At 26.6% G+C, this 230,686-nt stretch carries 278 protein-coding genes, 1 tRNA gene, 1 other RNA gene, 2 pseudogenes and 1 riboswitch (2 of these 283 only partly in view); of the genes and pseudogenes, 144 read left to right on the top strand and 138 right to left on the bottom strand.

What is annotated here, in order from left to right; genetic code table 4:
* Nucleotides 1-159, top strand: the 3' portion of a protein-coding gene (gene thrS, locus ACFEL5_RS01705; protein WP_375315556.1) for a threonine--tRNA ligase. Its footprint begins 1,800 nt before the window's first position; the window shows 159 of its 1,959 coding nt (coding positions 1,801-1,959); its start codon lies beyond the left edge, outside the window; its stop codon occupies nt 157-159.
* 134 nt (nt 160-293) lie between these two features.
* On the opposite strand, the gene ACFEL5_RS01700 is transcribed toward thrS, so the two are convergent.
* The 4 genes from ACFEL5_RS01700 to ACFEL5_RS01685 all read right to left on the bottom strand — a co-directional run bounded on the left by ACFEL5_RS01700 (nt 294) and on the right by ACFEL5_RS01685 (nt 4,059).
* On the bottom strand, nt 294-1,151 hold the full coding sequence (locus tag ACFEL5_RS01700) for an HAD-IIB family hydrolase (protein ID WP_375315555.1): 858 nt from the start codon (nt 1,149-1,151) through the stop codon (nt 294-296).
* Between the two features lie 18 nt (nt 1,152-1,169).
* Entirely contained in the window at nt 1,170-2,183 is a 1,014-nt protein-coding gene (trpS, locus tag ACFEL5_RS01695) for a tryptophan--tRNA ligase (protein WP_375315747.1), read from the bottom strand.
* 274 nt (nt 2,184-2,457) lie between these two features.
* Nucleotides 2,458-3,114, bottom strand: coding sequence for a UPF0236 family transposase-like protein (locus tag ACFEL5_RS01690; protein WP_375315554.1), 657 nt, complete (start codon nt 3,112-3,114; stop codon nt 2,458-2,460).
* Complete coding sequence (locus ACFEL5_RS01685; protein ID WP_338966716.1) at nt 3,115-4,059, bottom strand: IS30 family transposase; 945 nt, start codon at nt 4,057-4,059, stop codon at nt 3,115-3,117.
* A gap of 288 nt (nt 4,060-4,347) precedes the next feature.
* Here ACFEL5_RS01685 and ACFEL5_RS01680 point away from each other — a divergent pair, with 288 nt between their 5' ends.
* Nucleotides 4,348-6,492, top strand: a complete 2,145-nt coding sequence (locus ACFEL5_RS01680; RefSeq protein ID WP_375315553.1) for a hypothetical protein — start codon at nt 4,348-4,350, stop codon at nt 6,490-6,492.
* Nucleotides 6,493-6,714: 222 nt separating this feature from the next.
* Here ACFEL5_RS01680 and ACFEL5_RS01675 read toward each other — a convergent pair whose 3' ends face one another.
* Entirely contained in the window at nt 6,715-6,849 is a 135-nt protein-coding gene (locus ACFEL5_RS01675) for a hypothetical protein (RefSeq protein ID WP_375315272.1), read from the bottom strand.
* Nucleotides 6,850-6,971: 122 nt separating this feature from the next.
* Between ACFEL5_RS01675 and ACFEL5_RS01670 the strand changes: the two genes are divergently transcribed.
* Nucleotides 6,972-7,145, top strand: coding sequence for a hypothetical protein (locus ACFEL5_RS01670; RefSeq protein ID WP_375315271.1), 174 nt, complete (start codon nt 6,972-6,974; stop codon nt 7,143-7,145).
* Between the two features lie 338 nt (nt 7,146-7,483).
* Here the strand turns inward: ACFEL5_RS01670 and ACFEL5_RS01665 are convergent, their stop codons facing one another.
* From ACFEL5_RS01665 to ACFEL5_RS01605, 13 genes are all read right to left on the bottom strand, one after another.
* Nucleotides 7,484-7,960 carry a hypothetical protein gene (locus tag ACFEL5_RS01665; protein WP_375315270.1) on the bottom strand — a complete coding sequence of 159 codons (477 nt, stop codon included), beginning with the start codon at nt 7,958-7,960 and terminating at the stop codon, nt 7,484-7,486.
* A gap of 52 nt (nt 7,961-8,012) precedes the next feature.
* Nucleotides 8,013-9,461 carry a hypothetical protein gene (locus ACFEL5_RS01660; RefSeq protein ID WP_375315552.1) on the bottom strand — a complete coding sequence of 483 codons (1,449 nt, stop codon included), beginning with the start codon at nt 9,459-9,461 and terminating at the stop codon, nt 8,013-8,015.
* 55 nt (nt 9,462-9,516) lie between these two features.
* Nucleotides 9,517-10,461, bottom strand: a complete 945-nt coding sequence (locus tag ACFEL5_RS01655; protein ID WP_375315551.1) for an IS30 family transposase — start codon at nt 10,459-10,461, stop codon at nt 9,517-9,519.
* 90 nt (nt 10,462-10,551) lie between these two features.
* Complete coding sequence (locus ACFEL5_RS01650) at nt 10,552-10,971, bottom strand: hypothetical protein (RefSeq protein ID WP_375315550.1); 420 nt, start codon at nt 10,969-10,971, stop codon at nt 10,552-10,554.
* Between the two features lie 265 nt (nt 10,972-11,236).
* Nucleotides 11,237-11,626: a hypothetical protein gene (locus ACFEL5_RS01645; RefSeq protein WP_375315268.1), complete on the bottom strand. Its 390-nt coding sequence runs from the start codon at nt 11,624-11,626 to the stop codon at nt 11,237-11,239.
* A 21-nt stretch (nt 11,627-11,647) separates the two neighbouring features.
* A complete protein-coding gene (locus tag ACFEL5_RS01640; RefSeq protein ID WP_215826579.1) occupies nt 11,648-11,896 on the bottom strand; it encodes a hypothetical protein in 249 nt (82 codons plus the stop codon).
* A gap of 2 nt (nt 11,897-11,898) precedes the next feature.
* The gene (locus tag ACFEL5_RS01635; protein ID WP_342189513.1) at nt 11,899-12,183 is read right to left on the bottom strand and encodes a hypothetical protein; all 285 of its coding nucleotides are present in this window, start codon (nt 12,181-12,183) and stop codon (nt 11,899-11,901) included.
* Between the two features lie 6 nt (nt 12,184-12,189).
* The gene (locus ACFEL5_RS01630; RefSeq protein WP_375315267.1) at nt 12,190-13,173 is read right to left on the bottom strand and encodes a hypothetical protein; all 984 of its coding nucleotides are present in this window, start codon (nt 13,171-13,173) and stop codon (nt 12,190-12,192) included.
* A gap of 23 nt (nt 13,174-13,196) precedes the next feature.
* The gene (locus ACFEL5_RS01625; RefSeq protein WP_342189962.1) at nt 13,197-13,433 is read right to left on the bottom strand and encodes a hypothetical protein; all 237 of its coding nucleotides are present in this window, start codon (nt 13,431-13,433) and stop codon (nt 13,197-13,199) included.
* A gap of 282 nt (nt 13,434-13,715) precedes the next feature.
* Nucleotides 13,716-13,859 carry a hypothetical protein gene (locus tag ACFEL5_RS01620; RefSeq protein WP_375315266.1) on the bottom strand — a complete coding sequence of 48 codons (144 nt, stop codon included), beginning with the start codon at nt 13,857-13,859 and terminating at the stop codon, nt 13,716-13,718.
* A 17-nt stretch (nt 13,860-13,876) separates the two neighbouring features.
* Nucleotides 13,877-14,098 carry a hypothetical protein gene (locus ACFEL5_RS01615; protein WP_342278158.1) on the bottom strand — a complete coding sequence of 74 codons (222 nt, stop codon included), beginning with the start codon at nt 14,096-14,098 and terminating at the stop codon, nt 13,877-13,879.
* 2 nt (nt 14,099-14,100) lie between these two features.
* Nucleotides 14,101-14,427 carry a hypothetical protein gene (locus tag ACFEL5_RS01610; RefSeq protein WP_375315265.1) on the bottom strand — a complete coding sequence of 109 codons (327 nt, stop codon included), beginning with the start codon at nt 14,425-14,427 and terminating at the stop codon, nt 14,101-14,103.
* A 591-nt stretch (nt 14,428-15,018) separates the two neighbouring features.
* The gene (locus ACFEL5_RS01605) at nt 15,019-16,146 is read right to left on the bottom strand and encodes a hypothetical protein (RefSeq protein WP_375315549.1); all 1,128 of its coding nucleotides are present in this window, start codon (nt 16,144-16,146) and stop codon (nt 15,019-15,021) included.
* A gap of 264 nt (nt 16,147-16,410) precedes the next feature.
* Here ACFEL5_RS01605 and ACFEL5_RS01600 point away from each other — a divergent pair, with 264 nt between their 5' ends.
* From ACFEL5_RS01600 to ACFEL5_RS01575, 6 genes are all read left to right on the top strand, one after another.
* The gene (locus tag ACFEL5_RS01600) at nt 16,411-17,154 is read left to right on the top strand and encodes an IS30 family transposase (RefSeq protein ID WP_375315548.1); all 744 of its coding nucleotides are present in this window, start codon (nt 16,411-16,413) and stop codon (nt 17,152-17,154) included.
* 114 nt (nt 17,155-17,268) lie between these two features.
* On the top strand, nt 17,269-17,670 hold the full coding sequence (locus ACFEL5_RS01595) for a UPF0236 family transposase-like protein (RefSeq protein WP_375315547.1): 402 nt from the start codon (nt 17,269-17,271) through the stop codon (nt 17,668-17,670).
* A 130-nt stretch (nt 17,671-17,800) separates the two neighbouring features.
* Entirely contained in the window at nt 17,801-18,016 is a 216-nt protein-coding gene (locus ACFEL5_RS01590) for a transposase (RefSeq protein ID WP_375315393.1), read from the top strand.
* 56 nt (nt 18,017-18,072) lie between these two features.
* The gene (locus ACFEL5_RS01585) at nt 18,073-18,399 is read left to right on the top strand and encodes a hypothetical protein (RefSeq protein ID WP_375315546.1); all 327 of its coding nucleotides are present in this window, start codon (nt 18,073-18,075) and stop codon (nt 18,397-18,399) included.
* Nucleotides 18,400-18,409: 10 nt separating this feature from the next.
* Nucleotides 18,410-18,655, top strand: a complete 246-nt coding sequence (locus ACFEL5_RS01580; protein WP_375315545.1) for a hypothetical protein — start codon at nt 18,410-18,412, stop codon at nt 18,653-18,655.
* Between the two features lie 169 nt (nt 18,656-18,824).
* A complete protein-coding gene (locus ACFEL5_RS01575) occupies nt 18,825-19,265 on the top strand; it encodes a hypothetical protein (protein ID WP_375315544.1) in 441 nt (146 codons plus the stop codon).
* A gap of 12 nt (nt 19,266-19,277) precedes the next feature.
* On the opposite strand, the gene ACFEL5_RS01570 is transcribed toward ACFEL5_RS01575, so the two are convergent.
* The 6 genes from ACFEL5_RS01570 to ACFEL5_RS01545 all read right to left on the bottom strand — a co-directional run bounded on the left by ACFEL5_RS01570 (nt 19,278) and on the right by ACFEL5_RS01545 (nt 23,747).
* A complete protein-coding gene (locus ACFEL5_RS01570) occupies nt 19,278-20,222 on the bottom strand; it encodes an IS30 family transposase (protein ID WP_338966716.1) in 945 nt (314 codons plus the stop codon).
* 84 nt (nt 20,223-20,306) lie between these two features.
* On the bottom strand, nt 20,307-21,251 hold the full coding sequence (locus ACFEL5_RS01565; protein ID WP_338966716.1) for an IS30 family transposase: 945 nt from the start codon (nt 21,249-21,251) through the stop codon (nt 20,307-20,309).
* Between the two features lie 80 nt (nt 21,252-21,331).
* Complete coding sequence (locus ACFEL5_RS01560) at nt 21,332-22,471, bottom strand: ABC transporter transmembrane domain-containing protein (RefSeq protein ID WP_375315543.1); 1,140 nt, start codon at nt 22,469-22,471, stop codon at nt 21,332-21,334.
* 258 nt (nt 22,472-22,729) lie between these two features.
* Complete coding sequence (locus ACFEL5_RS01555; RefSeq protein WP_375315542.1) at nt 22,730-23,080, bottom strand: cysteine peptidase family C39 domain-containing protein; 351 nt, start codon at nt 23,078-23,080, stop codon at nt 22,730-22,732.
* A 75-nt stretch (nt 23,081-23,155) separates the two neighbouring features.
* The gene (gene rpsU / locus ACFEL5_RS01550) at nt 23,156-23,326 is read right to left on the bottom strand and encodes a 30S ribosomal protein S21 (RefSeq protein ID WP_338967572.1); all 171 of its coding nucleotides are present in this window, start codon (nt 23,324-23,326) and stop codon (nt 23,156-23,158) included.
* A 295-nt stretch (nt 23,327-23,621) separates the two neighbouring features.
* Nucleotides 23,622-23,747: a hypothetical protein gene (locus tag ACFEL5_RS01545; RefSeq protein ID WP_375315541.1), complete on the bottom strand. Its 126-nt coding sequence runs from the start codon at nt 23,745-23,747 to the stop codon at nt 23,622-23,624.
* Between the two features lie 58 nt (nt 23,748-23,805).
* Here ACFEL5_RS01545 and ACFEL5_RS01540 point away from each other — a divergent pair, with 58 nt between their 5' ends.
* From ACFEL5_RS01540 to ACFEL5_RS01520, 5 genes are all read left to right on the top strand, one after another.
* The gene (locus tag ACFEL5_RS01540) at nt 23,806-24,750 is read left to right on the top strand and encodes an IS30 family transposase (protein ID WP_338966716.1); all 945 of its coding nucleotides are present in this window, start codon (nt 23,806-23,808) and stop codon (nt 24,748-24,750) included.
* 58 nt (nt 24,751-24,808) lie between these two features.
* Nucleotides 24,809-25,867, top strand: coding sequence for a M24 family metallopeptidase (locus ACFEL5_RS01535; protein ID WP_338967885.1), 1,059 nt, complete (start codon nt 24,809-24,811; stop codon nt 25,865-25,867).
* 45 nt (nt 25,868-25,912) lie between these two features.
* Complete coding sequence (locus ACFEL5_RS01530) at nt 25,913-26,869, top strand: L-lactate dehydrogenase (protein WP_375315746.1); 957 nt, start codon at nt 25,913-25,915, stop codon at nt 26,867-26,869.
* A gap of 32 nt (nt 26,870-26,901) precedes the next feature.
* On the top strand, nt 26,902-27,156 hold the full coding sequence (locus tag ACFEL5_RS01525) for a hypothetical protein (RefSeq protein WP_342190143.1): 255 nt from the start codon (nt 26,902-26,904) through the stop codon (nt 27,154-27,156).
* A gap of 558 nt (nt 27,157-27,714) precedes the next feature.
* A complete protein-coding gene (locus tag ACFEL5_RS01520) occupies nt 27,715-27,846 on the top strand; it encodes a hypothetical protein (protein ID WP_375315540.1) in 132 nt (43 codons plus the stop codon).
* Here ACFEL5_RS01520 and ACFEL5_RS01515 read toward each other — a convergent pair.
* Nucleotides 27,825-27,986, bottom strand: a complete 162-nt coding sequence (locus ACFEL5_RS01515; RefSeq protein WP_375315329.1) for a hypothetical protein — start codon at nt 27,984-27,986, stop codon at nt 27,825-27,827. The two genes, ACFEL5_RS01520 and ACFEL5_RS01515, sit on opposite strands and share 22 nt — an antisense overlap.
* Nucleotides 27,987-28,059: 73 nt before the next feature.
* Nucleotides 28,060-28,320, bottom strand: coding sequence for a hypothetical protein (locus ACFEL5_RS01510; protein WP_375315328.1), 261 nt, complete (start codon nt 28,318-28,320; stop codon nt 28,060-28,062).
* Nucleotides 28,321-28,884: 564 nt separating this feature from the next.
* On the opposite strand from ACFEL5_RS01510, the gene ACFEL5_RS01505 reads away from it, so the two are divergent.
* Together ACFEL5_RS01505 and ACFEL5_RS01500 are read left to right on the top strand one after the other, a co-directional pair.
* Nucleotides 28,885-29,277: a transposase family protein gene (locus ACFEL5_RS01505; RefSeq protein ID WP_375315019.1), complete on the top strand. Its 393-nt coding sequence runs from the start codon at nt 28,885-28,887 to the stop codon at nt 29,275-29,277.
* A 2-nt stretch (nt 29,278-29,279) separates the two neighbouring features.
* Nucleotides 29,280-29,702 (top strand): transposase family protein, encoded by a 423-nt coding sequence (locus ACFEL5_RS01500; protein ID WP_342224593.1) that lies wholly within the window; start codon nt 29,280-29,282, stop codon nt 29,700-29,702.
* A gap of 44 nt (nt 29,703-29,746) precedes the next feature.
* Here ACFEL5_RS01500 and ACFEL5_RS01495 read toward each other — a convergent pair whose 3' ends face one another.
* Nucleotides 29,747-30,763 (bottom strand): hypothetical protein, encoded by a 1,017-nt coding sequence (locus ACFEL5_RS01495; protein WP_375315327.1) that lies wholly within the window; start codon nt 30,761-30,763, stop codon nt 29,747-29,749.
* A 135-nt stretch (nt 30,764-30,898) separates the two neighbouring features.
* On the opposite strand from ACFEL5_RS01495, the gene ACFEL5_RS01490 reads away from it, so the two are divergent.
* The 4 genes from ACFEL5_RS01490 to ACFEL5_RS01475 all read left to right on the top strand — a co-directional run bounded on the left by ACFEL5_RS01490 (nt 30,899) and on the right by ACFEL5_RS01475 (nt 33,874).
* The gene (locus tag ACFEL5_RS01490; protein ID WP_375315326.1) at nt 30,899-31,096 is read left to right on the top strand and encodes a hypothetical protein; all 198 of its coding nucleotides are present in this window, start codon (nt 30,899-30,901) and stop codon (nt 31,094-31,096) included.
* Nucleotides 31,097-31,476: 380 nt separating this feature from the next.
* Nucleotides 31,477-32,757, top strand: a complete 1,281-nt coding sequence (locus ACFEL5_RS01485; protein WP_338967893.1) for a DEAD/DEAH box helicase — start codon at nt 31,477-31,479, stop codon at nt 32,755-32,757.
* A gap of 93 nt (nt 32,758-32,850) precedes the next feature.
* On the top strand, nt 32,851-33,240 hold the full coding sequence (locus ACFEL5_RS01480; RefSeq protein ID WP_375315539.1) for a TIM barrel protein: 390 nt from the start codon (nt 32,851-32,853) through the stop codon (nt 33,238-33,240).
* A 169-nt stretch (nt 33,241-33,409) separates the two neighbouring features.
* A complete protein-coding gene (locus ACFEL5_RS01475) occupies nt 33,410-33,874 on the top strand; it encodes a deoxyribonuclease IV (RefSeq protein WP_375315538.1) in 465 nt (154 codons plus the stop codon).
* A gap of 622 nt (nt 33,875-34,496) precedes the next feature.
* Here ACFEL5_RS01475 and ACFEL5_RS01470 read toward each other — a convergent pair.
* The 10 genes from ACFEL5_RS01470 to ACFEL5_RS01425 all read right to left on the bottom strand — a co-directional run bounded on the left by ACFEL5_RS01470 (nt 34,497) and on the right by ACFEL5_RS01425 (nt 40,086).
* Nucleotides 34,497-34,850, bottom strand: coding sequence for a hypothetical protein (locus tag ACFEL5_RS01470; protein WP_375315537.1), 354 nt, complete (start codon nt 34,848-34,850; stop codon nt 34,497-34,499).
* Nucleotides 34,851-34,998: 148 nt separating this feature from the next.
* Entirely contained in the window at nt 34,999-35,943 is a 945-nt protein-coding gene (locus ACFEL5_RS01465; RefSeq protein WP_338966716.1) for an IS30 family transposase, read from the bottom strand.
* Nucleotides 35,944-36,019: 76 nt separating this feature from the next.
* Complete coding sequence (locus ACFEL5_RS01460) at nt 36,020-36,454, bottom strand: hypothetical protein (RefSeq protein ID WP_375315536.1); 435 nt, start codon at nt 36,452-36,454, stop codon at nt 36,020-36,022.
* An 87-nt stretch (nt 36,455-36,541) separates the two neighbouring features.
* Nucleotides 36,542-36,790 (bottom strand): hypothetical protein, encoded by a 249-nt coding sequence (locus ACFEL5_RS01455; protein ID WP_215826579.1) that lies wholly within the window; start codon nt 36,788-36,790, stop codon nt 36,542-36,544.
* A 2-nt stretch (nt 36,791-36,792) separates the two neighbouring features.
* Complete coding sequence (locus ACFEL5_RS01450) at nt 36,793-37,113, bottom strand: hypothetical protein (protein WP_375315535.1); 321 nt, start codon at nt 37,111-37,113, stop codon at nt 36,793-36,795.
* A 466-nt stretch (nt 37,114-37,579) separates the two neighbouring features.
* Entirely contained in the window at nt 37,580-38,560 is a 981-nt protein-coding gene (locus ACFEL5_RS01445) for a hypothetical protein (RefSeq protein WP_375315534.1), read from the bottom strand.
* Nucleotides 38,561-38,584: 24 nt separating this feature from the next.
* Nucleotides 38,585-38,830 carry a hypothetical protein gene (locus ACFEL5_RS01440; protein ID WP_375315142.1) on the bottom strand — a complete coding sequence of 82 codons (246 nt, stop codon included), beginning with the start codon at nt 38,828-38,830 and terminating at the stop codon, nt 38,585-38,587.
* A 310-nt stretch (nt 38,831-39,140) separates the two neighbouring features.
* On the bottom strand, nt 39,141-39,371 hold the full coding sequence (locus ACFEL5_RS01435) for a hypothetical protein (RefSeq protein ID WP_375315533.1): 231 nt from the start codon (nt 39,369-39,371) through the stop codon (nt 39,141-39,143).
* A gap of 164 nt (nt 39,372-39,535) precedes the next feature.
* Nucleotides 39,536-39,757, bottom strand: a complete 222-nt coding sequence (locus ACFEL5_RS01430) for a hypothetical protein (RefSeq protein WP_375315532.1) — start codon at nt 39,755-39,757, stop codon at nt 39,536-39,538.
* 2 nt (nt 39,758-39,759) lie between these two features.
* The gene (locus ACFEL5_RS01425; protein ID WP_375315145.1) at nt 39,760-40,086 is read right to left on the bottom strand and encodes a hypothetical protein; all 327 of its coding nucleotides are present in this window, start codon (nt 40,084-40,086) and stop codon (nt 39,760-39,762) included.
* A 575-nt stretch (nt 40,087-40,661) separates the two neighbouring features.
* Between ACFEL5_RS01425 and ACFEL5_RS01420 the strand changes: the two genes are divergently transcribed.
* The 3 genes from ACFEL5_RS01420 to ACFEL5_RS01410 all read left to right on the top strand — a co-directional run bounded on the left by ACFEL5_RS01420 (nt 40,662) and on the right by ACFEL5_RS01410 (nt 43,998).
* A complete protein-coding gene (locus ACFEL5_RS01420; protein ID WP_342189826.1) occupies nt 40,662-41,447 on the top strand; it encodes an NAD(+)/NADH kinase in 786 nt (261 codons plus the stop codon).
* An 18-nt stretch (nt 41,448-41,465) separates the two neighbouring features.
* The gene (locus tag ACFEL5_RS01415) at nt 41,466-41,828 is read left to right on the top strand and encodes a DUF4330 family protein (protein ID WP_375315531.1); all 363 of its coding nucleotides are present in this window, start codon (nt 41,466-41,468) and stop codon (nt 41,826-41,828) included.
* 70 nt (nt 41,829-41,898) lie between these two features.
* Complete coding sequence (locus ACFEL5_RS01410) at nt 41,899-43,998, top strand: polyribonucleotide nucleotidyltransferase (RefSeq protein ID WP_375315530.1); 2,100 nt, start codon at nt 41,899-41,901, stop codon at nt 43,996-43,998.
* 50 nt (nt 43,999-44,048) lie between these two features.
* Here the strand turns inward: ACFEL5_RS01410 and ACFEL5_RS01405 are convergent, their stop codons facing one another.
* Nucleotides 44,049-45,473 (bottom strand): MATE family efflux transporter, encoded by a 1,425-nt coding sequence (locus ACFEL5_RS01405; RefSeq protein WP_375315529.1) that lies wholly within the window; start codon nt 45,471-45,473, stop codon nt 44,049-44,051.
* Between the two features lie 602 nt (nt 45,474-46,075).
* Here ACFEL5_RS01405 and ACFEL5_RS01400 point away from each other — a divergent pair.
* Genes ACFEL5_RS01400 through uvrC form a run of 3 tightly spaced genes read left to right on the top strand, consistent with a single transcriptional unit; the run spans nt 46,076 to nt 52,325 of the window.
* Complete coding sequence (locus ACFEL5_RS01400; protein WP_375315528.1) at nt 46,076-47,731, top strand: ribonuclease J; 1,656 nt, start codon at nt 46,076-46,078, stop codon at nt 47,729-47,731.
* 32 nt (nt 47,732-47,763) lie between these two features.
* The gene (locus ACFEL5_RS01395; protein ID WP_375315527.1) at nt 47,764-50,541 is read left to right on the top strand and encodes a DNA translocase FtsK; all 2,778 of its coding nucleotides are present in this window, start codon (nt 47,764-47,766) and stop codon (nt 50,539-50,541) included.
* An 11-nt stretch (nt 50,542-50,552) separates the two neighbouring features.
* Nucleotides 50,553-52,325, top strand: a complete 1,773-nt coding sequence (gene uvrC, locus ACFEL5_RS01390; protein WP_375315526.1) for an excinuclease ABC subunit UvrC — start codon at nt 50,553-50,555, stop codon at nt 52,323-52,325.
* A 214-nt stretch (nt 52,326-52,539) separates the two neighbouring features.
* Here uvrC and ACFEL5_RS01385 read toward each other — a convergent pair whose 3' ends face one another.
* Together ACFEL5_RS01385 and ACFEL5_RS01380 are read right to left on the bottom strand one after the other, a co-directional pair.
* Complete coding sequence (locus tag ACFEL5_RS01385) at nt 52,540-53,484, bottom strand: IS30 family transposase (protein ID WP_338966716.1); 945 nt, start codon at nt 53,482-53,484, stop codon at nt 52,540-52,542.
* An 80-nt stretch (nt 53,485-53,564) separates the two neighbouring features.
* Nucleotides 53,565-53,807 (bottom strand): helix-turn-helix domain-containing protein, encoded by a 243-nt coding sequence (locus tag ACFEL5_RS01380; RefSeq protein WP_375315104.1) that lies wholly within the window; start codon nt 53,805-53,807, stop codon nt 53,565-53,567.
* 58 nt (nt 53,808-53,865) lie between these two features.
* Between ACFEL5_RS01380 and ACFEL5_RS01375 the strand changes: the two genes are divergently transcribed.
* The 4 genes from ACFEL5_RS01375 (at nt 53,866) to ACFEL5_RS01360 (ending at nt 56,917) form a co-directional block, all read left to right on the top strand.
* Nucleotides 53,866-54,579: an HAD family acid phosphatase gene (locus tag ACFEL5_RS01375; RefSeq protein ID WP_375315525.1), complete on the top strand. Its 714-nt coding sequence runs from the start codon at nt 53,866-53,868 to the stop codon at nt 54,577-54,579.
* A 90-nt stretch (nt 54,580-54,669) separates the two neighbouring features.
* Nucleotides 54,670-54,912 carry a helix-turn-helix domain-containing protein gene (locus ACFEL5_RS01370; RefSeq protein WP_375315104.1) on the top strand — a complete coding sequence of 81 codons (243 nt, stop codon included), beginning with the start codon at nt 54,670-54,672 and terminating at the stop codon, nt 54,910-54,912.
* Between the two features lie 80 nt (nt 54,913-54,992).
* Complete coding sequence (locus ACFEL5_RS01365) at nt 54,993-55,937, top strand: IS30 family transposase (RefSeq protein ID WP_338966716.1); 945 nt, start codon at nt 54,993-54,995, stop codon at nt 55,935-55,937.
* Between the two features lie 527 nt (nt 55,938-56,464).
* Complete coding sequence (locus ACFEL5_RS01360) at nt 56,465-56,917, top strand: hypothetical protein (RefSeq protein WP_375315524.1); 453 nt, start codon at nt 56,465-56,467, stop codon at nt 56,915-56,917.
* A 182-nt stretch (nt 56,918-57,099) separates the two neighbouring features.
* Here the strand turns inward: ACFEL5_RS01360 and ACFEL5_RS01355 are convergent, their stop codons facing one another.
* The 3 genes from ACFEL5_RS01355 to ACFEL5_RS01345 form a co-directional block, all read right to left on the bottom strand.
* Entirely contained in the window at nt 57,100-57,615 is a 516-nt protein-coding gene (locus ACFEL5_RS01355) for a hypothetical protein (RefSeq protein WP_375315523.1), read from the bottom strand.
* Nucleotides 57,616-57,647: 32 nt separating this feature from the next.
* Complete coding sequence (locus ACFEL5_RS01350) at nt 57,648-58,925, bottom strand: hypothetical protein (protein WP_375315522.1); 1,278 nt, start codon at nt 58,923-58,925, stop codon at nt 57,648-57,650.
* 358 nt (nt 58,926-59,283) lie between these two features.
* Nucleotides 59,284-59,670 (bottom strand): hypothetical protein, encoded by a 387-nt coding sequence (locus tag ACFEL5_RS01345; protein ID WP_375315521.1) that lies wholly within the window; start codon nt 59,668-59,670, stop codon nt 59,284-59,286.
* A 172-nt stretch (nt 59,671-59,842) separates the two neighbouring features.
* On the opposite strand from ACFEL5_RS01345, the gene ACFEL5_RS01340 reads away from it, so the two are divergent.
* The 8 genes from ACFEL5_RS01340 to ACFEL5_RS01305 all read left to right on the top strand — a co-directional run bounded on the left by ACFEL5_RS01340 (nt 59,843) and on the right by ACFEL5_RS01305 (nt 66,971).
* Nucleotides 59,843-60,046 (top strand): helix-turn-helix domain-containing protein, encoded by a 204-nt coding sequence (locus ACFEL5_RS01340; RefSeq protein WP_375315520.1) that lies wholly within the window; start codon nt 59,843-59,845, stop codon nt 60,044-60,046.
* A gap of 90 nt (nt 60,047-60,136) precedes the next feature.
* Entirely contained in the window at nt 60,137-61,081 is a 945-nt protein-coding gene (locus ACFEL5_RS01335; protein WP_375315085.1) for an IS30 family transposase, read from the top strand.
* 19 nt (nt 61,082-61,100) lie between these two features.
* Nucleotides 61,101-61,274 carry a hypothetical protein gene (locus ACFEL5_RS01330; RefSeq protein ID WP_375315519.1) on the top strand — a complete coding sequence of 58 codons (174 nt, stop codon included), beginning with the start codon at nt 61,101-61,103 and terminating at the stop codon, nt 61,272-61,274.
* Nucleotides 61,275-61,621: 347 nt separating this feature from the next.
* Nucleotides 61,622-61,828: a hypothetical protein gene (locus tag ACFEL5_RS01325; protein ID WP_375315518.1), complete on the top strand. Its 207-nt coding sequence runs from the start codon at nt 61,622-61,624 to the stop codon at nt 61,826-61,828.
* Nucleotides 61,829-62,182: 354 nt separating this feature from the next.
* Nucleotides 62,183-64,339, top strand: a complete 2,157-nt coding sequence (locus ACFEL5_RS01320) for a cell envelope integrity protein TolA (RefSeq protein WP_375315517.1) — start codon at nt 62,183-62,185, stop codon at nt 64,337-64,339.
* Between the two features lie 95 nt (nt 64,340-64,434).
* Nucleotides 64,435-65,706, top strand: coding sequence for a GTPase ObgE (obgE, locus tag ACFEL5_RS01315; protein ID WP_375315516.1), 1,272 nt, complete (start codon nt 64,435-64,437; stop codon nt 65,704-65,706).
* Between the two features lie 18 nt (nt 65,707-65,724).
* Nucleotides 65,725-66,474: an NAD(+) synthase gene (nadE, locus tag ACFEL5_RS01310; RefSeq protein ID WP_342189917.1), complete on the top strand. Its 750-nt coding sequence runs from the start codon at nt 65,725-65,727 to the stop codon at nt 66,472-66,474.
* Nucleotides 66,475-66,569: 95 nt separating this feature from the next.
* Nucleotides 66,570-66,971 (top strand): hypothetical protein, encoded by a 402-nt coding sequence (locus ACFEL5_RS01305; RefSeq protein WP_375315515.1) that lies wholly within the window; start codon nt 66,570-66,572, stop codon nt 66,969-66,971.
* On the opposite strand, the gene ACFEL5_RS01300 is transcribed toward ACFEL5_RS01305, so the two are convergent.
* Complete coding sequence (locus tag ACFEL5_RS01300; RefSeq protein ID WP_338966716.1) at nt 66,968-67,912, bottom strand: IS30 family transposase; 945 nt, start codon at nt 67,910-67,912, stop codon at nt 66,968-66,970. The two genes, ACFEL5_RS01305 and ACFEL5_RS01300, sit on opposite strands and share 4 nt — an antisense overlap.
* Nucleotides 67,913-68,188: 276 nt before the next feature.
* Between ACFEL5_RS01300 and ACFEL5_RS01295 the strand changes: the two genes are divergently transcribed.
* From ACFEL5_RS01295 to ACFEL5_RS01275, 5 genes are all read left to right on the top strand, one after another.
* Nucleotides 68,189-68,311: a hypothetical protein gene (locus ACFEL5_RS01295; RefSeq protein ID WP_375315514.1), complete on the top strand. Its 123-nt coding sequence runs from the start codon at nt 68,189-68,191 to the stop codon at nt 68,309-68,311.
* Nucleotides 68,312-68,867: 556 nt separating this feature from the next.
* A complete protein-coding gene (locus tag ACFEL5_RS01290) occupies nt 68,868-69,638 on the top strand; it encodes a hypothetical protein (RefSeq protein ID WP_375315513.1) in 771 nt (256 codons plus the stop codon).
* A gap of 168 nt (nt 69,639-69,806) precedes the next feature.
* Nucleotides 69,807-71,444, top strand: a complete 1,638-nt coding sequence (locus ACFEL5_RS01285) for an APC family permease (RefSeq protein ID WP_342190075.1) — start codon at nt 69,807-69,809, stop codon at nt 71,442-71,444.
* A 66-nt stretch (nt 71,445-71,510) separates the two neighbouring features.
* Nucleotides 71,511-71,891, top strand: a complete 381-nt coding sequence (locus tag ACFEL5_RS01280; protein ID WP_338968675.1) for a hypothetical protein — start codon at nt 71,511-71,513, stop codon at nt 71,889-71,891.
* Nucleotides 71,892-72,129: 238 nt separating this feature from the next.
* Nucleotides 72,130-72,318 (top strand): hypothetical protein, encoded by a 189-nt coding sequence (locus tag ACFEL5_RS01275; protein WP_375315512.1) that lies wholly within the window; start codon nt 72,130-72,132, stop codon nt 72,316-72,318.
* Between the two features lie 284 nt (nt 72,319-72,602).
* On the opposite strand, the gene ACFEL5_RS01270 is transcribed toward ACFEL5_RS01275, so the two are convergent.
* The gene (locus tag ACFEL5_RS01270; protein WP_375315511.1) at nt 72,603-73,547 is read right to left on the bottom strand and encodes an IS30 family transposase; all 945 of its coding nucleotides are present in this window, start codon (nt 73,545-73,547) and stop codon (nt 72,603-72,605) included.
* Nucleotides 73,548-73,605: 58 nt separating this feature from the next.
* Between ACFEL5_RS01270 and ACFEL5_RS01265 the strand changes: the two genes are divergently transcribed.
* From ACFEL5_RS01265 to ACFEL5_RS01240, 6 genes are all read left to right on the top strand, one after another.
* Nucleotides 73,606-74,073 carry a transposase family protein gene (locus tag ACFEL5_RS01265; protein ID WP_375315510.1) on the top strand — a complete coding sequence of 156 codons (468 nt, stop codon included), beginning with the start codon at nt 73,606-73,608 and terminating at the stop codon, nt 74,071-74,073.
* A 282-nt stretch (nt 74,074-74,355) separates the two neighbouring features.
* Nucleotides 74,356-74,988, top strand: a complete 633-nt coding sequence (locus ACFEL5_RS01260; protein ID WP_375315509.1) for a hypothetical protein — start codon at nt 74,356-74,358, stop codon at nt 74,986-74,988.
* A 292-nt stretch (nt 74,989-75,280) separates the two neighbouring features.
* The gene (locus ACFEL5_RS01255) at nt 75,281-75,901 is read left to right on the top strand and encodes a hypothetical protein (RefSeq protein WP_375315508.1); all 621 of its coding nucleotides are present in this window, start codon (nt 75,281-75,283) and stop codon (nt 75,899-75,901) included.
* A 38-nt stretch (nt 75,902-75,939) separates the two neighbouring features.
* Nucleotides 75,940-77,487 carry an ankyrin repeat domain-containing protein gene (locus tag ACFEL5_RS01250; protein WP_375315507.1) on the top strand — a complete coding sequence of 516 codons (1,548 nt, stop codon included), beginning with the start codon at nt 75,940-75,942 and terminating at the stop codon, nt 77,485-77,487.
* Entirely contained in the window at nt 77,465-77,953 is a 489-nt protein-coding gene (locus ACFEL5_RS01245; protein WP_375315745.1) for an ankyrin repeat domain-containing protein, read from the top strand. The genes ACFEL5_RS01250 and ACFEL5_RS01245 overlap by 23 nt, the downstream gene beginning before the upstream one ends.
* A 50-nt stretch (nt 77,954-78,003) precedes the next feature.
* The gene (locus tag ACFEL5_RS01240; protein ID WP_375315032.1) at nt 78,004-78,126 is read left to right on the top strand and encodes a hypothetical protein; all 123 of its coding nucleotides are present in this window, start codon (nt 78,004-78,006) and stop codon (nt 78,124-78,126) included.
* Nucleotides 78,127-78,277: 151 nt separating this feature from the next.
* Here the strand turns inward: ACFEL5_RS01240 and ACFEL5_RS01235 are convergent, their stop codons facing one another.
* The 3 genes from ACFEL5_RS01235 to ACFEL5_RS01225 form a co-directional block, all read right to left on the bottom strand.
* Nucleotides 78,278-79,222 carry an IS30 family transposase gene (locus tag ACFEL5_RS01235; protein WP_338966716.1) on the bottom strand — a complete coding sequence of 315 codons (945 nt, stop codon included), beginning with the start codon at nt 79,220-79,222 and terminating at the stop codon, nt 78,278-78,280.
* Nucleotides 79,223-79,377: 155 nt separating this feature from the next.
* Nucleotides 79,378-79,899, bottom strand: a complete 522-nt coding sequence (locus ACFEL5_RS01230; protein ID WP_375315506.1) for an integrase core domain-containing protein — start codon at nt 79,897-79,899, stop codon at nt 79,378-79,380.
* A gap of 313 nt (nt 79,900-80,212) precedes the next feature.
* The gene (locus ACFEL5_RS01225) at nt 80,213-80,545 is read right to left on the bottom strand and encodes a hypothetical protein (protein ID WP_375315505.1); all 333 of its coding nucleotides are present in this window, start codon (nt 80,543-80,545) and stop codon (nt 80,213-80,215) included.
* A gap of 149 nt (nt 80,546-80,694) precedes the next feature.
* Between ACFEL5_RS01225 and ACFEL5_RS01220 the strand changes: the two genes are divergently transcribed.
* Entirely contained in the window at nt 80,695-80,826 is a 132-nt protein-coding gene (locus tag ACFEL5_RS01220) for a hypothetical protein (protein WP_375315504.1), read from the top strand.
* A gap of 353 nt (nt 80,827-81,179) precedes the next feature.
* On the opposite strand, the gene ACFEL5_RS01215 is transcribed toward ACFEL5_RS01220, so the two are convergent.
* The 8 genes from ACFEL5_RS01215 to ACFEL5_RS01180 all read right to left on the bottom strand — a co-directional run bounded on the left by ACFEL5_RS01215 (nt 81,180) and on the right by ACFEL5_RS01180 (nt 85,801).
* The gene (locus ACFEL5_RS01215; protein WP_375315448.1) at nt 81,180-81,302 is read right to left on the bottom strand and encodes a hypothetical protein; all 123 of its coding nucleotides are present in this window, start codon (nt 81,300-81,302) and stop codon (nt 81,180-81,182) included.
* 150 nt (nt 81,303-81,452) lie between these two features.
* Nucleotides 81,453-81,845: a hypothetical protein gene (locus tag ACFEL5_RS01210; protein WP_375315455.1), complete on the bottom strand. Its 393-nt coding sequence runs from the start codon at nt 81,843-81,845 to the stop codon at nt 81,453-81,455.
* The gene (locus tag ACFEL5_RS01205) at nt 81,802-82,329 is read right to left on the bottom strand and encodes a rolling circle replication-associated protein (RefSeq protein ID WP_375315435.1); all 528 of its coding nucleotides are present in this window, start codon (nt 82,327-82,329) and stop codon (nt 81,802-81,804) included. Before ACFEL5_RS01205 ends, ACFEL5_RS01210 begins: the two co-directional genes overlap by 44 nt.
* A gap of 41 nt (nt 82,330-82,370) precedes the next feature.
* Nucleotides 82,371-82,802: a hypothetical protein gene (locus ACFEL5_RS01200; protein ID WP_375315442.1), complete on the bottom strand. Its 432-nt coding sequence runs from the start codon at nt 82,800-82,802 to the stop codon at nt 82,371-82,373.
* A gap of 10 nt (nt 82,803-82,812) precedes the next feature.
* Entirely contained in the window at nt 82,813-83,334 is a 522-nt protein-coding gene (locus tag ACFEL5_RS01195) for a major capsid protein (protein ID WP_375315503.1), read from the bottom strand.
* Nucleotides 83,335-84,279, bottom strand: coding sequence for an IS30 family transposase (locus ACFEL5_RS01190; RefSeq protein ID WP_338966716.1), 945 nt, complete (start codon nt 84,277-84,279; stop codon nt 83,335-83,337).
* Nucleotides 84,280-84,369: 90 nt separating this feature from the next.
* Nucleotides 84,370-85,572, bottom strand: a complete 1,203-nt coding sequence (locus tag ACFEL5_RS01185) for a major capsid protein (protein ID WP_375315502.1) — start codon at nt 85,570-85,572, stop codon at nt 84,370-84,372.
* Nucleotides 85,559-85,801, bottom strand: coding sequence for a hypothetical protein (locus tag ACFEL5_RS01180; protein WP_375315444.1), 243 nt, complete (start codon nt 85,799-85,801; stop codon nt 85,559-85,561). The genes ACFEL5_RS01185 and ACFEL5_RS01180 overlap by 14 nt, the downstream gene beginning before the upstream one ends.
* A gap of 107 nt (nt 85,802-85,908) precedes the next feature.
* On the opposite strand from ACFEL5_RS01180, the gene ACFEL5_RS01175 reads away from it, so the two are divergent.
* On the top strand, nt 85,909-86,058 hold the full coding sequence (locus tag ACFEL5_RS01175; RefSeq protein ID WP_375315501.1) for a hypothetical protein: 150 nt from the start codon (nt 85,909-85,911) through the stop codon (nt 86,056-86,058).
* 234 nt (nt 86,059-86,292) lie between these two features.
* Here ACFEL5_RS01175 and ACFEL5_RS01170 read toward each other — a convergent pair whose 3' ends face one another.
* Complete coding sequence (locus ACFEL5_RS01170; RefSeq protein WP_375315500.1) at nt 86,293-86,475, bottom strand: hypothetical protein; 183 nt, start codon at nt 86,473-86,475, stop codon at nt 86,293-86,295.
* Nucleotides 86,476-86,533: 58 nt separating this feature from the next.
* Here ACFEL5_RS01170 and ACFEL5_RS01165 point away from each other — a divergent pair, with 58 nt between their 5' ends.
* From ACFEL5_RS01165 to ACFEL5_RS01130, 8 genes are all read left to right on the top strand, one after another.
* A complete protein-coding gene (locus ACFEL5_RS01165) occupies nt 86,534-87,478 on the top strand; it encodes an IS30 family transposase (RefSeq protein ID WP_338966716.1) in 945 nt (314 codons plus the stop codon).
* Nucleotides 87,475-88,122, top strand: coding sequence for an IS30 family transposase (locus tag ACFEL5_RS01160; protein WP_375315744.1), 648 nt, complete (start codon nt 87,475-87,477; stop codon nt 88,120-88,122). Before ACFEL5_RS01165 ends, ACFEL5_RS01160 begins: the two co-directional genes overlap by 4 nt.
* 59 nt (nt 88,123-88,181) lie before the next feature.
* The gene (gene truB / locus ACFEL5_RS01155; protein WP_338967876.1) at nt 88,182-89,042 is read left to right on the top strand and encodes a tRNA pseudouridine(55) synthase TruB; all 861 of its coding nucleotides are present in this window, start codon (nt 88,182-88,184) and stop codon (nt 89,040-89,042) included.
* Entirely contained in the window at nt 89,029-89,931 is a 903-nt protein-coding gene (gene ribF / locus ACFEL5_RS01150; protein WP_342190146.1) for a riboflavin biosynthesis protein RibF, read from the top strand. Before truB ends, ribF begins: the two co-directional genes overlap by 14 nt.
* Nucleotides 89,932-90,027: 96 nt before the next feature.
* Nucleotides 90,028-90,297, top strand: a complete 270-nt coding sequence (gene rpsO / locus ACFEL5_RS01145) for a 30S ribosomal protein S15 (RefSeq protein WP_338967879.1) — start codon at nt 90,028-90,030, stop codon at nt 90,295-90,297.
* Between the two features lie 74 nt (nt 90,298-90,371).
* Nucleotides 90,372-90,512 (top strand): chromate transporter, encoded by a 141-nt coding sequence (locus ACFEL5_RS01140; protein ID WP_375315499.1) that lies wholly within the window; start codon nt 90,372-90,374, stop codon nt 90,510-90,512.
* Between the two features lie 226 nt (nt 90,513-90,738).
* Entirely contained in the window at nt 90,739-91,026 is a 288-nt protein-coding gene (locus ACFEL5_RS01135) for a chromate transporter (RefSeq protein ID WP_375315743.1), read from the top strand.
* A gap of 90 nt (nt 91,027-91,116) precedes the next feature.
* On the top strand, nt 91,117-92,061 hold the full coding sequence (locus tag ACFEL5_RS01130) for an IS30 family transposase (protein ID WP_338966716.1): 945 nt from the start codon (nt 91,117-91,119) through the stop codon (nt 92,059-92,061).
* Nucleotides 92,062-92,073: 12 nt separating this feature from the next.
* Here ACFEL5_RS01130 and ACFEL5_RS01125 read toward each other — a convergent pair whose 3' ends face one another.
* Nucleotides 92,074-92,280 (bottom strand): hypothetical protein, encoded by a 207-nt coding sequence (locus ACFEL5_RS01125; protein WP_375315498.1) that lies wholly within the window; start codon nt 92,278-92,280, stop codon nt 92,074-92,076.
* Between the two features lie 104 nt (nt 92,281-92,384).
* Here ACFEL5_RS01125 and ACFEL5_RS01120 point away from each other — a divergent pair, with 104 nt between their 5' ends.
* The 3 genes from ACFEL5_RS01120 (at nt 92,385) to dcm (ending at nt 94,176) form a co-directional block, all read left to right on the top strand.
* Entirely contained in the window at nt 92,385-92,777 is a 393-nt protein-coding gene (locus tag ACFEL5_RS01120; RefSeq protein WP_375315019.1) for a transposase family protein, read from the top strand.
* 2 nt (nt 92,778-92,779) lie between these two features.
* Nucleotides 92,780-93,202: a transposase family protein gene (locus ACFEL5_RS01115; protein WP_342224593.1), complete on the top strand. Its 423-nt coding sequence runs from the start codon at nt 92,780-92,782 to the stop codon at nt 93,200-93,202.
* Between the two features lie 245 nt (nt 93,203-93,447).
* On the top strand, nt 93,448-94,176 hold the full coding sequence (gene dcm, locus ACFEL5_RS01110) for a DNA (cytosine-5-)-methyltransferase (protein ID WP_375315742.1): 729 nt from the start codon (nt 93,448-93,450) through the stop codon (nt 94,174-94,176).
* Between the two features lie 226 nt (nt 94,177-94,402).
* On the opposite strand, the gene ACFEL5_RS01105 is transcribed toward dcm, so the two are convergent.
* From ACFEL5_RS01105 to ACFEL5_RS01085, 5 genes are all read right to left on the bottom strand, one after another.
* The gene (locus tag ACFEL5_RS01105; RefSeq protein WP_342224590.1) at nt 94,403-94,768 is read right to left on the bottom strand and encodes a transposase family protein; all 366 of its coding nucleotides are present in this window, start codon (nt 94,766-94,768) and stop codon (nt 94,403-94,405) included.
* Nucleotides 94,769-94,860: 92 nt separating this feature from the next.
* On the bottom strand, nt 94,861-95,805 hold the full coding sequence (locus ACFEL5_RS01100; protein WP_375315190.1) for an IS30 family transposase: 945 nt from the start codon (nt 95,803-95,805) through the stop codon (nt 94,861-94,863).
* A gap of 76 nt (nt 95,806-95,881) precedes the next feature.
* Nucleotides 95,882-96,301: a transposase family protein gene (locus ACFEL5_RS01095; protein WP_375315497.1), complete on the bottom strand. Its 420-nt coding sequence runs from the start codon at nt 96,299-96,301 to the stop codon at nt 95,882-95,884.
* A gap of 52 nt (nt 96,302-96,353) precedes the next feature.
* On the bottom strand, nt 96,354-96,686 hold the full coding sequence (locus ACFEL5_RS01090) for a DNA cytosine methyltransferase (RefSeq protein WP_375315496.1): 333 nt from the start codon (nt 96,684-96,686) through the stop codon (nt 96,354-96,356).
* Between the two features lie 226 nt (nt 96,687-96,912).
* Nucleotides 96,913-97,749 carry a MurR/RpiR family transcriptional regulator gene (locus ACFEL5_RS01085; RefSeq protein ID WP_342190069.1) on the bottom strand — a complete coding sequence of 279 codons (837 nt, stop codon included), beginning with the start codon at nt 97,747-97,749 and terminating at the stop codon, nt 96,913-96,915.
* Between the two features lie 414 nt (nt 97,750-98,163).
* Between ACFEL5_RS01085 and ACFEL5_RS01080 the strand changes: the two genes are divergently transcribed.
* The 6 genes from ACFEL5_RS01080 (at nt 98,164) to ACFEL5_RS01055 (ending at nt 103,678) form a co-directional block, all read left to right on the top strand.
* Nucleotides 98,164-98,349, top strand: a complete 186-nt coding sequence (locus ACFEL5_RS01080) for a hypothetical protein (protein ID WP_375315175.1) — start codon at nt 98,164-98,166, stop codon at nt 98,347-98,349.
* A 127-nt stretch (nt 98,350-98,476) separates the two neighbouring features.
* On the top strand, nt 98,477-98,878 hold the full coding sequence (locus ACFEL5_RS01075; RefSeq protein WP_375315495.1) for a hypothetical protein: 402 nt from the start codon (nt 98,477-98,479) through the stop codon (nt 98,876-98,878).
* Nucleotides 98,879-98,999: 121 nt separating this feature from the next.
* Nucleotides 99,000-99,737 (top strand): triose-phosphate isomerase, encoded by a 738-nt coding sequence (gene tpiA / locus ACFEL5_RS01070; RefSeq protein ID WP_342190066.1) that lies wholly within the window; start codon nt 99,000-99,002, stop codon nt 99,735-99,737.
* A 26-nt stretch (nt 99,738-99,763) separates the two neighbouring features.
* Nucleotides 99,764-100,582: a Cof-type HAD-IIB family hydrolase gene (locus ACFEL5_RS01065; protein ID WP_375315494.1), complete on the top strand. Its 819-nt coding sequence runs from the start codon at nt 99,764-99,766 to the stop codon at nt 100,580-100,582.
* 32 nt (nt 100,583-100,614) lie between these two features.
* Nucleotides 100,615-102,147, top strand: coding sequence for a 2,3-bisphosphoglycerate-independent phosphoglycerate mutase (gpmI, locus tag ACFEL5_RS01060; RefSeq protein WP_375315493.1), 1,533 nt, complete (start codon nt 100,615-100,617; stop codon nt 102,145-102,147).
* A 25-nt stretch (nt 102,148-102,172) separates the two neighbouring features.
* Nucleotides 102,173-103,678, top strand: a complete 1,506-nt coding sequence (locus ACFEL5_RS01055; RefSeq protein WP_338967051.1) for a dicarboxylate/amino acid:cation symporter — start codon at nt 102,173-102,175, stop codon at nt 103,676-103,678.
* A 237-nt stretch (nt 103,679-103,915) separates the two neighbouring features.
* Here ACFEL5_RS01055 and ACFEL5_RS01050 read toward each other — a convergent pair whose 3' ends face one another.
* From ACFEL5_RS01050 to ACFEL5_RS01035, 4 genes are all read right to left on the bottom strand, one after another.
* On the bottom strand, nt 103,916-104,281 hold the full coding sequence (locus tag ACFEL5_RS01050; protein WP_342224590.1) for a transposase family protein: 366 nt from the start codon (nt 104,279-104,281) through the stop codon (nt 103,916-103,918).
* 181 nt (nt 104,282-104,462) lie between these two features.
* Nucleotides 104,463-104,624 (bottom strand): hypothetical protein, encoded by a 162-nt coding sequence (locus ACFEL5_RS01045; RefSeq protein WP_375315492.1) that lies wholly within the window; start codon nt 104,622-104,624, stop codon nt 104,463-104,465.
* A gap of 50 nt (nt 104,625-104,674) precedes the next feature.
* On the bottom strand, nt 104,675-104,878 hold the full coding sequence (locus ACFEL5_RS01040; RefSeq protein WP_375315491.1) for a hypothetical protein: 204 nt from the start codon (nt 104,876-104,878) through the stop codon (nt 104,675-104,677).
* Nucleotides 104,879-106,431: 1,553 nt separating this feature from the next.
* On the bottom strand, nt 106,432-106,572 hold the full coding sequence (locus tag ACFEL5_RS01035) for a hypothetical protein (RefSeq protein WP_375315490.1): 141 nt from the start codon (nt 106,570-106,572) through the stop codon (nt 106,432-106,434).
* A gap of 296 nt (nt 106,573-106,868) precedes the next feature.
* Between ACFEL5_RS01035 and ACFEL5_RS01030 the strand changes: the two genes are divergently transcribed.
* Both ACFEL5_RS01030 and ACFEL5_RS01025 read left to right on the top strand, forming a co-directional pair.
* Complete coding sequence (locus tag ACFEL5_RS01030; protein WP_375315019.1) at nt 106,869-107,261, top strand: transposase family protein; 393 nt, start codon at nt 106,869-106,871, stop codon at nt 107,259-107,261.
* A 2-nt stretch (nt 107,262-107,263) separates the two neighbouring features.
* Nucleotides 107,264-107,686 carry a transposase family protein gene (locus ACFEL5_RS01025; RefSeq protein WP_342224593.1) on the top strand — a complete coding sequence of 141 codons (423 nt, stop codon included), beginning with the start codon at nt 107,264-107,266 and terminating at the stop codon, nt 107,684-107,686.
* A gap of 43 nt (nt 107,687-107,729) precedes the next feature.
* Here ACFEL5_RS01025 and lon read toward each other — a convergent pair whose 3' ends face one another.
* The 8 genes from lon to ACFEL5_RS00985 form a co-directional block, all read right to left on the bottom strand.
* Entirely contained in the window at nt 107,730-110,117 is a 2,388-nt protein-coding gene (lon, locus tag ACFEL5_RS01020) for an endopeptidase La (RefSeq protein WP_338967273.1), read from the bottom strand.
* A gap of 278 nt (nt 110,118-110,395) precedes the next feature.
* On the bottom strand, nt 110,396-111,268 hold the full coding sequence (locus ACFEL5_RS01015) for an IS30 family transposase (protein WP_375315489.1): 873 nt from the start codon (nt 111,266-111,268) through the stop codon (nt 110,396-110,398).
* A 155-nt stretch (nt 111,269-111,423) separates the two neighbouring features.
* Complete coding sequence (tig, locus tag ACFEL5_RS01010) at nt 111,424-112,704, bottom strand: trigger factor (RefSeq protein WP_342189847.1); 1,281 nt, start codon at nt 112,702-112,704, stop codon at nt 111,424-111,426.
* A gap of 92 nt (nt 112,705-112,796) precedes the next feature.
* A complete protein-coding gene (locus tag ACFEL5_RS01005; RefSeq protein WP_342189844.1) occupies nt 112,797-113,549 on the bottom strand; it encodes a DUF3196 family protein in 753 nt (250 codons plus the stop codon).
* 31 nt (nt 113,550-113,580) lie between these two features.
* A tRNA-Arg gene (locus tag ACFEL5_RS01000) sits at nt 113,581-113,657 on the bottom strand.
* Between the two features lie 116 nt (nt 113,658-113,773).
* Nucleotides 113,774-114,718, bottom strand: coding sequence for an IS30 family transposase (locus ACFEL5_RS00995; RefSeq protein ID WP_338966716.1), 945 nt, complete (start codon nt 114,716-114,718; stop codon nt 113,774-113,776).
* Between the two features lie 223 nt (nt 114,719-114,941).
* Nucleotides 114,942-115,436, bottom strand: a complete 495-nt coding sequence (locus tag ACFEL5_RS00990) for a nucleoside 2-deoxyribosyltransferase (RefSeq protein WP_338967282.1) — start codon at nt 115,434-115,436, stop codon at nt 114,942-114,944.
* Between the two features lie 100 nt (nt 115,437-115,536).
* Entirely contained in the window at nt 115,537-116,481 is a 945-nt protein-coding gene (locus ACFEL5_RS00985; RefSeq protein WP_342277692.1) for an IS30 family transposase, read from the bottom strand.
* 58 nt (nt 116,482-116,539) lie between these two features.
* Here ACFEL5_RS00985 and ACFEL5_RS00980 point away from each other — a divergent pair, with 58 nt between their 5' ends.
* From ACFEL5_RS00980 to ACFEL5_RS00970, 3 genes and pseudogenes are all read left to right on the top strand, one after another.
* Nucleotides 116,540-117,022: a hypothetical protein gene (locus tag ACFEL5_RS00980; protein ID WP_375315488.1), complete on the top strand. Its 483-nt coding sequence runs from the start codon at nt 116,540-116,542 to the stop codon at nt 117,020-117,022.
* Nucleotides 117,023-117,102: 80 nt separating this feature from the next.
* On the top strand, nt 117,103-118,047 hold the full coding sequence (locus ACFEL5_RS00975) for an IS30 family transposase (RefSeq protein ID WP_338966716.1): 945 nt from the start codon (nt 117,103-117,105) through the stop codon (nt 118,045-118,047).
* A 56-nt stretch (nt 118,048-118,103) separates the two neighbouring features.
* Nucleotides 118,104-118,241: pseudogene (locus ACFEL5_RS00970) on the top strand (transposase); the annotation flags it as partial.
* A 210-nt stretch (nt 118,242-118,451) separates the two neighbouring features.
* Here the strand turns inward: ACFEL5_RS00970 and ACFEL5_RS00965 are convergent.
* The 4 genes from ACFEL5_RS00965 to ACFEL5_RS00950 all read right to left on the bottom strand — a co-directional run bounded on the left by ACFEL5_RS00965 (nt 118,452) and on the right by ACFEL5_RS00950 (nt 122,102).
* Complete coding sequence (locus ACFEL5_RS00965) at nt 118,452-120,173, bottom strand: hypothetical protein (RefSeq protein WP_375315487.1); 1,722 nt, start codon at nt 120,171-120,173, stop codon at nt 118,452-118,454.
* A 43-nt stretch (nt 120,174-120,216) separates the two neighbouring features.
* Nucleotides 120,217-120,450: a hypothetical protein gene (locus ACFEL5_RS00960; protein ID WP_375315486.1), complete on the bottom strand. Its 234-nt coding sequence runs from the start codon at nt 120,448-120,450 to the stop codon at nt 120,217-120,219.
* Between the two features lie 388 nt (nt 120,451-120,838).
* Nucleotides 120,839-121,783: an IS30 family transposase gene (locus ACFEL5_RS00955; RefSeq protein WP_338966716.1), complete on the bottom strand. Its 945-nt coding sequence runs from the start codon at nt 121,781-121,783 to the stop codon at nt 120,839-120,841.
* A gap of 76 nt (nt 121,784-121,859) precedes the next feature.
* Entirely contained in the window at nt 121,860-122,102 is a 243-nt protein-coding gene (locus ACFEL5_RS00950) for a helix-turn-helix domain-containing protein (protein WP_375315485.1), read from the bottom strand.
* A gap of 168 nt (nt 122,103-122,270) precedes the next feature.
* On the opposite strand from ACFEL5_RS00950, the gene ACFEL5_RS00945 reads away from it, so the two are divergent.
* The 4 genes from ACFEL5_RS00945 (at nt 122,271) to ACFEL5_RS00930 (ending at nt 126,375) form a co-directional block, all read left to right on the top strand.
* Complete coding sequence (locus ACFEL5_RS00945; RefSeq protein ID WP_375315484.1) at nt 122,271-122,576, top strand: hypothetical protein; 306 nt, start codon at nt 122,271-122,273, stop codon at nt 122,574-122,576.
* A gap of 222 nt (nt 122,577-122,798) precedes the next feature.
* A complete protein-coding gene (locus tag ACFEL5_RS00940; RefSeq protein ID WP_375315741.1) occupies nt 122,799-125,417 on the top strand; it encodes a valine--tRNA ligase in 2,619 nt (872 codons plus the stop codon).
* A gap of 63 nt (nt 125,418-125,480) precedes the next feature.
* The gene (locus ACFEL5_RS00935) at nt 125,481-125,828 is read left to right on the top strand and encodes a hypothetical protein (RefSeq protein ID WP_375315483.1); all 348 of its coding nucleotides are present in this window, start codon (nt 125,481-125,483) and stop codon (nt 125,826-125,828) included.
* A 211-nt stretch (nt 125,829-126,039) separates the two neighbouring features.
* Nucleotides 126,040-126,375, top strand: a complete 336-nt coding sequence (locus ACFEL5_RS00930) for a hypothetical protein (RefSeq protein ID WP_375315482.1) — start codon at nt 126,040-126,042, stop codon at nt 126,373-126,375.
* Here ACFEL5_RS00930 and ACFEL5_RS00925 read toward each other — a convergent pair.
* Entirely contained in the window at nt 126,372-127,316 is a 945-nt protein-coding gene (locus ACFEL5_RS00925) for an IS30 family transposase (protein WP_338966716.1), read from the bottom strand. The genes ACFEL5_RS00930 and ACFEL5_RS00925 overlap by 4 nt on opposite strands.
* Before the next feature lie 68 nt (nt 127,317-127,384).
* On the opposite strand from ACFEL5_RS00925, the gene ACFEL5_RS00920 reads away from it, so the two are divergent.
* The 3 genes from ACFEL5_RS00920 to ACFEL5_RS00910 all read left to right on the top strand — a co-directional run bounded on the left by ACFEL5_RS00920 (nt 127,385) and on the right by ACFEL5_RS00910 (nt 129,807).
* Nucleotides 127,385-128,311 (top strand): ComEC/Rec2 family competence protein, encoded by a 927-nt coding sequence (locus tag ACFEL5_RS00920; RefSeq protein WP_375315481.1) that lies wholly within the window; start codon nt 127,385-127,387, stop codon nt 128,309-128,311.
* Between the two features lie 131 nt (nt 128,312-128,442).
* Nucleotides 128,443-128,772 carry an MBL fold metallo-hydrolase gene (locus ACFEL5_RS00915; protein WP_375315480.1) on the top strand — a complete coding sequence of 110 codons (330 nt, stop codon included), beginning with the start codon at nt 128,443-128,445 and terminating at the stop codon, nt 128,770-128,772.
* A gap of 90 nt (nt 128,773-128,862) precedes the next feature.
* Complete coding sequence (locus ACFEL5_RS00910; RefSeq protein ID WP_338966716.1) at nt 128,863-129,807, top strand: IS30 family transposase; 945 nt, start codon at nt 128,863-128,865, stop codon at nt 129,805-129,807.
* Here ACFEL5_RS00910 and trmB read toward each other — a convergent pair.
* The 18 genes from trmB to ACFEL5_RS00820 form a co-directional block, all read right to left on the bottom strand.
* The gene (gene trmB, locus ACFEL5_RS00905; protein ID WP_375315479.1) at nt 129,791-130,429 is read right to left on the bottom strand and encodes a tRNA (guanosine(46)-N7)-methyltransferase TrmB; all 639 of its coding nucleotides are present in this window, start codon (nt 130,427-130,429) and stop codon (nt 129,791-129,793) included. The genes ACFEL5_RS00910 and trmB overlap by 17 nt on opposite strands.
* 16 nt (nt 130,430-130,445) lie before the next feature.
* Complete coding sequence (gene mgtE / locus ACFEL5_RS00900) at nt 130,446-131,876, bottom strand: magnesium transporter (protein ID WP_338966775.1); 1,431 nt, start codon at nt 131,874-131,876, stop codon at nt 130,446-130,448.
* Nucleotides 131,877-132,018: 142 nt separating this feature from the next.
* Nucleotides 132,019-132,429, bottom strand: a transfer-messenger RNA (tmRNA) gene (gene ssrA, locus ACFEL5_RS00895).
* A 23-nt stretch (nt 132,430-132,452) separates the two neighbouring features.
* Complete coding sequence (gene smpB / locus ACFEL5_RS00890) at nt 132,453-132,887, bottom strand: SsrA-binding protein SmpB (RefSeq protein WP_375315478.1); 435 nt, start codon at nt 132,885-132,887, stop codon at nt 132,453-132,455.
* A complete protein-coding gene (rnr, locus tag ACFEL5_RS00885; protein WP_375315477.1) occupies nt 132,878-135,025 on the bottom strand; it encodes a ribonuclease R in 2,148 nt (715 codons plus the stop codon). Before rnr ends, smpB begins: the two co-directional genes overlap by 10 nt.
* A 60-nt stretch (nt 135,026-135,085) precedes the next feature.
* Nucleotides 135,086-135,340: a preprotein translocase subunit SecG gene (gene secG / locus ACFEL5_RS00880; RefSeq protein ID WP_338966779.1), complete on the bottom strand. Its 255-nt coding sequence runs from the start codon at nt 135,338-135,340 to the stop codon at nt 135,086-135,088.
* 97 nt (nt 135,341-135,437) lie between these two features.
* Nucleotides 135,438-136,421 carry a sodium:calcium antiporter gene (locus ACFEL5_RS00875; RefSeq protein WP_375315476.1) on the bottom strand — a complete coding sequence of 328 codons (984 nt, stop codon included), beginning with the start codon at nt 136,419-136,421 and terminating at the stop codon, nt 135,438-135,440.
* A 126-nt stretch (nt 136,422-136,547) separates the two neighbouring features.
* Nucleotides 136,548-136,781 (bottom strand): helix-turn-helix domain-containing protein, encoded by a 234-nt coding sequence (locus ACFEL5_RS00870; RefSeq protein ID WP_215825781.1) that lies wholly within the window; start codon nt 136,779-136,781, stop codon nt 136,548-136,550.
* Nucleotides 136,782-136,800: 19 nt separating this feature from the next.
* A complete protein-coding gene (locus ACFEL5_RS00865; protein WP_375315740.1) occupies nt 136,801-137,358 on the bottom strand; it encodes an MATE family efflux transporter in 558 nt (185 codons plus the stop codon).
* A gap of 313 nt (nt 137,359-137,671) precedes the next feature.
* Nucleotides 137,672-138,532, bottom strand: a complete 861-nt coding sequence (locus ACFEL5_RS00860) for an MATE family efflux transporter (protein ID WP_375315475.1) — start codon at nt 138,530-138,532, stop codon at nt 137,672-137,674.
* Between the two features lie 144 nt (nt 138,533-138,676).
* Nucleotides 138,677-139,627: a DNA-binding protein WhiA gene (whiA, locus tag ACFEL5_RS00855; protein ID WP_338966828.1), complete on the bottom strand. Its 951-nt coding sequence runs from the start codon at nt 139,625-139,627 to the stop codon at nt 138,677-138,679.
* 29 nt (nt 139,628-139,656) lie between these two features.
* Nucleotides 139,657-140,601 (bottom strand): thioredoxin-disulfide reductase, encoded by a 945-nt coding sequence (gene trxB, locus ACFEL5_RS00850; protein ID WP_342277531.1) that lies wholly within the window; start codon nt 140,599-140,601, stop codon nt 139,657-139,659.
* A complete protein-coding gene (locus ACFEL5_RS00845) occupies nt 140,585-141,805 on the bottom strand; it encodes a prolipoprotein diacylglyceryl transferase (protein WP_342277532.1) in 1,221 nt (406 codons plus the stop codon). The genes trxB and ACFEL5_RS00845 overlap by 17 nt, the downstream gene beginning before the upstream one ends.
* Nucleotides 141,806-141,835: 30 nt before the next feature.
* On the bottom strand, nt 141,836-142,768 hold the full coding sequence (gene hprK / locus ACFEL5_RS00840) for an HPr(Ser) kinase/phosphatase (RefSeq protein WP_375315474.1): 933 nt from the start codon (nt 142,766-142,768) through the stop codon (nt 141,836-141,838).
* 349 nt (nt 142,769-143,117) lie between these two features.
* The gene (locus tag ACFEL5_RS00835) at nt 143,118-144,296 is read right to left on the bottom strand and encodes a hypothetical protein (protein WP_375315473.1); all 1,179 of its coding nucleotides are present in this window, start codon (nt 144,294-144,296) and stop codon (nt 143,118-143,120) included.
* A gap of 234 nt (nt 144,297-144,530) precedes the next feature.
* Nucleotides 144,531-145,829, bottom strand: coding sequence for a hypothetical protein (locus ACFEL5_RS00830; RefSeq protein ID WP_375315472.1), 1,299 nt, complete (start codon nt 145,827-145,829; stop codon nt 144,531-144,533).
* A gap of 10 nt (nt 145,830-145,839) precedes the next feature.
* Nucleotides 145,840-148,710 (bottom strand): excinuclease ABC subunit UvrA, encoded by a 2,871-nt coding sequence (uvrA, locus tag ACFEL5_RS00825; RefSeq protein WP_338966846.1) that lies wholly within the window; start codon nt 148,708-148,710, stop codon nt 145,840-145,842.
* Between the two features lie 31 nt (nt 148,711-148,741).
* Nucleotides 148,742-149,635: an energy-coupled thiamine transporter ThiT gene (locus ACFEL5_RS00820; RefSeq protein ID WP_342189716.1), complete on the bottom strand. Its 894-nt coding sequence runs from the start codon at nt 149,633-149,635 to the stop codon at nt 148,742-148,744.
* Between the two features lie 39 nt (nt 149,636-149,674).
* Nucleotides 149,675-149,764: riboswitch (TPP riboswitch) on the bottom strand.
* A gap of 120 nt (nt 149,765-149,884) precedes the next feature.
* Here ACFEL5_RS00820 and coaE point away from each other — a divergent pair.
* Complete coding sequence (gene coaE, locus ACFEL5_RS00815; protein WP_375315471.1) at nt 149,885-150,472, top strand: dephospho-CoA kinase; 588 nt, start codon at nt 149,885-149,887, stop codon at nt 150,470-150,472.
* 2 nt (nt 150,473-150,474) lie between these two features.
* Here coaE and uvrB read toward each other — a convergent pair whose 3' ends face one another.
* From uvrB to ACFEL5_RS00790, 5 genes are all read right to left on the bottom strand, one after another.
* The gene (uvrB, locus tag ACFEL5_RS00810; protein WP_338966853.1) at nt 150,475-152,439 is read right to left on the bottom strand and encodes an excinuclease ABC subunit UvrB; all 1,965 of its coding nucleotides are present in this window, start codon (nt 152,437-152,439) and stop codon (nt 150,475-150,477) included.
* Nucleotides 152,440-152,450: 11 nt separating this feature from the next.
* Complete coding sequence (gene secA / locus ACFEL5_RS00805) at nt 152,451-154,847, bottom strand: preprotein translocase subunit SecA (RefSeq protein WP_375315470.1); 2,397 nt, start codon at nt 154,845-154,847, stop codon at nt 152,451-152,453.
* A gap of 128 nt (nt 154,848-154,975) precedes the next feature.
* On the bottom strand, nt 154,976-156,214 hold the full coding sequence (locus tag ACFEL5_RS00800; protein ID WP_375315469.1) for an acetate kinase: 1,239 nt from the start codon (nt 156,212-156,214) through the stop codon (nt 154,976-154,978).
* Between the two features lie 7 nt (nt 156,215-156,221).
* Complete coding sequence (locus ACFEL5_RS00795; RefSeq protein WP_375315468.1) at nt 156,222-156,866, bottom strand: phosphate acyltransferase; 645 nt, start codon at nt 156,864-156,866, stop codon at nt 156,222-156,224.
* A 73-nt stretch (nt 156,867-156,939) separates the two neighbouring features.
* A complete protein-coding gene (locus ACFEL5_RS00790; RefSeq protein WP_375315467.1) occupies nt 156,940-157,335 on the bottom strand; it encodes a phosphate acyltransferase in 396 nt (131 codons plus the stop codon).
* A gap of 628 nt (nt 157,336-157,963) precedes the next feature.
* Here ACFEL5_RS00790 and ACFEL5_RS00785 point away from each other — a divergent pair.
* From ACFEL5_RS00785 to ACFEL5_RS00775, 3 genes are all read left to right on the top strand, one after another.
* Entirely contained in the window at nt 157,964-158,128 is a 165-nt protein-coding gene (locus tag ACFEL5_RS00785) for a hypothetical protein (protein ID WP_375315036.1), read from the top strand.
* 382 nt (nt 158,129-158,510) lie between these two features.
* Complete coding sequence (locus tag ACFEL5_RS00780; RefSeq protein ID WP_342278098.1) at nt 158,511-159,011, top strand: hypothetical protein; 501 nt, start codon at nt 158,511-158,513, stop codon at nt 159,009-159,011.
* A 17-nt stretch (nt 159,012-159,028) separates the two neighbouring features.
* Nucleotides 159,029-159,652, top strand: coding sequence for an IMP dehydrogenase (locus ACFEL5_RS00775; protein ID WP_375315466.1), 624 nt, complete (start codon nt 159,029-159,031; stop codon nt 159,650-159,652).
* On the opposite strand, the gene ACFEL5_RS00770 is transcribed toward ACFEL5_RS00775, so the two are convergent.
* Nucleotides 159,649-160,593 (bottom strand): IS30 family transposase, encoded by a 945-nt coding sequence (locus ACFEL5_RS00770; protein ID WP_338966716.1) that lies wholly within the window; start codon nt 160,591-160,593, stop codon nt 159,649-159,651. The genes ACFEL5_RS00775 and ACFEL5_RS00770 overlap by 4 nt on opposite strands.
* A gap of 181 nt (nt 160,594-160,774) precedes the next feature.
* Here ACFEL5_RS00770 and ACFEL5_RS00765 point away from each other — a divergent pair, with 181 nt between their 5' ends.
* From ACFEL5_RS00765 to ACFEL5_RS00555, 43 genes and pseudogenes are all read left to right on the top strand, one after another.
* Nucleotides 160,775-162,184: an FAD-dependent oxidoreductase gene (locus tag ACFEL5_RS00765; protein ID WP_375315465.1), complete on the top strand. Its 1,410-nt coding sequence runs from the start codon at nt 160,775-160,777 to the stop codon at nt 162,182-162,184.
* A 15-nt stretch (nt 162,185-162,199) separates the two neighbouring features.
* Nucleotides 162,200-163,186 (top strand): lipoate--protein ligase, encoded by a 987-nt coding sequence (locus ACFEL5_RS00760; RefSeq protein WP_338968129.1) that lies wholly within the window; start codon nt 162,200-162,202, stop codon nt 163,184-163,186.
* A 16-nt stretch (nt 163,187-163,202) separates the two neighbouring features.
* On the top strand, nt 163,203-164,291 hold the full coding sequence (locus ACFEL5_RS00755) for a thiamine pyrophosphate-dependent enzyme (RefSeq protein WP_338968126.1): 1,089 nt from the start codon (nt 163,203-163,205) through the stop codon (nt 164,289-164,291).
* Nucleotides 164,291-165,292: an alpha-ketoacid dehydrogenase subunit beta gene (locus ACFEL5_RS00750; RefSeq protein ID WP_375315464.1), complete on the top strand. Its 1,002-nt coding sequence runs from the start codon at nt 164,291-164,293 to the stop codon at nt 165,290-165,292. The genes ACFEL5_RS00755 and ACFEL5_RS00750 overlap by 1 nt, the downstream gene beginning before the upstream one ends.
* Before the next feature lie 19 nt (nt 165,293-165,311).
* Nucleotides 165,312-165,512 carry a biotin/lipoyl-containing protein gene (locus ACFEL5_RS00745; RefSeq protein ID WP_375315463.1) on the top strand — a complete coding sequence of 67 codons (201 nt, stop codon included), beginning with the start codon at nt 165,312-165,314 and terminating at the stop codon, nt 165,510-165,512.
* Complete coding sequence (locus tag ACFEL5_RS00740; protein WP_375315462.1) at nt 165,496-166,572, top strand: dihydrolipoamide acetyltransferase family protein; 1,077 nt, start codon at nt 165,496-165,498, stop codon at nt 166,570-166,572. Before ACFEL5_RS00745 ends, ACFEL5_RS00740 begins: the two co-directional genes overlap by 17 nt.
* An 11-nt stretch (nt 166,573-166,583) precedes the next feature.
* Nucleotides 166,584-167,960, top strand: coding sequence for a dihydrolipoyl dehydrogenase (gene lpdA / locus ACFEL5_RS00735; RefSeq protein ID WP_375315461.1), 1,377 nt, complete (start codon nt 166,584-166,586; stop codon nt 167,958-167,960).
* Nucleotides 167,961-168,028: 68 nt separating this feature from the next.
* Nucleotides 168,029-168,763 (top strand): YebC/PmpR family DNA-binding transcriptional regulator, encoded by a 735-nt coding sequence (locus tag ACFEL5_RS00730; RefSeq protein WP_375315460.1) that lies wholly within the window; start codon nt 168,029-168,031, stop codon nt 168,761-168,763.
* A 124-nt stretch (nt 168,764-168,887) separates the two neighbouring features.
* Nucleotides 168,888-169,163 (top strand): hypothetical protein, encoded by a 276-nt coding sequence (locus ACFEL5_RS00725; RefSeq protein WP_338968116.1) that lies wholly within the window; start codon nt 168,888-168,890, stop codon nt 169,161-169,163.
* A gap of 12 nt (nt 169,164-169,175) precedes the next feature.
* Nucleotides 169,176-172,007 (top strand): protein translocase subunit SecDF, encoded by a 2,832-nt coding sequence (gene secDF, locus ACFEL5_RS00720; protein ID WP_375315459.1) that lies wholly within the window; start codon nt 169,176-169,178, stop codon nt 172,005-172,007.
* A 25-nt stretch (nt 172,008-172,032) separates the two neighbouring features.
* Nucleotides 172,033-172,545, top strand: a complete 513-nt coding sequence (locus ACFEL5_RS00715) for an adenine phosphoribosyltransferase (RefSeq protein WP_342190024.1) — start codon at nt 172,033-172,035, stop codon at nt 172,543-172,545.
* Between the two features lie 19 nt (nt 172,546-172,564).
* Nucleotides 172,565-174,790, top strand: coding sequence for a RelA/SpoT family protein (locus ACFEL5_RS00710; protein WP_375315458.1), 2,226 nt, complete (start codon nt 172,565-172,567; stop codon nt 174,788-174,790).
* A gap of 635 nt (nt 174,791-175,425) precedes the next feature.
* On the top strand, nt 175,426-176,379 hold the full coding sequence (locus tag ACFEL5_RS00705) for an IS30 family transposase (protein ID WP_375315457.1): 954 nt from the start codon (nt 175,426-175,428) through the stop codon (nt 176,377-176,379).
* A 125-nt stretch (nt 176,380-176,504) separates the two neighbouring features.
* Complete coding sequence (locus tag ACFEL5_RS00700) at nt 176,505-176,840, top strand: hypothetical protein (protein WP_375315447.1); 336 nt, start codon at nt 176,505-176,507, stop codon at nt 176,838-176,840.
* Nucleotides 176,824-177,249: a hypothetical protein gene (locus tag ACFEL5_RS00695; RefSeq protein ID WP_375315454.1), complete on the top strand. Its 426-nt coding sequence runs from the start codon at nt 176,824-176,826 to the stop codon at nt 177,247-177,249. The genes ACFEL5_RS00700 and ACFEL5_RS00695 overlap by 17 nt, the downstream gene beginning before the upstream one ends.
* A complete protein-coding gene (locus tag ACFEL5_RS00690) occupies nt 177,236-178,915 on the top strand; it encodes a major capsid protein (RefSeq protein WP_375315456.1) in 1,680 nt (559 codons plus the stop codon). The genes ACFEL5_RS00695 and ACFEL5_RS00690 overlap by 14 nt, the downstream gene beginning before the upstream one ends.
* Nucleotides 178,916-178,925: 10 nt before the next feature.
* Nucleotides 178,926-179,357 (top strand): hypothetical protein, encoded by a 432-nt coding sequence (locus ACFEL5_RS00685; RefSeq protein WP_375315442.1) that lies wholly within the window; start codon nt 178,926-178,928, stop codon nt 179,355-179,357.
* A 221-nt stretch (nt 179,358-179,578) separates the two neighbouring features.
* Nucleotides 179,579-180,064 (top strand): annotated as a pseudogene (locus ACFEL5_RS00680) (protein translocase subunit SecDF); the annotation flags it as partial.
* A 25-nt stretch (nt 180,065-180,089) separates the two neighbouring features.
* Entirely contained in the window at nt 180,090-180,602 is a 513-nt protein-coding gene (locus ACFEL5_RS00675; RefSeq protein WP_342190024.1) for an adenine phosphoribosyltransferase, read from the top strand.
* Between the two features lie 19 nt (nt 180,603-180,621).
* Nucleotides 180,622-182,847 (top strand): RelA/SpoT family protein, encoded by a 2,226-nt coding sequence (locus ACFEL5_RS00670; RefSeq protein WP_375315458.1) that lies wholly within the window; start codon nt 180,622-180,624, stop codon nt 182,845-182,847.
* 635 nt (nt 182,848-183,482) lie between these two features.
* The gene (locus ACFEL5_RS00665) at nt 183,483-184,436 is read left to right on the top strand and encodes an IS30 family transposase (protein WP_375315457.1); all 954 of its coding nucleotides are present in this window, start codon (nt 183,483-183,485) and stop codon (nt 184,434-184,436) included.
* 125 nt (nt 184,437-184,561) lie between these two features.
* Nucleotides 184,562-184,897 carry a hypothetical protein gene (locus tag ACFEL5_RS00660; RefSeq protein ID WP_375315447.1) on the top strand — a complete coding sequence of 112 codons (336 nt, stop codon included), beginning with the start codon at nt 184,562-184,564 and terminating at the stop codon, nt 184,895-184,897.
* Entirely contained in the window at nt 184,881-185,306 is a 426-nt protein-coding gene (locus ACFEL5_RS00655; protein ID WP_375315454.1) for a hypothetical protein, read from the top strand. Before ACFEL5_RS00660 ends, ACFEL5_RS00655 begins: the two co-directional genes overlap by 17 nt.
* Entirely contained in the window at nt 185,293-186,972 is a 1,680-nt protein-coding gene (locus ACFEL5_RS00650) for a major capsid protein (protein ID WP_375315456.1), read from the top strand. Before ACFEL5_RS00655 ends, ACFEL5_RS00650 begins: the two co-directional genes overlap by 14 nt.
* A gap of 10 nt (nt 186,973-186,982) precedes the next feature.
* Nucleotides 186,983-187,414 (top strand): hypothetical protein, encoded by a 432-nt coding sequence (locus tag ACFEL5_RS00645; RefSeq protein ID WP_375315442.1) that lies wholly within the window; start codon nt 186,983-186,985, stop codon nt 187,412-187,414.
* A 255-nt stretch (nt 187,415-187,669) separates the two neighbouring features.
* The gene (locus ACFEL5_RS00640; RefSeq protein ID WP_375315435.1) at nt 187,670-188,197 is read left to right on the top strand and encodes a rolling circle replication-associated protein; all 528 of its coding nucleotides are present in this window, start codon (nt 187,670-187,672) and stop codon (nt 188,195-188,197) included.
* The gene (locus ACFEL5_RS00635; RefSeq protein ID WP_375315455.1) at nt 188,154-188,546 is read left to right on the top strand and encodes a hypothetical protein; all 393 of its coding nucleotides are present in this window, start codon (nt 188,154-188,156) and stop codon (nt 188,544-188,546) included. Before ACFEL5_RS00640 ends, ACFEL5_RS00635 begins: the two co-directional genes overlap by 44 nt.
* A gap of 150 nt (nt 188,547-188,696) precedes the next feature.
* On the top strand, nt 188,697-188,819 hold the full coding sequence (locus ACFEL5_RS00630) for a hypothetical protein (RefSeq protein WP_375315448.1): 123 nt from the start codon (nt 188,697-188,699) through the stop codon (nt 188,817-188,819).
* A 370-nt stretch (nt 188,820-189,189) separates the two neighbouring features.
* Nucleotides 189,190-189,525, top strand: a complete 336-nt coding sequence (locus ACFEL5_RS00625; RefSeq protein WP_375315447.1) for a hypothetical protein — start codon at nt 189,190-189,192, stop codon at nt 189,523-189,525.
* Nucleotides 189,509-189,934 carry a hypothetical protein gene (locus ACFEL5_RS00620; RefSeq protein ID WP_375315454.1) on the top strand — a complete coding sequence of 142 codons (426 nt, stop codon included), beginning with the start codon at nt 189,509-189,511 and terminating at the stop codon, nt 189,932-189,934. The genes ACFEL5_RS00625 and ACFEL5_RS00620 overlap by 17 nt, the downstream gene beginning before the upstream one ends.
* Nucleotides 189,921-191,600, top strand: a complete 1,680-nt coding sequence (locus ACFEL5_RS00615) for a major capsid protein (RefSeq protein WP_375315456.1) — start codon at nt 189,921-189,923, stop codon at nt 191,598-191,600. Before ACFEL5_RS00620 ends, ACFEL5_RS00615 begins: the two co-directional genes overlap by 14 nt.
* Nucleotides 191,601-191,610: 10 nt before the next feature.
* Nucleotides 191,611-192,042, top strand: a complete 432-nt coding sequence (locus ACFEL5_RS00610; RefSeq protein ID WP_375315442.1) for a hypothetical protein — start codon at nt 191,611-191,613, stop codon at nt 192,040-192,042.
* A gap of 79 nt (nt 192,043-192,121) precedes the next feature.
* Nucleotides 192,122-192,649: a rolling circle replication-associated protein gene (locus ACFEL5_RS00605; protein ID WP_375315435.1), complete on the top strand. Its 528-nt coding sequence runs from the start codon at nt 192,122-192,124 to the stop codon at nt 192,647-192,649.
* The gene (locus ACFEL5_RS00600) at nt 192,606-192,998 is read left to right on the top strand and encodes a hypothetical protein (RefSeq protein WP_375315455.1); all 393 of its coding nucleotides are present in this window, start codon (nt 192,606-192,608) and stop codon (nt 192,996-192,998) included. Before ACFEL5_RS00605 ends, ACFEL5_RS00600 begins: the two co-directional genes overlap by 44 nt.
* Before the next feature lie 150 nt (nt 192,999-193,148).
* A complete protein-coding gene (locus ACFEL5_RS00595) occupies nt 193,149-193,271 on the top strand; it encodes a hypothetical protein (protein ID WP_375315448.1) in 123 nt (40 codons plus the stop codon).
* 370 nt (nt 193,272-193,641) lie between these two features.
* Nucleotides 193,642-193,977 (top strand): hypothetical protein, encoded by a 336-nt coding sequence (locus ACFEL5_RS00590; protein ID WP_375315447.1) that lies wholly within the window; start codon nt 193,642-193,644, stop codon nt 193,975-193,977.
* The gene (locus ACFEL5_RS00585) at nt 193,961-194,386 is read left to right on the top strand and encodes a hypothetical protein (protein ID WP_375315454.1); all 426 of its coding nucleotides are present in this window, start codon (nt 193,961-193,963) and stop codon (nt 194,384-194,386) included. Before ACFEL5_RS00590 ends, ACFEL5_RS00585 begins: the two co-directional genes overlap by 17 nt.
* Complete coding sequence (locus ACFEL5_RS00580) at nt 194,373-194,861, top strand: major capsid protein (RefSeq protein ID WP_375315453.1); 489 nt, start codon at nt 194,373-194,375, stop codon at nt 194,859-194,861. Before ACFEL5_RS00585 ends, ACFEL5_RS00580 begins: the two co-directional genes overlap by 14 nt.
* Nucleotides 194,862-195,087: 226 nt before the next feature.
* Nucleotides 195,088-196,197: a major capsid protein gene (locus tag ACFEL5_RS00575; protein WP_375315452.1), complete on the top strand. Its 1,110-nt coding sequence runs from the start codon at nt 195,088-195,090 to the stop codon at nt 196,195-196,197.
* Between the two features lie 10 nt (nt 196,198-196,207).
* On the top strand, nt 196,208-196,639 hold the full coding sequence (locus ACFEL5_RS00570) for a hypothetical protein (protein WP_375315442.1): 432 nt from the start codon (nt 196,208-196,210) through the stop codon (nt 196,637-196,639).
* A gap of 41 nt (nt 196,640-196,680) precedes the next feature.
* Entirely contained in the window at nt 196,681-196,809 is a 129-nt protein-coding gene (locus ACFEL5_RS00565) for a hypothetical protein (RefSeq protein WP_375315451.1), read from the top strand.
* A gap of 52 nt (nt 196,810-196,861) precedes the next feature.
* Complete coding sequence (locus tag ACFEL5_RS00560; protein WP_375315019.1) at nt 196,862-197,254, top strand: transposase family protein; 393 nt, start codon at nt 196,862-196,864, stop codon at nt 197,252-197,254.
* A 2-nt stretch (nt 197,255-197,256) separates the two neighbouring features.
* Entirely contained in the window at nt 197,257-197,679 is a 423-nt protein-coding gene (locus ACFEL5_RS00555; RefSeq protein WP_342224593.1) for a transposase family protein, read from the top strand.
* Here the strand turns inward: ACFEL5_RS00555 and ACFEL5_RS00550 are convergent.
* A complete protein-coding gene (locus ACFEL5_RS00550; protein WP_375315109.1) occupies nt 197,639-197,887 on the bottom strand; it encodes a hypothetical protein in 249 nt (82 codons plus the stop codon). The two genes, ACFEL5_RS00555 and ACFEL5_RS00550, sit on opposite strands and share 41 nt — an antisense overlap.
* An 88-nt stretch (nt 197,888-197,975) precedes the next feature.
* On the opposite strand from ACFEL5_RS00550, the gene ACFEL5_RS00545 reads away from it, so the two are divergent.
* From ACFEL5_RS00545 to ACFEL5_RS00530, 4 genes are all read left to right on the top strand, one after another.
* The gene (locus ACFEL5_RS00545; protein WP_375315450.1) at nt 197,976-198,371 is read left to right on the top strand and encodes a rolling circle replication-associated protein; all 396 of its coding nucleotides are present in this window, start codon (nt 197,976-197,978) and stop codon (nt 198,369-198,371) included.
* Entirely contained in the window at nt 198,328-198,834 is a 507-nt protein-coding gene (locus ACFEL5_RS00540; protein ID WP_375315449.1) for a hypothetical protein, read from the top strand. The genes ACFEL5_RS00545 and ACFEL5_RS00540 overlap by 44 nt, the downstream gene beginning before the upstream one ends.
* Nucleotides 198,835-198,871: 37 nt before the next feature.
* Nucleotides 198,872-198,994, top strand: coding sequence for a hypothetical protein (locus ACFEL5_RS00535; protein ID WP_375315448.1), 123 nt, complete (start codon nt 198,872-198,874; stop codon nt 198,992-198,994).
* Nucleotides 198,995-199,219: 225 nt separating this feature from the next.
* Entirely contained in the window at nt 199,220-199,555 is a 336-nt protein-coding gene (locus ACFEL5_RS00530; RefSeq protein WP_375315447.1) for a hypothetical protein, read from the top strand.
* A gap of 54 nt (nt 199,556-199,609) precedes the next feature.
* Here ACFEL5_RS00530 and ACFEL5_RS00525 read toward each other — a convergent pair whose 3' ends face one another.
* Together ACFEL5_RS00525 and ACFEL5_RS00520 are read right to left on the bottom strand one after the other, a co-directional pair.
* A complete protein-coding gene (locus ACFEL5_RS00525) occupies nt 199,610-199,954 on the bottom strand; it encodes a helix-turn-helix domain-containing protein (protein WP_375315446.1) in 345 nt (114 codons plus the stop codon).
* Between the two features lie 76 nt (nt 199,955-200,030).
* A complete protein-coding gene (locus tag ACFEL5_RS00520) occupies nt 200,031-200,156 on the bottom strand; it encodes a hypothetical protein (RefSeq protein WP_375315445.1) in 126 nt (41 codons plus the stop codon).
* A 107-nt stretch (nt 200,157-200,263) separates the two neighbouring features.
* On the opposite strand from ACFEL5_RS00520, the gene ACFEL5_RS00515 reads away from it, so the two are divergent.
* The 8 genes from ACFEL5_RS00515 to ACFEL5_RS00480 all read left to right on the top strand — a co-directional run bounded on the left by ACFEL5_RS00515 (nt 200,264) and on the right by ACFEL5_RS00480 (nt 206,246).
* Nucleotides 200,264-200,506 carry a hypothetical protein gene (locus ACFEL5_RS00515; RefSeq protein ID WP_375315444.1) on the top strand — a complete coding sequence of 81 codons (243 nt, stop codon included), beginning with the start codon at nt 200,264-200,266 and terminating at the stop codon, nt 200,504-200,506.
* Nucleotides 200,493-202,172, top strand: coding sequence for a major capsid protein (locus ACFEL5_RS00510; RefSeq protein WP_375315443.1), 1,680 nt, complete (start codon nt 200,493-200,495; stop codon nt 202,170-202,172). Before ACFEL5_RS00515 ends, ACFEL5_RS00510 begins: the two co-directional genes overlap by 14 nt.
* Nucleotides 202,173-202,182: 10 nt before the next feature.
* Complete coding sequence (locus tag ACFEL5_RS00505; protein WP_375315442.1) at nt 202,183-202,614, top strand: hypothetical protein; 432 nt, start codon at nt 202,183-202,185, stop codon at nt 202,612-202,614.
* Between the two features lie 336 nt (nt 202,615-202,950).
* The gene (locus ACFEL5_RS00500; RefSeq protein WP_375315019.1) at nt 202,951-203,343 is read left to right on the top strand and encodes a transposase family protein; all 393 of its coding nucleotides are present in this window, start codon (nt 202,951-202,953) and stop codon (nt 203,341-203,343) included.
* 2 nt (nt 203,344-203,345) lie between these two features.
* Nucleotides 203,346-203,768 (top strand): transposase family protein, encoded by a 423-nt coding sequence (locus ACFEL5_RS00495; protein ID WP_342224593.1) that lies wholly within the window; start codon nt 203,346-203,348, stop codon nt 203,766-203,768.
* Between the two features lie 145 nt (nt 203,769-203,913).
* On the top strand, nt 203,914-204,930 hold the full coding sequence (locus ACFEL5_RS00490; RefSeq protein WP_375315441.1) for a ribosome-inactivating family protein: 1,017 nt from the start codon (nt 203,914-203,916) through the stop codon (nt 204,928-204,930).
* 90 nt (nt 204,931-205,020) lie between these two features.
* Nucleotides 205,021-205,965 (top strand): IS30 family transposase, encoded by a 945-nt coding sequence (locus ACFEL5_RS00485; RefSeq protein WP_338966716.1) that lies wholly within the window; start codon nt 205,021-205,023, stop codon nt 205,963-205,965.
* Nucleotides 205,966-206,072: 107 nt separating this feature from the next.
* Nucleotides 206,073-206,246: a hypothetical protein gene (locus ACFEL5_RS00480; protein ID WP_375315440.1), complete on the top strand. Its 174-nt coding sequence runs from the start codon at nt 206,073-206,075 to the stop codon at nt 206,244-206,246.
* Between the two features lie 260 nt (nt 206,247-206,506).
* Here ACFEL5_RS00480 and ACFEL5_RS00475 read toward each other — a convergent pair whose 3' ends face one another.
* The 4 genes from ACFEL5_RS00475 to ACFEL5_RS00460 all read right to left on the bottom strand — a co-directional run bounded on the left by ACFEL5_RS00475 (nt 206,507) and on the right by ACFEL5_RS00460 (nt 208,954).
* Entirely contained in the window at nt 206,507-207,016 is a 510-nt protein-coding gene (locus ACFEL5_RS00475; protein WP_375315439.1) for a hypothetical protein, read from the bottom strand.
* Between the two features lie 261 nt (nt 207,017-207,277).
* The gene (locus ACFEL5_RS00470; RefSeq protein WP_375315438.1) at nt 207,278-207,436 is read right to left on the bottom strand and encodes a hypothetical protein; all 159 of its coding nucleotides are present in this window, start codon (nt 207,434-207,436) and stop codon (nt 207,278-207,280) included.
* Nucleotides 207,437-207,528: 92 nt separating this feature from the next.
* Nucleotides 207,529-207,798: a hypothetical protein gene (locus tag ACFEL5_RS00465; RefSeq protein ID WP_375315437.1), complete on the bottom strand. Its 270-nt coding sequence runs from the start codon at nt 207,796-207,798 to the stop codon at nt 207,529-207,531.
* 43 nt (nt 207,799-207,841) lie between these two features.
* Entirely contained in the window at nt 207,842-208,954 is a 1,113-nt protein-coding gene (locus ACFEL5_RS00460; protein WP_375315436.1) for a hypothetical protein, read from the bottom strand.
* Between the two features lie 163 nt (nt 208,955-209,117).
* Here ACFEL5_RS00460 and ACFEL5_RS00455 point away from each other — a divergent pair, with 163 nt between their 5' ends.
* Together ACFEL5_RS00455 and ACFEL5_RS00450 are read left to right on the top strand one after the other, a co-directional pair.
* The gene (locus ACFEL5_RS00455; protein WP_375315435.1) at nt 209,118-209,645 is read left to right on the top strand and encodes a rolling circle replication-associated protein; all 528 of its coding nucleotides are present in this window, start codon (nt 209,118-209,120) and stop codon (nt 209,643-209,645) included.
* A complete protein-coding gene (locus tag ACFEL5_RS00450) occupies nt 209,602-209,823 on the top strand; it encodes a hypothetical protein (RefSeq protein WP_375315434.1) in 222 nt (73 codons plus the stop codon). Before ACFEL5_RS00455 ends, ACFEL5_RS00450 begins: the two co-directional genes overlap by 44 nt.
* Here ACFEL5_RS00450 and ACFEL5_RS00445 read toward each other — a convergent pair.
* From ACFEL5_RS00445 to ACFEL5_RS00420, 6 genes are all read right to left on the bottom strand, one after another.
* Nucleotides 209,820-210,464 carry an IS30 family transposase gene (locus ACFEL5_RS00445; RefSeq protein ID WP_375315320.1) on the bottom strand — a complete coding sequence of 215 codons (645 nt, stop codon included), beginning with the start codon at nt 210,462-210,464 and terminating at the stop codon, nt 209,820-209,822. The genes ACFEL5_RS00450 and ACFEL5_RS00445 overlap by 4 nt on opposite strands.
* Before the next feature lie 31 nt (nt 210,465-210,495).
* The gene (locus tag ACFEL5_RS00440) at nt 210,496-211,158 is read right to left on the bottom strand and encodes an IS30 family transposase (RefSeq protein WP_338968999.1); all 663 of its coding nucleotides are present in this window, start codon (nt 211,156-211,158) and stop codon (nt 210,496-210,498) included.
* A gap of 95 nt (nt 211,159-211,253) precedes the next feature.
* Nucleotides 211,254-212,198 carry an IS30 family transposase gene (locus tag ACFEL5_RS00435; protein WP_338966716.1) on the bottom strand — a complete coding sequence of 315 codons (945 nt, stop codon included), beginning with the start codon at nt 212,196-212,198 and terminating at the stop codon, nt 211,254-211,256.
* A 76-nt stretch (nt 212,199-212,274) separates the two neighbouring features.
* Entirely contained in the window at nt 212,275-212,991 is a 717-nt protein-coding gene (locus tag ACFEL5_RS00430) for a hypothetical protein (RefSeq protein WP_375315433.1), read from the bottom strand.
* Between the two features lie 43 nt (nt 212,992-213,034).
* Nucleotides 213,035-214,123 carry a nicotinate-nucleotide adenylyltransferase gene (locus ACFEL5_RS00425; RefSeq protein ID WP_375315432.1) on the bottom strand — a complete coding sequence of 363 codons (1,089 nt, stop codon included), beginning with the start codon at nt 214,121-214,123 and terminating at the stop codon, nt 213,035-213,037.
* A gap of 15 nt (nt 214,124-214,138) precedes the next feature.
* Nucleotides 214,139-214,984 (bottom strand): GTPase, encoded by an 846-nt coding sequence (locus ACFEL5_RS00420; RefSeq protein WP_375315431.1) that lies wholly within the window; start codon nt 214,982-214,984, stop codon nt 214,139-214,141.
* A gap of 472 nt (nt 214,985-215,456) precedes the next feature.
* On the opposite strand from ACFEL5_RS00420, the gene ACFEL5_RS00415 reads away from it, so the two are divergent.
* Nucleotides 215,457-216,407 carry an IS30 family transposase gene (locus ACFEL5_RS00415; protein WP_375315430.1) on the top strand — a complete coding sequence of 317 codons (951 nt, stop codon included), beginning with the start codon at nt 215,457-215,459 and terminating at the stop codon, nt 216,405-216,407.
* A gap of 44 nt (nt 216,408-216,451) precedes the next feature.
* Here the strand turns inward: ACFEL5_RS00415 and ACFEL5_RS00410 are convergent, their stop codons facing one another.
* The 7 genes from ACFEL5_RS00410 to ACFEL5_RS00380 all read right to left on the bottom strand — a co-directional run bounded on the left by ACFEL5_RS00410 (nt 216,452) and on the right by ACFEL5_RS00380 (nt 221,828).
* Entirely contained in the window at nt 216,452-216,643 is a 192-nt protein-coding gene (locus ACFEL5_RS00410; RefSeq protein WP_375315429.1) for a hypothetical protein, read from the bottom strand.
* The gene (locus ACFEL5_RS00405; protein WP_375315428.1) at nt 216,627-217,187 is read right to left on the bottom strand and encodes a hypothetical protein; all 561 of its coding nucleotides are present in this window, start codon (nt 217,185-217,187) and stop codon (nt 216,627-216,629) included. The genes ACFEL5_RS00410 and ACFEL5_RS00405 overlap by 17 nt, the downstream gene beginning before the upstream one ends.
* Before the next feature lie 5 nt (nt 217,188-217,192).
* The gene (locus tag ACFEL5_RS00400) at nt 217,193-218,116 is read right to left on the bottom strand and encodes an energy-coupling factor transporter transmembrane component T family protein (protein ID WP_338968319.1); all 924 of its coding nucleotides are present in this window, start codon (nt 218,114-218,116) and stop codon (nt 217,193-217,195) included.
* Nucleotides 218,117-218,129: 13 nt separating this feature from the next.
* A complete protein-coding gene (locus ACFEL5_RS00395) occupies nt 218,130-219,026 on the bottom strand; it encodes an energy-coupling factor transporter ATPase (protein WP_338968317.1) in 897 nt (298 codons plus the stop codon).
* Nucleotides 219,011-219,886: an energy-coupling factor transporter ATPase gene (locus ACFEL5_RS00390; RefSeq protein WP_342189616.1), complete on the bottom strand. Its 876-nt coding sequence runs from the start codon at nt 219,884-219,886 to the stop codon at nt 219,011-219,013. Before ACFEL5_RS00390 ends, ACFEL5_RS00395 begins: the two co-directional genes overlap by 16 nt.
* Before the next feature lie 185 nt (nt 219,887-220,071).
* Nucleotides 220,072-220,758: a hypothetical protein gene (locus ACFEL5_RS00385; protein ID WP_375315427.1), complete on the bottom strand. Its 687-nt coding sequence runs from the start codon at nt 220,756-220,758 to the stop codon at nt 220,072-220,074.
* 272 nt (nt 220,759-221,030) lie between these two features.
* On the bottom strand, nt 221,031-221,828 hold the full coding sequence (locus ACFEL5_RS00380) for a hypothetical protein (RefSeq protein ID WP_375315426.1): 798 nt from the start codon (nt 221,826-221,828) through the stop codon (nt 221,031-221,033).
* Between the two features lie 68 nt (nt 221,829-221,896).
* On the opposite strand from ACFEL5_RS00380, the gene ACFEL5_RS00375 reads away from it, so the two are divergent.
* Nucleotides 221,897-222,139 carry a helix-turn-helix domain-containing protein gene (locus tag ACFEL5_RS00375; protein WP_375315104.1) on the top strand — a complete coding sequence of 81 codons (243 nt, stop codon included), beginning with the start codon at nt 221,897-221,899 and terminating at the stop codon, nt 222,137-222,139.
* An 80-nt stretch (nt 222,140-222,219) separates the two neighbouring features.
* Nucleotides 222,220-223,164, top strand: coding sequence for an IS30 family transposase (locus tag ACFEL5_RS00370; RefSeq protein WP_338966716.1), 945 nt, complete (start codon nt 222,220-222,222; stop codon nt 223,162-223,164).
* 153 nt (nt 223,165-223,317) lie between these two features.
* Here ACFEL5_RS00370 and rplQ read toward each other — a convergent pair whose 3' ends face one another.
* The 14 genes in view from rplQ to rpsH are tightly spaced (at most 34 nt apart) and all read right to left on the bottom strand, a layout consistent with a single transcriptional unit that may run on beyond the window.
* The gene (gene rplQ, locus ACFEL5_RS00365) at nt 223,318-223,677 is read right to left on the bottom strand and encodes a 50S ribosomal protein L17 (protein ID WP_338968237.1); all 360 of its coding nucleotides are present in this window, start codon (nt 223,675-223,677) and stop codon (nt 223,318-223,320) included.
* 17 nt (nt 223,678-223,694) lie between these two features.
* A complete protein-coding gene (locus tag ACFEL5_RS00360) occupies nt 223,695-224,645 on the bottom strand; it encodes a DNA-directed RNA polymerase subunit alpha (protein ID WP_338968239.1) in 951 nt (316 codons plus the stop codon).
* A gap of 3 nt (nt 224,646-224,648) precedes the next feature.
* The gene (gene rpsK / locus ACFEL5_RS00355) at nt 224,649-225,038 is read right to left on the bottom strand and encodes a 30S ribosomal protein S11 (protein ID WP_338968241.1); all 390 of its coding nucleotides are present in this window, start codon (nt 225,036-225,038) and stop codon (nt 224,649-224,651) included.
* A 20-nt stretch (nt 225,039-225,058) separates the two neighbouring features.
* Nucleotides 225,059-225,427: a 30S ribosomal protein S13 gene (rpsM, locus tag ACFEL5_RS00350; protein WP_375315425.1), complete on the bottom strand. Its 369-nt coding sequence runs from the start codon at nt 225,425-225,427 to the stop codon at nt 225,059-225,061.
* A 16-nt stretch (nt 225,428-225,443) separates the two neighbouring features.
* Entirely contained in the window at nt 225,444-225,557 is a 114-nt protein-coding gene (gene rpmJ / locus ACFEL5_RS00345) for a 50S ribosomal protein L36 (RefSeq protein ID WP_215825765.1), read from the bottom strand.
* Nucleotides 225,558-225,583: 26 nt separating this feature from the next.
* On the bottom strand, nt 225,584-225,817 hold the full coding sequence (gene infA / locus ACFEL5_RS00340) for a translation initiation factor IF-1 (RefSeq protein ID WP_342277969.1): 234 nt from the start codon (nt 225,815-225,817) through the stop codon (nt 225,584-225,586).
* Nucleotides 225,818-226,588, bottom strand: coding sequence for a type I methionyl aminopeptidase (gene map, locus ACFEL5_RS00335; RefSeq protein ID WP_342277968.1), 771 nt, complete (start codon nt 226,586-226,588; stop codon nt 225,818-225,820).
* A gap of 5 nt (nt 226,589-226,593) precedes the next feature.
* Nucleotides 226,594-227,235: an adenylate kinase gene (locus tag ACFEL5_RS00330; protein WP_342189623.1), complete on the bottom strand. Its 642-nt coding sequence runs from the start codon at nt 227,233-227,235 to the stop codon at nt 226,594-226,596.
* 18 nt (nt 227,236-227,253) lie between these two features.
* Complete coding sequence (gene secY, locus ACFEL5_RS00325; protein WP_375315739.1) at nt 227,254-228,630, bottom strand: preprotein translocase subunit SecY; 1,377 nt, start codon at nt 228,628-228,630, stop codon at nt 227,254-227,256.
* A complete protein-coding gene (gene rplO / locus ACFEL5_RS00320; protein WP_338968254.1) occupies nt 228,630-229,067 on the bottom strand; it encodes a 50S ribosomal protein L15 in 438 nt (145 codons plus the stop codon). The genes secY and rplO overlap by 1 nt, the downstream gene beginning before the upstream one ends.
* A gap of 2 nt (nt 229,068-229,069) precedes the next feature.
* Entirely contained in the window at nt 229,070-229,699 is a 630-nt protein-coding gene (gene rpsE, locus ACFEL5_RS00315) for a 30S ribosomal protein S5 (RefSeq protein WP_375315424.1), read from the bottom strand.
* A gap of 18 nt (nt 229,700-229,717) precedes the next feature.
* The gene (rplR, locus tag ACFEL5_RS00310) at nt 229,718-230,074 is read right to left on the bottom strand and encodes a 50S ribosomal protein L18 (RefSeq protein WP_342189626.1); all 357 of its coding nucleotides are present in this window, start codon (nt 230,072-230,074) and stop codon (nt 229,718-229,720) included.
* Between the two features lie 34 nt (nt 230,075-230,108).
* Nucleotides 230,109-230,651 (bottom strand): 50S ribosomal protein L6, encoded by a 543-nt coding sequence (gene rplF, locus ACFEL5_RS00305; protein ID WP_338968259.1) that lies wholly within the window; start codon nt 230,649-230,651, stop codon nt 230,109-230,111.
* 11 nt (nt 230,652-230,662) lie between these two features.
* A protein-coding gene (gene rpsH / locus ACFEL5_RS00300) for a 30S ribosomal protein S8 (RefSeq protein ID WP_342189627.1) crosses the window boundary here: on the bottom strand, nt 230,663-230,686 show its 3' portion. The gene runs 378 nt beyond the window's last position; only the last 24 of its 402 coding nucleotides appear in the window; its start codon lies beyond the right edge, outside the window — the gene reads right to left on this strand; the stop codon is at nt 230,663-230,665.

The following is a 230,686-nucleotide window of genomic DNA, read 5'->3' as shown; positions in this document are numbered from 1 at the left end:
GCGCAAACTAAAAAAATACCTTTCCAAATTGTTATCGGTCAAAAAGAAATTGCTACTAAAAAGATTACTTATCGTCAATATGGTAAAGAAGAACAAGTAACAGTTACGATTGATGAGTTTATTAATTTATGTAATGAATTAATAGTAAACAAAAAATAATTAATGAATGTTTGGCATCTTAAAATTGGTAATAATTCAAACAATAGTAAATTAACCGAAAAATTTTATTATTCATAATAATATTGGTAGATAAAAAGATGCTTGTAATAAATTTACAAGCATCTTTTTATTTGTTATAAGTTTAATAGTTTTTCTAAATATATGCCAACACCACCTTCATCATTAGTATGTTCAGTAATATCTTTAGAAAATACTTTTAAAGTTTCGATACCATTTTTCATTACAATACCATAACCAACTTTGGTAATCATCTCTAAATCATTAAATTCATCACCAAAGGCAATAACATCTCTAATATCTATATTGTAATATTGTGAAAGAATTTCAGCAGCCATTCCTTTATTAATAAATTTATTTGATAGGTCTAGAACAGGATGTTCTTTGTCATTATCATGCGTTCAAATATTAATTTTTAAAGTATTAGTATATTTTTCTAAACTACGAATAACTTTATCTAAATGTAGGGGACTTTTTAATTGTAAAACAATATTATTAGCAGAACCATTTCAGTTTTCTAAAAGATTGCCAATAATAAAATTGTCCGTTGGAATGTCTGTTAAATGAAAGTAGCGTTCAAAATTGTCCGTTTGCTTTAAGCATACTGCTTTGTTGTAGTATTCTACAAGACCATTATATAAAGAAGTTTTGACATCGTTTTCTTTTAAAACTGCTTTTACAGTATCATAAGAAATTGGAAATACTAAGCGTTTAAATTCTCTTAATAATGGATCATGAATGTGACCACCATTAAAATTGCAAAGTAATGTTTTTAATCCTAGGTTATTATAAAACGAAATACTTCCACGGTGGGGTCTTCCCGTAACAATACAAACAATATGACCTTGGGCAATAGTTTTTTGTAATCCTTGAATAGTTAATGGATGCATTGTTTTTCCGTCATTCATTAATGTAGTTCCATCAAGGTCAATAAGGATTAATCTTTTTTTATCAATATGATTAAGTTTAATCATTGTTTTTCTCCTTTATTTTTAGTAATTAATCCCAATTTTATCTTGGATTAATTGCAATTTTTCGTGAGCAATTTTTGTTGCTTTTTCTTTTCCTTGCAATAATCAATGTTTTCATTCATCATTAGCAATAATTTCGTTATATTTTCTTTGAATAATTTCAAGTTGATGGCAAACAACTTTAGCGATTTTTTCTTTAAAAGCACCATAATTTTGGTCAGAAAACTCATTAGTTGCTTCTTCAATTGTAGTATTTGTAAAAGCACAGTAAATATTTAAAAGATTACTAATTCCTGGTTTATTAATTTCATCATAAAAAATTTTATTTTCACTATCAGTAATGGCACTTTTAATTTTTGTGGTAACATCATTTAAATTATCTAAAAGAGAAATATAAGTTTTAGGATTTTCATGTGATTTTGACATTTTTTTTAAGGGATTTTGTAGGTTCATTATTTTTTTACCATTAGGAGCAATATATGGTTCTGGAATTGTAAAGATATTACCATATTTATTATTCATTCTGATCGCAATATTTCTTGTTAATTCTAGATGTTGCTTTTGATCAATTCCCACAGGAACAATAGCAGCATCATATAGTAAAATATCAGCTGCCATTAATGCTGGATAAGTAAATAATCCTGTTGGTATCGTTTCAGTATTATTATGTTGTTTAAATGATTGTGTTTTATCTTTAAATTGTGTCATGCGATTTAGTTCTCCCATTGATGTATGACATAGCAGAATATGACCTAATTGGCAATGCTCTAAAATGTCAGATTGAGCAAAAATTGTAATCTTATTGGGATCTAAACCACAAGCAACATATAAGGCAACTAAATCACGAATATTATTTTTAAGAACATCGTGGTCATGATTTTTTATTGAGACAATAGCATGCAAATTGGCAACAAAGATAAAAACATCATATTCTTCTTGTAATTTAATAAAATTTTGAATAACACCAATATAATTACCAATAGTAATTTTTCCAGTATTAGTAATACCTGATAATAAGCGTGGTTTCAATAGTAATTCCTCCTAAAATAAATAAATCTCATTGGTAATGTATCAATTTTACTATAAATAATAATAAAAAAGAATATTTATATGGATTCTGGTCGCGTTTAGTTTTCTTAGGTATTGCTTTGAAGAAGTAAAACAATCAGCTAATTATATTATTTAATTACTAAACTAACCCTGCCTTTCTTGTTGTTGTCATTTTTATTCATTACCATTTTATCATATTATTGAATTTTTACACAATGAAAAATTATTAATTTTATTAAATTTTAACTAATATTTTTGCTTACTTAAATCTATTATATTTATTTGTTATAGCATTACCTTTATAATTAATTCAACTATCATCATTTTTATTATTATATTTATTTCATAATGACTTTTTATATATTTCTTTTCTGATTTCTATTTCTGAATTAATATTTTCATTAATATAATGTAATACATTTAATTTGTTTAAATTTGCCATTTTTAAATGTAATAAGTTATTTAAATTCTTATGATTATATATTTTTGCTCCATATCCTAATTGTTGTTTTATTAAATGCGATACATCGCTTTCAATGCTACAACCGATATTTCATTCTAAATTTTGGTTATGAATACCTTGCTTATTATTACTGAAATAATTACTCGCTTTTCTTAAATTTGTTTTAATATCTTTATTTAATTCATTTTTAGCGACATTACGAATGTTTTTAATTAATTCTTGATGATTTCCATCCTTATATAATTTAATTCAACTATTTAGTGTTACTTTACGATTTTCAAAAATAATATTAAATGCCGTTTGTTTTAATTTTTTAATAGCGTGATAACCATCTAAAATATATCTAACATTACCAAAACTATTAGCAATTTCTCTAATTCAAGCATCACCATCGCCACAAACAATTATTTTGTCATAATTAATATTAACGCCAAATTGTAAAGTTAAGTGCAACTAAATTATTTTTCTAACCAAATATTCGATTGGCGAAAGATAATTTAGTATTTTTCTTGGTCTTTGGTTTAAAGACAATATAAATTTATGAACTGCATTTTTAGTAGTGTTTGAAAAATTAAATTTTTTAGGAAATTTTTCTCTAATTAAACCATTAGTATTTTCATTAGTACCTCTTTGTCAAGGTGAATATGCATCAGCAAAATAAATTTTCACATTTAAATTTTTTTCAAGTTGTTGTCAATTAGCAAATTCTTTACCCCTATCAAATGTTATAGTCTTAACAAGATTATTTGGAAGAATTGATAAATAATGACTAATATTTTTGTTAATAACTTTAGTAGTTCTATTTTCAACTAATATTGCTAAAGTAAATCTTGATGTTCTTTCAACTAAAGTTATTAAACATGATTTACTTTTACCTCGTGATGATACTACAGTATCACCTTCTCAATGGCCAAGAGTTATGCGATTATTAACATTTCGTTCTTTAATGGATTTACCATTAAATTTACCCCGATTTTCTTGAGATTTTCGTTTCTTACCTTTTCTTCTTAAATTTTTACTAGTAACCTTTTCAAGTAATCCAGAATAAATTCAATTGTAAATTGTTTTAAAACTAATAATTCATTCTTGATGAAAATTTTTAATTCTGCCATAAATTTGTTCAGGCGATCAACCTAATAATAATTTTTGTTGTACATATTTTACTAATTCTCTATTTTTAAATTTATGAAAATAAACATGTAATTGTTTTCTATTTTCTGCTTTATTTTGTGCAATTAATGAAAAATAATGATTATTATCTTTATTTCTATTAACTTCTCGATTAATAGTACTAATACTTCGATTAAGATTTTTAGCTATTTCACTAATTTTTACTTTAAATTTCAATTGATTCTCAATATAAATTCTTTCATCTATGCCAAGATGTTTGTATCCCATATAAAAACTCCTTAAATTTACTTTTTCTAAAATAAACTTAGCATCATGAAATTTTTATATGAAATCTTTTGCAATTTTATTTACTTGCACTTACAAGTATAATTCAGCAATTTTATTTACTTGCACTTACAAGTATAATTCAGCTATCAACAAACAAATAATTCAGAAAATTTAAATAGAGTTAAAAAAGAAAATAATTCTAATATTAATGTTAATACTGAAATATATTGAATTAATTCTGAAACAAGTTTAAAAAAAGAAACAGATGTTCCTTATCCGATAACAACGATGTATACTTTTACAACTGATGGTGGCAATCGTGAAATTGGTGATATTTACTTCGGAACCACAAATGGGATTTATTTACGTAAAGCTGGAGAAACAACCGTAACTAAAATTGAAGAGATCAATGATCCTGTTGTTTTAATACAACCTTATAATCATAATAATAATGGTTCTGTACATGTTATAACTTTTAAAGGTGATGTTTATTATATTGACGGAAATAGTGTTGCAAATAAACAAACTATTGCTTCTAATCCAGTAATAACGATGTATACTTTTACAACTGATGGTGGCAATCGTAAAATTGGTGATATTTACTTCGGAACCACAAATGGGATTTATTTACGTAAAGCTGGAGAAACAACCGTAACTAAAATTGAAGAGATCAATGATCCTGTTGTTTTAATACAACCTTATAATCATAATAATAATGGTTCTGTACATGTTATAACTTTTAAAGGTGATGTTTATTATATTGACGGAAATAGTGTTGCAAATAAACAAACTATTGCTTCTAATCCAGTAATAACGATGTATACTTTTACAACTGATGGTGGCAATCGTAAAATTGGTGATGTTTACTTCGGAACCACAAATGGGATTTATTTACGTAAAGTTGGAGAAACAACCGTAACTAAAATTGAAGAGATCAATGATCCTGTTGTTTTAATACAACATTATAATCATAATAATAATGGTTCTGTACATGTTATAACTTTTAAAGGTGATGTTTATTATATTGACGGAAATAGTGTTGCAAATAAACAAACTATTGCTTCTAATCCAGTAATAACGATGTATACTTTTACAACTGATGGTGGCAATCGTAAAATTGGTGATGTTTACTTCGGAACCACAAATGGGATTTATTTACGTAAAGTTGGAGAAACAACCGTAACTAAAATTGAAGAGATCAATGATCCTGTTGTTTTAATACAACATTATAATCATAATAATAATGGTTCTGTACATGTTATAACTTTTAAAGGTGATGTTTATTATATTGACGGAAATAGTGTTGCAAATAAACAAACTATTGCTTCTAATCCAGTAATAACGATGTATACTTTTACAACTGATGGTGGCAATCGTAAAATTGGTGATATTTACTTCGGAACCACAAATGGGATTTATTTACGTAAAGCTGGAGAAACAACCGCAACAAAAATTAATGGTATTGATGGACCAATAATGTTTATTAAAACATATCCTGACAAAATTAATAGTGTACATATTATTAAATTAAATTTATTAAATAAAAATACCCCGACAAATTCACCCACATTGAATAGAAGGGCTAACAATAATAGAATAATTAATTTAATTTTAAATTCAGTTACACAACAAGAAGATTTTTGGTGTGGCCCCGCTATTGCTGAGGCGATATTAAGATATTTTGGATTACAATCAGCAGACAACAATTTTAATAATCAAACCAACCAACAATTTCAAAATACTTTAGCTCAGCGAATGAATACACAAGAGGGCGGAACAACAATGGAAGATTGAACTGCCAGAATTAATAATATTATTTCAGTTAATAGATTAAATCATAGTAGAACATATTCAATAAATAATTTTGATTTAGCATATAATGATAATACTATTACTAATAGATTTTATAATCTTGTTTCCTATAGCTTGCAAAATGATGCTCCGGCTGCATTTATGTATCATGGTTCTAGACAATTAAATGAAGATGATCATAGTCATTTTATTTTAATTACTGGTGTTACAAATGAATATAATAATGCTATTTATACATATATGGATCCATGAACAGGAACATTTGATACATTTAATTCTTCTGGTTTAAATTCATTTTTAACTCCTACAAGAATGCATGATGATGAAGAATCACCGCTCCCGTATGGAGGGCAATTAGCATCTTTTACTGGAATTATGGGAAGTATGACAGATTGAAATTATCGAAGAGAACATACATTATGATTTAATGATCACGCTTCTGCGGGAAGTAGTTGTCAAGTTCCGGAAATATCTAAAACTAATTTTACTGAAGCTGCTATTGGTTTAGGTGGTGGGCTGGCCGTGGGGACCGTGGTTCCTATCATAGGTAATATTGAAGGTGCTATTGTCGGGACAGGGGCATGATATTTAATATGAAGGGAAAATTGCATGAGCTCATAATTACAAGTTTTTCTAAATAAAAACCATAAAAATTTTAGATTCAGAATTATTACATATTTTTAATTTTAAAGAGGCATGTTTTAAAAAGAGAAAACGCATTAATAATTCTTCAGTTATAAAAACAGTTAAAATACCTAAATTTAACTATGATACAAAATCAAAATTAGTATTTCAAATTACAACAGGATTAACTAAAGTAAAACAAGAAAATAAATTAAATGGTTAAAATATAAATCCTGATGATGAAATGCAATTACATAACTTTGTTAATTTAAATAATAGACTTGGTACATAACTATAACATTTTATGCCGACTAAACTATAAAATTCATTTTTATCTTTGTATTTATCTAACATTTGTATTTCATCTAAAAAATAATTATCAAAATAGTAGATAAAATTAAAGGTTATGTACCAAGTCTAATAAATAATCTGAAATCATTAATGTATTATCAAATATTAATAAACAAGAACAAGAAATGATTTTATATTGTTTTAGCGATGTAGGAGATGAAATAGACTTGGCACCTCACGAACGCATAATATTTAAATATTCAGTCCGAGAAATTCATTTTGAAAATGCACTAAATTTAAAACAAAAAATTACTGGAACAATTACTGCTAAAATAATTGATGATAATAACAAGGAATAAACAATTACATTATCAATTAAAGAGGCGACGCAAATATTAAAAAAACATAGCTTATTGCCAGATGAAATTACTATCAATGAAGATAACAGTATAACTTTTAATGGAAAAGCAAAAATTTCTTTGGCACAAGAAGCGGAGCCGAAATTAATTATTAATACTTCAATAGTTTAATTGTTTTTGAAAAATAAGCAAACTATTCAAACCAGTAATTTTAATTAATTACTGTTTTTTTGTTTTGTCAAAATATAAAAGAGAAAAAATAAAAAGTTGCTTACTTAGTTGTTTAAGAGCAGTATCGTCATATAAAGCTACATTTTGGGGGTAGTGATTTTAACAGTTTAATTATTTTTAAATTCTAATATTTTTCATTTGGCATATCTTTCATTTTTATCTCATTCTTGTACTTTCATTTTTATGTTTTTTAATTTTTTATTTTGATATGATAAAAAATCTTTATTTTCTCAATATCTTGGTTCACTGTTTTTTTCTCAATTTAAATCATATTCTAATGATTTTAATATTGGTAGTGTAATCTTGTCATTTTTGTCAACATAAAATTCTCAACCATTAAGTTTCATTCGTGGAGGCAAGTTTTTGGGCATAAATTCATTTTCTACATTAACTTTTATTTCTCATTTTTGATTTCACTTGCTGTTGTCATCTTTTGATGATTTAAGTGTTAATTTTGATTTTTTTAAGTTTAATTCGTATGATTCATTCTTAATTTCTAATATTGGTTTATTTTCTTTTTTAGAGCACCCAACTATTGGCAATGTTGTCAGCCCCAAAAGAACTATTATATTTAAAATTTTCATAAATTTAACTCCTTTATTTTGTTTTTTTAATATATATATATATATATAATAATTATACAAAAATTCTTAATATCATTAGAAAAATGGCAAAACCGATTAAAAATTGAAAGGTATAGTAAAAAGCTGGCACCGTTTTAAAAACTGGAAAAATGGCGGTTGAAAAGTTAACTGTTGCTTTTGCAATAATTGCTAATGGTCGCAAAATTGTAATGATTTGTGACGCTGTCAGCATTCAGTTTAGCATTTTAATACTAGCATTTTGAATGGCACAACCAATATCATTAAATGTGGGTATTCATCGCCCTGAATATTTGCAATTTGCTGGCGGGATTAAGTCATCTCATTCTGAGTTGGTGGAACCATCAGGAATAAAGGCTGTGGAATTTAAGACATTAAAGTCATAAATTTTAAAATTGTAATTAGAGATATTACCTTTGTGATAAAGAGGAAAGGTTAGGGTAAAAATATTAATACCATAACGAATATCAATATCGGTATTGAGATAATTAATACTATTAGCAGTCTTGCTGGTTGGCAAGGTAATCAGTTTATTGTCGTAAGATTTAAGGACATTAAAATCAATTTGATAAATGCCATTAGTGTTGTTAATAACATTGTAATTCTCTTGGTGCATTTTTTTGTCAAAAGTAAAGAAATAACTTCTTAGTAATAATTCTGAGTTTCCTATAATATTTACTAAGTATTTTTTGGGATAAAAGGTAATTAATGAACGATAAAAGAAACCGATTTGAATAAAGTAATCCTTCTTATAGTTTTCTACACCCTTAAAATCAATTTCGGTATGAGTTTTTTCGTCCATATCAAAAGTCGCATAAAATAAACTAGCAAAGAAATTGCCAAGAATTTCATAGATTTCATCAAAAACATTTTTGTAATCGCTGTTGTTAATACTAGGAATGTTGTTTTTAAAATATAGGTAAATATCATTTTTTAAATTGGGGTCATAGCGCAGAAAACTAAATCTAACATTGAGGTAATTTAAGGTACCAAAGAGATACTTAATTAAATAATAATCGTTAGTATTTACAGTGTTATATTTTCAGATTTCGGTTTCACCGTGTAGCAATTGTAAATACTTATTTCCGGCAATTAGAGTTTTGTTAAATGCCTTAATTTTCAAAACATTCTCATTTACTACATTTTTATCACTAGAAGTTTTATGATAAAAATAGCTCTCGTCTTTAAAGCCGTGATTTTTAATCGTAAATTCTTTGTAATAACCTTTTTCTAGAGTGTCAATGAAATTAAATACGGGCGTTCAATAGAGATACGAGTAATTAAATTTATCAAAATCACCACGGTGAATCATTAAGTAATCAAGATTATCAAGAACATCGTTATAGTTATGGTTGCCATCAAATTTGGTGGTTTTTTCTGGCAAATCAATATCAGTCGAGGGTTTAATTTCTGATTGTGCGTCAAATTCTAATATTTTTCATTTGACATATCTTTCATTTTTATCTCATTCTTGTACTTTCATTTTTATGTTTTTTAATTTTTTATTTTGATATGCTAAATTGTAAAGTTAAGTGCAACTAAATTATTTTTCTAACCAAATATTCGATTGGCGAAAGATAATTTAGTATTTTTCTTGGTCTTTGGTTTAAAGACAATATAAATTTATAAACTGCATTTTTAGTAGTGTTTGAAAAATTAAATTTTTTAGGAAATTTTTCTCTAATTAAACCATTAGTATTTTCATTAGTACCTCTTTGTCAAGGTGAATATGCATCAGCAAAATAAATTTTCACATTTAAATTTTTTTCAAGTTGTTGTCAATTAGCAAATTCTTTACCCCTATCAAATGTTATAGTCTTAACAAGATTATTTGGAAGAATTGATAAATAATGACTAATATTTTTGTTAATAACTTTAGTAGTTCTATTTTCAACTAATATTGCTAAAGTAAATCTTGATGTTCTTTCAACTAAAGTTATTAAACATGATTTACTTTTACCTCGTGATGATACTACAGTATCACCTTCTCAATGGCCAAGAGTTATGCGATTATTAACATTTCGTTCTTTAATGGATTTACCATTAAATTTACCCCGATTTTCTTGAGATTTTCGTTTCTTACCTTTTCTTCTTAAATTTTTACTAGTAACCTTTTCAAGTAATCCAGAATAAATTCAATTGTAAATTGTTTTAAAACTAATAATTCATTCTTGATGAAAATTTTTAATTCTGCCATAAATTTGTTCAGGCGATCAACCTAATAATAATTTTTGTTGTACATATTTTACTAATTCTCTATTTTTAAATTTATGAAAATAAACATGTAATTGTTTTCTATTTTCTGCTTTATTTTGTGCAATTAATGAAAAATAATGATTATTATCTTTATTTCTATTAACTTCTCGATTAATAGTACTAATACTTCGATTAAGATTTTTAGCTATTTCACTAATTTTTACTTTAAATTTCAATTGATTCTCAATATAAATTCTTTCATCTATGCCAAGATGTTTGTATCCCATATAAAAACTCCTTAAATTTACTTTTTCTAAAATAAACTTAGCATCATGAAATTTTTATATGAAATCTTTTGCAATTTTATTTACTTGCACTTACAAGTATAATTCAGCATATGATAAAAAATCTTTATTTTCTCAATATCTTGGTTCACTGTTTTTTTCTCAATTTAAATCATATTCTAATGATTTTAATATTGGTAGTGTAATCTTGTCATTTTTGTCAACATAAAATTCTCAACCATTAAGTTTCATTCGTGGAGGCAAGTTTTTGGGCATAAATTCATTTTCTACATTAACTTTTATTTCTCATTTTTGATTTCACTTGCTGTTGTCATCTTTTGATGATTTAAGTGTTAATTTTGATTTTTTTAAGTTTAATTCGTATGATTCATTATTTTGCCTTTTACTTCTAATTAGTGATTGTGCTGTTGCTTTGTCATTATTAATGTTTTGTGGAATGGTAAAAATGTTATTGAAACCAATAGTTAGCACGGTAAATATTTTCATAAACATTTTTATCACTCCTTTTTAAAATATTTTATTTTTCATTATTCTTTTAGTTTTAATATTTTTTAACATAAAACGAATTAAGCAGTTTACTATTTCTGTTATGGTTACTCATACTAAGGAATAACCTATAATCATTAACTTACCAATTGCTCCAAAATTTTTAATAAATTGTTGCAAATTTTCAATATCTGTATGTAACAATAAAACTATACTTAAAGATATGAATATAATGTAATTAAGTATTATTCATCAATATCTTTTTAAAAAATTAATGAGTTTGTTTAGTTTCATTTTTCAAAGCTCTTTTTTCCTTAATTTTCTTAACAATAAGTCAAACTAATTTTTCAACTTGAAAAGCAATAAATATTGCACTACCAAATCAATAAACAAATAATCCAAGCAACATAATTGCGGTATTTAAACCAAAAAACTTATACATATCTTTTTCAATAAAATCAATAAATTCGTCATTTGTTCCCATTACTCACTTAGTATCCAATAAAGTTAAAGCTCAAAGTATTAAGTTTATAAAGATAAAAATAATGCTAAGCAATATTTTTAACCAATGATTTTTAAATCAATTTTTAATTCTTAATTTTAATGACATTTTTTCTTTTAAATTATCTTTTTTAAATAATTTTGCTAAAAATTTTTTCATTTTAATTCTCCTTTCATATTTTTATCGTCCTTTAATCACAATAAATAAAGCAATAAGTACACAAGTAACGCCAAGAATGGTAAAGATTGGATGTTGTGAAAATGTTCGTGCCATTGGTTTAAATAGTTCTAAAATTGTTAAATTACTAGTAATAAACTTTTGGAAATTGGCAAGACCTTCGCTAATGTAGTTTGTTAAAGTTTCAAAATGACTACCAGCTAATAATCCAAGAACAGTTATTAAGATAAAAATAATAATTAGTTTAAACATTGTTAGTTACCTTGTTTTGTTTTTATTGGTTTTATTTGTTTTTTGACTTTTCCTCATGCACTTAAACGGCCACTATTTTTAACCGCATATTGGCGTTGTTTTTCTAAATTAACTTGTTGACTACCAAATCCAAGAATAATTGCCATAAGAAATTCTACAGCCAGCGTTAAGAATAAAGGAAATATTAGTTGAATATTTGTTCCTGGTACTTCTAAACTTCAAATTAAGTCAAAAACTTTATAAAGCATTTGAGCGAGAAAGTCGGCCATTTTTGCGAGATTTTCCATTTTTCATTATTCCTTTTCTTTCATTTTTCTTAAAAATTTGCTAAATTTATCCATTTTTAAGTATTCTAAGTCTTCTAAATCAATTGATGTGTCATTATAGTATTTATCTTCATAGTCAGGATTCACTTTTGAATTTAAGTAATCTCTTAAAAACGCTAGGTAAAAAGAATTGTAAGTGTTAAGTATTGGTAAAGGAATTTTTAGTTTAAAAAAATAAATATCAAGTTCAGGAATATCGCGATATTTAATGCGACGACCCTTTTTATTATTTTTAGCATCAATTAAGGTGTTTCGTCAGCGTTCATATTCTTCAATGCTCGTAAAGGTGCCATAAATGACTTTTAAGTAGGGGCGAAAAATATTAACTGGTTTTTTGCGAATTCCCACAATCACATTGTTGGCAATATCACGAACTTTAACTCAAATATGTTTATCTCTTTGACCACTAGCGAGAACAATATGACCGAAATGGCGTGCAAGAGCGAAATACTCTTGAATACCAGTTTCTTCGTTTTTGGTATTATTTTTTTCTCAATCGGTTCCTTCTAAAAATAAATTGGTTTCATCTCACAACAGTAAGGTTTTGTCTGGCAATACCGGATAATCAAAGTCTAATAATCCCATATGCCCTAAGCTTAATTTTTGGGTTTCTAGTAATGGGAAAGTTGATGCGATGTGATATTTCTTCTTTTTTAGTAATTTTGCTGCATATACTAGAAAGGCGGTTTTTCCAGTTCCTAACGAACCAATCACAATATTTAATGGTGAGTTTTTTAAGAAGTTAATCACTTTGTTAATTTGTGTGAAATTACCGATTTTAAAAAGGAAAACTAAAATACAACCGGCTAAAAATAAATAGCTCACAATGTTTTTGAAATAACCGTTGTAAATGTATCAAATTGCTCCTCAATGTCATAAAATTAAAAATGAGGTGCGATTCAATTCAATAAAATGGTTATTTTTTTCTATTATTCATTTGCAAAATTTCATCTTGCACCTCACTTTATTTTTTGTTAGCGGACTGCGCCAAGTAATTTTTCAAACATTTTAAAACAAATAAAGAATATTGCCAAAATAAATGGAAAAATGAAGATTCAGTAGTCAGCAAAGAAGTTACCGACTTGTGGCATATTAACGGCAATAATTTCTCACATTTTAGTAAATGCTGTTATAATTGCATTTCACAATTTAGTCATCGCATCGCTAGCTGTTATTTTTGCTGGTGCCTCAGCTAAGAAAGTTGTAAACATATAATCACCCCCTTTCTTTAATGTAACTTCTTGAAATTAATTTCGCTTTTATCTAAATACTGATATGGTTTTCCAAAGTAGCATTAGAATAAATCACACCATAATTGCTGTTAAGAATCAAAAAGCAATGTTTGCTATTAAAATTCAAAGTGTTTCTTTGGTTAAATCAATTTCTTTACCACCACTAATATGAGCCGGGATAGTTGTGATTTGAATGAATAAATCTCAGAAAGTTTGTTTAATTTGTTCTCAATTAAATTCTTTTAAGTTTATTGTCATTTTTTATTTCCCAAAAATCATTTTTATTGGTAAATACATAATTGAAATTAAGGCGAAAATAAAAGTAATGATAATAATTAATCCGGCAATAAATGCAACTTGTGCAGGCATTTTTTCTATCGGAACAAACAGTTTTAAGAACTCCATAATAATTTCTCAAAACATTATTTTTTGTGCTCGTTATTTTCTTTTGAATTAGGAGCTTTAACTCATTCTTCAAAGCGAGCAATAAATACTTTCTCGTCTTTTGTGAAATTACCAGTATTATTTTTAATGGCATTTTTATATTTAATTCGCATTTTTATTTTGGCATAAATTTTATAAGCAAAATATGCCGATAGCATTATGCTGATAATAATAAATATTAGTCCAATTGCAATATTCATTTTTAAACTCCTTTAAAATAGTTATAATTCATATCTTTTTTGTTATTTTCTTTTTCGGCAATGAAGAAGCCTAATAAATCTTGGCCTTTAATTAACTTCGTTTCTTGCTCTTGTTGATTAATTGAAATTACTTGATATTTACTATCTTTTATTATTCCAATGCAAATTGAATTTTCGTATTTTCCTTTATAAACAAATCGCTTTGGAAACCAAATGCCGATTTGTTTATTAAATCATGGAATTTTTGGCGCTTTAATAAGCATTGCGTTTTGCGTTTCTTTTAAAAGATACTTCTTAGTATTTAAGAAAATGTTTTCAATGTTTTTCATAGTAAATTACCTTTCTTATGAATAAACTAAGTTAATTAACTTAGTTAATATAACTTAGTTTTTTAAACACTTATATATCGCAGATTTAAGTGTTTAACAAGCTTTGTTATTAAATTTTATTTTTTAATTAGATAAAGATTTTAATAATTTTAAACTTAGTATATCCCCTATATAGAAATTTCTACACTTTAACATCCGCATCCTACCCTTGGAACTAATTTAATAGCGTGTATATTTTTAGGAAATCCACCCATTCATTTTTTTATTGCAAAACGAAACAAATTGCTATAGCTAATAGGATGTTATCTATTAACTGGTAAACTTCTTTCGGTTATGGCGACCACCCACAATTTATCGTGCTTTTTTAATACATACCAACATTATTAACTCACTTGTATTTAATTTTCAAAGAACAAATTTTTAACATCTTATAAAATAAAAAGACAATCATTGCTGACTGTCTTAATACTTATTCAAATCTTTTCCCACCTAACAAAACTTTATGCGCCCAATATTTACAAAATAAAAAGAAAGAACATTATGTCCTTTCCCTAATTAAATTTTATATCCACATTAATTTTATTTAATAAATTAAATTAATTGAGCAATTTTTACAGTAATAGTTTTTTCACCTTTAAGTTTTGCTTGACCAGCTTTACTTGCTTTAACTGTTACACTTACAGTAATTTCCGTTGCTAAACTAGTTGTAGCATCTAAGTTATCTGTACCATTTTTTTTCACAGTAATATCTAAATCAGTGGCTTCAACATTATTTCCATTTGTTAAATTTTTAACTAATTTTAAAACTTCTTCTTTAACAGCAGTTTTAATCATATCAGCACTTGTATTAGTACTTTCAGTGGCTTCAACAGTTATTGCAGAATCAATATTTGTTAAGGTGCTTAAATCTGCTTTTACCACTACTGGTGTAATTTTAGCAATTTTTACAGTAATAGTTTTTTCACCTTCAAGTTTTGTTTTACCAGCATCTTTTGCTTTAACTTCTACATTTAAAGTAAGACCATCTTTTAAATCAATTGAATCGCCAGTTAAATTATTATTACCTTTTTTCACAGTAATATCTAAATCAGTGGCTTCAACATTATTTCCATTTGTTAAATTTTTAACTAATTTTAAAACTTCTTCTTTAACAGCAGTTTTAATCATATCAGCACTTGTATTAGTACTTTCAGTGGCTTCAACAGTTATTGGAGAATCAATATCTGTTAAGGTGCTTAAATCTGCTTTGATAACAACTTCTTCTGCTCCTTTTAATTCCGGAAACACAATACTTTGTGATTTATGTATTCCTTTTAATTTTGCAGTTTGAGTTTTAATAACTGTAATATCAAAAGTTCTATCAAGAGCAGTTTTGCTTGTCAAATCATAAGTACCCGTAATTGTTTTTAAATCTTTTTCAATGTTAATACGATAGTCAATTTTTAAATTAGTTTTAGTAACAATTTGATCAATGGCAGTTTTAACAATTGTATTCACAACAGTAGTAATTTCGTCTGTTGTTACAGCAGTTTTGTCTTTAACATTATTAAAAGCTTCAATTTCAGGGGCTATAATCCTTAATTTATTTAAGTCTCCTATTTTTAATTTTGCTTGGTCATCTTTAGTACTAGGATTACAAGCAGCAACAGCAAAAACTGGTGACATTGTAAATGCTAACGCAACTAGTATTTTTAACATATTTTTATTTGATTTTATCATCGACGATTAACCTTCCTTTTATTTTTGTCTTTTAGTTATTTCTAAACTAATAACTACATTATTATAACTTGTTAGTATAAAGAATTATCTAAAATATTAATAATTTTTAAAACATCTTATTAATACTCCTTTCCAATGAATAAATCAATTATATATGCTGAATTATACTTGTAAGTGCAAGTAAATAAAATTGCAAAAGATTTCATATAAAAATTTCATGATGCTAAGTTTATTTTAGAAAAAGTAAATTTAAGGAGTTTTTATATGGGATACAAACATCTTGGCATAGATGAAAGAATTTATATTGAGAATCAATTGAAATTTAAAGTAAAAATTAGTGAAATAGCTAAAAATCTTAATCGAAGTATTAGTACTATTAATCGAGAAGTTAATAGAAATAAAGATAATAATCATTATTTTTCATTAATTGCACAAAATAAAGCAGAAAATAGAAAACAATTACATGTTTATTTTCATAAATTTAAAAATAGAGAATTAGTAAAATATGTACAACAAAAATTATTATTAGGTTGATCGCCTGAACAAATTTATGGCAGAATTAAAAATTTTCATCAAGAATGAATTATTAGTTTTAAAACAATTTACAATTGAATTTATTCTGGATTACTTGAAAAGGTTACTAGTAAAAATTTAAGAAGAAAAGGTAAGAAACGAAAATCTCAAGAAAATCGGGGTAAATTTAATGGTAAATCCATTAAAGAACGAAATGTTAATAATCGCATAACTCTTGGCCATTGAGAAGGTGATACTGTAGTATCATCACGAGGTAAAAGTAAATCATGTTTAATAACTTTAGTTGAAAGAACATCAAGATTTACTTTAGCAATATTAGTTGAAAATAGAACTACTAAAGTTATTAACAAAAATATTAGTCATTATTTATCAATTCTTCCAAATAATCTTGTTAAGACTATAACATTTGATAGGGGTAAAGAATTTGCTAATTGACAACAACTTGAAAAAAATTTAAATAGACTTGGTACATAACCTTTAATTTTATCTACTATTTTGATAATTATTTTTTAGATGAAATACAAATGTTAGATAAATACAAAGATAAAAATGAATTTTATAGTTTAGTCGGCATAAAATGTTATAGTTATGTACCAAGTCTATTGAAATAAAAAATCAGGTAAATTTGAATATGTATGTTTGTTAGACAAAGAAATTGGTCTATTACCCAAACAACGCATTTATTTTGATGTCCAATTTAAAGTTTTAAGTCTTCTGGGTGATGGTAAGCGGTATCGCGATGTTTTAGACGCTCTAAATCATTGTTATATTTCAAAAGCTAGTATTTCAAATATTTTAAATAAATACGATATTGCCGAATATTTTCAACTAGCAGAAAAAGAAACTAAAAATAGAATTGATGTCAAAAGTAAGGATTTATATATTCAACTAGATGAGACATTTTTAGCGACATTAGACCATAAAGTTAAACAAGACCAAAGAATTCGTTTAGTTACTTTTCACACCGGACATAAAAGACTTGGTACATAACTATAACATTTTATGCCGACTAAACTATAAAATTCATTTTTATCTTTGTATTTATCTAACATTTGTATTTCATCTAAAAAATAATTATCAAAATAGTAGATAAAATTAAAGGTTATGTACCAAGTCTAATGTGAAAATTTATTTTGCTGATGCATATTCACCTTGACAAAGAGGTACTAATGAAAATACTAATGGTTTAATTAGAGAAAAATTTCCTAAAAAATTTAATTTTTCAAACACTACTAAAAATGCAGTTCATAAATTTATATTGTCTTTAAACCAAAGACCAAGAAAAATACTAAATTATCTTTCGCCAATCGAATATTTGGTTAGAAAAATAATTTAGTTGCACTTAACTTTACAATTTGGCCAATAAAAAAAATAAGTAAAGGAGTTTAAAAAATGGAAAACTTAGAAAAAATGGCTAGTTTGATTGGCGATATGTTTTATAAAGTTTTTGATTTAATTTGAACTTTAACCATTCCTGGAACAGATATTCGCATTATTATTTTTCCGCTAATTATGCTTGTGATAAATCTTGTAATTGGGGGCATTTTAGGAATTCATATTGAACGACCAAAAGTTGGTTTTCTTAAAAAATATCGAAAATCAGTTGCTAATTGAGGAGTTAAGAAAAAATCATCTAGCGGTCCAATTAAGAAATTTAGTGGTAATAATCCTAAAAACAGACCGTGAGTTAACCAACACGGACGGCGAATAAAAAGGTAGGTTTTAGAAAATGTTTAAATTGATAATATTATTTATTCTTGTTGCTGTTTTTTCTATTTTTGCTTTAAACGACTTTTTATGTTTATGGGCCTATGTGCGTGAGGGTTTAGAATATTTTAATAAAGTTCTATCAAGTAATATTAAAATTTTAGAACTCTTTAAACCAATGATAAGGTTATTTTCTCAACATCCGATTTTCCAAATTTTAGGAACGATTTGTATTTTATCAACAATATACTTTATTTTAAGAAGTTAAACATAAGACTTGGTACATAACCTTTAATTTTATCTACTATTTTGATAATTATTTTTTAGATGAAATACAAATGTTAGATAAATACAAAGATAAAAATGAATTTTATAGTTTAGTCGGCATAAAATGTTATAGTTATGTACCAAGTCTATAGAAGAAAGGACAAATAAATATGTATAAATTTATGTCGTGGTTAATTATCGCTTTTATTGGTTTAGTTCCTCTAGGTGCCTTCTTTGATACAAAAAAACCACCAAAACCTAATATGGAACAATTCTTTATGAAGCGAGAAAAACGAGCTACAAATTCTAGTCAATGTGGTAATAGTTGTGAATTAGAATTTGCTCGTATTAAACAGAGTGCTTTTATTTATAATCCTTATTTTCAAAATAATTTTAATTCTAATCTTTTACAAGTTAAGATTGAGGGTTTAAATATTCCGTATGATATTCCAAGAAATGTTGGAGGTGGTTATTTTCCGAATCCTAGCCTTATTTTATTGGTTAAAGAAAAATCCAATGTTTATGATAAAATTAATAATTTTTATCGTAATAATGCTACATATTCAAGTAATGCTTATGTTGTTGATAGTTTAGTTAATGCCAAATTGTAAAGTTAAGTGCAACTAAATTATTTTTCTAACCAAATATTCGATTGGCGAAAGATAATTTAGTATTTTTCTTGGTCTTTGGTTTAAAGACAATATAAATTTATGAACTGCATTTTTAGTAGTGTTTGAAAAATTAAATTTTTTAGGAAATTTTTCTCTAATTAAACCATTAGTATTTTCATTAGTACCTCTTTGTCAAGGTGAATATGCATCAGCAAAATAAATTTTCACATTTAAATTTTTTTCAAGTTGTTGTCAATTAGCAAATTCTTTACCCCTATCAAATGTTATAGTCTTAACAAGATTATTTGGAAGAATTGATAAATAATGACTAATATTTTTGTTAATAACTTTAGTAGTTCTATTTTCAACTAATATTGCTAAAGTAAATCTTGATGTTCTTTCAACTAAAGTTATTAAACATGATTTACTTTTACCTCGTGATGATACTACAGTATCACCTTCTCAATGGCCAAGAGTTATGCGATTATTAACATTTCGTTCTTTAATGGATTTACCATTAAATTTACCCCGATTTTCTTGAGATTTTCGTTTCTTACCTTTTCTTCTTAAATTTTTACTAGTAACCTTTTCAAGTAATCCAGAATAAATTCAATTGTAAATTGTTTTAAAACTAATAATTCATTCTTGATGAAAATTTTTAATTCTGCCATAAATTTGTTCAGGCGATCAACCTAATAATAATTTTTGTTGTACATATTTTACTAATTCTCTATTTTTAAATTTATGAAAATAAACATGTAATTGTTTTCTATTTTCTGCTTTATTTTGTGCAATTAATGAAAAATAATGATTATTATCTTTATTTCTATTAACTTCTCGATTAATAGTACTAATACTTCGATTAAGATTTTTAGCTATTTCACTAATTTTTACTTTAAATTTCAATTGATTCTCAATATAAATTCTTTCATCTATGCCAAGATGTTTGTATCCCATATAAAAACTCCTTAAATTTACTTTTTCTAAAATAAACTTAGCATCATGAAATTTTTATATGCCAAATTGTAAAGTTAAGTGCAACTAAATTATTTTTCTAACCAAATATTCGATTGGCGAAAGATAATTTAGTATTTTTCTTGGTCTTTGGTTTAAAGACAATATAAATTTATGAACTGCATTTTTAGTAGTGTTTGAAAAATTAAATTTTTTAGGAAATTTTTCTCTAATTAAACCATTAGTATTTTCATTAGTACCTCTTTGTCAAGGTGAATATGCATCAGCAAAATAAATTTTCACATTTAAATTTTTTTCAAGTTGTTGTCAATTAGCAAATTCTTTACCCCTATCAAATGTTATAGTCTTAACAAGATTATTTGGAAGAATTGATAAATAATGACTAATATTTTTGTTAATAACTTTAGTAGTTCTATTTTCAACTAATATTGCTAAAGTAAATCTTGATGTTCTTTCAACTAAAGTTATTAAACATGATTTACTTTTACCTCGTGATGATACTACAGTATCACCTTCTCAATGGCCAAGAGTTATGCGATTATTAACATTTCGTTCTTTAATGGATTTACCATTAAATTTACCCCGATTTTCTTGAGATTTTCGTTTCTTACCTTTTCTTCTTAAATTTTTACTAGTAACCTTTTCAAGTAATCCAGAATAAATTCAATTGTAAATTGTTTTAAAACTAATAATTCATTCTTGATGAAAATTTTTAATTCTGCCATAAATTTGTTCAGGCGATCAACCTAATAATAATTTTTGTTGTACATATTTTACTAATTCTCTATTTTTAAATTTATGAAAATAAACATGTAATTGTTTTCTATTTTCTGCTTTATTTTGTGCAATTAATGAAAAATAATGATTATTATCTTTATTTCTATTAACTTCTCGATTAATAGTACTAATACTTCGATTAAGATTTTTAGCTATTTCACTAATTTTTACTTTAAATTTCAATTGATTCTCAATATAAATTCTTTCATCTATGCCAAGATGTTTGTATCCCATATAAAAACTCCTTAAATTTACTTTTTCTAAAATAAACTTAGCATCATGAAATTTTTATATGAAATCTTTTGCAATTTTATTTACTTGCACTTACAAGTATAATTCAGCAATTGATAATTAATTTTTTGAAAAATAATTTGATCACAATATTTAAACGACACATTTTGCAATGAGATTGTTGAAATAGTTGTTTCGCACAAAGAATTATGCTTAATTTCCTTTTTAAAAAATAACAGGGGTTTTACACGATTAATCGCTTGCTTCAGTTTTTTTCTCGTAATAATTAGCTGACCAATTTCTTGAAAAAAGTTTGTTACATAGCCTGTTAATGAACTAGCAAATATTATTTGTCCTAAAGATATCATATTGCTAGCAAGTAACTTACTTGCTAAATACAATATTAATAAATTACAAAGACTAATAATCAACTGTTCATAGTGATTAACTTTAACTTCAGCATTAGATAAACTAATACTAGTTTTTTGTAATTGGTCATAACTTTGTTGAATTTTAAATAAAACAACATCATTAACATCACAACCTATTCTTTGCGTTGCTGATTGAATTAGTTGTAAATATTGTTGATAATGAAAAATCGTTTCTTGTTTTTGTTTAATTTGTTGATGATAACAAAAATTATGAAATAACAAATTAATACATAACAAAATTAATGACTGCAATCCAATCGCTAGTAAAAATCATCAATGAATAAAAAATAACAATATAGTACTAATAATTGCCATAACAAAAATATGAATACCTTGTAATAACTTTGTTGTTAATAAACTACAAACAATAGTTAAATCCTCAACTCTTTGCAATCAATCACTATCTTGATATTGTTCCATTATTATAAAATTACTTTCACTAATAGCAAAATAATATCGATGTGTCATACTAGTAATAAAATTATGAGTTAACATTAAAATTATTTTTTGTTGACAAAAACTAACAATCATTTTCATTAAAATAATAATTATAAAACCTAATAAAATCTTTAATCAAATACTATTTAAAATAAAAAGATGATGACTATCAATAAATACTTTTACTAACATATTTGCTAAAAAATTAATTACCGTTAATAATAAATTAATAATCAATAGCCCTAAAATTATCATTAAATATGGTTGCAATAAATAAAATAATGAACAAGATAACATATTTTTTTGTTTACTAGCAAGAATTATTGTTTTAGCACTAATAATTAAAGTATCCAAATAAATATTTTGTAAATATTCATTTGTTACTCATTAGACTTGGTACATAACCTTTAATTTTATCTACTATTTTGATAATTATTTTTTAGATGAAATACAAATGTTAGATAAATACAAAAGACTTGGTACATAACCTTTAATTTTATCTACTATTTTGATAATTATTTTTTAGATGAAATACAAATGTTAGATAAATACAAAGATAAAAATGAATTTTATAGTTTAGTCGGCATAAAATGTTATAGTTATGTACCAAGTCTATTGTAATTTTTCCTTGCTAGGATCAGCAATTAAAAATTTTTTTCGATGTTTTTTATAAACAACAATAAAATGAGCTTCACCATTGTCATTATTAACATATAAAATTCAAGGCGTTTTTAACGATAACTTTTGAAGTTGCTCAAAATTACAATGATATGGTGTTAATAATACTCCCTGTGAATAGGCTACCGCTTTCAATGTTTTAATACTTCAATATTCTCATTGAAATGATGCTTCTTGTTTTAAAGTTTCTAATGAAATTCGTTGCTTGTGATAATACTTAATTAACATTGCTAAACAAGCAACAGCACAATCATTTTTTTGCTCTTGTCATATTAATGGATACAACATTTAATCCCCATTACTACTTTTACTTATCTAATATTTTTTTCCTTGTAAAACATAAAAAAATCTCGTTAATTATTAACGAGAAAATTTACGATTTTGTGCTTGTTTAAATAAACGTTTTTCTCTGGGAGAAAGGAAGTGTTTACGCTTTTCTAATTCTCTTTTAATTGGAGAAGCAGCTTTTTTAAATCTGCGTAAAGCTTGATCAATATCTTCTCCATCCTTTTTTACAACAACTGTGGCCATTTAATTTTCAACTCCATTTTCCTATATTTTTTTACATATGAATATTTTATAGCTAGACCCTATAATTATAATTTTTTTTGCTATAAAATGCAAATGATTTAATAAATAGGGGTCGCGTTTAGTTTTCTTAGGTATTGCTTTGAAGAAGTAAAACAATCAGCTAATTATATTATTTAATTACTAAACTAACCCTACCTTTCTTGTTATTGTCATTTTTATTCATTACCATTTTATCATATTATTGAATTTTTACACAATAAAAAATTATTAAATTTTAACTAATATTTTTACTTACTTAAATGTATTTATTTATTTGTGAATTTACAATATTACCTTTACTAATTCAACTATCATCATTTTTATTATTATATGCTGAATTATACTTGTAAGTGCAAGTAAATAAAATTGCAAAAGATTTCATATAAAAATTTCATGATGCTAAGTTTATTTTAGAAAAAGTAAATTTAAGGAGTTTTTATATGGGATACAAACATCTTGGCATAGATGAAAGAATTTATATTGAGAATCAATTGAAATTTAAAGTAAAAATTAGTGAAATAGCTAAAAATCTTAATCGAAGTATTAGTACTATTAATCGAGAAGTTAATAGAAATAAAGATAATAATCATTATTTTTCATTAATTGCACAAAATAAAGCAGAAAATAGAAAACAATTACATGTTTATTTTCATAAATTTAAAAATAGAGAATTAGTAAAATATGTACAACAAAAATTATTATTAGGTTGATCGCCTGAACAAATTTATGGCAGAATTAAAAATTTTCATCAAGAATGAATTATTAGTTTTAAAACAATTTACAATTGAATTTATTCTGGATTACTTGAAAAGGTTACTAGTAAAAATTTAAGAAGAAAAGGTAAGAAACGAAAATCTCAAGAAAATCGGGGTAAATTTAATGGTAAATCCATTAAAGAACGAAATGTTAATAATCGCATAACTCTTGGCCATTGAGAAGGTGATACTGTAGTATCATCACGAGGTAAAAGTAAATCATGTTTAATAACTTTAGTTGAAAGAACATCAAGATTTACTTTAGCAATATTAGTTGAAAATAGAACTACTAAAGTTATTAACAAAAATATTAGTCATTATTTATCAATTCTTCCAAATAATCTTGTTAAGACTATAACATTTGATAGGGGTAAAGAATTTGCTAATTGACAACAACTTGAAAAAAATTTAAATGTGAAAATTTATTTTGCTGATGCATATTCACCTTGACAAAGAGGTACTAATGAAAATACTAATGGTTTAATTAGAGAAAAATTTCCTAAAAAATTTAATTTTTCAAACACTACTAAAAATGCAGTTCATAAATTTATATTGTCTTTAAACCAAAGACCAAGAAAAATACTAAATTATCTTTCGCCAATCGAATATTTGGTTAGAAAAATAATTTAGTTGCACTTAACTTTACAATTTGGCATATTTAATTTATTAATACGAAAGGATAAATATTATGCAACATAAAATTGTTAAAAAACTATTAAAAGAACAAAAAGTTGATGCTTTATTAATTACATCTGATTATAATCGTTTGTGATATACAACATTTTCTTCAACAGCAGGATATTTATTAGTTACTAAAGAAAAGTCGTTTTTAATTTTAGATGGACGATATATTGAAGATGGAAAAATGCAAGCAAAAAATATTGATAACATTATTTTAATGGAAAATATTTATGAACAATTAAATGAATTAATTAAGAAATATAACATTATAACATTAGGCTTTGAAAGCGAATATACTTCATATGCTTTATTTACAACTTGAAGTGAAAAATTAGCGGTTTCATTAAAAGCTGTATTAGTAAATAAAATCCGTATGATTAAAACTAAGGATGAAATTAAAAAATTAAAACAGGCTGCTAAGATCGGTGATAAAACATTTAAAGCAATTATTAAAAAAGTAAAGCCTAATATGACTGAAAAGCGATTAGAAAGAATTATTATTGATAATTTCCTTAAATTTGGTGGTGAAAAACCGAGTTTTGATTGCATTGTAGCATCAGGCGTTCGTTCATCGTTACCCCACGGTAGGGCTACTAATAAAGTAATAAATAATAATGAAATTATCACTTGTGATTTTGGTGTTATTTATCAAGGATTGTGTTCTGATATGACAAGAACTTTTGTTATTGGTAATAAACTAGATAAAAAATTGGAAGATATTTATAAGATTGTTTTAGAAGCTCAAGATTTAGGAATTAAGGCGATTGCTCCTGGAATATCATCAGGTACAATTGACAAAATATGTCGTGAATATATTACTAAAAAAGGTTATGGTAAATATTTTACTCATAGTACTGGTCATGGTTTAGGCATTGAAGTTCATGAATATCCATATATAACCAATAATTCGGATATTATTTTAGAAGTAGGAATGGTAATTACTGTTGAACCAGGAATTTATATTCCTCAATTAGGTGGTGTTAGAATTGAAGATGATATTTTAGTAACTAAGAAAGGTTATGAAATATTAACTAAGTCTTCAAGAGATTTAATATTTGTAAAATAATTTATGTTAAAAAAATGATAAAATAAACTTAATAGGAGGTAGGTAATATTGAATAATAGAAGAAAAATAGTTTTAGTTGGTTGTGGAGCAGTAGGCTCATCATTCTTGTATTCTTGCATTAATACTGGTTTAGCATCAGAATATGTTTTAATTGATGCTTTTCAAGATGTTGCCCACGGTAATAGATTAGACTTTGAAGATACTTTAGCATGACAAGAAAGACCCTTTCATAAAGTAACAAACGGTTCGTATCTTGATTGTAAAGATGCTGATATTATTGTTGTTACCGCAGGTCGTCCGCAAAAACCTGATGAAACAAGACTAGATTTAGTAGTTGATAATGCTAAAATAATTAGTAATATTATGAAAGAAATTAAAAATTCTGGATTTGGCGGTATTGTAATTATTGCTTCTAATCCTGTTGATGTATTAACATTTGTTGCTCAAAAAGTTAGTGGTTTTGCTACAAATCGTATTTTTGGATCAGGAACAATTCTTGATTCTTCACGATTAATGTTTGCTTTAGGAGAACATTTTAAAATTTCACCAACATCGGTGACCGCATATATTGCTGGTGAACACGGTGATTCATCTGTTGCATTATACTCCAAAGCAATTGTTGGTGCTGAAAATTTAATGACTTTAAAGAAAAACCAGTTAATTAATAATGAAACATTAAAATCAATTCATAAATTAGTTATTCAAAAAGCTTATGAAATAATTAAATTAAAAAAAGCTACTCATTATGGAATTGGTGTTTGTTTAGCAAGAATTGTTAAAGCAGTTTTAAATGATGAACAAGTGATTTTACCTGTTGGTGCTTATTTAAACGGTGAATATCACCAAAAAGATATTTATACAGGTATTCCCGCAGTCATAGGAAGTAATGGCATTGAAAGAGTAGTACAATTGGATATTAGTGAACAAGAACAAGAACAATTTAATAGTTCTTGTGATGCTTTAAGAAAAGTTATTACTGTGGCTATTGAAGCTATTAATTAGTAAGGAAGACATAATTTTAAGGAGTTATAGTAATGCCTAAAAATTTAGAAAATGTTGTAGAAATCTTTGATGGTAATGTTGATTTAGTTACATCAGCATTAAGCGAAGGAAAAACAATTATTATGGCTGTTAATAAAGGACCATTAGCAAATAAATCAATTGAAACCGGTTATTCAGAATTTTTTGATGCGCAAGTAGAATTTAAAGAAGATAAAGAAAATGCTGGTACTTGTGCTTGTGGTGAACCAGCTGATTGTTTAGTTTATATGTGAAGAGAGAATAAATAGAATTTTTAAAAGCATAAGACTGCAAGGATTGCAAATTGAGATTTAGTTTAATTGAAATAAGTATTTAATAAAAACTGTAAAACTTTCAAGTTTTACAGTTTTTTCTATTTATTAATTTTATTTCAAAAATAACAAATTTAAAAGAAGTTAAGAAAAATCATTTTTATTGAAAGTTTGAGAAATATTTTATAATTAAATTCCAAATTAAAAAGATTAACAGACTGAAATTTGGTGAGAGAAGTGTTGATAGTTTAATTTGCTTTTGATTAATTTAAATATCTTTGCATACATATAATGTCAATTATATTAATAAAAAATAAAAATGAGGGTAAAAAATTGAAAAAATTATTTAGTTTATTAGGAGTAATAATTTTAAGCGTAACTATTTTAAGTATTAGACTTGGTACATAACCTTTAATTTTATCTACTAGACTTGGTACATAACCTTTAATTTTATCTACTATTTTGATAATTATTTTTTAGATGAAATACAAATGTTAGATAAATACAAAGATAAAAATGAATTTTATAGTTTAGTCGGCATAAAATGTTATAGTTATGTACCAAGTCTACTATTTTGATAATTATTTTTTAGATGAAATACAAATGTTAGATAAATACAAAGATAAAAATGAATTTTATAGTTTAGTCGGCATAAAATGTTATAGTTATGTACCAAGTCTAATATAGAAATAAGTACATAAGTTTAAATAGGCAGTAATGCGTTTTTTAGTTTTATAGTAATAAGGATTGCGGCAATTAGCACTTAGTCAACTTTGGATTTTTGCTTTTAAATCTGCTAAATCTGCTTGAGAAATAATATATTTCATTTTAAAACTCCTTAAATTAAGAAAATCGTATTACAAAAATACGATTTTCAAGAATGGTTATTAAATTACTAAATTAATGAGGCATTTCGGCAGAAAATAAAACTATACGATAAAGACTTGAAACTTTTTCAAATGAAATTTTAACATTAACAATTTCTTCGAGTCAATAACTATCAACATCATAAGTAAAATTATAAATACGATAACCATTTATTTTTTTATAAACACCATTTTTGTTATAAAGATTAGTAAATTCTGAACTAGCTAAATAAAATTGTTTTTGTGGTAATAGAAAATTAGGTAATAAAATATCACTTTTAGTAAAATCAATCATAACACTTTTTACATTAGGGATTATAATTAAACCACTATTTTGAATACTAGTAAACTTTAAATCATATTTAGGTCGCGTTTAGTTTTCTTAGGTATTTTTTAAAAAAGAAAAAATAGTCATTTACTATAAATTATTTCAATATGCAAATTAAGTATATATTTCTTATGTATGATTTTTGTTGTAAAAAATTATTTTAATGTTGTTTTTATAAGCATTTTACTTAGTTTTTATAACCTTTTTATTAAGAATATGTTTGTTAATATTAAATATTTTGTTTTATTAATTATTTTTCAAGTAAAAAGGTAATAAATTTTTAGTTGCTTTTCTTTCAAAATTATTCAAATCTTTACCCACCTAACAAAACTTTATGCGCCCTCATATTTATTTAAAACATTACTATTTTTACTACAACCAAAAACAAACATTACACATACTAAATTTAAAGCTGATAAAAATTTTCGCATAAAGAAAAATCCTCCTTTCAAAGGAATTATATTAGACTTGGTACATAACCTTTAATTTTATCTACTATTTTGATAATATTATTTACTAGGTGAAGTACAAATGTTAGATAAATACAAAGACGAAAATGAATTTTATAGTCTAATAGGCATAAAATATAAAACTTTCATGAAAATGGTAGAAATTTTAAAAGAAGCTAAAGCTAAACAAAAACAAATTGGTGGTAGACCAAATAAATTATCAATAGAGCAAAGATTACTTATGACTTTAGAATACTGAAAAGAATATAGTACATATCGTATTATTGCAAAAAAATATAATATTAGTCATGTTAGTTGTATTCGTAATATCTTTTGAGTTGAAAATACTCTAATAAAAAATAGTCACTTTCATATACCTGGCAAAAAGATATTATTGGAACATAAAGTTACTAATAATAATTTATTAGCAATTGATGCTACAGAAATTCCAATTGAAAGAATTAAAAAAAACTAAAATTATTATTTTCTGGTAAGAAAAGGCAACATTCATTAAAATCGCAAATAATTATTGATTTATTTAACAATAAAATTATTTCAGTAGATTTTTGTTATGGCAGTATTCATGATTATAAGTTATTTTTAAAATCAAATACACTTATAAATCCAAAATTAGAATTAATTGCCGATTCAGGCTATCAAGGTTTGCAAAATGTTCATAAAAATACATTATTGCCAATTAAAAAGAGTAAAAATAATCCCTTAAATCCAGATAAAAAGGAATATAATAGCTTTTTAAGTAAAGTTAGAATTGCCATTGAACATGTTTTTGCTAGATTAAAAAGATTTAAAATACTAGTTTATCGTTATCGCAATAAGATTAGAAGATTTGGATTACGATTTAACTTAATTTCAGGAATATATAATTTTGAATTAAGCTAGTTATAGTTATGTACCAAGTCTATTATAAAAAATATTGGAAATATTTAAGAGAACTTTTTTAATATCATTAATAAAATTGCTAATGGCACTACAAATTCAAATAACATCTGAAATGCTGGAATAACTTCAAATACCGGAAAGGCAGTTTTGGTAAAATTAATCGTCGTTTTGGCAATATCTGCAAGAGGGTGAATTAAAAGATTAATTCCAGAAAGACCAAGTAATCAATTCAACACACTAACAGAAGCGTGTTGAATACCACAAGATATAGCACTAAATAATCCCCAATAAGAACAATTAGGCGTCGGAATTAAATCATCCATATTACCACTTATTCCGCCACCAATAAAAGCTGTTGAATTCAAAATGTTAAAATCGTATAAAGAATAATGATATTCAGTACTTTCATTTTTCTTTTTATATAGCGGAAAACTTAGTGTAAAAATATTAATTCCATACATGACATCAACTTTGGCATTGTAAAAATGCAATTTATTGCTAGTAACATTCCATAATTGGTTATCATATGCTTTTAACACATTAAAATTTATTTGATAAGAACTTTTACCAGTGTTAAAACCATTGGCGGTTTGTTTATCTTTAACAAAAAAATAGGAACGAAAAATCATATTCTTACTATTTTCGATTGTGGAACCAAAGTTAATTAAATACTGTTTGGGATAAAAGGTAATTAAGGAACGATAGAAAAATCCCATTTGTAAAACATTTTTAGGGATTTGTTTCATTCCTTTGTAATCTAATTCTACATAAGTGGAAGCATCCATATCAAAACTCGAATAAAAAAATTGTACAAAAAAGTCACCTAAAACTTTATAAATTTTATTAAATAAACCATTAATAAAATCAATAGTTAAATTTTTTTGATAATAAAGCATAAAATCTTTAAAATCTGATTTTAATTTGTCATCGTATCGTAAAAAATCGAAAGTATTACCATAATAATTAATTTGTCCAAAAAAGGTATTAATAAAATCTTTGGCTCAACCATCTAATCATCTAAACTTAATCAATTGTTCATCATTTAAATAAAAAGTAACCATCCCTAAAGAAATTTCAATTTTAAAAATATCATTAAAACTAGAAAATTCTAAGCTATCAAAAAAATATAATAGACTTGGTACATAACCTTTAATTTTATCTACTATTTTGATAATTATTTTTTAGATGAAATACAAATGTTAGATAAATACAAAGATAAAAATGAATTTTATAGTTTAGTCGGCATAAAATGTTATAGTTATGTACCAAGTCTATTGTTGTTTCTTGCAATAATGACAATAAATCAAAAGAAATTGAAAAAGGAATTTATAGTATTAGTTCAATTGAATCACCAACAAAGATTATTGCTAAAAATCCTTTCAAAGTTGATTTAACTGAAGTAAAAAATGCATTAAAACCACAAGTTTTTAAAGAACTTACAAAAATTAATAATGCTTTAACTGAAAATGATTTTGATATCGGAGTTTGAATTTTTGTAAATGATAAGATTATTACACAACCTTATGATTTAACAACTTCAAAATTTGCAAAAATTAGAATTATTGGATACAGAAAAATAAATGGTATATTAACTAATTTAATACCAGTTAATTTACCAATTGCAACAACTAGTTAATTAATTTATAAAAATATATTGTGATTTCTTAATGAACGATAGGTAGGGTAAATTCTCTGCGGTTTTATTTTTGTGGTATAATTACTTCTGATTTGAAAAAAATAATAGTTTTAATAAAACTATTTAGAGGTGGTAGTAATGAGATTTCAAGATATTGGTTTAAGTAATGAAGTGTTAGCAACAATTGATTCATTAAAATTTGTTGCTCCAACAAATATTCAAAAGAAAATGTTGCCTTTAATGGTTAAGGGACAAAATGTTATTGTTAGTGCCAATACAGGAACTGGGAAAACTGTTGGTTATTTATTAGCAATTTTAAGTAAAATTAATCCAACGATTAACAAGACGCAAGCAATTATAATTGTACCAACAAGAGAGTTAGCGGTGCAAATATATAATGTTAGTCAAAAATTTATTAAAAATAATCCTAATTTGAAAATTGCTAATTTAATTGGTGGTCAAGATTTAGAGCAACAAAAGCAAAAGTTTAATACTAATTATCCGCATTTAGTTATTGGAACACCAACAAGATTAAAGCGAATGATTGATGAACAAGCGTTAGCTTTAACTACTAGTAAGATGGTTGTTTTGGATGAAGTGGATATGGTTTTTGATTTAGATTTTGTTAATGAAGTAGATTTTTTATTATCGAAACTTGCTTCAAATACACAATTTATGGTATTTTCAGCAACTATTAATAATGAATTACAAAATTTTTTAAAGAAATATTTAAAAAATACGACAATTTTTGATTTAAGTGATTATAAAATTCAAACAAATATTGAACATTTTTTAGTTAAAACCCGATATCGTAATCGGATTGAAATTTTGAAAAATCTTTTAACAACAGTTGATCCATTTTTATGTTTAATTTTTGTTAATAAAAAAGAAGATATGGACCAAGTTCTTGATTTGTTACAAGAACAAAATATTAAAGTCGGACAAATTCATAGTAGTTTAAAATCGCGTGAACGCATTAAAATGCTAAAACGAATTAATAATCTTGAATTTAAATTTGTTGTTTGCTCTGATATTGCTTCAAGAGGTATTGATTTACCAGGAGTTTCACATATTATTTCATTAAATTTACCGTATGATTTAACATATTATTTTCATCGTGCAGGAAGAACAGGTAGAGGAAAATATCATGGATATTCTTATTTATTTTATGATTCGTCAGATGAAGAGGGAATTGCATATTTAACTAAAAAGGGAATTAATTTTACATTATGAAATGAAAAAGTTAAGAAACCAACAAAGAAGGTTATTAAAAATATTCCCCAAGCGTCAGTAAATGATTTACAAAAAGTTATTTCAAAGTTTCACTCTCAACCAATTAAACCAGGTTATAAAAAACAAAGAAAAGAAGAAGTTAAAAAAGTTATTCAAAAATATCGTAAGAAAAGTTTTAAGAAGTAAGGTTATTCGCCTTACTTCTTATTTTATGTAAGATAAGAAAATAATTTATAGTATAATTTGCATATAACTTAAAATATAAAGGTGATTATGTTGATGAAAAATAAATTAATATTAGGTTGTCATGTATCAATGAAAAGTCCTGATTATCTAGTAGGAGCATTAAATGAGGCTATTAGTTATGGAGCTAATGCTATGATGTTTTATACAGGAGCTCCTCAAAATACAAGAAGAAAGCCCTTAGACCAGTTAAAAATTGATGAATTTAAACAAGGATTAGACAACCATAATTTAGATATTAATAATGTTATTATTCATGCACCCTATATTATTAATTTAGCTAATAGTATTAATCCTAATACTTATATGCTAGCTAAGGAGTTTTTAAAAACAGAAATTAATCGTTCTTTAGCAATTGGTGCTAAATATATCGTATTGCATCCTGGAAGTAGTGTTGGTGCTGATGCTAGTATTGGTTTACAATAGACTTGGTACATAACTATAACATTTTATGCCGACTAAACTATAAAATTCATTTTTATCTTTGTATTTATCTAACATTTGTATTTCATCTAAAAAATAATTATCAAAATAGTAGATAAAATTAAAGGTTATGTACCAAGTCTAATATATTATTGATGGATTAAATGAAGTATTGGAGCCTAATCAAAATATTAAAATTGCTTTAGAAACAATGTCAGGTAAAGGTAGTGAATTAGGAATTAATTTTTTGCAATTACAAACAATTATTCGGGGGGTTAAATATTCGCATTTAGTTGGTGTTTGTTGAGATACTTGTCATTTGAATGATGCGGGTTATGATTTAGTTAATAATTTAGAACAAGTTATTGAAGAATTTGATAAGATAATTGGATTGGATAAATTATTTGTTATTCATCTTAATGATTCTAAAAATATTAAAGGTTCCCATAAAGACCGCCATGAGAATATTGGTTATGGTAATTTAGGGTTTGATAGTTTGTGTAGTATTCTTTATCATCCTAAATTTGTTAATATAATTAAAATTTTAGAAACTCCTTGAAATAATTCTGAACCACCATATAAGGAAGAAATTATAATGTTTAAAAATAAGCAATTTAATAATTTTTTAAATCGTTAAAATGATTGCGATGATATGTTATGGGTGTGGTTCAGAATTACAATCTAATAATAATTTACAAGCTGGTTACATTGCAAAACTTCAAGATAATTCTCATTTTTATTGTTGGCGATGTTTTCGGATTAAGCATTATAGGGCGCATAAAGTTTTGTTAGGTGGGTAAAGATTTGAATAATTTTGAAAGAAAAGCAACTAAAAATTTATTACCTTTTTACTTGAAAAATAATTAATAAAACAAAATATTTAATATTAACAAACATATTCTTAATAAAAGGTTATAAAAACTAAGTAAAATGCTTATAAAAACAACATTAAAATAATTTTTTACAACAAAAATCATACATAAGAAATATATACTTAATTTGCATATTGAAATAATTTATAGTAAATGACTATTTTTTCTTTTTTTAAAAATACCTAAGAAAACTAAACGCGACCGTTTACTATTTCTGTTATGGTTACTCACACTAATGAGCAACCTATAATCATTAACTTGCCAATTGCTCCAAAATTTTTAATAAATTGTTGCAAATTCTCAATATCTGTATGTAATAATGAAATTATACTTAAAGATATGAATATAATGTAATTAAGTATTATTCATCAATATTTTTTTAAAGAATTAATGAGTTTGTTTGATTTCATTTTTCAAGGCTCTTTTTGCTTTAATTTTTTGAATAATAAAGCGGATTAATTTTTCAAATTTAATTGCAAAATATATTGCTCCGCCTCATCAAAAAACAAATATTCCCGCTAGCATAATACCACTATTGAACTTGCCAAAGAAATTAACCATCTGTTTATTCATAAAATCATTAAATTCGTTACTTGTTCCAGTTATTCATTTAGTATCGATTGCTGTTAATGCACAAATTAATAGGCTTATAAAGATGAAAATGATACTTAATACTATTTTTAACCACTGCCTTTTAAAAGAATTTTTAATTCTTAATTTTAATGGCATTTTTTCTTTCATTTTTTAACTCCTTTAATTTTCTATAAACAATTTGCTTAGGCAAAACATTATGACAAATATAAGCAGTTTCACTTGGTGGATTCTTGCAAACTATACCATTATAAGCAATAAATTTTATTCTTTTGCCAAATTGTAAAGTTAAGTGCAACTAAATTATTTTTCTAACCAAATATTCGATTGGCGAAAGATAATTTAGTATTTTTCTTGGTCTTTGGTTTAAAGACAATATAAATTTATGAACTGCATTTTTAGTAGTGTTTGAAAAATTAAATTTTTTAGGAAATTTTTCTCTAATTAAACCATTAGTATTTTCATTAGTACCTCTTTGTCAAGGTGAATATGCATCAGCAAAATAAATTTTCACATTTAAATTTTTTTCAAGTTGTTGTCAATTAGCAAATTCTTTACCCCTATCAAATGTTATAGTCTTAACAAGATTATTTGGAAGAATTGATAAATAATGACTAATATTTTTGTTAATAACTTTAGTAGTTCTATTTTCAACTAATATTGCTAAAGTAAATCTTGATGTTCTTTCAACTAAAGTTATTAAACATGATTTACTTTTACCTCGTGATGATACTACAGTATCACCTTCTCAATGGCCAAGAGTTATGCGATTATTAACATTTCGTTCTTTAATGGATTTACCATTAAATTTACCCCGATTTTCTTGAGATTTTCGTTTCTTACCTTTTCTTCTTAAATTTTTACTAGTAACTTTTTCAAGTAATCCAGAATAAATTCAATTGTAAATTGTTTTAAAACTAATAATTCATTCTTGATGAAAATTTTTAATTCTGCCATAAATTTGTTCAGGCGATCAACCTAATAATAATTTTTGTTGTACATATTTTACTAATTCTCTATTTTTAAATTTATGAAAATAAACATGTAATTGTTTTCTATTTTCTGCTTTATTTTGTGCAATTAATGAAAAATAATGATTATTATCTTTATTTCTATTAACTTCTCGATTAATAGTACTAATACTTCGATTAAGATTTTTAGCTATTTCACTAATTTTTACTTTAAATTTCAATTGATTCTCAATATAAATTCTTTCATCTATGCCAAGATGTTTGTATCCCATATAAAAACTCCTTAAATTTACTTTTTCTAAAATAAACTTAGCATCATGAAATTTTTATATGAAATCTTTTGCAATTTTATTTACTTGCACTTACAAGTATAATTCAGCTTTTATTAAAAACTAATAACTCACACTGATCTATTTTTTCTCTAATTGGTTTTAATGCAATACTTACTAATGGTATTAACATCGCAAACGGTTTACCTAAATTAAATAAATGTTCTATTACTTGCTTTCTTTTACTAAATGGAGGGTTAGAAATAATATAATCATATCTACCCACATCACTTTTAATGTAATTAAAGAAATCAATTCCATCATCAATATGACTATTCCAAACTTTATGCCCATTTCTTTCTAAAACACATACAAATTTACTATCAATTTTATCAAAAGGGCATAAAATAGTACTATTAGGTTTTAAAAATTCTAAAATTGGTTTAATAGCATATTCCTGTGTATATCATTCATCATTAACATTAATTTTATTTAATAAATTAGAATTTAACATAATTAACTATTAATTCCTTTCTTTGTCTTTCTAATTTGTCATTCTCTATTTTTTTAATTCTTGTTTTTTAGTTCATTTTTTCATTTTTTATCTACCTTTAATCACAATAAATAAGGCAATAAGTACACAGGTAACGCCGAGAATGGTAAAGATTGGATGTTGCGAAAATGTTCGTGCCATTGGTTTAAATAGTTCTAAAATTGTTAAATTGCTAGTAATAAACTTTTGGAAATTGGCAAGGCCTTCGCTAATATAGTTTGTTAAAGTTTCAAAATGGCTACCAGCCAAAAGTCCAAGAACAGTTATTAAGATAAAAATAATAATTAGTTTAAACATCGTTAGTTACCTTGTTTTGTTTTTTTATTTCTTTGTTTTCAATTAATTTTATTTGGATTTATTGGTTGTATTTGTTTTTTAACTTTTCCTCACGCACTTAAACGACCACTATTTTTAACGGCATATCGGCGTTGCTTTTCTAAATTAACTTGTTGACTACCAAATCCAAGAATAATTGCCATAAGAAATTCTACAGCAAGCGTTAAAAATAAAGGAAATATTAGTTGAATATTCGTTCCTGGTACTTCAAGACTTCAAATTAAATCAAAAACTTTATAAAGCATTTGGGCGAGAAAGTCGGCCATTTTTGCAAGATTTTCCATTTTTTATTGTTCCTTTCATAAGACTTGGTACATAACCTTTAATTTTATCTACTATTTTGATAATTATTTTTTAGATGAAATACAAATGTTAGATAAATACAAAGATAAAAATGAATTTTATAGTTTAGTCGGCATAAAATGTTATAGTTATGTACCAAGTCTATAGAATAAAATAATGTTGTGGTTGATTGTGTTTTTAGTAGCGATAATATTTAGAAAGGAAGTGAAATATGATAAATAGTTCAACCGCCAAAGAAGCTTCGTTAAAATTTTTATAAGGTGCTTGAAACTCTTGTATGTAATATATTTGAGTTTTTTATTTGGTTTTACACCAATGGCAATTTTTTCTGAATTATGATTGTTATTGGAATTGCACTGATAATGAAACAAAAATATTAAATAAAACTTAATTTAATTTAATTAATGTCTAAATAATAATTGTCGCTACTAAAAAAAGAATTAACCGTTATTTTTCTTTCATTTTTCTTAAAAATTTGCTGAATTTATCCATTTTTAAATATTCTAAATCTTCTAAATCAATTGCGGTGTCAGTATAGTATTTGTCTTCATAATCAGGATTTACTTTTGAATTTAAGTAATCTCTTAAAAACGCTAAGTAAAAAGAATTGTAAGTGTTTAATATTGGTAGAGGAATTTTTAGTTTAAAAAAATAAATATCAAGTTCAGGAATATCACGATATTTAATGCGACGCCCTTTTTTACTATTTTTAGCATCAATTAAGGTGTTTCGTCAGCGTTCATATTCTTCAATGCTCGTAAAGGTACCATAGATGACTTTTAAGTAGGGACGAAAGATATTAACTGGTTTTTTGCGAATCCCCACAATTACATTATTAGCAATATCACGAACTTTAACTCAAATATGTTTATCTCTTTGACCACTAGCCAGCACAATATGACCAAAATGCCGTGCCAGAGCGAAATATTCTTGGATACCGCTTTCTTCGTTTTTGGTATTATTTTTTTCTCAATCAGTTCCTTCTAAAAATAAGTTGGTTTCATCTCACAAAAGTAAGGTTTTGTCTGGCAATACCGGATAATCAAAGTCTAATAATCCCATATGTCCTAAACTTAATTTTTGAGTTTCTAGTAATGGAAATGTTGATGCCATGTGATATTTCTTCTTTTTTAGTAATTTTGATGCGTATACTAGAAAGGCGGTTTTTCCAGTTCCTAATGAACCAATAACAATATTTAATGGTGAATTTTTTAAAAAATTAATAACTTTGTTAATTTGTGTTAAATTACCAATTTTGAAAAGGAAAATTAAAATACAACCTGCTAAAAATAAATAGCTCACAATGTTTTTAAAATAACCGTTGTAAATGTACCAAATTGCTCCTCAATGTCATAAAATTAAAAATGAGGTGCGATTTAATTCAATAAAATTGTTATTTTTTTCTATTACTCATTTGCAAAATTTCATCTTGCACCTCACTTTATTTTTTTGTTAGCGTACTGCTCCAAGTAATTTTTCAAACATTTTAAAGCAAATAAAGAATATTGCCAAAATAAATGGAAAAATGAATATTCAGTAATCAGCAAAGAAGTTACCGACTTGTGGCATATTAACAGCAATAATTTCTCACATTTTAGTAAACGCTGTTATAATCGCATTTCATAATTTAGTCATTGCATCACTAGCTGTTATTTTTTCTACTGTTGCTGGTGCATCGGCTAAGAAAGTTACAAACATATAATCACCCCCTTTCTTTTTAAAGCATTCATCATTTATATTCAAAGTTTTTCTTAAATTTGTTAAAACCACGATTAACTTTAACACGATTGTATTTTTTCCTAATTAATTTTGAATTTCTTTGTGAACGCATCACAATGTAACTTCGCGACATTACTGTTGTTTCTATAGACTTGGTACATAACCTTTAATTTTATCTACTATTTTGATAATTATTTTTTAGATGAAATACAAATGTTAGATAAATACAAAGATAAAAATGAATTTTATAGTTTAGTCGGCATAAAATGTTATAGTTATGTACCAAGTCTTATCTAAATACTGATATGGTTTTTCAAAGTAGCATTAAAATAAATCACACCATAATTGCTGTTAAGAATCAAAAGGCAATGTTTGCTATTAAAAGTCAAAGTGGTGCTTCGGTTAATTTAATTTCTTTATCACCAGTAATATGAGCGGGAATGGTTGTAATTTGAATAAATAAATCTCAGAAAGTTTGTTTAATTTGTTCTCAATCAAATTCTTTTAAGTTTATTGTCATTTTTTATCTCCCAAAAATCATTTTTATTGGTAAATATATAATTGAAATTAATGCGAAAAGAAAAGTAATGATAATAATTAATCCGGCAATAAACGCAATTTGTGCAGGCATTTTTTCTATCGGAACAAACAGTTTTAAGAATTCCATAATAATTTCTCAAAACATTATTTTTTATCCGCGTTATTTTCTTTTGAATTAGGAGCTTTAACTCATTCTTCAAAGCGAGCAATAAATACTTTTTCGTCTTTTGTAAAATTACTAGTATTATTTTTAATGGCATTTTTATATTTAATTCTAATTTTTATTTTGGCATAAATTTTATAAGCAAAATATGCCGATAGCATTATGCTGATAATAATAAATATTAGTCCAATTGCAATATTCATTTTTAAGCTCCTTTAAAATAATTATAATTTATATCTTTTTTGTTGTTTTCTTTTTCGGCAATGAAAAAACCTAATAATTCTTGTCCTTTAATTAATTTGGTTTCTTTTTCTTTTTGATTAATTGAAATTACTTGATATTTACTATCTTTTATTATTCCGATGCAAATTGAATTTTCATATTTTCCTTTATAAACAAATCGTTTTGAAAACCAAATACCGATTTGTTCATTAAATCATGGAATTTTTGGGGCTTTAATAAGCATTGCGTTTTGCGTTTCTTTTAAGAGATATTTTTTAGTATTTAAGAAAATGTTTTCAATATTTTTCATAGTAAATTCCCTTTCTTATAGATAAACTAAGTTATATATTAACTAAGTTAGTTAACTTAGTTTTTTAAACACTTATATATCGCAGATTTAAGTGTTTAACAAGCTTTGTTATTGAATTTTGTTTTTTAATTAGATTTAGATAAAGATTTGAATAATTTTAAACATAGTATACCCTTATATAGAAATTTCTACACTTTAATGTCCGCATCCTACCCTTGGAACTAATTTAATAGCGTGTATATTTTTAGGAAATCCACCCATTCATTTTTTTATTGCAAAACGAAACAAATTGCTATAGCTAATAGGATGTTATCTATTAACTGGTAAACTTCTTTTGGTTATGGCGACCACCCACAATTTATCGTGCTTTAATACATACCAACATTATTAATTCACTTGTATTTAATTTTCAAAGAACAAAATTTTAACACCTTATAAAATAAAAAGACAATCATTACTGACTGCCTTAATATTTATTCAAACCTTTACCTACCTAACAAAACTTTATGCGTCCTGGATTCTTAATTTATGATATTATTACCTTATTGATAGAATTATATTATGAGGTGTAATTAATGCAACAAAAGAAATTTACAATTGTTACTAATAAGGCCGATGAATCAATTGCTGTGGCTAAAAACTTATCTAGTAAATTATTAGCATTAAAGATGATATTTGATGAACAAAATCCAGAAATCGTATTTGCTATTGGTGGTGATGGCACTTTTTTATCAGCGGTTAATCGTTTTAATGAAAATATTGATAATATTCATTTTATAACTATTAATACGGGAAATATTGGTTTTAATGCTCTTTATCAAGTTAATGAAATTGATAAGTTAATTACTAATTTAAAAAATAATATTTTGAAAACAAAATCTCTTGATGCTTTAAAAATAACTATTAATAATAAAAATTTTTATAGTCTTAATGAGATTAAATTAATGAGTATTGCAAAAACAATATTTTTTACAGTTTATATTAATAATCAATTATTACAAAATTGTCAAAGTTCAGGATTTGTTTTAACTACTAAAACTGGTTCAACCGGCTATACTAAAAGTATTAATGGCGCAGTTATTTTAAGTGAAAAAAATTTAATGGAATTCTTAGAAATTGCTCCGGTTTTTCATAATAAACATAATTCTTTAAAGGCACCATTAATTTTAGATAATACCCACACAGTTACTATTAAAGGTAATATGAAAGATGCTTTTTTAGTAATTGATAGTCAAAAACATGACTTTAATAGTGATAATTTAATTATTAATTTAATTGCTAATAAAATTAAAATTTTAGTAACTGATGTTAATGATTTAATAATGATTAATCAAATTCAAAAAACATTTATTCATAATTAAACAAAAGGAAGAGAAGCGATGGAATTATGACAGATACTGTTGTTAGATTTAGGATTAATATTATTAGTTTTTATAATTGCTTGCTTAATAAATATGATATTTTTAAAAAATAAAAATTCAACAGAAAAACAATGGCAAAAATTAATTCCTTTTAAAGTAGATGTTTTTATTGATTATTTAGGAACAATTAGTAATATTATTGAGGCACAAGCAACAAATACAAAGATTAAAATTATTATTAAAGATATTAAACAAGTTAATATTGAAAAGATTCGGAAGTTAAAACAGCAAGGAATAATTAAACAAACTAATGCTATTAGTATTATTTTTGGTAACTATGCTAAGGCATTATCAGAGATTATTAATGGTCGTTTAAAATAGCGATCATATTTTTTGTTGCTAAAACAATATGATAAAATAAGATGTGGGAAGATGAGAAGGGTAACAGCAAATGAATAAAGAACAAAGATTTACAAATAATTTTAATGGGAAGAAAATTGTTATTGAATATGGTAGTTTAGCATCACTAGCAACAAGTTCAATTTTAGTACGCTATGAGGAAAGTACGGTATTAAGTATTGTTAGTTTTAATGAAGAGCCATCAACATTAGATTTTTTTCCCTTAACAGTTGTATTTCAAGAGAAATTATATTCTGTTGGAAAAATTCCTGGAGGGTTTTTTAAGCGTGAAGGCAAACCTAGTGAATATGCAACATTAGCATCAAGGTTAATTGATCGTCCTTTGCGACCTTTATTTCCTAATAATTTTAATCATGAGATTCAAGTAATTAATAATGTATGAGCGGTTGATTCTAATGCTGATGTCAGAATGGCAGCATTATTAGGTTCTTCATTAGCATTATGTATTTCAAAAATTCCTTTTAATGGTCCCGTAGCAGGAGTTATTATTGGAAAAATAAATGGGGAATTAATTTGTAATCCTACAAGTCAACAATTGGAACAATCATCGTTAGAATTAATTGTTGCGGGAACAAAAGCATCAATTAATATGGTTGAAGCTAGTGGTCAAGAAATTAGTGAAGAAGAAATGTTAATAGCAATTGCGATGGCACATATAGAAATTAAAAAGTTAGTTGCCTTTCAAGAAGAAATTATTAATATTATTGGTCAAGAAAAATTACCTATTATTGAATTAGAATTTGATAATAAGTTAGTATCAACTATTACTAGTCAGTATGAACCACAAATTATTAGTGCTTTAAATATTAAAACGAAGCAAGAACAAAAAAAAGCTTTAAAAGATGTTTATAATGCTTTATTTGCTGTTTATGATAATCAACAATATGTTAATGAATTAGAAAAAAAAATGATTATTAAACAGATTAGAGCTATTTATCAAACTTTATTAAAGAAACTTGTTCGTGATTTTATTATTAATAAGAAAATTCGTTTAGATGGTCGTGTGAGCAATGAAATTCGACCGTTAACATCAATAATTGATGTTCTCCCAATTGTTCACGGTAGTGCTTTATTTACTCGTGGCGAAACGCAAGTATTATCAATTGTAACTTTAGGAGCTCTAGGCGAACATCAAATTATTGATGGTTTAACAGAAGAGGAAAGTAAACGCTTTATGCTTCATTATAATTTTCCATCATTTTCAGTTGGTGAAACTGGAAGATTTGGACCGCCCAATAGAAGAGAAATTGGTCATGGAGCATTAGCAGAAAAAGCATTGTTACAAGTATTGCCTAGTATTGATGATTTTCCTTATACGATTAGAGTTGTGACGGAAGTATTGGCATCTAATGGTTCAACCTCCCAAGCAGCAATTTGTGCTTCTTCATTAGCTTTGATGGCTAGTGGAGTACCATTGAAATCTAGTGTTGCCGGGATTGCAATGGGATTAATTAAAGAAGGTAATGATTATGTTATTTTAAGTGATATTCAAGGTAGTGAAGATCACTTTGGCGATATGGATTTTAAAGTTTCGGGAACAAACCAAGGAATTTGTGCTTTACAAATGGACATTAAAATTGATGGCATTACAATGGAAATTTTTAAAGAAGCATTATTACAAGCTAAAATTGGGAGAAAGCATATTTTAGATAATATGAAGCAAACAATTAATATTTCGCGTAATAAAGTAAATAAAAATGCTCCTAAAATTAAGCAATTACAAATTCCGATTAATCGCATTCGTGATGTTATTGGTGCTGGTGGTAAAGTAATTACTAATATTGTTGAGACTTCTGGCAATGTTAAAATTGATATTAATGACCAAGGGAAAGTGACTATTTATCACAAAGATGAAGCATCAATATTAATGGCAGATAAATTAATTAAAGATATTATTGAACCAGTTATCATTGGAGAAATTATTATGGGAACTGTTGTTCGGATTGAAAAGTTTGGTTACTTCATTAATTTAAAAGAGAATATTGATGGATTATTACATAATTCAAAAATACCCAAAAATACGCCGTTATTAAAATTAAAACAAGAAGTAACAGTAAAAGTAATTAGTATTGATGAAAAAAATCGTGTTAATTTAGAATTAATTAATGAAACTAGAATTAAAATTGAATAGAAAAATAAAATGAACTCTTATTAGTTTAAAATAGGAGTTCATTTTATTTTTTAAATTAATTTTCGTGCTCATTTTATTTTAATAACACAGATGGTAACAAGAGCAAATTGAATAATTTCACCAATAGTAGAAATAATAAAAATATATTTGTAATCAAAGTTAGGAAAATATTTAGTTACAATAATACTAACAATTAATGGTGTCATAACAATAATAATTCAAGTACAAAGAATATCTAAGGCAGTAGCTAACTTTACAAATCCGCCGGCGCGTAAAACACTAAAAAAGATAATTGAAAAAGATAAGAAGAAATAGGCTAGGGATTGTAATCCTAAATAAAATCTTGCCGTGCTAATGGCTTCATTACTAATTTTGTTAGTAAATAGAATATCAAAAATAAAAAATGAAAGACTAAAAATTATTATTGTGAAAGTAATCGCAATTAGAAATAGCAAACCAATAATTTTTTTAAGATTGGCAACTGCTTGTGACAGTTTACCAACACCTAATTGTTTACCAATAAAGATTGGTATAATGGCACTATAACTATTAAATACGGCATAAAAAATATTCATAATATTCATTACAACAACGGTTGCTGATAGGATATCGGCTCCACCATAATATGAATAAATAACTGTTTGTGCTGTTAATGATAATACAAAAAGAATGTTAGCTAAAAATATTGGCAAAAGCGATTTAAGAATTTTTAATAATAAATCTTTAGTAACATATCAAAATTTTTTCATTGGGCGAAACACGGGTTTAGTAATTAAAAGAAATGTAATAACAATAGTTATTTCTAAAATTCTTGCTATTACAGTAGGAATAGCAACTCCCATAACTCCCATTTTTAAATAAAATAAAAAGATGAAGTTGAGAATGCCATTAGTCAATACCGGAAAAATTGTAAAAAGAAACGGTAAATATGTTTTATTACATTCGTTCATATTTTGGTATAAGGTTGTTATAACGCTTAGAAGCGGATAAATTCAAATAACAGTTGCTAAATATAAACTGCCATTATCAATTGCGATTTGGGAATTAAAATTTAACATTGTTTTACTGCTTTCAGAAGCAATAATTAGTTTAATTAAATCATTTCTTAATGTGAAGATAAAGATGGTAAATATTATTGACATTGTGACATTAATCATAATTCTAATGTTATTTACCTCTTGCATTTTTTTGAGATTATTATTACCAATATATTGAGAAGCATAAATGCTTCCGGCCATATTCGTAGCAAAAAAACCGAACATTGCCAGTAACAGAATGGTATTAGCAGCACCAACGCCATTAAGAACTTCTTGACTTAAAAAAGAACCAATCATAAAGACATCAATAACATTCATTAATGCAATTAGTAATGATTGACCGATTAGAGGAATCATAATGATAAGTGCTTGTTTCATAAACTTACTGTCAAAGTATGGTGATAATTTTCATTTTTGGTTGATATTAGTGAGTTTCATTATGTTAGTACCTCGGTTTCTTAAATATATAAGAACAATTATATTTTACTAATAAGATTAAGTCAATTGTGATTAAGTTAATTTAATAATAAACAGCATTTATCAAATTTTTGCATGGGCGCATAAAGTTTTGTTAGGTGGGTAAAGATTTGAATAATTTTGAAAGAAAAGCAACTAAAAATTTATTACCTTTTTACTTGAAAAATAATTAATAAAACAAAATATTTAATATTAACAAACATATTCTTAATAAAAGGTTATAAAAACTAAGTAAAATGCTTATAAAAACAACATTAAAATAATTTTTTACAACAAAAATCATACATAAGAAATATATACTTAATTTGCATATTGAAATAATTTATAGTAAATGACTATTTTTTCTTTTTTAAAAAATACCTAAGAAAACTAAACGCGACCTTTTTGCATTTGCGAATAGTTATAGTATAATTAAAAGATAAAAATCAGAATGAATTTTAATTATTGAGGAAACAAATAAGATAAGAAATTATTCTCTGCTTAGCTGGATAATCAATGTGTTATAATAATAAAAGCAATATTTTAAAATAAAATTATATTAAATTAGAGGAGAAAAAATAGTTATGGCAACAATAAAAGTTTTTGCATTAGGGGGACTTGATGAACGCGGAAAAAATATGTATGTGGTGGAAGTTAACCGTGATATATTTATTTTTGATGCTGGTAGTAAAATCCCTGAACGAGAAGCATTAGGAATTGATACTGTTATTCCCGATTTTTCTTATTTAAAAGAAAATGTTAATCGGATTAAAGGATTATTTATTTCTAAACCATCAGACGAATGTTTTGGAGCAATAACATATCTTTTAAAGGATATTAAAATTCCTATTTATGGTAGTAAATTAACAATCTTTTTAATTAAACAAAAACTCTACAAGTTTAAGGTATGACATAGTGAAAATGAATTAATTGAAATTAAAGAAAAGGATATGTTATCTTTTGGTGATAATGAAATTGAAGTTTTTAATACGACAACTTGTATTCCGGGAAGTTTTGGTTTTGCTTTAAAGACTGTTGATGGAACTATTGTTTATACGAGTGATTATATTTTTGATAGTGAAGAACGAACTAATTTTGCTACAGATATGGCACACTTAGCAAAAATTGCTAATAATAAAATTTTATTATTGATGAGTGGTTCTGGTTATGCTAGTCGTAATGATTATACGGCTCCTAATCATAAATGTAAGAAGTTAGTGGAATCAACTTTTAAAGCAGCAAAGTCTAAAATTATTATTGCTTGTCATGAACAGGATTTATATAAAATAAGTGAAATTTTGGAGTTGGTTAGTGAAACTAATCGTGAGGCCATCGTTATGGGGGGCACATTAAAATCAATTTTAGAAGAATTTAAGTCAGGAACTTATTTGCAATTTAATAAAATTAAGTTTAGAAATTTAACTAGTGATGCTATTAATGACAATTCAGTAATTTTTGTTACAGGTAGTGGTGAGCGACTTTATACAAGATTATATAAAATTATTAGTGGCGATGATGAGCATTTAGAAATAGAAAAGTCAGATACTGTGATTTTAGCAACGCTACCGATTCCTGGTTATGAATTAAAACATGCGAGAATATTGGATGAATTAGCAAGAACTGATGCTCGTTTTATGGCGTTATCCGATAAAAAAGTGTGAGATATGAATGCTTCATATGAAGATATTAAGATGATGATTGGAATTATGAAACCAAAATTTTTTATGCCAATTAAAGGATTACATAAAAATTTTGTTAGTGCGCAAAATAGTGCTCAAGAAGCAGGAATTCTAATTAATAATATTTTAATTAAGGATAATGGTCAAATTTTAGAGTTTATTAATGGTAAATTAGGACCATCACCATCTTCTTTAAAATATAATAATATTTATGTTGATGGTCTTGGGGTTGGCGATATTGGTGCTGTTGTTTTAAATGAAAGAAAGCAATTAGCTCGTGATGGAGTTTTAATTAGTGGCATTACATTAAATCGTCGTAGTAAAGAGATTGTTTCTTTAGTTGATGTGCAAATGCGTGGGGTTGTTTTTATTCAAGATGATGAGGAATTAACTAATAAAATGCAAGCGAAAGTTCGTACTATTGTTGAAGAACATCAAAAAAAATCAGAGTTTGATGGTACAACAGTTAAAAATCAAATCCGTAGTGAGTTGCAAGAGTTATGTCGTCAAGAAACGGGTAAAAATCCAATGGTTTTAGCAATAATTAATGAGATAAATTAACTATTACTTAAAAAATATGAGGAGATAAAAGGATGAATAGCGATAAAATAAGTAGTGATTTTGTCGAGTTTGAAAATAATCCTCGCAATACTACAAAATATGAACAAGAACAACAAGCGAAATCCAAAATTATTCAGTTAAAGAAGAAAATTCGGCGTAGTGATAAAATTGGTGGAAAAATATGAGCTTTGTTCATTATTTTTGCTAGTATTTTGGCTCTTGCTCGTTTAACGGTTATTGGTCAATTTTTAGATGATGTTCTTTTCAATTTTCTTTTTGGATGATTTAAATATATTATCTATTTTGTTATTTTAGTAGTGAGTTTTGCAATTTTTGGTGGTATTCAAATTAAAATTAAGAAACGAGTTCAAGTAATGATAATATTACTTGTTTTAGCTATTTGTTGATTTGTGAATGATATTGTATTATTGATTAGTTATCATCGTTCTTCTATTAATGCAGAACAAAATTGGTTTTCACAAGTTATTAGTTCTTATACGGATAATTGATTACAAAATTCTCTTTTTATGCAACGATTAGATATTAAGAAATTTTTTCATATTAATGGCTCATATTTTATTCCTTTTGCTGGTGGCGGATTTATTGGAATGTTGTTTTCAGCAGTATTTGGTTATTTAACAACAATTGTTTCTTTAATATGTAGTTTAGTTTTTTTAACGACAATTATTCTTTGAATTTTAACAGGAAATCCTTGATATCTTTATCAATGAAAAGTTAATAAGGAACATAATAGTTTACATATTGTTAGTTTTATGGCTAAAAAGAATGTTAAAAATAAGAAAAATGCTGAGAAGAAATATCAGCAATATTTTGAAACTGTTAATGTTAAAAATATTAATGGTAATGATCGGCAAGTTTTACATACAACAAAAAATTCTGATATTACAATTAAATTACCATCCGTTAATTTACATCATTCATTAATGAATGAAGATTTATTATTTGATGATATTTATAGTAATAAAAATTATCACCATATTGATAATTGAGATTCGAAGTTAACACCAAAAATTAATCTTAATGAGAAGGTAATTAAAGAACAAGAGTATCATCAACAAGCATTTTCTCGTGATGATTTTGGTTATGATCAAACATCATTAATGGAATTAGATGTGGTGCGTAAAGATTTTGCTGCTAATAGTTATTTAACACCTTTTAATAAAGAACAACCACCAATTCAAAAAGAACGGATAAAATCTTATCCAACTAGCTCATCAGCATTAGATGAGGTATTTTCAGTTATTGATCAATCCGATAATCAAGCAAAACAAGCAGTTGTTATTAGTGACAATTTGTCTCCAGAATTTATTGAAGAGATTAATCCTTTGGATAATAAAGTTTCTTCTTCAATAATACCAAGTAATTATTTTCCTTCAATAATTAATCCTAATTATCAATTGCCACCAGTTAGTCTTTTAACAAAACCAATAATTAGTGTTAATCGTGATTTAAATATTAAAACCGCAAAAAATAATGTTGAAAAAATTCATCGTCTTTTTAAACATTTTAATATTGAAGCGCGAGTTACTAATATTAATATTGGACCAGCAGTAACTAAGTTTGAAATTGAACTAGGAATGGGCGTTAAGGTAAGTAAAATTACTTCGTTAGAAAATGATATTAAGTTAGCTTTAGCGTCAAAAGATATTCGTTTAGAAGCACCTATTCATGGTAAGTCAGCAGTGGGAATTGAAATTCCAAATATTTCACCAGCATTAGTTACGATTCGTGAAGTGATGGAAAATGTTCCCCTTAATAAGAAAGATAGTAAATTATTAATGGCCATTGGTAAAAATGTAATGGGAAAAATTTTATTTGCGGAATTAGATAAGATGCCACATTTATTAATTGCGGGTGCTACTGGTAGTGGAAAATCAATTTGTATTAATAGTATTATTGCTTCTTTAATTCTTCGGGTTAAACCGCATGAAGTAAAATTTTTGTTAATTGATCCAAAACGCGTTGAATTATCAGTATATAATAATTTGCCACATTTATTAGTACCAGTAATTACTGATTTAAGAAAAGCCAATCGTGCTTTAAAACAAATTATTAGTGAAATGGAACGAAGATATATTATTTTTTCTAATATTGGCGTGCGAAATATTGCTAGTTATAATCAAAAGGTGGCAATTGAAGAAATGTTACCATATATTGTGATAATTATTGACGAGCTTGCTGATTTAATGGTTGTTGCCGGAAAAGAAGTTGAAGAAAGTATTATGCGAATAACGCAAATGGCACGAGCTTCAGGAATTCATTTAATTATTGCAACCCAAAGACCATCAACAGATATTATTACTGGCGTTATAAAAAATAATATTCCATCAAGAATTGCTTTTGCTGTTAGTTCTTCAATTGATTCTAGAACAATTTTAGATAGTATGGGAGCTGAAAAGTTAATTGGTAGTGGTGATATGTTATTTGCTCCTTATGGTCAAATAACACCAACTAGAGCTCAAGGGGTATATATTAATGACGAAGACATTAGTGCGTTAATTAAATTTATTTCTCAGCAACAAAAACCGCAGTTTAATGAACAATTCCATGAATCTACACAAAGGATGAATACTAGTCATATTATTACAGGTGAAGATGATGAATTGTATGATGAGATTTGTGATTTTGTTATTGCCAATAAAAAGGCATCAGCTTCATTAATTCAACGAAGATTTGGTGTTGGTTATAATCGGGCAGCAAGATTAATTGATAGTTTAGAAGCTAATGGTATTGTTGGACCGCAAAATGGGTCCAAACCTCGTGAAGTTTTGATTATGAATAAAGAGTAGGAATTTTGATAATGATGTGAGTTAAACCCCTTGTTTTACAAGAAAAAATTAAAAATTTACCACAAAGTTCGGGATGTTATCAGTTTTATAATGAAGCGCGACAATTAATTTATGTTGGTAAAGCAAAAAATATTCAACAGCGGGTAAATAATTATTTTAATAAAGTACATAATTTTAAAACTACTAAATTAGTTCGTGAAATTGCTGATGTGGATTATATTTTAACAATTAATGAAAAAGAAGCATTATTGTTAGAACATAATTTAATTAAAGATAAGCGTCCCCGATATAATATTTTATTAAATGATGATAAAACCTATCCTTATATTAAAATTACTGATGAAAATAATCCTGAATATCGTTTTGTTCGTAAAGTTCAAAAAGATAATGGTAAGTATTATGGTCCTTTTCCTGATGGTACGGGAGCTAGAGAAGTTTTAAAGATATTGCAACAATTATTTCCTTTGCGAAGATGTAAAGAAAGTTTAGGAACGCCGTGCTTATATTATCATCTGCAATTATGTTCAGGTGCTTGTTTTAAAAAGGTTCCTGAGGAATATTATGCCTTGATGAAAAAGAAAATTAATGATTTTTTTCAAGGAAAAAATCAAGATATTAAAAATAAGATTGCTGAGCGAATGCAACAAGCAGCGATTAATTTACAATATGAAGAAGCACAAAGATTAAAAAATGTTTTAGATAAGTTACAATTATTTATTTCTCATCAGTTTGTTCAATTTCCTGATTTTCGTAATCGTGATTTTATTGGTTATGCTATTAAAGATCATAAATTGTCAATAACAGCATTATTTTATCGTAATGGACAATTGCTTTCCAAAGATGAACAAATTTTTACTTTATTTAATGATGATTTAACTGATGCAATGAGAAATTATTTGCAACAGTTATATACTAACAATACTGTTCCCCAAGAATTATATGTTGCAAATATTGTTTTAGATGATTTGGCAGAAGCATTAAATATTAAAATTATTACTAAGCTTACTAAAAAAATGCAAGAAATTATTTCTTTAGCTACTAAGAATGCTCAAGAATTATTAAAGCAACAACTTGTTGATTCCTATCAAATTAAGTATCGTTATTATGAGATTGTTAAACAATTAGGAAAGCTTTTAAAAATTGCGACACCACAATATATCGAAATTATGGATATTGCCAATTTAGGACATGATAATGTTATTGGTGGGGTTATTGTTTATCAAAATGGTCAAGCAATTAAAAAACTGTTTCGTCGTTATAAAATTCAAATTGAACAACAAGGAGATTATCATTATTTACAAAATTTAGTTTATCGTCGTTATTGAAAAAAATTAATGAATAAAGAACCAATGCCAGAGTTAATTATTGTTGATGGTGGTAAATTACAAATTGATAGTGTGCAGTTGCAATTAGAAAATTTAAATATTAGTTTACCAGTTGTCGGTCTTGTTAAGAATAGTCATCACAAAACTGATTGTTTATTAGATAATAAAGGTTATCGGTTGGATATTGCTAAAAAGAGTGCTTTATTTCATTGATTAACTAAAGTTCAAGAAGAGGTCCATAATTATACAGTTTCATTTCATCGTCAACAACGAACTAATTCTTTATTTGTTAATTCGTTAAAAAAAGTTAAAGGATTAGGTGAGTTAACTATTAAAAAGTTATATCAACAGTTTGAAACAATAACAAAAATGAAAGCAGTTTCATTTGCTGAATTAAATGCTATTATTAAAAATAAAACAACAACAAAGGAATTAATTGCTTATTTAAAAGATAATTAATTTAGAAATTTTATTCGTTAAATCGAAAAATTTATTACTAATTTGATGCTAAAATGCTTATATAAAAATATAAGCATTTTTATTTTTAATAAAATAGAAGGAGGATATTATTTATTGAAAATAAAATGCAATGATTAAATTTATAAACTAGATATAGGAGTATTAAATATGAAAAAAGTATTAAAAAAATGCCAAATTGTAAAGTTAAGTGCAACTAAATTATTTTTCTAACCAAATATTCGATTGGCGAAAGATAATTTAGTATTTTTCTTGGTCTTTGGTTTAAAGACAATATAAATTTATGAACTGCATTTTTAGTAGTGTTTGAAAAATTAAATTTTTTAGGAAATTTTTCTCTAATTAAACCATTAGTATTTTCATTAGTACCTCTTTGTCAAGGTGAATATGCATCAGCAAAATAAATTTTCACATTTAAATTTTTTTCAAGTTGTTGTCAATTAGCAAATTCTTTACCCCTATCAAATGTTATAGTCTTAACAAGATTATTTGGAAGAATTGATAAATAATGACTAATATTTTTGTTAATAACTTTAGTAGTTCTATTTTCAACTAATATTGCTAAAGTAAATCTTGATGTTCTTTCAACTAAAGTTATTAAACATGATTTACTTTTACCTCGTGATGATACTACAGTATCACCTTCTCAATGGCCAAGAGTTATGCGATTATTAACATTTCGTTCTTTAATGGATTTACCATTAAATTTACCCCGATTTTCTTGAGATTTTCGTTTCTTACCTTTTCTTCTTAAATTTTTACTAGTAACCTTTTCAAGTAATCCAGAATAAATTCAATTGTAAATTGTTTTAAAACTAATAATTCATTCTTGATGAAAATTTTTAATTCTGCCATAAATTTGTTCAGGCGATCAACCTAATAATAATTTTTGTTGTACATATTTTACTAATTCTCTATTTTTAAATTTATGAAAATAAACATGTAATTGTTTTCTATTTTCTGCTTTATTTTGTGCAATTAATGAAAAATAATGATTATTATCTTTATTTCTATTAACTTCTCGATTAATAGTACTAATACTTCGATTAAGATTTTTAGCTATTTCACTAATTTTTACTTTAAATTTCAATTGATTCTCAATATAAATTCTTTCATCTATGCCAAGATGTTTGTATCCCATATAAAAACTCCTTAAATTTACTTTTTCTAAAATAAACTTAGCATCATGAAATTTTTATATGAAATCTTTTGCAATTTTATTTACTTGCACTTACAAGTATAATTCAGCTTATGAAAATAAACATGTAATTGTTTTCTATTTTCTGCTTTATTTTGTGCAATTAATGAAAAATAATGATTATTATCTTTATTTCTATTAACTTCTCGATTAATAGTACTAATACTTCGATTAAGATTTTTAGCTATTTCACTAATTTTTACTTTAAATTTCAATTGATTCTCAATATAAATTCTTTCATCTATGCCAAGATGTTTGTATCCCATATAAAAACTCCTTAAATTTACTTTTTCTAAAATAAACTTAGCATCATGAAATTTTTATATGAAATCTTTTGCAATTTTATTTACTTGCACTTACAAGTATAATTCAGCAAATATGTTATTAACAATTGCCCCATTAACAATAAGTGCTAACTTTTTAGTATCTTGTAATCATACTAGTAAAGACAATTTGACTACTATTTTTAATGAATATGGAGCATTACAGTCGGTATTATGAGCAATTTCTGCTGAAAGAAAAGCACAATTATTAACACAATATCGCTTAAAAAAAGACTTATATAGTCAAGTTATCGCAAAACAAAAGCAAGTTGATAAGGCATTAACTAAGGGTAAATTGAATAATAATCTTGTGAAATGAGAACATAATAAACTAACAATTAATCAAACCCAAGAAAATGAGTTTATTCCTGTTGTAGCTGTTGATTTAGATGAAACATTTATTGATAATACGCCATCATCAGCATACAATCTGTTAAATAACAAACCATTTCATCCTCTTGAATGAGATAAGTGGGTTAATTCGCAACAAGCAACAATTTTCCCAGGGGTTTTAGATTTTGTTCAACATGTTTATAAAAATGGGGGATTAGTGATGTTTGTTTCTAATCGTTTGCAAGATACTCATAAAGAAACAACAAGAAATAATTTAATTAAAGAAAATTATCCAAAAGAATTATTACAAGATTTTCATTGATGAATGTCAGGTGTCAAAGATAGTAAACAAAATATTATTAAAGCTGAATTATACTTGTAAGTGCAAGTAAATAAAATTGCAAAAGATTTCATATAAAAATTTCATGATGCTAAGTTTATTTTAGAAAAAGTAAATTTAAGGAGTTTTTATATGGGATACAAACATCTTGGCATAGATGAAAGAATTTATATTGAGAATCAATTGAAATTTAAAGTAAAAATTAGTGAAATAGCTAAAAATCTTAATCGAAGTATTAGTACTATTAATCGAGAAGTTAATAGAAATAAAGATAATAATCATTATTTTTCATTAATTGCACAAAATAAAGCAGAAAATAGAAAACAATTACATGTTTATTTTCATAAGCTGAATTATACTTGTAAGTGCAAGTAAATAAAATTGCAAAAGATTTCATATAAAAATTTCATGATGCTAAGTTTATTTTAGAAAAAGTAAATTTAAGGAGTTTTTATATGGGATACAAACATCTTGGCATAGATGAAAGAATTTATATTGAGAATCAATTGAAATTTAAAGTAAAAATTAGTGAAATAGCTAAAAATCTTAATCGAAGTATTAGTACTATTAATCGAGAAGTTAATAGAAATAAAGATAATAATCATTATTTTTCATTAATTGCACAAAATAAAGCAGAAAATAGAAAACAATTACATGTTTATTTTCATAAATTTAAAAATAGAGAATTAGTAAAATATGTACAACAAAAATTATTATTAGGTTGATCGCCTGAACAAATTTATGGCAGAATTAAAAATTTTCATCAAGAATGAATTATTAGTTTTAAAACAATTTACAATTGAATTTATTCTGGATTACTTGAAAAGGTTACTAGTAAAAATTTAAGAAGAAAAGGTAAGAAACGAAAATCTCAAGAAAATCGGGGTAAATTTAATGGTAAATCCATTAAAGAACGAAATGTTAATAATCGCATAACTCTTGGCCATTGAGAAGGTGATACTGTAGTATCATCACGAGGTAAAAGTAAATCATGTTTAATAACTTTAGTTGAAAGAACATCAAGATTTACTTTAGCAATATTAGTTGAAAATAGAACTACTAAAGTTATTAACAAAAATATTAGTCATTATTTATCAATTCTTCCAAATAATCTTGTTAAGACTATAACATTTGATAGGGGTAAAGAATTTGCTAATTGACAACAACTTGAAAAAAATTTAAATGTGAAAATTTATTTTGCTGATGCATATTCACCTTGACAAAGAGGTACTAATGAAAATACTAATGGTTTAATTAGAGAAAAATTTCCTAAAAAATTTAATTTTTCAAACACTACTAAAAATGCAGTTCATAAATTTATATTGTCTTTAAACCAAAGACCAAGAAAAATACTAAATTATCTTTCGCCAATCGAATATTTGGTTAGAAAAATAATTTAGTTGCACTTAACTTTACAATTTGGCATCTAAAAAATAATTATCAAAATAGTAGATAAAATTAAAGGTTATGTACCAAGTCTAATGAAATTTTTATTTTAAAAAATAAACTAATAAAAATTAAAGGTGTTAATTCATTTATCAAAAATAATATTAATTCTATTATTTTTGATAAAAATCAAAATATTTTAATTTTTAATGCTTTACTAAAATTATCTATTTTTTTACACTATAATGATCGTGTTTTATTTTTTAATTGAAAAGATATTACTAATATTAATACTGACGATATTGTTTATTGAAATGTTGAAGTTACAAGAGATTCAAAATTATTACATAGTGTTAATTTTAAAAATGCTTGTTTTGAAAAGAAAAAATATAGTAATAAGTCTTCATTATCAAAAATAATTGTTATACCCGCATGCGAATATAATTCAAAATCAAAATTAGAATTTCAAATTACAACAGGATTAACTAAAACAAAACAAGAAAATGAATTAGATGGTTGAAACATAAGTCCTGATGACGAAATGCAATTACACGACTTTATTGATTTAAATAATAAACAATCTGAAATTATTAATGAATTATCAAATAATTTTGATTTATCAGATATTAATAAACAAGAACAAGAAATGATTTTGCATTCATTTGATAAAAAAACAGAATTTGAAGCAGAAATTGCCCCTCACGAACAAGCGGTGGTTGAATATTCAGTCCGAGAAATTCATCTTGAAAATACACTAAATTTAAAACAAAAAATTACCGGAACAATTACTGCTAAAATAATTGATGATAATAATGAAGAACAAACAATTACGTTATCAATCAAAGAAGCAATGCAAATATTACAAAAATATAGCTTATTGCCAGATGAAATTACTCTCAATGAAGATAACAGTATAACTTTTAATGGAAAAGGCAAAATTTCTTTGACACAAGAAGCAGAACCGAAATTAATTATTAAGACTTCAATAATTTAATTGTTTGTGAAAAATAATCAAACTATTCAAACCAGTAATTTTAATTACTGGTTTTTATTCCGACAAAATATAAAGGAAAAATTAAAATGAAAAGTTGTTTAAGGGCCTTGTCTTGTCATCATAGAAAACTACCTTGCTGGGTGTGTGTTGGGGCAGTATTTAACAGTTTTTAAATTTAGTTATTACGAATTTTCAATTTCAATTTCAAAATCATTTGTACATATTAAACTATAATCTATTGTATTATCATCTTGTTTGTAGTCATTTAAATTTTTGCCTTGTGCTTTAATTGTTATTTTTTTATTGATTACTCATTCTTTCTTTCCTACTTTGGTTCCGTATGTAGTTATTAATTGTCTTATTTCATCTTGTTTATTTTTATTATTAGAGAATTCTGATTGTATAAATTTGAAAGTAAAATCGTTTAAGTTTTTAAATTCTGGTAATTTTTCATTTAGATTGATATTATCTTCTTTTTTTATGTTAACTTCTATAAGTCTGGTTGTTGGCCAAGTTGCGCGATCACCAAAATGAAACCTCACCTTTTGTAAGTTTTTGATTTCAAAATCATAAATTTTATTAATATCTTTATTACTATCTTTATTTTTTTGTTCTACTGGTTCATTTGCTTTTTTAGAACAACCAACTATTGGTAATGTTATTAGTCCTAAAACAGCGGTTATATTTAAAAATTTCATAAATTTAACTCCTTTTTTTCAGTATATATATATTATACAAAAATTCTTAAAATCATTAGAAAAATGGCAAAACCGATTAAAAATTGAAAGGTATAGTAAAAGGCGGGTACTGTTTTAAAAACTGGAAAAATGACAGTTGAAAAGTTAACTGTTGCTCTTGCAATAATCGCTAATGGTTGTAAAATCGTAATGACTTGTGAAGCCGTAAGCATTCAGTTTAGCATTTTGATACCGGCATTTTGAATGGCACAGCCAATATCGTTAAAGGTTGGTATTCACCGTCCAGAATATTTACAATTTGCTGGCGGGATTATGTCATCTCATTCCGAGTTGGTTGAGCCGTCAGGGATAAACGCCATGGAATTAAGGACATTAAAGTCGTAAATTTTAAAATTGTAGTTAGCGGTATTTTTTTTATGGTATAAAGGAAATGTCAAGGTAAAAATATTAATACCATAACGAATATCAATATCGGTATTGAGATAATTAATACTGTTAGTAGTCTTGCTGGTTGGCAAGGTGATCAGTTTATTGTCATAGGATTTAAGGACATTAAAATTAATTTGATAAACGCTATTGTTGTTTTTAATGGCATTATAATTTTCTTGGTGAATTTTTTTGTCAAAAGTAAAAAAATAACTTCTTAGTAATAATTCTGAATTACCAGTAACATTGATTAAATATTTTTTAGGATAAAAGGTAATTAATGAGCGATAAAAGAAACCGATTTGAATAAAGTAATCTTTGTTGTAATTATCTACTCCCTTAAAATCAATTTCGGTATGAGTTTTTTCGTCCATGTCAAAAGTCGTATAAAATAAACTGGAAAAGAAATTGCCAAGAATTTCATAGATTTCGTCAAAAATATTTTTGTACTCGCTGTTGTTAATACTAGGAATGTTGTTTTTAAAATAAAGGTAAATGTCATTTTTTAATTCGGGGTCATATCTCAAAAAACTAAATTTAACATTAAGATAATTTAAGGTACCAAAAAGATACTTAATTAAGTAATAATCGTTAGCATTTGCAGTGTCATATTTTCAGATTTCGGTTTCACCGTGGAGTAATTGCAAATAGTTATTACCTGCGATTAAGGTTTTATTAAAAGCTTTAATTTTTAAAATATTCTTATTAATTTCATCTTTACTACTAGAAGTTTTGTGATAAAAATAGCTTTCGTTTTTAAAACCGTGGTTTTTAATTGTAAATTCTTTGTAATAACCTTTTTCTAAGGTGTCAATAAAATTAAACACTGGTGTTCAATAAAGATAAGAATAATTAAATTTGTCAAAATCACCACGATGAATCATTAAATAGTCAAGATTATCAATGATATCTGTATAGTTATGGTTTCCATCAAATTTGTTGGTTGTTTCTGGTAAATCAATATCGGTGCTATCTTTTTTAATTTCAATTTCAAAATCATTTGTACATATTAAACTATAATCTATTGTATTATCATCTTGTTTGTAGTAATTTAAATTTTTGCCTTGTGCTTTGATTGTTATTTTTTTATTGATTACTCATTAGACTTGGTACATAACTATAACATTTTATGCCGACTAAACTATAAAATTCATTTTTATCTTTGTATTTATCTAACATTTGTATTTCATCTAAAAAATAATTATCAAAATAGTAGATAAAATTAAAGGTTATGTACCAAGTCTATTCTTTCTTTCCTACTTTGGTTCCGTATGTAGTTATTAATTGTCTTATTTCATCTTGTTTATTTTTATTATTAGAGAATTCTGATTGTATAAATTTGAAAGTAAAATCGTTTAAGTTTTTAAATTCTGGTAATTTTTCATTTAGATTGATATTATCTTCTTTTTTTATGTTAACTTCTATAAGTCTGGTTGTTGGCCAAGTTACGCGATCGCCAAAATGAAACCTCACCTTTTGTAAGTCTTTGATTTCAAAATCATAAATTTTATTATCTTCTCTTTTATTTCTAACTAGTTGTGCTGTGGTTTTTTTGTTGTTAATGTTTGTGGGAATAGTAAAAATGTTATTGAAACCAATAGTTAGCACGGTAAATATTTTCATAAACATTTTTATCACTCCTTTTTAAAATATTTTATTTTTCATTATTCTTTTAGTTTTAATCTTTTTTAATGCTGAATTATACTTGTAAGTGCAAGTAAATAAAATTGCAAAAGATTTCATATAAAAATTTCATGATGCTAAGTTTATTTTAGAAAAAGTAAATTTAAGGAGTTTTTATATGGGATACAAACATCTTGGCATAGATGAAAGAATTTATATTGAGAATCAATTGAAATTTAAAGTAAAAATTAGTGAAATAGCTAAAAATCTTAATCGAAGTATTAGTACTATTAATCGAGAAGTTAATAGAAATAAAGATAATAATCATTATTTTTCATTAATTGCACAAAATAAAGCAGAAAATGCTGAATTATACTTGTAAGTGCAAGTAAATAAAATTGCAAAAGATTTCATATAAAAATTTCATGATGCTAAGTTTATTTTAGAAAAAGTAAATTTAAGGAGTTTTTATATGGGATACAAACATCTTGGCATAGATGAAAGAATTTATATTGAGAATCAATTGAAATTTAAAGTAAAAATTAGTGAAATAGCTAAAAATCTTAATCGAAGTATTAGTACTATTAATCGAGAAGTTAATAGAAATAAAGATAATAATCATTATTTTTCATTAATTGCACAAAATAAAGCAGAAAATAGAAAACAATTACATGTTTATTTTCATAAATTTAAAAATAGAGAATTAGTAAAATATGTACAACAAAAATTATTATTAGGTTGATCGCCTGAACAAATTTATGGCAGAATTAAAAATTTTCATCAAGAATGAATTATTAGTTTTAAAACAATTTACAATTGAATTTATTCTGGATTACTTGAAAAAGTTACTAATAAAAATTTAAGAAGAAAAGGTAAGAAACGAAAATCTCAAGAAAATCGGGGTAAATTTAATGGTAAATCCATTAAAGAACGAAATGTTAATAATCGCATAACTCTTGGCCATTGAGAAGGTGATACTGTAGTATCATCACGAGGTAAAAGTAAATCATGTTTAATAACTTTAGTTGAAAGAACATCAAGATTTACTTTAGCAATATTAGTTGAAAATAGAACTACTAAAGTTATTAACAAAAATATTAGTCATTATTTATCAATTCTTCCAAATAATCTTGTTAAGACTATAACATTTGATAGGGGTAAAGAATTTGCTAATTGACAACAACTTGAAAAAAATTTAAATGTGAAAATTTATTTTGCTGATGCATATTCACCTTGACAAAGAGGTACTAATGAAAATACTAATGGTTTAATTAGAGAAAAATTTCCTAAAAAATTTAATTTTTCAAACACTACTAAAAATGCAGTTCATAAATTTATATTGTCTTTAAACCAAAGACCAAGAAAAATACTAAATTATCTTTCGCCAATCGAATATTTGGTTAGAAAAATAATTTAGTTGCACTTAACTTTACAATTTGGCCAATAAAATTATTTCAGTAGATTTTTGTTATGGCAGTATTCATGATTATAAGTTATTTTTAAAATCAAATACACTTATAAATCCAAAATTAGAATTAATTGCCGATTCAGGCTATCAAGGTTTGCAAAATGTTCATAAAAATACATTAGACTTGGTACATAACCTTTAATTTTATCTACTATTTTGATAATTATTTTTTAGATGAAATACAAATGTTAGATAAATACAAAGATAAAAATGAATTTTATAGTTTAGTCGGCATAAAATGTTATAGTTATGTACCAAGTCTAATATATTTCTCTTTAAACTCTTTCTTTAAACTAAATTAACATAACTTGTTAGTAAACTTCGTTTACTAAAAAACTTAGTTTATCAACAACAAGGCACAAAAAAATACAAGGCATAACTAAAAATAATAAATATTAATTTAACCTTATATTTCTTGTAATAGACTTGGTACATAACCTTTAATTTTATCTACTATTTTGATAATATTATTTACTAGGTGAAGTACAAATGTTAGATAAATACAAAGATAAAAATGAATTTTATAGTTTAGTCGGCATAAAATGTTATAGTTATGTACCAAGTCTATTAAATCATGGAATTTTTGGCGCTTTAATAAGCATTGCGTTTTGTGTTTCTTTTAAGAGATATTTTTTAGTATTTAAGAAAATGTTTTCAATGTTTTTCATAATAAATTACCTTTCTTATTTGTTATAAACTAAGTTATATTAACTAAGTTAGTTAACTTAGTTTTTTAAACACTTATATATCGTAGATTTAAGTGTTTAACAAGCTTTGTTAGTAAATTTTGTTTTTTAATTAGATAAAGATTTTAATAATTTTAAACTTAGTATATCCCCTATATAGAAATTTCTACACTAGACTTGGTACATAACTATAACATTTTATGCCGACTAAACTATAAAATTCATTTTTATCTTTGTATTTATCTAACATTTGTACTTCACCTAGTAAATAATATTATCAAAATAGTAGATAAAATTAAAGGTTATGTACCAAGTCTATTAATTAAAAGCAAGTTTGTAGAAACCAAAATCTTGTCATATGTATATGGTTTCTACAAATTCACAAATTAATGCTATTGAAAAAATTAATCAATTTAGTAATCCAAGTTTTGATTCAAAGAATGAAGAATTAACGAAAAAAGTATTGCAATATTTACATAGTAGAGATAGTTTTAAAGAAATGTATAGTGATTATAATATAAAAGGAAGTAGTGACTATGAATATAAGAAGATTCTAAAAGAAGTTAATGATTTTTTAGAAGCATCTGGTTTAAATGAAGCAATTAGAAAAAATGTTGTCAGAAAAGATAGTACGCCACATAGTAATATTGAAAGTATTTCTGGTCCTTTAATTCCTTCTAATAATGAAATTAAAAGTTTAGTTAAAAATTATTTAGTAAGCAAAGAAGTAGCAGTTATTAATAAAGAAATAAAAGAAGAATCATTAACAACATCATATTCTAATATTAAAAAGTATTGAAAAGAATTAAAAAAATGAATAACTGATTACTATTTACCACCACAAATTTATTTACAATTTATTAATGAAAGTATTTATGAACCAATTGCTTGTATTACACAAAAGGCAATATTGAATGGGAATATTAGTAATGATGAGATAAAAACATTAACTAAAAATATTGAAGATTTAAGTTTAGATATTGCTAAAACCATTGTTAATGAATTCGTTAGTGATAATGGTGAAGCAATTAATAAACTTAAAAAATCAATGAATATTGATATTCATTTTAGTAATAATTCAACAGTTGATACTAATCCATATTTTGATTCTAAGACCTTATACAATCGAAGTACAAAACTTAATTTTTTGTATGACCACTTATTAAGGAATATTTATATTACAACTGGTCATTGTTTAGAAAAATCAAAATATTTAGATTTGTTAAATTTTTCAAGTAAAACGATAAAACAGGTAAAAAATTGTAGATTTTCTCTTCTTCAATTCAGTAAACCAAGTCCGATAGCCTGCCTTGGTGATGGTGAATGGAGAAAAACTCGAATTGATTACCCAATTTCAAAAGATCTTGAATGCTTAGACTTACAAAGATTAAATAAATCTAACTGAAAACATACTCAGCATGGTTGTTTTCTATCAAGAAATATTACCGAGAATGATAAATTTATTTGTAGAAATACTAGTGAACTCTTAGCAGTTAATATTAAATTAAAAGACAAGTTATCTATTATTGCAAAAGAAAATACTAGTCAATTTAATATTAAATTACCGCTGTCAGATAGTCATATTAAAGAAGACACTGCTTCATTATTAGAACAATCTACTGATAGTTATATTGATGAAGACACTGTTTCAATGTCATATTCAACATATAATCCCCAAACCGATAGTTATATTGATGAAGACACTGTTTCAATGTCATATTCAACATATAATCCCCAAACCGATAGTTATATTGATGAAGACACTGTTTCAATGTCATATTCAACATATAATCCCCAAACCGATAGTTATATTGATGAAGACACTGTTTCAATGTCATATTCAACATATAATCCCCAAACCGATAGTTATATTGATGAAGACACTGTTTCAATGTCATATTCAACATATAATCCCCAAACCGATAGTTATATTGATGAAGACACTGTTTCAATGTCATATTCAACATATAATCCCCAAACCGATAGTTATATTGATGAAGACACTGTTTCAATGTCATATTCAACATATAATCCCCAAACCGATAAAGTTTTACAAGGTAAGGAAAACCGAGCAAAATTTTATCAAGAGTTTCAAGAAGAAGGAAAATTAATAGCTTCTAGCAAAGAAAATTTTCAAACTAAAAATGATAGTTTTAATGTTAATCAAGAAGAAGAGAACAAAGATATTAAATATTTACAAGAACTAGAAGAGATATTTATACAACAAAAAAATAAGAAAGAAGATGAACAATCATTAATAAATAGTAGATTAGAAAAGAGGCAAGAACAAATAGCAGAATCACAAATTAGTAATTGTGTAAATTTACAACAAAATCTTGCTGAACAAACTGCTAAGATCGCACAAAGTAAAAATCAAAAACTTCGTGAAGAAGAAAAATTAAAACAAGAGCAAGAAATTCGAAGACAGCTAAATAACCAAGCACGATTAAAAAAACTACAGGAAGAAAATAAGCAAAAAGCAATAACAAAGCGAAAAACAAGACAATTGGAACCTGCTTAAAATATTTAGTAAATATTATCCTTTAAAAAGAAAACATTTTTTTATGTTAAAATATTATTGATTTGATTTTTTTTTAAAAGACTAGGATGATATGAATGAAATTTATTGATAAGATTACAATTAAAGTTAAAGCTGGCAAAGGTGGTGATGGTGCTGTTGCTTTTCGTCGTGAATTATATGTTCCAAAAGGTGGGCCGGCTGGTGGTGATGGCGGTAATGGTGGTAACATTATTTTTATTGGCGATGAAGGAATAAATACATTATTAGAATTAAACTATCAAAAAGAAATTAAAGGTGTTGATGGTGAAAATGGGCAACATAAAAATATGCACGGTAAAAATGCTAAAAATACTTATATTAGTGTTCCCTTAGGTACTATTATTTATGATGCTTTAAATAAAGAAGAAATTGGTGATATTGTTACTAACAAACAAGAAGTTATTGTTGCGAATGGTGGTCGTGGAGGTAAAGGAAATAGTCGGTTTGCTAATTCCAGAAATCGTGCTCCGACAATATTTACTCGTGGTGATTTAGGCGATGAAAAAGAAATTACTTGTGAATTAAAATTATTAGCAGATGTCGGGATTGTTGGTATGCCTAATGCTGGGAAGTCTACTTTATTAGGAACTATTTCTCACGCTAAACCACAAATTGGTGATTTTCCTTTTACAACTTTAACCCCGCAATTAGGTGTAGTTAAACATCAAAACTTTTCTTTTGTAGTTGCTGATTTACCAGGATTAATTGCAGGTGCTAGTTTAGGAAAAGGTTTAGGATATGAATTTTTACGGCATATTGAACGATGCCGGTTATTAGTTCATCTTATTGATATTAGTTTACCCAATGCTTATGATAATTATTCAGTGATTCAAAAAGAACTTAAAGATTATAATTTACAATTAGAAAATAAGCAACAAATAGTTGTTGCTAGTAAAATGGATCAAGTTGATGCTTCTCGTAATTTAGAACTTTTTAGTAAGCAAATTAAACAAAAAGTTTACTCAATTTCTGCTTGAACTAGAGAAGGAATTGAATCATTAGTTCATATTATTCATAGGCAATTGCAAACTATTAAAAAAATACCAGAATTAAAGCAAGAAATGGCACCAACAATCTATCGTTTTACACCAACAAACGAAGAAGTCATTGTTGAAAATTTAGGAAATGGTCATTGAAAAGTAATTGGTGCTAGTGTGCATCGCATTTATCACAAATTTCCATTAACAACACATGATAATTTATTATTATTTAATCAGAAGTTACGAGATTTAGGAGTTTTTAAAATTCTCGTTAAAAAAGGCATTCAAAAAGGGGATACAATTAAAATTTTTGATTATGAGTTGCAATGACTTGACGAAAATTTTTAAGTGAAAGGATATTAATTAATGGAATTACAGAAATATTTAGATTATTTAGTTCAATGATTACAAGAACAAGTAAAATTAGCTAATGCTAAAGGATTAATTGTTGGTGTATCTGGTGGTATTGATTCAGCCGTTACTGTTGCTTTGATTAAAAAAGCAATGCCAGATAACCATTTAGCTGTTTTTATGCCTTGCTATTCATCAAGTAATGATGAAATTTTAGTAAAAAAATTAGTAGCGACATTAGATTTAAAATTACAAATTATTAATTTAGAGTCAGCTTATAATGAATTACAAAATAACTTTAATTGACACGATGGTTTATCATCATTGCAACAAAAAGCATTAGTTAATTGTAAACCTCGTCTCCGAATGACTTCTTTATATGCCTTAGCACAAGCAAATGAATATTTAGTTGTCGGCACTAGTAACTTTGATGAATGATATACAGGTTATTTTACTAAACATGGTGATAGTGCTTGTGATATTTTACCATTAATTCATTTATTAAAAAGTCAAATAAATACGGCTGCTAAGTTATTAAATATTCCGCAAGAAATTATTAATCAGCCTCCATCAGCAGGTTTATGAGCAGGGCAAACTGATGAAAAAGAGATGGGAATAACTTATGCTGAGTTAGATAACTTTTTAAACGGTCAAGAGAAATTGTTAGATAATAATATTGTTAATAAAATTAAGATGATGCACAAAAATACTGAACATAAGCGAAAATCAGCAATTATTCCTAAAAAATTTATTTTTAAAAATTAGTCAAATAGTAGTAAATAAAAATAATATGTGCTATACTGAAAAAAATGTAAATTAAAAAATATTGACTAAATTTACATTTCGATGAGGTGAAATATATGAAATTAATGAATATGCAAAAGTTATTAAAGTTAATGGCGACAATAACAATTATTAGTGGGCCATTATTACCAGCAATAGCTTGTAGTAATAATGCTAATGATTACATTATTACCACAAATGGGATTAATGTTAGTACTTTAGATGTTAATAAATCAAAATTAATTGCTAAGTCGCTAATTTTGGCACGAACTAAACAATGAAATCCAAATGAGATTTTAAAAAGGGCGTTACAAAATAATTTTAAAGATTTAAATGACTACTTTGTTGATGATACAATTAAAAATTTAGTATTAACAAAAGAACATCATAATTTTTCAAAACCGGACTATCAAGTACCTAAAACTTTAGAAGTTGCTGGTTTTAATATTTTGCCAAATTGTAAAGTTAAGTGCAACTAAATTATTTTTCTAACCAAATATTCGATTGGCGAAAGATAATTTAGTATTTTTCTTGGTCTTTGGTTTAAAGACAATATAAATTTATGAACTGCATTTTTAGTAGTGTTTGAAAAATTAAATTTTTTAGGAAATTTTTCTCTAATTAAACCATTAGTATTTTCATTAGTACCTCTTTGTCAAGGTGAATATGCATCAGCAAAATAAATTTTCACATTTAAATTTTTTTCAAGTTGTTGTCAATTAGCAAATTCTTTACCCCTATCAAATGTTATAGTCTTAACAAGATTATTTGGAAGAATTGATAAATAATGACTAATATTTTTGTTAATAACTTTAGTAGTTCTATTTTCAACTAATATTGCTAAAGTAAATCTTGATGTTCTTTCAACTAAAGTTATTAAACATGATTTACTTTTACCTCGTGATGATACTACAGTATCACCTTCTCAATGGCCAAGAGTTATGCGATTATTAACATTTCGTTCTTTAATGGATTTACCATTAAATTTACCCCGATTTTCTTGAGATTTTCGTTTCTTACCTTTTCTTCTTAAATTTTTACTAGTAACCTTTTCAAGTAATCCAGAATAAATTCAATTGTAAATTGTTTTAAAACTAATAATTCATTCTTGATGAAAATTTTTAATTCTGCCATAAATTTGTTCAGGCGATCAACCTAATAATAATTTTTGTTGTACATATTTTACTAATTCTCTATTTTTAAATTTATGAAAATAAACATGTAATTGTTTTCTATTTTCTGCTTTATTTTGTGCAATTAATGAAAAATAATGATTATTATCTTTATTTCTATTAACTTCTCGATTAATAGTACTAATACTTCGATTAAGATTTTTAGCTATTTCACTAATTTTTACTTTAAATTTCAATTGATTCTCAATATAAATTCTTTCATCTATGCCAAGATGTTTGTATCCCATATAAAAACTCCTTAAATTTACTTTTTCTAAAATAAACTTAGCATCATGAAATTTTTATATGAAATCTTTTGCAATTTTATTTACTTGCACTTACAAGTATAATTCAGCTTTTAGAAAAAATAAAAGCAGTTTTACAAGAGTTTATTAAAAATAATGATTTTGAAATTAAGAATTTTATGGAAAAATTATTAGAACAGTTATTAGGTTTATTAGACTTGGTACATAACCTTTAATTTTATCTACTATTTTGATAATTATTTTTTAGATGAAATACAAATGTTAGATAAATACAAAGATAAAAATGAATTTTATAGTTTAGTCGGCATAAAATGTTATAGTTATGTACCAAGTCTATTAAATAGTGAGCAAAGGGCGCATAAAGTTTTGTTAGGTGGGTAAAGATTTGAATAATTTTGAAAGAAAAGCAACTAAAAATTTATTACCTTTTTACTTGAAAAATAATTAATAAAACAAAATATTTAATATTAACAAACATATTCTTAATAAAAGGTTATAAAAACTAAGTAAAATGCTTATAAAAACAACATTAAAATAATTTTTTACAACAAAAATCATACATAAGAAATATATACTTAATTTGCATATTGAAATAATTTATAGTAAATGACTATTTTTTCTTTTTTAAAAAATACCTAAGAAAACTAAACGCGACCGTGAGCAAATTGCTATTCATATTCCAGATATTAAAGCAATTCTAACAACACAATATCAAGATATCGTTGTTGCTATTAAGAGTGGTATTGATACTAATAAAAAATTCATTACTGATAAAAAAACATTTGGTGAAATTTTTGCGGATATAAAACATAATAAAATTATAGAAGATAATATTTTTAGTAAATTTTTAAAAATTCAGAATAAATCAATAGAAATTAAAGATATTGCGATTTTAATAAAAACAATAATTACTTATGTGCCAATATTAATAACTTTTATGATTAATTTTGCTGAAAAATTAGAAAATGGTTTTAATGAAGAAATAATTAATGATTTAAAAGCAAAACCATATCAAGGTTTATTAGATAATAAAGACCAACCGTTTACTTTACAAAATATCAAGAATACTTTTAAAAATATTTTTGGAGTTAATAAGAAAAAAGTCGATTTTTTAATAAAATTAATATCTGATTCAAGTTTACCATTTAATTCTATATTTATGGCTTTACAAGGTGTTGTTGGTGAAAAAGAGTTCAATAATTTTTATCAAAATTTGAATGGTGATGAGCTTGATAATGATTTTATCGCAATAATTGATCAATTGCTTTTAAAATTACCTAAAGTGTATGATGATTTTATAACTTTATTAGAAGACAAAACTGCTATTAGTAAAGTGGATTTTCTTAAAAAACTTATTAAGATAATGGGTGCTAATATTAATGATAAAACTAGTATTGAAAAAGAAACTATTTTAGATTATTTAACTAAAATTCTTGGTAATAAATGATTTCAAGATAATGCTTTGCAAAACATTATTGATAATAAAAGTATTTGAGAAGAAGATGGTGATTATATTGCTGATTTTGTTAATAAATTAAGTTATATTCAGGATACAAAAGCAGAAATTGTTTATGATCCGAGTGCAGGGTTAGTATTTTATAATATAACGATAGAAAAGCAAGAATTTAAATTTAGTTGAAAGTTTTCTTATAGTAACGAGAAAAAATTAATAGGAATGAAAATATTTAATTTTGAACAACTTAATTAAATACATATTTAGTAAATAAAATGGTAGTTACCGTTTTATTTTTTAAAACAATTTTATAATTGTAAAATTGTTTTAATATTTATATTTATTATTGTTATAATAAATATATATAATACTATGAAAATAAAAAAATTAAATAAAATTAATAATTTAGAAGGGAAAAAATATATGAGTCAAAATGTCGCAAGAAAATATGGTTTATTTATGTGCCTCTGTATGGTTGTGGGGACAGTAATTGGAACTGGGATTTTCTTTAAAAATGAAGGTGTTTACGGCTTTGTTAATGGTAATGGAATTTTAGGAATCATTGCTTGAATTATTGGTGGTGTTGTAGCAATTTCTTTTGGTTTATCATTTATGGAAATTTCATCGGCAAAACAAGATAGTAATTCGGGAATTGCTTTATATGCAAAAATGTTTGCTGGTAGTAAATTTGGTCGTGTTGTTCGTAACGCAATGAATAATATTTATTTGCCATTAACTGCTTTTACAGTAGCTTATTATACTAGTAAGGCTTCTGTTTGAGCAATTGGTGGCGGTCAAGATGCGGAAATGCGTTTAGCAAATGTCTTAGGTGGTTCTAATGTGTATGAATTATTATTAAGTATTTTTGCAGTTTTATATACTTTATTTGTTATTGTTTGTTGCATTTATAATGAATCAATTAGTAAATGAGTACAAATGATTACCGTTGTTTTAAAATTAATACCATTAATTTTTATTGGTGTTGCTGGATTAATTGTTGTTAATGCAGGAGCAGGTGCTTTTTTAGAAACTGGATTAGGTGATCCAAAAAAATATGAAATTGTTAAAAATAAAGGTCATTTTGAAATGCTATTAATGGCGTTACCAGGAATTCTTTTTGCCTTTGATGGTTTTTTATCAACAACTTATATTCAAAAAGATGTTCGGAATTCTAGTAAAAATATTCCTTTAGCCTTAGTTTTTGGTTTAACAGGAATTACTTTTATTTATGTTTTAACTTCAATTTCAACATTAAATTTAGACCCTAGTGGTAGCGTTGCTATTGCTGCGGGGAAAATATTTAATAATCCAACAGTTAATGCTGTTTGTACGCGCTTAATTTTTATTTTTATTCTTATTAGTGCTTTTGGCACTTTAAATGGTTATTGTTTTTCAATGACAAAGTTAACAAGGTCATCATTAGATGATGGTTTTGTTGTTGGTAACGATAAAATATGACAAAAAGTTATTAATCGTTTTGGTATTAAAACAGCAACATTAATGGTGATGGGAGTATTATTTGCAGTTTGAATTGTAATTATGGCACTACCAACGATAGTTACTGATGATAATTATAATTTCTTTGATTTTATTAGTAATGCTGGTGTTGTGATGGCATTTATGTTATATGGTGTAATTATTTTTTATGGTTTATTAAATCGTTATCGTAAAAAAATTAAAACGCTTAATGCTTGATATTTTATTCCGGCAGCGATTATTTCCATATTATGTATTACTTTAATATTGGGATATAATGTTTATTCTTACTTTGCTTTATTAGTAACCTCTGAAAATAAAGTAGGAGCAATTTTACAAATTTTCTTTTTACTATTAATTCTTGCTTTGCCTTGATTAGGATTATTTATGAAAGATAATGAATTAGAAAATGATAATGAAGCTGGTAATGCATCAGAACTTGGACAATCAACAAGTGATAATGGGACGACAAATAATTTTTCTAATGATAATAATGTGCCAGAAATTTATGTTTCTCTGGGACAAATTACTCCTAATGAGACTGGTAATGATTCTGAATTTGGTGATGAAATTACAGAATTATAAAATAGTATTGCATTAGACTATTTGAAAATAGTATAATATATCTTAGTTAAAGGGGATGTATTATATATGGCAAAAATAAATCCAACAGGACTAATAATTCCTAAAATATTAATGATGATTGGCGCTATTTGAATTATGGTTTTTGCAGTTGCGATTGCAATTAGTAAAGATGAAAATGCTGGTGTGATGTATGGTTTAAAAATTTCGTGACCGTTATTATTATTTTTAGGGTTAGTATATATATTGATTCCTTTTTCTGTTAAAGTGGGAATTTGATCATTAGTTTGAGGTGCTTTAATAGCAACCCTATCAATCATTATTCTTATTGGTAGTCTTATTGATGTTGATTATAAATCAATATGAACTTATTTTGGAGCAGCACCTTATGCGTTTTTAGCAGTAGGTTCAGTCTTATGAACATTAACATCATTTAAAACAAAAAAATAAAATTCTTATTTTTATAAGTGAAGCTTTGGCTTCACTTTTTTAATTGAAAAATTTATCTCATTAAATTTTTATTTTTAAATTTTGTATAATATTACAAAATAAATTTAGATAAAATATTAATATTTTCTAAAATTGGTACATAAATTCAATTAATATGATTTAATTAGCTTGGTGTTACAATTTTAAAATAATAAAATAAAAATAATTGTTTTATTTATGAAAGGATTATGATTAATAGATGTTAAAACGATACTATTTGATTACTGCGTTTTTTCACTTTTTTAGAGCTTTACCGCATGCAATCTTGTTTACTTATTTTATTAGTAAGGGGGTTACTATTAGTAATTATGGGTTAGTTCAAACTTTATTTTTTATTGGTATTGTTTCCTTTGAAATTCCTAGTGGTGTTTTTAGTGATTTATATTAGACTTGGTACATAACTATAACATTTTATGCCGACTAAACTATAAAATTCATTTTTATCTTTGTATTTATCTAACATTTGTATTTCATCTAAAAAATAATTATCAAAATAGTAGATAAAATTAAAGGTTATGTACCAAGTCTATTTAAGAATGGCAAATTTAAACAAATTAAATGTATTACATTACATTAATGAAAATATTAATTCAGAAATAGAAATCAGAAAAGAAATATATAAAAATTCATTATGAAATAAATATAATAGCCAAATTGTAAAGTTAAGTGCAACTAAATTATTTTTCTAACCAAATATTCGATTGGCGAAAGATAATTTAGTATTTTTCTTGGTCTTTGGTTTAAAGACAATATAAATTTATGAACTGCATTTTTAGTAGTGTTTGAAAAATTAAATTTTTTAGGAAATTTTTCTCTAATTAAACCATTAGTATTTTCATTAGTACCTCTTTGTCAAGGTGAATATGCATCAGCAAAATAAATTTTCACATTTAAATTTATTTCAAGTTGTTGTCAATTAGCAAATTCTTTACCCCTATCAAATGTTATAGTCTTAACAAGATTATTTGGAAGAATTGATAAATAATGACTAATATTTTTGTTAATAACTTTAGTAGTTCTATTTTCAACTAATATTGCTAAAGTAAATCTTGATGTTCTTTCAACTAAAGTTATTAAACATGATTTACTTTTACCTCGTGATGATACTACAGTATCACCTTCTCAATGGCCAAGAGTTATGCGATTATTAACATTTCGTTCTTTAATGGATTTACCATTAAATTTACCCCGATTTTCTTGAGATTTTCGTTTCTTACCTTTTCTTCTTAAATTTTTACTAGTAACCTTTTCAAGTAATCCAGAATAAATTCAATTGTAAATTGTTTTAAAACTAATAATTCATTCTTGATGAAAATTTTTAATTCTGCCATAAATTTGTTCAGGCGATCAACCTAATAATAATTTTTGTTGTACATATTTTACTAATTCTCTATTTTTAAATTTATGAAAATAAACATGTAATTGTTTTCTATTTTCTGCTTTATTTTGTGCAATTAATGAAAAATAATGATTATTATCTTTATTTCTATTAACTTCTCGATTAATAGTACTAATACTTCGATTAAGATTTTTAGCTATTTCACTAATTTTTACTTTAAATTTCAATTGATTCTCAATATAAATTCTTTCATCTATGCCAAGATGTTTGTATCCCATATAAAAACTCCTTAAATTTACTTTTTCTAAAATAAACTTAGCATCATGAAATTTTTATATGAAATCTTTTGCAATTTTATTTACTTGCACTTACAAGTATAATTCAGCATTTTCTGGTAAGAAAAGGCAACATTCATTAAAATCACAAATAATTATTGATTTATTTAACAATAAAATTATTTCAGTAGATTTTTGTTATGGCAGTATTCATGATTATAAGTTATTTTTAAAATCAAATACACTTATAAATCCAAAATTAGAATTAATTGCCGATTCAGGCTATCAAGGTTTGCAAAATGTTCATAAAAATACATTATTGCCAATTAAAAAGAGTAAAAATAATCCCTTAAATCCAGATAAAAAGGAATATAATAGCTTTTTAAGTAAAGTTAGAATTGCCATTGAACATGTTTTTGCTAGATTAAAAAGATTTAAAATACTAGTTTATCGTTATCGCAATAAGATTAGAAGATTTGGATTACGATTTAACTTAATTTCAGGAATATATAATTTTGAATTAAGCTAGTTATAGTTATGTACCAAGTCTAATAAAAAAGATATTGATGAATTTTTTGATAATTTAGGTTCTTTAACGGAATTAAATGAACAGTTTACTAGTTTTATTAATAAGAATTATTATTTTGATTATAAAGAAAAAACTTTTAAACAAAGTAGTCAAAATTGAACCGAAGAAAAGGGATGTGAATTTTTAAGAAATAGCGAGGTACTTACTAAATTAAATAACAATAATAATTTTCTTAAAGCAACTATTGTTAATGAAATAAAAAATGATTCGTCATCAATTTTATTGACAACAAATGATAAATTACCAAAAGATTCTCTGTCAATTGTAACAAAAAACAAAGTTGTTAAAAATAATGTTAGTTGTTTTACAAAGGAACTGGTTAATAAGCGCCGAGCAGTTCCACAGTCTAAGCTAAAAAAAGTGGTTAGTTTAGATGAAATTGATAATCTATTTGATAAGTATATTAAAAGTGTTTCTGATTATGCAAATTTATATGAAAGTGTTGGTAAAACACTAAGTAAATTATATTTACAATATCAAAGTGAAGATAATTTTAAATTATTTTTTGAGAATGAAAAAATTGGCAGTAATTTAAATGAATTAGGAAAAAATGAAATTAAGAAATTATATCAAATTTGAAACAAAGATTATTCGCACAAAACTAATGATGAACTTTTAATGACAACAGCAAATAAATTAAATTTGTTTTTAATGCATCACTATATACCTAAGGATGATAAGGAAAGAAATGAAATTATTCAATTAATAAATAATTTAGAAAATAGTCAAAACATTAATTTAAGTGAAAAAATTAATAGTAAAAGAATTTTTGAAGGTTTAAAGTTATTAGAAGACAAAAAATATTATCAAAGATGACCTGATAGAAATCATTTATTAATTAGACTTGGTACATAACCTTTAATTTTATCTACTATTTTGATAATTATTTTTTAGATGAAATACAAATGTTAGATAAATACAAAGATAAAAATGAATTTTATAGTTTAGTCGGCATAAAATGTTATAGTTATGTACCAAGTCTATTGAAAGTTATAAAATTTTATTAACTGATGTTTGAAAAAAATCTTTTGAACCTGATTTTGAACAAACAGTTAAATTTTTAAGTAAAACCTTTGATGACATTACGAGTAAAACTGTGAGTTTTCTTAATTCGTCAATTTATTCAAAAGCTGAATGTTTACAGTGAATGGAACAAGGAGAGGAATTAAGTAAAAGGAGTATTAGTATTACCTTATACTTAATGCCTGAATATGAACACGCGACGCATTCGCATAAAAAACAATTAAAAGTTGCTTATAGTAAATTTCAAAAGTTCATTGATGATAAAAAATATGAAAAAATTTGTGATATCTTAGATAAATATAGTTTATTTCAACGCAGTTCAAAATTAAATAATTCTTTTAGAAGAAAAAATATTATTTCTAAATATGTTAATAAAATAGTAACTGATGAAGAAGTTTCTTTTATTGATTGTTTACGAAAAAAATGCAAGTTATTTTCTGAAAATGGAACAAGGAGTCGTTTATACATAATGCCATTAATATCGCATCAAAATAAAGTTAAAGAAGAGTTATTTCCTAAACAAGAAGATAATTTAAAGTTAATCCAACCTGTTTATCAAGAAGTGCTAATAGGTGCTAATAATAAGAAAAATAAGCGAGACTCTAAAAGTGATGTTATTGATTTTAGTCATTTAAGTTCGCAAGAAGAACTTTGCATTTCAGAGATAGATAACAATGAGAAACAACAAAAACGAAAAGAAAAAGCAGAATCATTAAAAAAGCAATATAACGAAATAAGTGAATAATAATTAAAAGTTAGCTAAATGAATAGGAAGTTTTAAGGATGAATAATGAGATATTTTTAATGCAAATAAATGGGTTGCTAGTAAGAATTCCGCAATTTTTATGTCAAATATTGGCATTAAATACTAATAGAAATATGCAATTACAACAAGTTGAAGAGCAACTGAGTAATCCGTTAACTTTACAACATATGCAAGAAAGATATGCTGATGCGACTAATTTAGCATTTTTACAAGAACAATTGCGAACATTTCAACAAAATTGTTTTAATAATTGAGAAAATGTTGATTGGCAAACAAGAAATTCACAAATTATTTTTGTTAGTGAAAATCTTAGTAATATTTTAGGAATTGCTAGAATGCCAATAGAATTATCGATTCAAGAGCAAAGTAATTTTATTATATCAAGATTATGAGAAAATGCTAATAATGATGTTGACGGCGGATATATTCCCCTGCATCTCGCTATTTTAGAAGGTAATATCCCGCTAACACAGTTATTGTTACAATGTGATAGTAGTAATGTTAATTTTCAGACACCCAATAATGAAACATCGCTTCATCTAGCTACGCGTACTAATAATATTAGATTAAGTGAATTATTACTTGCCAATGGTGCCAATGTTGATGTTCAAGATAATGGCAATCTGACAGCCCTTTATAATGCTGTTGATAATAATAATTTAGTATTAGCTAGTTTATTAGTAGAAGCTGGTGCTGACCCAAATTTACCTGATGAAGAATCTGAAGAGGATCTGCCACTTCATCTTGCTGTCCATCACGATAATCTTTTATTAGTACAACTTTTACTAGAAAATGGTGCAAATCCTAATTTACAAAATGAAAATAGTGAAACCCCGCTTCATCTTGCAATGCGGAGCATTAATGTTTTGCCATTAGCTCGGTGCTTATTAGCATATGCTGCTGATATTAATGCCCAAAATGATAGTGAAGAGACAGCCCTTAATATTGCTGTGCGTTGTGCTAATTATGATGCGGTCCATTTATTAGTAACCAATGGTGCTGATGTGACAATACTAGATTCTGAAAATCAATCACCAATTTATTTAGCTTTACTTGATGATGATTTAAAAATGATTAAGTTATTTATTGAGTATGGTGCTGATGTTAATTGTTGTACTTCTAGTGGTGATACGCCTCTACATTTAGCGTTAAATGAAAATGACTTTGAATTAGCACAATTATTTATTGAAAGGGGTGCTAATCCAGATATTCTATTTAATGATAATAATACCCCGTTACATATCGCAAGTCGCAATTTTGCCGGATTAACATTTATGCAAATGTTAATTCAACAAGGTGTTAATGTAAATACTACTAATATGGTGGGTAGTATGCCAATTCATGAAGCGACATTTGTAAATAATATTTCAGCAATGCAATTATTAATTAGTGAAGGAGCTAGTGTCAATGTTATTAATAATATTGGAGCGCCATTGCATATTACAATAGACTTGGTACATAACTATAACATTTTATGCCGACTAAACTATAAAATTCATTTTTATCTTTGTATTTATCTAACATTTGTATTTCATCTAAAAAATAATTATCAAAATAGTAGATAAAATTAAAGGTTATGTACCAAGTCTAATAATTACTGGTGCGATTACAACAGCAACTTTTTTATTAAGAAATCGGGCTGATGTCAATATTAGAAATAATAATCTTGATACGCCATTACACTTAGCAGCTATGGGGAAAGATTTTAAAATGGTGAAGCTATTACTAGAAAATGGTGCTAATGTTAATGTGCAAGATTATTGTGGTCTTACGCCCTTACACTGAGCAGTTTATAATAGTGATGTCATAACAACTACTATTCTCTTAGAAGCAAACGCTAATATTAATATTAGAGGATTAAATGGGGCCACACCATTTGAACTTGGAGAATATTTTAATAATTTTGAAATAAGAAATTTGATGTGAGAACAAGTTAATAAGAATATTAAGAAAAGTGATGCTAATATTTGTTTAGTGGAAAAAAATATTCAGCAACAACAAGAAGGTTTATTTAATAGACTTGGTACATAACCTTTAATTTTATCTACTATTTTGATAATTATTTTTTAGATGAAATACAAATGTTAGATAAATACAAAGATAAAAATGAATTTTATAGTTTAGTCGGCATAAAATGTTATAGTTATGTACCAAGTCTATTCTTTAAAATTATTACTATTACTACACGCAGAGATAAATATTAGCCCAACTAAATTTAAAGCTGATAAAAATTTTCACATAACAAAAAATCCTCCTTTCAAAGGAATTATATTTTAGACTTGGTACATAACCTTTAATTTTATCTACTATTTTGATAATTATTTTTTAGATGCCAAATTGTAAAGTTAAGTGCAACTAAATTATTTTTCTAACCAAATATTCGATTGGCGAAAGATAATTTAGTATTTTTCTTGGTCTTTGGTTTAAAGACAATATAAATTTATGAACTGCATTTTTAGTAGTGTTTGAAAAATTAAATTTTTTAGGAAATTTTTCTCTAATTAAACCATTAGTATTTTCATTAGTACCTCTTTGTCAAGGTGAATATGCATCAGCAAAATAAATTTTCACATTTAAATTTTTTTCAAGTTGTTGTCAATTAGCAAATTCTTTACCCCTATCAAATGTTATAGTCTTAACAAGATTATTTGGAAGAATTGATAAATAATGACTAATATTTTTGTTAATAACTTTAGTAGTTCTATTTTCAACTAATATTGCTAAAGTAAATCTTGATGTTCTTTCAACTAAAGTTATTAAACATGATTTACTTTTACCTCGTGATGATACTACAGTATCACCTTCTCAATGGCCAAGAGTTATGCGATTATTAACATTTCGTTCTTTAATGGATTTACCATTAAATTTACCCCGATTTTCTTGAGATTTTCGTTTCTTACCTTTTCTTCTTAAATTTTTACTAGTAACCTTTTCAAGTAATCCAGAATAAATTCAATTGTAAATTGTTTTAAAACTAATAATTCATTCTTGATGAAAATTTTTAATTCTGCCATAAATTTGTTCAGGCGATCAACCTAATAATAATTTTTGTTGTACATATTTTACTAATTCTCTATTTTTAAATTTATGAAAATAAACATGTAATTGTTTTCTATTTTCTGCTTTATTTTGTGCAATTAATGAAAAATAATGATTATTATCTTTATTTCTATTAACTTCTCGATTAATAGTACTAATACTTCGATTAAGATTTTTAGCTATTTCACTAATTTTTACTTTAAATTTCAATTGATTCTCAATATAAATTCTTTCATCTATGCCAAGATGTTTGTATCCCATATAAAAACTCCTTAAATTTACTTTTTCTAAAATAAACTTAGCATCATGAAATTTTTATATGAAATCTTTTGCAATTTTATTTACTTGCACTTACAAGTATAATTCAGCAAGTTAATAAACAGAATATAAAAAATAATTATTCAAACTTCTAGAAATTACTTTATTAAAAGTTTTTGTAATGTTTGAAATGGGGTTTTAGTGTTTAAAGATGAATGACAGCGTTTAAAATTATAAAAGTAATAATATTCATTTAAATAATATTGGAGTTCGTTTTGGTTTAATTTTTTATCCTTAGCATAAAATAATTTGGTATAATGTTGGTGGAATCGTTCAATCTTTCCGTTACTTTGCGGAGAACGAATCGGTGTAGTTTCGTGAACAATTCCATTTTTTGAAAGAAAGGTTGTAAAAGGCCTTTCTTTTACTTTGTACGATTTTTTATTACTTCAGTTAGTAGTAGTAAATTCGGGAGCATTATCAGTACGAAGGCGTTTAATTGTTATGCCAAGCTTGCTAAAATCTTTCATTGCTCTTTGCGTGGCATTAATTGCGTTATTGGTTCCTAAACTATCATAAACATAACCAAATACTATGCGTGTCATTTCGTCAATGAAATCATAAATGTAATATTTTTTATCAACTGGAAAATTTGATGTGGTAATAATTTTAGCATCCATTTGTAAAAGACCAATCTCGGAAACTTCATAGGTCGCGTTTAGTTTTCTTAGGTATTTTTTAAAAAAGAAAAAATAGTCATTTACTATAAATTATTTCAATATGCAAATTAAGTATATATTTCTTATGTATGATTTTTGTTGTAAAAAATTATTTTAATGTTGTTTTTATAAGCATTTTACTTAGTTTTTATAACCTTTTATTAAGAATATGTTTGTTAATATTAAATATTTTGTTTTATTAATTATTTTTCAAGTAAAAAGGTAATAAATTTTTAGTTGCTTTTCTTTCAAAATTATTCAAATCTTTACCCACCTAACAAAACTTTATGCGCCCAACTTCATAACGCTTAAAATGGCGTTTTGTTTGTTTAATTTGTTGTTTTAATTCTTTTCAGCGAGGGTCAGATTTAATTCAACGATAAAAAGTTTTGATGTTTTTAGGAACTTCTGAATTTTTAATATCGTGAAAACCGATTTTTAAATTGTTAAATAAAGACCACATTCCACCGGTTTGAAGATTTTTGTAATCAAAATATAAATCACATACTTTTTCACGAGAATTTAAACTATATTGATAATTAAGATTTTGTGGTTTTGTAGTTTTAAACAATAACAAATCTAAATTGTCAGAATAATAAGCGGTCATAATTTTTTCTGCCCAACGATAAAAGGTTTTCGTTGCATTTTTAAAATATTTTTTAATAAGTTTTGTTAAAGTAATTTCTTCAATAGACTTGGTACATAACCTTTAATTTTATCTACTATTTTGATAATTATTTTTTAGATGAAATACAAATGTTAGATAAATACAAAGATAAAAATGAATTTTATAGTTTAGTCGGCATAAAATGTTATAGTTATGTACCAAGTCTAATAATTAAAACAATAATCCCAGCACTAATAAGCATCGCTGAAATAATCACATAAGCTGGTCAATCAATATTTAAATGAGTATGTCCTATAAGACAAATAACAATTCCAGCTATAAAAAATAATGACGAAATTCCAAAGACCTTTAAAAACATAATAATGTCTTTAATACTAATTTTTGACATAAAAAACTCCTTTCTCTTGTTTTGAGAAAGGAACAGATGGTACAATATACCAGGGAAGGAATTACTGTGATTAATTCCTTTCTCATATATCAATTATACATAAAAAAAGAAATTATTTAAAATAATTTCTTTTTTAAGATTCTATTTTTTAGAAATTTTCTTTAATATAACAATTATAACTATAAGAGTAATTAAAATTAAAAGACCCATAATATATATATTAAATTAGAATCTTATTCCACCACGAGATGTGGAACGAAATAGATTAGCAGCACGAACAGTTTTTGCAGTATTGCTCAAATAACGACGATGTGCTTTAGTATTATTAACTTTTTTACGAAATGCCATTTTATATTACCTCCTTATGTGTAATAATATATTAAAGCTATTTGTTATCTTTGACAATACGCTTTAAACTTTTAACTCTCTCATGAAGGATATGGTCTTTATTACCCAATAGTTTGACATATCCAACACCAGCTTCTTGAACAGAAGCAGTTAAATTAAATTTCGCATTAACAATGCGATTTTTTTTATTGCTTCTAAATGTTCAGCATTCTGCTTCTCATAAAGTCGGTCAAAATAACGCGGTGGTTGAAGCTTTATCAAACCTTTCTCAGTATTTAAATTAATAACATCATATTGATAAATATCTTCAAAATTATCTTCAAAATATTTTTTACCAATTCCCTTACTCATATACAATTTTTCTTGTTCAATATTAAGTTTCTCATAATCTAATTTATTAGCTTTTTTTAAAGTATAACGAGCAACATAACCCGCACTCTGATAAGTAACTCGACCAATTTTATGTATTCCTTTTCCTCAAATACGGTCAACAACTTTACTAATAAAGTATGGATGACCTAGTTTTGAGACCTCTCCGGTCAATTCCAAGTCCATTTAATGGTAGACCAAAGAAACAGATGTGATAATGGGGTCTCTGTGTGCGAGAACCATATTCTGAACTTGCTAAGTACTTAATATCAAATATATTTTCACGTTCAAAATTTTTACGTAAAGAATTAATAAATCTTTTTAAATCAGAATATCGACAAGTATATCTACCTTCATCATTAATCGGAATAAATTCATCAGCATAAGTCAAAGTAATAAATCAATTATCATTAGAACTTTTACATTCCAAAGCTGAACGTACTGCTCACTCCTTAGAATTATCTAATTTACATCCGATACACTTACGACAAGGAACAGCATTGTTATTTTTATAATAGCGGTTCATATCTTTTGTAAGTTTTTCAATACAATTAAATCTTTTAAATTTTGCTTTTTCACCCTTTTTCAAGTTATAAACTTGAATTGGTTTTAAACATCCCATAAATTCTCCCAAAAATTTTTTGCGTCAACGGGGCATAGTATATTCAAATATACTATGCCCCGTTGACGACAAGAAATTTATTTTATAAATTTCGCCGACGAAACAATCAAATTTTTCAAATTATTTTGATATAAATCGGTACGCATATTAGTTCCTTTGGCATTTGCTAAATCACCTAATAGACGAGCACTTGAACCAATAATATTGGAAATAATTCCCGCGGATTGTCCACCAGCTCCGCTAGAACCAGCAGGAACAGCACCAGCAGCACTAGTAAAAGCAGTAAGGGGATTAACCCCTGCTTTTTTCATATCTTCAGTTCCGCGCTGTCATTGGGTGTTGGCCATTCGCTCTTGAAAATCACGATTTAACTGATTTTGTGTTCTGGCGCTACTTGCACCAACACCTAAAATATCGGTAATAACATTTTTAATTCCTTCTCCGAATTTATCAAAACCAGATTGTGTGTTTTCATTAATATTAGGATATACATCTTTAAAATCATTCATAAGAAATCTCCTAAATTCTATCAATACCGGGAATACTAAATACCGGCATTGGTCGTTCATGTTTAACTTCAAAATAAAAATCAGCTTGAAATTGTGGCATATCATTAGTTGATTTAACAGCAAGAGTCCGGTCAATATTAGCCTTATCTTCTTTCAATCATTCAGCAGACAATTTAGGTAAAGAAGAATAATTATCACCATAATGATAATAATCTAAACCTTTCTCAACACTACGCATCATCCCAGTAATCTTATTGAATTTAGTACGATAAGAAGCTCAAGCCTCATTATAACCAAAAATTTCATCATCAACAGTAGTGGTACCACCACTAAAATAAATTTCTTTATTTTTAATTGGTTGTTCACCGATATTAGCAAATATTGGGTCATAAAAATCATTACGAGTACTACGAGTTCATAATTGTTCTAATCCTTGTTGATACGAATGTTCATATCGAACAGCAGCAACCAAAATTAAATAACCATGTTCCAAAAAAGTTTTATTATTGCCAAATTGTAAAGTTAAGTGCAACTAAATTATTTTTCTAACCAAATATTCGATTGGCGAAAGATAATTTAGTATTTTTCTTGGTCTTTGGTTTAAAGACAATATAAATTTATGAACTGCATTTTTAGTAGTGTTTGAAAAATTAAATTTTTTAGGAAATTTTTCTCTAATTAAACCATTAGTATTTTCATTAGTACCTCTTTGTCAAGGTGAATATGCATCAGCAAAATAAATTTTCACATTTAAATTTTTTTCAAGTTGTTGTCAATTAGCAAATTCTTTACCCCTATCAAATGTTATAGTCTTAACAAGATTATTTGGAAGAATTGATAAATAATGACTAATATTTTTGTTAATAACTTTAGTAGTTCTATTTTCAACTAATATTGCTAAAGTAAATCTTGATGTTCTTTCAACTAAAGTTATTAAACATGATTTACTTTTACCTCGTGATGATACTACAGTATCACCTTCTCAATGGCCAAGAGTTATGCGATTATTAACATTTCGTTCTTTAATGGATTTACCATTAAATTTACCCCGATTTTCTTGAGATTTTCGTTTCTTACCTTTTCTTCTTAAATTTTTACTAGTAACCTTTTCAAGTAATCCAGAATAAATTCAATTGTAAATTGTTTTAAAACTAATAATTCATTCTTGATGAAAATTTTTAATTCTGCCATAAATTTGTTCAGGCGATCAACCTAATAATAATTTTTGTTGTACATATTTTACTAATTCTCTATTTTTAAATTTATGAAAATAAACATGTAATTGTTTTCTATTTTCTGCTTTATTTTGTGCAATTAATGAAAAATAATGATTATTATCTTTATTTCTATTAACTTCTCGATTAATAGTACTAATACTTCGATTAAGATTTTTAGCTATTTCACTAATTTTTACTTTAAATTTCAATTGATTCTCAATATAAATTCTTTCATCTATGCCAAGATGTTTGTATCCCATATAAAAACTCCTTAAATTTACTTTTTCTAAAATAAACTTAGCATCATGAAATTTTTATATGAAATCTTTTGCAATTTTATTTACTTGCACTTACAAGTATAATTCAGCAATTAAACTTTGACTTAAAAAACTTTCACCAAAAGCAGATAAATTTGCTTGAGCACTATCAGAAACAGTACTTGAAGTTTGCGGAACAGTATTGACATTTAAAGGTTTACGATAACCACCTAAATACTCAGCACGCTGTTGAGTTGCATCTAAAGAATTAACACCAAAATGTGAACGCAAATATTCAACATAACGCGTACCACTACGAGCATCTTTTTCTAACATATGCTGATATGTTATCGCTTGTCGTAAATCATTAATAGAAATACCTGTAGCTTTAGATAAATCAGCATATAAATTATTAGGATAAAGTTCATCTTTAGGTGCAACAGTTAAAGGATTTGTCAAATCTAGACCAGCAATTGAATAAGGATATTTACCATCAACATTTTTCCCTACCATACCAAGACGACCGGCAGCTTGTTTTTGACTATCAAAATCTGTACCATCAGTTTTACTAAATGTCAACGGATTTCATTTTCCTTTAATAACTGGTTGTTTATCAGTATGAATAGGAGCAGAACCGCCAATATTTAAATTAATAGCATCACCTTTTTGTGGTTTAGGCAGAGCACTAGTAAAATAATCATGATACTTATTAGTAATAAAAGGCATACCACCTAATTCTAAATCTTTAACTCAATCAGTACCATTAGAACCAGTTCCCGTAGAATTAGTTTTATTAATATGAGCTACTGATTGTAAATTTTGGTCGCGAAATCAATCATTAACAATTTGAGTATAAGCTCTAAAAGGTAAAGCACTAACCTTTAAACCTTTTTTATTAATAGGTAAACCCATATAATCAGCAATTGTACCAATTTTTCAACCATCAGTAGGAGAATTAACAGTCGGAACTAAAATTTCGCTAGAAACAGCCCAAGGGTCTTCATTTTCACCAAAAAATTTCTTAAAATCATCTCAAATAATCCGATTTGGAACAAAAAAACCATAAACATCAATATTCGCAACATCCATAACCGGTTTTAACATCGTAGTTTGTCGAATAAGAGCTTTAATATCTAATTTAACATTATCACCAGGCAAAATCTCATCCAAATAAATTGGAACTAAATCACCTGCATTAAAAGCAGTAATAAGCTTGCTATTTCTAACAAACATTGAATGTTGCGGAGAACTATTTAAAGTATTCCCAAAATTATAAACTAATTTATTTTTTTTCATCTACTTCTTCTCCTTTTACATCTAAATCATCTTTAATATCTTCTTGTTTATGATTTTTATTATCATTATTCAAACTTTTTAAATAATCATTAATAACATTTAAATTATCAATATTTTTTAAAAGATTTAAAGTTTCCATTGCTGAACTTGGTAACTGCGATAAATCAACATATGAACCTTCTTTAAAATTCAAATTTACAATTTCGCCGGTTCCATATCTATCAATCATTTCATTTAAAGTTGTACCAACACCAGCTTCCTGGATTTCATTAGACTTGGTACATAACCTTTAATTTTATCTACTATTTTGATAATTATTTTTTAGATGAAATACAAATGTTAGATAAATACAAAGATAAAAATGAATTTTATAGTTTAGTCGGCATAAAATGTTATAGTTATGTACCAAGTCTATTATATATATTTGCTACTTTACTAACTCGTAAAGAAACTTCACCAGTATCTTTACTAACAACTCTTTCATAAATCTTATATTCAGCTTTACCACTCTCAGAAGGAACACTGACATTTTCAAATTCCTTATAAATTTTTTTCATGTTTTTTACCTTTCATAATATTTTTATTTTGTTGTTCAATTCAAGATGAATAACCATGATTATCTAAATAATCTTTTAAGACATCTAAATCTTTATCAATATTTTTACTTTTAATATATATCGACCTAATTGTTTCAATAGACTTGGTACATAACCTTTAATTTTATCTACTATTTTGATAATTATTTTTTAGATGAAATACAAATGTTAGATAAATACAAAGATAAAAATGAATTTTATAGTTTAGTCGGCATAAAATGTTATAGTTATGTACCAAGTCTAATATAGAAATAAGTGCTGAATTATACTTGTAAGTGCAAGTAAATAAAATTGCAAAAGATTTCATATAAAAATTTCATGATGCTAAGTTTATTTTAGAAAAAGTAAATTTAAGGAGTTTTTATATGGGATACAAACATCTTGGCATAGATGAAAGAATTTATATTGAGAATCAATTGAAATTTAAAGTAAAAATTAGTGAAATAGCTAAAAATCTTAATCGAAGTATTAGTACTATTAATCGAGAAGTTAATAGAAATAAAGATAATAATCATTATTTTTCATTAATTGCACAAAATAAAGCAGAAAATAGAAAACAATTACATGTTTATTTTCATAAATTTAAAAATAGAGAATTAGTAAAATATGTACAACAAAAATTATTATTAGGTTGATCGCCTGAACAAATTTATGGCAGAATTAAAAATTTTCATCAAGAATGAATTATTAGTTTTAAAACAATTTACAATTGAATTTATTCTGGATTACTTGAAAAGGTTACTAGTAAAAATTTAAGAAGAAAAGGTAAGAAACGAAAATCTCAAGAAAATCGGGGTAAATTTAATGGTAAATCCATTAAAGAACGAAATGTTAATAATCGCATAACTCTTGGCCATTGAGAAGGTGATACTGTAGTATCATCACGAGGTAAAAGTAAATCATGTTTAATAACTTTAGTTGAAAGAACATCAAGATTTACTTTAGCAATATTAGTTGAAAATAGAACTACTAAAGTTATTAACAAAAATATTAGTCATTATTTATCAATTCTTCCAAATAATCTTGTTAAGACTATAACATTTGATAGGGGTAAAGAATTTGCTAATTGACAACAACTTGAAAAAAATTTAAATGTGAAAATTTATTTTGCTGATGCATATTCACCTTGACAAAGAGGTACTAATGAAAATACTAATGGTTTAATTAGAGAAAAATTTCCTAAAAAATTTAATTTTTCAAACACTACTAAAAATGCAGTTCATAAATTTATATTGTCTTTAAACCAAAGACCAAGAAAAATACTAAATTATCTTTCGCCAATCGAATATTTGGTTAGAAAAATAATTTAGTTGCACTTAACTTTACAATTTGGCGTTTTAAAACAATTTACAATTGAATTTATTCTGGATTACTTGAAAAGGTTACTAGTAAAAATTTAAGAAGAAAAGGTAAGAAACGAAAATCTCAAGAAAATCGGGGTAAATTTAATGGTAAATCCATTAAAGAACGAAATGTTAATAATCGCATAACTCTTGGCCATTGAGAAGGTGATACTGTAGTATCATCACGAGGTAAAAGTAAATCATGTTTAATAACTTTAGTTGAAAGAACATCAAGATTTACTTTAGCAATATTAGTTGAAAATAGAACTACTAAAGTTATTAACAAAAATATTAGTCATTATTTATCAATTCTTCCAAATAATCTTGTTAAGACTATAACATTTGATAGGGGTAAAGAATTTGCTAATTGACAACAACTTGAAAAAAATTTAAATGTGAAAATTTATTTTGCTGATGCATATTCACCTTGACAAAGAGGTACTAATGAAAATACTAATGGTTTAATTAGAGAAAAATTTCCTAAAAAATTTAATTTTTCAAACACTACTAAAAATGCAGTTCATAAATTTATATTGTCTTTAAACCAAAGACCAAGAAAAATAATAAATTATCTTTCGCCAATCGAATATTTGGTTAGAAAAATAATTTAGTTGCACTTAACTTTACAATTTGGCGTATGATATAATATCTTTGGAGATTTTTTATTATAATGAATTCAGGAATTTTACTAATTGATAAACCTACTGAGATGACATCGCATCAAGTAGTATCTTATCTTAAAAAAAAGTTTAAATATTATAAAGTTGGTCATGCCGGAACTTTAGACCCTCTAGCTACTGGTGTACTAATAATTTTGGTCAATCAAGCGACAAAGATTTCTTCATTATTATTGAACGAAACGAAAGAGTATTTAGTAACAATGCAATTTAATATTTTAACTAATAGTGGTGATATTACTGGTAATGTTATTGCTAATGATAATAAGTTAATTACGAAAGAGCAATTTCTTAATTGTTTAAAGTTTTTTCCGTTATCATACAATCAAATACCACCTAAATATTCGGCGATTAAGTTTCAAGGGAAAAAACTTTATGAATATGCTCGCAAGGATCAAGAAGTATTATTAGCAAAACGACTTGTGAAGTTAGATTATTTAGAGTTAGTAAGTTTTGATTTTCCTTATGTTTCCCTAAAAGTTAAATGTTCAAAAGGAACATATATTCGTAGTTTAGTAGTAGACATTGCTAAAACTTTAAATACGATAGCAACAGTAAAAAAATTGCAAAGAATAGCTAGTGGTGCATATAAGATTAGTAATTGTTGCGAACTTGATAAAATTCAAGAACAAAATATGATTTCATTATCAAATGTATTACAAGACTATATGCCACTTATTAATATTAAGGAAACAAAAGATATTAAAAATGGTAAGGCTATTCAATTAAAAGAGATTGAAAGTGATACTGTGTTGTTAACTGATAATAATCAAATCCCATTAGCAATATATGTTAAGGGACTAGATAATAAATATTATTGTAAAAAAGGATTATGAAATGATGAAAATAATTAATACTATTGATGAAAAACAGCAATTTTCAAATAAACAAGTAGCGTGTTTAGGATTTTTTGATGGGCTTCATATTGGACATCAGTTATTAACTCAAACAGTATTAAAGGAAGCTAAAGAAAATAATTATCAATCACTATTTTTTACTTTTTCAATCGCACCAAAGAAAATAATTTTACAACAACAATATGATGACTTGCTTGATATGGATGATAAGCAAAAATTAGTTTCATTAATGGGATTTGATAATTTTGTTATTTTTCCATTTAATGATAATACAAGAAAATGATCAATTGAACAGTTTATTTTTTATCTTAAACAATTGAATATTGATATTATCGTTGTTGGTGATGATTTTCGTTTTGCAAATTTTGGTTTGGGAAATATTAGTCATTTGCAGAAAAATTTTTCTAAAGTAATTGTTGTTAATAAAGTTTTAATTAATAATGATATTCGGGTATCAACAACATATATTCGTCAGTTACTACAAAAAAAACAAATTGTTAGTGCTAATAAGTTATTATTGCAACCTTATAATATTAAAGGTATTGTTGTTAAAGGTAATAAATTAGGTAATAAAATTCAATTTCCAACAGCAAATATTCATTTAAATGATAATTTTTCAATATTAAATGAGGGTGTCTATATTACTAATGTTAGTTTAGATAATAAAAACTATCAAGCAATTTCTTGTATTATTAGAATTGATAATGTTTTAAAATGTGAATCATATATTCTTAATTTTAATAATAATATTTATGGTGTAAAAATTAAAATTTCCTTTTTAAAGTATTTACGAGATAATGTTGCTGTTAAAAGTTTAGAACATTTAAAACAGTTAATTAGCGAAGATTACAGCAAAACCCTTGAATATTTTCGTAAAATAGGTTAATATTTAATACGAATACGACTATTACAAGTTTTTAAAATACCTTCTATTTTATTAATTGGTTTTAGTTAAGTTTATAATTATTGGAGGATTTATTAAATGGCAATTACAGCTGAGGATAAAAAACAAATTATTGCTAAATTTGGGAGAAAAGAAAAAGATACGGGTTCAGCAGAAGTACAAATAGCACTTTTAACAGAGAAAATTATTAATTTAACGGCACATTTAAAAGTACATCGTAAAGATGTTATTACTGAACGAAGTTTAGTAAGAAAAGTATCACAAAGACGAAATATGTTAGATTACTTAAAAGATCATGATATTAATCGTTATCGTAAAATAATTGAACAATTAAAACTAAGAAAATAATAAATTGAAATTATTAAGAAAGAGAATTAGATGCTGATTCTTTTTCTTTTTATAAGATATTAAGGGTTGATATGATGAAAAAAACAAAATATTCAAAATGGCAATTATATTGACAATTGTTTTATGTTTTTTTGAAAATATCTTTTTTTGGTTTTGGTGGCGGTAATGCCGTAATGCCTTTAATTAAAAATGAAGTTGTAGTTGGTCGCGTTTAGTTTTCTTAGGTATTTTTTAAAAAAGAAAAAATAGTCATTTACTATAAATTATTTCAATATGCAAATTAAGTATATATTTCTTATGTATGATTTTTGTTGTAAAAAATTATTTTAATGTTGTTTTTATAAGCATTTTACTTAGTTTTTATAACCTTTTATTAAGAATATGTTTGTTAATATTAAATATTTTGTTTTATTAATTATTTTTCAAGTAAAAAGGTAATAAATTTTTAGTTGCTTTTCTTTCAAAATTATTCAAATCTTTACCCACCTAACAAAACTTTATGCGCCCGTTGTAGTTAAGAAGCGATGAATAACTGAGGATGAATTTAATCATTTATTAATTTTAGCAAATACTATTCCTGGACCAAGCATTTTTCAAGTATCAGCTTCTGTTGGTTATAAAATAGCTGGTATTACTGGAGCACTATTAGCATCGTTTGTTGCATACTTGCCTAATATGATTGCTTTTATTTTTCTTGCAACTTTACTATTTGCTGAATTATACTTGTAAGTGCAAGTAAATAAAATTGCAAAAGATTTCATATAAAAATTTCATGATGCTAAGTTTATTTTAGAAAAAGTAAATTTAAGGAGTTTTTATATGGGATACAAACATCTTGGCATAGATGAAAGAATTTATATTGAGAATCAATTGAAATTTAAAGTAAAAATTAGTGAAATAGCTAAAAATCTTAATCGAAGTATTAGTACTATTAATCGAGAAGTTAATAGAAATAAAGATAATAATCATTATTTTTCATTAATTGCACAAAATAAAGCAGAAAATAGAAAACAATTACATGTTTATTTTCATAAATTTAAAAATAGAGAATTAGTAAAATATGTACAACAAAAATTATTATTAGGTTGATCGCCTGAACAAATTTATGGCAGAATTAAAAATTTTCATCAAGAATGAATTATTAGTTTTAAAACAATTTACAATTGAATTTATTCTGGATTACTTGAAAAGGTTACTAGTAAAAATTTAAGAAGAAAAGGTAAGAAACGAAAATCTCAAGAAAATCGGGGTAAATTTAATGGTAAATCCATTAAAGAACGAAATGTTAATAATCGCATAACTCTTGGCCATTGAGAAGGTGATACTGTAGTATCATCACGAGGTAAAAGTAAATCATGTTTAATAACTTTAGTTGAAAGAACATCAAGATTTACTTTAGCAATATTAGTTGAAAATAGAACTACTAAAGTTATTAACAAAAATATTAGTCATTATTTATCAATTCTTCCAAATAATCTTGTTAAGACTATAACATTTGATAGGGGTAAAGAATTTGCTAATTGACAACAACTTGAAAAAAATTTAAATGTGAAAATTTATTTTGCTGATGCATATTCACCTTGACAAAGAGGTACTAATGAAAATACTAATGGTTTAATTAGAGAAAAATTTCCTAAAAAATTTAATTTTTCAAACACTACTAAAAATGCAGTTCATAAATTTATATTGTCTTTAAACCAAAGACCAAGAAAAATACTAAATTATCTTTCGCCAATCGAATATTTGGTTAGAAAAATAATTTAGTTGCACTTAACTTTACAATTTGGCATTTTTAAAAATTTCAATATAGCTTTCAAATGGTATACCTAAATAAAAAATAAATGAAGAATAAATATCTATTGTTAACGCATATCTATTTTTACTATATTCAGTAATTGTATAGTCTTCTGAAATTAACTCATTATCTTTTTTATCTTTATATTTTTCTAAAAAATCATTTATTTTATTATTAATGTTTGTCATATTTGGTTTTTTATAATCAGAAACTTTGTTATTTAATAGACTTGGTACATAACCTTTAATTTTATCTACTATTTTGATAATATTATTTACTAGGTGAAGTACAAATGTTAGATAAATACAAAGACGAAAATGAATTTTATAGTCTAATAGGCATAAAATATAAAACTTTCATGAAAATGGTAGAAATTTTAAAAGAAGCTAAAGCTAAACAAAAACAAATTGGTGGTAGACCAAATAAATTATCAATAGAGCAAAGATTACTTATGACTTTAGAATACTGAAAAGAATATAGTACATATCGTATTATTGCAAAAAAATATAATATTAGTCATGTTAGTTGTATTCGTAATATCTTTTGAGTTGAAAATACTCTAATAAAAAATAGTCACTTTCATATACCTGGCAAAAAGATATTATTGGAACATAAAGTTACTAATAATAATTTATTAGCAATTGATGCTACAGAAATTCCAATTGAAAGAATTAAAAAAAACTAAAATTATTATTTTCTGGTAAGAAAAGGCAACATTCATTAAAATCACAAATAATTATTGATTTATTTAACAATAAAATTATTTCAGTAGATTTTTGTTATGGCAGTATTCATGATTATAAGTTATTTTTAAAATCAAATACACTTATAAATCCAAAATTAGAATTAATTGCCGATTCAGGCTATCAAGGTTTGCAAAATGTTCATAAAAATACATTATTGCCAATTAAAAAGAGTAAAAATAATCCCTTAAATCCAGATAAAAAGGAATATAATAGCTTTTTAAGTAAAGTTAGAATTGCCATTGAACATGTTTTTGCTAGATTAAAAAGATTTAAAATACTAGTTTATCGTTATCGCAATAAGATTAGAAGATTTGGATTACGATTTAACTTAATTTCAGGAATATATAATTTTGAATTAAGCTAGTTATAGTTATGTACCAAGTCTATTGAACAAATAATGATGATTTTTGAGGGGCCCATATAAACAAAGAAGATAATGGGGGAGAAGATTTAAATGATGCAAGGGTGTTATCTATCAACTGGTAAACTTCTTTCGGTTATGGCGACCACCCACAATTTATCGTGCTTTAATACATACCAACATTATTAATTCACTTGTATTTAATTTTCAAAGAACAAAATTTTAACACCTCATAAAATAAAAAGACAATCACTGCTGACTGTCTTAATACTTATTCAAATATTTTCCTACCTAACAAAACTTTATGCGCCCATTATGGAGTACCTCAAAGCAGAACTAGACTTTTTCTTATAGGTTTTAGACAAGATATTGTTAATAATTTTGATTTCCCTAAACCAATAGTTCTTGAAAAAAAGATGAGTGATTATTTAGAAAAAGTATTTTTAGATGAACAAGAGATATCTGAAAAAGCAAAAAGGTACATATTAAATGAAACTAGAATGAAAAAAAAGCTTACTCAAGTTGATGGTGAAATATCTCTTTGTCAAGTTAAAAATCAACAAGCTAATTTTATTGGAGATTTTATTTCAGAGAGTTATATTAAGAGTTTTGTATTATCTGAAAAATTACAGAAAACAGTTTTAAAAAAAGGTACTGCTAATCCTAAAATTGCTAAGACAATATTAAGTTCATCTTTTAAATATCATTATGCAAGTACTGATAACTATGTAAGTTATGATCAAGAACGAATTCGAAGATTAACACCTAGAGAATGTTTAAGGTTAATGGGGTTTTCTGATTCATTTAAGATAGTAGTGTCAAATACTCAAATATATAAGCAATCTGGTAATAGTATAGTTGTTGATGTTTTTGAGCGTATTATTCCTAATATATTGATTTATTTAGATAATAAAAATTATGCTAAGGATAGAAAGAAAAAATGCAAAAAAATATTACAACAGATAACTTTTTTATAAAAAAAGTTATAACTATTTCAAATGAGTATGTAACTACTCAAAATAAGCACAGCATTAGTAGAACTCATGGACAGTCTAAAATAAAATTTAGTAATATAGAGTTTGATGAGATTTTTGGTTCGCAAAGTAAAGGCAATATCTTGTTTTCTAAGAATAATATGATAAATTTTCTAAAAAATTTAAAAATGCGTTGAGAATATATATTAGACTTGGTACATAACTATAACTAGCTTAATTCAAAATTATATATTCCTGAAATTAAGTTAAATCGTAATCCAAATCTTCTAATCTTATTGCGATAACGATAAACTAGTATTTTAAATCTTTTTAATCTAGCAAAAACATGTTCAATGGCAATTCTAACTTTACTTAAAAAGCTATTATATTCCTTTTTATCTGGATTTAAGGGATTATTTTTACTCTTTTTAATTGGCAATAATGTATTTTTATGAACATTTTGCAAACCTTGATAGCCTGAATCGGCAATTAATTCTAATTTTGGATTTATAAGTGTATTTGATTTTAAAAATAACTTATAATCATGAATACTGCCATAACAAAAATCTACTGAAATAATTTTATTGTTAAATAAATCAATAATTATTTGCGATTTTAATGAATGTTGCCTTTTCTTACCAGAAAATAATAATTTTAGTTTTTGCCAAATTGTAAAGTTAAGTGCAACTAAATTATTTTTCTAACCAAATATTCGATTGGCGAAAGATAATTTAGTATTTTTCTTGGTCTTTGGTTTAAAGACAATATAAATTTATGAACTGCATTTTTAGTAGTGTTTGAAAAATTTAATTTTTTAGGAAATTTTTCTCTAATTAAACCATTAGTATTTTCATTAGTACCTCTTTGTCAAGGTGAATATGCATCAGCAAAATAAATTTTCACATTTAAATTTTTTTCAAGTTGTTGTCAATTAGCAAATTCTTTACCCCTATCAAATGTTATAGTCTTAACAAGATTATTTGGAAGAATTGATAAATAATGACTAATATTTTTGTTAATAACTTTAGTAGTTCTATTTTCAACTAATATTGCTAAAGTAAATCTTGATGTTCTTTCAACTAAAGTTATTAAACATGATTTACTTTTACCTCGTGATGATACTACAGTATCACCTTCTCAATGGCCAAGAGTTATGCGATTATTAACATTTCGTTCTTTAATGGATTTACCATTAAATTTACCCCGATTTTCTTGAGATTTTCGTTTCTTACCTTTTCTTCTTAAATTTTTACTAGTAACCTTTTCAAGTAATCCAGAATAAATTCAATTGTAAATTGTTTTAAAACTAATAATTCATTCTTGATGAAAATTTTTAATTCTGCCATAAATTTGTTCAGGCGATCAACCTAATAATAATTTTTGTTGTACATATTTTACTAATTCTCTATTTTTAAATTTATGAAAATAAACATGTAATTGTTTTCTATTTTCTGCTTTATTTTGTGCAATTAATGAAAAATAATGATTATTATCTTTATTTCTATTAACTTCTCGATTAATAGTACTAATACTTCGATTAAGATTTTTAGCTATTTCACTAATTTTTACTTTAAATTTCAATTGATTCTCAATATAAATTCTTTCATCTATGCCAAGATGTTTGTATCCCATATAAAAACTCCTTAAATTTACTTTTTCTAAAATAAACTTAGCATCATGAAATTTTTATATGAAATCTTTTGCAATTTTATTTACTTGCACTTACAAGTATAATTCAGCTTTTTTTAATTCTTTCAATTGGAATTTCTGTAGCATCAATTGCTAATAAATTATTATTAGTAACTTTATGTTCCAATAATATCTTTTTGCCAGGTATATGAAAGTGACTATTTTTTATTAGAGTATTTTCAACTCAAAAGATATTACGAATACAACTAACATGACTAATATTATATTTTTTTGCAATAATACGATATGTACTATATTCTTTTCAGTATTCTAAAGTCATAAGTAATCTTTGCTCTATTGATAATTTATTTGGTCTACCACCAATTTGTTTTTGTTTAGCTTTAGCTTCTTTTAAAATTTCTACCATTTTCATGAAAGTTTTATATTTTATGCCTATTAGACTATAAAATTCATTTTCGTCTTTGTATTTATCTAACATTTGTACTTCACCTAGTAAATAATATTATCAAAATAGTAGATAAAATTAAAGGTTATGTACCAAGTCTATTAACTAATCTTATGAATTCAAATATTAACAATCCTCTATCATCATCTAAGCCCTTTTGAAATCCAATAGAACTAAAACTTTGACACGGTGAACCGCCCACAAATAAATCTATCTTATTTTTATACTTACTACCATTTAATTGAATAATATCGTTATATCAATTTTCTTCAGAGATATCATAATTTGCAAAATAAGATTGCTTAACATACTTATCATTATCACAAGCAAATATAACATTATATGCTAAATTCATTTTTTCTAGGGCTTGTTCAAATGCACCAATTCCGCTAAAAACAGTACCTATATTTAGTTTCATTATGAATAATACTCCTCTCATATAAATAATAATTAGAATACTTCCTTAAATAATTTAAAATATTCTTTATAATGTTAACACAAAAAATTGACTATTTGTTAGTTAGAACTATTTTTTAAAAATTAGTAATTACTAATTTTCTTATTTGCTTATGAAAAAAGAATACTTCATAAAAGCATCCCCTAAAATAATCAAAACATATATATGTAACAAATAATAAATTAATCTATTTTAAATCATAATCCAACTTCGTTTTTCTTAAATTATGAATATATTTATTATGATATTTTTCTAAAACCGTAACAAAAATAGCATCAAATAAATATATTAAAGTTAAATGACTTGTTAACGATACATACCGCTCAATTGATTCATTGGACAAAACATGGAGCGCAACATCACTATAACTATTTACTTCATTTTTATTTCGTTTAGTAACAGTTACAATATGACTATTATTACCTTTAACAATTTTTAAATTACGCAACACCTCAAAATTAATTCCCGAATAACTCACAGCAATAACAAGACTATTTTTACTTGATAGTTTACAATAAGTATTTTGAATATAAGCATTATTACTAAACTTAACATTAAAACCTAAACGAATTAATTTTTCTGCTAAATCAAGGCAAGGAACATATGATGCTTGCCCCGCAATGAGAATAACTTCTTGAGTTTTAGTCAAATATAAACTAACCTGCTCAATTTTTTTAGTATCAATAATGTTATGAGTATCTTGCAAACTTTTAGTAGTATTCTCATATAATGTTTTTATATAATCACCTTTATTATCAGGCGATGAATGACTAATATAGTCACCAGCAATATTATGCAAATAATATTTTAAAACATGTTGAAATTCATTATATCCACTCAAACCTAATAATTTAACAAATCGTGACACCGTAGATGTTGAAACATATGTCTTATTTGCTAAATCATTAATCCGAAAAGTAATAACCTTTTGAGTATTAGTAATAATATAATTTGCTAATAACGCATAATTATGAGTAGAGGTTGCAAGTTCTTTAATTTGTGAAATAATTTTATTAATTTCCACTTGCTTCTCCCCCTCAAATGATATTAGACTTGGTACATAACTATAACATTTTATGCCGACTAAACTATAAAATTCATTTTTATCTTTAGACTTGGTACATAACTATAACATTTTATGCCGACTAAACTATAAAATTCATTTTTATCTTTGTATTTATCTAACATTTGTATTTCATCTAAAAAATAATTATCAAAATAGTAGATAAAATTAAAGGTTATGTACCAAGTCTTTTGTATTTATCTAACATTTGTATTTCATCTAAAAAATAATTATCAAAATAGTAGATAAAATTAAAGGTTATGTACCAAGTCTATTGTGTAAAAATTCAATAATATGATAAAATAGTAATGAATAAAAATGACAATAACAAGAAAGGTATGGTTAGTTTAGTAATTAAATAATATAATTAGCTGATTGTTTTACTTCTTCAAAGCAATACCTAAGAAAACTAAACGCGACCGTTGGAAAGCAATTATTTTAGTATTTTCTAATTTAATATTAGGGATGGTAATTTATGTTCCCTTTATATTAATTGCTAATAGTATAGCTAAGAAAAATGGTAATGCTGTTAATTTAGGATATTTAGGTGCGATTCATTAGACTTGGTACATAACTATAACATTTTATGCCGACTAAACTATAAAATTCATTTTTATCTTTGTATTTATCTAACATTTGTATTTCATCTAAAAAATAATTATCAAAATAGTAGATAAAATTAAAGGTTATGTACCAAGTCTATTATTTTTTTACTGGCAAAAACTTTCAAGATTTACGATATCAAGAAATTAGGAATAAGCATCGCAGTGAATATCAAATTTTAAAGAAAAATGATGCTTCAATTGAGGAAAAGCAAAGATTGCGAGAGAAACATATTCAAGAATGAATCATTTATCGTAAATTTCTTAAAAAGGAACGCATTGAAATTAAAAAACGACAACAACAAGAAAAATTACAGCAAAAAATTGAATTAAAGGCACAGCGAACTAAAGTTTCTGCTAATAAAAACAAAGATAAAAAAGAGAAAAAACTTATTAAGAAAAATAATCAAGATTTGAAAAAAGCAAAAAAGGCTTCTAAAAAGGCTAAACTAAAATCTCAAAAAAGAATTAAAAGAAAGAAAAAATAAAAAGCTTTATCTTTTGTTGATAAAGTTTTTTATTGAAAATTGCGATTTTCTAGTGGCAGCATATCCAAAAATAGATATGTTATAATCAAAGAGGAAAACAATTAAGAAAGGAATTATTTAAATGCGTAAACCAATTATTATCGGTAATTGAAAAATGTATAAAAATATTAATGAAACAAAAGATTTTATTTTGCAAGTTGAACAGAAAATGATGAATCAGAATATTGATGTTGGAATTGCTGTTAGTTTTCCTTTATTGGAAACATCTATTCGTGAGGCTAGTAAATTAATTATTAGTGCTCAAAATTGTCATTTTGAAAATGACGGTGCATTTACGGGAGAGGTTTCCCCATTATTGTTAAAAACTATGAATGTTTCCTATGTTGTATTAGGGCATTCTGAAAGAAGAATTCTTTTTAATGAAAGTAATAAGATTATTAACAAAAAAGTTTTAAAGGCTTTAGAAAATAATTTAAAAATTATTCTTTGTTGTGGTGAAACGGAAGAAGAATATATTAATAAGCAAACAGAAGTAGTTGTTGCTCACCAATTAAAGATAGCATTAGAAAATGTTAGTGAGAAACAATTAGAACAAATTGTTATTGCTTATGAACCGGTTTGAGCTATTGGAACTGGAAAAACCGCAACAGTAGAAGTAGCACAACAAGTTTGTCAGTTTATTCGTAAAAATATAATGGAAATATATAATGTTGCTCTAAGTAATAAGATTAGAATTCAATATGGTGGTTCTGTTAAACCAGATAATATTAAAGCACTTTTAGAACAACCAGATATTGATGGAGCATTGGTTGGTGGTGCATCATTGCAAGTGGATTCATTCTTGCAATTAATTTCTTAATTAATTTCTAAGGAGTGATAAATAGTATGAATATTAAAGTAATTGCAATTGATATTGATGGCACTTTATTAACTGATAAAGGAAAAATATTAGATGATACTAGGGAGACTATTATTCAAGCGCAAGAGAAAGGCATTAAAGTTGTTTTAGCAACGGGAAGGGCACCTAGTGCAGCACTTTTATATGCTCAGCAATTAAAGTTAGATGAGTATGCGCAACATATTATTTGTTTTAATGGTTGTGTTATTTATGATTTAAAAACTAAAAAGAATATTTGAAATGCTCATTTAAATGAAGAGGATACAAAATATATTTATGAAATTATTAAAAAATATGATTTGAATTTTTGAGGTTATGGTTTAAAAAATTCTGCTTATACAAGAAAAAAATCTGTTGCGATTATGCGAGAAGCAAAAATAAATTCTAAATATAAGTTAAAGGTTTTAAATGATTGCCAAGCATTGCCAGCTTGTTATACATTAACTATTAGTTTAGATGATTTAGAGGATAAGATTTGTGAAAATTTTAAAATTGAAATTGAAGCTAATAAACGAATTAGAATAACATCGTCATCGTTAGAAAAATATCAATATTTAGAGATTATGCCAGCAAATTTTGATAAATCTAAAGCTTTAAAGTTTCTTGTGAATAAATGACATCTTAAACTAAAAAATTGTATGGCAATTGGTGATTCTTTAAATGATTATGAAATGTTACAAAAAGCTGGTTTAGGAATAATGATGAAAAATGGTTATTCAGATTTAATAAAAGTAGCAACAGATATGTGTGATAGTAATAATAAAAATGGTGTTGGTAAAGCGATACTTAAATATATTTTAAAATAATATTGATGAAAATAAGAGAAGGAAAGAGAAAGATGAGAACTAAAAATCCAATATTATTAGCAATTTTAGATGGTTTTGGCATTGCTGCTGAACAAGCTTCTAATGCCGTTACGAAAGCTAAGATGGAACATTTTAAATATTTACAAAGTACTTATCCGTCATTAGCAATTCATGCTTCAGGAAAATGAGTTGGTTTACCAGATGGACAAATGGGAAACTCGGAAGTGGGCCATTTGCATATTGGTGCGGGAAGAATTTTATATCAATCATTATCGCTAATTAATAATGCTATTGGTGATAAATCTTTTTATGAAAATCCAGCTCTGTTAGCTGCTATTTATCAAGCTAAAAGTAATAATTCTCGATTGCATATTATTGGCTTATTATCTGATGGTGGCGTTCATTCGCATATTAATCATTTATTAGCAATTTTGACAATGGCAAAAGAGCAACAGTTTAAAGATGTTTATGTGCATGCGATTTTAGATGGTCGTGATACTAAACAGGATGTTGCTAAAAAGTACTTAACAAAGTTAATGTCGGTGATGAATGAATTACAAGTTGGATATTTATCTAGTATTTCGGGAAGATATTACGCAATGGATCGTGACCAGCGATGAGAGCGAATGAAGTTAGCGTATGATGTCATTGTGCAACGGAATGGCGCTAGTTTTAGTAATCCTTTAACATATATTGATGATGAATATGCTTGTTCTCGTAATGATGAATTTATTATTCCGGCATATAATGAACAAGTTGCTGATGGTCATATTAAAGATAATGATAGTGTAATTTTTACTAATTTCCGTCCTGACCGTGCTATTCAATTAGCTGCGGCAATAACTAATCGTGAATATGTGTGAAATTCAGAAGTAGTTCGTAATAATTTATTTTTTGTAACAATGACAGAATATAGTGTTGATGTTAAAGCTAATCAAATTGCTTTTCAAAGTCAAAATGTGAATAATGGTCTTGGTGAATGAATTAGTAAGCAAGGATTAGAACAATTACGAATTGCTGAAACCGAAAAATATGCTCATGTTACTTATTTCTTTGATGGTGGCTGAGATATTATGTTTTCTGGTGAAGACCGCATATTAGTTTCTTCACCACGAGTTGCCACTTATGACTTAAAACCAGAAATGGCTGCCAACGAAGTTACTAAGGAATTAATTAGTAAAATTAAAATGCAAAAATATGATTTGATTGTTCTTAATTTTGCTAATCCTTATATGGTAGGTCATACTGGTAATTTATTAGCTACTATTAAAGCATTACAAGTAGTTGATAAATGTTTAAAAGAAATATATGAACCATTAAAATCGTTAGGGGGCATTATGGTATTAACAGCTGATCATGGTAATGCTGAAATTATGATTGATGAGACGGGTGATATTAATAAGAAACATACTTCACAATTAGTGCCGTTAGTTATTACTAAATCAGATTTAAAATTGGTAACAAATACCGATATTAGTTTAGCAAATATTGCTCCAACAATTTGTGATTTATTAGGAATTAGCATTCCTGATGAAATGACAAGTAAATCAATTATTAAAAAATAACTTTATTTTGAAGGGAGGTAAATATATGCCAGAAGATAAAAAAGTTGACATTTTAAAGGATTTTTTTAGTATTTCAACTTGACAATCGTTAGTTATTATTTTAATTTTCCTTGTTTTAGTTGTAAGTTTAGGAATTTTAGTTAAGTTAACTAAAATGCGATTTAGTTTTCGAATTTTTACTGCTATTGGTGGTGGTGTTATCTTTGCAATTGGTATTCAAGCGATATTAGGTTTTCCTAATGATGATAGTGCTACTAGTATTTGAAAGGAATTCTTAGAGGATAAAAAAACAGAAAATCCTAATTACAATCTTTGATTGCATCAAGTTATTACTTGGATAACATTGTTAAAAACTATTTTTATTAATGGAATGTTGATGTTATCTGTTCCCGTTGTATTTTTAGCAATTGCTCGGGTGGTTGCTAAGCCACATACTAGTGGTTTAGCAACAATGACAATTAAAGGCATTATTATTTTATTAATTAATGTTGCTGTTGCTTATACAGTGACATATTTAGTTGGTATGGTATTAGACATTGGTAGTGGTTTAAATTTACAACCAGAAGGAATGCGTGATGAAACTACGGTTAAGGAATTACCAGAAGTAATTAGTAACTATATGCCAGCAAATTTTATTGGGGCTTTTGTTGGGGGTGCTATTATTCCAGTAATGGTTATTGCGGCGTTAGTTGGATATGCGATTAAAAAGCAAAGCAAACGGTATGAACGAGAAATGAATACTTCAAGAGATACTTTAGAGCGCTTTTGAAAAATTGTGATGTCAATGTTAATGACTTTTATGAAGTTTATGCCCTATGCTGTAATGTCAATGGTAACAGTTGCTATTATTGGTGGTCCAATTGCCCACTTAGTAGATATTGGTAAAGTAATGGGAACAGCGTACATTGGTTTATTTATTAGTTTAGTGTGGCATACATTAACGATATTATTTTTTGGGATTAATCCCGTACAGTGATGAAAATTTGCTTGGAAACCCGTTATTCAAGGCTTTGCAACGCAATCATTTCAAGCAACAATTCCTATATCAATTGATGCCTTAAAAGATGATATGAAAATTAAAGAAGAAGCCGTAAACTTAGTATTACCATTATCTTCAACGATGGGATTAACTGGATGTGCTGGTGTTCAAGCTGGTGTTGTTTTAATGTTTGTTTATAACGGTGCTAGTAGTATTAATAGTCAATATTCAGTATGGATTTGATTTTTAATGGGATTAATTGTTACCGTTATTACTTCATTAGGAATTGCTGGTGTTCCTGGTACAGCACCATTAGTTACTGCTGGTGTTTTATCGGGGTTAGGATTTCCTACATATTATGGTACGGTATATACTTATTTGGGAGCACTAGATGGGATTCTTGATATGGGAAGAACGGCGGTTAATGTTGCTGGTGGTTTACAAGCAACAACAATTGTGGCCCGAATGCAAAATAAAATTACTGAACCGCAAATGATTCTTTTTAATTATCGGAAAAAAAATCGCCAAAAAAATAAAAATAAGATTCACTAAACGATATTTTTTTCACAAAACACACCTAAGGGTGTGTTTTTATTTACCATTTATATTAATTATAAGCGGTTTTAATTAAGAAAAAGAAAATAAAAGATTGTTTAGCAATTAATAATTGAATGTGTTTTCATATTGTGAAAAGTGAAGGCAATTTAGCAATATTAGAAATTTAATTGCTATTATTTCTTATAAGGAAGTTCTTTAATTTCTAATAATAGACTTGGTACATAACTATAACTAGCTTAATTCAAAATTATATATTCCTGAAATTAAGTTAAATCGTAATCCAAATCTTCTAATCTTATTGCGATAACGATAAACTAGTATTTTAAATCTTTTTAATCTAGCAAAAACATGTTCAATGGCAATTCTAACTTTACTTAAAAAGCTATTATATTCCTTTTTATCTGGATTTAAGGGATTATTTTTACTCTTTTTAATTGGCAATAATGTATTTTTATGAACATTTTGCAAACCTTGATAGCCTGAATCGGCAATTAATTCTAATTTTGGATTTATAAGTGTATTTGATTTTAAAAATAACTTATAATCATGAATACTGCCATAACAAAAATCTACTGAAATAATTTTATTGTTAAATAAATCAATAATTATTTGCGATTTTAATGAATGTTGCCTTTTCTTACCAGAAAATAATAATTTTAGTTTTTTTTAATTCTTTCAATTGAAATTTCTGTAGCATCAATTGCTAATAAATTATTCTTAGTAACTTTATGTTCCAATAATATCTTTTTGCCAGGTATATGAAAGTGACTATTTTTTATTAGAGTATTTTCAACTCAAAAGATATTACGAATACAACTAACATGACTAATATTATATTTTTTTGCAATAATACGATATGTACTAGACTTGGTACATAACTATAACATTTTATGCCGACTAAACTATAAAATTCATTTTTATCTTTGTATTTATCTAACATTTGTATTTCATCTAAAAAATAATTATCAAAATAGTAGATAAAATTAAAGGTTATGTACCAAGTCTACTATATTCTTTTCAGTATTCTAAAGTCATAAGTAATCTTTGCTCTATTGATAATTTATTTGGTCTACCACCAATTTGTTTTTGTTTAGCTTTAGCTTCTTTTAAAATTTCTACCATTTTCATGAAAGTTTTATATTTTATGCCTATTAGACTATAAAATTCATTTTCGTCTTTGTATTTATCTAACATTTGTACTTCACCTAGTAAATAATATTATCAAAATAGTAGATAAAATTAAAGGTTATGTACCAAGTCGGTCGCGTTTAGTTTTCTTAGGTATTGCTTTGAAGAAGTAAAACAATCAGCTAATTTATATTATTTAATTACTAAACTAACCCTGCCTTTCTTGTTATTGTCATTTTTATTCGTTATGATTTTATCATATTATTGAATTTTTACACAACAAAAAATTATTAATTTTATTAAATTTTCACTAATTATCTAAATTTATGTTTTCTATATTTATTCGTATATACAATACTGCCCTTATTAATTCAACTATAATCATTTTTATTATTATATTTATTTCATAATGAATTTTTATATATTTCTTTTCTGATTTCTATTTCTGAATTAATATTTTCATTAATGTAATGTAATACATTTAATTTGTTTAAATTTGCCATTCTTAAATAGACTTGGTACATAACCTTTAATTTTATCTACTATTTTGATAATTATTTTTTAGATGAAATACAAATGTTAGATAAATACAAAGATAAAAATGAATTTTATAGTTTAGTCGGCATAAAATGTTATAGTTATGTACCAAGTCTAATGAAAAATTATTAATTGGTCGCGTTTAGTTTTCTTAGGTATTTTTTAAAAAAGAAAAAATAGTCATTTACTATAAATTATTTCAATATGCAAATTAAGTATATATTTCTTATGTATGATTTTTGTTGTAAAAAATTATTTTAATGTTGTTTTTATAAGCATTTTACTTAGTTTTTATAACCTTTTATTAAGAATATGTTTGTTAATATTAAATATTTTGTTTTATTAATTATTTTTCAAGTAAAAAGGTAATAAATTTTTAGTTGCTTTTCTTTCAAAATTATTCAAATCTTTACCCACCTAACAAAACTTTATGCGCCCTCAGAAAAGAAATATATAAAAAGTCATTATGAAATAAATATAATAATAAAAATGATGATAGTTGAATTAATTATAAAGGTAATGCTATAACAAATAAATATAATAGATTTAAGTAAGCAAAAATATTAGTTAAAATTTAATAAAATTAATAAGGACGCATAAAGTTTTGTTAGGTGGGTAAAGATTTGAATAAGTATTAAGACATTCAGCAATGATTGTCTTTTTATTTTATAAGGTGTTAAAAATTTGTTCTTTGAAAATTAAATACAAGTGAATTAATAATGTTGGTATGTATTAAAGCACGATAAATTGTGGGTGGTCGCCATAACCAAAAGAAGTTTACCGGTTGATAGATAACATCCTATTAGCTATAGCAATTTGTTTCGTTTTGCAATAAAAAAATGAATGGGTGGATTTCCTAAAAATATACACGCTATTAAATTAGTTCCAAGGGTAGGATGCGGATGTTAAAGTAATGTCCTTAAATCCTATGATAATAAACTCATTACTTTATTATCTGAACCAGCAAATAACAAAATTAATTATCTTAATACTGACATTGATATTCGTTATGGTATTAATATTTTTACCTTAACATTCCCCCTTTATCACAAAAGTAATATCTCTAACTACAATTTTAAAATCTATGATTTTAATGTACTTAATTCCACAGCTTTTATTGCCGACGGTTCCACCAACTCAGAATGAGATGACTTAATTCCGCCAGCAAATTGCAAATATTCCGGACGATGAATACCAACCTTTAATGATATTAGCTGCGCCATTCAAAATGCTGGTATCAAAATGATAAACTGAATGCTGACAGCTTCACAAGTAATTACCATTTTACGACCATTAACAATTATTGCAAAAGCAACAGTTAACTTTTCAACCGCTATTTTCCCAGTTTTTAAAACGGTACCAGCTTTTTACTATACCTTTCAATTTTTAATCGGTTTTGCCATCTTTCTAATGATATTAAGGATTTTCCTGTAATATATATATATATATATTAGACTTGGTACATAACCTTTAATTTTATCTACTATTTTGATAATATTATTTACTAGGTGAAGTACAAATGTTAGATAAATACAAAGACGAAAATGAATTTTATAGTCTAATAGGCATAAAATATAAAACTTTCATGAAAATGGTAGAAATTTTAAAAGAAGCTAAAGCTAAACAAAAACAAATTGGTGGTAGACCAAATAAATTATCAATAGAGCAAAGATTACTTATGACTTTAGAATACTGAAAAGAATATAGTACATATCGTATTATTGCAAAAAAATATAATATTAGTCATGTTAGTTGTATTCGTAATATCTTTTGAGTTGAAAATACTCTAATAAAAAATAGTCACTTTCATATACCTGGCAAAAAGATATTATTGGAACATAAAGTTACTAATAATAATTTATTAGCAATTGATGCTACAGAAATTCCAATTGAAAGAATTAAAAAAAACTAAAATTATTATTTTCTGGTAAGAAAAGGCAACATTCATTAAAATCACAAATAATTATTGATTTATTTAACAATAAAATTATTTCAGTAGATTTTTGTTATGGCAGTATTCATGATTATAAGTTATTTTTAAAATCAAATACACTTATAAATCCAAAATTAGAATTAATTGCCGATTCAGGCTATCAAGGTTTGCAAAATGTTCATAAAAATACATTATTGCCAATTAAAAAGAGTAAAAATAATCCCTTAAATCCAGATAAAAAGGAATATAATAGCTTTTTAAGTAAAGTTAGAATTGCCATTGAACATGTTTTTGCTAGATTAAAAAGATTTAAAATACTAGTTTATCGTTATCGCAATAAGATTAGAAGATTTGGATTACGATTTAACTTAATTTCAGGAATATATAATTTTGAATTAAGCTAGTTATAGTTATGTACCAAGTCTATAGTATTAATTATCTTCATAATTAAGCAGCAACTGCTACAGCATCAGTAATAACATCAGTGGATGTTATTGTTGAATTAGAATTAAAAATAAAGTCATATACTTCTTCATAATGTTTAATCGGAATAATTTTTAATTCATTTAACACCTCGTTAGGAATATCATCTAAATCTTTCATATTTTTATCAGGTATTAAAATTGTACTAATCCCACTGCGATGAGCAGAAATTGATTTTTCTTTTAAACCACCAATCGGTAAAACATTCCCTCGTAAAGTTATTTCCCCAGTCATTCCAACATCACTAGATACAGGTCTTTTAGTTAAAGCAGAAATTATTGCTGTTGTTATTGTAATCCCCGCTGAAGGTCCATCTTTAGGTACTGCCCCTTCAGGAACATGAATATGAATATCATTATTACTAAAAAACTTGGAATCAATATTAAACTTCTTACTATTAGCTTTTAAATAATCCAAAGCAATATTTGCTGATTCCTTCATAACATCACCTAAAGTTCCTGTTAAAACTAACTGTCCTTTACCTGAAAAGAAATTTACTTCCATTGAAAGAATATCGCCACCAAAAGCAGTATATGCTAAACCAGTAGCAACACCAATTTGGGCTGTTCCTTCTTTTTCAGTATATTCAAACTTATGTTTACCTAGATATTGCTTAACCTTTTCAATATTCACTAATTCATCACTTAAATGTTTAGCTAAATAACGAACAATAAACTTTCTCGCAATTTGATGCAAATATCGCTCTAACTGTCGTACACCAGCTTCACGAGTATAATATTTAATAATTTCTTTAATTGCACCATCTTCAAATTTTAATAACTGCTCATTTAAACCATTACCTTGCAATACTTTAGCAATTAAATGATTTTTAGCAATTTCCATTTTTTCAATTTCTGTGTAAGATGATAATTGAATAATTTCCATTCGGTCTAATAATGGTTCGGGAATATCTTCCATATAGTTAGCCGTAGCAATAAACATTACTTTTGATAAATCATAATTTTCTTCTAAGTAATGATCAGAAAACTCAAAATTTTGTTCTGGGTCTAATACTTCCAACATCGCACTAGCAGGGTCACCACGATAATCATTAGCCATCTTATCAATTTCATCAAGCAAAAATAAAGGATTAATACTTTTAGCTCGTTTCATTGATTGGATTATTCTTCCTGGCATTGAACCAATATATGTTTTTCGATGACCACGAATTTCTGATTCATCACGAACACCACCTAATGATAACTTCACAAAACTTCTTCCTGTTGCTTCAGCAATTGACTTAGCAAGTGAAGTTTTTCCTACTCCGGGAGGACCTACTAAACAAATAATTTGCCCTTTTAATGATTTAGTCATTTGTTTAACAGCTAAATGTTCAATAATTCGTTCTTTAACTTTTTCCAAACCATAATGATATTTATCTAAAGTTTGTAAAGCAAATGGTAAATCCTCAATTTCTTCCTTTTCTTCATGTCAAGGAATCGCCATTACCCAATCAATGTATGTTCTAATAATATTAGCTTCACTTGATGCTTGTGGCATCATTTCATAACGATTAATTTCTTCCTTAACACGAACTTTAATATTCTCAGGAAATGGTTCTTTTTGAAGACGATCTAAATATTTCTTCATCTCATTACTATCGTCATCAATTTCACCTAATTCTTCTTTAATTGCTTCAAGTTTTTCTCGTAAATAAAATTTCTTTTGCTGTTCATCAATTCTAACTTTAATTCTTTCAGAAATATTTTGATCAATTTCACCAGTTTGCTTGCGACTATTAACATTATCAACTAAAAGATTCAAGCGTTGTTCAACATTCAACTCTTCTAAAATAGCTTGTTTTTTATCTAACGGTAAAAAAGGTAAAAACTGTGCTAATGTATCAATTACTTCTCCAGGACTACTATTAATATTTACCTTAATCTCTTGTAAGACATCTTCAGGAAGACCTTCTTGCATTTCCAATAATCCTGTTAAATTATTAGTAATTTTTTGAACTAATTCTTCAACACTACCTTCATGATTTGATTCTAAAACCTCAATATCACTTTCATAATAAGTACCATTATCTTTTAAATTCAGTAATTTAACCCGATTAAGTGACTTAAAATTAACCGTAAACGAACCTTCTTCTCAAACTTTTTTTATTTTTAAATTAGCAATAACTCCAACATCAAATATTTCATCAATTGTTGGTTCATCATCTAAAGGTTTTTTTTGTGATACTAAAATAACTTGATTATCAAAATTATCCTTAGCCACTTCAATAGTCTTTAATGATTTATTACGACCAATTTCTAAAACCTGCTCAAATCCGGGATAAATATAACTACCTCGTGTAACCAAAACCGGAATATTTTCCAAAGACTTTATTTGTTCTTTATCTATCATTATGATACCTCCATAAAACAGATTTACTTAATTATATGCCAAATTGTAAAGTTAAGTGCAACTAAATTATTTTTCTAACCAAATATTCGATTGGCGAAAGATAATTTAGTATTTTTCTTGGTCTTTGGTTTAAAGACAAGACTTGGTACATAACCTTTAATTTTATCTACTATTTTGATAATTATTTTTTAGATGAAATACAAATGTTAGATAAATACAAAGATAAAAATGAATTTTATAGTTTAGTCGGCATAAAATGTTATAGTTATGTACCAAGTCTACAATATAAATTTATGAACTGCATTTTTAGTAGTGTTTGAAAAATTAAATTTTTTAGGAAATTTTTCTCTAATTAAACCATTAGTATTTTCATTAGTACCTCTTTGTCAAGGTGAATATGCATCAGCAAAATAAATTTTCACATTTAAATTTTTTTCAAGTTGTTGTCAATTAGCAAATTCTTTACCCCTATCAAATGTTATAGTCTTAACAAGATTATTTGGAAGAATTGATAAATAATGACTAATATTTTTGTTAATAACTTTAGTAGTTCTATTTTCAACTAATATTGCTAAAGTAAATCTTGATGTTCTTTCAACTAAAGTTATTAAACATGATTTACTTTTACCTCGTGATGATACTACAGTATCACCTTCTCAATGGCCAAGAGTTATGCGATTATTAACATTTCGTTCTTTAATGGATTTACCATTAAATTTACCCCGATTTTCTTGAGATTTTCGTTTCTTACCTTTTCTTCTTAAATTTTTACTAGTAACCTTTTCAAGTAATCCAGAATAAATTCAATTGTAAATTGTTTTAAAACTAATAATTCATTCTTGATGAAAATTTTTAATTCTGCCATAAATTTGTTCAGGCGATCAACCTAATAATAATTTTTGTTGTACATATTTTACTAATTCTCTATTTTTAAATTTATGAAAATAAACATGTAATTGTTTTCTATTTTCTGCTTTATTTTGTGCAATTAATGAAAAATAATGATTATTATCTTTATTTCTATTAACTTCTCGATTAATAGTACTAATACTTCGATTAAGATTTTTAGCTATTTCACTAATTTTTACTTTAAATTTCAATTGATTCTCAATATAAATTCTTTCATCTATGCCAAGATGTTTGTATCCCATATAAAAACTCCTTAAATTTACTTTTTCTAAAATAAACTTAGCATCATGAAATTTTTATATGAAATCTTTTGCAATTTTATTTACTTGCACTTACAAGTATAATTCAGCATATAATAAAAATTTAGCACTTGCAATATTAAAGTGCTAAATCTATTTTATCCATTATTCTCATAAAGAAAATTTAATATCCTACGATGTTTTAAACCTTCTTCAACAATACTAGTATCCATAATTTTTTCTTTAGCTTCTTCTGGTGTCATCTTATAAAACTTAGCCAACTCAATAATTTCTTGTTCTACCTCATCATTACTAACTTGAATATTTTCTTGCTTCATAATTTCTTGTATAATTAAATAATTACTAATTTTTGCTTTAGCCTCGCCTCGGAACTCTTTTTTAATATCTAATTCAGTTAATTTAGTTAACTTTAAATATTGTTTTAAATCAATATTTTGTTCTTTTAACTTCTCCTCAAACTGACCTTGAAGATTTAATACTTCTTTATCAATAATTGATTGAGGAATATGAATCGTTGCTGTTTTAGAAATTTCTAATAATAAATTATTAATAAACTCATCTTTAATTTTTTCTTCATTTTGCTTAATCAAATTTTCTTTAATATAATCTTTTAATTGTGCTAAATCTTCAATACCATCAATATTAGCATCTTTTGCCAAATCATCATTAATTTCTGGAACAATCTTATTTTTAACTTCTTTAATCTTAACTTTAAAAGTTACTTCTTTTCCTGCTAAATCTGGTTGTAAATAATCTTTAGGAAACGATACAAGTAAATCCTTTTCTTCACCAGCCATCAATCCAATCATTTGTTCTTCAAAACCAGGAATAAACTTTTTTGAACCAATTTCTAAACTAAAATTTTCAGCTTTTCCACCAGCAAAAGGTTCGCCATCTTTAAACCCTTCAAAATCAAAAATAACAACATCACCATTAGTAATCTTATCTTCTTTAATTTCTAAAATAACTGATTTTTCTTGTAACTGACTAAGTGCTTGATTAATATCCTCATCATTAACAATATTTGCCATTTTCTCAATTTTTATATTTGTATATTTTTCAACTTTAACTTCCGGTTTTAAATCAAATTCAAAAGAAATAATATATTTTGCCATTGACAAAGTATCAATATTTCAACTTGGCTGATTAAAAGGTTGCAATGGATCATTTCGTAATAAAGCAAATTGTCACGCTTTATCAGCTGCAATATTATGAGCTTTATTTAAAATTTCTGCTTCACTTAAATATTTTTCTACCATCGCTTCTGGTACTTTGCCTTTACGAAAACCTGGTATTTGTAAACGGGCTTTCAACTTCTTTGTTACCTTTTCAATAATATCTTGTCATTCTTCTGATTCAAATTCAATAATATACTTTCCTTTATTTTCTTCAATATTTTTTTTACTTGTAAATTTCATCAAATATCCTCCTATATTTCAACTATTTAATTATACCCTTGATTAATTACTAAATGCAATTAAACTTTAGCAAATATCTCAACAATAAAATCTTAAAAAATTTGTTCTTTCTCAATTTGTAATAAAAATCTTTGGGTAAGAACAACATCAGTCTTTAAATTTTGACAAATCTGTTCTAACTTACATTCATCATCACCTTGCATAATTTGTGCTTTATAAATAATAGCACTAACTACCGCAGAAAGATCCGCCATTAATGGCAAATTAGGATACTGACTATATCAATAATTTTCTCATAAGTATCAACAAACCTGTTCTAAACTAGGATTATCATTATAAACAAAATTACTTAAAATAGTTTTAACTTTTTTAGTACATTCATCAAGATGAAATTCAGAAATCAATATCGGATTAACAAAATACTGACCATGTGTTTTTTGAACAATAAACACCCCATCAATATCTTGTCTCTTTAAAGCTATTAACAAATGCGTTTTATTTTCATTTTTAAACAAAGAATTTTTTAAATAATCTCGTAATGTTGATAATATTTTCCTAGCATTTTGCTGTTCTAAAAAATTAAATGCTACTAAATGAATTTCCTCATCAAAAGGATTATTAATAATTTCTTTAATTGTCTCTAAATCTCATTGCTTAATATTTGGTTTTTCTTTTGTTAACTGTTGAATTTCATCATAAAATTTAATAATTTGTTGTTCATATTTTTTTGGTATATAAGGTAAATCTAATTCAATTTTTAACTTAACTTTTGCTTGCTCATAGTTTTCATTAGCAATTAACTGTTCAATTTCCTTAATAAAAAAACTATAATATTTATTATTCATTAAAATTATTCACCAACATTTTTATTTTAAATGGCGCCCATGAAGAGACTTGAACTCTTGACCCTGCGCTTAGAAGGCGCATGCTCTATCCAACTGAGCTACATGGGCATATTTTATACTACATAAAAAATAATAACATTATTAGCTTTAAACTGCAATTATTTTAAATAAAATTAATAGTCAATAAATCCTTTAAATATGCCAAATTGTAAAGTTAAGTGCAACTAAATTATTTTTCTAACCAAATATTCGATTGGCGAAAGATAATTTAGTATTTTTCTTGGTCTTTGGTTTAAAGACAATATAAATTTATGAACTGCATTTTTAGTAGTGTTTGAAAAATTAAATTTTTTAGGAAATTTTTCTCTAATTAAACCATTAGTATTTTCATTAGTACCTCTTTGTCAAGGTGAATATGCATCAGCAAAATAAATTTTCACATTTAAATTTTTTTCAAGTTGTTGTCAATTAGCAAATTCTTTACCCCTATCAAATGTTATAGTCTTAACAAGATTATTTGGAAGAATTGATAAATAATGACTAATATTTTTGTTAATAACTTTAGTAGTTCTATTTTCAACTAATATTGCTAAAGTAAATCTTGATGTTCTTTCAACTAAAGTTATTAAACATGATTTACTTTTACCTCGTGATGATACTACAGTATCACCTTCTCAATGGCCAAGAGTTATGCGATTATTAACATTTCGTTCTTTAATGGATTTACCATTAAATTTACCCCGATTTTCTTGAGATTTTCGTTTCTTACCTTTTCTTCTTAAATTTTTACTAGTAACCTTTTCAAGTAATCCAGAATAAATTCAATTGTAAATTGTTTTAAAACTAATAATTCATTCTTGATGAAAATTTTTAATTCTGCCATAAATTTGTTCAGGCGATCAACCTAATAATAATTTTTGTTGTACATATTTTACTAATTCTCTATTTTTAAATTTATGAAAATAAACATGTAATTGTTTTCTATTTTCTGCTTTATTTTGTGCAATTAATGAAAAATAATGATTATTATCTTTATTTCTATTAACTTCTCGATTAATAGTACTAATACTTCGATTAAGATTTTTAGCTATTTCACTAATTTTTACTTTAAATTTCAATTGATTCTCAATATAAATTCTTTCATCTATGCCAAGATGTTTGTATCCCATATAAAAACTCCTTAAATTTACTTTTTCTAAAATAAACTTAGCATCATGAAATTTTTATATGAAATCTTTTGCAATTTTATTTACTTGCACTTACAAGTATAATTCAGCATATAAAAAAATGTTAATAAATAATTTTACAAAAATGTTGATAGAAATTATTTTTTAAATTCTATCAACATTGCTTCTTCATTTGTAAAAAGAATTAAAAATTTATTCCCTTTTACTATTTTAAAATTCCTTCAATTTCTTTAATTTTATTAATTGCTTCTTGAAAATTTTTAACCTTAAAAATTTTCTTTTTACTAATATCATTGTATTGTAAACTACCTGATATCATCTCATTAATACCATATCCAGGAATTTCCTCAACATCAATATTTGATTGATACAACCTAAAATCACTATAAACACATATTAAATATTTTTCTTCCTGCAAACACTGTTCAAAGGCAAAACCATATTCCATATATGTTCCACTATCACGGCCATCAATATCAAATATTACATATTTTGACTTTTTAATCTCTTCATAATCTTTTTTAAATATCTCGTTATTTTTTGGCGTAGCATTTTCACTATTAAAACTAAACTCAATCGGATTTAAAATTTCAAAATTATCACCTAATTGCTTTCTTAAATTTATTCCTTCTGCTTTTCTCTGATTTTGTTCTGCTTCACTAAATAATGGTCCCGCGTTATAAACAAATATTTTTTTCATTATTATTGTTCCTTTCCAAATACTTATCTTTTAATATCACTACGAAAGTAGTATTACTTTCGTAGTGATATTATATGCCAAATTGTAAAGTTAAGTGCAACTAAATTATTTTTCTAACCAAATATTCGATTGGCGAAAGATAATTTAGTATTTTTCTTGGTCTTTGGTTTAAAGACAATATAAATTTATGAACTGCATTTTTAGTAGTGTTTGAAAAATTAAATTTTTTAGGAAATTTTTCTCTAATTAAACCATTAGTATTTTCATTAGTACCTCTTTGTCAAGGTGAATATGCATCAGCAAAATAAATTTTCACATTTAAATTTTTTTCAAGTTGTTGTCAATTAGCAAATTCTTTACCCCTATCAAATGTTATAGTCTTAACAAGATTATTTGGAAGAATTGATAAATACTGACTAATATTTTTGTTAATAACTTTAGTAGTTCTATTTTCAACTAATATTGCTAAAGTAAATCTTGATGTTCTTTCAACTAAAGTTATTAAACATGATTTACTTTTACCTCGTGATGATACTACAGTATCACCTTCTCAATGGCCAAGAGTTATGCGATTATTAACATTTCGTTCTTTAATGGATTTACCATTAAATTTACCCCGATTTTCTTGAGATTTTCGTTTCTTACCTTTTCTTCTTAAATTTTTACTAGTAACCTTTTCAAGTAATCCAGAATAAATTCAATTGTAAATTGTTTTAAAACTAATAATTCATTCTTGATGAAAATTTTTAATTCTGCCATAAATTTGTTCAGGCGATCAACCTAATAATAATTTTTGTTGTACATATTTTACTAATTCTCTATTTTTAAATTTATGAAAATAAACATGTAATTGTTTTCTATTTTCTGCTTTATTTTGTGCAATTAATGAAAAATAATGATTATTATCTTTATTTCTATTAACTTCTCGATTAATAGTACTAATACTTCGATTAAGATTTTTAGCTATTTCACTAATTTTTACTTTAAATTTCAATTGATTCTCAATATAAATTCTTTCATCTATGCCAAGATGTTTGTATCCCATATAAAAACTCCTTAAATTTACTTTTTCTAAAATAAACTTAGCATCATGAAATTTTTATATGAAATCTTTTGCAATTTTATTTACTTGCACTTACAAGTATAATTCAGCATTTTTAAATAAAATAGCTCTTTTGGGACTAACAATATTACCAATAGTTGGATGTTCTAAAAAAGAAAATAAAACAATATTACCTAATGAGAATAAAACTCATCTGTTAAACTTGCCTAGTGCAAAAATAACAATAAACAAATATGCAGGTGTGCCAATTGAAAATATAGAAAATCTTTACTACTTAGATTTTTCGGAAGAAGATAAAAATGAACTCTTAAATGCACCTAAATGAATAAAAAATCAATATGGGTCTTTAAACAACGCTTACTTTTATAAAAATGACAACGGCTGAAAATCAATTCAAAAATTAGGCATAAACATAACAGATAAAATAAAATTTAAAGGAAATAAAATAAATTTAAAACTTACAAGATGAAAAAGTATAATAAAATTAATAGATATGCTGAATTATACTTGTAAGTGCAAGTAAATAAAATTGCAAAAGATTTCATATAAAAATTTCATGATGCTAAGTTTATTTTAGAAAAAGTAAATTTAAGGAGTTTTTATATGGGATACAAACATCTTGGCATAGATGAAAGAATTTATATTGAGAATCAATTGAAATTTAAAGTAAAAATTAGTGAAATAGCTAAAAATCTTAATCGAAGTATTAGTACTATTAATCGAGAAGTTAATAGAAATAAAGATAATAATCATTATTTTTCATTAATTGCACAAAATAAAGCAGAAAATAGAAAACAATTACATGTTTATTTTCATAAATTTAAAAATAGAGAATTAGTAAAATATGTACAACAAAAATTATTATTAGGTTGATCGCCTGAACAAATTTATGGCAGAATTAAAAATTTTCATCAAGAATGAATTATTAGTTTTAAAACAATTTACAATTGAATTTATTCTGGATTACTTGAAAAGGTTACTAGTAAAAATTTAAGAAGAAAAGGTAAGAAACGAAAATCTCAAGAAAATCGGGGTAAATTTAATGGTAAATCCATTAAAGAACGAAATGTTAATAATCGCATAACTCTTGGCCATTGAGAAGGTGATACTGTAGTATCATCACGAGGTAAAAGTAAATCATGTTTAATAACTTTAGTTGAAAGAACATCAAGATTTACTTTAGCAATATTAGTTGAAAATAGAACTACTAAAGTTATTAACAAAAATATTAGTCATTATTTATCAATTCTTCCAAATAATCTTGTTAAGACTATAACATTTGATAGGGGTAAAGAATTTGCTAATTGACAACAACTTGAAAAAAATTTAAATGTGAAAATTTATTTTGCTGATGCATATTCACCTTGACAAAGAGGTACTAATGAAAATACTAATGGTTTAATTAGAGAAAAATTTCCTAAAAAATTTAATTTTTCAAACACTACTAAAAATGCAGTTCATAAATTTATATTGTCTTTAAACCAAAGACCAAGAAAAATACTAAATTATCTTTCGCCAATCGAATATTTGGTTAGAAAAATAATTTAGTTGCACTTAACTTTACAATTTGGCATATTAAAATAGAAAAAATAACTTAAATAATTTTTCTTGAATATCCCCAGAAATTTAGAAAGATTATTTACACAACTAATGCGATTGAATCTGTTAATAGTCAATTAAGAAAAGTCATTAAGAATAAAAAGATTTTCCCTAATGACTCATCAGTTTTTAAAATATGGTTAAGAAATGAACGATGCCAATTCAAAATCGGGGTAGTGCGATTTCACATTTAATGATAAAATTTGAGGACAGAGTGAATTTAAGTTAATTACTTAGAGACACAGTTAATTGTACATTCCCCTTAATTTAAATAATATTAAAATTTGGACTCAGATTATTCTACATAACACATATAAGAAATATCTTGCTCTTTTAATTAATAATGTTAAATTTTATTCTATTCCCAGTCAATCGCCTTCAGTGTTGGTTATAATGACAAAACCATCATTTTTATTATCTAATATTTCAAAATAACCATTTATTTGTTCAAAATGAAGCAATATTACTTTTACGAGAGTATTGAAATCTTCATTTGTGATACTTCCGCCTCAGCCAGAATGATCACTTATAACAAATTTATTTTTAATAATTTTAGTAATGTTTGCTTGTGAATTTTTATTTTGTTTGATTTCATTTCATGTGTTTTTGTTAATTTTAATTTTTAATTTATCATGGGCTAGAAATTTATATCATTTTTCAATGTTATCATAAACATTATGATGAATTGAAGCCGGCAACGCAATATCAGATGTTGAATGATGATGAAAAGCAAAATACATTCATGTTCCTGCAATTGCTAATCCTCCAATTACTAAGGATAGCCCTAGAGTTTCCGGAGCCAGAGCGGCAGCGGTACCAGTTTCTCCAGCTATAACTCCGCCTTCAACCGCCGCTGTTTCGGCAACAGTAATTGTTTCTGCAGCGGCTAAGCTTTCTGTTGTGCTTGTTGATAAAAACGGAGTCATTTCCATTGCTTCTGCATTTGTGACACTAGTGGCAGCGGTACTACTAACAGTCATTTTTGTTCCGTAAGCTGTTAATGCTCCTCAACTTAAAGCTGCTAATCCCGTATTTGTTAATTTTTCTTTAAAAGCTTTTTTATCATTTTCAGATAATGTTTGATAATAACGATTAATTTCATTTAATTTTTTTAATTTTTCTTCTTTTGAAAGAGCGTTGTATTTATTTATTGCCTTGGTAGCTGTTATTTGTGCGTTGATAATATTTTTGTTTATTGGTTTATTTACTACAGGTACATTTTGCTTGATTTTATTATTTTTTTTAATTAAGTTAATTTCTAAATTTTCATCATTTTTTAAACTTTTTTCTTCTGTTTTTTTATCTACAAAATGATATTCATCTTTTTGTAATGGGGTTGTTGTTGGTTCTGGTGCGTTGATAATATCACCTTGATTAGCATCATCATCCTCATTATTGTTAGATAAAATAGTATGGTGTTGCGCGTGATCATCAACCGGTAATTTAATTGCGTTTGTATCTGGTTTCGGGGTTGTTGGTGGTAAATTATCTGGTCTTTTTGTTGTATCAACTACCGGAATATTTCCCTGATTGTCATTAATAGCAATAGGGTGATTTGTTCGATTTTCTTCTGGTATTAAAGCAAAATTATAATGGTTTCCATTTATATGAAATATTTGTATGTTATTATTTGCATTTTGATGCACGGGTTGATATGGGCTATCGTTATCTACTCTAATATTATTATTCATAAGATTACTCATCGCTACTATTTCTGGTGTCCCACCCCATGTTGGGGCTTGTCGCATTCTTATTAAATAATTATCGATATCAACCTCATTAGTTTCAGTAATATTAATAAAATCTCGAAATGTTGGATTTTGATTTTCTAATAATAAATTTGTTTGTCTATCTAAATTGTCTCTGATATAATCGACAACGCGATTGCGAAAGACAATTATTACCAGTCTGTGGGCGGCGGCATCTTGATATCATAATTGATTTAAATCTCTATTATTTTCTAAATCATATTGTTGTAGTAATTTTTGAATATGTAATAGACTTGGTACATAACTATAACATTTTATGCCGACTAAACTATAAAATTCATTTTTATCTTTGTATTTATCTAACATTTGTATTTCATCTAAAAAATAATTATCAAAATAGTAGATAAAATTAAAGGTTATGTACCAAGTCTAATATATTTTTTAAATTTTCTTCACCAAATAATTGAATAAATCTTGTTCTAAATTCTTCATAATTATTTCTCACTGGTAATAAATAAGCTGTTGCTACCGATCAAAATAAACAACTATTATCCGCCGGCACATCATACTGATTATTGTGATTTGTTCCTCTAGTATTTTGGTTTTGGGTGCCACTAGTTCCGGCCTGGTCGCCAACACTCACTCTCTTACTACTGCTATTAGATTTAGAAGATTGGTTTAAAAAACCAGGTTTAAATCCGCCATAATTTGATTTATCTTCTGTAATTGTTTTTTGTGTCTTACTTGGTTTACTTGCTTTTTTAGCAAGTGTAAATGTTACTGTAACTTCGCCAGGGTAATAATTTTCATTATTTGCTTCAATAATTGCCGCAATATTAGTAATGCTGTTTCCTTGTACTTTAACTTGACTAATATCTAATTGTTGATTTTTTTCTTCTAATCGTTCTTTAATTTGTTCATTTGTTCTTCAGTTGGAATTGTTTGTCCACTACTAATTTCAATATTTCCTAACTCAGGTGTTGTAATAACATCTGCCAATTCAATTTGCCAAATTGTAAAGTTAAGTGCAACTAAATTATTTTTCTAACCAAATATTCGATTGGCGAAAGATAATTTAGTATTTTTCTTGGTCTTTGGTTTAAAGACAATATAAATTTATGAACTGCATTTTTAGTAGTGTTTGAAAAATTAAATTTTTTAGGAAATTTTTCTCTAATTAAACCATTAGTATTTTCATTAGTACCTCTTTGTCAAGGTGAATATGCATCAGCAAAATAAATTTTCACATTTAAATTTTTTTCAAGTTGTTGTCAATTAGCAAATTCTTTACCCCTATCAAATGTTATAGTCTTAACAAGATTATTTGGAAGAATTGATAAATAATGACTAATATTTTTGTTAATAACTTTAGTAGTTCTATTTTCAACTAATATTGCTAAAGTAAATCTTGATGTTCTTTCAACTAAAGTTATTAAACATGATTTACTTTTACCTCGTGATGATACTACAGTATCACCTTCTCAATGGCCAAGAGTTATGCGATTATTAACATTTCGTTCTTTAATGGATTTACCATTAAATTTACCCCGATTTTCTTGAGATTTTCGTTTCTTACCTTTTCTTCTTAAATTTTTACTAGTAACCTTTTCAAGTAATCCAGAATAAATTCAATTGTAAATTGTTTTAAAACTAATAATTCATTCTTGATGAAAATTTTTAATTCTGCCATAAATTTGTTCAGGCGATCAACCTAATAATAATTTTTGTTGTACATATTTTACTAATTCTCTATTTTTAAATTTATGAAAATAAACATGTAATTGTTTTCTATTTTCTGCTTTATTTTGTGCAATTAATGAAAAATAATGATTATTATCTTTATTTCTATTAACTTCTCGATTAATAGTACTAATACTTCGATTAAGATTTTTAGCTATTTCACTAATTTTTACTTTAAATTTCAATTGATTCTCAATATAAATTCTTTCATCTATGCCAAGATGTTTGTATCCCATATAAAAACTCCTTAAATTTACTTTTTCTAAAATAAACTTAGCATCATGAAATTTTTATATGAAATCTTTTGCAATTTTATTTACTTGCACTTACAAGTATAATTCAGCGAAAATAAACATGTAATTGTTTTCTATTTTCTGCTTTATTTTGTGCAATTAATGAAAAATAATGATTATTATCTTTATTTCTATTAACTTCTCGATTAATAGTACTAATACTTCGATTAAGATTTTTAGCTATTTCACTAATTTTTACTTTAAATTTCAATTGATTCTCAATATAAATTCTTTCATCTATGCCAAGATGTTTGTATCCCATATAAAAACTCCTTAAATTTACTTTTTCTAAAATAAACTTAGCATCATGAAATTTTTATATGAAATCTTTTGCAATTTTATTTACTTGCACTTACAAGTATAATTCAGCTAATATTAAATATTTTGTTTTATTAATTATTTTTCAAGTAAAAAGGTAATAAATTTTTAGTTGCTTTTCTTTCAAAATTATTCAAATCTTTACCCACCTAACAAAACTTTATGCGCCCTCATTAAACCTGATGTTTTAAATATTTATAAAGCGATTGTGTTAACGAAGCAAACAAGAAGGGTTATTTGAACTAATTTTATGTGAGCATTTGGTTATAACCTTATTGCCTTACCAGTAGCAATGTTATCTGGTTGATTTTGAATATCAATTCCTAATTTTGAATTTGCAATTTTTGCAGCCGCGGCGATGGCATTTTCTGATCTTACTGTTGTTTTAAATTCATTAGACTTGGTACATAACCTTTAATTTTATCTACTATTTTGATAATTATTTTTTAGATAAAATACAAATGTTAGATAAATACAAAGATAAAAATGAATTTTATAGTTTAGTCGGCATAAAATGTTATAGTTATGTACCAAGTCTATTATATTATCGTTGAAAAAAGATTAAATATTAGATTAATTAAGTATCATTTTTTATATTTCTTAATGTTTGATATAATTATTGAAAATAAGTAGGAGAGAATTAATGAAATCATTAAGTAAAAAATATGAGCATTTTGAAGTAGAAAATGGTAAGTATGATTATTGACTAGAAAAACGATTATTTAGTGCTGATAATATTAATAATAAACCTGTTTTTAGTATGATTTTGCCTCCACCTAATATTACTGGTAAATTACATTTGGGTCATGCTTGGAATAATACTTTACAAGATGTTATGGCGCGTTATAAAATTTTAACTGGTTATGGTGTTACTTGATTTCCAGGAATGGATCATGCGGGAATTGCTACCCAAGTAAAAGTTGCTGAAAGAATATGAGATGAAGAGAAAAAACGGATTACTAGTTTTTCTCGTGATCAGTTTATTACTAAAGTTAATTCGTGAAAGGATGAATATGCTCAGATAATTCGTGAGCAATGAGCAAAATTAGGATTAGCATTAGATTATCGTTATGAGAAGTTTACTTTAGATAGTGATGTTAATCAATTAGTTAATGAAACATTTGTTAAATTATATAATGATGGTTTAATTTATCGTGGCAAAAAAATTATTAATTGAGACCCACAGTTAAAAACAGCGTTATCAAATATGGAAGTAACTTATAAAGAAGTTCAAGGTAAAATGTATTATCTTAATTATCCCTTAGTAGATAGTGATGAAATGATTACAATTGCCACAACAAGACCAGAAACGATGTTTGCTGATCAAGCCTTAGTTTTTCATCCTAATGATGTTCGTTATCAAAAGTATCTTCATAAAGAAGTTATTAATCCGGTTAATAAACAAAGAATTCCGATAATTGCTGATGAATACATTGTAATGGAACTTGGAACAGGAATAATGAAATGTACGCCTGCTCATGATTTTAATGATTATCAAATTGCTAAAAGACATAATTTGGATTTAATTATTTGTATGGATTCTGGTGGCATAATGAATGCCACAGCTTTACAATATGAGGGATTAGACCGTTTTGTTTGTCGACAACAGTTAATAGGTGATTTAGAAAAACAAAATTTAGTTGTTAAAATTGCTGATTTTGTTCATCAAGTAGGATATTCAGAACGCAGTGATGCTATTATTGAACCATATTTATCAGAACAATGGTTTGTTAAAATGCAGCCATTAGTAAACAGAGCTTTAAAATTACAAAATAGTGCTGATGCGATTTTGTTTTATCCATCAAGATTTGCAAATATTTTAGATCAATGGTTGGAAAATATTCAGGATTGATGTATCTCCCGACAATTGTGATGGGGTCATCAATTGCCAGTATGATATCATCAAGATACTAAGGAAATTATTGTGGCCATAACGCCACCTAATAAAGAAGAATGAGTACAAGATAGTGATGTTTTAGATACTTGATTTTCTAGTGCTTTGTGACCTTTAATATTTGCGCAACAAAATAATGATAAATTATTTTTTGAAAAATATTTGCCAAATTCCTTGTTAGTTACTGGTTATGATATTATTTTCTTTTGAATTAGTCGGATGATTTTTGAATCATTATATTTAGTTAATAAAAAACCTTTCAAAGCGGTATTAATTCATGGTTTAATTCGTGATGAACAAGGAAGAAAAATGTCAAAATCTTTGGGTAATGGGATTGATCCAATGGATATTATTACTGAGTATGGTGCTGATAGTTTACGATTTTTTTTATTAACTAATAGTACTCCGGGGCAAGATTTACGATTTAGTATTACTAAAGTTCGTTCTTCGTGAAATTTTATTAATAAACTTTGAAATGCGAGCCGATACGTGCTTTTAAATTTAGCCGATGATTTTAAGCCAGTGAATAATATTTTGGATTTACAATTAGAAGCTGTTGATTATTGAATTTTAAATAATTTTAATTTTGTTCTTGAAAAAGTGCAAGCAAATATGGAGAAATATGAATTTGTTGTTAGCGGTAAATATCTTTTTAATTTTGTTTGAGATGATTTTTGCTCTTGATATATTGAGTTATCAAAAAGTAATTTACAAAATCCTAAAACTAAAGTGGCATCAATTCAAGTCTTATTTTATCTTTTAAAGCAAATTATTATTTTATTGCATCCTTTAATTCCTTTTGTAACTGAAGAAATTTATCAAAAGATGTTTAATAATGAAAAATCAATTATGGAAGAAAAATATCCGATAGTTTTAGAAAATATTGCTCCCGTAAATTATTTAGTTAATGTTATTAATATTACAACAGTTATTAGAGAATTACGGGCAACAAGAAATATTAAACATCACATTGCTTTGAATTTTAATTTAAATTCTGATAATCTTGATTATCAGAAGTATGCTCAGGAAATTAATGGTTTTTTGGAAAAGTTAACTAATAGTCAAATGACAACTATTAATAAGAAAATATCTCATTTAGGACAAACAATCGCGCTTCCTTTAATTGATGGAACAATTGATGTTTTTTTAGATATGACAATTAATAAAAAAGAACAAGAATTATTTATTCAAAAACAGTTACAAGATATTCATTATGAGTTAGAACGAAGTAAAACAATATTAAATAATGAACAGTTTTTAAATAAGGCACCAATTGCAAAAGTTAATGCTGAAAAGCATAAATATGAACAGTATGAAGAATTATATAAACAATTGCAAAAAAAATTACAAGACATTTTATCTTAGTTATTAATAAATATTTTAAAGGAAATTCATTGTTTTATAAGTAATTTAATTACGGGTGAAAAAATGAAGAAAACTAAAATTATTATTTTTGCTATTATAATAAGTATTCTTATTTTAATGGGATTTTTATTATCGCATTTTTTTATTAATGCTGATATTAATATCATAAAACCACAACCAAATATTATTACTAAATCAAGTATTGAGATTAATTTTTTAGTCAAAAATAACTTGCCGTTGCTAAGAAATATTTTGCCAAAAAAGATTAGTATTAGTAAAAATGAACAAAAAATTAATAAACAGCGCTTAGTGGACATCATTTTTTATTATCAAGTGCCGTTGTATTATTTTCAGCCTTTGGCAGCAAAAAATTATTACAAGTTATTTACAATGATATTACTATTGAATTAGAACCATTTTCGCAAGACATTGCTAAAGTTTATATTGAAGATATTACTGTGTCTTTTTTGCAAGGTATTTTAAAGTTAGAGCGACGCATTATTAATGACATTGTGAATATTTTATTATCTTCTTTACCCATTGAAGTTCGGTGACCAACTTTAGAGAAATATTTACAGGATAGTAAATTAAATAAATATTATGAAATTATTTTGCAGTTAATATGAGTTTAAAAATATTTCCGACAATCATTTTGATTATTTGCTGGTTGTTGTTAATAACAAATATTAGTTATTATTCGTTGTTATTAACAGGCGTAGCATCATTAGGATTTGTGTTTTATAATATGAAATTTTATTGAAAATATTTCTTTTTTATTGTTATTTTCTTATTTATTGTCTTAATTTTTTTACTAGTAATTAAAACTGTTGTTTTTGAAAATAATAGTTCTGAGCAATGATTAACTGTTAAAGTTGTTCAAAAATATCGTAATTATTATGTTGTTGAATATCAAAAAAAATATTTAATGATGCCAAATTGTAAAGTTAAGTGCAACTAAATTATTTTTCTAACCAAATATTCGATTGGCGAAAGATAATTTAGTATTTTTCTTGGTCTTTGGTTTAAAGACAATATAAATTTATGAACTGCATTTTTAGTAGTGTTTGAAAAATTAAATTTTTTAGGAAATTTTTCTCTAATTAAACCATTAGTATTTTCATTAGTACCTCTTTGTCAAGGTGAATATGCATCAGCAAAATAAATTTTCACATTTAAATTTTTTTCAAGTTGTTGTCAATTAGCAAATTCTTTACCCCTATCAAATGTTATAGTCTTAACAAGATTATTTGGAAGAATTGATAAATAATGACTAATATTTTTGTTAATAACTTTAGTAGTTCTATTTTCAACTAATATTGCTAAAGTAAATCTTGATGTTCTTTCAACTAAAGTTATTAAACATGATTTACTTTTACCTCGTGATGATACTACAGTATCACCTTCTCAATGGCCAAGAGTTATGCGATTATTAACATTTCGTTCTTTAATGGATTTACCATTAAATTTACCCCGATTTTCTTGAGATTTTCGTTTCTTACCTTTTCTTCTTAAATTTTTACTAGTAACCTTTTCAAGTAATCCAGAATAAATTCAATTGTAAATTGTTTTAAAACTAATAATTCATTCTTGATGAAAATTTTTAATTCTGCCATAAATTTGTTCAGGCGATCAACCTAATAATAATTTTTGTTGTACATATTTTACTAATTCTCTATTTTTAAATTTATGAAAATAAACATGTAATTGTTTTCTATTTTCTGCTTTATTTTGTGCAATTAATGAAAAATAATGATTATTATCTTTATTTCTATTAACTTCTCGATTAATAGTACTAATACTTCGATTAAGATTTTTAGCTATTTCACTAATTTTTACTTTAAATTTCAATTGATTCTCAATATAAATTCTTTCATCTATGCCAAGATGTTTGTATCCCATATAAAAACTCCTTAAATTTACTTTTTCTAAAATAAACTTAGCATCATGAAATTTTTATATGAAATCTTTTGCAATTTTATTTACTTGCACTTACAAGTATAATTCAGCTGATAAAAAAATATTTTTTTAATATTAGTTTAAATATTGCTGATCAAGTTAAAATTAAAGGCATAATATTTAAGCATCAAGCAATTAATAATTTTCATCAATATAATTGGGGTTGAGATTATTATGGTAAGCATATTGTTGGTGAAATTAAATTAACTAATAAGCAGTATTTTCATTATGAAGTGTTCACATTACGAAATTATATTTGAAAATGATTACAACAGTATGATTATAATAATTTGTTAGATTTTTTTCTTTTGCAAAATTATTCTGATAATCATTCTGAGTTATTAGCAATGTGACAAAAATTAAATGTTAGTCATTTATTAGTAGTTAGTGGTTTTCATATTAATTTACAAATAACATTATTGCGTTGGGTTTTATGTAAGTTAATTAAAAAAAGTATTTTGCGAAATAGTATTATTTTTGCTTGATTAAGTTTTTATGTTTATTTATTAAATTGACAATTATCAGCATTAAGAGCATTGTTATATTGAACAGGTTCATATATTAATAAAATTTTTAAATTAAATATTTCATCATTAGATTTATGAGCAGTAGTTTGTTGTTTTTTTCTGATAATGAATCCCTTGGTACTTTATCAAACTAATTGGCAATTTTCATTTTTAATTAGTTTAATAATAATTTATGTTAATCAAATTTGTTGAAATTTTAATAAAATTATGAAGTTATTATTTACGCAATTAACTATTAGTATTATTACTTTGCCAATAACGATATATATGCAAGGTCATATTAATTTATTATTTTTAGTTCATCAAATTATTTTTAGTAGTTTAGTTCAAATTTTTTATTATTTTTTTCTTGTTATTATTTGAATTAAACCGTTATTGTTTTTTTACATTATCTTTATCAAGGAATTTTAATATTTACTTATTTTTTAGTTTCAACAACGATATTTTTCCATTTAACAGAAATGCCAGTGTGATTTTATTTTATATATTATGTTATTGTTATTTTGCTTTGCTATGGGTGAAATAATTATGTTGGAAAAATAATGGCATTTTTGGGATATGTTTGTGTATGAGGATATTGAATGCTGGTCCCATATTTAAATTCATCATTATCCGTGCAAATGTTAAATGTTGGTAATGCTTTGAGTATTTTAATAAAATTACCTCATAATCAAGGAAATATTCTTTTTGATGCGGGAATTGATAGTTTGAATAAAAATAATTCATTAATTTTAGATTATTTAAAACGAGAAGGTATTAATACTCTTGATGCTGTGTTTATTAGTCATAATCATCAAGATCATAATAATAATTTGCAATATTTACAGCAAAATTTATATATTAGAAATATATATGCTGAATTATACTTGTAAGTGCAAGTAAATAAAATTGCAAAAGATTTCATATAAAAATTTCATGATGCTAAGTTTATTTTAGAAAAAGTAAATTTAAGGAGTTTTTATATGGGATACAAACATCTTGGCATAGATGAAAGAATTTATATTGAGAATCAATTGAAATTTAAAGTAAAAATTAGTGAAATAGCTAAAAATCTTAATCGAAGTATTAGTACTATTAATCGAGAAGTTAATAGAAATAAAGATAATAATCATTATTTTTCATTAATTGCACAAAATAAAGCAGAAAATAGAAAACAATTACATGTTTATTTTCATAAATTTAAAAATAGAGAATTAGTAAAATATGTACAACAAAAATTATTATTAGGTTGATCGCCTGAACAAATTTATGGCAGAATTAAAAATTTTCATCAAGAATGAATTATTAGTTTTAAAACAATTTACAATTGAATTTATTCTGGATTACTTGAAAAGGTTACTAGTAAAAATTTAAGAAGAAAAGGTAAGAAACGAAAATCTCAAGAAAATCGGGGTAAATTTAATGGTAAATCCATTAAAGAACGAAATGTTAATAATCGCATAACTCTTGGCCATTGAGAAGGTGATACTGTAGTATCATCACGAGGTAAAAGTAAATCATGTTTAATAACTTTAGTTGAAAGAACATCAAGATTTACTTTAGCAATATTAGTTGAAAATAGAACTACTAAAGTTATTAACAAAAATATTAGTCATTATTTATCAATTCTTCCAAATAATCTTGTTAAGACTATAACATTTGATAGGGGTAAAGAATTTGCTAATTGACAACAACTTGAAAAAAATTTAAATGTGAAAATTTATTTTGCTGATGCATATTCACCTTGACAAAGAGGTACTAATGAAAATACTAATGGTTTAATTAGAGAAAAATTTCCTAAAAAATTTAATTTTTCAAACACTACTAAAAATGCAGTTCATAAATTTATATTGTCTTTAAACCAAAGACCAAGAAAAATACTAAATTATCTTTCGCCAATCGAATATTTGGTTAGAAAAATAATTTAGTTGCACTTAACTTTACAATTTGGCGTTTAATAAATTTCTTCTCATACTCTGTTAAAAACATACTAGATAAACTATCTTGCTCTTGAACTAATAATTTTCAATGAGAATCACTCCTCAAACTATTAATAGTAAAGTCAAATAATATCGCATTATCAGTACGAATTAAAATTTTACCAGCATCAACAAGGATATTTTTATATGCTAATAAAAATTTAGGATGCGTTAACCTTCTTTTATAATGTTTTTTCTTTGGTCATGGATCAGAAAAATTAAGATATATTTCGGTAATTTCATTAATAGCAAATATATTTAAAATATTATTAGCATCAATTTGAACAAATTTTAAGTTATTAGGAATTTTTTCTAATGCTACCACTTTCTTTACTGCTACCATTAATACTACTTCCGATTTTTCAATGGCAATAAAATTTATCATTGGATATTTATGTGCCATAGCAATAATAAAGTCTCCTTTACCACATCCAATTTCTAAATGACAAGGTTGAGTATTATTAAAAATTTTTGATGCTCAATTACCTTGATAAGTTTGGGGCTCTTGAATAACAATTTGATAATTATTTTTTAAAAATATTTTTGCTTGCGGATTATTTCGTAATCTCATATTATTCTCCTATCTATTAAGTAACAAAAAATAGTAAAGCGATAGAAAAAAAGATTGTTGTTGATACACAGTCAATAATTGTTGTTACCAAAGGAGCAGCCATAACAGCTGGATCCATTCTTAATAATTTTGCAACAATTGGTAAAATTCCTCCCGCTACTTTAGAAATAATAATAACGATTCATAAAGATAATGAAATTGTAATCATTGAAGCTCACTGATCTCAATGTAAAACACCATCATATTTAATAAGATTAATAATAATCATTCTAATAAAGTTAAAGCAAATTAAAATTAAACCAACAAAAAAAGATATTCTTAATTCTTTCCAAACAACTTGCCCATAATCTTTAACTGTAACATCACCTAATGATAATGCACGCACAATAGTCGTTGATGCTTGACTTCCAGAATTTCCTCCCGTATCAGCAATAATTGGTAATAACGGTACTAATAAAGTTAAAAACTTATTAGATAAATCACTACTATTTTTATTAGCACCAAATAAAGGTAAAAAAGCATCAATAACTAATTCCGAAAAAGTAGCTGATACTAATAAAAATAACAATCAAAATATTCGCGAACGAACAATTCTTCAAACTGGAGTTTTTAAATATAACATCTCAGTTGGTTTAATCGCAGCTAACTTTTCAATATCTTCTGTTGCTTCTTCTTCCATAACATCTAAAATATCATCAACAGTAATAATTCCAATTAACACATTTTGCTTATTAACAACAGCAACTTCATTTAAATCATATTTTTGAACAATATTAGCAACTAATTCTTGATCACTATGAGCATCAACACTAACAACATTAGTTTCCATTACACTATTAACTTCTTCTTTGCTATTAGCAAAAACTAAATTTCTTAAACTAATAACTCCTAATAACTTATTCTTACTATCAGTAACATAATACTTATCACTATTTTCTGCTCTTTCACCCAGTTGTTTCACTTTTTCCAATGCTTGACCAACTTTCTCATGTTGAAGCAACTGCACAAAATCAACTGACATAATTGAACCAGCACTATTTTCTTCATAATTTAATAAAATATTAATTTCTTTTCTTTTATCACGCGATGCATTGATAATAAGCTTTTTCACAACTTCTTCAGGTATTTGTTCCAATAATTCAACAATATCATCAGCATATAATTGATTAACAATTTGCGTTATTTCCGTATTATTTAACTCATTTAATAACATTATTTTTATTTCCGTATCAAGATTAATAAAAACTTCACTAGCTATTTTTGAATCTAACAACCGTACTAAATATAAAACTTCACTAAGATTTTCCATTTTATTAATTACATCAGCTAAATCAGCACTATGCAAATTTTTTAAAATTTTTTCTAAGCTTTTCTTATCATTAATATTAACTAATTTTTGCAAATTGCTAATATTTATTTGTAATAACGACTTATTATTAATAGACACTAGCATTTTACCTCACAACAATGTTATTTTACTATTTATGTAATATTAATTATATCTTGTTTAACAATAAAAGTCTTTTGTTATTTAACAATAAAATAAAAAGTAAACTTATTGTTTACTTTTTATTTTATATTTACATTTATGGTGGAGATGGTGGGAATTGAACCCACGTCCAAAAATAAGTCCCAATTAACATCTACAGTTTATTTTATTCAAGAAAAGTTCATTAAAGAAAAATATGAATAAACAAGTAATATCTCTAACTAGTTAATAGAATTTCAACATTGCTTATTAACATCACAATATCTAGTTTATCAAGTATCAACATTAAACTAGCCTAGATAAACTTACGCTAAAATAATGTGCTATTTATATCCTTTAAAAGGTTGAATTAAGCAACTAATGTTGCCCCAACAAAGTTATGATTTAACATATATGTTGGAATAGCTTGATGTTCTTTTTTATTTCCGGTTATAACACCTCGAAGTAGATAAGGTTTACCACACCACTGCAGTTAATTGTTTGTTATTTCTGTCGAATCCAGTGCACCCCCATAAGTATATTATATCAAATTTATTAAATCTTTTGAATTTTTCGTTCCATATCGCGTTTTTTAATAGTCTCTCTTTTATCATAAAGTTTCTTAGCTTTTGCTAACGCAATTTCAATTTTAACTAAACCCTTACTATTAAAATATATTTTAGTAGGAACTAATTGTAAATTTTGCAATTTTATTTTCGCTTCCAACTTTAAAATCTCTTTTTTGTGTAATAATAACTTTCTTGAACGATTAGGATCCAGTTTAGCACTTGATGCATAAGCATAAGTACTAATATGTAAATTTAAAATTAGTGCTTCTTGATTTCTAATCAAAACATAACTTTCTTGTAATGATACATTAGATTCCCTTAAAGATTTAACCTCAGAACCTTGCAATGCAATTCCAGCTTCATAACTATCTATTAATTCATAATTAAATCGTGCTTTACGATTTGAAGCAATTATTTTCATTGTTTAACCCTACCATTACCATTTTTAGGATCTTTAAGGATAAAATCAATTTTTCTTTCTAACTTACTAGCGTGCTTAACCTCAATATTAACAATTTGTCCAAGATAATATTCTTTTCTTGTTCTTTCACCAACTAAGCGCATTGTTTTTTCATTATAGTTATAATAATCATTTCGCATATCACTAACACGAACCAATCCTTCAATAGTATTTTCTAATTCTACAAAAATCCCAAAATTAGTAACTGAACTAACAATTCCCGAAAATCTTTTTCCAATTTGTGTTTCCATATACTCAGCTTTTTTCATTTGTTCTACTGCTCTTTCACACTCTAATGCTTTCATCTCAGAAATACTAGACTGTTCGGCTTGATTTTGTAAAATCGCTGTATACTTATCAACAATAACATTATTAATTTGTTTTTCAAAAAGATATTTTCTTAACATCCGATGAACAATTAAATCTGGATAGCGACGAATTGGTGATGTAAAATGAGTATAACAGTCACTTGCTAAACCAAAATGCCCAATATTATTAATATCATAACGCGCTTTTTCCATACTTCGTAAAAACAAAGTAGCAACAACTTGAAATCAAGGTTTATCTTTAATATTTTCCAAAGTTAATTGTAAATCTTTAGCATAAACATTCTCAACTTTACCCTTAATGTTATAACCCATTATTTTTAATACATTATACACTTCTCTTAATTTTTTAATTTTTGGTTTATCATGAATGCGATAAATAAATGGCAAATTCATTCAATAAATAGTGCTAGCAACAGTTTCATTAGCACGAATCATAAAATCTTCAATTAACATTTCTGCTGTTGCCCGATTTCCCAAAGTAATATCACTAATTTTACCATTTTGATTAATAATTAATTTAGCTTCATTTAAATTAAAATCAATAACCCCCGCTTGCTCTTTATATTTTCTTAAAATATGATGTAAATCACGAGCAATTAAAAGCATTTGATAAATTTCAGGATGAGTTTTAATAAAATCTGGATTTTGATTACTAAAAGCTAAATTTACTTCATCATACGACATTCTTCGCTTAGTTTTAATAACTGCTGGATATATTTCATTACTAATAGTTTCACCAACAGCATTAATTTCCATTTCACAAACTATCGTTAACCGCATCTCATTTTCATTTAAAGAACAAATACCATTTGATAATTGTGGTGGTAACATCGCAATAACACGATCAACTAAATAAACAGAAGTCCCACGAATAAAAGCTTCTTTATCTAAAGCACTATTCTCAGCAACATAATGTGCCACATCAGCAATCGCAACAAATAATTTATAATTTCCATTATCCAACTTAACAACACTAATAGCATCATCTAAATCTTTAGCATCACTACCATCAATAGTAATAAATAAATTATTTTGTAAATCTCTCCGACCAATTAATTCTTCAGCCATTACCAATGGCGAGATTTTTTTTACTTCATTTAATGTCGCATCATCAAATTTTGTCTTAACAAAAAACTCGTGAACAACAGCGATGACATCAATTCCCGGAGTATTAATATTACCAATAATATCCTGAATTTCTAATGAGACCAATTGATTTTTACTAACAGACACTATTTTAGCAATAACAATTGTATCAATAATTGCCATATTTAAATTAGTAACTACAAGGACTAAATGTTGCAATTTAATATTATTAATTTTTAAAAATTTTGTTTTATTTACTTCATTAAAACAAACAGTAGCGACAACCGTCGTTAAAGGCCTTTTTAATACTTCAATTACTCGAGCCTCAAAATGTCGGGCATCATTTTGCTTAATATTTTTAGTAGCAAATAAAACCTCATCCATATCTAAACAACCATTTAAGTCTTGTGATTTAACAAAATACTCTTGATTATCTTTAGTTTTAATAAAACCAAAACCCTTAGAATGCAGTTGAATAATACCAGTAAGTAATTGATTTTGTAAATTTAAGGAATATTCATTATTACTATTAACTTTTAAAACATCATTAATTACTAATTCCTTAAGTTCCAACACCATTAATTCATATTGTTCTTTATTAGTAGTTTCAAGATAATTACTAATTTCTAACTTTGAAAGGGTTCGCTTTTCATTTTTTAAAATATTTAAAATTTTTTGCTTCATATACTCTCCATCAGTCATTAAACTATTAGAACTTTCAAGAACTAATAGTTTAAATAAAAATTATAAAGAATTTTCTAAAATTCTAATAATCATTGAAAGAACAAATAAACAAGATCCACAACCTAACATCATAAATGATAAAGTTCGTGAAAGTCCTCGCTCTTTAGTTTGTGCAAAAAGCTCTTGATTACCACCACTTAATGCTCCTAACCCTGCTTGCGTTTTCTTTGGCTGTAATAGTCCAATAACAATCATTGCAAAACCAACAATTAAAAGAATAATCTCAAAGATTAATAAAATATTTTGTTTACTCATATATTAAACCTCTACTTTTATAAATTTTAATAATTACCTTGTAAATTATATCATAATCTATCATATATGTTTTATGACAATTATTTTACAACTTAAATTAGAAAAAATGATATTGACTTTGTAAAATTTGAAAAATAATATTAAAACCATAAAATATTATAATTACTCCAGAAGTTATTACTGTAAAAATTTTACTACTACTTCAACGCGAAATTGTTTTAACAGTAAAAATAATAATTGTTAACAATAGCAAAATCGCAATAACAAATAATGGCATTAAATTCATCATATTACCATTTGCTAAATATTCTAAACTTCCAACAGGATGATTAATAATATCAGCAACAAAGTAAATAATTGAATTAAAAAGATGGCTACCAACAATTCCAGCAATGGCAACATTACCATAACCAATCCTTGCTAAAGAAAATAGTGATACTACTTCTGGTAAGGCCGTTGTCATTCCTAAAAAAATTGCTCCTGCCGATTCTTTTTTAATCCCATAAACATTATCAAAGTTATCAATAACCGCAACTAATATTATTGAAGAAAGAACTAAACCAATAGCCGAAATAACGAAAAAAATTATAATCATCTTTAATGATAATTTTTTTAAACCAACATCTTTATTAGTTTTAGGTTCTTTTTCCTCATCATGAAATCCTTTAAACATCATTATTAAAAATCCCCCATAAACTAATAATAAAACTAAAAATGGTCAAGAAACATTGATATAAGGAATCGTTAACCACATAAAATCAAATGCTTTAATTGGCATTAAAGCTAATACTAAAATTATATTAATTCCGATCATTAAATAAATAATAAAGCGATTAGAGTTATTTATTTTTTTAAAAAATAAATAACGAATAAAAATAATATCAGCAACAGCTAACATCGCTCCTGAAAATAAATTTGCCCCCATAACATCACCCATACTAACTTCAGGACTCCCCAAAGCACCGGCTGTTATCGCTGATACAAGTTCTGGCAATGAAGTTATAATTGATAATAATAATGCTCCCGCAACCGCCGTTGACATTTTTGTTCGCATTTTTAATGCTGACAAATATTTAATCATCCGTCTAGAAGCAAAAAAATTAATACTCGCAAAAATAACAAAAAATACCCATAAATATTCCGGTTTTGTTCAACCAAATAATCACTGTGAAATAATTCCACCCCCTATTTAAAAATATCATAGTATTTAAATTTGATAGTCAAAATCAAATAATTCCGATAACGATACTTGCAAACCCTTAGCAAGTTTAGCAATACTTTGTAAAGAAATGTTTCTTTCACCGCGTTCAATATCAGAAACATAATTTTTATTTAAATCACATTCATATGCTAATTCTTCTTGTGACAAATGCAAATTTATTCGTAATCGTCTAATTTGTTGACCAAACTTAATTTTAACATTCATAACATCCTTAATCATTTTTAAACATCCCTTTATTTTATTGTTTTACTAAATTATTAGCTCAATTAACTTTTCGCACAGTAATAATTAATATTGAAAATTGAATAATTTCAGCTAAAGAAACAATTAAAAATACAATTATTGTCACCATTACTCAATTCTCAGAAAACACTTCATAATCATTGGATTTAAAAATTGTAAATGCAAATCAAGTTAACCCCACAATAAAAACCCAAGTGCAAAGAATATCAATTAAACTTGATAACAAATTTTTACCACCGATCCTTAAAATATTAAAGAAAATAATTGATGTTGATAAGAAAAAGAACGCTATCCCTTGAAAAGCTAAGTACCACTTAGCAACATAAATAACTGCTGGACTTCCCGTAAAGAAATTAAGAATAAATGGCGAACTAAATATGATTAATAAAGCAATTGTCGCATTTAAAATTAAACCAAAACCTAAAATTTTATAAAAATTAACTTTTGCTTTAACAATATGATTAGCTCCTAACTCCCGACCAACAAAATATGGAACAGCCACATAATAACCATTAAAAAATGAATAAAACACGCCAATAATGCTAAATGTTAAAATTGCCGCTTGATAAGAATTATCTAAAAAGGTCGCGTTTAGTTTTCTTAGGTATTTTTTAAAAAAGAAAAAATAGTCATTTACTATAAATTATTTCAATATGCAAATTAAGTATATATTTCTTATGTATGATTTTTGTTGTAAAAAATTATTTTAATGTTGTTTTTATAAGCATTTTACTTAGTTTTTATAACCTTTTATTAAGAATATGTTTGTTAATATTAAATATTTTGTTTTATTAATTATTTTTCAAGTAAAAAGGTAATAAATTTTTAGTTGCTTTTCTTTCAAAATTATTCAAATCTTTACCCACCTAACAAAACTTTATGCGCCCTCTAAATCCTTCTTTTAAAATAATCATCTTTTGCACAAACGATGAAAGCGCAAACAAGGCATTCGCCATAAAAATAAACACAAAGTTTTTCATAATTTTTTTTCACAAATCTAATGTTGTTTTTCAAATTTTTCATCCTGGATAATAAACTGGCTTCTTTCAAACTATAAAAGCAATGACAACAATAAATTCACAAACCCGAGCAATAAATGTTGACCACGCAGCACCAACAACACCTCAACCACAAAGTTTAATAAAAATTGGATTTAAAATCGCATTAATTGTTAAAGGCAAAAAGTTAATATACAACGGTGTTCAAGCATCGCCACACTCATACATTGTATTATAAAAAATTAACGAAATACCTAAAAACCAAGTTGTATAATTAATAATCTGCAAATAATCATTTGCAGATTGAGAAATCAAATTTTTCTTATCTTCCGGCAAATGATTATCTAAATTCACAATAATATTAATTAATGATGTTCTTAATGTCGATATTAAGGTAAAATAAACTACTGCCAAAATAAGTGCTAAAATTAATTTTATTCTTGTGGTTTCCGCAACTTTAGCATAATTCTTTTTCCCTAAATATTGTGTTGTATAAATACCCCCAGCACCCGAAATCGCTCAAAAACTATAAATTAATAAAATAAACATATCATTCGTTAAACCTAAACCAGTTAATTGTTCAGGATTAAAAATTGAAATAAAAATTGTATCTAAAACATTAATAAAAGCAACAATCAAACTTTGCAAAATCAAAGGTAACATCATCCGTAAAACTTTTTTATTAAATTCTCAATCTCAATATTGTTTTCAATTAATTTTTAATTTCATTAGTTCCACCCAATTACAATATTTTCTTAATTAACACTTAAAATATAAAAAATTAATAGCAAAACAAATTTTACTACTAAATTAATAACAATTTCTTTATATCACAAATTTATATATATTAATACAAAACATTTTATAAAATATTTAATTGTCATCAGAAGAAATACTTTTAAACAATAAATAACTATTTTTAATTTCGCGCATCATATGATTTATTCCTGATTTAGAAATCATACCATGATAAATATTTTCATATAAATTGCAAAGCTCACTCAACGAAGCTTCAGGATTATCTAACCGTAAATTAGCAATTTGTTGAGTTTTTAATGATAACTTTAAAAAATAATCATTCGCTTTTAAAAAATTAATCATCTTAATTTGTTCAATAGCCGCTTTATTAGTTTTTTGCTGATTAGAAATCTCAATATTTGTTAAACGATTAATACTATTATACATATCGCGTGAAATCCGTTCATTTTCAAACGATAATAGTGAAAGACTTGCATCAATTAATTTCAAAAAATCAGCAATTTCAGTTGATTTTTTTAAATAAATTAAAGGTTTTTTACGACGATAAATGCGTTTAAATTTAAAACCAAAACTATTTATTAGTAATTGTAACTTCCGAATAAATAAAATATCAATTCCTTGAATTTCTAAATGATAATTACTAATCCTTGGCGAATTAACACTACCAGTAGCAATAAATGCTCCCGCAATAAATGCTCTTTTTGATATTTCACTCGTTAATCTTTCAAAATTAACAACTAATTCATTTCGTTTAATATCATAACTAATATCTTTATCATTAATGATTAAAGAAACAATATGTGAAAGATCTAACTTATATACAATAGTTTTAATTCCCATTGTCAAAATTTCTGGATAATAATTATAAATTTCAGCAATTAATTTTTTAACAAAAATAGCAACAGTTTTATTAGAACATTCAAAAATTAATTGCTTACTATTAAATATTGCTAACGATTTTATTAATCCCAATAAAATAGCTTGCTTTGCTGGATGACTAAATTCCTTTTTCATAATTTCTTGCTTAACAATTTTAGAAAAAGACATCACTATTAATCACTCCATTCATAAAACTGCTATTAATTAAGCATCAATTACAATTTCAATTGATCTAAATATTTTATTGCTTCTTGAGCAGCAATCGCACCATCACCAACAGCAGTAGCAATTTGTCTTAAAACTGTCTGACGAACATCACCAATCGCAAATATTCCCAAAACACTAGTATGCATTATTTCATTAGTAATAATATAACCATTTTCATCACAAATTTTCAAGTCTTTAACAAAATTAGAAATTGGTGTTGAACCAATATAAGGAAAAATTGCACTAGCATCAATTACTTGTTGCTCTTTTGTCGCAGTATGTTCAATAACAACTTGTTCAAGAGAATTTTTACCAATAACTTCCTTAACAACATAATTTAACAGTCATTCAATTTTATTATTATTTTGAGCAATTGTTAATGCTCCTTTCGAAGCCCGAAATTCATTTCGGCGATGCACTAAATATAACTTTCTAGCAAACTTAGTTAAATATACCGCTTCTTCAATAGCAGAATCACCCCCACCAACAACAACAATATCCTTATTACGAAAAAATGCCCCATCACAAACCGCACAGTAAGAAACTCCGTGACCATATAATCTCTTAGCACCATCCACCAATAACTCATTTTCAACCGTTCCCGTAGCAATAATAACCGCTTTAGTAAGCCATATTTTACCATTTTCACCAGTAATAATCTTATTATTACCGTCGGTTGCAATTTCAATATTCATTACCTTAGTAGCTTCATATTCAGCGCCTAATTTTCTAACTTGCCCATCCATTGCTAATGACAAGTCAGGTCCTAATATTTTATCAAAACCCGGATAATTTTCAATATCATAAGTTTTTACCATTTTCCCTCCGGGAGGACCTTCGTTAATAAGAAGTACTTTCAACTCCGCCCGACACGCATAAATCGCACTAGTAAATCCACCCGGACCCGCACCAATAATAATTAAATCATAATCAGTATTAATATTGTTTTTCATATAATCACCTAATTTGTCTTCATTTACGAACGCTAATAACTTGTGCAAAAATTATCAAAATAATTCCAGTAATAACACCTAGCCCTAAAAATATATAAGTACCCACATAATCATAAGGAAATAAAATATCACTTTCATCACGAAACATTTCCAAAATAATTCGCACCATACTATACATAACTACATAACTTCCAGTTTGAACACCAACTCGCGTCATTCAATATTTATCCGGATTAGCATTTTTTTCTAAAGGTTTAGCATCTTGAGTTCATAATTGTTTAATTCTTATTCATTGATTTTTAAATCATCGTTCCATAAGTCTAAAAAATGGATTATTAGCTTTTAAATGCGGTTCTGGATATTTTCTTACTACCGTTAACTTTTTTGTTTTACTCGGAGTTTGTTCAAAATAAGCTTGATTTCAACAATTTAACTTTCAAAGACGACGATAATAAATTTTTTTAAACGGTGTTGCCCAATTTTTTTCACTTTCCAATAATTCCACATCTTTTTCTCAAAGCGGAATAAATTTTTTAGGATATTTCTTTCAAGGTTTAACACTATTTCACATACCAATTTTAGGAATAACAAAAGTAATTAGTACCCAAGAAAATAAATTAATTAATGATTCATACAAAAACAAAGGGTGACGAACAATCCCAATTCCTTCAGCTGGACTACCATCCGCATTAGCTTTTCTTAAATTTTCTAATAATCAATCAGGTAATCAATCTAATGAAGTCGTTATCTGTCCTAAAAGTTCATGATTAAAAAAATTACCTCAACGACCAATAACTTGCCCTAATAAAATATTTGGAATAATGGCATCAGCAAATATTCATAACGATATTTCATATTTTTTAGAATAATGCCGAAATCAAAAATAACCAACAATAACACCAGCAATAACACCACCATGAACTGCTAATCCCGGTTCTCAAATCATAAAATAACCTCAAAACCCATACTGATCAATAATAGGACTATTAATTTTCCCAATAATTGAAGAACCAAAAATTGCACTCGGAACAGTTAAAAAAATACTTCATTCAAATGGTTCAGTTGGAATCTCGCGGCGTTTTAATTTAATCCAAGAAGCTAAAATCGAAACAATTATTCCTAAAAGAATAAAAAGCGGATAAAATCTTAAAATACCATTAGTCCCTGGAATTTCATTAGGTACTCAATTTGAATATATATTCATCATTTTTACTTTTACACTTAAACCTTTCTCTTATGTTTTAAGTTCACTATCAATTCGGTTAATAAATAACTCAGAACTATTTATACCTTCATTATGCAACTTAATATTAATAACAGCTGCTTCAATTAATTCCGAAATATTTCTTCCTAAAGTTACAGAAATCGTAATCGCTGGAATTTTAATACCAAAAATTTCTTCTCTATCAATTTCTGTTTGCACACGATTTAAATTAGCAAAATACTCACTATCAGCCAATTTTAAATTAACAATAATATCAATATCAGTAACTTCCAAAGTTGTTCTTGAACCATACATCTTCGTTAAATTTAAAATCCCAATGCCTCTAATTTCAATATGATGCTTTAACTTTTCATCACTACGACCAATAACTTTATTAACATATCTTTGCAAAACAATCCCATCATCACCAACAAACAAATGTCCTTTTTTAACTAATTCTAAAGTATTTTCTGATTTTCCAATTCCACTATCACCTTTAATTAAAACTCCCAAACCATAAATATTAATTAACGATGCATGAACCATTTCCATTGGTGCTAAACGATTATCAATGTAACTAACAATAATATTATAAAAATCATTAGAAGAATAATTAGCCTCAATAACAGGAAAATTTATCTCTTTAGCATATTCTACTAATACCGGTTCATTAAAACGAATACTAGTAAAAATCGCTGGAACATCTTGATTAATAAGTTTCTCATAACGAGCCTTGCGCTCTGTTGCTGGTAACTTATTAATGTATTCATTCTCTTTACCACCTAATAAAACAATCCGATGCTTACGACTAGTTTCATCAGAAATAAAACCTGCTAATTCTAATCCTGCACGATTAATGCCCCCAATTTCAATTTCTCGTTCCAGCACTTGTTCATCACCAGACAATAATGATAAATTAAATTTTTCCACAACTTCTCGTAAAGTTAATACTTTTTTATTCATAATAACATCACCTATCATTTCATATAATTTAATGTTTTCTATTAAATATAATATCACAAAATTGATAAAGAACACACCCAAATAACTACGACATCAAATTCTCCTAAATTAAAAAATGCATCTCTTTAAGATGCATTCATATTTTATATTAGACTTGGTACATAACCTTTAATTTTATCTACTATTTTGATAATTATTTTTTAGATGAAATACAAATGTTAGATAAATACAAAGATAAAAATGAATTTTATAGTTTAGTCGGCATAAAATGTTATAGTTATGTACCAAGTCTATTTTATAAATTAAATTCATTAACGACATTTATTACAAGTTAAATAAAAATTTTGAGTTATTTAACAGTAAAATTAACAATAACTTTATCATCAATCGGCACGCGATTAACCGAACCATTTTTATTAGTAGCACTAATAATTACATCAATTTCCATACTATTACCAGTCAAAGGAATTTTTAAAACAATCGTCGCATCTTTCAAAGCAATTTGTAAATTAGCAATAACTTTTGAAGTCGCTGGATCATAAACATCTTTAATCGCATCATTTAAAATTTCTTTAATTTTTAAAGTAACATCTTCACCACGAACAACATTACCTGCTAAAGTAATTGCTTTTAAATTTAAAAATTGTAAAGCCAATTTAAGATACGAAATATTAAGTTCCTCTTGTGCAATAAAAATCGCCAAATCAACTTTAACAGTATATTTATCATTTGTTACTTCCATTTTATTTTTATCCTTAGCATGAGCCTTAACAATTACATCAACAGGAACACTCGTTCCCTCTGCTTCATATTTTTCTTTTGCTTCTGCATATGATAATATTTTTGTCTTATCTTTCAATTCAATAGTTAAATTAGTAAAATCATTACTTTCTAAACCACTAATAGCACTTTTTAACTCTAAACTAATCAACTTCATCACATTAGCATCTGTCAAAATTTTTGTTTGCAATGAAAAGTCTTTTAATAATAATTTATCTAACGCCTTTTGCGCGGCATCAATTTTTGCTTGTTCAGGATTAACAATCGCTGTAAAATTAACCTTCACTTTTTGTGTTGTATTGCTAACAACCGTTACATTAGTATCTTTTGCCTTAGCAGTAAGAACAACATCCAAATTGAAAAACTTAGTTGTTAAATCTACTACTTGATAACTATCAGTATTTTTAAAAGCAATTGTCAAATTAGTAAAATTAATATTTGTCAATCCCGCAATTGCTTCTTGCAATTTAGTAGCACTAATTTTTATTTCTTGACCAATATAGAAAGTACCCGAAACATTAATATCTTTTAATATTAGGCTATCTAAAGCATTTTGGGCTTGTTTAATCTTTTCTTTATTATCTTCATCTCTTGTTTTAATATCAGCAAAATTAACGGTTACTGCTTTTTTATCATTAGTAATTGTTGTATTATCTAAATTTGCTTTGGCTGTCAGAATAACTTTAACACGGGCGCATAAAGTTTTGTTAGGTGGGTAAAGATTTGAATAATTTTGAAAGAAAAGCAACTAAAAATTTATTACCTTTTTACTTGAAAAATAATTAATAAAACAAAATATTTAATATTAACAAACATATTCTTAATAAAAGGTTATAAAAACTAAGTAAAATGCTTATAAAAACAACATTAAAATAATTTTTTACAACAAAAATCATACATAAGAAATATATACTTAATTTGCATATTGAAATAATTTATAGTAAATGACTATTTTTTCTTTTTTAAAAAATACCTAAGAAAACTAAACGCGACCCTTTACACTTAAACTATTACCACTACTAGGAGCAATAAGTGTACTATCTTTTAATATTATTTGTAATTGTTTAAATTCTTTCCCTTTAATTGTCGTACTCATCGCTAACAACTTAGCATTAATGACTGCCTTAATATCATCACCACGAATTACTAAATCATCAACAGTAATTGCTTCTAAAACTAAATTATCAATTTCAACTTGCGCAGGATGTTGTATCGGTGTAAATTTAACTTTTACTTTCTTAGTAGGATTACTTACTAATGTTTTCTTACTATCTTTAGCATTAGCACTAATAATAACATCCATCATAAATGAGGTCGTCGTCAAATCAGCAACTTGATAAATAAAACTTGAACCCCCGCTTTTAAAAGCAATTTTTAAATTAGCAAAATCACTACTTACTATACCAGCAATTGTTTCTTGTAACCTAGCTAATGTCACCGTAATATTTTTCCCAATAATAAAACTTTCACTAAAAACGATTTCTTTTAACACAATACTATCTAATGCCGTTCTTGCTGCCATTATTTTCTCAGCATCATCCTCAGCTTGGGTTTTAATATTAGTAAAATTAACCATTACCGTTTTTTCACTTCTAACTCGGCTTTGTTCAGAATCTTTTGCTTTGGCAATTAACCTAACACCAATATTAATAAGTAAACCAGCATTAGGCGCCGGAATGACTTTATCTTTTAAAGCAAATGATAAATCTGTAAAATCAAGACTTTGAATTGAAGCAATTAATTCTTGAACTTTTGATGCAATTAAAGTCGTAATATTACTTCCACGAATAACTAACTCCGAAATCGTAATCTCCTTTAATGAAACCTCATTAAGTGCTTTTTGCGCTGCTAATAACTCTGGATTTTCAATTTCAAACACAAATTTTACTTTCCGACTAACAGTAATTTGTTGTGGCTTTGTTCCAATAGTTTTACCAATTAAAAGCACAAAAAATTCTTTAAATTCAATATCTTTCTCAACAACAAAAACATCATCACTAATTATTTTATCAGTATCTAAAATAATTCGTAAATCAGTTACTTTATCAAGCGGAGCTTCAATGACATTATCAATTAATAAATTATCAATGACTTGTTCTTTAATATCTTGATTTTCTTTAACTAACCCCAAATCAATCTCATTTAAAACAACATTTTCCAATGCTTTAATTGCTTCAGCAACATCACCAGTTTCATCACTAGCACTATTACAAGCCACAATAACTACAACTGGTGATATTGTTAAACAAATGATTATTGCTATTTTCAAACGAATTTTCATTAATAGTCACCTACTTTATATTTAATTTAATATTATCATTAATTTGATAAACTTTTCTTAAATATTCAGCCGTATATGAATTTTTATTACTATTAATTACTTGCTCTGGTGTTCCTGTAACAATTACTTCCCCACCATACTTCCCACCATTAGGTCCTAAGTCAATAATGTAATCACCTAACTTAATAACATCTAAATTATGTTCAATAACAAGAACAGTATCACCATTATTAACAATACGGCTAAGAACTGACAATAATCTTTTAACATCATCAATATGTAATCCTGTTGTTGGTTCATCTAAAATAAATAGTGTTTTTCCAGTTGCTCTTTTTTGTAAGTAAGTCGCTAATTTAACTCTTTGCGCTTCCCCGCCAGATAATTGAGTTGTTGGTTGTCCTAACTTAATATATCCCATACCAACATCAAGTAAGGTTTGCAATTTAACATTAATTTTTGGAATATTTGCAAAAAACACTTGCGCTTCAATAACTGACATATTTAAAACATCATAAATATTTTTCCCTTTATATTTAACTTGTAAAGTTTCATCATTATAGCGCATTCCTTCACATATTTCACAAGTAACAAAAACATCTGGTAAAAAATGCATCGCAATTTTAATAATTCCTGCTCCCTGACAGCGTTCACATCTGCCACCACGAACATTAAAAGAAAACCTTCCTTTAAGATAACCTTGAGTTTTAGCTAATGGCGCCGCAGCAAATAAATCACGAATATCATCAAAAACTGAAGTATAAGTTGCTGGATTACTATGCGGTGTCCTTCCAATCGGTTCTTGCGAAATATTAACAACTTTATCAATATTATCCATTCCCTTAATATTTTGATGTTTACCCGGACGATTAACCTTTTGTCCTAAATTTCGTAACAGATTTTTATATAACACTTCATTTACTAAAGTTGATTTTCCACTGCCAGAAACCCCTGTAACAACAATAAGTTTTCCTAAAGGAATAGTAACATCAATATTTTTTAAATTATTTTCTCTTGCTCCAATAATAATAATTTTCTTGCCATTGCCACTTCGGCGCTTTTTTGGAATTGTAATCGTTTCTTGATGTGATAAATATCTCCCTGTAATTGACTTTTCATTAGCGATAATATCTGCCATTGTTCCCACAGCAATAATTTCGCCACCAAATTTACCAGCTTTAGGACCAATGTCAACAAGCCAATCAGCTTGATGCATCATATCTTCATCATGTTCAACAACAATAACGGTATTTCCTAAATCTCGTAACGATTTTAAAGTTTTAATTAAGCGGTCATTATCTTTCTGATGTAAACCAATTGAAGGTTCATCTAATACATATAATACTCCTGTCAATTTTGAACCAATTTGCGTTGCTAAACGAATTCGTTGCGCTTCGCCACCAGATAATGATTGGGCTGGTCTTGATAAATTTAAATATCGTAAACCAACATCATTTAAAAAACTTAAACGATTTACTAATTCATTAATAACTAACTTAGCAATTTCTTGTTGTTGTTCTGATAATTTCAAACTAAGAATATAATCCAAACTTTCATCAATATCTAAATTAGTAAATTCATTAATATTTATCGTTCCTACTTTAACACATAATGCTTTAGGATTTAGTCGTGCCCCTTTACAAGACCAACAAGTTTTATCACTCATAAATTTCCGATAATATTCACGACGCATTTCATTAACAGTTTCAACAAAGCGTCGTTCAATAATACTAGCAACACCTTCAATATAGTCATAACTTTTATAAGTATTATTATTACTAGATACTAAAGTATAATTTAATTGTTCATCACTACCATACATTAAATAATTAATTTGTTCATCACTAAGATTTTTAATTGGTTGATCTAAATCAATACCATATTCTTTACAAATAATTTTTAATTTCTGTCATTCTAAAGTATCACCACCAATAAAATTTTTATAAAATTCAATCCCACCTTGATTAATTGAAAGATTACGATTAGGAAATAATAAATCTTCATCAACTTCCAAGCGAATCCCAATACCTTTACATTCAGAACAAGCCCCCATTGGCGCATTAAAAGAAAATAAACGGGGTTCTAACTCCGGAATGGTAAAATTACACTGATTACACGCATGATTTTGCGAAAATAATAATTGTTCTTTACTATTAACAAGAACAACTTTTGCTAATCCTTTACTATATTTTAATGATTTTTCTAAACTATCATGAATATTAGATCAAACATTATCATCATCACTTAATTTAATGCGATCAACAACAATATCAATATTATGCCGTTTATTTTTATCTAATTGAATATCATCATCTAACGAATAAGCGTGGTTATTAACTTTAACCCGTAAAAATCCTTCATGTCGTAAAGTTAAAAACAACTCATAATGCGTCCCCTTTTTATCAATAACTACTGGCGACAAAATTTCAATGCGTTCTTCCGTTGTTATTTGTTTTAATCGTTTAATCATTTCCTTAATTGTCATTGCTTTAATTAAACCATGACCATTAATACAGTATGGTAGCCCCACACGAGCATATAATAATCGTAAATAATCATATATTTCCGTCACCGTGCCCACAGTACTACGAGGATTATTACTAGTGGTTTTTTGATCAATAGAAATTGCTGGTGATAATCCTTCAATAGAATCAACATCAGGTTTTTCACTATTACCTAAAAATTGTCGGGCATAAGCCGACAGTGACTCCATATATCTTCTTTGTCCTTCAGCATAAATCGTATTAAAGGCTAATGATGACTTTCCACTACCAGAAACGCCAGTAAAAACAATTAATTTATTTTTAGGAATTGTTAAATCAACATTTTTTAAATTATGTTCTCTAGCTCCTTTAACAATAATATATTTTGTTGCATCATCCATCAAATCACCTCCAATATTTAATTAGCAAATGCTAATTAATTTGATCATTATATTTTTCTTTTCACGGCATTAATACTCTAAATAATAACGGCAATGATAATATCATTAAAGGATACACAAAAATAAAAACATAAATTAAATTATATATTAATGCATAACCTCAAATACTAAAACCATCTCACGCATAATTACCAAAATATAATACTCCCGATAATACATTGCATATATATATAATAATACAAATAACTGTTATTATAAAGGAAATTTTAATGTTAGCATTAAACCGCTTTTTAAAATTAATATTCACTATTCCTATTAAAGAAGGCATAATCATAGGAATAAAATAATCTAGTAAATATTGTCAAGGATTAATAATTGCTCCTTGGGGAATAATAATTAACGAAATTAAAGCACTAATACCACCGGTTACAATTCCGTGTCAAAAACTAGTAACGAAAGCAATTAAAAATACGGGTCAATATTTTAAACCAATACTGCCCCCCATTGGTAATTTAGGAAAAAATATCATCAGATAATCAAAAATTAATGATAAACTAACAAAAAAAGCGATTAATACTAAATCAAATGTTTTTCAATGGTAAATTTTAAAGCATTGTTTTTTAATCACTTTAAAATCAACATTAGATTTTATTATTTTTTGCCAACTTAATAACCAAATTAATATTAAACTAGCAACTAAAAATAATAATAAAATCACAATAACTGCAATTTTAATAAATAAGACAATTTTATTATTAATTAATTGTGTATTCCTAACATTAGAAGAAAAAATGCTTAAAAATTTTTCTTCCGAACTTATCGTTATCAAAATTATTACTCCGACAATTAAGAAACAAAAAATTCCATTAATTAACATTAAAATTCAACGATAAATTTGATTAGTCTTATTTACTTCTTGCATCATTTTTTAACCTCCTTAATGATAGCAAGAAATCTAATATACTTTAAAATATACAAGACTTCTTCCGCTAGTATTACCTAGTTCAAGTTCCAAGAGTATCTCTCAGGCAAAATGCCACCTCTGTCTTATATCAATTGATATATCCATATATATTATAGTGAATTTACGATAAAATATAAAGTACTATTATATTTCCATAAAATCAATTATAATGTAAATTGTAAAGTTAAAAATTAAACTAAGGAGAACAAAATGCTAATTATTGCCATCACAGGAAAAATCGGTAGCGGAAAAAGTATTGTTAGTAAATATTTGCAAAAAAAAGGTGCCTATTGTATTGATATGGACATTCTAAGTCAAGAAGTAAGAACCCTTCCCAAAGTAATAAAAACCATCAAAAAACGCTTTGGAAGTGTTGCGTTTACTGATAATGAATTAGACACTAAAAAACTCCGAGCAATCATTTTTAATGACTCCAAAGAACGCCTAAAACTTAATAACATTATGTGACCACTACTAAAAAAAAGTCTCCAACAACAAATTAAAAATCACAGTGATAAGACATTAATTATTGTTGAAGCCGCAGTCATCTTACAAACCAAATGAAACAAACTCGTTAATAAAATTATTTTTGTTAATAGCGATTGAGAAACCCGTGTTAAACGAATTATTGAACGCGATAACCTTACTGTTGAAGAAATTATGAAGATTAGTCAACAACAAAATGATTACGAAACTTATAAAGATGTTATTGATTATCAAATCATCAATAATGACTCCACAAAAGAACTTTATCGGCAAGTTGATGAAATCTTTGAAAAAGAACAATGAAATATTTAATCTTATTCGGTTTCCAATTCCAAAATTAAATCTCGTAACTGTGCCGCTCGTTCAAACTGTAAATCTTTTGCTGCGACTAACATTTCCTTTCGCAAATCATTAATGATTTGCGTTTTTGTTGCAACATAATCTTTAGACTTTCTTTTATTAACAATATTAAATTCTTGTAATAATTTATTAGCAAATAACGAATCATCAATCTTTTTCTTTATTGTTTGAGGAATAATATTATGTTCTTTATTATAAGCAATTTGCACATTTCTTCGGCGTAGCGTTTCAGCCATCGCCTTTTGCATTGCATCCGATATTGTATCAGCATACATAATAACATTACCATTAACATTTCTTGCTGCCCGACCAATAGTTTGAATTAATGACCGCGCATCGCGTAAAAATCCTTGCTTATTAGCTTCTAAAATACAAATTAACGAAACTTCAGGAATATCTAAGCCTTCGCGTAATAAATTAATCCCTACCACAGCATCATAAACCCCTTTTCTTAGTTCTAATAAAATCTTTGAACGATCCAGAGTTTTTAATTCACTATGCAAATATGCTACTTTAATATTTCGCTCTTGCAAATAAGTAGTTAAATCTTCGGCTTGTCGAATTGTTAAAGTGGTAATTAATACTCTTTCACAATTTTCTTTTCGCACTAAAATATTTTCAATAATATCATCAATCTGATTCATTGTTGGTTTAACAACAATCGTTGGATCCACTAAACCTGTCGGACGAATAATTTGTTCCGTCACTTGATAATTAACTTGATTTAATTCAAAATCACCAGGAGTTGCTGATGTATATATCACCGTTTTTAATTTATTCATAAATTCTGTAAAATTTAATGGCCGATTATCTAAGGCACTCGGTAAGCGAAAACCATAATTAACTAATGTTTGTTTTCTACTCCGATCAGTATTAAACATTCCTCTAACTTGTGGTAAAGAAATATGGGATTCATCAATAATAGTTACAAAATCATCACCAAAATAATCAATTAAAGTATATGGTGGCACATCTTTATCTCTTAAATCTAAATGTCGTGAATAGTTTTCAATACCACTACAAATACCAAACTCTTGCAATGCTTCTAAATCATGATTAGTTCTTTGTTCAATCCTTTGATACTCCAATAATTGATTATTAGCCTTTAAAACTTCTAAATATTTTATTAATTCTGCTTCAATTCTAGTAATTGCCTTTGCTAATCTTTCTTTAGAAGTAATATAGTCCTGAGCAGGAAAAATTGTAAAAGATTGATATCTTTCAATTACTTTACCAGTTAAAACATCAATCTTAGCAATTTCATTAATATCATCATCAAATAAATCAATGCGTAAATAAAATTCATCCGTTCAACCCGGTGCTAACTTAATAACATCACCTTTTGCCGTAAACATTCCCGGACGAATTTCTAAATCATTACGAGTGTAACCAGAATTAACAAGAAAATATAATAATGCTTTTCTTTCAACTTTTTGACCATTACGAATTTCAAAAAAAGATTTTTTATATTCGTCAGGGTCTTGTGCACCATAAATCGCAGCAACTGATGCTACAACAATAACATCCTTTCTAGTAACTAAAGCATTCATCGCACTTAACCGCATCATTTCAATATCACTATTAGATTTTGCTGTCTTATCAATATATGTATCCGTTTTTGGCATATATGCTTCTGGTTGATAAAAATCAAAGTTAGAAACAAAATATTCTACCCGATTTTCAGGAAACATGCCTTTTAATTCACCATATAATTGCATTGCCAAGGTTTTATTATGTGACAAAATTAAAGTTGGTTTATTAATTTTAGCAATAACATTAGCAATCGTATAAGTTTTTCCCGTACCCGTTGCTCCTAATAATACTTGAAATTGTTGATTTTCTTTTATTCCTTGGATTAAACTCGCAATTGCTTTTGGTTGATCACCTGCTGGCTTAAAATCAGCAACTAATTTAAACATAAAAATTTTTCCTAACCACCTTGCTTTGCCTTTGTCCTCTCAATAGCCTCCATTACCTCATCGGATATACCATCATCAATATCAGAACCAATTTCTAAACTACATAAACTAATAACTACTTGATGAGCAATATTAATTCGCATCCGATTAAATAATTGAGCTGATTCATCAATATATGCATGTAATGGATTTGACTGTCCATAGCTTCGTAAATAAATTCCCGTTCTTAATTTACTAGCACCATCAATATGTTCTGTCCAATGATGATCAAAAGCTTGTAAAATAATTTGATTTTCAATTTTTCATAACATCACTTCTGGAATATTTTCAATAGTTTTCTCATAGTGATTAAAAATTACCCGACTAATTGCTAAAACAGCATCATGCCGTGTCATTGATCGTAATTCTTTAGCATCTAATTCATGATTACTATTAATTAACTTTGTTTCTAAACTTTTTACTAAACTAACAAAATCAATCATAATTTCTTTATTAATCTCTTTTGTAAAAATATCCAATAAATCACCACTAACAGTAAAAATCATTCTTTCAACTAATGGAGCATAAACCTTAGTTTGTAAAATTGCATCCCGTTGTTCATACATTACTTCTCTTTGCTGAGCTAAAATATTATCATAATCCAACAAATTCTTTCTAGTATCAAAGTTTAATCCTTCAACTTTTTTCTGAGCATTAGTAATACTTCGTGATAACAATTTTGATTGAATATGGTCATCGCCTAAACGACTAAATAATCCTTGTAATTTTTTACTACCAAAACGAAGCATTAATTCATCCTCTACTGAAAGATAAAATCGTGAATAACCCGGATCTCCTTGACGCCCCGTTCTACCCCGTAACTGATTATCAATTCTTCTCGCTTCATTTCGTTCCGTACCTAAAACAGCCAAACCACCTAAAGCAATAACACCAGCACCTAACTTAATATCAGTACCTCTTCCTGCCATATTCGTAGCAATTGTAACAGCACCAATTTGTCCCGCACCAGCAATAATTTCTGCTTCTTGAACATGATTTCGTGCATTCAAAACATTATGAGCTATTTTAGCTTCTTTTAAAATATTTGATACTTCCTCAGATGTTGTAATTGATGCTGTTCCAATTAATATTGGTTGCCCTTTGGTATGTCGTTCTTTAACTTCTTTAAGTAAAGCCTTATATTTAGAATTTTGTGATGCAAAAACTAAATCCGTATCATCTTTTCTCACGATTGGAAGATTAGTAGGAATTTCCATTACTCGCATATTATAAATCTTAATAAACTCTTCTTCTTCCGTTTTTGCTGTTCCTGTCATCCCACTCAATTTATTATATAAGCGAAAGAAATTTTGATAAGTAATTGTTGCCAGCGTTGTTGTTTCATGTTCAATAGTAACTGCTTCTTTAGCTTGTAAAGCTTGTTGTAAACCATCACTATAAGCTCTTCCTGGCATTAATCGCCCCGTAAATTGATCAACTAAAATTATTTCATCATTTTGAGCAACATATTCAATCCCATTCGTAAAAACATGAACAGCTTTTAAAGCATTTAAAATATGATGAAATAATTCTGATTGCTCCAAACTAAACAAGTTTTTAACACCAAAATGTTTTTCTGCCTTTTTAACACCAGATATTGTTAAAGCTGCCTGCTTAGTTTCTAAATCAATTTTAATATCTGCCTTTTTATCCAAACTTTTAGCAAACCGGTCAGCATTTTCATATAAAGGTTCACGACTTTTAGAACCACCAGAAATAATTAACGGTGTTCTTGATTCATCAATTAAAACTGAATCCGCCTCATCAACAATTGCAAAATTCAACCCGCGTTGGACTTTTTCATCATAAGTATGTACCATATTATCTCTTAAATAATCAAATCCTAATTCCGAGTTAGTAGTATATGTAACATCACACAAATAAGCTTTTCGCTTTTGGTCATTACTTAAATCTCTTAAATTAACACCAACTGTTAAACCTAAAAATTCTAACACCGCTCCATTAATTTCAGCATCACGCTGTGCTAAATATTCATTAACAGTAACAATATGAACGCCCTTACCAAGTAAAGCATTCAAATACATTGGCATAATCGCTGTTAAAGTTTTTCCTTCCCCAGTTCGCATTTCCGCAACATCACCATTATGTAAAACAATACCGCCTTCTAACTGAACAGCAAAAGCATGTAATCCCGAAACTCTTCTCGTTGCTTCACGCGCCACAGCAAAAGCTTCAATTAAAATATCATCTATAGTGGCACCCGCTTCCAATCGCTTTTTAAATTCATTAGTTTTATTTTTTAAACTATCAGCAGATAATTCTTGCATTTCTAAATCTAGATTTAAAATTTCTTGAACATCAGCTCTAATGCTTTTTAAAACACTTTTATATTTATTAAAAAACTTCATATATATCGCTCCAGTTTCTAATTTCTCGCCTATAACATTATTAATTTTATCATACTTTAAAATACTAATAAAATCTTTAATAAACAAAAAAACTGATTAATTTCAGTTTTTTTATAAAATATGTTAATTTAATTAATATTATTTAATAACCGATATGTCTCTTCACAAATCATTAATTCCTCATTAGTTCGAATCGCATAAATCGCCACCGAACTCAAATCATTAGATATTTGTAAATAATCATCATATGATTGGTTATTCTTACCACGATTATAATCTAATGGCATAGTTTTAATATTTTTAATAATCATTTCGCGAATTAAAGCACTATTTTCACCAACACCAGCCGTAAAAACAATCGCATCAACCTTATTATCCAAATCATTTTGATACTGAGTAATATAATCAACAACTCTTTTAGCATATAATTCCAAGGTAAATTGTGCTTGACTATTACCATCCTTAGCAGCCTGACTAACTTCTCTCGTATCAGAAGAAATTTGACTAACTCCCAATAAACCAGATTCATTATTTAGTTTATTAACAACACCAACAATATCTAAATTTAATTGTTCAGCAATATATTGATGAATCGCTGGATCAATATCACCACTACGAGAACCCATCATTAATCCTGCTAAGGGTGTAAATCCCATTGATGTATTATATGATTTCCCATTTTTAATTGCACAAATACTAGCACCATTTCCTAAATGACAAACAATCGCATTAATATTACTAACCGGTTTATTAATAATCAAACTTAGTTTATTAATAATATAATGATAACTAATACCATGAAATCCATACCTTCGAACATTATAATCAGTATATCAATTATATGGTACGGGATAAATATAATTTATTTTTGGCATTGTGGTATGAAATGTTGTATCAAAAACAGCAATATGCGGACAGTTAGCAACCGCTTGAAATGCTTTTAAAGCACTTAACCCCGCAGGATTATGTAACGGTGCCAACTTAATATTTTCGGCAATTATCTTTGTAATGTCATCATTAACAAAGACACTTTCTTTGATTTTTTCACCGCCATGAACAATGCGATGCCCCACAGCAATAATTTCATTAAAATTTTGAATCACATTTTGTGATTTTAAAAGTTCTAAAATAACTTCTGCGGCCACATTATGATTTGATAACGGGGTATCACTAACAAATTCATTATTATTATATTTAATCGTCGTTTTACCATCAACAAAAATTCTTTCTGCTAATCCCTTACAAATTGGATTAAATTCTTTATTTGTTGTTATTTCATATAACTGAAACTTAATTGAACTTGAACCAGCATTAATAACTAAAATTTTTTTCTTTAAATTAGATAGCATCATTTTATTTCCTTTCATTAATATTTTAAATTGATCTTCAAGCTGTTAAAATCGCTGTCAAATAAATATCTTCCACTGTTGACCCGCGTGATAAATCACTAACAACTTGATTTAAACCTAAAATCATTGGTCCAACAGCATGATATTGCCCTAATCGTTCAGCAATTTTATAACCAATATTACCAGCATCTAAATTAGGAAATACAAAAATATCCGCACTACCTTTCATCTTTGAATAAGGCATTTTTTTCATTCGTACTTCTTCTAACAAAGCACTATCAAACTGCATCTCACCCTCAATTAAAGCATCTAAATTTTCTTTTTGTAATATCTTTGTTGCTTCTTGAACTTTAATAACCGAATCACTACTAGCACTATTAGCAGTAGAAAAAGATAACATTGCTACTTGTGGCGATGTTATGCCCAATTTATGAGCTAAATTAATTGCTGATTTTGTAATACTTACTAATTGTTCAGTAGTTGGGTCAATATTTAAAGAAATATCAGTAAATACATACCGTTGATTATCTTTAACTAGTAAATTAGCACTTGATGCAATTCCTACATCTTTTGTCGTTTTAATAATTTGTAATGCTGGGACTAAAATATTTTTTGTTGCATACTCAATCCCCCCTAACAAACAATCAGCATTATTATTCTTTAATTGCATTGTTGCAAAATAGTTAGTTTCTTGAACTAATTCTTGAGCTTTTTCTAAAAGACTTGGTACATAACCTTTAATTTTATCTACTATTTTGATAATTATTTTTTAGATGAAATACAAATGTTAGATAAATACAAAGATAAAAATGAATTTTATAGTTTAGTCGGCATAAAATGTTATAGTTATGTACCAAGTCTAAAGTAATTTTATTTTTACGCATTGTAAACAACTGTTGGGCTAATTCATCAGTTAAACTATCATCAATCGCAATCGTTTTAATACCTGCTCCTAACAAACTTTTAGGAATATCTATCTTATTTTCACAACATAAAATTGGTTCAATATAATTATCACTTTTTAATTTGAGTGCTACTTCTTGAATTTTTGAATTAGTACCCTCAGGAAAAATTAACCGGCGTTTATTATCCAATGATTGTAATTCGATTTTCGCTTTTTCTAATAATTCTTGTAACATCTCTAGTCTCCTCTATATGTATTTTCCACTATTAATGCTATCATAACACTAAACAAAATAAAAATTAAAACAAAATAACGGTCGCGTTTAGTTTTCTTAGGTATTTTTTAAAAAAGAAAAAATAGTCATTTACTATAAATTATTTCAATATGCAAATTAAGTATATATTTCTTATGTATGATTTTTGTTGTAAAAAATTATTTTAATAGACTTGGTACATAACTATAACATTTTATGCCGACTAAACTATAAAATTCATTTTTATCTTTGTATTTATCTAACATTTGTATTTCATCTAAAAAATAATTATCAAAATAGTAGATAAAATTAAAGGTTATGTACCAAGTCTAATGAAATATCGGTTGTAGCATCGAGAGTGATGTATCACATTTAGTAAAACAACAATTAGGATATGGAGCAAAAATATATAATCATAAGAATTTAAATAACTTATTACAGTTAAGAATGGCAAATTTAAACAAATTAAATGTATTACATTAGACTTGGTACATAACCTTTAATTTTATCTACTATTTTGATAATTATTTTTTAGATGAAATACAAATGTTAGATAAATACAAAGATAAAAATGAATTTTATAGTTTAGTCGGCATAAAATGTTATAGTTATGTACCAAGTCTATTATATTAATGAAAATATTAATTCAGAAATAGAAATCAGAAAAGAAATATATAAAAATTCATTATGAAATAAATATAATAATAAAAATGATGATAGTTGAATTAATTATAAAGGTAATGCTGTAACAAATAAATATAATAGATTTAAGTAAGTAAAAATATAAAATTAATATATATTAGTGAAAATTTAATAATATTAATAATTTTTAGTGTGTAAAAATTCAATAATATGGTAAAATAATCATGAATAAAAATGACAATAACAAGGAAAGGCAGGGTTAGTTTAGTAATTAAATAATATAATTAGCTGATTGTTTTACTTCTTCAAAGCAATACCTAAGAAAACTAAACGCGACCGATTTTAAGTTTTATATTGATTATTTTCAAAAAATTGGGTATAATTTTCTAGCGTTTGATTTACGATATCATCATAATGAAATCGCTAATAAAAAAGTAACATTAGGAAGTAATATTAAAGATTTAGTAACAATTATTAATTTATTTAATAGCAAATATCCTCATCAACAAATTTATTTGCTTGGACAGGGATTAGGTGCTAATATTATATCTTGTCTTAGTAATAAAGTATCGGTTACTGGGATAATATTATTGAATATAATTAGTAATCCTAATTATCTTGATAGTGATTTGAAAACAAAATTTATTTCGTTGTATGGTTTTTGATTTGATCGTAATGTTAAATTACCAGTTGTTTTGGTGGAGAAATTAATTAGTAAGAATAAAACTTATCAGTTACAAATTAAGAAATATTTTGAAAATAAGCCGTTTTTATTATGATATCGGTTACAAATGAACTCTTTAATTAATAAATCGTATTGAAAACTTAAAAATTCAAATAAAAAAGTTTTATTATTACAAAGTAATAATCATCCGTTTAGTAATCAAAAAAAAATTAAAAAGTTAATGGGGGCTCATTTACTATATTTCATTGATGATGCGCATGATTTACTATGAAGTAAAAACTATGAGCAATATTGTAAAATGATTCATCAATGAATTGAGAATAGTAGTTAATGTTTAAGGAGAAAAGTATGAAAAGAGAATATTATAATTTTGAAAATATTCGGTTATTACCTAAAAAATGTATTGTTGAATCAAGGAAAGACTGTGATGCCAGTGTGCAGTTAGGTAACTTTAAATTTAAGTTACCAATTGTTCCTGCTAATATGACAACAGTTATTAGTGAAACAATGGCATTATTTTTAGCTAAAAATAATTATTTTTACATTATGCATCGTTTTGAGTTTGATAATGTGGCTTTTGTTGCTAAAATGAAAGCCCAAAATCTTTATAGTTCGATTAGTTTGGGAATTAAATTAGAGGATTATAATGTCATTGATGAATTGAAAGCAAAAAATTTAATTCCTGATTTTATTACTATTGATATTGCTCATGGACATTCGCAATATATGGAAAAGATGCTTAAATACATTAAAATTCATTTACCACAAACATTTGTTATTGCGGGAAATATTGCTACGGTTGAAGCAGCACAAGATTTAGTTTCTTGAGGAGCTGATTGTGTTAAAGTTGGTATTGGTCCGGGAAAAGTTTGTACGACAAAGTTAAAGACTGGTTTTGGCACCGCTGGATGACAACCCAAAGCTTGTTTAGACATTTTTAATACGCCAAATTGTAAAGTTAAGTGCAACTAAATTATTTTTCTAACCAAATATTCGATTGGCGAAAGATAATTTAGTATTTTTCTTGGTCTTTGGTTTAAAGACAATATAAATTTATGAACTGCATTTTTAGTAGTGTTTGAAAAATTAAATTTTTTAGGAAATTTTTCTCTAATTAAACCATTAGTATTTTCATTAGTACCTCTTTGTCAAGGTGAATATGCATCAGCAAAATAAATTTTCACATTTAAATTTTTTTCAAGTTGTTGTCAATTAGCAAATTCTTTACCCCTATCAAATGTTATAGTCTTAACAAGATTATTTGGAAGAATTGATAAATAATGACTAATATTTTTGTTAATAACTTTAGTAGTTCTATTTTCAACTAATATTGCTAAAGTAAATCTTGATGTTCTTTCAACTAAAGTTATTAAACATGATTTACTTTTACCTCGTGATGATACTACAGTATCACCTTCTCAATGGCCAAGAGTTATGCGATTATTAACATTTCGTTCTTTAATGGATTTACCATTAAATTTACCCCGATTTTCTTGAGATTTTCGTTTCTTACCTTTTCTTCTTAAATTTTTACTAGTAACCTTTTCAAGTAATCCAGAATAAATTCAATTGTAAATTGTTTTAAAACTAATAATTCATTCTTGATGAAAATTTTTAATTCTGCCATAAATTTGTTCAGGCGATCAACCTAATAATAATTTTTGTTGTACATATTTTACTAATTCTCTATTTTTAAATTTATGAAAATAAACATGTAATTGTTTTCTATTTTCTGCTTTATTTTGTGCAATTAATGAAAAATAATGATTATTATCTTTATTTCTATTAACTTCTCGATTAATAGTACTAATACTTCGATTAAGATTTTTAGCTATTTCACTAATTTTTACTTTAAATTTCAATTGATTCTCAATATAAATTCTTTCATCTATGCCAAGATGTTTGTATCCCATATAAAAACTCCTTAAATTTACTTTTTCTAAAATAAACTTAGCATCATGAAATTTTTATATGAAATCTTTTGCAATTTTATTTACTTGCACTTACAAGTATAATTCAGCTATTTTAATAATTATCATGAAAAATAACTAGAAACTTAGAAACAAATAAAATTATAGAAGGAGTCAAAAGACGATGAAAGTTATTGCTATTGGTATTAACCATTCAGGGACTACCTTAGTTAGAACCTTAAGTCATTTAAGTAAACAAGATAAAAAGGATATTAAAATTGTAGCATACGATCGTAATGACAATATTTCTTTTTTAGGGTGTGGAATTGCTTTATGAGTTGGTGGTGAAATTAGTAAACCTGATGGCCTATTTTATGCAACGCCAGAATTGTTACAATCAGAAGGTATTGAAGTTCATATGAAACATGAACTTTTGGCTGTTAATAATAAAGAAAAGAAAGTTTTAATCAAAAACTTAGAAACAAATGAAGAGTTTTTTGACACTTATGATAAGTTAGTTATTGGTGTTGGTACTTGACCAATTATTCCTTCAATTCCGGGACTTAAAAATGATGATGGTACAGTTAGTGCTGGTGTTAATATTGTTAAATTATTTCAACATGCAAAACAAATTAAAGCAATAATTGATAATTCAGCAATTAAAAATGTTGTTGTTGGTGCTGGATATATTGGGATTGAATTAGTTGAAGCTTTTAGTCATAATAATAAAAAGGTAACTTTAATTGATATTGAAGATCGGATTATGCCACGATATTATGATGAAGAGTTTACAACACCTGTTCAACAAAGTATGGAAAAAGCAGGTGTTATTATTCGTACAGGTGAAGTTGTTAAAGAGTTTATTAAAGAAAATGGTATTGTTACTAAAGTAATTACTGATAAAAATGAATATGCTGTTGATATGGTACTTTGAGCCGTAGGTTTTAATACCGAAACAAAGATTTTAAAAGATGTTGTTGAATTAGGAGCAAGGGGAGCGATTAAAACTAATAGTTATTTTCAAACTAGTGACCCTGATATTTATGCCATTGGTGATTGCGTTGCGGTTCATAATAATGCTACAAAAGAAAATGCTAATATTGCATTAGCAACAACTGCGGTACGAACGGGTTTAGTGACTGCTTTTAATATCGTTAGGGATAATTCATTAACAAGTCCGGGATTTCAAGCTGCGAATGCGATTTCAGTATTTGGCTGAAAAATGGCGGGTGTTGGTGTTAGCGAAACAGTAGCAAAAATGAGTCAGATGGATGTTGATACAGTATTTTTTGAAGATAATGATCGTCCTGAGTTTTTAGAACCGCATGTTAAGGTAAAAATTAAAATTGTTTGAGAAAAAGCATCTAGAAAAATTATTGGGGCACAAATTGCTTCAAAAGCAAATCATACGGAAGTTATTTATATGTTTTCTTTGGCAATTATGAAAGGTTTAACGATTGATGAGTTACCGTTAGTAGATATTTTCTTTTTACCGCATTTTAATAAACCATATAATTTTGTAACTTTAGCAAGTTTAAAAGCATTAGGGATGGATTATTTTCATCAATCAGTTGATGAAAATAATAATAATTAAGAATAAATTTTAGTTATGATTTATATTGAAAATAATAGTAAAAATCCTTATTTTAATTTAGCTCTTGAAGAATATTTAATGAAAAATTATCCGAATGATGATGATATTTTATTACTTTGACAAAATGATAATACAATTGTTATTGGTCGTAATCAAAATGCGTATGAAGAAATTAATGTTAAGCAAGTAAAAGCGGATAATGTCAAAGTAGTTCGCCGATTATCTGGTGGTGGTACTGTGTATCATGATGAAGGGAATTTAAATTTTTCTTTTATAAAAAAACGAAGTTCAAATGTTGTTAATAACTATTATCATTTTTTGCAACCAATAATTAGTGTTTTGCAAAAATTAGGAATATATGCTGAATTTTCTGGTAAAAATGATATTTTAATTGCTGGTAAAAAGATTTCTGGTAATGCTCAGTATGCAAATAGTAATAAAATATTACATCATGGAACAGTTCTTTTTAATGTGGATTTGTTAAAGTTAGGGGCATACCTTAATGTTGATCCATTAAAGATGCAGTCTAAGGCGATTAAGTCTGTGCAAGCACGGGTTACTAATATTTTACCGCTATTAAAAGATAAAATTACGATTATGGAATTTAAAGCTTTGATTATTACTGAGTTATTAAAAGGAGAAAATAAAAAGGTTATTTTATCTTCTGAACAATTGGAGGAAATTAATAAATTAGCAATAGCGAAGTATGCATCGTGAGAATGGAATTATGGTATTGCTCCTAAATTTCAAATTCAAAATAAGAAACTTTATGAGCATAAAGGAACTGTTACTGTTGGTTTAAATGTTAATGCTGGTATTATTACTGATATTAAAATTTCTGGTGATTTTATGGGTTATTATGGTACTGAGATTATTGAACAACAGTTAGTTGGTTGTAAGTATGATTATGAGCATATTGCTGGGCAATTGCAAAATATAAATATTGAAGAAATTTTTGGAGTTAATTTTATTGCTTCGGAAATTATTGATTTAATAATTTAAGAAAGGAATTATTTAAATGTTTAATGATTATAGTGATTTGAAGTTTGAAGTATTTCAAATTATGAATGAAAAAAGTGAAATTGTTAAGCCTGATTTGATGCCAAAAATTAGTGATGAATTATTACTAAAAGCGTATCGTTTTATGTGTTTATCAAGAAAACAAGAAGAAATTCAAACTGAAATTAGTGAGGGTGGTAAAAATCTTAATTTTTTAGCATCAGCAGGACAAGAAGCAACCGAAGTGGGGTATGCGATTCATTTACGAAAAGGAATTGATTGATTAGTTCCGGCATATCGTAATAATGCTGCTTGAATTACAGCTGGTTTTCCGATTGAAAATATTTACTTGTATTGATTAGGAAATGAAGCAGGAAGTAAAGTTCCCGAAGATATTAATGTCTTACCAGTTAATATTCCGATTGGGACTCAATATTCCCATGCAACCGGAATTGCGTTTGCTGAAAAGTTTAAACAAAGTGATGGTATTGTTATTACTACGATTGGTGATGGGGGAACGAGTGAAGGTGAAGTTTATGAAGCAATGAACTTTGCTGCGATTCATAAATTACCCGTAATTTTTATGGTGGAAAATAATCAGTGGTCATTAACCACGCCGCGAAAAAAAGCATCAGCAACGGCATCTTTAGCAATTAGAGGTGTGGGTGTTGGGATTGCTAGTGCGCAAGTTGATGGCAATGATTTTTTTGCAGTTTATGCAATGGTTGAAAAAGCAATTGCTCGTGCAAAAGCTGGTGAAGGGCCAACCTTTATTGAAGCAATTACTTATCGGCGTTTTGCTCATTCAGCATCGGATATTAAAAAAGATTATTATGATCCGCAATTAGAAGCTGAATGATTAAAAAAAGATCCGCTTGACCGGTTAAGAAATTATTTAATTGCTAATAAAAAATGAGATGAAACCAAACAAAAACAATTAGATGTTGAAAATGAAGTATTAATTCGTAATGAAATTAATAGTGCAATGAATAAAAAAGATACAAAATTGGCAGATATTTTTCAATATACATATGCAAAAATGACACCGCAATTAGAAGAACAATTAGCAGAGGCACAAGCATATTTTGCAAAGGAAGGTAATAACTAATGGCACTATATAGTAATATTCAAGCATTAACTAATGCATTAGACATTGCAATGGAACGCGATAAGACAATAGTTACTTATGGTGAAGATGTTGGTTTTGTTGGTGGCGTTTTTCGGGCAACGAGAGGTTTACAAAAGAAACATGGTGAAAATCGTTGTTTTGATGCGCCAATTGCTGAAGCTAGTTTAGTAGGAATTGCTGCTGGAATGGCTTTTAATGGACTTCGTCCGATTGTAGAATTACAGTTTCAAGGGTTTGCTTATCCGGCGTTTCAACAATTATTTTGCCATATAGCTCGGTTTCGTAATCGTACAAGAGGAAGATTTACTTGTCCAATGGTTATCCGAATGCCAGTTAATTTGTGAGGTTTAAAAGGTTTGGAACATCATTCTGAAGCGATTGAAGCAATGTTTGCACATGTGCCTGGTTTTAAAGTTGTTATTCCGGCTAAACCTAGTGATGTTAAAGGATTAATGTTAGCTGCAGTGGAATGTGATGATCCCGTAATATTTTTAGAACCGTTAAGAAATTATTATACGCCCAAAGAAGAAGTTGCTGATGGGCATTATACAATTGAAATTGGTAAGGCAAAACAAATTACTAAATGAGAAGCGAGTGATAATCCTGATTTAACAATTGTTACTTATGGACCGTTAGTTTATGATTGTGAAGCTGCTGTTGCTAAATTGCAACAAGAAGGAATGAAAATTGAATTAATTGATTTAATGACAATTCATCCGTGAGATGAGGCAACAGTTGTTGCTTCTGTTAAAAAGACAGGAAGAATATTAGTAGCGCATGAAGCAGTTAAATCTTTTTCAGTATCTTCAGAAATTATTACGACAATTAATGAAAAATGTTTTGAATATTTACAATGTCCGCCAGCGAGATTAACAGGTTATGATGTGACTGTTCCTTTATATCAAGGTGAACATTGATTTAAAATTACTGAAAAAAGAATTATTGATAAAGTAAAAACAATGATGACATATTTAGCTTAAGTGAGAAAGGAGTAGAGATATGATAGAATTTAAATTTTTAGGTCTTGATGGTGATATTAATGAAGGTCAAATAACACAAATTTATGTTAAGGTTGGCGATGATATTAAAAAAGGTCAAGATTTATTTGAGTTAGAAGCAGATAAACTTTCTCAACCAATAGTTGCTGAATTTGATGGTAAAATTGGTCAAATTAATTTTGCAATTGGCGATATTTATTAAGGCCGGTGATGTCTTTGCTAGTAGTAATCCTAGTAATAATGTTCCTTCATCTAATAAGTCAGAAGAAATTATTAATAAACAAGTTTTATCAAATGTGATGGAAACTAATCCTGAAAAATCAAATAAGAAAGTATTAGCAACACCATTAGCACGAAGAATGGCTCGTGAATTAGGGATTGATATTACAACTATTAAGGGGACAGGTCCTAACGGCAGAGTATTAAAACAAGATTTAGTCGGTGGGCATTCTTTATCTAGTGAAGCTAAATCATCAAAATTAGTAACAGAAAAACCGTTAGCGGTTGTTCCACCAATGCAATCTCGTGGTGATGATTTTTCTTCAAAGCCAGCATCACAAGCAGAACAGCGGGTAAAAATGACACCAACCAGAAAAGCAATTTCTAAAGCAATGAAAAATTCAGTATTTACAATTCCGCATACTAGTTTAATGACACAAGTAAATGTTACTGCTTTAGTGCAATTACGAGCACAATTAAAAACGACAGTTATTAAACCTGATTTTAAATTAACTTATATGCCATTTTTTATTAAGGCAGTTACGATGGCTTTAAAAGAATTTCCAATAATTAATGCCCGATTAGATGAAGTAACAGAAGAAATTGTTTATCATAATTATTATAATATTGGCATTGCTGCTGATACTGATGCGGGATTAATTGTTCCTGTTATTAAAGATGCTGATCAACAAGATATTTTTAATTTAGCTGTTGTTTACAATGACTTAGTTGCCAGAGTTAGAAATAAGAAATTAATTCCTTCGGAAATGAAAGATGGAACTTTTACGATTACTAATTATGGTTCTGTTGGTTTAGATTTTGGAACGCCAGTTATTAATTATCCCGAAGCAGCGATTTTGGGTATTGGGGCAATTAAAAAAACACCGGTTGTTGATGACAGTGGCAATATTGTTGTTAATGATTTATTACCGTTATCAATATCAATTGACCATCGTATAATTGATGGTGCTGATGCTGGAAGATTTATGTTGCATTTAAAGAAATTATTAGAAGCACCAACTTCATTGCTAATTTCATATTAAGGAGAAAATAAATGGATAAATTTGATGTAATTATTATTGGCGGTGGTCCTGGTGGCTATGTGGCTGCCATTAAAGCAGCCCAAGTTGGTTTAAAAACCCTTATTATTGAAAAACAATGATGAGGTGGTGTTTGTTTAAATATTGGTTGTATTCCAACAAAAGCATTATTAAAAAGTGCTAAAGTTTTAAATTATTTTAAGCATGCTAAAAGTTATGGTGTTGATGTTAATGCGACAACAATTAAACCTAATTGAGATGAAATGCAAATTAGAAAATCTGGGGTTGTTAAAAAATTAACCCAAGGTGTTGAACATTTATTGAAAAAAAACCAAGTTGAAAAAGTATTTGGTGAAGCTAAGATTATTGATAAAAATACTGTGGAAGTTAATGGTAAAAGATATGCTGGTAATAATTTAATTATTGCTACTGGTTCGGTATCACGAGTTTTAGATTTACCTGGTTTTAAAGAAGCGAAAGAAAATAATTTTTTAATTACTAGTCGGCAAATTTTATCATTAAAAGAAATTCCTAAAAAATTAACAATTATTGGTGGCGGTGTTATTGGCATTGAGTTTGCTTGTTTATTTAGTACTTTAGGAACAGAAGTTACCATTGTTCAAGGAGTGGATAAGATTTTAGAATTATTAGATAATGATATTAGTTTAGAAATGACAAAAGTATTAAAATCAATGGGCGTTAAGCTTGAACTTAATGCTAAAATAACAGCGATTAAAGATAAAACATTAGTGTTTATGCAATCGGGACAAGAAAAGCAACTTACTAGTGATTTTATATTAATTTCTGTTGGTAGAGTTCCTGTAATTAAGGGGTTAGAAGCATTAAATCTTGAATTAGGACCTAGAAAAAATATTAAAATTAATGACCGTTGTCAAACTAATGTGGAAAATATTTATGCTATTGGTGATGTCGCTGCTGATAAGATGTTAGCTCATGTGGCATCAGCACAAGGAATTGTTGCGGTGGAAAATATTTTAGGTAAGAATAGTAAAATGGATATGGATTATATTGCGAGTTGTATTTATTCGTTTCCAGAAATTGCTAGTGTTGGTTTAACAGAGCAACAATGTCAAGATAAACAATTATCGTTTAGTAGTTTTAAGTTTCCTTTATCGGGTAATGGTAAAGCATTAGCTGATGGTGAAATAACGGGATTTGCTAAAATTTTAGCCAATAAACAAACTGGTGAGATTTATGGGGCTCATATTATTTCGGGAACAGCAACGGATATGATTACGGAAGTGACAACAACAATGGTTAGTGAAGGAACAATTTATGAGTTGGCAAAAACAATTCATCCTCATCCAACTTTATCAGAAGTTGTGATGGAAGCGGCGCACGGAATTATTGATAAACCAATTCATGGTTAATTAAATTAAAAAAAGATAACACTGTTATCTTTTTTTAATTTAAAATTTTAATGAAAAGGAGAATTATTATGGCAGGACATTCAAAATGAGCAAATATTAAGCATCGTAAAGCAGCCCAAGATAAAATTCGTGGTAAAATTTTTCAAAAAATTTTACGCCAATTAAATACTGCGGTAAGAAACGGTGGGGTTAATGTTGAAACTAACAATCAATTGCGATTGCTCATTGAAAAAGCAAAAACAGTTAATATGCCTAAAGAAAATATTGACCGTGCTTTAAAGAAATTTAGTCAAGATAATAGTAATCTTAATTATGAAGAAATTATTTATGAAGGTTTTGTTGCGGGACATATTGCTGTTATGGTTGAATGTTTAACGGATAATCGTAATCGTACAGCGACTAATGTTCGGAGTATTTTTAATAAAGCTAAAGGAACATTAGGCGTTACTGGCAGTGTTCGTTATCTTTTTACTCGGGTGGGACTATTAGTTTTTACTAATAAGATGGTTAGTGTGGATGAAGTTTTTGAATGAGCTTTAGAAATTGCGGCTATTGATGTTAATAATGATGAAGGAACATTTATTATTACGACAACTGTTGATAGGTTTTGAATAACCAAAACCTTTTTAGAATCTAAGGGTGTTACTGCCTTTGATGTTAGTGAAATTATTTTTCAACCGAATAAAACAGTATCCTTAGAAAATGAAATTGCGATTGAACAGTTTTGACAGTTAATTAATTCCTTAGAAGCTGATGATGATGTGCAAAATATTTATTATAACTTTGTGGAAGATGATAATTAAAAAGGAAATTATATTACTAATATGGAAGAACATTGCCGATAGTTGTTAGCGACAATTATTTTTTCACTTTTAAAAATTATATTGTATAATTATAAATGATTTGACAATAAGGTTGGAAAAAATAATGGAAAAGTCTTATTTGTATAGTTATGTTCTTAAATTATTAGAATTAAAAACTATGGAATTGAAATTAGAAATTTCTTCGTTGTCAATCGTTGATGTGGCAACTTATTATTTGGAAGTGATTTTGCATAAACGGCAAGCTACTAGTTTGCAACAAGCAACATATGATATATTTAATATTAAACCAAATATTGTTATTGAATATATTAATAATAAATTAATTACTGATAAAACAATATCATTAGATGATTTTAAAGAAATGTTTGAAAAGAAATAATGAGGTATAGATATGAAAAATAATATTAAAGGAACGCAACGAAACCTTTGAATTCAATTCGGTTTATTTATTATTTTAATTTTAAGTACTATTGCTGGTTTAATTACGGGTAGTTTTTTTGTTGATAATAATTTTCGTTCAGGAATGTTAGTTGGTGGGGCATATCAAACAATTGTTAGTTATGAAAATGCGAAAAATCGTCATGAGGCTGTTAATACTTTGCAAGATAAAATTGATCCTTTAAGAAAAAAACGAATGGATATTAGTCGTTTTGCTAGTAATATTGGGGGAAGTCGTTTAAATGTTATCGTTCCGCAAGCTAATTATGGTAATATTGCTGATTTTTTACGAGATGTTGAACGCAGCGGATCAATTTTCTTTTTAGATGATAAAGGTGATGATTTACTTGTTGGTACAGGGACAGGTGAAACTTACAAACCAGCAAAGAAGGATGGTAAAAGAATTGTTTTAAAAGATTTTATTGATAGTAGTTCAATCAAAAATTCTTTAATTTCGGGAATAAATAAGCCATCAATTGAATTCAAAATTAAAAATTTAGAGTTATATAATGCGATTTTAAAATATCAAGATAAAAAGTCAGTTTATGTTTGACAAGATTTTGGGCAAATGTTAGATGAGATGCGGAGCAATTATAACGATTTGATAAAACTTAGAAAATTTATTAATGCTAAAGCGGTAGCTTTGCAAGGTGGTGAAGCGCAAGAATTAAGAAATGCTCTGCGAAGTCTCTTAGCGGCTAGTGTTCGTAATCGTGAAAATGGTGATGTTAAAGAAGTAAATTTAGCTGATCAAAGTGTTAATACGGATTCTGATATTTATAACTATTTTCAAAACGCTGATGTTACTTTTAATGAGGTTCTTAGCTATAATAAGAATTCGCCAAATAGTGATTTAACAATTGATATTAATAATGAAGATGATACTTATGATAAGCAAAAATATTTAAATCCGTTTCGTCCTTTTTTAGTAGAACTTGTTAATACTGAATTTAAAGATGTTATGAATAACAAATATAAAAATAAGTATTTAATTACATCTTCATCATTACAGCTTAAACCTAATAATAGTGATAAAGTAAGTGATATTGCTTTTATTGAAATTAGTGGTGAAGAGGCAGCCGCTGGTTTAGCTAAAATTTTTAGTGCCGGCATTAAAGGAATTGCCTACCAAGTTGAGTCATATTCAGTATCCGATACCGTAATTAGTAATGCCACAAAGGTGATGATGATTATTACTGTTAGTGTTATTTTGTTAATAATATTAGTTATTTTGGCAGTATTTTATCGTGTTTTGGGTCTTATTTTGGGTCTTATTTTAGCAACAATGGTCGTTGTTACAATGGTTGTGTTTAATGTTTTATTAGGGATTTATGGCTGAGAAGTGTTTATTGCTATGCTGATAGGTATGATGGTTGCTTTAAGTAGTAGTATTATTTTATTAGAACGAATGAAAACTGAGTTTAATGGGGGTAAATCTTTAATTCAATCTTTTTTAGATGCTAATCGAAAATCAATATCAACAGTTTTTGATACGACTGTTTTGCCATTGATAATTAGTTTCTTTATTTATTGATTTGGAACCGGTATTATTAAATCGTTTGCGATTATGCTAATTATTAGTATTTTAGGAGCTTTTATTTTTGGTATTGTTTTAATCCGAGGAATTTATTATTCGTTATTATCATTAAACTGGATTAATAACCGTCAAGATTTAGTAATGACTAATTCTGTAATTATAAAACAAAAAATTCATTATCTTATTAAAAAGCTTGGTTTTAATCGGATAACACAGTTTTCTAAGAAATTTAGTTATCAAAAAAGTTTTAAATGATTAGTTTTACTTTCTACGATTATTATTTCGTGTGGTGTTATTGTTGTTACAACTGCGGGACCGGGTACTAGTTTAGAATTTACGCGGGGAACAATTTTTCAAGTGCAAACTTCTGGACATAGTATTACGAGTGATGATGGTGCTGATGATGAGGCGTTTCTAAAAGCAATTGAGGAAACTAAAAATGAAATTATTAGTAAATTTAAAACCGATTATTCAGCAGATAGTTATTCGCTAGCAGTATTTAGGCGGATGGAAGATCGTGGATATAATATTGTTATTAAAACTTCCTTAATTGATAATAAATATGTTAACTCCTTACAAACTTGGTTATCAGAAAATAATTTCCAATCTGAAATTAGAATTAATGATGTTAGTTATGGTTCTTTATGAAATGAAACTAGTGGTAGCGTTGTCATTAATGGGGTTATTGTGTTAGCAGTTATTATGGTGATTATTCTAATTTATTTAATTATTCGTTTTGATTGAAGTTTTATTCTACCATTAATATTGACAATTATTCATGATGTTTTATTAACTTGTTCTTTGATAATTATTTGTCGTTTTGAAGTAACGATTGAAGTTGTTACAGCTATTTTAGCAGTAGTTATCTTTGCTATTATTCATAAAATAATTATCTTTGACCGTGTTCGGGAAAATAAAATTGGTTTGGATAGTACGAAAATGAATAAGAGTAATTTATCGGATTTGGTAAATACGGGATTTACAATGACTTTAAAAAGTAGTTTAATTGTTTTATCGTTAGTCTTGTTATTGTCAATGGTGTTATTTGTTATTGGTCAAAATATTGGGGCAGCATTTGGTCTTTTATTAGGTAGTGTTATTGGTATTTATTCTTCAACAATTTTATTGCGATGATTATGAGTATATTTTGCTAACATTAAAGGAAAACTTTTACGAAATAAAAAGCAAAAAATTTATAAATCATTAACTGGACCTGATGAGCAAATTGTTATCGGTGTTAATGATTAATAATGTTGGAAGGATGAGTTAGTTAATGGATTTAAAAGAATTAATAATTGATGTCCCTAATTTTCCAAAACCAGGAATTCAATTTAAGGATATAACACCATTATTGGCTAATGGTGTAGCATTTAAACAAGTTGTTAAGCAATTAGAAGAAATTGTTAAATCATTTAAACCGGATGTTATTGTAGCACCCGAAGCCCGAGGATTTATTTTTGCAACTCCGGTTGCTAGTGAATTGGGATTGGGATTTGTTCCCATTCGTAAGTCAGATAAATTACCGCGAGCAGTTATTCATAAAAGTTATGAATTAGAATATAACAAAAGTACTTTAGCAATTCATAAGGATGCGATTGTTCCCGGAATGAAAGTTGTTATTGTTGATGATTTGCTAGCCAGCGGTGGTACGATTGATGCCATTATTAATTTAATTGAAGAATTACAAGGCGAGGTTATTGCCGCAGTATTTGTTATTGAATTGACTAGTTTTAAAGCCCGCGAACAATTTCCTAATTTAAAAATTGAAAGCTTAATTCAGTATTAAAATAAGTGAGTTTGATATTATGAAATCGATAACATTTAAACAAGTTTTAGATAAAGTTAAAACCTATATTAGTAATGAAAAAGATATTGAGGAAATAAAACGCGCATATGCCTATGCTTATAATAAGCATGATCAGCAGTTAAGAAAAAGTGGTGAACCTTATATTAATCATCCTTTATGAACAACTTATTATTTGGCAACATGGCATATGGATTTAGCAACATTAATTTCTGGTTTATTACATGATGTGTTAGAAGACACACCGACAACTTTTGAAGACTTGAATAAAGAGTTTGGTATTGAGATATCAACTTTAGTTGAAGCGGTCACGAAAGTATCTTATTTTGCTAAAATGAATCGTAGTGAAATTAAATCTAATTATTTGCGAAAGTTATATTTAAGTATGGCGCACGATATTCGTGTTATTGTTATTAAGTTAGCAGACCGTTTACATAATATCCAAACAATTGAATATTTGGAACCAGAAAAACAAAAAGTTATTGCGAAAGAAACTTTAGAAGTTTATTCTTCAATTGCGCACCGGTTAGGGATGCGACAAGTAAAAAGTCTTTTAGAAGACTTGTCTTTTGCAATTTTAAATCCTGTTGAATATAAAAGAATTTCTCGCAATGTTGATTTGGAAAAAGAACATTTAGAATCATTAATGGCCATAATGATTAACAATATTAAGTCATTATTAGATAGTAAGAATATTAAAGCAACAATTTCTGGTCGTAGCAAAAGTATTTATTCAATTTATCGTAAGATGTATTATTTTGGGCGTAAATTTGAAGATATTCATGATTTATTAGCGATAAGAATTATTACTAATACGATAGATGAATGTTATACGATTTTAGGTTATTTGCATCAGCAATTTCCACCTTTACCAGGAAGATTTAAGGACTATATTGCAACGCCTAAATATAATTTATATCAGTCATTACATACAACAGTTATTCAAGATGCAACAATTTATGAGATTCAAATTCGAACTGTTGATATGGATGAAAAGGCAACTTATGGAGCAGCATCGCATTGAAAATACAAAGAGGACGAAATCTATAATACTAAAAAACGCCAAGCTGATATTGATGAGCGCTTAGATATTTTTAATCGGATTTTAGATTTAGAAAATATTAACAATGAAGAGTTAGAAAATAATGAAAAACCAAATATGGAGTTAGCCGTTAAGAGTGATATTTTTACTTCTTTAATTTATGTTTTAACTCCTAATGGTAAAGTTATTACTTTGCCTTTTGGGTCAACAATTTTAGATTTTGCATATAAAGTTCATACTGATATTGGTGAGAAAACTACGGGTGGTAAGATTAATGGTAACTATGTTTCTGTTAGTACTGTTTTAAAATCTGGTGATGTTGTGGAAATTAAAACTAGCAAAAATATGCGACCATCCCGTGACTGACTAGTTATTGCTAAAACTAGTTATGCATTGCATAAAATTAAAAGATTTTTAAAAAAACAAGAACAAGAATTTGATGAAACTCATAAAGATAATGAATCTAAAAATCTTAAAAAAATTAAAAATGTTAAAAAAACGATTGATGATGTTTTAACGCAACGGAAATTAAAATGAAAATTAGTTTCCCAAAAAGATCTAATGCATCGCTTAAAGCAATTAAAATATCATACTTTAGAAGATTTTTATTTAGATGTTGCTAATAAGAAATATCAACTTGATGATGCGATTAATCTTTTATTAGCAAGTAATGAAACTAGTCCTAATACTTATTTAAATCATCTTCAAGAAAAAAAAGTTGAAAAAATTAACTTAAAAGATGACATTATTGTTAAAGGTGCTGATAATATTAAAGCAACTTTAGCTCATTGTTGTATGCCAGTGCCGTTAGAACCAATTACGGGATATGTTAGTAAACTTGGTGGGATTCGCGTGCATCGTGTTAATTGCCATAATATTCTTCCAGAAGAACGCCAAGGACGACTTTTGGAAGTGTGGTGGAATGAAAATGTCGTTAAGCGCCATCAATATTATAGTAATATTAAAGTAATTTGTTACGACCGTGATGGTTTAATGGCTAATATTACCAATATTCTTGCTAATTTAAATGCTTCGATTCAACAAATTCATATTGAAACAAGTTCGGATAATAAATACAGTATTAATCTTGTTATTAAAATTGCCAACAAAGTTCTGCTTCAACAATTGTTGTCATCATTACGACAAATACCCCATGTGTACGATGTGGTTGTAATGGAAAACTAGATATATAGTAAAATAAGTCTCTAACAAAGGAATTTAGTTAGAGACTTATTTTTTTATTTTATTGTCTTAATTTGTTAGCAACTATGTTTACTAGTACTATCTTTCTTACAGTCTTTGCAATTATGTCCCTCAGAACAAGAACATTTGCAGTCTTTACACTTGTTCATTTTATTGCCTCCTTTCTCCTTATGTAGAATAGTTAGATGAAAAATAACTTATATCAATGATAAAATTATTGCTCGCCTTTTGTGGTTATATTTTTCAGTCTAAGATATTCATAAATGTTGTAATTTTTATTTATTATTTAATTTTTTGTTTTTGTCAATAATTTTTGTACAGCTTTAATCTTATGTTTTTCAAATTTGGTGTCACTTAATATAACAGTTTTTTCATAAATAAATTTTAATAATTCAAGATTGTCCTTAAAATAAATTATAATTTCTTTTTCAAAAGTTCAAAAATGGAATATTATTTATTTGTATAAGTATGGGGTTTATTTTCTAGGTATAAAAAGTTATAATTTAATTGCTGAATTATACTTGTAAGTGCAAGTAAATAAAATTGCAAAAGATTTCATATAAAAATTTCATGATGCTAAGTTTATTTTAGAAAAAGTAAATTTAAGGAGTTTTTATATGGGATACAAACATCTTGGCATAGATGAAAGAATTTATATTGAGAATCAATTGAAATTTAAAGTAAAAATTAGTGAAATAGCTAAAAATCTTAATCGAAGTATTAGTACTATTAATCGAGAAGTTAATAGAAATAAAGATAATAATCATTATTTTTCATTAATTGCACAAAATAAAGCAGAAAATAGAAAACAATTACATGTTTATTTTCATAAATTTAAAAATAGAGAATTAGTAAAATATGTACAACAAAAATTATTATTAGGTTGATCGCCTGAACAAATTTATGGCAGAATTAAAAATTTTCATCAAGAATGAATTATTAGTTTTAAAACAATTTACAATTGAATTTATTCTGGATTACTTGAAAAGGTTACTAGTAAAAATTTAAGAAGAAAAGGTAAGAAACGAAAATCTCAAGAAAATCGGGGTAAATTTAATGGTAAATCCATTAAATCCATTAAAGAACGAAATGTTAATAATCGCATAACTCTTGGCCATTGAGAAGGTGATACTGTAGTATCATCACGAGGTAAAAGTAAATCATGTTTAATAACTTTAGTTGAAAGAACATCAAGATTTACTTTAGCAATATTAGTTGAAAATAGAACTACTAAAGTTATTAACAAAAATATTAGTCATTATTTATCAATTCTTCCAAATAATCTTGTTAAGACTATAACATTTGATAGGGGTAAAGAATTTGCTAATTGACAACAACTTGAAAAAAATTTAAATGTGAAAATTTATTTTGCTGATGCATATTCACCTTGACAAAGAGGTACTAATGAAAATACTAATGGTTTAATTAGAGAAAAATTTCCTAAAAAATTTAATTTTTCAAACACTACTAAAAATGCAGTTCATAAATTTATATTGTCTTTAAACCAAAGACCAAGAAAAATACTAAATTATCTTTCGCCAATCGAATATTTGGTTAGAAAAATAATTTAGTTGCACTTAACTTTACAATTTGGCATGTATAATTGATATATGAGAAAGGAATTAATCACAGTAATTCCTTCCCTGGTATATTGTACCATCTGTTCCTTTCTCAAAACAAGAGAAAGGAGTTTTTTATGTCAAAAATTAGTATTAAAGACATTATTATGTTTTTAAAGGTCTTTGGAATTTCGTCATTATTTTTTATAGCTGGAATTGTTATTTGTCTTATAGGACATACTCATTTAAATATTGATTGACCAGCTTATGTGATTATTTCAGCGATGCTTATTAGTGCTGGGATTATTGTTTTAATTATTGAAACAATTAGGTCGATATATATTAAAAGTAAAAATATTGATAAAGATTTAGATGTCTTAAAAGATTATTTAGATAATCATGGTTATTCATCTTGAATTGAACAACAAAATAAAAATATTATGAAAGGTAAAAAACATGAAAAAAATTTATAAGGAATTTGAAAATGTCAGTGTTCCTTCTGAGAGTGGTAAAGCTGAATATAAGATTTATGAAAGAGTTGTTAGTAAAGATACTGGTGAAGTTTCTTTACGAGTTAGTAAAGTAGCAAATATATATAATGAAATCCAGGAAGCTGGTGTTGGTACAACTTTAAATGAAATGATTGATAGATATGGAACCGGCGAAATTGTAAATTTGAATTTTAAAGAAGGTTCATATGTTGATTTATCGCAGTTACCAAGTTCAGCAATGGAAACTTTAAATCTTTTAAAAAATATTGATAATTTAAATGTTATTAATGATTATTTAAAAAGTTTGAATAATGATAATAAAAATCATAAACAAGAAGATATTAAAGATGATTTAGATGTAAAAGGAGAAGAAGTAGATGAAAAAAAATAAATTAGTTTATAATTTTGGGAATACTTTAAATAGTTCTCCGCAACATTCAATGTTTGTTAGAAATAGCAAGCTTATTACTGCTTTTAATGCAGGTGATTTAGTTCCAATTTATTTGGATGAGATTTTGCCTGGTGATAATGTTAAATTAGATATTAAAGCTCTTATTCGACAAACTACGATGTTAAAACCGGTTATGGATGTTGCGAATATTGATGTTTATGGTTTTTTTGTTCCAAATCGGATTATTTGAGATGATTTTAAGAAATTTTTTGGTGAAAATGAAGACCCTTGGGCTGTTTCTAGCGAAATTTTAGTTCCGACTGTTAATTCTCCTACTGATGGTTGAAAAATTGGTACAATTGCTGATTATATGGGTTTACCTATTAATAAAAAAGGTTTAAAGGTTAGTGCTTTACCTTTTAGAGCTTATACTCAAATTGTTAATGATTGATTTCGCGACCAAAATTTACAATCAGTAGCTCATATTAATAAAACTAATTCTACGGGAACTGGTTCTAATGGTACTGATTGAGTTAAAGATTTAGAATTAGGTGGTATGCCTTTTATTACTAATAAGTATCATGATTATTTTACTAGTGCTCTGCCTAAACCACAAAAAGGTGATGCTATTAATTTAAATATTGGCGGTTCTGCTCCTATTCATACTGATAAACAACCAGTTATTAAAGGAAAATGAAATCCGTTGACATTTAGTAAAACTGATGGTACAGATTTTGATAGTCAAAAACAAGCTGCCGGTCGTCTTGGTATGGTAGGGAAAAATGTTGATGGTAAATATCCTTATTCAATTGCTGGTCTAGATTTGACAAATCCTTTAACTGTTGCACCTAAAGATGAACTTTATCCTAATAATTTATATGCTGATTTATCTAAAGCTACAGGTATTTCTATTAATGATTTACGACAAGCGATAACATATCAGCATATGTTAGAAAAAGATGCTCGTAGTGGTACGCGTTATGTTGAATATTTGCGTTCACATTTTGGTGTTAATTCTTTAGATGCAACTCAACAGCGTGCTGAGTATTTAGGTGGTTATCGTAAACCTTTAAATGTCAATACTGTTCCGCAAACTTCAAGTACTGTTTCTGATAGTGCTCAAGCAAATTTATCTGCTTTTGGTGAAAGTTTTTTAAGTCAAAGTTTAATTAATAAAACTTTTTTGGAACATGGTTATTTAATTTTGGTTGCTGCTGTTCGATATGAACATTCGTATCAACAAGGATTAGAACAATTATGAACTCGTAGTACTCGTAATGATTTTTATGACCCAATATTTGCTAATATCGGTGAACAACCAATTAAAAATAAAGAAATTTATTTTAGTGGTGGTACCACTACTGTTGATGATGAAATTTTTGGTTATAATGAGGCTTGAGCTTCTTATCGTACTAAATTCAATAAGATTACTGGAATGATGCGTAGTGTTGAGAAAGGTTTAGATTATTATCATTATGGTGATAATTATTCTTCTTTACCTAAATTGTCTGCTGAATGATTGAAAGAAGATAAGGCTAATATTGACCGGACTCTTGCTGTTAAATCAACTAATGATATGCCACAATTTCAAGCTGATTTTTATTTTGAAGTTAAACATGAACGACCAATGCCGGTATTTAGTATTCCCGGTATTGATAGAATTTAGGAGATTTCTTATGAATGATTTTAAAGATGTATATCCTAATATTAATGAAAACACACAATCTGGTTTTGATAAATTCGGAGAAGGAATTAAAAATGTTATTACCGATATTTTAGGTGTTGGTGCAAGTAGCGCCAGAACACAAAATCAGTTAAATCGTGATTTTCAAGAGCGAATGGCCAACACCCAATGACAGCGCGGAACTGAAGATATGAAAAAAGCAGGGGTTAATCCCCTTACTGCTTTTACTAGTGCTGCTGGTGCTGTTCCTGCTGGTTCTAGCGGAGCTGGTGGACAATCCGCGGGAATTATTTCCAATATTATTGGTTCAAGTGCTCGTCTATTAGGTGATTTAGCAAATGCCAAAGGAACTAATATGCGTACCGATTTATATCAAAATAATTTGAAAAATTTGATTGTTTCGTCGGCGAAATTTATAAAATAAATTTCTTGTCGTCAACGGGGCATAGTATATTTAAAATAAATTTCTTGTCGTCAACGGGGCATAGTATATTAAAATAAATTTCTTGTCGTCAACGGGGCATAGTATATTTAAAATAAATTTCTTGTCGTCAACGGGGCATAGTATATAAAATAAATTTCTTGTCGTCAACGGGGCATAGTATATTAAAATAAATTTCTTGTCGTCAACGGGGCATAGTATATATATTGACAATTATTCATGATGTTTTATTAACTTGTTCTTTGATAATTATTTGTCGTTTTGAAGTAACGATTGAAGTTGTTACAGCTATTTTAGCAGTAGTTATCTTTGCTATTATTCATAAAATAATTATCTTTGACCGTGTTCGGGAAAATAAAATTGGTTTGGATAGTACGAAAATGAATAAGAGTAATTTATCGGATTTGGTAAATACGGGATTTACAATGACTTTAAAAAGTAGTTTAATTGTTTTATCGTTAGTCTTGTTATTGTCAATGGTGTTATTTGTTATTGGTCAAAATATTGGGGCAGCATTTGGTCTTTTATTAGGTAGTGTTATTGGTATTTATTCTTCAACAATTTTATTGCGATGATTATGAGTATATTTTGCTAACATTAAAGGAAAACTTTTACGAAATAAAAAGCAAAAAATTTATAAATCATTAACTGGACCTGATGAGCAAATTGTTATCGGTGTTAATGATTAATAATGTTGGAAGGATGAGTTAGTTAATGGATTTAAAAGAATTAATAATTGATGTCCCTAATTTTCCAAAACCAGGAATTCAATTTAAGGATATAACACCATTATTGGCTAATGGTGTAGCATTTAAACAAGTTGTTAAGCAATTAGAAGAAATTGTTAAATCATTTAAACCGGATGTTATTGTAGCACCCGAAGCCCGAGGATTTATTTTTGCAACTCCGGTTGCTAGTGAATTGGGATTGGGATTTGTTCCCATTCGTAAGTCAGATAAATTACCGCGAGCAGTTATTCATAAAAGTTATGAATTAGAATATAACAAAAGTACTTTAGCAATTCATAAGGATGCGATTGTTCCCGGAATGAAAGTTGTTATTGTTGATGATTTGCTAGCCAGCGGTGGTACGATTGATGCCATTATTAATTTAATTGAAGAATTACAAGGCGAGGTTATTGCCGCAGTATTTGTTATTGAATTGACTAGTTTTAAAGCCCGCGAACAATTTCCTAATTTAAAAATTGAAAGCTTAATTCAGTATTAAAATAAGTGAGTTTGATATTATGAAATCGATAACATTTAAACAAGTTTTAGATAAAGTTAAAACCTATATTAGTAATGAAAAAGATATTGAGGAAATAAAACGCGCATATGCCTATGCTTATAATAAGCATGATCAGCAGTTAAGAAAAAGTGGTGAACCTTATATTAATCATCCTTTATGAACAACTTATTATTTGGCAACATGGCATATGGATTTAGCAACATTAATTTCTGGTTTATTACATGATGTGTTAGAAGACACACCGACAACTTTTGAAGACTTGAATAAAGAGTTTGGTATTGAGATATCAACTTTAGTTGAAGCGGTCACGAAAGTATCTTATTTTGCTAAAATGAATCGTAGTGAAATTAAATCTAATTATTTGCGAAAGTTATATTTAAGTATGGCGCACGATATTCGTGTTATTGTTATTAAGTTAGCAGACCGTTTACATAATATCCAAACAATTGAATATTTGGAACCAGAAAAACAAAAAGTTATTGCGAAAGAAACTTTAGAAGTTTATTCTTCAATTGCGCACCGGTTAGGGATGCGACAAGTAAAAAGTCTTTTAGAAGACTTGTCTTTTGCAATTTTAAATCCTGTTGAATATAAAAGAATTTCTCGCAATGTTGATTTGGAAAAAGAACATTTAGAATCATTAATGGCCATAATGATTAACAATATTAAGTCATTATTAGATAGTAAGAATATTAAAGCAACAATTTCTGGTCGTAGCAAAAGTATTTATTCAATTTATCGTAAGATGTATTATTTTGGGCGTAAATTTGAAGATATTCATGATTTATTAGCGATAAGAATTATTACTAATACGATAGATGAATGTTATACGATTTTAGGTTATTTGCATCAGCAATTTCCACCTTTACCAGGAAGATTTAAGGACTATATTGCAACGCCTAAATATAATTTATATCAGTCATTACATACAACAGTTATTCAAGATGCAACAATTTATGAGATTCAAATTCGAACTGTTGATATGGATGAAAAGGCAACTTATGGAGCAGCATCGCATTGAAAATACAAAGAGGACGAAATCTATAATACTAAAAAACGCCAAGCTGATATTGATGAGCGCTTAGATATTTTTAATCGGATTTTAGATTTAGAAAATATTAACAATGAAGAGTTAGAAAATAATGAAAAACCAAATATGGAGTTAGCCGTTAAGAGTGATATTTTTACTTCTTTAATTTATGTTTTAACTCCTAATGGTAAAGTTATTACTTTGCCTTTTGGGTCAACAATTTTAGATTTTGCATATAAAGTTCATACTGATATTGGTGAGAAAACTACGGGTGGTAAGATTAATGGTAACTATGTTTCTGTTAGTACTGTTTTAAAATCTGGTGATGTTGTGGAAATTAAAACTAGCAAAAATATGCGACCATCCCGTGACTGACTAGTTATTGCTAAAACTAGTTATGCATTGCATAAAATTAAAAGATTTTTAAAAAAACAAGAACAAGAATTTGATGAAACTCATAAAGATAATGAATCTAAAAATCTTAAAAAAATTAAAAATGTTAAAAAAACGATTGATGATGTTTTAACGCAACGGAAATTAAAATGAAAATTAGTTTCCCAAAAAGATCTAATGCATCGCTTAAAGCAATTAAAATATCATACTTTAGAAGATTTTTATTTAGATGTTGCTAATAAGAAATATCAACTTGATGATGCGATTAATCTTTTATTAGCAAGTAATGAAACTAGTCCTAATACTTATTTAAATCATCTTCAAGAAAAAAAAGTTGAAAAAATTAACTTAAAAGATGACATTATTGTTAAAGGTGCTGATAATATTAAAGCAACTTTAGCTCATTGTTGTATGCCAGTGCCGTTAGAACCAATTACGGGATATGTTAGTAAACTTGGTGGGATTCGCGTGCATCGTGTTAATTGCCATAATATTCTTCCAGAAGAACGCCAAGGACGACTTTTGGAAGTGTGGTGGAATGAAAATGTCGTTAAGCGCCATCAATATTATAGTAATATTAAAGTAATTTGTTACGACCGTGATGGTTTAATGGCTAATATTACCAATATTCTTGCTAATTTAAATGCTTCGATTCAACAAATTCATATTGAAACAAGTTCGGATAATAAATACAGTATTAATCTTGTTATTAAAATTGCCAACAAAGTTCTGCTTCAACAATTGTTGTCATCATTACGACAAATACCCCATGTGTACGATGTGGTTGTAATGGAAAACTAGATATATAGTAAAATAAGTCTCTAACAAAGGAATTTAGTTAGAGACTTATTTTTTTATTTTATTGTCTTAATTTGTTAGCAACTATGTTTACTAGTACTATCTTTCTTACAGTCTTTGCAATTATGTCCCTCAGAACAAGAACATTTGCAGTCTTTACACTTGTTCATTTTATTGCCTCCTTTCTCCTTATGTAGAATAGTTAGATGAAAAATAACTTATATCAATGATAAAATTATTGCTCGCCTTTTGTGGTTATATTTTTCAGTCTAAGATATTCATAAATGTTGTAATTTTTATTTATTATTTAATTTTTTGTTTTTGTCAATAATTTTTGTACAGCTTTAATCTTATGTTTTTCAAATTTGGTGTCACTTAATATAACAGTTTTTTCATAAATAAATTTTAATAATTCAAGATTGTCCTTAAAATAAATTATAATTTCTTTTTCAAAAGTTCAAAAATGGAATATTATTTATTTGTATAAGTATGGGGTTTATTTTCTAGGTATAAAAAGTTATAATTTAATTGCTGAATTATACTTGTAAGTGCAAGTAAATAAAATTGCAAAAGATTTCATATAAAAATTTCATGATGCTAAGTTTATTTTAGAAAAAGTAAATTTAAGGAGTTTTTATATGGGATACAAACATCTTGGCATAGATGAAAGAATTTATATTGAGAATCAATTGAAATTTAAAGTAAAAATTAGTGAAATAGCTAAAAATCTTAATCGAAGTATTAGTACTATTAATCGAGAAGTTAATAGAAATAAAGATAATAATCATTATTTTTCATTAATTGCACAAAATAAAGCAGAAAATAGAAAACAATTACATGTTTATTTTCATAAATTTAAAAATAGAGAATTAGTAAAATATGTACAACAAAAATTATTATTAGGTTGATCGCCTGAACAAATTTATGGCAGAATTAAAAATTTTCATCAAGAATGAATTATTAGTTTTAAAACAATTTACAATTGAATTTATTCTGGATTACTTGAAAAGGTTACTAGTAAAAATTTAAGAAGAAAAGGTAAGAAACGAAAATCTCAAGAAAATCGGGGTAAATTTAATGGTAAATCCATTAAATCCATTAAAGAACGAAATGTTAATAATCGCATAACTCTTGGCCATTGAGAAGGTGATACTGTAGTATCATCACGAGGTAAAAGTAAATCATGTTTAATAACTTTAGTTGAAAGAACATCAAGATTTACTTTAGCAATATTAGTTGAAAATAGAACTACTAAAGTTATTAACAAAAATATTAGTCATTATTTATCAATTCTTCCAAATAATCTTGTTAAGACTATAACATTTGATAGGGGTAAAGAATTTGCTAATTGACAACAACTTGAAAAAAATTTAAATGTGAAAATTTATTTTGCTGATGCATATTCACCTTGACAAAGAGGTACTAATGAAAATACTAATGGTTTAATTAGAGAAAAATTTCCTAAAAAATTTAATTTTTCAAACACTACTAAAAATGCAGTTCATAAATTTATATTGTCTTTAAACCAAAGACCAAGAAAAATACTAAATTATCTTTCGCCAATCGAATATTTGGTTAGAAAAATAATTTAGTTGCACTTAACTTTACAATTTGGCATGTATAATTGATATATGAGAAAGGAATTAATCACAGTAATTCCTTCCCTGGTATATTGTACCATCTGTTCCTTTCTCAAAACAAGAGAAAGGAGTTTTTTATGTCAAAAATTAGTATTAAAGACATTATTATGTTTTTAAAGGTCTTTGGAATTTCGTCATTATTTTTTATAGCTGGAATTGTTATTTGTCTTATAGGACATACTCATTTAAATATTGATTGACCAGCTTATGTGATTATTTCAGCGATGCTTATTAGTGCTGGGATTATTGTTTTAATTATTGAAACAATTAGGTCGATATATATTAAAAGTAAAAATATTGATAAAGATTTAGATGTCTTAAAAGATTATTTAGATAATCATGGTTATTCATCTTGAATTGAACAACAAAATAAAAATATTATGAAAGGTAAAAAACATGAAAAAAATTTATAAGGAATTTGAAAATGTCAGTGTTCCTTCTGAGAGTGGTAAAGCTGAATATAAGATTTATGAAAGAGTTGTTAGTAAAGATACTGGTGAAGTTTCTTTACGAGTTAGTAAAGTAGCAAATATATATAATGAAATCCAGGAAGCTGGTGTTGGTACAACTTTAAATGAAATGATTGATAGATATGGAACCGGCGAAATTGTAAATTTGAATTTTAAAGAAGGTTCATATGTTGATTTATCGCAGTTACCAAGTTCAGCAATGGAAACTTTAAATCTTTTAAAAAATATTGATAATTTAAATGTTATTAATGATTATTTAAAAAGTTTGAATAATGATAATAAAAATCATAAACAAGAAGATATTAAAGATGATTTAGATGTAAAAGGAGAAGAAGTAGATGAAAAAAAATAAATTAGTTTATAATTTTGGGAATACTTTAAATAGTTCTCCGCAACATTCAATGTTTGTTAGAAATAGCAAGCTTATTACTGCTTTTAATGCAGGTGATTTAGTTCCAATTTATTTGGATGAGATTTTGCCTGGTGATAATGTTAAATTAGATATTAAAGCTCTTATTCGACAAACTACGATGTTAAAACCGGTTATGGATGTTGCGAATATTGATGTTTATGGTTTTTTTGTTCCAAATCGGATTATTTGAGATGATTTTAAGAAATTTTTTGGTGAAAATGAAGACCCTTGGGCTGTTTCTAGCGAAATTTTAGTTCCGACTGTTAATTCTCCTACTGATGGTTGAAAAATTGGTACAATTGCTGATTATATGGGTTTACCTATTAATAAAAAAGGTTTAAAGGTTAGTGCTTTACCTTTTAGAGCTTATACTCAAATTGTTAATGATTGATTTCGCGACCAAAATTTACAATCAGTAGCTCATATTAATAAAACTAATTCTACGGGAACTGGTTCTAATGGTACTGATTGAGTTAAAGATTTAGAATTAGGTGGTATGCCTTTTATTACTAATAAGTATCATGATTATTTTACTAGTGCTCTGCCTAAACCACAAAAAGGTGATGCTATTAATTTAAATATTGGCGGTTCTGCTCCTATTCATACTGATAAACAACCAGTTATTAAAGGAAAATGAAATCCGTTGACATTTAGTAAAACTGATGGTACAGATTTTGATAGTCAAAAACAAGCTGCCGGTCGTCTTGGTATGGTAGGGAAAAATGTTGATGGTAAATATCCTTATTCAATTGCTGGTCTAGATTTGACAAATCCTTTAACTGTTGCACCTAAAGATGAACTTTATCCTAATAATTTATATGCTGATTTATCTAAAGCTACAGGTATTTCTATTAATGATTTACGACAAGCGATAACATATCAGCATATGTTAGAAAAAGATGCTCGTAGTGGTACGCGTTATGTTGAATATTTGCGTTCACATTTTGGTGTTAATTCTTTAGATGCAACTCAACAGCGTGCTGAGTATTTAGGTGGTTATCGTAAACCTTTAAATGTCAATACTGTTCCGCAAACTTCAAGTACTGTTTCTGATAGTGCTCAAGCAAATTTATCTGCTTTTGGTGAAAGTTTTTTAAGTCAAAGTTTAATTAATAAAACTTTTTTGGAACATGGTTATTTAATTTTGGTTGCTGCTGTTCGATATGAACATTCGTATCAACAAGGATTAGAACAATTATGAACTCGTAGTACTCGTAATGATTTTTATGACCCAATATTTGCTAATATCGGTGAACAACCAATTAAAAATAAAGAAATTTATTTTAGTGGTGGTACCACTACTGTTGATGATGAAATTTTTGGTTATAATGAGGCTTGAGCTTCTTATCGTACTAAATTCAATAAGATTACTGGAATGATGCGTAGTGTTGAGAAAGGTTTAGATTATTATCATTATGGTGATAATTATTCTTCTTTACCTAAATTGTCTGCTGAATGATTGAAAGAAGATAAGGCTAATATTGACCGGACTCTTGCTGTTAAATCAACTAATGATATGCCACAATTTCAAGCTGATTTTTATTTTGAAGTTAAACATGAACGACCAATGCCGGTATTTAGTATTCCCGGTATTGATAGAATTTAGGAGATTTCTTATGAATGATTTTAAAGATGTATATCCTAATATTAATGAAAACACACAATCTGGTTTTGATAAATTCGGAGAAGGAATTAAAAATGTTATTACCGATATTTTAGGTGTTGGTGCAAGTAGCGCCAGAACACAAAATCAGTTAAATCGTGATTTTCAAGAGCGAATGGCCAACACCCAATGACAGCGCGGAACTGAAGATATGAAAAAAGCAGGGGTTAATCCCCTTACTGCTTTTACTAGTGCTGCTGGTGCTGTTCCTGCTGGTTCTAGCGGAGCTGGTGGACAATCCGCGGGAATTATTTCCAATATTATTGGTTCAAGTGCTCGTCTATTAGGTGATTTAGCAAATGCCAAAGGAACTAATATGCGTACCGATTTATATCAAAATAATTTGAAAAATTTGATTGTTTCGTCGGCGAAATTTATAAAATAAATTTCTTGTCGTCAACGGGGCATAGTATATTAAAATAAATTTCTTGTCGTCAACGGGGCATAGTATATTAAAATAAATTTCTTGTCGTCAACGGGGCATAGTATATTAAAATAAATTTCTTGTCGTCAACGGGGCATAGTATATTTAAAATAAATTTCTTGTCGTCAACGGGGCATAGTATATAAATAAATTTCTTGTCGTCAACGGGGCATATCTCTCTTGAATTGAATTGAATTGAATTGAATCAAGAGAGATATGCCCCGTTGACGCAAAAAATTTTTGGGAGAATTTATGGGATGTTTAAAACCAATTCAAGTTTATAACTTGAAAAAGGGTGAAAAAGCAAAATTTAAAAGATTTAATTGTATTGAAAAACTTACAAAAGATATGAACCGCTATTATAAAAATAACAATGCTGTTCCTTGTCGTAAGTGTATCGGATGTAAATTAGATAATTCTAAGGAGTGAGCAGTACGTTCAGCTTTGGAATGTAAAAGTTCTAATGATAATTGATTTATTACTTTGACTTATGCTGATGAATTTATTCCGATTAATGATGAAGGTAGATATACTTGTCGATATTCTGATTTAAAAAGATTTATTAATTCTTTACGTAAAAATTTTGAACGTGAAAATATATTTGATATTAAGTACTTAGCAAGTTCAGAATATGGTTCTCGCACACAGAGACCCCATTATCACATCTGTTTCTTTGGTCTACCATTAAATGGACTTGGAATTGACCGGAGAGGTCTCAAAACTAGGTCATCCATACTTTATTAGTAAAGTTGTTGACCGTATTTGAGGAAAAGGAATACATAAAATTGGTCGAGTTACTTATCAGAGTGCGGGTTATGTTGCTCGTTATACTTTAAAAAAAGCTAATAAATTAGATTATGAGAAACTTAATATTGAACAAGAAAAATTGTATATGAGTAAGGGAATTGGTAAAAAATATTTTGAAGATAATTTTGAAGATATTTATCAATATGATGTTATTAATTTAAATACTGAGAAAGGTTTGATAAAGCTTCAACCACCGCGTTATTTTGACCGACTTTATGAGAAGCAGAATGCTGAACATTTAGAAGCAATAAAAAAAATCGCATTGTTAATGCGAAATTTAATTTAACTGCTTCTGTTCAAGAAGCTGGTGTTGGATATGTCAAACTATTGGGTAATAAAGACCATATCCTTCATGAGAGAGTTAAAAGTTTAAAGCGTATTGTCAAAGATAACAAATAGCTTTAATATATTATTACACATAAGGAGGTAATATAAAATGGCATTTCGTAAAAAAGTTAATAATACTAAAGCACATCGTCGTTATTTGAGCAATACTGCAAAAACTGTTCGTGCTGCTAATCTATTTCGTTCCACATCTCGTGGTGGAATAAGATTCTAATTTAATATATATATTATGGGTCTTTTAATTTTAATTACTCTTATAGTTATAATTGTTATATTAGACTTGGTACATAACCTTTAATTTTATCTACTATTTTGATAATTATTTTTTAGATGAAATACAAATGTTAGATAAATACAAAGATAAAAATGAATTTTATAGTTTAGTCGGCATAAAATGTTATAGTTATGTACCAAGTCTATTAAAGAAAATTTCTAAAAAATAGAATCTTAAAAAAGAAATTATTTTAAATAATTTCTTTTTTTATGTATAATTGATATATGAGAAAGGAATTAATCACAGTAATTCCTTCCCTGGTATATTGTACCATCTGTTCCTTTCTCAAAACAAGAGAAAGGAGTTTTTTATGTCAAAAATTAGTATTAAAGACATTATTATGTTTTTAAAGGTCTTTGGAATTTCGTCATTATTTTTTATAGCTGGAATTGTTATTTGTCTTATAGGACATACTCATTTAAATATTGATTGACCAGCTTATGTGATTATTTCAGCGATGCTTATTAGTGCTGGGATTATTGTTTTAATTATTGAAACAATTAGGTCGATATATATTAAAAGTAAAAATATTGATAAAGATTTAGATGTCTTAAAAGATTATTTAGATAATCATGGTTATTCATCTTGAATTGAACAACAAAATAAAAATATTATGAAAGGTAAAAAACATGAAAAAAATTTATAAGGAATTTGAAAATGTCAGTGTTCCTTCTGAGAGTGGTAAAGCTGAATATAAGATTTATGAAAGAGTTGTTAGTAAAGATACTGGTGAAGTTTCTTTACGAGTTAGTAAAGTAGCAAATATATATAATGAAATCCAGGAAGCTGGTGTTGGTACAACTTTAAATGAAATGATTGATAGATATGGAACCGGCGAAATTGTAAATTTGAATTTTAAAGAAGGTTCATATGTTGATTTATCGCAGTTACCAAGTTCAGCAATGGAAACTTTAAATCTTTTAAAAAATATTGATAATTTAAATGTTATTAATGATTATTTAAAAAGTTTGAATAATGATAATAAAAATCATAAACAAGAAGATATTAAAGATGATTTAGATGTAAAAGGAGAAGAAGTAGATGAAAAAAAATAAATTAGTTTATAATTTTGGGAATACTTTAAATAGTTCTCCGCAACATTCAATGTTTGTTAGAAATAGCAAGCTTATTACTGCTTTTAATGCAGGTGATTTAGTTCCAATTTATTTGGATGAGATTTTGCCTGGTGATAATGTTAAATTAGATATTAAAGCTCTTATTCGACAAACTACGATGTTAAAACCGGTTATGGATGTTGCGAATATTGATGTTTATGGTTTTTTTGTTCCAAATCGGATTATTTGAGATGATTTTAAGAAATTTTTTGGTGAAAATGAAGACCCTTGGGCTGTTTCTAGCGAAATTTTAGTTCCGACTGTTAATTCTCCTACTGATGGTTGAAAAATTGGTACAATTGCTGATTATATGGGTTTACCTATTAATAAAAAAGGTTTAAAGGTTAGTGCTTTACCTTTTAGAGCTTATACTCAAATTGTTAATGATTGATTTCGCGACCAAAATTTACAATCAGTAGCTCATATTAATAAAACTAATTCTACGGGAACTGGTTCTAATGGTACTGATTGAGTTAAAGATTTAGAATTAGGTGGTATGCCTTTTATTACTAATAAGTATCATGATTATTTTACTAGTGCTCTGCCTAAACCACAAAAAGGTGATGCTATTAATTTAAATATTGGCGGTTCTGCTCCTATTCATACTGATAAACAACCAGTTATTAAAGGAAAATGAAATCCGTTGACATTTAGTAAAACTGATGGTACAGATTTTGATAGTCAAAAACAAGCTGCCGGTCGTCTTGGTATGGTAGGGAAAAATGTTGATGGTAAATATCCTTATTCAATTGCTGGTCTAGATTTGACAAATCCTTTAACTGTTGCACCTAAAGATGAACTTTATCCTAATAATTTATATGCTGATTTATCTAAAGCTACAGGTATTTCTATTAATGATTTACGACAAGCGATAACATATCAGCATATGTTAGAAAAAGATGCTCGTAGTGGTACGCGTTATGTTGAATATTTGCGTTCACATTTTGGTGTTAATTCTTTAGATGCAACTCAACAGCGTGCTGAGTATTTAGGTGGTTATCGTAAACCTTTAAATGTCAATACTGTTCCGCAAACTTCAAGTACTGTTTCTGATAGTGCTCAAGCAAATTTATCTGCTTTTGGTGAAAGTTTTTTAAGTCAAAGTTTAATTAATAAAACTTTTTTGGAACATGGTTATTTAATTTTGGTTGCTGCTGTTCGATATGAACATTCGTATCAACAAGGATTAGAACAATTATGAACTCGTAGTACTCGTAATGATTTTTATGACCCAATATTTGCTAATATCGGTGAACAACCAATTAAAAATAAAGAAATTTATTTTAGTGGTGGTACCACTACTGTTGATGATGAAATTTTTGGTTATAATGAGGCTTGAGCTTCTTATCGTACTAAATTCAATAAGATTACTGGAATGATGCGTAGTGTTGAGAAAGGTTTAGATTATTATCATTATGGTGATAATTATTCTTCTTTACCTAAATTGTCTGCTGAATGATTGAAAGAAGATAAGGCTAATATTGACCGGACTCTTGCTGTTAAATCAACTAATGATATGCCACAATTTCAAGCTGATTTTTATTTTGAAGTTAAACATGAACGACCAATGCCGGTATTTAGTATTCCCGGTATTGATAGAATTTAGGAGATTTCTTATGAATGATTTTAAAGATGTATATCCTAATATTAATGAAAACACACAATCTGGTTTTGATAAATTCGGAGAAGGAATTAAAAATGTTATTACCGATATTTTAGGTGTTGGTGCAAGTAGCGCCAGAACACAAAATCAGTTAAATCGTGATTTTCAAGAGCGAATGGCCAACACCCAATGACAGCGCGGAACTGAAGATATGAAAAAAGCAGGGGTTAATCCCCTTACTGCTTTTACTAGTGCTGCTGGTGCTGTTCCTGCTGGTTCTAGCGGAGCTGGTGGACAATCCGCGGGAATTATTTCCAATATTATTGGTTCAAGTGCTCGTCTATTAGGTGATTTAGCAAATGCCAAAGGAACTAATATGCGTACCGATTTATATCAAAATAATTTGAAAAATTTGATTGTTTCGTCGGCGAAATTTATAAAATAAATTTCTTGTCGTCAACGGGGCATAGTATATTTAAAATAAATTTCTTGTCGTCAACGGGGCATAGTATATTCAATATACTATGCCCCGTTGACGCAAAAAATTTTTGGGAGAATTTATGGGATGTTTAAAACCAATTCAAGTTTATAACTTGAAAAAGGGTGAAAAAGCAAAATTTAAAAGATTTAATTGTATTGAAAAACTTACAAAAGATATGAACCGCTATTATAAAAATAACAATGCTGTTCCTTGTCGTAAGTGTATCGGATGTAAATTAGATAATTCTAAGGAGTGAGCAGTACGTTCAGCTTTGGAATGTAAAAGTTCTAATGATAATTGATTTATTACTTTGACTTATGCTGATGAATTTATTCCGATTAATGATGAAGGTAGATATACTTGTCGATATTCTGATTTAAAAAGATTTATTAATTCTTTACGTAAAAATTTTGAACGTGAAAATATATTTGATATTAAGTACTTAGCAAGTTCAGAATATGGTTCTCGCACACAGAGACCCCATTATCACATCTGTTTCTTTGGTCTACCATTAAATGGACTTGGAATTGACCGGAGAGGTCTCAAAACTAGGTCATCCATACTTTATTAGTAAAGTTGTTGACCGTATTTGAGGAAAAGGAATACATAAAATTGGTCGAGTTACTTATCAGAGTGCGGGTTATGTTGCTCGTTATACTTTAAAAAAAGCTAATAAATTAGATTATGAGAAACTTAATATTGAACAAGAAAAATTGTATATGAGTAAGGGAATTGGTAAAAAATATTTTGAAGATAATTTTGAAGATATTTATCAATATGATGTTATTAATTTAAATACTGAGAAAGGTTTGATAAAGCTTCAACCACCGCGTTATTTTGACCGACTTTATGAGAAGCAGAATGCTGAACATTTAGAAGCAATAAAAAAAATCGCATTGTTAATGCGAAATTTAATTTAACTGCTTCTGTTCAAGAAGCTGGTGTTGGATATGTCAAACTATTGGGTAATAAAGACCATATCCTTCATGAGAGAGTTAAAAGTTTAAAGCGTATTGTCAAAGATAACAAATAGCTTTAATATATTATTACACATAAGGAGGTAATATAAAATGGCATTTCGTAAAAAAGTTAATAATACTAAAGCACATCGTCGTTATTTGAGCAATACTGCAAAAACTGTTCGTGCTGCTAATCTATTTCGTTCCACATCTCGTGGTGGAATAAGATTCTAATTTAATATATATATTATGGGTCTTTTAATTTTAATTACTCTTATAGTTATAATTGTTATATTAGACTTGGTACATAACCTTTAATTTTATCTACTATTTTGATAATTATTTTTTAGATGAAATACAAATGTTAGATAAATACAAAGATAAAAATGAATTTTATAGTTTAGTCGGCATAAAATGTTATAGTTATGTACCAAGTCTATTAAAGAAAATTTCTAAAAAATAGAATCTTAAAAAAGAAATTATTTTAAATAATTTCTTTTTTTATGTATAATTGATATATGAGAAAGGAATTAATCACAGTAATTCCTTCCCTGGTATATTGTACCATCTGTTCCTTTCTCAAAACAAGAGAAAGGAGTTTTTTATGTCAAAAATTAGTATTAAAGACATTATTATGTTTTTAAAGGTCTTTGGAATTTCGTCATTATTTTTTATAGCTGGAATTGTTATTTGTCTTATAGGACATACTCATTTAAATATTGATTGACCAGCTTATGTGATTATTTCAGCGATGCTTATTAGTGCTGGGATTATTGTTTTAATTATTGAAACAATTAGGTCGATATATATTAAAAGTAAAAATATTGATAAAGATTTAGATGTCTTAAAAGATTATTTAGATAATCATGGTTATTCATCTTGAATTGAACAACAAAATAAAAATATTATGAAAGGTAAAAAACATGAAAAAAATTTATAAGGAATTTGAAAATGTCAGTGTTCCTTCTGAGAGTGGTAAAGCTGAATATAAGATTTATGAAAGAGTTGTTAGTAAAGATACTGGTGAAGTTTCTTTACGAGTTAGTAAAGTAGCAAATATATATAATGAAATCCAGGAAGCTGGTGTTGGTACAACTTTAAATGAAATGATTGATAGATATGGAACCGGCGAAATTGTAAATTTGAATTTTAAAGAAGGTTCATATGTTGATTTATCGCAGTTACCAAGTTCAGCAATGGAAACTTTAAATCTTTTAAAAAATATTGATAATTTAAATGTTATTAATGATTATTTAAAAAGTTTGAATAATGATAATAAAAATCATAAACAAGAAGATATTAAAGATGATTTAGATGTAAAAGGAGAAGAAGTAGATGAAAAAAAATAAATTAGTTTATAATTTTGGGAATACTTTAAATAGTTCTCCGCAACATTCAATGTTTGTTAGAAATAGCAAGCTTATTACTGCTTTTAATGCAGGTGATTTAGTTCCAATTTATTTGGATGAGATTTTGCCTGGTGATAATGTTAAATTAGATATTAAAGCTCTTATTCGACAAACTACGATGTTAAAACCGGTTATGGATGTTGCGAATATTGATGTTTATGGTTTTTTTGTTCCAAATCGGATTATTTGAGATGATTTTAAGAAATTTTTTGGTGAAAATGAAGACCCTTGGGCTGTTTCTAGCGAAATTTTAGTTCCGACTGTTAATTCTCCTACTGATGGTTGAAAAATTGGTACAATTGCTGATTATATGGGTTTACCTATTAATAAAAAAGGTTTAAAGGTTAGTGCTTTACCTTTTAGAGCTTATACTCAAATTGTTAATGATTGATTTCGCGACCAAAATTTACAATAGACTTGGTACATAACTATAACATTTTATGCCGACTAAACTATAAAATTCATTTTTATCTTTGTATTTATCTAACATTTGTATTTCATCTAAAAAATAATTATCAAAATAGTAGATAAAATTAAAGGTTATGTACCAAGTCTAATCAGTAGCTCATATTAATAAAACTAATTCTACGGGAACTGGTTCTAATGGTACTGATTGAGTTAAAGATTTAGAATTAGGTGGTATGCCTTTTATTACTAATAAGTATCATGATTATTTTACTAGTGCTCTGCCTAAACCACAAAAAGGTGATGCTATTAATTTAAATATTGGCGGTTCTGCTCCTATTCATACTGATAAACAACCAGTTATTAAAGGAAAATGAAATCCGTTGACATTTAGTAAAACTGATGGTACAGATTTTGATAGTCAAAAACAAGCTGCCGGTCGTCTTGGTATGGTAGGGAAAAATGTTGATGGTAAATATCCTTATTCAATTGCTGGTCTAGATTTGACAAATCCTTTAACTGTTGCACCTAAAGATGAACTTTATCCTAATAATTTATATGCTGATTTATCTAAAGCTACAGGTATTTCTATTAATGATTTACGACAAGCGATAACATATCAGCATATGTTAGAAAAAGATGCTCGTAGTGGTACGCGTTATGTTGAATATTTGCGTTCACATTTTGGTGTTAATTCTTTAGATGCAACTCAACAGCGTGCTGAGTATTTAGGTGGTTATCGTAAACCTTTAAATGTCAATACTGTTCCGCAAACTTCAAGTACTGTTTCTGATAGTGCTCAAGCAAATTTATCTGCTTTTGGTGAAAGTTTTTTAAGTCAAAGTTTAATTAATAAAACTTTTTTGGAACATGGTTATTTAATTTTGGTTGCTGCTGTTCGATATGAACATTCGTATCAACAAGGATTAGAACAATTATGAACTCGTAGTACTCGTAATGATTTTTATGACCCAATATTTGCTAATATCGGTGAACAACCAATTAAAAATAAAGAAATTTATTTTAGTGGTGGTACCACTACTGTTGATGATGAAATTTTTGGTTATAATGAGGCTTGAGCTTCTTATCGTACTAAATTCAATAAGATTACTGGAATGATGCGTAGTGTTGAGAAAGGTTTAGATTATTATCATTATGGTGATAATTATTCTTCTTTACCTAAATTGTCTGCTGAATGATTGAAAGAAGATAAGGCTAATATTGACCGGACTCTTGCTGTTAAATCAACTAATGATATGCCACAATTTCAAGCTGATTTTTATTTTGAAGTTAAACATGAACGACCAATGCCGGTATTTAGTATTCCCGGTATTGATAGAATTTAGGAGATTTCTTATGAATGATTTTAAAGATGTATATCCTAATATTAATGAAAACACACAATCTGGTTTTGATAAATTCGGAGAAGGAATTAAAAATGTTATTACCGATATTTTAGGTGTTGGTGCAAGTAGCGCCAGAACACAAAATCAGTTAAATCGTGATTTTCAAGAGCGAATGGCCAACACCCAATGACAGCGCGGAACTGAAGATATGAAAAAAGCAGGGGTTAATCCCCTTACTGCTTTTACTAGTGCTGCTGGTGCTGTTCCTGCTGGTTCTAGCGGAGCTGGTGGACAATCCGCGGGAATTATTTCCAATATTATTGGTTCAAGTGCTCGTCTATTAGGTGATTTAGCAAATGCCAAAGGAACTAATATGCGTACCGATTTATATCAAAATAATTTGAAAAATTTGATTGTTTCGTCGGCGAAATTTATAAAATAAATTTCTTGTCGTCAACGGGGCATAGTATATTCAAGAGAGATATGCCCCGTTGACGCAAAAAATTTTTGGGAGAATTTATGGGATGTTTAAAACCAATTCAAGTTTATAACTTGAAAAAGGGTGAAAAAGCAAAATTTAAAAGATTTAATTGTATTAGACTTGGTACATAACCTTTAATTTTATCTACTATTTTGATAATATTATTTACTAGGTGAAGTACAAATGTTAGATAAATACAAAGACGAAAATGAATTTTATAGTCTAATAGGCATAAAATATAAAACTTTCATGAAAATGGTAGAAATTTTAAAAGAAGCTAAAGCTAAACAAAAACAAATTGGTGGTAGACCAAATAAATTATCAATAGAGCAAAGATTACTTATGACTTTAGAATACTGAAAAGAATATAGTACATATCGTATTATTGCAAAAAAATATAATATTAGTCATGTTAGTTGTATTCGTAATATCTTTTGAGTTGAAAATACTCTAATAAAAAATAGTCACTTTCATATACCTGGCAAAAAGATATTATTGGAACATAAAGTTACTAATAATAATTTATTAGCAATTGATGCTACAGAAATTCCAATTGAAAGAATTAAAAAAAACTAAAATTATTATTTTCTGGTAAGAAAAGGCAACATTCATTAAAATCGCAAATAATTATTGATTTATTTAACAATAAAATTATTTCAGTAGATTTTTGTTATGGCAGTATTCATGATTATAAGTTATTTTTAAAATCAAATACACTTATAAATCCAAAATTAGAATTAATTGCCGATTCAGGCTATCAAGGTTTGCAAAATGTTCATAAAAATACATTATTGCCAATTAAAAAGAGTAAAAATAATCCCTTAAATCCAGATAAAAAGGAATATAATAGCTTTTTAAGTAAAGTTAGAATTGCCATTGAACATGTTTTTGCTAGATTAAAAAGATTTAAAATACTAGTTTATCGTTATCGCAATAAGATTAGAAGATTTGGATTACGATTTAACTTAATTTCAGGAATATATAATTTTGAATTAAGCTAGTTATAGTTATGTACCAAGTCTTATATTCTTTTCAGTATTCTAAAGTCATAAGTAATCTTTGCTCTATTGATAATTTATTTGGTCTACCACCAATTTGTTTTTGTTTAGCTTTAGCTTCTTTTAAAATTTCTACCATTTTCATGAAAGTTTTATATTTTATGCCTATTAGACTATAAAATTCATTTTCGTCTTTGTATTTATCTAACATTTGTACTTCACCTAGTAAATAATATTATCAAAATAGTAGATAAAATTAAAGGTTATGTACCAAGTCTATTGAAAAACTTACAAAAGATATGAACCGCTATTATAAAAATAACAATGCTGTTCCTTGTCGTAAGTGTATCGGATGTAAATTAGATAATTCTAAGGAGTGAGCAGTACGTTCAGCTTTGGAATGTAAAAGTTCTAATGATAATTGATTTATTACTTTGACTTATGCTGATGAATTTATTCCGATTAATGATGAAGGTAGATATACTTGTCGATATTCTGATTTAAAAAGATTTATTAATTCTTTACGTAAAAATTTTGAACGTGAAAATATATTTGATATTAAGTACTTAGCAAGTTCAGAATATGGTTCTCGCACACAGAGACCCCATTATCACATCTGTTTCTTTGGTCTACCATTAAATGGACTTGGAATTGACCGGAGAGGTCTCAAAACTAGGTCATCCATACTTTATTAGTAAAGTTGTTGACCGTATTTGAGGAAAAGGAATACATAAAATTGGTCGAGTTACTTATCAGAGTGCGGGTTATGTTGCTCGTTATACTTTAAAAAAAGCTAATAAATTAGATTATGAGAAACTTAATATTGAACAAGAAAAATTGTATATGAGTAAGGGAATTGGTAAAAAATATTTTGAAGATAATTTTGAAGATATTTATCAATATGATGTTATTAATTTAAATACTGAGAAAGGTTTGATAAAGCTTCAACCACCGCGTTATTTTGACCGACTTTATGAGAAGCAGAATGCTGAACATTTAGAAGCAATAAAAAAAAATCGCATTGTTAATGCGAAATTTAATTTAACTGCTTCTGTTCAAGAAGCTGGTGTTGGATATGTCAAACTATTGGGTAATAAAGACCATATCCTTCATGAGAGAGTTAAAAGTTTAAAGCGTATTGTCAAAGATAACAAATAGCTTTAATATATTATTACACATAAGGAGGTAATATAAAATGGCATTTCGTAAAAAAGTTAATAATACTAAAGCACATCGTCGTTATTTGAGCAATACTGCAAAAACTGTTCGTGCTGCTAATCTATTTCGTTCCACATCTCGTGGTGGAATAAGATTCTAATTTAATATATATATTATGGGTCTTTTAATTTTAATTACTCTTATAGTTATAATTGTTATATTAAAGAAAATTTCTAAAAAATAGAATCTTAAAAAAGAAATTATTTTAAATAATTTCTTTTTTTATGTATAATTGATATATGAGAAAGGAATTAATCACAGTAATTCCTTCCCTGGTATATTGTACCATCTGTTCCTTTCTCAAAACAAGAGAAAGGAGTTTTTTATGTCAAAAATTAGTATTAAAGACATTATTATGTTTTTAAAGGTCTTTGGAATTTCGTCATTATTTTTTATAGCTGGAATTGTTATTTGTCTTATAGGACATACTCATTTAAATATTGATTGACCAGCTTATGTGATTATTTCAGCGATGCTTATTAGTGCTGGGATTATTGTTTTAATTATTGAAACAATTAGGTCGATATATATTAAAAGTAAAAATATTGATAAAGATTTAGATGTCTTAAAAGATTATTTAGATAATCATGGTTATTCATCTTGAATTGAACAACAAAATAAAAATATTATGAAAGGTAAAAAACATGAAAAAAATTTATAAGGAATTTGAAAATGTCAGTGTTCCTTCTGAGAGTGGTAAAGCTGAATATAAGATTTATGAAAGAGTTGTTAGTAAAGATACTGGTGAAGTTTCTTTACGAGTTAGTAAAGTAGCAAATATATATAATAGACTTGGTACATAACTATAACATTTTATGCCGACTAAACTATAAAATTCATTTTTATCTTTGTATTTATCTAACATTTGTATTTCATCTAAAAAATAATTATCAAAATAGTAGATAAAATTAAAGGTTATGTACCAAGTCTTATTAACTTCTCGATTAATAGTACTAATACTTCGATTAAGATTTTTAGCTATTTCACTAATTTTTACTTTAAATTTCAATTGATTCTCAATATAAATTCTTTCATCTATGCCAAGATGTTTGTATCCCATATAAAAACTCCTTAAATTTACTTTTTCTAAAATAAACTTAGCATCATGAAATTTTTATATGAAATCTTTTGCAATTTTATTTACTTGCACTTACAAGTATAATTCAGCTTATAAATTGTTTCTTTAGACTTGGTACATAACTATAACATTTTATGCCGACTAAACTATAAAATTCATTTTTATCTTTGTATTTATCTAACATTTGTATTTCATCTAAAAAATAATTATCAAAATAGTAGATAAAATTAAAGGTTATGTACCAAGTCTAATGAAATCCAGGAAGCTGGTGTTGGTACAACTTTAAATGAAATGATTGATAGATATGGAACCGGCGAAATTGTAAATTTGAATTTTAAAGAAGGTTCATATGTTGATTTATCGCAGTTACCAAGTTCAGCAATGGAAACTTTAAATCTTTTAAAAAATATTGATAATTTAAATGTTATTAATGATTATTTAAAAAGTTTGAATAATGATAATAAAAATCATAAACAAGAAGATATTAAAGATGATTTAGATGTAAAAGGAGAAGAAGTAGATGAAAAAAAATAAATTAGTTTATAATTTTGGGAATACTTTAAATAGTTCTCCGCAACATTCAATGTTTGTTAGAAATAGCAAGCTTATTACTGCTTTTAATGCAGGTGATTTAGTTCCAATTTATTTGGATGAGATTTTGCCTGGTGATAATGTTAAATTAGATATTAAAGCTCTTATTCGACAAACTACGATGTTAAAACCGGTTATGGATGTTGCGAATATTGATGTTTATGGTTTTTTTGTTCCAAATCGGATTATTTGAGATGATTTTAAGAAATTTTTTGGTGAAAATGAAGACCCTTGGGCTGTTTCTAGCGAAATTTTAGTTCCGACTGTTAATTCTCCTACTGATGGTTGAAAAATTGGTACAATTGCTGATTATATGGGTTTACCTATTAATAAAAAAGGTTTAAAGGTTAGTGCTTTACCTTTTAGAGCTTATACTCAAATTGTTAATGATTGATTTCGCGACCAAAATTTACAATCAGTAGCTCATATTAATAAAACTAATTCTACGGGAACTGGTTCTAATGGTACTGATTGAGTTAAAGATTTAGAATTAGGTGGTATGCCTTTTATTACTAATAAGTATCATGATTATTTTACTAGTGCTCTGCCTAAACCACAAAAAGGTGATGCTATTAATTTAAATATTGGCGGTTCTGCTCCTATTCATACTGATAAACAACCAGTTATTAAAGGAAAATGAAATCCGTTGACATTTAGTAAAACTGATGGTACAGATTTTGATAGTCAAAAACAAGCTGCCGGTCGTCTTGGTATGGTAGGGAAAAATGTTGATGGTAAATATCCTTATTCAATTGCTGGTCTAGATTTGACAAATCCTTTAACTGTTGCACCTAAAGATGAACTTTATCCTAATAATTTATATGCTGATTTATCTAAAGCTACAGGTATTTCTATTAATGATTTACGACAAGCGATAACATATCAGCATATGTTAGAAAAAGATGCTCGTAGTGGTACGCGTTATGTTGAATATTTGCGTTCACATTTTGGTGTTAATTCTTTAGATGCAACTCAACAGCGTGCTGAGTATTTAGGTGGTTATCGTAAACCTTTAAATGTCAATACTGTTCCGCAAACTTCAAGTACTGTTTCTGATAGTGCTCAAGCAAATTTATCTGCTTTTGGTGAAAGTTTTTTAAGTCAAAGTTTAATTAATAAAACTTTTTTGGAACATGGTTATTTAATTTTGGTTGCTGCTGTTCGATATGAACATTCGTATCAACAAGGATTAGAACAATTATGAACTCGTAGTACTCGTAATGATTTTTATGACCCAATATTTGCTAATATCGGTGAACAACCAATTAAAAATAAAGAAATTTATTTTAGTGGTGGTACCACTACTGTTGATGATGAAATTTTTGGTTATAGTGAGGCTTGAGCTTCTTATCGTACTAAATTCAATAAGATTACTGGAATGATGCGTAGTGTTGAGAAAGGTTTAGATTATTATCATTATGGTGATAATTATTCTTCTTTACCTAAATTGTCTGCTGAATGATTGAAAGAAGATAAGGCTAATATTGACCGGACTCTTGCTGTTAAATCAACTAATGATATGCCACAATTTCAAGCTGATTTTTATTTTGAAGTTAAACATGAACGACCAATGCCGGTATTTAGTATTCCCGGTATTGATAGAATTTAGGAGATTTCTTATGAATGATTTTAAAGATGTATATCCTAATATTAATGAAAACACACAATCTGGTTTTGATAAATTCGGAGAAGGAATTAAAAATGTTATTACCGATATTTTAGGTGTTGGTGCAAGTAGCGCCAGAACACAAAATCAGTTAAATCGTGATTTTCAAGAGCGAATGGCCAACACCCAATGACAGCGCGGAACTGAAGATATGAAAAAAGCAGGGGTTAATCCCCTTACTGCTTTTACTAGTGCTGCTGGTGCTGTTCCTGCTGGTTCTAGCGGAGCTGGTGGACAATCCGCGGGAATTATTTCCAATATTATTGGTTCAAGTGCTCGTCTATTAGGTGATTTAGCAAATGCCAAAGGAACTAATATGCGTACCGATTTATATCAAAATAATTTGAAAAATTTGATTGTTTCGTCGGCGAAATTTATAAAATAAATTTCTTGTCGTCAACGGGGCATAGTATATTTAAAATAAATTTCTTGTCGTCAACGGGGCATAGTATATTTAAAATAAATTTCTTGTCGTCAACGGGGCATAGTATATTTAAAATAAATTTCTTGTCGTCAACGGGGCATAGTATATAAAATAAATTTCTTGTCGTCAACGGGGCATAGTATATTAAATTTCTTGTCGTCAACGGGGCATAGTATATAAAATAAATTTCTTGTCGTCAACGGGGCATAGTATATTATTATTTATATATAAGACTTGGTACATAACCTTTAATTTTATCTACTATTTTGATAATATTATTTACTAGGTGAAGTACAAATGTTAGATAAATACAAAGACGAAAATGAATTTTATAGTCTAATAGGCATAAAATATAAAACTTTCATGAAAATGGTAGAAATTTTAAAAGAAGCTAAAGCTAAACAAAAACAAATTGGTGGTAGACCAAATAAATTATCAATAGAGCAAAGATTACTTATGACTTTAGAATACTGAAAAGAATATAGTACATATCGTATTATTGCAAAAAAATATAATATTAGTCATGTTAGTTGTATTCGTAATATCTTTTGAGTTGAAAATACTCTAATAAAAAATAGTCACTTTCATATACCTGGCAAAAAGATATTATTGGAACATAAAGTTACTAATAATAATTTATTAGCAATTGATGCTACAGAAATTCCAATTGAAAGAATTAAAAAAAACTAAAATTATTATTTTCTGGTAAGAAAAGGCAACATTCATTAAAATCACAAATAATTATTGATTTATTTAACAATAAAATTATTTCAGTAGATTTTTGTTATGGCAGTATTCATGATTATAAGTTATTTTTAAAATCAAATACACTTATAAATCCAAAATTAGAATTAATTGCCGATTCAGGCTATCAAGGTTTGCAAAATGTTCATAAAAATACATTATTGCCAATTAAAAAGAGTAAAAATAATCCCTTAAATCCAGATAAAAAGGAATATAATAGCTTTTTAAGTAAAGTTAGAATTGCCATTGAACATGTTTTTGCTAGATTAAAAAGATTTAAAATACTAGTTTATCGTTATCGCAATAAGATTAGAAGATTTGGATTACGATTTAACTTAATTTCAGGAATATATAATTTTGAATTAAGCTAGTTATAGTTATGTACCAAGTCTAATAAATAACGAAATTAATTATCAACAAAAAAATAATTTAGAAACTTTAAAGAGAAGTAAAAGAAATAATAATATCAATACAATTCAATGAGAAATTAAAAAAAATCCTGAAGATAATAATTTTTTGGAATTAATAAAATGGACTATTAATTTTTTAATAAATAGAAATATTGTTGTTTCAACTACATCTAATTCTGATGGTAGTTCAACAAGACCATATGCTTTAAATAATCATTTGGATGATAATAACATTTTCATTATTTCAATATCAATTCAAAATAATATAATAAATTTAGTTTTTAGATCAAGAGATTTATATTTGCAAGGCTATGGCATAACGTTTGAAAGGGATACAACAAGTTATTATTTGATTCATAATCATGAAACGATTAATAGTTATTATCATTTTGATGATTCTACAACCAGAAGTATTGGTGGATATAGGTCAGAAAATTTAGGTTTTTCGAGTAATTATATTAATTTAACTCCTGACAATCATTCTGTTTCGTGAAGTGAAATGTATGAATCTTTTATTAATTTAATATCTTTTCAAGGAAATCGTAATAACATTAATGGCAATATTAGCATAGAGGGGTCTTTGACAAATATAATTTTTTATACATCAGAAAGTTTAAGATTTAATAGTATTCGAAATTTAATAAATCAAAGATTTTTCTCAAATAGATATAGAATAGAAGAAGGGCACCGACTATCACAAAATCATTCAATAAATTGAAATGACGATAATATACATAATATTGTAAATAATTGAAGTCGAAATTCAGAACAATTTTATAATAGAATTAAACTTTTAACAAATATTTTAACAGAACTGCCCAACCAAATATCAATACTTTCTCGTCCTGGGGCATTAGCCTTTTTTAATTTTTGTATTAGAGATTACAATAATCGTAATTATAATAAAAGAATAAGAAGAGATTTAAATAATAACGAACTTTGCTCTTCTGCAAATGATTTAACACCAGTTTATAATTATAATGATTATTTTCAAGTAGATTATTGTTTTTTATGTCATGACGTTATTAAAATAAATTTAGCGAGAGATACTGCTATTAAAATAAAAGAAGTTTTTTATTTGCTGAATTATACTTGTAAGTGCAAGGCTGAATTATACTTGTAAGTGCAAGTAAATAAAATTGCAAAAGATTTCATATAAAAATTTCATGATGCTAAGTTTATTTTAGAAAAAGTAAATTTAAGGAGTTTTTATATGGGATACAAACATCTTGGCATAGATGAAAGAATTTATATTGAGAATCAATTGAAATTTAAAGTAAAAATTAGTGAAATAGCTAAAAATCTTAATCGAAGTATTAGTACTATTAATCGAGAAGTTAATAGAAATAAAGATAATAATCATTATTTTTCATTAATTGCACAAAATAAAGCAGAAAATAGAAAACAATTACATGTTTATTTTCATAAATTTAAAAATAGAGAATTAGTAAAATATGTACAACAAAAATTATTATTAGGTTGATCGCCTGAACAAATTTATGGCAGAATTAAAAATTTTCATCAAGAATGAATTATTAGTTTTAAAACAATTTACAATTGAATTTATTCTGGATTACTTGAAAAGGTTACTAGTAAAAATTTAAGAAGAAAAGGTAAGAAACGAAAATCTCAAGAAAATCGGGGTAAATTTAATGGTAAATCCATTAAAGAACGAAATGTTAATAATCGCATAACTCTTGGCCATTGAGAAGGTGATACTGTAGTATCATCACGAGGTAAAAGTAAATCATGTTTAATAACTTTAGTTGAAAGAACATCAAGATTTACTTTAGCAATATTAGTTGAAAATAGAACTACTAAAGTTATTAACAAAAATATTAGTCATTATTTATCAATTCTTCCAAATAATCTTGTTAAGACTATAACATTTGATAGGGGTAAAGAATTTGCTAATTGACAACAACTTGAAAAAAATTTAAATGTGAAAATTTATTTTGCTGATGCATATTCACCTTGACAAAGAGGTACTAATGAAAATACTAATGGTTTAATTAGAGAAAAATTTCCTAAAAAATTTAATTTTTCAAACACTACTAAAAATGCAGTTCATAAATTTATATTGTCTTTAAACCAAAGACCAAGAAAAATACTAAATTATCTTTCGCCAATCGAATATTTGGTTAGAAAAATAATTTAGTTGCACTTAACTTTACAATTTGGCATTTAAAAAATAAAGTAACTTTTAAAGAATATTTAATAAGTTTATTTAAAAAAATTAGACAAATAGATGAGACGGGTAATTTTTTGGGCGGAATTTTAGATAGTGATTATGAAAAAGCTGCTAATTTTATTTGAGAACATTTTTCACATTTCAATGAAAAATTATGTGATTTAATTAATTCTAATTTTTATACTTATATTTTTGTTGAAACAGATAGAAATGAAAAATGGGATGAAAATAAAATTATATTAGTTTAAGAAATAACAATATATATAAAAAAATATTAATTATTATAGGAACAATCACTTTAATTGAAAAAAGTATAACAAGTTTAATATCTTGTTAAAAAATAAGAAAAATATTCAAACCAGTAATTTTAATTAATTACTGATTTTTATTTTGTCAAAATAGAAAGAAGAAAAAATTTAAAAGTTGCTTAGTTATTTAATATTATTGTTATCATAGAAAAATGCATTTCTGTGGTGGTTGCTTGAGTAGTTATTTAAAAGTGTTTATTTTAATTGGTTTCTGATTTTGCATCAAATTCTAGTATTTTTCATCAGTTTCATCTTGCGCCGGCAAAGATATCTTTTTGGTATTCAAATTTTATTTTAATATTTTTTATTTTAATATTTTGTTTTTGTTCTTTTTCAACTCCTGTTCATTTTGTATTTATTTGTAATTCGTTAAGTTTTTTAATAATATTAATTTGATTTTGGTTTATATAACTTTGAATTCGTCCTTTATTGTTTCATAATTCTTCCACAGGATTTATCGGTTTTATTCCTGATTGCTTTTCTATGTCATTTAATAAAAATTGTAATTCTGTTTTTCACGTTGATGCAGGTTTATAAGGATTTTCATTTTTTCATATTGTAAATTCTGCTTTTTCTAAGTTAATTTCAGAAACTTGATTACTTTTTTTACTGTCTAAGTCTAACGGTGCTGGTCTATTTGTTTTATTGGAGCAAGAAGTTACGGATAATATCGTTAATCCTGAAACAACTATTGTACTTAAAATTTTCATTATTTTAATTCCTTTATTATTTTATTTTTTCAATAGACTTGGTACATAACTATAACATTTTATGCCGACTAAACTATAAAATTCATTTTTATCTTTGTATTTATCTAACATTTGTATTTCATCTAAAAAATAATTATCAAAATAGTAGATAAAATTAAAGGTTATGTACCAAGTCTATTATGAAATAACTTTCGTTTATTTGCAACAAAAAGTCGCTTTTAAATTTAAAAGCGACTTAATATTAATTTAATATTGATTTCATTAACTAGCTGATATTTTTAAGCGCTTATTATCTTTTCTTTTTAAAAATAATAATATGCATCCCGCTAATACTGCTAATAATAGACTTGGTACATAACTATAACATTTTATGCCGACTAAACTATAAAATTCATTTTTATCTTTGTATTTATCTAACATTTGTATTTCATCTAAAAAATAATTATCAAAATAGTAGATAAAATTAAAGGTTATGTACCAAGTCTAATATATAATATATATATATATATATATTATAGGAAAACCCTTAATATCATTAGAAAAATGGCAAAACCGATTAAAAATTGAAAGGTATAATAAAAGGCTGGTACCGTTTTAAAAACTGGAAAAATGGTGGTTGAAAAGTTAACTGTTGCTTTTGCAATAATCGCTAGCGGGCGTAAAATGGTAATGATTTGTGACGCTGTCAATATTCAGTTAATCATTAGACTTGGTACATAACTATAACATTTTATGCCGACTAAACTATAAAATTCATTTTTATCTTTGTATTTATCTAACATTTGTATTTCATCTAAAAAATAATTATCAAAATAGTAGATAAAATTAAAGGTTATGTACCAAGTCTATTTTAATACTAGCATTCTGAATGGCACAACCAATATCATTAAAGGTTGGTATTCATCGTCCGGAATATTTGCAATTTGCTGGCGGAATTAGGTCATCCCATTCTGAATTGGTGGAACCATCAGGGATAAATGCTGTGGAATTAAGGACATTAAAGTCATAAATTTTAAAATTGTAGTTAGCGGTATTTTGCTTATGGTACAAAGGAAAGGTTAAGGTAAAAATATTAATACCGTAACGAATATCAATATCGGTATTGAGATAATTAATACTGTTAACAGTCTTGTTGGTTGGCAAGGTGATGAGTTTATTATCATAAGATTTAAGGACATTAAAATCAATTTGATAAATGCTATTTTTATTTTTAATAGCATTATAATCTTCTTGGTGCGTTTTTTTATCAAAAGTAAAAAAATAACTTCTTAGTAATAATTCCGAGTTACCGGTAACATTGATTAAGTATTTTTTGGGATAAAAGGTAATTAATGAGCGATAAAAGAAACCAATTTGAATAAAGTAATTCTTCTTATAGTTTTCTATACCCTTAAAATCAATTTCGGTATGAGTTTTTTCGTCCATATCAAAAGTCGCATAAAATAAACTGGCAAAGAAGTTGCCAAGAATTTCATAGATTTCGTCAAAAACATTTTTGTAATCGCTGTTGTTAATATTAGGAATGTTGTTTTTAAAATAAAGGTAAATGTCATTTCTTAAGTCGGAGTCATAGCGTAGAAAACTAAATTTAACATTGAGATAATTTAAAGTACCAAAAAGACACTTAATTAAGTAATAATCATTAGTCTTTTCGGTGTCATATTTTCACATTTCATTTTCACCATGTAATAATTGTAAATAATTATTTCCTGCAATTAAGGTTTTATTAAATGCTTTAATTTTCAAAACATTTTCATTTATTTTATCTTCATTGCTAGAAGTTTTATAATAAAAATAGCTTTCATCATCTTTAAAACCGTGGTTTTTAATGGTAAATTCTTTGTAATAGCCTTTTTCTAAGGTGTCAACAAAATTAAATATTGGTGTTCAATAAAGATAAGAATAATTAAATTTGTCAAAATCACCGCGATGAATCATTAGACTTGGTACATAACCTTTAATTTTATCTACTATTTTGATAATTATTTTTTAGATGAAATACAAATGTTAGATAAATACAAAGATAAAAATGAATTTTATAGTTTAGTCGGCATAAAATGTTATAGTTATGTACCAAGTCTATAGTATATTCAAGAGAGATATGCCCCGTTGACGCAAAAAATTTTTGGGAGAATTTATGGGATGTTTAAAACCAATTCAAGTTTATAACTTGAAAAAGGGTGAAAAAGCAAAATTTAAAAGATTTAATTGTATTGAAAAACTTACAAAAGATATGAACCGCTATTATAAAAATAACAATGCTGTTCCTTGTCGTAAGTGTATCGGATGTAAATTAGATAATTCTAAGGAGTGAGCAGTACGTTCAGCTTTGGAATGTAAAAGTTCTAATGATAATTGATTTATTACTTTGACTTATGCTGATGAATTTATTCCGATTAATGATGAAGGTAGATATACTTGTCGATATTCTGATTTAAAAAGATTTATTAATTCTTTACGTAAAAATTTTGAACGTGAAAATATATTTGATATTAAGTACTTAGCAAGTTCAGAATATGGTTCTCGCACACAGAGACCCCATTATCACATCTGTTTCTTTGGTCTACCATTAAATGGACTTGGAATTGACCGGAGAGGTCTCAAAACTAGGTCATCCATACTTTATTAGTAAAGTTGTTGACCGTATTTGAGGAAAAGGAATACATAAAATTGGTCGAGTTACTTATCAGAGTGCGGGTTATGTTGCTCGTTATACTTTAAAAAAAGCTAATAAATTAGATTATGAGAAACTTAATATTGAACAAGAAAAATTGTATATGCCAAATTGTAAAGTTAAGTGCAACTAAATTATTTTTCTAACCAAATATTCGATTGGCGAAAGATAATTTAGTATTTTTCTTGGTCTTTGGTTTAAAGACAATATAAATTTATGAACTGCATTTTTAGTAGTGTTTGAAAAATTAAATTTTTTAGGAAATTTTTCTCTAATTAAACCATTAGTATTTTCATTAGTACCTCTTTGTCAAGGTGAATATGCATCAGCAAAATAAATTTTCACATTTAAATTTTTTTCAAGTTGTTGTCAATTAGCAAATTCTTTACCCCTATCAAATGTTATAGTCTTAACAAGATTATTTGGAAGAATTGATAAATAATGACTAATATTTTTGTTAATAACTTTAGTAGTTCTATTTTCAACTAATATTGCTAAAGTAAATCTTGATGTTCTTTCAACTAAAGTTATTAAACATGATTTACTTTTACCTCGTGATGATACTACAGTATCACCTTCTCAATGGCCAAGAGTTATGCGATTATTAACATTTCGTTCTTTAATGGATTTACCATTAAATTTACCCCGATTTTCTTGAGATTTTCGTTTCTTACCTTTTCTTCTTAAATTTTTACTAGTAACCTTTTCAAGTAATCCAGAATAAATTCAATTGTAAATTGTTTTAAAAACGCCAAATTGTAAAGTTAAGTGCAACTAAATTGCCAAATTGTAAAGTTAAGTGCAACTAAATTATTTTTCTAACCAAATATTCGATTGGCGAAAGATAATTTAGTATTTTTCTTGGTCTTTGGTTTAAAGACAATATAAATTTATGAACTGCATTTTTAGTAGTGTTTGAAAAATTAAATTTTTTAGGAAATTTTTCTCTAATTAAACCATTAGTATTTTCATTAGTACCTCTTTGTCAAGGTGAGTATGCATCAGCAAAATAAATTTTCACATTTAAATTTTTTTCAAGTTGTTGTCAATTAGCAAATTCTTTACCCCTATCAAATGTTATAGTCTTAACAAGATTATTTGGAAGAATTGATAAATAATGACTAATATTTTTGTTAATAACTTTAGTAGTTCTATTTTCAACTAATATTGCTAAAGTAAATCTTGATGTTCTTTCAACTAAAGTTATTAAACATGATTTACTTTTACCTCGTGATGATACTACAGTATCACCTTCTCAATGGCCAAGAGTTATGCGATTATTAACATTTCGTTCTTTAATGGATTTACCATTAAATTTACCCCGATTTTCTTGAGATTTTCGTTTCTTACCTTTTCTTCTTAAATTTTTACTAGTAACCTTTTCAAGTAATCCAGAATAAATTCAATTGTAAATTGTTTTAAAACTAATAATTCATTCTTGATGAAAATTTTTAATTCTGCCATAAATTTGTTCAGGCGATCAACCTAATAATAATTTTTGTTGTACATATTTTACTAATTCTCTATTTTTAAATTTATGCCAAATTGTAAAGTTAAGTGCAACTAAATTATTTTTCTAACCAAATATTCGATTGGCGAAAGATAATTTAGTATTTTTCTTGGTCTTTGGTTTAAAGACAATATAAATTTATGAACTGCATTTTTAGTAGTGTTTGAAAAATTAAATTTTTTAGGAAATTTTTCTCTAATTAAACCATTAGTATTTTCATTAGTACCTCTTTGTCAAGGTGAATATGCATCAGCAAAATAAATTTTCACATTTAAATTTTTTTCAAGTTGTTGTCAATTAGCAAATTCTTTACCCCTATCAAATGTTATAGTCTTAACAAGATTATTTGGAAGAATTGATAAATAATGACTAATATTTTTGTTAATAACTTTAGTAGTTCTATTTTCAACTAATATTGCTAAAGTAAATCTTGATGTTCTTTCAACTAAAGTTATTAAACATGATTTACTTTTACCTCGTGATGATACTACAGTATCACCTTCTCAATGGCCAAGAGTTATGCGATTATTAACATTTCGTTCTTTAATGGATTTACCATTAAATTTACCCCGATTTTCTTGAGATTTTCGTTTCTTACCTTTTCTTCTTAAATTTTTACTAGTAACCTTTTCAAGTAATCCAGAATAAATTCAATTGTAAATTGTTTTAAAACTAATAATTCATTCTTGATGAAAATTTTTAATTCTGCCATAAATTTGTTCAGGCGATCAACCTAATAATAATTTTTGTTGTACATATTTTACTAATTCTCTATTTTTAAATTTATGAAAATAAACATGTAATTGTTTTCTATTTTCTGCTTTATTTTGTGCAATTAATGAAAAATAATGATTATTATCTTTATTTCTATTAACTTCTCGATTAATAGTACTAATACTTCGATTAAGATTTTTAGCTATTTCACTAATTTTTACTTTAAATTTCAATTGATTCTCAATATAAATTCTTTCATCTATGCCAAGATGTTTGTATCCCATATAAAAACTCCTTAAATTTACTTTTTCTAAAATAAACTTAGCATCATGAAATTTTTATATGAAATCTTTTGCAATTTTATTTACTTGCACTTACAAGTATAATTCAGCATATAAATAAAAATGTTACCGTAATTGTTGCAATACCATAAGTATAATGATGATAGTTTAAAAATCAATAAGGATATTCTAAATCAAAACTTTCTAAGGGAAATTTCTCATAAAGACTATCAATAAATGAATTTTGATGGCGAAGTTCACCACGGACCATTATAAACAAAAAATAAAAAAATGGATAAATATAAACTTTATATAATGATTGACGATTAAATCTTCGTAAATCATAATGAAATTTACCTGACATTCAAAAAAAATAAATAAGCATTCCTATCGGAATAATAAAATGTAAAAATGCGGTAAAAATTCAACCTTTAAGGTCATATGTAGTTTTATTAACAATTCCTGGTAATAAACCAGCCGTAAAAACTATTGAAGTAACAGCAATATATACCGTAACAAATAAACGAATCAAAAAGGAATGGATGTCTAGTTTTTGATAAGTAAAATGAAAATATGCCACAAAATAAAAATAAATAATAACAATAATATTAGTTTGTTGCGTAAAAAAAGAAATAAAAATTGTTCCTTTATCAGTATATAATAAATCATATTTTGCTAAATAAGAATGGAAAAATAAATAATCAATAAAATCTCAAATTAAAACAATTGTACCAACAATAGCAAAAATCAATGTATAAAAACCTTTAACTGAAAAACTACGACTAATTTTTTTCATTTTTATTCTCCTTACAATTAATTATATAATTAGCTATCATAATTTAAAAAAATTTTTTATAAACTTTTTCAATTTCTTGACCAATATTATCAATACCATTTTTATTAACTACTTCTAAATAATGATAATAAAAAATTTTTTTAAAAGCTTCATCAAGATTCGTAAAGGCTAATTTTCGTAAATTATCAATATGAGGATAATTTCTTTCAAAAGAAATTTTATCAGCAATAAAAATAATTTTATCTAAATTACTCATTGTAACAGCAGCAGTAGTATGATTACTAATTGCTAATAAAATTTCTTTATCATTAAAACCTAAATGATGTTCTAAATATAATGCTCCTGTTTTTGAATGTCAAGTTGGTACGGGTTCACTTAAAAATTGTGGTAAATACTGTTGTAAATATTGCTGATGTTGAGCATCTTCTCATTGTTTAGTTATATCGTGATAAACACCTGCTATTTCGGCTTTTAAACAATTAACTTGATAATGATTCGCTAATTGTTTTGCCATTGTTCCTACATTTAAACAATGAAGATAACGAGTTTTATCCATATGTAATAACAAACGATCAGCAATATAAAGTAAATTATCATTAATATATGCTAAAACTTTAGAATCAATTGTTGTTATCATTCCTTGGCGAATTTTAGTTGAACTAATATTAGCAAAAAGTGGTTGTAAAATAACTTTATTATATGATTGTAATATTTTTTCATTTAAAAGATATTCGGCTCTTTGAGCAATAACAAAAATAACTTTAGTTTTTAAAATCGCAATATTATGTCAGCGCTGCAAATTATTAGCTTGATCAGAACCAATAATAATATAATATTGATGATTAAAACCATATTTTTCTTGTAAAGATATTACCGTATCAATCGTATAGGAAATGCCTTGACGATCTACCTCACAAGTTTCTAACTTCATTCAAGGATATTTACTAATGACAAGATTAATCATTTTAATCCGATGAAGGGAATTAGTTAATTGGCGTTTTTTTAAAGGTGAACAATATGCAGGAACAATTAAAAGCATACCAGCTTTTAATTGTTCATAAGCTTGAAGCATAATTTCTTTATGTTGATTATGAATAGGATCAAAACTCCCACCAAAAATAATAATTTTCATCTTATTCCTTTCTGATTATACTATTGGTTTAATAATTTGATAATCACAATTTTCGGGTAATAACAACCTCAATTGTTGCTTTCGAGCTTTAAATGAAATTCATCCATAACCATAAATTTGAATGCCAATTTTTTCTTCATTATTTTTAGAAATTTTAATTTGATGTTCAACCATTTTAGTTTTTGGTTTTAAAAGTAAAATTTGTTGCTTTCAAATTCGCGAACAATTTTCAATCTTACTACGATGTAAAACTAATTTATTAGAACCATAAAAATGAAATGATGTTGCTAACCCTTCAATAAATGAAAATTGAAATAATCCCACAATAGTTATTGTTTGTCCATATTCCAATTGATAGGTTTTACTTTTAATTTTTGAATCAAAAATTAAATTATGATAAGCATTATTATTTAAATAATAATTTAATTCATTACTATTAGAAAATCCTGGAGTATCATAAAAATATAAGTAATCACGATAAGCGATAGCAATGAGATTCATTGTTGTATTAGGAAAATAGCTCATTAATGGTAATTTACGAGAAAACTGTTGTTGTAATGATAATACCTTATTAATTAATGAACTTTTACCAACATTAGTTTTTCCAATTCAATAAATATCAGTTTGTTGTTTTTTTAAAAATTCAACAAATTCATCAATAAAATAATTTTTTGTACTACTAATAAGAATAATATCAATTGGTTCTAGTCCAATTAATGTTATTTGTTTTCTAACCCAATCTTTAAGTTTATTAAAAGCAATATATTGCATTATGGTATCAATTTTATTAATTATTAGATAAAATCTTAAATTCTTTAATTGATAATGATACTGCCAAATTAAACTTCCAAAAAAGTCCATTATATTAATAACATAAAAAACTACCCCATCATTATTTTTAATCTTCATAAATAAATCATCATAATTATAATTAACATTATTAACATTTACTAATTCATTATAATGCTGGTCGCGTTTAGTTTTCTTAGGTATTGCTTTGAAGAAGTAAAACAATCAGCTAATTATATTATTTAATTACTAAACTAACCCTACCTTTCTTGTTATTGTCATTTTTATTCATTACCATTTTATCATATTATTGAATTTTTACACAATAAAAAATTATTAAATTTTAACTAATATTTTTACTTACTTAAATGTATTTATTTATTTGTGAATTTACAATATTACCTTTACTAATTCAACTATCATCATTTTTATTATTGCTGAATTATACTTGTAAGTGCAAGTAAATAAAATTGCAAAAGATTTCATATAAAAATTTCATGATGCTAAGTTTATTTTAGAAAAAGTAAATTTAAGGAGTTTTTATATGGGATACAAACATCTTGGCATAGATGAAAGAATTTATATTGAGAATCAATTGAAATTTAAAGTAAAAATTAGTGAAATAGCTAAAAATCTTAATCGAAGTATTAGTACTATTAATCGAGAAGTTAATAGAAATAAAGATAATAATCATTATTTTTCATTAATTGCACAAAATAAAGCAGAAAATAGAAAACAATTACATGTTTATTTTCATAAATTTAAAAATAGAGAATTAGTAAAATATGTACAACAAAAATTATTATTAGGTTGATCGCCTGAACAAATTTATGGCAGAATTAAAAATTTTCATCAAGAATGAATTATTAGTTTTAAAACAATTTACAATTGAATTTATTCTGGATTACTTGAAAAGGTTACTAGTAAAAATTTAAGAAGAAAAGGTAAGAAACGAAAATCTCAAGAAAATCGGGGTAAATTTAATGGTAAATCCATTAAAGAACGAAATGTTAATAATCGCATAACTCTTGGCCATTGAGAAGGTGATACTGTAGTATCATCACGAGGTAAAAGTAAATCATGTTTAATAACTTTAGTTGAAAGAACATGAACATCAAGATTTACTTTAGCAATATTAGTTGAAAATAGAACTACTAAAGTTATTAACAAAAATATTAGTCATTATTTATCAATTCTTCCAAATAATCTTGTTAAGACTATAACATTTGATAGGGGTAAAGAATTTGCTAATTGACAACAACTTGAAAAAAATTTAAATGTGAAAATTTATTTTGCTGATGCATATTCACCTTGACAAAGAGGTACTAATGAAAATACTAATGGTTTAATTAGAGAAAAATTTCCTAAAAAATTAAATTTTTCAAACACTACTAAAAATGCAGTTCATAAATTTATATTGTCTTTAAACCAAAGACCAAGAAAAATACTAAATTATCTTTCGCCAATCGAATATTTGGTTAGAAAAATAATTTAGTTGCACTTAACTTTACAATTTGGCATATAAATTAAAATAAAAATTTAATACTTAATATTCATTAAATACAACCCTTCACCAGATACTTGATATTTAGTTTTCAAAGCTAAAGGATTTAATAATTTTTCTTGCAACTGTGTTAACGATATTTTTCCTTCATAACAAGCTAAAATACTGCCAACAATCATTCTTACTTGATGACGAATAAAACTTGGGGCTTTAATAATAATTATCACTAAATCTTGATGTTTTTTTAATTTTAATACTCTTAATATTTCGCACCCGATTAATAGTTTCCTTATCTTTTAATAAAGAAAAATTAGAAAAATCATAAGTTCCAACAAAAATCTTAGCAATCTTTTGTAAATTTCTTTTTCGTAACGGTTTGTTATATTGATAAATATATCTTTGTTGAAAGACATTGTAAGACCCACAATTAATCTGATAATGATATGTTTTCAAAACACATTTTTTTCGCACATGAAAATCATTAGCAACAATGCAACAATTAGTAATATAAATATCATTAGGTAATTTATTATTTAAAATTCATTGTAATTGTTTTGGTTTTAAGACAATATTAAATGATAATTTAACTTTTTGGTCATAACTATGAACTTTTTTATCGGTACGACTTGCTACTTGAATTTTAAACTCACAATTAAAAGCACTAGTAATAACTGCCATTAATGAACCTTCAACAGTAATTTTATTATTTTGACGGGCCCATCCCCAATATTTGCTACCATCATAACTAATGGATAATAAATAAGAAACCATTATTTTTAATATTCTATTAAGCGTCAAACAAACTGATCAACATAACGCATCGGTTTTCAAACATCACAATGATTTAATCATTCACTACCAATATTAGTAGATAACACCACCACTAATGCTAAAAAACAAAGAATTAAAATTAAAATGAATACATCTAAAAATCCAATCCGATATTGACGAAATCGCGTTCTTTTTTGATGGGGGTCATAACCCCGAGCATCCATTGCATAAGCCATATCCTCAGCTTTTTGAAATGATGATACTAGTAAAGGAATAATTAAAGAAACGATGGACTTAATTTTATCTTTAAATTTACCATTTTTAGAATCCATCCCTCTTGATGCTTGTGCTTTTTTAATTCGCATTGCTTCTTCAAATAAAGTTGGTAACATTCTTAATGCCATTGAAATGATAATTGAAATAATATGAACAGGAATTTTAATTAACTTCAAAGGTCACATTAAATCTTCCAAAGCTAATGTTAAATCCAATGGTTTTGTTGTTGATGTCAAAATCGTTGTTACTAAAACCATCAAATAAATTCTTAATGAAATATATAATGCCGTTAAAATCGCTTTTCAAGACACAATAAGAATCTTAAACTTAGCTGGTTGATATATGAGACCCACTGTCTCTCAAAGTGGTTGTTTATCCGCATTAAATTCAGGTTTAATAAGAAAAAAATTTAATACTAATAATACTAAAGTTACAAAAATAACAAACTTAAACAAAGAAAATAATAATCGCAATGGTAATTTAGAAATAAAGAAAATACTAATAATTACTGTTCCGGTTAAAATATAACCGGTAAAACCAGTATTAATAAAAACGGCTGCAATTAAAGCAATTATTGATAGCATTTTAATTCTAGGGTCAAGGCGATGAACAAGAGAATTATATGGTAAATACCGTCCAAATGATATATTCATAAATTAACTCCTTCTACTTACTATTAATTCTTTGTGCTAATTGGGTTACTAAATCTTCAACAGTCCGAGCATTGATATTACTAGTATCAAAACCATTATCTTTTAACTTTTGTAAAAAATGAAAAATTTTTGGTGGTTCAATATTAATTTCTTTAATTAATTGAGCATTAGCAAAAAGACTAACCGGATCACTTTGATGATACAATTGACCATTTTTTAAAACAACAACTTCATCGGCATATTGCAAAACATGATCCATATTATGAGTAACAAGAATAATGCGTTTTTTATCTTGTTTATTAAACTTAAAAAATAACTTCATTAACTCTTCTTCCCCATCAGGATCTAACCCAGCTGTTGGTTCATCTAAAATTAAAGTATGACCTTCAATCGCCAAAATTCCAGCAATCGCTACTCTTCTTTTTTGACCACCAGATAAATCAAAAGGCGAACGCGTTAAATATTCTTGACCTAATCCCACAAGTTCTAAATACTTAGCAGCTCTAAGTCGGGCTTCATCCTTTTTAATTCCAAAGTTTAAAGGACCAAACATAATATCCTTTTCAATTGTTTCTTCAAATAATTGATATTCCGGAAATTGAAAAACTAACCCTACTGATTTTCGTAATAATTTTTGCTTTTTAATTTTTCTCTGCTTTGCTTTAATCAGAAAATCACCAACAATAATTTGCCCAGCTGTTGGAATTAACAATCCATTCATATGTTGAATTAAAGTTGATTTTCCACTACCAGTTGAACCAACAACCGCCGTAATAATAGAATCCTTTATTCACAGATTAACATCTTTTAAGGCTTGAAATTGAAATGGACTTTTAGGAGCATAAATATAACTAACATTATTAAATTTAATTAAATTCGATGGATTATCAATAATTATTTTTTTTGACATATTTGTTGTACCAATTCCTCTTCATATAATGTTTCGTCAATATTAACACCATACTTTTTTAATCCATAAGATACTTTTAAAATAAAAGGAATATCTAAATGAATACTTCTTAAAAAATCAACTTCTTTTAAAATTTCTTCTGGTTTACCAAAACGAACAACTTTTCCTTTATTCATTACTAATACCTTATCAGCATTAATAATTTCATCCATATCATGGGTAATTGAAATAATTGTTTTTTCACGCGATTCTTTTAATTGCACCATAATTTCTTTTACTTCTCTTTTTCCCTTAGGGTCTAACATACTAGTAGCTTCATCAAAAATAATTAATTCTGGAGTTAATGCTAAAGCCGAAGCAATCGCTACGCGTTGTTTTTGACCACCTGATAATAATAATGGTTCGTGATCTAAATAACTTTCCATCCCTACCATTTGTGAATATTTCATAATAATATCCGGCATCAATTTTGGGTCAACACATTTATTTTCTAAACCAAAAGCAATATCATCACGAACTGTTGAACCAATAAATTGATTATCCGGATTTTGAAAAACAATTCCTAATTTACGCGAAATTAATTGACTATTTTCTTTAGTTACTAAATTACCAAATATTTCAATACTACCTTTTTGTGCTTTTAAAACGCCAATAATAATTTTTGATAAAGTTGATTTCCCACTACCATTATGACCAATAATAGTTATATACTCGCCGTGATTGATACTAAAGCTAACACCATCTACCGCATTAGGATAACTCACCCGATATTTAAATTCAATATCTTGTACTTTTAAAGCAATATTATTTTTTCTTGTTAATGTTTCTAATTTTTCGTGGGCTTTTTTTTTCTTTCTCATTAATATACTCCTAAATATCTAAATAATTAATATTTAACTATTTAATTTTAACACACTAATAAAAGAATGTTAAATAGGAAACATTAAGCACACATTAATCGCTACTAAATAAAAGATAATTTATTGATATTTATAATTGATTTTCAGCTTCGTTTTTTTGCTTTCTATTTTTCAACATTCGTTTTTTACTTTGTTGATTTTTTTGCTTTTTTTATTAACTTCTTTTCATTTTTCTTATTTTCTTGTTTACGCTTTTTACTTATTATTTTTAATTCACTTCTTAATTGTTTTAATTGTTCACAGCATTTTTGCTTTGCCTCTTGATTTTGAATTCTTTCTCTTTTTTTAATTATCTTTAACGCTTGTTTTGTTTTTCGGCGTTCTTTAATAAATTGTTTTTTTTCTTCACCTTGAAGACTTCGTCTTTTCTTAATTAACTTTATTTCTCTTTTTAAATTTATTTGTGCTTGTTTACAGTCTTGTTTTTCTTTCTTAATTTCTCTTGTTCTTTTCTTTTTATTAATTCTTAGTTCTTGCTTTAATTTTTTGCTTTCTGCTTGATATTTTTGTTTTTCTTGTTTTTTTTCAGCTTTAATATTGCGTTTAACTAATTTTAATTTTTTTCTTAACACAAATCATTCTTGAATTGTTAATCTTGCTTTCTTATTTTCACTACTCTTTTTCTTTTCAATTAACTTTAATTCTTTTCTGATTTTTTTCTGTTCATTTTTGGATTTTATTCGTTCTTGTTTTTTTTCAATATTTCTTTTATGCTTAATTAGTTTTAATGCTTTTCTTAACTTGCTTTGTTTTTCAATACTTTGCTTTTCATTATCTTCATTTTCATTATTATCAAAATTTGTTTCTAACATCCTTATTCTTCCTAACTCCTAACATTTTTATTAACTTATTTATTGCTTTTTTATTATTCATCCATATGTTTCATTACCTTTCAATTGATTTAAAGAAATTAATTAATTTGATTATCAATATAAGAAAAATAGTTTTTTCTTCAAGAAGAAAAAACTATTTTCAAAATTAAACTTTTTTATTGCAGAGTACATTCCTGAACTGCTCGATTTTACTTAATTAATTTCTCTAAACCTATTATGCAATAAAATAACAAAAGAATAAACTATAAATATTATGTACCTTCATGGATTTTAACAATAACATATGCTACGGTTTTTAGTGTTTCATAAATTGTCATAAAAATTAAATATAAAATTCGAACTAAATAAATTCATTTAATTAATTTAGCTTCATTAGCAGTTAACAATGATTGCGCAAACTTATATACGGGTTGCATTGCCCAAATATAAAAATATATCGGAATACTAATTGTTAAAATAAAACAAATACTAGCAACGATACCAATAACAATTATTGCTTGATGTGGATTAGCATTACCAAATAATGCTTGACTATTAAGAATTAATAAAACCAAATTAATAATAAGAAATGATGTTACCACTAATGCTAAATTAACAATTAACGACCATCCAAAACTAAGAAATAATTTTCTTCCTTGTGAAGTAGAATATGCTACTTCCCCAGCTTTAGCTAAAGTATATAAACTACTACGATGATAAGTTCAAGGTAATATTTTAACTATTAAATGATGTGGTTGTTGCTTTTTGTAATGAAAAGGCGTTAATTGAAAAAACTGACTTTTAATTTCATAACTAGTAGTTTTTTGAACTTTTTTCCCAACAAAACCAAACTTCTTTAAATAAGCATCAACAAATTCTTTTCCTGTTAAATTAGCACTGTTAGTATTTCTAATAATTGATGAATATATTCAAGTAGCAAATCAAGTTATTAATAAAATTCCAACTAAAATCCCAAAAACTATTAATAGCATTAATAGTCCTATGGGAATATTACTAGCGATATTTATTTGCTGAATTATACTTGTAAGTGCAAGTAAATAAAATTGCAAAAGATTTCATATAAAAATTTCATGATGCTAAGTTTATTTTAGAAAAAGTAAATTTAAGGAGTTTTTATATGGGATACAAACATCTTGGCATAGATGAAAGAATTTATATTGAGAATCAATTGAAATTTAAAGTAAAAATTAGTGAAATAGCTAAAAATCTTAATCGAAGTATTAGTACTATTAATCGAGAAGTTAATAGAAATAAAGATAATAATCATTATTTTTCATTAATTGCACAAAATAAAGCAGAAAATAGAAAACAATTACATGTTTATTTTCATAAGCTGAATTATACTTGTAAGTGCAAGTAAATAAAATTGCAAAAGATTTCATATAAAAATTTCATGATGCTAAGTTTATTTTAGAAAAAGTAAATTTAAGGAGTTTTTATATGGGATACAAACATCTTGGCATAGATGAAAGAATTTATATTGAGAATCAATTGAAATTTAAAGTAAAAATTAGTGAAATAGCTAAAAATCTTAATCGAAGTATTAGTACTATTAATCGAGAAGTTAATAGAAATAAAGATAATAATCATTATTTTTCATTAATTGCACAAAATAAAGCAGAAAATAGAAAACAATTACATGTTTATTTTCATAAATTTAAAAATAGAGAATTAGTAAAATATGTACAACAAAAATTATTATTAGGCTGATCGCCTGAACAAATTTATGGCAGAATTAAAAATTTTCATCAAGAATGAATTATTAGTTTTAAAACAATTTACAATTGAATTTATTCTGGATTACTTGAAAAGGTTACTAGTAAAAATTTAAGAAGAAAAGGTAAGAAACGAAAATCTCAAGAAAATCGGGGTAAATTTAATGGTAAATCCATTAAAGAACGAAATGTTAATAATCGCATAACTCTTGGCCATTGAGAAGGTGATACTGTAGTATCATCACGAGGTAAAAGTAAATCATGTTTAATAACTTTAGTTGAAAGAACATCAAGATTTACTTTAGCAATATTAGTTGAAAATAGAACTACTAAAGTTATTAACAAAAATATTAGTCATTATTTATCAATTCTTCCAAATAATCTTGTTAAGACTATAACATTTGATAGGGGTAAAGAATTTGCTAATTGACAACAACTTGAAAAAAATTTAAATGTGAAAATTTATTTTGCTGATGCATATTCACCTTGACAAAGAGGTACTAATGAAAATACTAATGGTTTAATTAGAGAAAAATTTCCTAAAAAATTTAATTTTTCAAACACTACTAAAAATGCAGTTCATAAATTTATATTGTCTTTAAACCAAAGACCAAGAAAAATACTAAATTATCTTTCGCCAATCGAATATTTGGTTAGAAAAATAATTTAGTTGCACTTAACTTTACAATTTGGCATTTCCAAAAATAATGTTTTTAATTGCATATTATGCTCCTTTAATAAAATTATGACAATATTTTATCATATATTGCAACAACAAAAAATAACCTCAGTATTTATTGAGGTTATTAATCGGATTTATTATTTAAACTAATTCAATATAAACCATTGGGGCATTATCGCCTTTACGGTCATCAGTTTTTAAAAGTCTCGTATAGCCCCCAGATCTTTCATTATATCGCTTAGCAATATCAGTAAATAATTTTTGTAAAACTGTTTCTGTTTCATTAACATCAATATTTCGTAAAATACTTGATGCTTGTCTTCTAGCATGCAAATCTTGTCTTTTTGCTAAGGTAATTAATTTATCAATTGTTTTTCTTAATTCTTTAGCTCGTTTTTCAGTTACAAGCAATCTTTCATGAACAACTAATTCTGTTGCTAAATTACGCATTAATCCTTGTCTTCAGCTAGTATTTTTACCGCGTTTTTGAATAAATGACATATTCTTTGTTCCTCCTTTTATTCTCGTTTAAAAGTTAGCCCTAATGCTAATAATTTCTCTTTAATTTCATTAAAGGATTTTCTTCCTAAATTTTTCGTTGCTAAAATATCATTTTCTGTTTTATCAGTTAAATCACCAATCGTAACAATTTCTGCTCGTTTTAAACAATTATATGAACGCACCGTTAAGTCTAATTCTTCAATCGGTTTTTCTAATTCATCTGTTTCTTGTTTTTCAGAAATAGAAATAATTTCTAATGATTGTGCTTGTTCACTTAAACTAACAAAATGTTCTAAATGAGCAATTAAAATCTTCGCAGCAATCGCAATTGCTTCTACAGGAGTAACCGAACCATCGGTTGTTAATTCTAAAACTAATTGCTCTAAATCAGCACTTTTTCCCACTTTAGTTGGTTCAACACTATATTTAACATTAACAATTGGTGAATAATTAGAATCCATAGGAATAATCCCAATATTAGTAATTAAGCGTTTATTATCATCAAATGATTTATAACCACGAGAATTTTGAGCATACATTGTCATTTCTAATTTACCACCTTTAGCAACAGTAGCAATTAAATAATCACCATTTAATATTTCAACTCCTAACGGACAAACAATCATTGAAGCTAATACTTCACCAGCTCCAGCATCTACTTTTAGTGAAACACTTTCTTCTTCTTTAAAAACAGTACTATCAATTTTTAAAATAATACCTTTTAAATTTAAAATAATTTGAGCAACATTTTCAACAACCCCTTTAATTGTTGAAAACTCATGACTAGCCCCTTTAATATCAACACCATAAATTGAAGCTCCCGGTGTTGCTGCTAATAAAGTTCTTCGTAAAGCGTTACCAATAGTATTACCAAATCCTCTTTCTAATGGTTCTACTATAAAGCAACCGAAATTTTTACTAGTACTTTCAGTTTGTAATTTAAAATTTGGTCTAACAAATTGTTTCATTTATTAACCTCTTGGCCTTTTAGGGGGACGACATCCATTATGAGGAATTGGTGTTACATCTTTAATACTTGTAATTTCTAAACCAGCTGCTTGTAAGCTTCTAACAGCAGCATCTCTTCCAGGACCAGGTCCTTTACACTGAACTTCAATCGTTCTCATTCCATGTTCCATTGATACCTTAGCAACTTGTTCTGCTACCATTTGTGCAGCATAAGGGGTTGATTTCTTTGTTCCTTTAAAACCAATTGCACCAGCCGCACATCAAGCAATAACATTGCCTAATTCATCAGTCATTGTTACAATTGTATTGTTAAATGTTGAATGAACATGGGAGATTCCTTTTAAAATATTCTTTTTTTGTCTTTTCTTTGCAACTTTTTCTATTTTTGCCATCGTGTTACCTCCACTTCTTACTATTTTTTCTTATTAGCAACTGTTTGTCTGCGATCTCTTTTTGTTCTGGCATTTTGTTTAGTAGATTGACCATGAACTGGTAAACCTTTACGATGACGAATACCACGATAACAACCAATTTCCATTAATCGTTTAATATTTAATTGGGTTTCGCGTCGTAACTCACCTTCTACTTTATAATCTTTAGATATTTCTGTTCTAATATTTGTTAGTTGCTCTTCTGTTAATTGTTTAACACGAATATTTTCATCAATACTACATTGTTTTAAAATCTTTTGAGCATTTGATAAACCAATCCCATAAACATATGTTAAAGCAACAACAACTCTTTTATCATTAGGGATTTCTACTCCTGCAATTCTTGCCATATTTAACCTCCTATTTTTAACCTTGTCTTTGTTTGTGCTTTGGAGTTTTACAAATTACTCGCACACATTTTTTTCTATTAATTATTTGACATTTATCACAAATTTTTTTAACTGATGATCTTACTTTCATTTAATTTTTCTCCTTTTACTATTTTTTTACTTATGACGATAAGTAATCCGCCCACGTTTTAAATCATATGGAGAGAGTTCAATAATTACTTTATCACCTGGTAAAATCCTAATGAAATTCATGCGAATTTTACCAGAAACGTGAGCTAAAATAACCGCATTGTTTTCTAATCTTACCTTAAACTCAGTATTAGGTAAACATTCAATAACAATCCCTTCCACTTCAATAATATTTTTATTTTCTTTTTCTTTGGTGGCCATTTAATTCCCTTCTTCCATTGAGTGTGGATTAGCAGTTAAAACTTCATATCCCTTTGCAGTTACTAGAATTGTATGTTCAAAATGAGCTGAATATGTACCATCAAGGGACACAACTGTTCAATTATCACTTAAAACTCTAGTTTCATCAGTACCAATTTGTACCATTGGTTCAATACAAATTGTCATTCCTGCCACTAGTTTTAAGCCATAGTCATATTTACCATAATTAGGAATATATGGTTCTTCATGTAATTGTTTACCAATCCCATGTCCCGTATAATTTTTTGGTAAATGATACCCTTGTTGCTCAACAAATTGTTGAATTGTTGCCCCAATAGTACCAATTCTAACGCCCGGAGCAATAATTGCTATTGCCTTATTTAAGGCTTCTTCCGTTACAGTAATTAACTTTTGATATTCCGCTTTAATTTGACCAACGCCAACAGTAATGGCCGCATCCGCAAAGTGTCCATCAACAACAGCACCAGCATCAATTGATACTAAATCACCTGTCTTAATAATTTGATTATTAGCAATTCCATGAATTAATTCATTGTTAATAGAAACACAAATATGATTAGGAAAACCATAATAACCTTTAAACGCTGTTTTAGCATTATTTTCTTTTAACACTCTTGCTGCTATTATATCAAGATCGCGTTTTTTTATTCCGGGAATAATTGCCTTTTTAACTTCAGCTAACATTTTAGCAACTACTTTTCCCGCAGCACGCATTGCTTTAATTTCCAACTCATTTTTAACAGTAACCATTTATTTTACACACTATCTAAAATACTTTTAATACCATTAAATACTAATTTACTTGACTGATTAGCATCAACAACATGTAATAAGTTTTCTTCTTGATAATACTCTACTAAAGGTAAAGTCTCATTCAAATAAGTTTGAATTCTAATTTTAGCTTTTTCTTTCGTATCATCATCGCGCTGAATTAATGATGCACCATCATCATCACATTGCATCGCAATTTTAGGTTTATTAACTAATTTGTTATATGTTCGATTACAAGTCGGACAAACTAAGCGATTAGTAATCCGATCAATTAAATGTTCTAAGTCAGCTTCTAAATAAATAACAAAATCAATTTGTTGTTCTTTTTTTTCTAAAATCTCTTGCAACGCATGCGCTTGTTTAAGCGTTCTTGGAAAACCATCAAGAATAAAGTTTTCGCTTAAATTATCAATGGTTTCTCGCACAAGATTAATGACTTGTTCATCAGGTACTAATTTTCCTGCATCTAAATATTCTTTAGTTTTTAATCCCAATGGTGAATTATTTTTTATCGCTTGACGAATAATATCTCCTGTTGATAAATGTATCAAACGGTATGCCTCACATAACTTTTGTGACTGAGTTCCTTTACCACTTCCGGGTGCTCCTAAAAAGATTAAATTCATTTTAAATACCACTCTCTTTTATCATATATTTTTACTTTGATTTTCATCCCTTTTAAATTGAATATACGATTGTTGCGTCAAATGTCCTTGAACTTGACGAATAACTTCAATTGCAACACCAACCATAATAATAACTCCTGTTCCACCAATTGCTAACATTGGCGGTAAATTTGTTAATTTAGAAATTAATGTTGGCAATATGGCAACAAAAGCTAAAAAGATACTACCAACAACACTTAAACGATTTAAAGTTGATTTAATATATTTCTCAGTTTCTTTTCCTGGTTGAATTCCAGGAATAAATGTACCATTCTTTTGAAAATTCTCTGCCATTTGTTCAGGATTAATTTGTACTTGAGAATATAAGAAAGTAAAGAGAATAATTAAAATCGCAAAAATGCTCATTCCTGACCATGAATCTAATGCCAAATAAGTCTCAGTAAAATTAGTAAACCTTGTTCCTTCGGGATTATTAGCTTTAACAATTTGGGCAATTGTTAAAGGTGCTGTTATAATTGCTGAAGCAAAAATCACGGGAATAACACCAGCCGAATTAATTTTTAACGGCAAATACGGTGCTTTTTCACTTTTTAACGCTAATCCACTTCCCGTCTGTTGAATCGGAATTCTTCTTTCTGATTCAGCAAAGAATACAACCATTAAAATTACTAAAAGAAATCCAACCATATAAAGTAAAAACTTTAAAAACCCACTAAAAACAACTATTGCTTCACTTTGACCACCAACTCAAAATTGAAAAGTTTTAGCAATATTAAATGGTAAACTAGAAGCAATTCCAGCAAAAATAACTAAAGAAACACCATTACCAATTCCACGAATTGTAATTTGATCAGCTAGTCAAAGAATTAAGAATGTCCCTCCCAAAAGCAATGTTGGTACCAAAATATAATAAAACACTGCCGATGTAGCAATATTTCCAGCATCTGCTTCTTGCCATTTAAGACTAATAATTTTTTGTTGTGCTAAGGTCATAATTGTCGCAAAACCTTGCATAATGCCAAATGGCAATGTTAATCATTTAGTTAATGAATCTAATTTTCGTTTCCCTTTTTCTCCTGATTTGGCTCAACGAGATAATCCTGGAACTAAATCAGTAGATAATAATTGGACAATAATAGAAGCAGTAATGTATGGCGATAACCCTAAAGCGAAAAGTGAAAATCGATCAATAGAGCCTCCACCTAACATTGCAATCAAATTAAAAAATTCTCTTGAATCCTTATTAGATTCATTAAGGTTTTTATTTATATTAACCCCTGGAACAGTAATTAATGCTCCCAAACGAATAATAAATAAAACCAATAATGTAAAAGCTAATTTTAATAAAATATCTTTATTATTACGATAAAATCTTTTAATGGTTGTTATCACTATTAAATCACCTCGGTTTTACCATTAGCCTTCTCAATAGCATCTTTAGCAACTTTTGAAAACTTATGAGCTTTAATAACTAATGCTTTACTAATTTTACCATTAGCAAGAATTTTTACTAATGATTTTTCACTATTAATTAATTTTTTGCTTTTTAAAACTTGGGGAGTAATTTCAGTTACATCTAATTGTTCTAAAGCACTTAAGTTAACAATTTCATATTTTTTCTTTGTAAAATTGGTAAAACCGATTTTAGGAATTCTACGAAATAAAGGCGTTTGTCCACCTTCAAATCCAGGACGAACACCACCACCACTTCTAGCATTTTGACCTTTATGTCCTTTACCAGAAGTTTTTCCATGTCCTGAAGATGTTCCTCTTCCAAGGCGTTTTTTATCTTTACGAGATTTTTCAGTATATTTAAGTTCATGTAATTTCATAATTATTGTTCCCTTGCTAGTGATTTTTCACTAACTTTTTCTTTAATTTCTCGTAAACTATACACTTGTTCTTTAGTTCGCATTTGTTTTAAACCATCCATTGCTGCTCTAATCATAATAAGTGAGGTATTAGAACCTAATGACTTAACATAAATATCTTGAACACCAGATACTTCAATTAAAGTCCGAACTGGACCACCAGCAATAATTCCCGTACCTTTTCTAGCAGGTTTAATTAATACTCGGCCCCCACCATAATGACCAATAACCTCATGAGGAACAGTAACCCCAACCATTGGAATCATAAAAATATTTTTCTTAGCAGCTTTTGCTGCTTTTTTAATAGCATCGGGTACTTCATTAGCTTTACCAGTAGCAAAACCAACTTTTCCCTTATGGTTACCAACAATAACTACTACTGAGAAACGAAAATGTCGCCCCCCTTTAGTTACTTTAGTTACCCTTCTTATTTTAACGACCTTTTCTTCAAACTCTTCAACCGGTTTTTGAAAATTAGCGTTTGGTTTTTTAGTTCATCGTTTTTTATTTCGTTCACCATCACTACCTCGATTAGCAAAATTAGGCTTAGTTGGTGATGTCGTTAAATTTTGTTGATCTTTTTTTTCTTGCATTAACATACTTCTCCTCTACTAAAATTTCAATCCATGTTCTCTTGCAGCCTCCGCAAACGCAGCAATTTTTCCGTGATACAAGTACCCCCCACGATCAAAGACCACAGTGGTAATATTGTTTTCTAAAGCTTTCTTTGCTAACATTTCTCCCAGAAGAGTAGCACTAGCTTTATTTAAATTGCTCTTACCTGTACCTGCCATTTGCAAAGTTGAGTAAGAAACTAGTGTCCGGTGCTGACTATCATCAATAATTTGTGCATAAAGATTCTTATTAGAACGAAATACATTAAGTCGGGGTCTTAATTCAGAACCAGTTATTTTTTTACGAATGCGAAAATGTCTAATTTTTCTTGCTTCATAGCGATTTGATTTCATTTTTAACTCCTTTGAAAGTAATCTAGACTATTGTCTATTTACCTGCTGATTTCCCTTCCTTACGAATAATGTATTCATTATCATATTGAATTCCTTTACCTTTGTACGGCTCTATTCGTCGAAAAGCACAAATATTGGCTGCTACTTGTCCAACTAATTCTTTACTAATTCCTGAAACAATAAGTTCTGTTGGTTTAGGGCAAACAACTGTTACTCCTTCAGGGATAGTATATTGAATCGGATGTGAAAACCCTAAACTTAAATTTAGTTTATCACCCTGAATATTAGCACGATATCCCACCCCATTAATTAATAATCTTTTACTAAAACCAGTAGTAACACCTGTTAACATTCCTTCTAACAATGAATTAGTAGTTCCATGTAATTGCTTAGTATGTTTTTGTTCATTCGGTCTGATAGTTTTAATCGTTTGGTTTTCAACGATAATAGTAATTTTTTGTGGTAATTGTTTATTGAGTGTTCCTTTAGGTCCTTTAATAGTTATGATATTATTTTTTGCAACATTTATTTCAACGCCATCTTGTACAGATAGAATGCGATTACCAATTCTTGACATAATTTATCACCCTATCAAACAAAGGCAAGAACTTC

Source organism: Spiroplasma endosymbiont of Tipula paludosa (assembly GCF_964264785.1).
GTDB lineage: Bacteria > Bacillota_I > Bacilli_A > Mycoplasmatales > Nriv7 > Nriv7.
Note: the sequence above shows the minus strand (reverse complement) of the source record. Positions and strands in the feature narration are given on the sequence as shown.